The 227484-nt window shown below is 73.4% G+C and carries 204 protein-coding genes, 2 tRNA genes and 1 riboswitch (2 of these 207 running past the window's edge); of the genes, 80 read left to right on the top strand and 126 right to left on the bottom strand.

Annotated elements, in window-relative coordinates; genetic code table 11:
• The 4 genes from ACSHWO_RS25510 to ACSHWO_RS25495 all read right to left on the bottom strand — a co-directional run.
• Positions 1-415: the 5' end (the start) of a gluconeogenesis factor YvcK family protein gene (locus ACSHWO_RS25510; RefSeq protein WP_438315261.1), read on the bottom strand. Its footprint begins 656 nt before the window's first position; 415 of the gene's 1071 nt are visible here — the first part of the coding sequence; the start codon lies at positions 413-415; its stop codon lies beyond the left edge, outside the window.
• On the bottom strand, positions 412-1359 hold the full coding sequence (rapZ, locus tag ACSHWO_RS25505; RefSeq protein WP_438315258.1) for an RNase adapter RapZ: 948 nt from the start codon (positions 1357-1359) through the stop codon (positions 412-414). The genes ACSHWO_RS25510 and rapZ overlap by 4 nt, the downstream gene beginning before the upstream one ends.
• Positions 1356-3407 (bottom strand): excinuclease ABC subunit UvrC, encoded by a 2052-nt coding sequence (gene uvrC / locus ACSHWO_RS25500; protein ID WP_361087852.1) that lies wholly within the window; start codon positions 3405-3407, stop codon positions 1356-1358. Before uvrC ends, rapZ begins: the two co-directional genes overlap by 4 nt.
• A 205-nt stretch (positions 3408-3612) precedes the next feature.
• Positions 3613-4044: a Rieske (2Fe-2S) protein gene (locus tag ACSHWO_RS25495; protein ID WP_361087855.1), complete on the bottom strand. Its 432-nt coding sequence runs from the start codon at positions 4042-4044 to the stop codon at positions 3613-3615.
• A 71-nt stretch (positions 4045-4115) separates the two neighbouring features.
• Here ACSHWO_RS25495 and ACSHWO_RS25490 point away from each other — a divergent pair, with 71 nt between their 5' ends.
• Positions 4116-5000 carry a carbohydrate kinase family protein gene (locus ACSHWO_RS25490; RefSeq protein WP_438315254.1) on the top strand — a complete coding sequence of 295 codons (885 nt, stop codon included), beginning with the start codon at positions 4116-4118 and terminating at the stop codon, positions 4998-5000.
• Between the two features lie 103 nt (positions 5001-5103).
• Here the strand turns inward: ACSHWO_RS25490 and uvrA are convergent, their stop codons facing one another.
• Positions 5104-8073 (bottom strand): excinuclease ABC subunit UvrA, encoded by a 2970-nt coding sequence (gene uvrA, locus ACSHWO_RS25485; protein ID WP_438315251.1) that lies wholly within the window; start codon positions 8071-8073, stop codon positions 5104-5106.
• Positions 8074-8269: 196 nt separating this feature from the next.
• Here uvrA and ACSHWO_RS25480 point away from each other — a divergent pair, with 196 nt between their 5' ends.
• The 3 genes from ACSHWO_RS25480 to ACSHWO_RS25470 all read left to right on the top strand — a co-directional run bounded on the left by ACSHWO_RS25480 (position 8270) and on the right by ACSHWO_RS25470 (position 11068).
• Positions 8270-8959: a maleylpyruvate isomerase family mycothiol-dependent enzyme gene (locus tag ACSHWO_RS25480; protein ID WP_438315248.1), complete on the top strand. Its 690-nt coding sequence runs from the start codon at positions 8270-8272 to the stop codon at positions 8957-8959.
• 9 nt (positions 8960-8968) lie between these two features.
• Positions 8969-9625, top strand: a complete 657-nt coding sequence (locus tag ACSHWO_RS25475; RefSeq protein WP_361087868.1) for an MBL fold metallo-hydrolase — start codon at positions 8969-8971, stop codon at positions 9623-9625.
• 93 nt (positions 9626-9718) lie between these two features.
• The gene (locus ACSHWO_RS25470; protein WP_438315245.1) at positions 9719-11068 is read left to right on the top strand and encodes an MFS transporter; all 1350 of its coding nucleotides are present in this window, start codon (positions 9719-9721) and stop codon (positions 11066-11068) included.
• 35 nt (positions 11069-11103) lie between these two features.
• Here the strand turns inward: ACSHWO_RS25470 and ACSHWO_RS25465 are convergent, their stop codons facing one another.
• The 4 genes from ACSHWO_RS25465 to uvrB all read right to left on the bottom strand — a co-directional run bounded on the left by ACSHWO_RS25465 (position 11104) and on the right by uvrB (position 17197).
• On the bottom strand, positions 11104-12117 hold the full coding sequence (locus ACSHWO_RS25465) for a TerC/Alx family metal homeostasis membrane protein (RefSeq protein ID WP_438315242.1): 1014 nt from the start codon (positions 12115-12117) through the stop codon (positions 11104-11106).
• Positions 12118-12338: 221 nt separating this feature from the next.
• Positions 12339-14333: a TerD family protein gene (locus tag ACSHWO_RS25460; protein ID WP_438315239.1), complete on the bottom strand. Its 1995-nt coding sequence runs from the start codon at positions 14331-14333 to the stop codon at positions 12339-12341.
• 48 nt (positions 14334-14381) lie between these two features.
• The gene (locus ACSHWO_RS25455; protein WP_361087882.1) at positions 14382-14960 is read right to left on the bottom strand and encodes a TerD family protein; all 579 of its coding nucleotides are present in this window, start codon (positions 14958-14960) and stop codon (positions 14382-14384) included.
• Between the two features lie 77 nt (positions 14961-15037).
• Complete coding sequence (gene uvrB / locus ACSHWO_RS25450; RefSeq protein ID WP_361087885.1) at positions 15038-17197, bottom strand: excinuclease ABC subunit UvrB; 2160 nt, start codon at positions 17195-17197, stop codon at positions 15038-15040.
• Positions 17198-17456: 259 nt separating this feature from the next.
• On the opposite strand from uvrB, the gene ACSHWO_RS25445 reads away from it, so the two are divergent.
• The 3 genes from ACSHWO_RS25445 to ACSHWO_RS25435 all read left to right on the top strand — a co-directional run bounded on the left by ACSHWO_RS25445 (position 17457) and on the right by ACSHWO_RS25435 (position 20540).
• Positions 17457-18368, top strand: coding sequence for a glycerophosphodiester phosphodiesterase (locus ACSHWO_RS25445; RefSeq protein ID WP_361087888.1), 912 nt, complete (start codon positions 17457-17459; stop codon positions 18366-18368).
• 81 nt (positions 18369-18449) lie between these two features.
• A complete protein-coding gene (locus ACSHWO_RS25440; RefSeq protein WP_385806507.1) occupies positions 18450-19013 on the top strand; it encodes a methylated-DNA--[protein]-cysteine S-methyltransferase in 564 nt (187 codons plus the stop codon).
• 276 nt (positions 19014-19289) lie between these two features.
• Positions 19290-20540, top strand: coding sequence for an MFS transporter (locus tag ACSHWO_RS25435; protein WP_438319270.1), 1251 nt, complete (start codon positions 19290-19292; stop codon positions 20538-20540).
• On the opposite strand, the gene ACSHWO_RS25430 is transcribed toward ACSHWO_RS25435, so the two are convergent.
• Positions 20530-20925 (bottom strand): cupin domain-containing protein, encoded by a 396-nt coding sequence (locus ACSHWO_RS25430; protein ID WP_385806503.1) that lies wholly within the window; start codon positions 20923-20925, stop codon positions 20530-20532. The genes ACSHWO_RS25435 and ACSHWO_RS25430 overlap by 11 nt on opposite strands.
• Positions 20926-21079: 154 nt before the next feature.
• Between ACSHWO_RS25430 and ACSHWO_RS25425 the strand changes: the two genes are divergently transcribed.
• Positions 21080-22030, top strand: a complete 951-nt coding sequence (locus ACSHWO_RS25425) for a pseudouridine-5'-phosphate glycosidase (RefSeq protein ID WP_361087896.1) — start codon at positions 21080-21082, stop codon at positions 22028-22030.
• A 221-nt stretch (positions 22031-22251) separates the two neighbouring features.
• Entirely contained in the window at positions 22252-23115 is an 864-nt protein-coding gene (locus ACSHWO_RS25420) for a carbohydrate kinase family protein (RefSeq protein ID WP_438315232.1), read from the top strand.
• Between the two features lie 21 nt (positions 23116-23136).
• Here the strand turns inward: ACSHWO_RS25420 and ACSHWO_RS25415 are convergent, their stop codons facing one another.
• Positions 23137-23781 (bottom strand): uridine kinase, encoded by a 645-nt coding sequence (locus ACSHWO_RS25415; RefSeq protein ID WP_438315229.1) that lies wholly within the window; start codon positions 23779-23781, stop codon positions 23137-23139.
• A gap of 93 nt (positions 23782-23874) precedes the next feature.
• Between ACSHWO_RS25415 and ACSHWO_RS25410 the strand changes: the two genes are divergently transcribed.
• Positions 23875-25320, top strand: coding sequence for a WGR domain-containing protein (locus tag ACSHWO_RS25410; protein WP_361087902.1), 1446 nt, complete (start codon positions 23875-23877; stop codon positions 25318-25320).
• A 40-nt stretch (positions 25321-25360) separates the two neighbouring features.
• Here ACSHWO_RS25410 and ACSHWO_RS25405 read toward each other — a convergent pair whose 3' ends face one another.
• Entirely contained in the window at positions 25361-25804 is a 444-nt protein-coding gene (locus ACSHWO_RS25405) for a cupin domain-containing protein (protein WP_438315226.1), read from the bottom strand.
• 159 nt (positions 25805-25963) lie between these two features.
• Between ACSHWO_RS25405 and ACSHWO_RS25400 the strand changes: the two genes are divergently transcribed.
• On the top strand, positions 25964-26737 hold the full coding sequence (locus ACSHWO_RS25400; RefSeq protein ID WP_438315223.1) for a DUF2293 domain-containing protein: 774 nt from the start codon (positions 25964-25966) through the stop codon (positions 26735-26737).
• A gap of 19 nt (positions 26738-26756) precedes the next feature.
• Here the strand turns inward: ACSHWO_RS25400 and ACSHWO_RS25395 are convergent, their stop codons facing one another.
• On the bottom strand, positions 26757-27437 hold the full coding sequence (locus ACSHWO_RS25395; protein ID WP_438315220.1) for a chaplin: 681 nt from the start codon (positions 27435-27437) through the stop codon (positions 26757-26759).
• Between the two features lie 133 nt (positions 27438-27570).
• Between ACSHWO_RS25395 and ACSHWO_RS25390 the strand changes: the two genes are divergently transcribed.
• Positions 27571-28122, top strand: a complete 552-nt coding sequence (locus ACSHWO_RS25390; RefSeq protein ID WP_385806456.1) for a hypothetical protein — start codon at positions 27571-27573, stop codon at positions 28120-28122.
• On the opposite strand, the gene ACSHWO_RS25385 is transcribed toward ACSHWO_RS25390, so the two are convergent.
• Together ACSHWO_RS25385 and ACSHWO_RS25380 are read right to left on the bottom strand one after the other, a co-directional pair.
• Complete coding sequence (locus ACSHWO_RS25385) at positions 28103-29317, bottom strand: hypothetical protein (RefSeq protein WP_438315217.1); 1215 nt, start codon at positions 29315-29317, stop codon at positions 28103-28105. The two genes, ACSHWO_RS25390 and ACSHWO_RS25385, sit on opposite strands and share 20 nt — an antisense overlap.
• A complete protein-coding gene (locus ACSHWO_RS25380; protein WP_438319269.1) occupies positions 29314-32193 on the bottom strand; it encodes a DEAD/DEAH box helicase in 2880 nt (959 codons plus the stop codon). The genes ACSHWO_RS25385 and ACSHWO_RS25380 overlap by 4 nt, the downstream gene beginning before the upstream one ends.
• Before the next feature lie 217 nt (positions 32194-32410).
• On the opposite strand from ACSHWO_RS25380, the gene ACSHWO_RS25375 reads away from it, so the two are divergent.
• Entirely contained in the window at positions 32411-32668 is a 258-nt protein-coding gene (locus ACSHWO_RS25375) for a DUF6343 family protein (RefSeq protein ID WP_361087921.1), read from the top strand.
• 74 nt (positions 32669-32742) lie between these two features.
• Here the strand turns inward: ACSHWO_RS25375 and ACSHWO_RS25370 are convergent, their stop codons facing one another.
• The 4 genes from ACSHWO_RS25370 to rpsA form a co-directional block, all read right to left on the bottom strand.
• On the bottom strand, positions 32743-33153 hold the full coding sequence (locus ACSHWO_RS25370) for a tetratricopeptide repeat protein (RefSeq protein ID WP_438315214.1): 411 nt from the start codon (positions 33151-33153) through the stop codon (positions 32743-32745).
• Between the two features lie 48 nt (positions 33154-33201).
• On the bottom strand, positions 33202-33816 hold the full coding sequence (coaE, locus tag ACSHWO_RS25365) for a dephospho-CoA kinase (protein ID WP_438315211.1): 615 nt from the start codon (positions 33814-33816) through the stop codon (positions 33202-33204).
• Positions 33817-33908: 92 nt separating this feature from the next.
• Positions 33909-34847 carry a PAC2 family protein gene (locus tag ACSHWO_RS25360; protein WP_361087931.1) on the bottom strand — a complete coding sequence of 313 codons (939 nt, stop codon included), beginning with the start codon at positions 34845-34847 and terminating at the stop codon, positions 33909-33911.
• A 247-nt stretch (positions 34848-35094) separates the two neighbouring features.
• Positions 35095-36600 carry a 30S ribosomal protein S1 gene (gene rpsA / locus ACSHWO_RS25355; RefSeq protein ID WP_179176975.1) on the bottom strand — a complete coding sequence of 502 codons (1506 nt, stop codon included), beginning with the start codon at positions 36598-36600 and terminating at the stop codon, positions 35095-35097.
• Between the two features lie 340 nt (positions 36601-36940).
• On the opposite strand from rpsA, the gene ACSHWO_RS25350 reads away from it, so the two are divergent.
• Both ACSHWO_RS25350 and ACSHWO_RS25345 read left to right on the top strand, forming a co-directional pair.
• Complete coding sequence (locus ACSHWO_RS25350; protein ID WP_404242127.1) at positions 36941-37801, top strand: class I SAM-dependent methyltransferase; 861 nt, start codon at positions 36941-36943, stop codon at positions 37799-37801.
• 3 nt (positions 37802-37804) lie between these two features.
• The gene (locus ACSHWO_RS25345; protein ID WP_438315206.1) at positions 37805-40957 is read left to right on the top strand and encodes an ATP-dependent helicase C-terminal domain-containing protein; all 3153 of its coding nucleotides are present in this window, start codon (positions 37805-37807) and stop codon (positions 40955-40957) included.
• On the opposite strand, the gene ACSHWO_RS25340 is transcribed toward ACSHWO_RS25345, so the two are convergent.
• The 3 genes from ACSHWO_RS25340 to ACSHWO_RS25330 all read right to left on the bottom strand — a co-directional run bounded on the left by ACSHWO_RS25340 (position 40947) and on the right by ACSHWO_RS25330 (position 43367).
• Positions 40947-41945: a DUF3068 domain-containing protein gene (locus ACSHWO_RS25340; protein WP_438315203.1), complete on the bottom strand. Its 999-nt coding sequence runs from the start codon at positions 41943-41945 to the stop codon at positions 40947-40949. The genes ACSHWO_RS25345 and ACSHWO_RS25340 overlap by 11 nt on opposite strands.
• Positions 41946-41956: 11 nt before the next feature.
• Positions 41957-42100: an SPW_0924 family protein gene (locus ACSHWO_RS25335; RefSeq protein ID WP_438315200.1), complete on the bottom strand. Its 144-nt coding sequence runs from the start codon at positions 42098-42100 to the stop codon at positions 41957-41959.
• Positions 42101-42176: 76 nt separating this feature from the next.
• Positions 42177-43367, bottom strand: a complete 1191-nt coding sequence (locus ACSHWO_RS25330; RefSeq protein ID WP_438315197.1) for a lytic transglycosylase domain-containing protein — start codon at positions 43365-43367, stop codon at positions 42177-42179.
• 284 nt (positions 43368-43651) lie between these two features.
• Between ACSHWO_RS25330 and ACSHWO_RS25325 the strand changes: the two genes are divergently transcribed.
• Entirely contained in the window at positions 43652-44593 is a 942-nt protein-coding gene (locus ACSHWO_RS25325; protein ID WP_438315194.1) for a DUF4184 family protein, read from the top strand.
• Between the two features lie 90 nt (positions 44594-44683).
• Here the strand turns inward: ACSHWO_RS25325 and polA are convergent, their stop codons facing one another.
• Positions 44684-47404, bottom strand: coding sequence for a DNA polymerase I (polA, locus tag ACSHWO_RS25320; protein WP_438315191.1), 2721 nt, complete (start codon positions 47402-47404; stop codon positions 44684-44686).
• A gap of 134 nt (positions 47405-47538) precedes the next feature.
• Between polA and ACSHWO_RS25315 the strand changes: the two genes are divergently transcribed.
• The 8 genes from ACSHWO_RS25315 to ACSHWO_RS25280 all read left to right on the top strand — a co-directional run bounded on the left by ACSHWO_RS25315 (position 47539) and on the right by ACSHWO_RS25280 (position 57473).
• Positions 47539-49824: an FdhF/YdeP family oxidoreductase gene (locus ACSHWO_RS25315; protein WP_438315188.1), complete on the top strand. Its 2286-nt coding sequence runs from the start codon at positions 47539-47541 to the stop codon at positions 49822-49824.
• A 54-nt stretch (positions 49825-49878) separates the two neighbouring features.
• A complete protein-coding gene (locus ACSHWO_RS25310; protein WP_438315185.1) occupies positions 49879-50367 on the top strand; it encodes a PaaI family thioesterase in 489 nt (162 codons plus the stop codon).
• Positions 50368-50603: 236 nt separating this feature from the next.
• Entirely contained in the window at positions 50604-51014 is a 411-nt protein-coding gene (locus ACSHWO_RS25305; protein WP_438315182.1) for a hypothetical protein, read from the top strand.
• A 538-nt stretch (positions 51015-51552) separates the two neighbouring features.
• Positions 51553-52788, top strand: a complete 1236-nt coding sequence (locus tag ACSHWO_RS25300) for a branched-chain amino acid ABC transporter substrate-binding protein (RefSeq protein WP_361087967.1) — start codon at positions 51553-51555, stop codon at positions 52786-52788.
• A 116-nt stretch (positions 52789-52904) separates the two neighbouring features.
• Positions 52905-53837, top strand: a complete 933-nt coding sequence (locus tag ACSHWO_RS25295; protein ID WP_361087970.1) for a branched-chain amino acid ABC transporter permease — start codon at positions 52905-52907, stop codon at positions 53835-53837.
• A gap of 5 nt (positions 53838-53842) precedes the next feature.
• Positions 53843-55570, top strand: coding sequence for a branched-chain amino acid ABC transporter permease (locus tag ACSHWO_RS25290; protein WP_361087973.1), 1728 nt, complete (start codon positions 53843-53845; stop codon positions 55568-55570).
• 5 nt (positions 55571-55575) lie between these two features.
• Positions 55576-56760, top strand: a complete 1185-nt coding sequence (locus tag ACSHWO_RS25285; RefSeq protein ID WP_438319268.1) for an ABC transporter ATP-binding protein — start codon at positions 55576-55578, stop codon at positions 56758-56760.
• The gene (locus tag ACSHWO_RS25280; protein ID WP_361087976.1) at positions 56757-57473 is read left to right on the top strand and encodes an ABC transporter ATP-binding protein; all 717 of its coding nucleotides are present in this window, start codon (positions 56757-56759) and stop codon (positions 57471-57473) included. The genes ACSHWO_RS25285 and ACSHWO_RS25280 overlap by 4 nt, the downstream gene beginning before the upstream one ends.
• Before the next feature lie 104 nt (positions 57474-57577).
• Here ACSHWO_RS25280 and ACSHWO_RS25275 read toward each other — a convergent pair whose 3' ends face one another.
• On the bottom strand, positions 57578-58231 hold the full coding sequence (locus tag ACSHWO_RS25275; RefSeq protein ID WP_385806369.1) for an ANTAR domain-containing response regulator: 654 nt from the start codon (positions 58229-58231) through the stop codon (positions 57578-57580).
• A gap of 97 nt (positions 58232-58328) precedes the next feature.
• On the opposite strand from ACSHWO_RS25275, the gene ACSHWO_RS25270 reads away from it, so the two are divergent.
• A tRNA-Leu gene (locus ACSHWO_RS25270) sits at positions 58329-58403 on the top strand.
• A gap of 110 nt (positions 58404-58513) precedes the next feature.
• Positions 58514-59248, top strand: coding sequence for a transcriptional regulator (locus tag ACSHWO_RS25265; protein ID WP_438315175.1), 735 nt, complete (start codon positions 58514-58516; stop codon positions 59246-59248).
• Here the strand turns inward: ACSHWO_RS25265 and ACSHWO_RS25260 are convergent, their stop codons facing one another.
• The 3 genes from ACSHWO_RS25260 to ACSHWO_RS25250 form a co-directional block, all read right to left on the bottom strand.
• Positions 59249-59929 carry an LppU/SCO3897 family protein gene (locus tag ACSHWO_RS25260; RefSeq protein WP_438315172.1) on the bottom strand — a complete coding sequence of 227 codons (681 nt, stop codon included), beginning with the start codon at positions 59927-59929 and terminating at the stop codon, positions 59249-59251.
• 160 nt (positions 59930-60089) lie between these two features.
• On the bottom strand, positions 60090-61517 hold the full coding sequence (gene pyk, locus ACSHWO_RS25255; RefSeq protein WP_438315169.1) for a pyruvate kinase: 1428 nt from the start codon (positions 61515-61517) through the stop codon (positions 60090-60092).
• A gap of 134 nt (positions 61518-61651) precedes the next feature.
• The gene (locus ACSHWO_RS25250) at positions 61652-62359 is read right to left on the bottom strand and encodes an SIMPL domain-containing protein (RefSeq protein ID WP_361087991.1); all 708 of its coding nucleotides are present in this window, start codon (positions 62357-62359) and stop codon (positions 61652-61654) included.
• 138 nt (positions 62360-62497) lie between these two features.
• On the opposite strand from ACSHWO_RS25250, the gene ACSHWO_RS25245 reads away from it, so the two are divergent.
• Complete coding sequence (locus ACSHWO_RS25245) at positions 62498-64303, top strand: 5'-nucleotidase C-terminal domain-containing protein (RefSeq protein WP_438315166.1); 1806 nt, start codon at positions 62498-62500, stop codon at positions 64301-64303.
• A gap of 34 nt (positions 64304-64337) precedes the next feature.
• On the opposite strand, the gene ACSHWO_RS25240 is transcribed toward ACSHWO_RS25245, so the two are convergent.
• The 4 genes from ACSHWO_RS25240 to ACSHWO_RS25225 form a co-directional block, all read right to left on the bottom strand.
• Positions 64338-65747 (bottom strand): lysine N(6)-hydroxylase/L-ornithine N(5)-oxygenase family protein, encoded by a 1410-nt coding sequence (locus ACSHWO_RS25240; RefSeq protein WP_438315163.1) that lies wholly within the window; start codon positions 65745-65747, stop codon positions 64338-64340.
• A 215-nt stretch (positions 65748-65962) separates the two neighbouring features.
• Positions 65963-68464, bottom strand: a complete 2502-nt coding sequence (pepN, locus tag ACSHWO_RS25235; protein ID WP_385806338.1) for an aminopeptidase N — start codon at positions 68462-68464, stop codon at positions 65963-65965.
• Between the two features lie 36 nt (positions 68465-68500).
• Positions 68501-68821 (bottom strand): chorismate mutase, encoded by a 321-nt coding sequence (locus ACSHWO_RS25230; RefSeq protein WP_361088003.1) that lies wholly within the window; start codon positions 68819-68821, stop codon positions 68501-68503.
• Between the two features lie 673 nt (positions 68822-69494).
• A complete protein-coding gene (locus ACSHWO_RS25225; protein WP_361088006.1) occupies positions 69495-70280 on the bottom strand; it encodes a S1 family peptidase in 786 nt (261 codons plus the stop codon).
• A 122-nt stretch (positions 70281-70402) separates the two neighbouring features.
• Between ACSHWO_RS25225 and ACSHWO_RS25220 the strand changes: the two genes are divergently transcribed.
• Entirely contained in the window at positions 70403-71374 is a 972-nt protein-coding gene (locus tag ACSHWO_RS25220) for a hypothetical protein (protein WP_438315158.1), read from the top strand.
• Between the two features lie 51 nt (positions 71375-71425).
• Here the strand turns inward: ACSHWO_RS25220 and ACSHWO_RS25215 are convergent, their stop codons facing one another.
• The 3 genes from ACSHWO_RS25215 to ACSHWO_RS25205 all read right to left on the bottom strand — a co-directional run bounded on the left by ACSHWO_RS25215 (position 71426) and on the right by ACSHWO_RS25205 (position 73592).
• Positions 71426-71563: a hypothetical protein gene (locus tag ACSHWO_RS25215; RefSeq protein WP_404242109.1), complete on the bottom strand. Its 138-nt coding sequence runs from the start codon at positions 71561-71563 to the stop codon at positions 71426-71428.
• Positions 71564-71794: 231 nt separating this feature from the next.
• Entirely contained in the window at positions 71795-72748 is a 954-nt protein-coding gene (locus tag ACSHWO_RS25210) for an SDR family oxidoreductase (protein WP_385807048.1), read from the bottom strand.
• 79 nt (positions 72749-72827) lie between these two features.
• Complete coding sequence (locus ACSHWO_RS25205) at positions 72828-73592, bottom strand: SDR family oxidoreductase (protein ID WP_438315155.1); 765 nt, start codon at positions 73590-73592, stop codon at positions 72828-72830.
• Positions 73593-73648: 56 nt separating this feature from the next.
• On the opposite strand from ACSHWO_RS25205, the gene ACSHWO_RS25200 reads away from it, so the two are divergent.
• The 5 genes from ACSHWO_RS25200 to ACSHWO_RS25180 are packed head-to-tail and all read left to right on the top strand — an operon-like array spanning position 73649 to position 78106.
• Positions 73649-74398: an enoyl-CoA hydratase family protein gene (locus ACSHWO_RS25200; protein ID WP_438315152.1), complete on the top strand. Its 750-nt coding sequence runs from the start codon at positions 73649-73651 to the stop codon at positions 74396-74398.
• Positions 74395-75255, top strand: coding sequence for a CoA transferase subunit A (locus ACSHWO_RS25195; protein WP_385806314.1), 861 nt, complete (start codon positions 74395-74397; stop codon positions 75253-75255). The genes ACSHWO_RS25200 and ACSHWO_RS25195 overlap by 4 nt, the downstream gene beginning before the upstream one ends.
• Positions 75252-76049, top strand: coding sequence for a CoA-transferase subunit beta (locus ACSHWO_RS25190; RefSeq protein WP_438315148.1), 798 nt, complete (start codon positions 75252-75254; stop codon positions 76047-76049). Before ACSHWO_RS25195 ends, ACSHWO_RS25190 begins: the two co-directional genes overlap by 4 nt.
• Before the next feature lie 4 nt (positions 76050-76053).
• Positions 76054-77130, top strand: coding sequence for an NAD(P)H-dependent flavin oxidoreductase (locus ACSHWO_RS25185; protein ID WP_438315145.1), 1077 nt, complete (start codon positions 76054-76056; stop codon positions 77128-77130).
• 31 nt (positions 77131-77161) lie between these two features.
• Complete coding sequence (locus ACSHWO_RS25180; RefSeq protein WP_438315142.1) at positions 77162-78106, top strand: tyrosine-protein phosphatase; 945 nt, start codon at positions 77162-77164, stop codon at positions 78104-78106.
• 166 nt (positions 78107-78272) lie between these two features.
• Here the strand turns inward: ACSHWO_RS25180 and ACSHWO_RS25175 are convergent, their stop codons facing one another.
• The 5 genes from ACSHWO_RS25175 to ACSHWO_RS25155 all read right to left on the bottom strand — a co-directional run bounded on the left by ACSHWO_RS25175 (position 78273) and on the right by ACSHWO_RS25155 (position 83203).
• Complete coding sequence (locus ACSHWO_RS25175; protein WP_438315139.1) at positions 78273-79922, bottom strand: DEAD/DEAH box helicase; 1650 nt, start codon at positions 79920-79922, stop codon at positions 78273-78275.
• 102 nt (positions 79923-80024) lie between these two features.
• Positions 80025-80228, bottom strand: a complete 204-nt coding sequence (locus ACSHWO_RS25170) for a cold-shock protein (RefSeq protein ID WP_179176509.1) — start codon at positions 80226-80228, stop codon at positions 80025-80027.
• A gap of 246 nt (positions 80229-80474) precedes the next feature.
• Positions 80475-81632 (bottom strand): acetyl-CoA C-acetyltransferase, encoded by a 1158-nt coding sequence (locus tag ACSHWO_RS25165; RefSeq protein ID WP_438315135.1) that lies wholly within the window; start codon positions 81630-81632, stop codon positions 80475-80477.
• Between the two features lie 38 nt (positions 81633-81670).
• Positions 81671-82297: a TetR/AcrR family transcriptional regulator gene (locus ACSHWO_RS25160; RefSeq protein ID WP_361088040.1), complete on the bottom strand. Its 627-nt coding sequence runs from the start codon at positions 82295-82297 to the stop codon at positions 81671-81673.
• A gap of 30 nt (positions 82298-82327) precedes the next feature.
• A complete protein-coding gene (locus ACSHWO_RS25155) occupies positions 82328-83203 on the bottom strand; it encodes an SDR family oxidoreductase (RefSeq protein ID WP_438315132.1) in 876 nt (291 codons plus the stop codon).
• A 145-nt stretch (positions 83204-83348) separates the two neighbouring features.
• Here ACSHWO_RS25155 and ACSHWO_RS25150 point away from each other — a divergent pair, with 145 nt between their 5' ends.
• The gene (locus tag ACSHWO_RS25150; RefSeq protein WP_438315129.1) at positions 83349-84494 is read left to right on the top strand and encodes an acyl-CoA dehydrogenase family protein; all 1146 of its coding nucleotides are present in this window, start codon (positions 83349-83351) and stop codon (positions 84492-84494) included.
• Positions 84494-85648, top strand: a complete 1155-nt coding sequence (locus ACSHWO_RS25145; RefSeq protein WP_438315126.1) for an acyl-CoA dehydrogenase family protein — start codon at positions 84494-84496, stop codon at positions 85646-85648. Before ACSHWO_RS25150 ends, ACSHWO_RS25145 begins: the two co-directional genes overlap by 1 nt.
• Here ACSHWO_RS25145 and ACSHWO_RS25140 read toward each other — a convergent pair.
• Genes ACSHWO_RS25140 through ACSHWO_RS25125 form a run of 4 tightly spaced genes read right to left on the bottom strand, consistent with a single transcriptional unit; the run spans position 85573 to position 87884 of the window.
• Positions 85573-85980 (bottom strand): VOC family protein, encoded by a 408-nt coding sequence (locus ACSHWO_RS25140; RefSeq protein ID WP_361088052.1) that lies wholly within the window; start codon positions 85978-85980, stop codon positions 85573-85575. The genes ACSHWO_RS25145 and ACSHWO_RS25140 overlap by 76 nt on opposite strands.
• A 48-nt stretch (positions 85981-86028) precedes the next feature.
• Entirely contained in the window at positions 86029-86622 is a 594-nt protein-coding gene (locus ACSHWO_RS25135; RefSeq protein ID WP_438315123.1) for a hypothetical protein, read from the bottom strand.
• A complete protein-coding gene (locus tag ACSHWO_RS25130) occupies positions 86619-87485 on the bottom strand; it encodes a methyltransferase domain-containing protein (RefSeq protein ID WP_438315120.1) in 867 nt (288 codons plus the stop codon). The genes ACSHWO_RS25135 and ACSHWO_RS25130 overlap by 4 nt, the downstream gene beginning before the upstream one ends.
• Before the next feature lie 60 nt (positions 87486-87545).
• Positions 87546-87884: a hypothetical protein gene (locus ACSHWO_RS25125; protein ID WP_361088061.1), complete on the bottom strand. Its 339-nt coding sequence runs from the start codon at positions 87882-87884 to the stop codon at positions 87546-87548.
• Positions 87885-87978: 94 nt separating this feature from the next.
• Here ACSHWO_RS25125 and ACSHWO_RS25120 point away from each other — a divergent pair, with 94 nt between their 5' ends.
• Both ACSHWO_RS25120 and ACSHWO_RS25115 read left to right on the top strand, forming a co-directional pair.
• The gene (locus ACSHWO_RS25120) at positions 87979-88707 is read left to right on the top strand and encodes a VWA domain-containing protein (RefSeq protein ID WP_438315116.1); all 729 of its coding nucleotides are present in this window, start codon (positions 87979-87981) and stop codon (positions 88705-88707) included.
• 36 nt (positions 88708-88743) lie between these two features.
• Positions 88744-89250 (top strand): pyridoxamine 5'-phosphate oxidase family protein, encoded by a 507-nt coding sequence (locus ACSHWO_RS25115; RefSeq protein ID WP_438315113.1) that lies wholly within the window; start codon positions 88744-88746, stop codon positions 89248-89250.
• A 116-nt stretch (positions 89251-89366) separates the two neighbouring features.
• Here the strand turns inward: ACSHWO_RS25115 and ACSHWO_RS25110 are convergent, their stop codons facing one another.
• Positions 89367-89849, bottom strand: coding sequence for a hypothetical protein (locus ACSHWO_RS25110; RefSeq protein WP_438315110.1), 483 nt, complete (start codon positions 89847-89849; stop codon positions 89367-89369).
• A gap of 327 nt (positions 89850-90176) precedes the next feature.
• On the opposite strand from ACSHWO_RS25110, the gene ACSHWO_RS25105 reads away from it, so the two are divergent.
• Together ACSHWO_RS25105 and ACSHWO_RS25100 are read left to right on the top strand one after the other, a co-directional pair.
• Positions 90177-93113 carry a helix-turn-helix transcriptional regulator gene (locus ACSHWO_RS25105; protein WP_438315107.1) on the top strand — a complete coding sequence of 979 codons (2937 nt, stop codon included), beginning with the start codon at positions 90177-90179 and terminating at the stop codon, positions 93111-93113.
• A gap of 48 nt (positions 93114-93161) precedes the next feature.
• Positions 93162-93587: a hypothetical protein gene (locus tag ACSHWO_RS25100; protein WP_385806268.1), complete on the top strand. Its 426-nt coding sequence runs from the start codon at positions 93162-93164 to the stop codon at positions 93585-93587.
• Between the two features lie 256 nt (positions 93588-93843).
• Here ACSHWO_RS25100 and ACSHWO_RS25095 read toward each other — a convergent pair whose 3' ends face one another.
• The 3 genes from ACSHWO_RS25095 to ACSHWO_RS25085 all read right to left on the bottom strand — a co-directional run bounded on the left by ACSHWO_RS25095 (position 93844) and on the right by ACSHWO_RS25085 (position 100995).
• The gene (locus ACSHWO_RS25095; RefSeq protein ID WP_438315104.1) at positions 93844-95307 is read right to left on the bottom strand and encodes a glutamate synthase subunit beta; all 1464 of its coding nucleotides are present in this window, start codon (positions 95305-95307) and stop codon (positions 93844-93846) included.
• Complete coding sequence (gltB, locus tag ACSHWO_RS25090; protein ID WP_438319267.1) at positions 95300-99841, bottom strand: glutamate synthase large subunit; 4542 nt, start codon at positions 99839-99841, stop codon at positions 95300-95302. Before gltB ends, ACSHWO_RS25095 begins: the two co-directional genes overlap by 8 nt.
• Before the next feature lie 422 nt (positions 99842-100263).
• Positions 100264-100995 carry a VIT1/CCC1 transporter family protein gene (locus ACSHWO_RS25085; protein ID WP_361088084.1) on the bottom strand — a complete coding sequence of 244 codons (732 nt, stop codon included), beginning with the start codon at positions 100993-100995 and terminating at the stop codon, positions 100264-100266.
• 268 nt (positions 100996-101263) lie between these two features.
• On the opposite strand from ACSHWO_RS25085, the gene ACSHWO_RS25080 reads away from it, so the two are divergent.
• Genes ACSHWO_RS25080 through ACSHWO_RS25050 form a run of 7 tightly spaced genes read left to right on the top strand, consistent with a single transcriptional unit; the run spans position 101264 to position 109638 of the window.
• A complete protein-coding gene (locus ACSHWO_RS25080) occupies positions 101264-102271 on the top strand; it encodes an ADP-ribosylglycohydrolase family protein (protein WP_438315099.1) in 1008 nt (335 codons plus the stop codon).
• Positions 102268-104103: an ADP-ribosylglycohydrolase family protein gene (locus tag ACSHWO_RS25075; protein WP_438315097.1), complete on the top strand. Its 1836-nt coding sequence runs from the start codon at positions 102268-102270 to the stop codon at positions 104101-104103. The genes ACSHWO_RS25080 and ACSHWO_RS25075 overlap by 4 nt, the downstream gene beginning before the upstream one ends.
• 7 nt (positions 104104-104110) lie before the next feature.
• Entirely contained in the window at positions 104111-105253 is a 1143-nt protein-coding gene (locus tag ACSHWO_RS25070) for an ADP-ribosylglycohydrolase family protein (protein ID WP_438315094.1), read from the top strand.
• The gene (locus ACSHWO_RS25065) at positions 105250-106650 is read left to right on the top strand and encodes an ADP-ribosylglycohydrolase family protein (protein WP_438315091.1); all 1401 of its coding nucleotides are present in this window, start codon (positions 105250-105252) and stop codon (positions 106648-106650) included. The genes ACSHWO_RS25070 and ACSHWO_RS25065 overlap by 4 nt, the downstream gene beginning before the upstream one ends.
• Positions 106647-107552 (top strand): ribokinase, encoded by a 906-nt coding sequence (gene rbsK / locus ACSHWO_RS25060; protein WP_438315088.1) that lies wholly within the window; start codon positions 106647-106649, stop codon positions 107550-107552. Before ACSHWO_RS25065 ends, rbsK begins: the two co-directional genes overlap by 4 nt.
• Positions 107549-108820 carry a CaiB/BaiF CoA transferase family protein gene (locus ACSHWO_RS25055; protein WP_438315085.1) on the top strand — a complete coding sequence of 424 codons (1272 nt, stop codon included), beginning with the start codon at positions 107549-107551 and terminating at the stop codon, positions 108818-108820. Before rbsK ends, ACSHWO_RS25055 begins: the two co-directional genes overlap by 4 nt.
• Positions 108817-109638: an HpcH/HpaI aldolase/citrate lyase family protein gene (locus ACSHWO_RS25050; protein WP_438315082.1), complete on the top strand. Its 822-nt coding sequence runs from the start codon at positions 108817-108819 to the stop codon at positions 109636-109638. The genes ACSHWO_RS25055 and ACSHWO_RS25050 overlap by 4 nt, the downstream gene beginning before the upstream one ends.
• Positions 109639-109701: 63 nt before the next feature.
• Here ACSHWO_RS25050 and ACSHWO_RS25045 read toward each other — a convergent pair whose 3' ends face one another.
• The 12 genes from ACSHWO_RS25045 to hisI all read right to left on the bottom strand — a co-directional run bounded on the left by ACSHWO_RS25045 (position 109702) and on the right by hisI (position 120254).
• Entirely contained in the window at positions 109702-111093 is a 1392-nt protein-coding gene (locus ACSHWO_RS25045; protein ID WP_438315079.1) for a glycosyl hydrolase family 28-related protein, read from the bottom strand.
• Positions 111094-111185: 92 nt separating this feature from the next.
• The gene (gene lgt, locus ACSHWO_RS25040; protein ID WP_438315076.1) at positions 111186-112235 is read right to left on the bottom strand and encodes a prolipoprotein diacylglyceryl transferase; all 1050 of its coding nucleotides are present in this window, start codon (positions 112233-112235) and stop codon (positions 111186-111188) included.
• 123 nt (positions 112236-112358) lie between these two features.
• Positions 112359-113255 (bottom strand): DsbA family protein, encoded by an 897-nt coding sequence (locus tag ACSHWO_RS25035; protein WP_438315073.1) that lies wholly within the window; start codon positions 113253-113255, stop codon positions 112359-112361.
• Between the two features lie 94 nt (positions 113256-113349).
• Complete coding sequence (gene trpA, locus ACSHWO_RS25030; protein WP_361088105.1) at positions 113350-114174, bottom strand: tryptophan synthase subunit alpha; 825 nt, start codon at positions 114172-114174, stop codon at positions 113350-113352.
• A complete protein-coding gene (gene trpB / locus ACSHWO_RS25025; RefSeq protein WP_361088108.1) occupies positions 114171-115421 on the bottom strand; it encodes a tryptophan synthase subunit beta in 1251 nt (416 codons plus the stop codon). Before trpB ends, trpA begins: the two co-directional genes overlap by 4 nt.
• A gap of 215 nt (positions 115422-115636) precedes the next feature.
• On the bottom strand, positions 115637-115849 hold the full coding sequence (gene trpM, locus ACSHWO_RS25020) for a tryptophan biosynthesis modulator TrpM (protein WP_361088111.1): 213 nt from the start codon (positions 115847-115849) through the stop codon (positions 115637-115639).
• A gap of 8 nt (positions 115850-115857) precedes the next feature.
• Positions 115858-116667, bottom strand: a complete 810-nt coding sequence (gene trpC, locus ACSHWO_RS25015) for an indole-3-glycerol phosphate synthase TrpC (protein ID WP_361088113.1) — start codon at positions 116665-116667, stop codon at positions 115858-115860.
• 162 nt (positions 116668-116829) lie between these two features.
• The gene (locus ACSHWO_RS25010; protein WP_438315068.1) at positions 116830-117318 is read right to left on the bottom strand and encodes a DUF2752 domain-containing protein; all 489 of its coding nucleotides are present in this window, start codon (positions 117316-117318) and stop codon (positions 116830-116832) included.
• 67 nt (positions 117319-117385) lie between these two features.
• Positions 117386-117625: an HGxxPAAW family protein gene (locus tag ACSHWO_RS25005; protein ID WP_361088119.1), complete on the bottom strand. Its 240-nt coding sequence runs from the start codon at positions 117623-117625 to the stop codon at positions 117386-117388.
• A gap of 82 nt (positions 117626-117707) precedes the next feature.
• Positions 117708-118355 carry a TIGR02234 family membrane protein gene (locus tag ACSHWO_RS25000; protein ID WP_385820192.1) on the bottom strand — a complete coding sequence of 216 codons (648 nt, stop codon included), beginning with the start codon at positions 118353-118355 and terminating at the stop codon, positions 117708-117710.
• A 22-nt stretch (positions 118356-118377) separates the two neighbouring features.
• Positions 118378-119868: an anthranilate synthase component I gene (locus ACSHWO_RS24995; protein WP_385820224.1), complete on the bottom strand. Its 1491-nt coding sequence runs from the start codon at positions 119866-119868 to the stop codon at positions 118378-118380.
• Between the two features lie 8 nt (positions 119869-119876).
• Positions 119877-120254: a phosphoribosyl-AMP cyclohydrolase gene (gene hisI, locus ACSHWO_RS24990; RefSeq protein WP_360635151.1), complete on the bottom strand. Its 378-nt coding sequence runs from the start codon at positions 120252-120254 to the stop codon at positions 119877-119879.
• 85 nt (positions 120255-120339) lie between these two features.
• Here hisI and ACSHWO_RS24985 point away from each other — a divergent pair, with 85 nt between their 5' ends.
• Positions 120340-120972, top strand: a complete 633-nt coding sequence (locus tag ACSHWO_RS24985; protein ID WP_385820330.1) for a TIGR03085 family metal-binding protein — start codon at positions 120340-120342, stop codon at positions 120970-120972.
• A gap of 200 nt (positions 120973-121172) precedes the next feature.
• Here the strand turns inward: ACSHWO_RS24985 and hisF are convergent, their stop codons facing one another.
• The 8 genes from hisF to hisD are packed head-to-tail and all read right to left on the bottom strand — an operon-like array spanning position 121173 to position 126952.
• Positions 121173-121928, bottom strand: coding sequence for an imidazole glycerol phosphate synthase subunit HisF (gene hisF / locus ACSHWO_RS24980; RefSeq protein WP_361088131.1), 756 nt, complete (start codon positions 121926-121928; stop codon positions 121173-121175).
• Positions 121928-122329 (bottom strand): RidA family protein, encoded by a 402-nt coding sequence (locus tag ACSHWO_RS24975; RefSeq protein WP_438315061.1) that lies wholly within the window; start codon positions 122327-122329, stop codon positions 121928-121930. The genes hisF and ACSHWO_RS24975 overlap by 1 nt, the downstream gene beginning before the upstream one ends.
• Positions 122326-123069 carry a bifunctional 1-(5-phosphoribosyl)-5-((5-phosphoribosylamino)methylideneamino)imidazole-4-carboxamide isomerase/phosphoribosylanthranilate isomerase PriA gene (priA, locus tag ACSHWO_RS24970; RefSeq protein ID WP_438315058.1) on the bottom strand — a complete coding sequence of 248 codons (744 nt, stop codon included), beginning with the start codon at positions 123067-123069 and terminating at the stop codon, positions 122326-122328. Before priA ends, ACSHWO_RS24975 begins: the two co-directional genes overlap by 4 nt.
• Complete coding sequence (gene hisH, locus ACSHWO_RS24965; RefSeq protein WP_438315055.1) at positions 123069-123719, bottom strand: imidazole glycerol phosphate synthase subunit HisH; 651 nt, start codon at positions 123717-123719, stop codon at positions 123069-123071. Before hisH ends, priA begins: the two co-directional genes overlap by 1 nt.
• Entirely contained in the window at positions 123716-123883 is a 168-nt protein-coding gene (locus ACSHWO_RS24960; protein ID WP_361088141.1) for a hypothetical protein, read from the bottom strand. Before ACSHWO_RS24960 ends, hisH begins: the two co-directional genes overlap by 4 nt.
• A 2-nt stretch (positions 123884-123885) precedes the next feature.
• Entirely contained in the window at positions 123886-124485 is a 600-nt protein-coding gene (hisB, locus tag ACSHWO_RS24955) for an imidazoleglycerol-phosphate dehydratase HisB (protein ID WP_361088145.1), read from the bottom strand.
• Entirely contained in the window at positions 124482-125633 is a 1152-nt protein-coding gene (locus ACSHWO_RS24950) for a histidinol-phosphate transaminase (RefSeq protein ID WP_438315051.1), read from the bottom strand. Before ACSHWO_RS24950 ends, hisB begins: the two co-directional genes overlap by 4 nt.
• Positions 125630-126952: a histidinol dehydrogenase gene (gene hisD, locus ACSHWO_RS24945; RefSeq protein WP_361088148.1), complete on the bottom strand. Its 1323-nt coding sequence runs from the start codon at positions 126950-126952 to the stop codon at positions 125630-125632. Before hisD ends, ACSHWO_RS24950 begins: the two co-directional genes overlap by 4 nt.
• Before the next feature lie 124 nt (positions 126953-127076).
• Between hisD and ACSHWO_RS24940 the strand changes: the two genes are divergently transcribed.
• From ACSHWO_RS24940 to ybaK, 3 genes are read left to right on the top strand one after another with little or no spacing between them, the layout of a single operon-like run.
• On the top strand, positions 127077-128678 hold the full coding sequence (locus tag ACSHWO_RS24940) for an oxidoreductase (RefSeq protein ID WP_385820610.1): 1602 nt from the start codon (positions 127077-127079) through the stop codon (positions 128676-128678).
• Between the two features lie 57 nt (positions 128679-128735).
• Positions 128736-129476, top strand: a complete 741-nt coding sequence (locus ACSHWO_RS24935) for an LON peptidase substrate-binding domain-containing protein (RefSeq protein ID WP_361088154.1) — start codon at positions 128736-128738, stop codon at positions 129474-129476.
• 36 nt (positions 129477-129512) lie between these two features.
• Positions 129513-130007 carry a Cys-tRNA(Pro) deacylase gene (gene ybaK, locus ACSHWO_RS24930; RefSeq protein WP_438315046.1) on the top strand — a complete coding sequence of 165 codons (495 nt, stop codon included), beginning with the start codon at positions 129513-129515 and terminating at the stop codon, positions 130005-130007.
• A 12-nt stretch (positions 130008-130019) separates the two neighbouring features.
• On the opposite strand, the gene ACSHWO_RS24925 is transcribed toward ybaK, so the two are convergent.
• The 4 genes from ACSHWO_RS24925 to ACSHWO_RS24910 form a co-directional block, all read right to left on the bottom strand.
• Positions 130020-130679: a hypothetical protein gene (locus ACSHWO_RS24925; protein WP_438315043.1), complete on the bottom strand. Its 660-nt coding sequence runs from the start codon at positions 130677-130679 to the stop codon at positions 130020-130022.
• Positions 130680-130722: 43 nt separating this feature from the next.
• A complete protein-coding gene (locus ACSHWO_RS24920; RefSeq protein ID WP_438315041.1) occupies positions 130723-131532 on the bottom strand; it encodes an ABC transporter permease in 810 nt (269 codons plus the stop codon).
• Positions 131529-132494, bottom strand: coding sequence for an ABC transporter ATP-binding protein (locus tag ACSHWO_RS24915; RefSeq protein WP_361088572.1), 966 nt, complete (start codon positions 132492-132494; stop codon positions 131529-131531). The genes ACSHWO_RS24920 and ACSHWO_RS24915 overlap by 4 nt, the downstream gene beginning before the upstream one ends.
• A gap of 121 nt (positions 132495-132615) precedes the next feature.
• Positions 132616-133926 (bottom strand): NYN domain-containing protein, encoded by a 1311-nt coding sequence (locus tag ACSHWO_RS24910; RefSeq protein WP_438315038.1) that lies wholly within the window; start codon positions 133924-133926, stop codon positions 132616-132618.
• Between the two features lie 212 nt (positions 133927-134138).
• Here ACSHWO_RS24910 and ACSHWO_RS24905 point away from each other — a divergent pair, with 212 nt between their 5' ends.
• Positions 134139-134300 (top strand): hypothetical protein, encoded by a 162-nt coding sequence (locus tag ACSHWO_RS24905; RefSeq protein WP_385820885.1) that lies wholly within the window; start codon positions 134139-134141, stop codon positions 134298-134300.
• Positions 134301-134416: 116 nt separating this feature from the next.
• Here the strand turns inward: ACSHWO_RS24905 and dnaE are convergent, their stop codons facing one another.
• On the bottom strand, positions 134417-137956 hold the full coding sequence (dnaE, locus tag ACSHWO_RS24900; protein ID WP_361088171.1) for a DNA polymerase III subunit alpha: 3540 nt from the start codon (positions 137954-137956) through the stop codon (positions 134417-134419).
• A 172-nt stretch (positions 137957-138128) separates the two neighbouring features.
• On the opposite strand from dnaE, the gene ACSHWO_RS24895 reads away from it, so the two are divergent.
• From ACSHWO_RS24895 to ACSHWO_RS24875, 5 genes are all read left to right on the top strand, one after another.
• Positions 138129-139463 carry a DUF2252 domain-containing protein gene (locus tag ACSHWO_RS24895; RefSeq protein WP_361088574.1) on the top strand — a complete coding sequence of 445 codons (1335 nt, stop codon included), beginning with the start codon at positions 138129-138131 and terminating at the stop codon, positions 139461-139463.
• Between the two features lie 61 nt (positions 139464-139524).
• On the top strand, positions 139525-140217 hold the full coding sequence (locus tag ACSHWO_RS24890) for a hypothetical protein (protein ID WP_438315034.1): 693 nt from the start codon (positions 139525-139527) through the stop codon (positions 140215-140217).
• Between the two features lie 62 nt (positions 140218-140279).
• Positions 140280-141074 carry a DsbA family protein gene (locus ACSHWO_RS24885; protein WP_361088177.1) on the top strand — a complete coding sequence of 265 codons (795 nt, stop codon included), beginning with the start codon at positions 140280-140282 and terminating at the stop codon, positions 141072-141074.
• Positions 141075-141191: 117 nt separating this feature from the next.
• Positions 141192-142856 carry an alkaline phosphatase D family protein gene (locus ACSHWO_RS24880; RefSeq protein WP_385821065.1) on the top strand — a complete coding sequence of 555 codons (1665 nt, stop codon included), beginning with the start codon at positions 141192-141194 and terminating at the stop codon, positions 142854-142856.
• A gap of 237 nt (positions 142857-143093) precedes the next feature.
• The gene (locus ACSHWO_RS24875) at positions 143094-144038 is read left to right on the top strand and encodes a zinc metalloprotease (RefSeq protein WP_385826258.1); all 945 of its coding nucleotides are present in this window, start codon (positions 143094-143096) and stop codon (positions 144036-144038) included.
• An 88-nt stretch (positions 144039-144126) separates the two neighbouring features.
• Here ACSHWO_RS24875 and ACSHWO_RS24870 read toward each other — a convergent pair whose 3' ends face one another.
• Positions 144127-144696 (bottom strand): dienelactone hydrolase family protein, encoded by a 570-nt coding sequence (locus tag ACSHWO_RS24870; protein ID WP_404241702.1) that lies wholly within the window; start codon positions 144694-144696, stop codon positions 144127-144129.
• 51 nt (positions 144697-144747) lie between these two features.
• On the opposite strand from ACSHWO_RS24870, the gene ACSHWO_RS24865 reads away from it, so the two are divergent.
• Positions 144748-145875, top strand: coding sequence for a mechanosensitive ion channel family protein (locus tag ACSHWO_RS24865; protein WP_438315029.1), 1128 nt, complete (start codon positions 144748-144750; stop codon positions 145873-145875).
• 41 nt (positions 145876-145916) lie between these two features.
• On the opposite strand, the gene ACSHWO_RS24860 is transcribed toward ACSHWO_RS24865, so the two are convergent.
• The 5 genes from ACSHWO_RS24860 to ACSHWO_RS24840 all read right to left on the bottom strand — a co-directional run bounded on the left by ACSHWO_RS24860 (position 145917) and on the right by ACSHWO_RS24840 (position 150723).
• The gene (locus tag ACSHWO_RS24860) at positions 145917-147509 is read right to left on the bottom strand and encodes a Na+/H+ antiporter (protein ID WP_385821164.1); all 1593 of its coding nucleotides are present in this window, start codon (positions 147507-147509) and stop codon (positions 145917-145919) included.
• Between the two features lie 110 nt (positions 147510-147619).
• On the bottom strand, positions 147620-148096 hold the full coding sequence (locus tag ACSHWO_RS24855; protein ID WP_438315025.1) for a GNAT family N-acetyltransferase: 477 nt from the start codon (positions 148094-148096) through the stop codon (positions 147620-147622).
• The gene (locus tag ACSHWO_RS24850) at positions 148093-149034 is read right to left on the bottom strand and encodes an RluA family pseudouridine synthase (protein WP_361088195.1); all 942 of its coding nucleotides are present in this window, start codon (positions 149032-149034) and stop codon (positions 148093-148095) included. Before ACSHWO_RS24850 ends, ACSHWO_RS24855 begins: the two co-directional genes overlap by 4 nt.
• A gap of 52 nt (positions 149035-149086) precedes the next feature.
• Complete coding sequence (gene lspA / locus ACSHWO_RS24845) at positions 149087-149647, bottom strand: signal peptidase II (RefSeq protein ID WP_361088198.1); 561 nt, start codon at positions 149645-149647, stop codon at positions 149087-149089.
• 149 nt (positions 149648-149796) lie between these two features.
• On the bottom strand, positions 149797-150723 hold the full coding sequence (locus ACSHWO_RS24840) for a TraR/DksA family transcriptional regulator (RefSeq protein ID WP_438315021.1): 927 nt from the start codon (positions 150721-150723) through the stop codon (positions 149797-149799).
• 608 nt (positions 150724-151331) lie between these two features.
• Between ACSHWO_RS24840 and ileS the strand changes: the two genes are divergently transcribed.
• Complete coding sequence (gene ileS, locus ACSHWO_RS24835) at positions 151332-154478, top strand: isoleucine--tRNA ligase (protein ID WP_385821340.1); 3147 nt, start codon at positions 151332-151334, stop codon at positions 154476-154478.
• Between the two features lie 69 nt (positions 154479-154547).
• On the opposite strand, the gene ACSHWO_RS24830 is transcribed toward ileS, so the two are convergent.
• The 17 genes from ACSHWO_RS24830 to rsmH form a co-directional block, all read right to left on the bottom strand.
• Positions 154548-154620: transfer RNA gene (locus tag ACSHWO_RS24830), tRNA-Ala, on the bottom strand.
• 440 nt (positions 154621-155060) lie between these two features.
• The gene (locus tag ACSHWO_RS24825) at positions 155061-156272 is read right to left on the bottom strand and encodes a DivIVA domain-containing protein (RefSeq protein WP_438315017.1); all 1212 of its coding nucleotides are present in this window, start codon (positions 156270-156272) and stop codon (positions 155061-155063) included.
• Positions 156273-156354: 82 nt separating this feature from the next.
• On the bottom strand, positions 156355-156651 hold the full coding sequence (locus ACSHWO_RS24820) for a YggT family protein (RefSeq protein WP_030155988.1): 297 nt from the start codon (positions 156649-156651) through the stop codon (positions 156355-156357).
• A gap of 59 nt (positions 156652-156710) precedes the next feature.
• Complete coding sequence (locus tag ACSHWO_RS24815; protein WP_361088210.1) at positions 156711-157322, bottom strand: cell division protein SepF; 612 nt, start codon at positions 157320-157322, stop codon at positions 156711-156713.
• A 151-nt stretch (positions 157323-157473) separates the two neighbouring features.
• A complete protein-coding gene (locus ACSHWO_RS24810; protein WP_361088213.1) occupies positions 157474-158193 on the bottom strand; it encodes a YggS family pyridoxal phosphate-dependent enzyme in 720 nt (239 codons plus the stop codon).
• A 3-nt stretch (positions 158194-158196) separates the two neighbouring features.
• Positions 158197-158928, bottom strand: coding sequence for a peptidoglycan editing factor PgeF (gene pgeF, locus ACSHWO_RS24805; protein ID WP_361088216.1), 732 nt, complete (start codon positions 158926-158928; stop codon positions 158197-158199).
• Positions 158925-160133: a cell division protein FtsZ gene (gene ftsZ, locus ACSHWO_RS24800; RefSeq protein ID WP_361088219.1), complete on the bottom strand. Its 1209-nt coding sequence runs from the start codon at positions 160131-160133 to the stop codon at positions 158925-158927. The genes pgeF and ftsZ overlap by 4 nt, the downstream gene beginning before the upstream one ends.
• A 280-nt stretch (positions 160134-160413) precedes the next feature.
• Entirely contained in the window at positions 160414-161139 is a 726-nt protein-coding gene (locus ACSHWO_RS24795; RefSeq protein ID WP_438319266.1) for a cell division protein FtsQ/DivIB, read from the bottom strand.
• A 266-nt stretch (positions 161140-161405) separates the two neighbouring features.
• The gene (gene murG / locus ACSHWO_RS24790) at positions 161406-162500 is read right to left on the bottom strand and encodes an undecaprenyldiphospho-muramoylpentapeptide beta-N-acetylglucosaminyltransferase (RefSeq protein WP_361088223.1); all 1095 of its coding nucleotides are present in this window, start codon (positions 162498-162500) and stop codon (positions 161406-161408) included.
• A 6-nt stretch (positions 162501-162506) separates the two neighbouring features.
• Entirely contained in the window at positions 162507-163907 is a 1401-nt protein-coding gene (gene ftsW, locus ACSHWO_RS24785; RefSeq protein WP_438315009.1) for a putative lipid II flippase FtsW, read from the bottom strand.
• Between the two features lie 63 nt (positions 163908-163970).
• Complete coding sequence (murD, locus tag ACSHWO_RS24780) at positions 163971-165410, bottom strand: UDP-N-acetylmuramoyl-L-alanine--D-glutamate ligase (protein WP_438315006.1); 1440 nt, start codon at positions 165408-165410, stop codon at positions 163971-163973.
• Positions 165392-166462 carry a phospho-N-acetylmuramoyl-pentapeptide-transferase gene (gene mraY, locus ACSHWO_RS24775; RefSeq protein WP_361088232.1) on the bottom strand — a complete coding sequence of 357 codons (1071 nt, stop codon included), beginning with the start codon at positions 166460-166462 and terminating at the stop codon, positions 165392-165394. Before mraY ends, murD begins: the two co-directional genes overlap by 19 nt.
• On the bottom strand, positions 166459-167886 hold the full coding sequence (locus tag ACSHWO_RS24770; protein ID WP_385821929.1) for a UDP-N-acetylmuramoyl-tripeptide--D-alanyl-D-alanine ligase: 1428 nt from the start codon (positions 167884-167886) through the stop codon (positions 166459-166461). The genes mraY and ACSHWO_RS24770 overlap by 4 nt, the downstream gene beginning before the upstream one ends.
• Positions 167883-169616 (bottom strand): UDP-N-acetylmuramoyl-L-alanyl-D-glutamate--2,6-diaminopimelate ligase, encoded by a 1734-nt coding sequence (locus ACSHWO_RS24765; RefSeq protein WP_361088238.1) that lies wholly within the window; start codon positions 169614-169616, stop codon positions 167883-167885. Before ACSHWO_RS24765 ends, ACSHWO_RS24770 begins: the two co-directional genes overlap by 4 nt.
• A gap of 48 nt (positions 169617-169664) precedes the next feature.
• Positions 169665-171680 (bottom strand): peptidoglycan D,D-transpeptidase FtsI family protein, encoded by a 2016-nt coding sequence (locus ACSHWO_RS24760; RefSeq protein ID WP_438315000.1) that lies wholly within the window; start codon positions 171678-171680, stop codon positions 169665-169667.
• Between the two features lie 90 nt (positions 171681-171770).
• Complete coding sequence (locus ACSHWO_RS24755; RefSeq protein WP_438314997.1) at positions 171771-172310, bottom strand: hypothetical protein; 540 nt, start codon at positions 172308-172310, stop codon at positions 171771-171773.
• On the bottom strand, positions 172307-173236 hold the full coding sequence (rsmH, locus tag ACSHWO_RS24750) for a 16S rRNA (cytosine(1402)-N(4))-methyltransferase RsmH (protein ID WP_438319265.1): 930 nt from the start codon (positions 173234-173236) through the stop codon (positions 172307-172309). Before rsmH ends, ACSHWO_RS24755 begins: the two co-directional genes overlap by 4 nt.
• Before the next feature lie 343 nt (positions 173237-173579).
• Here rsmH and ACSHWO_RS24745 point away from each other — a divergent pair, with 343 nt between their 5' ends.
• The 4 genes from ACSHWO_RS24745 to ACSHWO_RS24730 all read left to right on the top strand — a co-directional run bounded on the left by ACSHWO_RS24745 (position 173580) and on the right by ACSHWO_RS24730 (position 179090).
• Positions 173580-174128 carry a beta-class carbonic anhydrase gene (locus ACSHWO_RS24745; RefSeq protein ID WP_438314994.1) on the top strand — a complete coding sequence of 183 codons (549 nt, stop codon included), beginning with the start codon at positions 173580-173582 and terminating at the stop codon, positions 174126-174128.
• Between the two features lie 137 nt (positions 174129-174265).
• Complete coding sequence (locus tag ACSHWO_RS24740) at positions 174266-175276, top strand: AAA family ATPase (RefSeq protein ID WP_361088250.1); 1011 nt, start codon at positions 174266-174268, stop codon at positions 175274-175276.
• A complete protein-coding gene (locus tag ACSHWO_RS24735; protein ID WP_438314991.1) occupies positions 175276-176646 on the top strand; it encodes a DUF58 domain-containing protein in 1371 nt (456 codons plus the stop codon). The genes ACSHWO_RS24740 and ACSHWO_RS24735 overlap by 1 nt, the downstream gene beginning before the upstream one ends.
• Positions 176643-179090 carry a transglutaminaseTgpA domain-containing protein gene (locus ACSHWO_RS24730; protein WP_438314988.1) on the top strand — a complete coding sequence of 816 codons (2448 nt, stop codon included), beginning with the start codon at positions 176643-176645 and terminating at the stop codon, positions 179088-179090. Before ACSHWO_RS24735 ends, ACSHWO_RS24730 begins: the two co-directional genes overlap by 4 nt.
• Before the next feature lie 334 nt (positions 179091-179424).
• Here the strand turns inward: ACSHWO_RS24730 and ACSHWO_RS24725 are convergent, their stop codons facing one another.
• The 3 genes from ACSHWO_RS24725 to ACSHWO_RS24715 are packed head-to-tail and all read right to left on the bottom strand — an operon-like array spanning position 179425 to position 183066.
• Entirely contained in the window at positions 179425-180051 is a 627-nt protein-coding gene (locus tag ACSHWO_RS24725) for a TetR/AcrR family transcriptional regulator (protein ID WP_361088259.1), read from the bottom strand.
• 29 nt (positions 180052-180080) lie between these two features.
• Positions 180081-182168: a YhgE/Pip family protein gene (locus tag ACSHWO_RS24720; protein ID WP_438314985.1), complete on the bottom strand. Its 2088-nt coding sequence runs from the start codon at positions 182166-182168 to the stop codon at positions 180081-180083.
• The gene (locus ACSHWO_RS24715; RefSeq protein ID WP_438314982.1) at positions 182140-183066 is read right to left on the bottom strand and encodes an ATP-binding cassette domain-containing protein; all 927 of its coding nucleotides are present in this window, start codon (positions 183064-183066) and stop codon (positions 182140-182142) included. Before ACSHWO_RS24715 ends, ACSHWO_RS24720 begins: the two co-directional genes overlap by 29 nt.
• 204 nt (positions 183067-183270) lie before the next feature.
• Here ACSHWO_RS24715 and ACSHWO_RS24710 point away from each other — a divergent pair, with 204 nt between their 5' ends.
• The 5 genes from ACSHWO_RS24710 (at position 183271) to ACSHWO_RS24690 (ending at position 187535) form a co-directional block, all read left to right on the top strand.
• A complete protein-coding gene (locus ACSHWO_RS24710) occupies positions 183271-183753 on the top strand; it encodes an SAV_6107 family HEPN domain-containing protein (protein WP_438314979.1) in 483 nt (160 codons plus the stop codon).
• Positions 183754-183826: 73 nt separating this feature from the next.
• A complete protein-coding gene (locus ACSHWO_RS24705; protein ID WP_385822352.1) occupies positions 183827-184585 on the top strand; it encodes a methyltransferase in 759 nt (252 codons plus the stop codon).
• A gap of 311 nt (positions 184586-184896) precedes the next feature.
• On the top strand, positions 184897-185298 hold the full coding sequence (locus tag ACSHWO_RS24700; RefSeq protein WP_361088274.1) for a DUF3040 domain-containing protein: 402 nt from the start codon (positions 184897-184899) through the stop codon (positions 185296-185298).
• A 127-nt stretch (positions 185299-185425) separates the two neighbouring features.
• A complete protein-coding gene (locus ACSHWO_RS24695) occupies positions 185426-186085 on the top strand; it encodes a DUF4126 domain-containing protein (RefSeq protein ID WP_438314975.1) in 660 nt (219 codons plus the stop codon).
• A gap of 31 nt (positions 186086-186116) precedes the next feature.
• Positions 186117-187535 carry a phytoene desaturase family protein gene (locus tag ACSHWO_RS24690; protein WP_438314972.1) on the top strand — a complete coding sequence of 473 codons (1419 nt, stop codon included), beginning with the start codon at positions 186117-186119 and terminating at the stop codon, positions 187533-187535.
• Between the two features lie 64 nt (positions 187536-187599).
• Here ACSHWO_RS24690 and ACSHWO_RS24685 read toward each other — a convergent pair whose 3' ends face one another.
• From ACSHWO_RS24685 to ACSHWO_RS24665, 5 genes are all read right to left on the bottom strand, one after another.
• On the bottom strand, positions 187600-188601 hold the full coding sequence (locus tag ACSHWO_RS24685) for a hypothetical protein (protein WP_438314969.1): 1002 nt from the start codon (positions 188599-188601) through the stop codon (positions 187600-187602).
• Between the two features lie 41 nt (positions 188602-188642).
• A complete protein-coding gene (gene metF, locus ACSHWO_RS24680) occupies positions 188643-189560 on the bottom strand; it encodes a methylenetetrahydrofolate reductase [NAD(P)H] (protein WP_385822477.1) in 918 nt (305 codons plus the stop codon).
• Positions 189561-189629: 69 nt separating this feature from the next.
• A complete protein-coding gene (gene thiE / locus ACSHWO_RS24675; protein ID WP_385822519.1) occupies positions 189630-190280 on the bottom strand; it encodes a thiamine phosphate synthase in 651 nt (216 codons plus the stop codon).
• Positions 190281-190358: 78 nt separating this feature from the next.
• Complete coding sequence (locus ACSHWO_RS24670) at positions 190359-190724, bottom strand: Rv2175c family DNA-binding protein (protein ID WP_360632684.1); 366 nt, start codon at positions 190722-190724, stop codon at positions 190359-190361.
• Between the two features lie 107 nt (positions 190725-190831).
• Positions 190832-192097: an NAD(P)/FAD-dependent oxidoreductase gene (locus tag ACSHWO_RS24665; RefSeq protein ID WP_438314965.1), complete on the bottom strand. Its 1266-nt coding sequence runs from the start codon at positions 192095-192097 to the stop codon at positions 190832-190834.
• A 101-nt stretch (positions 192098-192198) separates the two neighbouring features.
• Positions 192199-192313, top strand: a riboswitch (TPP riboswitch).
• Here ACSHWO_RS24665 and thiO point away from each other — a divergent pair.
• The 5 genes from thiO (at position 192309) to ACSHWO_RS24640 (ending at position 197546) form a co-directional block, all read left to right on the top strand.
• Entirely contained in the window at positions 192309-193493 is a 1185-nt protein-coding gene (thiO, locus tag ACSHWO_RS24660) for a glycine oxidase ThiO (protein ID WP_438314962.1), read from the top strand. Its footprint overlaps the riboswitch before it by 5 nt.
• Entirely contained in the window at positions 193490-193690 is a 201-nt protein-coding gene (gene thiS / locus ACSHWO_RS24655) for a sulfur carrier protein ThiS (protein WP_361088299.1), read from the top strand. The genes thiO and thiS overlap by 4 nt, the downstream gene beginning before the upstream one ends.
• A gap of 5 nt (positions 193691-193695) precedes the next feature.
• Positions 193696-194490 (top strand): thiazole synthase, encoded by a 795-nt coding sequence (locus tag ACSHWO_RS24650; protein WP_361088302.1) that lies wholly within the window; start codon positions 193696-193698, stop codon positions 194488-194490.
• 240 nt (positions 194491-194730) lie between these two features.
• Positions 194731-196668 (top strand): Stk1 family PASTA domain-containing Ser/Thr kinase, encoded by a 1938-nt coding sequence (gene pknB / locus ACSHWO_RS24645; RefSeq protein ID WP_438314958.1) that lies wholly within the window; start codon positions 194731-194733, stop codon positions 196666-196668.
• A gap of 20 nt (positions 196669-196688) precedes the next feature.
• Entirely contained in the window at positions 196689-197546 is an 858-nt protein-coding gene (locus tag ACSHWO_RS24640; protein WP_438314955.1) for a deoxyribonuclease IV, read from the top strand.
• Positions 197547-197583: 37 nt separating this feature from the next.
• On the opposite strand, the gene ACSHWO_RS24635 is transcribed toward ACSHWO_RS24640, so the two are convergent.
• Positions 197584-198216, bottom strand: coding sequence for a sulfite oxidase-like oxidoreductase (locus ACSHWO_RS24635; protein ID WP_438314952.1), 633 nt, complete (start codon positions 198214-198216; stop codon positions 197584-197586).
• Positions 198217-198388: 172 nt separating this feature from the next.
• Here ACSHWO_RS24635 and bfr point away from each other — a divergent pair, with 172 nt between their 5' ends.
• A complete protein-coding gene (bfr, locus tag ACSHWO_RS24630; protein ID WP_438314949.1) occupies positions 198389-198868 on the top strand; it encodes a bacterioferritin in 480 nt (159 codons plus the stop codon).
• A gap of 40 nt (positions 198869-198908) precedes the next feature.
• On the opposite strand, the gene ACSHWO_RS24625 is transcribed toward bfr, so the two are convergent.
• Together ACSHWO_RS24625 and ACSHWO_RS24620 are read right to left on the bottom strand one after the other, a co-directional pair.
• Complete coding sequence (locus tag ACSHWO_RS24625; RefSeq protein WP_385822915.1) at positions 198909-199157, bottom strand: (2Fe-2S)-binding protein; 249 nt, start codon at positions 199155-199157, stop codon at positions 198909-198911.
• 194 nt (positions 199158-199351) lie between these two features.
• Entirely contained in the window at positions 199352-200707 is a 1356-nt protein-coding gene (locus ACSHWO_RS24620) for a class II 3-deoxy-7-phosphoheptulonate synthase (RefSeq protein ID WP_361088319.1), read from the bottom strand.
• A gap of 284 nt (positions 200708-200991) precedes the next feature.
• On the opposite strand from ACSHWO_RS24620, the gene ACSHWO_RS24615 reads away from it, so the two are divergent.
• Together ACSHWO_RS24615 and ACSHWO_RS24610 are read left to right on the top strand one after the other, a co-directional pair.
• The gene (locus tag ACSHWO_RS24615; RefSeq protein WP_361088582.1) at positions 200992-201063 is read left to right on the top strand and encodes a trp operon leader peptide; all 72 of its coding nucleotides are present in this window, start codon (positions 200992-200994) and stop codon (positions 201061-201063) included.
• A 93-nt stretch (positions 201064-201156) separates the two neighbouring features.
• Positions 201157-203088 (top strand): anthranilate synthase family protein, encoded by a 1932-nt coding sequence (locus ACSHWO_RS24610; protein ID WP_385822980.1) that lies wholly within the window; start codon positions 201157-201159, stop codon positions 203086-203088.
• A 54-nt stretch (positions 203089-203142) separates the two neighbouring features.
• Here ACSHWO_RS24610 and ACSHWO_RS24605 read toward each other — a convergent pair whose 3' ends face one another.
• The 5 genes from ACSHWO_RS24605 to ACSHWO_RS24585 all read right to left on the bottom strand — a co-directional run bounded on the left by ACSHWO_RS24605 (position 203143) and on the right by ACSHWO_RS24585 (position 207522).
• On the bottom strand, positions 203143-203421 hold the full coding sequence (locus ACSHWO_RS24605) for a hypothetical protein (RefSeq protein WP_385823003.1): 279 nt from the start codon (positions 203419-203421) through the stop codon (positions 203143-203145).
• A 171-nt stretch (positions 203422-203592) separates the two neighbouring features.
• The gene (locus ACSHWO_RS24600; protein ID WP_438314944.1) at positions 203593-204621 is read right to left on the bottom strand and encodes a 6-phosphofructokinase; all 1029 of its coding nucleotides are present in this window, start codon (positions 204619-204621) and stop codon (positions 203593-203595) included.
• A gap of 165 nt (positions 204622-204786) precedes the next feature.
• Positions 204787-205431: a response regulator transcription factor gene (locus ACSHWO_RS24595; protein ID WP_361088584.1), complete on the bottom strand. Its 645-nt coding sequence runs from the start codon at positions 205429-205431 to the stop codon at positions 204787-204789.
• Between the two features lie 68 nt (positions 205432-205499).
• Positions 205500-206705, bottom strand: coding sequence for a MacS family sensor histidine kinase (macS, locus tag ACSHWO_RS24590; protein WP_438314941.1), 1206 nt, complete (start codon positions 206703-206705; stop codon positions 205500-205502).
• Positions 206706-206790: 85 nt separating this feature from the next.
• Positions 206791-207522: a lysophospholipid acyltransferase family protein gene (locus ACSHWO_RS24585; RefSeq protein WP_361088586.1), complete on the bottom strand. Its 732-nt coding sequence runs from the start codon at positions 207520-207522 to the stop codon at positions 206791-206793.
• Between the two features lie 168 nt (positions 207523-207690).
• On the opposite strand from ACSHWO_RS24585, the gene ACSHWO_RS24580 reads away from it, so the two are divergent.
• Positions 207691-208473, top strand: a complete 783-nt coding sequence (locus ACSHWO_RS24580) for an alpha/beta hydrolase (protein WP_361088331.1) — start codon at positions 207691-207693, stop codon at positions 208471-208473.
• On the top strand, positions 208466-209053 hold the full coding sequence (locus tag ACSHWO_RS24575) for a hypothetical protein (protein ID WP_438314938.1): 588 nt from the start codon (positions 208466-208468) through the stop codon (positions 209051-209053). The genes ACSHWO_RS24580 and ACSHWO_RS24575 overlap by 8 nt, the downstream gene beginning before the upstream one ends.
• Positions 209054-209089: 36 nt before the next feature.
• On the opposite strand, the gene ACSHWO_RS24570 is transcribed toward ACSHWO_RS24575, so the two are convergent.
• The 6 genes from ACSHWO_RS24570 to ACSHWO_RS24545 all read right to left on the bottom strand — a co-directional run bounded on the left by ACSHWO_RS24570 (position 209090) and on the right by ACSHWO_RS24545 (position 214307).
• Positions 209090-209962, bottom strand: coding sequence for an endonuclease/exonuclease/phosphatase family protein (locus ACSHWO_RS24570; RefSeq protein WP_438314935.1), 873 nt, complete (start codon positions 209960-209962; stop codon positions 209090-209092).
• 106 nt (positions 209963-210068) lie between these two features.
• Entirely contained in the window at positions 210069-211010 is a 942-nt protein-coding gene (locus ACSHWO_RS24565) for an ROK family glucokinase (protein ID WP_361088340.1), read from the bottom strand.
• A 61-nt stretch (positions 211011-211071) separates the two neighbouring features.
• On the bottom strand, positions 211072-211551 hold the full coding sequence (locus ACSHWO_RS24560) for a DUF5304 domain-containing protein (RefSeq protein WP_361088343.1): 480 nt from the start codon (positions 211549-211551) through the stop codon (positions 211072-211074).
• A gap of 176 nt (positions 211552-211727) precedes the next feature.
• Positions 211728-212951 (bottom strand): ArsA family ATPase, encoded by a 1224-nt coding sequence (locus tag ACSHWO_RS24555; protein ID WP_438314931.1) that lies wholly within the window; start codon positions 212949-212951, stop codon positions 211728-211730.
• A gap of 5 nt (positions 212952-212956) precedes the next feature.
• Positions 212957-213406: an SRPBCC family protein gene (locus ACSHWO_RS24550; RefSeq protein ID WP_385823356.1), complete on the bottom strand. Its 450-nt coding sequence runs from the start codon at positions 213404-213406 to the stop codon at positions 212957-212959.
• A gap of 106 nt (positions 213407-213512) precedes the next feature.
• A complete protein-coding gene (locus ACSHWO_RS24545) occupies positions 213513-214307 on the bottom strand; it encodes a metallophosphoesterase family protein (RefSeq protein WP_385823414.1) in 795 nt (264 codons plus the stop codon).
• Positions 214308-214539: 232 nt separating this feature from the next.
• Here ACSHWO_RS24545 and ACSHWO_RS24540 point away from each other — a divergent pair, with 232 nt between their 5' ends.
• Positions 214540-216336 (top strand): AMP-dependent synthetase/ligase, encoded by a 1797-nt coding sequence (locus tag ACSHWO_RS24540; protein ID WP_438314927.1) that lies wholly within the window; start codon positions 214540-214542, stop codon positions 216334-216336.
• A 52-nt stretch (positions 216337-216388) separates the two neighbouring features.
• On the opposite strand, the gene ACSHWO_RS24535 is transcribed toward ACSHWO_RS24540, so the two are convergent.
• The 7 genes from ACSHWO_RS24535 to ACSHWO_RS24505 form a co-directional block, all read right to left on the bottom strand.
• Entirely contained in the window at positions 216389-218005 is a 1617-nt protein-coding gene (locus ACSHWO_RS24535) for a GMC oxidoreductase (RefSeq protein ID WP_438314924.1), read from the bottom strand.
• Between the two features lie 315 nt (positions 218006-218320).
• Complete coding sequence (locus ACSHWO_RS24530) at positions 218321-219463, bottom strand: glycosyltransferase family 4 protein (protein ID WP_438314921.1); 1143 nt, start codon at positions 219461-219463, stop codon at positions 218321-218323.
• A gap of 40 nt (positions 219464-219503) precedes the next feature.
• Positions 219504-220733 (bottom strand): hypothetical protein, encoded by a 1230-nt coding sequence (locus ACSHWO_RS24525; protein ID WP_438314918.1) that lies wholly within the window; start codon positions 220731-220733, stop codon positions 219504-219506.
• A gap of 32 nt (positions 220734-220765) precedes the next feature.
• Positions 220766-221821, bottom strand: a complete 1056-nt coding sequence (locus ACSHWO_RS24520; RefSeq protein WP_438314915.1) for an NlpC/P60 family protein — start codon at positions 221819-221821, stop codon at positions 220766-220768.
• A 241-nt stretch (positions 221822-222062) separates the two neighbouring features.
• Entirely contained in the window at positions 222063-223088 is a 1026-nt protein-coding gene (locus ACSHWO_RS24515) for a C40 family peptidase (RefSeq protein ID WP_385823603.1), read from the bottom strand.
• Positions 223089-223360: 272 nt separating this feature from the next.
• A complete protein-coding gene (locus ACSHWO_RS24510; RefSeq protein ID WP_438319264.1) occupies positions 223361-224725 on the bottom strand; it encodes an NYN domain-containing protein in 1365 nt (454 codons plus the stop codon).
• A 41-nt stretch (positions 224726-224766) separates the two neighbouring features.
• On the bottom strand, positions 224767-225006 hold the full coding sequence (locus tag ACSHWO_RS24505; protein ID WP_385823629.1) for a hypothetical protein: 240 nt from the start codon (positions 225004-225006) through the stop codon (positions 224767-224769).
• A 127-nt stretch (positions 225007-225133) separates the two neighbouring features.
• Between ACSHWO_RS24505 and ACSHWO_RS24500 the strand changes: the two genes are divergently transcribed.
• Together ACSHWO_RS24500 and ACSHWO_RS24495 are read left to right on the top strand one after the other, a co-directional pair.
• On the top strand, positions 225134-225856 hold the full coding sequence (locus tag ACSHWO_RS24500) for a rhomboid family intramembrane serine protease (protein WP_385823679.1): 723 nt from the start codon (positions 225134-225136) through the stop codon (positions 225854-225856).
• Positions 225853-226134: an Lrp/AsnC family transcriptional regulator gene (locus ACSHWO_RS24495; RefSeq protein ID WP_361088375.1), complete on the top strand. Its 282-nt coding sequence runs from the start codon at positions 225853-225855 to the stop codon at positions 226132-226134. Before ACSHWO_RS24500 ends, ACSHWO_RS24495 begins: the two co-directional genes overlap by 4 nt.
• A 53-nt stretch (positions 226135-226187) precedes the next feature.
• Here the strand turns inward: ACSHWO_RS24495 and ACSHWO_RS24490 are convergent, their stop codons facing one another.
• Complete coding sequence (locus ACSHWO_RS24490) at positions 226188-226778, bottom strand: ferredoxin (protein WP_438314909.1); 591 nt, start codon at positions 226776-226778, stop codon at positions 226188-226190.
• 13 nt (positions 226779-226791) lie between these two features.
• Positions 226792-227484, bottom strand: the final stretch of a protein-coding gene (locus ACSHWO_RS24485; RefSeq protein WP_438314906.1) for an aminotransferase class V-fold PLP-dependent enzyme. Its footprint extends 744 nt past the window's final position; only the last 693 of its 1437 coding nucleotides appear in the window; its start codon lies beyond the right edge, outside the window; it ends in the stop codon at positions 226792-226794.

Raw genomic sequence — 227484 nt, 5'->3', positions numbered from 1 at the left:
GCTCCCACAGGGCCACGATGAGCAGGTTGCCCACCGCGTGCTCGTGGAGGTCGCCGGCGGACTGGAAGCGGTGCTGGATGACGCGCGCCCAGGTCTGACCCCAGTCGTCGTCGCCGCACAGGGCGGCCAGTGCCTTGCGGAGGTCGCCGGGCGGGAGCACGCCGAGCTCCTCGCGCAGCCGGCCGCTGGAGCCGCCGTCGTCCGCGACGGTGACCACGGCCGTGAGTTCGCCGGTGATCCGGCGCAGGGCGGCCAGGGAGGCCGACAGCCCCATGCCGCCGCCGAGCGCGACGACCTTGGGGGCGGCCCCCTTGGGGACCGCGCCGCGACGCGGCGCGGTGCGGCCGGCGATGCCCTCGCCCCGCCCCGGGGTGAGGCGGCGCAGGCGGCGCAGCCTCAGGGTGCGTCCGGTCACTCGCGCCCCATGTCCCGGTGGACCACGACGGTCTCGACCCCTTCGGAGGCGAGGCGGGCGGCGAGCTTCTCGGACATGGCGACGCTGCGGTGCTTGCCGCCCGTGCAGCCGACGGCGATGGTCACGTACCGCTTGCCCTCGCGGCGGTAGCCCGCGGCGATGAGCTGGAGCAGCTCCGTGTAGCGGTCCAGGAACTCCTTGGAGCCGGGCTGGCTGAAGACGTAGCCCGACACCTCGGGGTTCAGCCCGGTGAAGGGGCGCAGCTCGGGCACCCAGTGCGGGTTCGGGATGAAACGGCAGTCGACGACGAGGTCGGCGTCGACGGGCAGGCCGTACTTGTAGCCGAAGGACATGACGGTGGCCCGCAGTTCGGGCTCCTCGTCGCCGGCGAACCGGGCGTCCATCTTGGCGCGCAGCTCGTGCACGTTCAGGCTGGAGGTGTCGATCACCAGGTCGGCGTCGCCGCGCAGCTCGCGCAGCAGGTCGCGCTCGGCGGCGATGCCGTCGACGATGCGGCCCTCGCCCTGCAGCGGGTGCGGGCGGCGGACGGACTCGAAGCGGCGCACCAGGGCCTCGTCGGAGGACTCCAGGAACACGATGCGCCGGGTCACCCCGCGCAGTTCGAGGTCGGCGAGGGCCTCGCGCAGGGCGTCGAAGAACTGGCGGCCGCGGACGTCGACGACGACGGCGATCCGCGCCACGTTGCCCTGCGAGCGGGCGCCGAGCTCCACCATGGTGGGGATCAGCGCCGGCGGGAGGTTGTCCACGACGAACCAGCCGAGGTCCTCCAGGCACTTCGCCGCGGTGCTGCGGCCGGCCCCGGACATCCCGGAGATGATCACCAGCTCGGGGATGGCGGCCTCGGCGCTCTCGCCGGGCTCTGGTGTCGTGCCCGTACTCACCTGTGCTCCGTCTCGGTCGTACTCGGTCTCGTGCTCGGTCATTGATCGGTCCCCCGTTCGGACGACGTCCCCCAGCTGCCGCTGGGCGGTACCCCCACCGCGGACGCGGGGGTCTCATCCTCAATGATCTCCCCCGTCGCCGTGTTGACGGCAGGAGCGGCGGGGGCCGCCCGGGCGAGGGCCGCGGCCACGGTCTCGGCCGTCTTGCGTCCTATGCCCGGGACCTCGCAGATCTGGTCGATTGTCGCCTGCCGGAGCTTCTTCACCGAACCGAAGTGCTTGATCAAGGCCTGTTTGCGCGTGTCGCCGAGCCCGGGCACCTCGTCCAGGGGCCCCGCCTTGAGCCGTTTGCCTCGCTTGCTCCGCTGGTACTGGATGGCGAAACGGTGGGCTTCGTCACGTACCCGCTGGAGCAGGTACAGGCCCTCGCTGGTGCGGGGCAGGACGACGGGGTCGTCCTCGCCGGGCAGCCACACCTCCTCCAGCCGCTTGGCCAGCCCGCACACGGCGACGTCGTCGATGCCGAGCTCCTCCAGGGCCCGCCGGGCGGCGGCCACCTGGGGCTGCCCGCCGTCGACGACGACGAGCTGCGGCGGGTAGGCGAAGCGCTTGGGGCGCCCGTCGTCCTGCGCGGAGATCTCCTGCGCCCCGGGGCCGTCCTCGTCCTCGGGGGCCCACTCGCCGGTCTTCAGCTTCTCCTGGAGGTAGCGGCGGAAGCGGCGGGAGACCACCTCGTGCATCGAGCGGACGTCGTCCTGCCCCGCGAAGGACTTGATCTGGAAACGCCGGTACTCGCTCTTGCGGGCGAGCCCGTCCTCGAAGACGACCATCGACGCCACCACGTCGTCGCCCTGGAGGTGGGAGATGTCGTAGCACTCGATGCGCAGCGGGGCGCTGTCGAGGTCGAGGGCCTCGGCGATCTCCTCCAGAGCCCGGGAGCGGGTGGTCAGGTCGGCGGCGCGCTTGGTCTTGTGCAGGGCCAGGGCCTGCAGGGCGTTGCGGTGGACGGTCTCCATCAGGGCCTTCTTGTCCCCGCGCTGCGGAACCCGCAGGCTCACCAGGGAGCCGCGCCGCGCGGCGAGCCACTGGCCGAGGGCGGCGTCGTCCTCGGGCAGGGCCGGGACCAGTACCTCCTTGGGGACGGCCTCGCCGGTCTCCTCCCCGTACAGCTGCTGCAGGGCGTGCTCGACGAGCCCGGCCGTGTCGACGGCCTCGACCTTGTCGGTGACCCAGCCGCGCTGGCCGCGGACCCGGCCGCCCCGCACGTGGAAGATCTGCACGGCGGCCTCCAGCTCGTCCTCGGCGACCGCGATCAGGTCGGCGTCGGTGGCGTCCGCGAGCACGACCGCGTTCTTCTCCATGGCGCGGCGCAGCGCCCCTATGTCGTCGCGCAGCCGGGCGGCCTTCTCGTACTCCATCTCCTCGGCGGCCTCGTGCATCTGCTGCTCCAGGCGGGAGAGGTACGCGCCCGTCCGCCCGGCCATGAAGTCGCAGAAGTCCTCGGCCAGTTCCCGGTGCTCCTCGGCGCTGACCCGGCCGACGCAGGGCGCGGAGCACTTGCCGATGTAGCCGAGCAGGCAGGGGCGGCCGATCTGCGCGGACCGCTTGAACACGCCGGCGGAGCAGGTGCGCACCGGAAACACCCGGAGCATCAGGTCGACGGTCTCGCGGATGGCCCAGGCGTGCGCGTACGGCCCGAAGTACCGCACGCCCTTCTTCTTGGGCCCGCGCATGACCTGGACCCGGGGGAAGTCCTCGTTCATGGTCACGGCGAGGGAGGGGTAGCTCTTGTCGTCCCGGTACTTCACGTTGAACCGGGGGTCGTACTCCTTGATCCAGGAGTACTCCAGTTGGAGGGCCTCGACCTCGGTGGACACCACGGTCCACTCCACGGAGGCGGCGGTGGTGACCATGGTGGCGGTACGGGGGTGCAGCCCGGCGACGTCCTGGAAGTAGTTCGCCAGGCGCTGGCGCAGGCTCTTGGCCTTCCCGACGTAGATCACCCGGCGGTGCTCGTCACGGAAGCGGTAGACGCCCGGGGAGTCGGGGACCTGCCCCGGCTGGGGGCGGTAGCTGGAAGGGTCGGCCATGCCGCCACCCTACTGTCGCCCACCGACAACCCGAACGCCCCGCGCCCCCACCTCGCAGGGCCTCCCCCTGTCCACCGGACACCGAGCCGTCGGCGCAGCCTCGCTCCCCCGGACTCGGGGCCGGGCGCGGGCCGCACGGAGCCGGGTCAAGGGCGCGAAGCCCCGTCAGGGGCGCGGGGAACCGCGCGCCCGGCCCACCGCCGCCTCAGCCCGCGATCAGCTTGCCGCCCTCGGCCCGGACGGGAACGGCGGGCAGCGGGTCGGTGGCCGGCCCGCGCAGCACCTTGCCGGTGGCCACGTCGAAGCGGCTGCCGTGGCAGGGGCAGTTGCCCTGACCCTCGACGATCTTGTCCAGCACGCAGCCGGCGTGCGTGCACTGCGCGCTGAACGCCTTGTACTGCCCCTCCGCCGGGCAGCTGACGACGAGCTTGTTCTCCCGGTACAGCTTCGCGCCGCCGACCGGCACGTCGGCCGCGGCGCCCAGCTCCACGGGGGCGGTGGGGACGGCCGGGGAGCCGGCGCCGCTGTGGGACTCGGTGGAGCAGGCGGTGAGCGCCGCACCGGCCCCGGCGGCCCCGACGATCGCGGCGGCGCCCTTGAGCACGGTTCGGCGGGCTGCGGGCTGCGGCGCGGGCATGCGGTTCTCCTGGCGTGAGGGTCTTAGGCCCGTCTGACGATACCGGCGGCGGATGGGATACCTTCCCCCGCGTGATCGTCGTCGGTGGAGAAGCCCTGATCGACCTCGTGCCCGTGGCGCTGCCGCCGGGTGCGCTGCTGCCGCGGCCCGGCGGGGGCCCGTACAACACCGCCGTGGCGCTGGGCCGGCTCGGCGCGGAGGTCGCCTTCTGCTCCCGGGTGTCCCGCGACGGGTTCGGCGAGGGTTTGCTGGCGGGCCTGCGGGCGGCGGGCGTGGACTGCTCGCTGGTGCAGCGCGGCCCGGAGCCGACCACGCTGGCCGTGCCGTCGCTGGGCCCGGACGGCTCGGCGGCGTACGGCTTCTACGTGGAGGGCACCGCGGACCGGCTGTTCCGGCTGCCCGGGGCACTGCCGCGGGAGGCCCAGGCCCTGGCGCTCGGCACCTGCTCGCTCGTGCTGGAGCCGGGGGCGAGCGCGTACGAGGCCCTGCTGCGCCGGGAGGCCGGGCGCGGGCTGCTGACCTTGCTGGACCCGAACGTGCGGCCGGCGCTGGTGGCGGATCCGGCGGCGTACCGGGCCCGGTTCCTGGGCTGGCTGCCGTCGGTGTCGGTGCTCAAGCTGTCGGAGGCCGACGCCGACTGGCTCGGCGGGCGGGTCGCGGACTGGCTGGCGGCTGGGCCGTCGGCGGTGGTGCTGACCCGCGGGGCGCAGGGGATGAGCGTGTGGACGCGCGAGGGCGAGCGGTACTCGGTGCCTTCGCCGGCGGTGGCCGTGGCGGACACGATCGGTGCGGGCGACACGGTCAGCGCGGCGCTGTTGCACCGCCTGGCGGCGCCGGGCGGCGGCCCGGCAGGCGGGGTGGACTGGCCCGAGGTCCTGGCCTTCGCCGCCCGCGCGGCGGCGCTGACCTGCACCCGAACGGGAGCCGAGCCGCCGTACGCGGCCGAGCTCGGCTGACCCCGGCCGGGGCGGGACGGCGCAGGCAGCCGACCGCCCCTGCCCGGGGGACGTCCTCGGGCAGGGGCGGGGCCTGCACTGCGCCGCGCCGCAGCGGGCGCGGCTACGCCTTGCGGGAGCGGGCCGCGGTCTTCTTCGCCACGGTCTTCTTGGCCGCCGCGGTCTTGGCGGCCGTCTTCCGGGTGGCCGTCTTCTTCGCCGGGGCGGCGACCGGGGCCGCGTCGGAGATCCGCTCCGCCCCGAGGATGTCGCGCAGGAACTTGCCCGTGTGGCTCGCACCCACGGACGCCACCTGCTCGGGGGTGCCCTCGGCGACGACGAGGCCGCCGCCGTAGCCGCCCTCGGGGCCCATGTCGATGACCCAGTCCGCGGTCTTGATGACGTCCAGGTTGTGCTCGATGACGATCACCGAGTTGCCCTTGTCCACCAGCCCCGACAGCACCTTGATCAGCTTCGAGATGTCCTCGAAGTGCAGGCCGGTCGTGGGCTCGTCCAGGACGTACACGGTCCGGCCCGTCGACCGCTTCTGGAGCTCCGACGCCAGCTTGACGCGCTGCGCCTCGCCGCCCGACAGGGTCGGGGCGGACTGGCCGAGCCGGACGTACCCGAGGCCGACCTCGGTGAGCGTCTTCAGGTGCCGGGCGATCGTGGGGACCGCCTCGAAGAACTCCAGCGCCTCCTCGATCGGCATGTTGAGGACCTCGGCGATGGACTTGCCCTTGTAGTGGACCTCCAGCGTCTCCCGGTTGTACCGGTCGCCGTGGCAGACCTCGCAGGGGACGTACACGTCCGGCAGGAAGTTCATCTCGATCTTGATCGTGCCGTCGCCGGAGCAGTTCTCGCACCGGCCGCCCTTGACGTTGAAGGAGAAGCGGCCCGGCAGGTAGCCGCGCACCTTCGCCTCCATCGTCTCCGCGAACAGCTTGCGGATGTTGTCGAAGACGCCTGTGTACGTCGCCGGGTTGGAGCGCGGGGTGCGGCCGATCGGCGACTGGTCGACGTGCACCACCTTGTCGACGAGGTCGTCGCCGTCGACGCGGGTGTGGCGGCCCGGCACCGAGCGGGCGCCGTTCAGCTCGCGCGCGAGGTGCGTGTACAGGATGTCGTTGACCAGCGTCGACTTGCCCGAGCCGGACACGCCGGTGACGGCCGTGAGCACGCCCAGCGGGAAGGAGACGTCGATGTCCCGCAGGTTGTTCTCCTTGGCCCCGTGGACCGTGAGCTTCCGGTTGCCGTTGACGGGCCGGCGCACGTCCGGCACGGCGATGGACCTCTTGCCGGACAGGTACTGCCCGGTCATCGAGGCACTGTTGTCCAGGAGCTCCTTGAGCGAGCCGCTGTGGACGACCTTGCCGCCGTGCTCGCCGGCGCCGGGGCCGATGTCGACGACCCAGTCGGCGGTCTTGATGGTGTCCTCGTCGTGCTCGACGACGATCAGGGTGTTGCCCATGTCGCGGAGCCGGACGAGGGTCTCGATCAGCCGGTGGTTGTCGCGCTGGTGCAGGCCGATGGACGGCTCGTCCAGCACGTAGAGCACGCCGACCAGGCCGGATCCGATCTGCGTGGCCAGCCGGATGCGCTGGGCCTCGCCGCCCGACAGGGTGCCGGCGGCGCGGTTCAGCGACAGGTAGTCCAGGCCCACGTCGACGAGGAAGCGGAGCCGCTCGTTGACCTCCTTGAGGACCCGCTCGGCGATCTTCTTGTCGCGGGCGTCGAGCCGGAGCCGGCCCAGGAAGTCCGCGCACTCGCTGATCGACATCGCGGCGACCTCGGCGATGGACTTCTCCATCACCGTCACCGCCAGCACGATCGGCTTGAGGCGGGTGCCCTCACAGGTGGGGCAGGGCACCTCGCGCATGTAGCCCTCGAAGCGCTCGCGGCTGGCGTCGCTCTCGGACTCCGCGTGCCGGCGCCGGACGAACGGCACGGCGCCCTCGAAGGCCGTGGTGTAGGCGCGCTCGCGGCCGTAGCGGTTGCGGTAGCGGACCTCGATCTGCGTCTTGTGCCCGTACAGCAGGGCCTTCCTGGCCCGCAGCGGCAGCCCGGCCCAGGGGATGTCCGTACGGAAGCCCAGCTCGCCGGCGAGCGCGCCGATGAGCCGCTGGAAGTAGTCCTTGGTGTGGCCGAGCGACCACGGCGAGACGGCGCCCTCGTCGAGGGACTTCTCCTCGTCGGGGACGATCAGCTCCGGGTCGACCTCCATGCGCGTACCGATGCCGGTGCACTCGGGGCAGGCGCCGAAGGGCGAGTTGAAGGAGAAGGAGCGCGGCTCCAGCTCCTCGAAGGACAGGTCGTCGTACGGGCAGTACAGGTGCTCGGAGTACATCCGCTCGCGCTCGGGGTCGTCCTCGGGGAGGTCGACGAAGTCCAGGATCACCATGCCGCCGGAGAGGCCGAGGGCGGTCTCGACGGAGTCGGTGAGCCGGCGCTTGGCACTGTCCTTGACGGTGAGGCGGTCGACGACCACCTCGATGGTGTGCTTCTCCTGCTTCTTCAGGGTCGGCGGCTCGGAGAGCTGGATGGTCTCCCCGTCCACCCGGGCCCGGCTGTAGCCCTTGGTCTGCAGGTCCGCGAAGAGGTCGACGAACTCGCCCTTGCGCTCGCGCACCAGCGGCGAGAGCACCTGGAAGCGGCTGCCCTCGGGCAGGGCGAGCACCTTGTCGACGATCGCCTGCGGCGACTGCCGGGAGATCGGGCGGCGGCACTCGGGGCAGTGGGGCTTGCCGATGCGCGCGAAGAGCAGGCGGAGGTAGTCGTAGACCTCGGTGATGGTGCCGACCGTCGAGCGCGGGTTGCGCGAGGTCGACTTCTGGTCGATCGAGACCGCCGGGGAGAGGCCCTCGATGAAGTCCACGTCGGGCTTGTCCATCTGGCCCAGGAACTGGCGGGCGTACGACGAGAGCGACTCGACGTAGCGTCGCTGCCCCTCGGCGAAGATCGTGTCGAAGGCCAGGGAGGACTTGCCGGACCCGGACAGACCGGTGAAGACGATGAGCGAGTCGCGGGGCAGGTCGAGCGAGACGTTCTTGAGGTTGTGCTCGCGAGCGCCACGAACGATGAGTCGGTCGGTCACGCCGGTCCGCACCTTTCTTGAGAGAGCGGGGGCACGGGCCCCCGTCCCAGGGTATGGGGGGCGCCTCTGCAGTGGGGTCGGGATGGGAGTCGAGCTGGACTTCCGAGCGTATAGCACGCGCATTCGATTTACGGCACTCCGCCGACTGCTTCACCCGTTCGTGTGGCCAGCGGCCCGCGCCACTAGGCTCGGCCCCATGACCGATCATGAGCACGACCTGCAAGTTGTACGTGAAGCCACGGAGCGGCTGCTGACCGCGGTCGCGAAACTGGACAACGCCGCCCTGGCCCAGGAGTCACACCTCCCGGGCTGGAGCCGCGGCCACGTGCTCACCCACCTCTCGCGCAACGCCGACGCCCTCGTCAACGTCTTCGCGGGCCGGCCCATGTACGACAGCGCCGACGCCCGGGACGCGGACATCGAGCGGGGCTCCGGTCGCCCGCTCCCGGAGCAGCTCGCCGACCTGCGCGCCAGCCACGACCGCTTCATGGCCCAGACCGAGGGCGCCCAGGACTGGTCCCGCACCGTCGAGCTGCGGAACGGCGTCACCGACCTGGCGTCCAACGTGCCGTTCCGCCGCCTCGTCGAGATCGAGCTGCACCACGTCGACCTGAACGTCGGCTACGGGCTGGAGGACCTCCCGGAGGAGTTCACCGGCCGCGAGATCGACTTCCTCGCGGACCGCTGGTCCGCGCACCCCGAGGTGCCGCCCACCCTGCTGGTCGCCGCCGACGGCCGCACCTGGCGCACGGGCCCGGCCGGTGAGCCCGCCGTCACCGTCTCCGGCCCGGCCGCCGGGCTGCTGGCCTGGCTGGCCGGCCGCGGCGACAAGGGCGCCTCGCTGACCACCTCGGGCGGGCCCCTCCCGACCCTCCCCCCGCTCTAGGATCAGCACATGACGTACACCGGAGCGGTCAAGGTCGGCGGTCCCGCCGACGTACACGAACTTGCGGACCTGATGATCTCCAAGGTCGCGGTGGGCCCCATGGACAACAACGCCTATCTGCTGCGGTGCCGGGCCACCGGCGAGCAGCTGCTGATCGACGCGGCCGCCGAACCCCAGACGCTGCTGAACCTGATCGGCGACGACGGCATCGCGTCCGTGGTCACCACCCACCAGCACGGCGACCACTGGCAGGCCCTGGCGGAGGTGGTCGAGGCGACCGGCGCGCGCACGTACGCCGGCGCCCTCGACGCGGAGGGCATCCCGGTCCCCACCGACGTGCCCGTCGCGGACGGGGACGTGATCAAGGTCGGCCGGGTCGGACTGACCGCCCGGCACCTGGTCGGCCACACCCCCGGCTCGATCGCCCTGGTCTACGACGACCCGCACGGGCACGCGCACGTGTTCACCGGGGACTGCCTCTTCCCCGGCGGCGTCGGCAACACCCACGACGACCCGGAGGCCTTCACCCGCCTCCTCGACGACGTCGAGCAGAAGCTGTTCGGCGAACTCCCGGACGAGACCTGGGTGTACCCGGGCCACGGCAACGACACCACGCTCGGGGCCGAGCGGCCGCATCTGGCCGAGTGGCGCGAGCGCGGCTGGTAGGTCTCGGTCACCCCTGCGGGCCCGTGCACTCGTTCCGGTCGAAGATGACCGAACGCCCGTCCCGGGGGTGCGGGGAGGGGTAACTGCTGCACCATGCAACAGGATCCCTCCCCGCCCCCGGTTCCCCGGTCCCCCTCGATGCTGCGCCTCGCGTCGGCCGCACTGGCCGGCACCGCCGTCGAGTTCTACGACTTCTTCGTCTACGGCACGGCCGCGGCCCTGGTCCTCGGCCCGCTCTTCTTCCCCTCGTTCTCCCCGCTCGCCGGAACCCTGGCCGCCTTCGGCACGTTCGGGGTCGGCTTCCTCGCCCGCCCGCTGGGCTCGGCGCTCTTCGGGCACGTCGGCGACCGGTACGGCCGGCGTCCGGTGCTGCTCGCCTCGCTGCTGCTGACCGGGCTGGCGACGGTGGCGGTCGGCTGCGTGCCCACGTACGCCTCCATCGGGCTGGCCGCCCCGGTACTGCTGCTGGTGCTCCGCTTCCTCCAGGGCCTCGGCCTCGGCGGCGAGTGGGGCGGTGCGGTGCTGGTGACCGCGGAGCACGCCCCCGAGGGGCGGCGCGGGCTGTGGTCGAGCTTCCCGCAGGTGGGCCCGTCGGTGGGCTTCCTGCTGGCCAACGGCATCACGCTGGCGCTGTCCGCGACGCTGTCCGACGCCCAGTTCGCGGCCTGGGGCTGGCGGCTGCCGTTCTGGGCGGCGGGGCTCCTGGCCCTGGCCGGGCTGTGGCTGCGCCGCTCGGTCGAGGAGACCCCGCAGTTCCGCGCCCTCGCCGAGTCCGGGCAGCGTGCCGAGGCCCCGCTGGCGGAGGTGCTGCGCGGGCACTGGCGGCTGATCCTGCTGACCGGCGGATCACTGGCCGCGGCGTACGCGGTCTTCTACGGGGTCACCACCTGGTCCCTCGCCTACGGCACCGAGCACCTCGGGGCGGACCGCACCACGATGCTGGTCTGCGTCATGACCGGGGTCGGGATCATGGCGATGTGGACGCCGGTGGCGGCGGTCCTCGGCGACCGCTGGGGCCGGCGCCCGCTGTGCCTCGCCGGCTGTGCGGCGTGCGCGCTGTGGATGTTCCCGTTCGTGGCGCTGCTCGGGACGGCGGACGCGGTGCCGATGGCGGTGGGCGCGGTCGGCGCGCTGCTGTGCATCGGGACGGTCCTGGCGGTGATCGGCGCGTACCTGCCGGAGCTGTACGCCCCGCGGATCCGCTGCACGGGCGCGGCCGTCGGCTACAACCTGGGCGGGGTGCTGGGCGGGGCGCTGACCCCGATCGTGGCGACGGCACTGGCGGACGGCTCCGGTCCGCCGTGGGGCGTGGCGGCGTACCTGGGCGGGATCGCGCTGGTCAGCCTGGCCTGCTTCGCGCTGCTGCCGGAGACCAATCCGGAGCGGGTGCGGCGGGCTGCGCACACGGAGACGGGGGCGGCCGAAGCGGCCGCCCCCGTGTAGCCCCGGACCGGGGCGCCGTACCTGCCGTGCGGGCGTCAGGCCTCGATGTCCTCCGGGGCCTGCTCGCCGTCGCGGCGGGCGGCCGGGACGGCGGTCGCCTCGGCGGCCGCCTGCTTCTTCGAGGCCATCAGGCTGGTGAGGGTGGTGATGACGAGGACACCGCAGATGACGCCCAGGGAGACCGGGATGGAGATCTGCGGGACGTGGAGCCCGGACTCGTGCAGCGCGTGGAGGACCAGCTTGACGCCGATGAAGCCGAGGATGACGGACAGGCCGTAGCTGAGGTGGACCAGCTTCTTGAGCAGGCCGCCGATGAGGAAGTACAGCTGGCGCAGCCCCATCAGGGCGAAGGCGTTGGCCGTGAAGACGATGTACGGGTCCTGGGTGAGGCCGAAGATCGCGGGGATCGAGTCCAGGGCGAACAGCACGTCGGTGGTGCCGATGGCGAGCATGACCACCATCAGCGGGGTCAGGATGCGCTTGCCGTGGTTCGTGATGAACAGCTTGGTGCCGTGGTAGCGGTCGGCGACGCCGAACTTCTTCTCGATGGACTTCAGGAGGCGGTTCTCCTCGAACTCGTCCTCCTCCTCACCGGCCCGGGCCTCCTGGATGAGCTTCCAGGCGGTGTAGACCAGGAAGGCGCCGAAGAGGTAGAAGACCCAGGAGAAGTTGGCGATGATCGCGGCGCCGGCGGCGATGAAGACCGCGCGCAGGACCAGGGCGATCAGCACGCCGACGAGCAGCACGCGCTGCTGGAGGTGCGAGGGCACCGAGAACTTCGCCATGATCAGGACGAAGACGAAGAGGTTGTCGACGCTCAGGGACTTCTCGGTGATGAAGCCGGCGAAGAACTCCTGGGAGGCCTGCGCGTTGCCGAAGTACAGCAGGCCGAGGCCGAACAGACCGGCGAGGACGATCCAGACGACGGTCCAGGTGCCGGCTTCCCTGATCGACACGTCGTGCGGTTTGCGGCCGATGAAGAAATCGGCGCCGATGAGGATGCCGAGACCGAGAACGGTCAGCACCCATACGTTCAACGAAAGATCCACGGTTCAGGCCTCCGGCAGATGGCTTGGCACACAGGTCAGCGACATCGCTGCCGGAGGTCTCTTCCACCCGGGCGGCCCCCTGGGGGCCGTGGGCCGGCGCCCCGGGACTCATCGGTCCGTACTGACGGGCACGCCGTAGCAGGAAAGCAGGAATACTCCCCTCCGCGGGCACCAGAGTACCCGCGGAGGACCGGAAAGGTAAAGGGAAGACCAAGGGCTGGTCACGGGCGGGCATGGCGGCGGGCCGTGGCGACCCGCTGCAGCGCCTCCTCCAGGACCAGGCTGCCGGGCGGCGGCAGGTCGGGTTCGAAGGTCCAGTGGTGGCCGACCCACGGGTCCGCGAGGTGGTCGTCGGGCACCGGGGTCAGCCGCATCAGCGAACGCCACAGCGGGTCCAGCAGGGGCCCGTACGCCGAGGCCTCGTCCCGGTCGGCCACCAGCAGCAGGTGCACACCGACCGCCGGGCCCTCGTCGGCCAGGTAGCGCAGCTGCGTGACGGCCCGGTCGTCGAAGCCGTGCGGGAAGTCGTGCACGATCAGCAGCTGCTCGGCCGTGTCCACGTCGGGCGGCAGCTCCTCGGGCGCGCCGGCCCGCAGCGCCATCTGTACGAGGTCCACCCGGCGGGTCAGCCGGGCCAGGGTCTCGGAGACCCCGGCCGCCCCGGCCGCGGGCGGCGCGGCCAGCACGCCGGAGTGCACCAGCGGGCCCAAGGAGGCGGCTGCGGCCCCCGCCGCGTCGATGACGTGGACGGAGAACCGGCCGGCGGGATGGACGGCGAGCAGCCGCGCCGCGTGCGCGACGGCCATGTCCATGGCGGCCTTGCGGAGCCGGTCGGTGTCGGTGGCCATCGCGGCCTCTGAGCCCGTGCGGCCGTTGTCGATCCACAGGCCGCGCTCCAGCGGGACCCGTACGAGCATGGGGATCCGCAGGTCCGGCCGCTCCGGCAGGTGCAGGTCCCCGAGGCGCAGGGCCATCGGGGCTTCTTCCGGCAGTGCGTGCCCCTGCCAGACGGGGTCGGACCAGCGGGCGTACGCGGCCGGCAGGGCCGGTTCGACCACGCCGGACTCGGCGGCGAGCTGGGCGAGGTCCCGGTCGAGGGCGGCCTTGGCCTGGGCGACGAGCTCCTCGCGGCGGGCCCGGGCCGCCGCCTGGGCGGGGGCGCCGGTCGTACGGTCACGGGGGTCGGACAGGGCCTGGTCGAGCTCGCGGTCGAGCCGGGAGTCGGCGAAGTCGCAGGCGCTGCGGTACGCCGCGACCGTCCGGGCCAGGTCCTCGAACATGCCCCAGACCTGGTTGTAGAGCCGCTCGTCCATGGACCAGCCGGAGGCGTCGCCCGCGACGGGGGCGGGCGGCTCGCCGGGCCGGCCGGGCGCGGCGGCCGCGGGTGCGGGCTCGGGGGGTTCGCTGGTGCGGCGGCGGCGCGGGTGCACGTAGTCGACGGTCGGGGGCCCGCCCGAGGTGTCCGCCGGGCCGGCCGACGGAGCGGCGGGGCCCGGCGCGCCCGGGTACGGGACGCCCGGGACCGGGACGGTGGCAGGCTCGGGATCCTGCCGCCCGGTCGCCCCCGTGGGGCCCGTGGTCCCTGTAGGCCCCGTCGGCCCGGGGACCGCGAGGCCCTGCGGCGGGGTGGGCGCCGCAGTGGCCGGTACGGGTGCGCGCGTGCGGCCGTCCGCCGCGGCCGCCCCCGCCACCGCGGAGGCCAGCTCCGCGGCCGCCGGGGCGTTCAGCCCGGCGTCGGCGAGCAGTGCGGCGAGCCCGCCGGCGTACCCCTGGCCGACGGCGCGGACCTTCCAGGCGCCCTGGCGGCGGTACAGCTCAAGGGCGACGACGGCGGTCTCCGGGTCCAGGCCGGTCAGCGCGTACCCGGCGAGCGGGTCGCCCGCCGGGCCTGTCACGGCCGCGTACGGGGCCGGGACCGCCCCGAACCGGGTCGGGCCGCCGGGCGGCAGCGCGAGCACCAGCTTGACCTGGTCCACGGCGGGCCCGACGGCGCCGAGGTCGACCGCGAAGCGGTGCTCGGCCGCGGCAGCGCCCGGCACCTGCAGCCCGGGCAGGGCCGGGGAGCCGGGGTGGGCCAGCGCGCCGGGACCGGTGAGCCGGCCCTCGCCGTCGCAGACGGCGGCCAGGGCGAGCACCGGTGCGCCCGCCGTGACCCTGATCTCCACCCGGCTCTGGGACAGGGGGTGGTTCTGCCCCCGGACCAGTTCGGCCGTCATCGTGCAGCCCTCCCCCGTGGCCTCGTCTTCCGTTTCCGCCGTGTCTGCCTACAGGTGCGGCACGATCGCCGGCATCAGGTCCTGGAACGTGCGGCCGTTGGCCGCGGCGCCCAGTGCCGTCATCTGCCAGCCGCCGCCGGAGCGCGACACCTTGGCCATGATCTGCGCCGTGTACTCGCCGCCGCCGTCGAGCGTGTAGCGGGCCAGCTCCTGGCCGTTGGTCTCGTCGACGAGGCGGCAGAACGCGTTCTGCACCTCCTGGAACGTCTGCCCGGTGAACGAGTTCACCGTGAAGACGATCGTGTCGATGTGGACCGGGACGCGCTGGAGGTCGACGAGGATCGACTCGTCGTCCCCGCCCTGGCCGGCACCGCCGATCAGGTTGTCGCCGGTGTGCCGGACCGAGCCGTCGTCGCTCTGCAGGTGCCGGAAGAACACCACGTCCACCGGCTGCTTCTCGGCGAACAGCACCGCCGAGGCGTCCAGGTCGATCTCCCGGGTCCGCGAGCCGAACAGGCCGCGGCGCTTGGCCGCCTGCCAGCCGAGCCCCATGCGGACCGACGTCAGCGAGCCGCCGTCACCCTTCGTCAGACTGATGGCCTGACCCTTGGTCAAGTTGACCGTCACGCGCTGTCCCCTTTCCATAGCCACCCCCAGGCAGCGTGTACCTGCGGCTGCGCCAACCCTACTGACCTCGGCGGGGGTCAGGCGAGGCCCGCCTCCTTCATCTGCCGCAGCTCCTTCTTCAGCTCGCCGACCTCGTCCCGGATCCGCGCCGCGACCTCGAACTGGAGCTCGGCCGCGGCGGCCCGCATCCGCTCGGTCATCTGCTCGATGAGCGAGGCCAGTTCCTCGGCCGGGCGGTCCGTCGGAGCCACGGCGGCCCGGCCGCCCTTGGCCGCCTTGCCGCCCTTGGCCGCCTTGCCGGTCGCCGCCTTCGCGGCCCCCGAGAGGGCGGGCACCGGGGCCTTGGCGCCCTTGCCGTCCTTCGCCTGGCGGTATCCGCTGCCGAGCAGCTGCTCGGTGTCCAGCTCCTCGCGGGCGATGGTGGCGACGATGTCGTTGATCTTCTTGCGCAGCGGCTGCGGGTCGATCCCGTTCGCCTTGTTGTAGGCGATCTGCTTCTCCCGGCGCCGGTTGGTCTCCTCGATGGCCTTCTCCATCGCCGGGGTCATCTTGTCCGCGTACATGTGGACCTGGCCGGAGACGTTGCGCGCGGCACGGCCGATGGTCTGGATCAGCGAGGTGCCCGAGCGCAGGAAGCCCTCCTTGTCGGCGTCGAGGATCGCCACCAGGGACACCTCGGGCAGGTCGAGGCCCTCGCGCAGCAGGTTGATGCCGACCAGCACGTCGTACTCGCCGGCGCGCAGCTCGCGCAGCAGCTCGACGCGGCGCAGCGTGTCCACGTCGCTGTGCAGGTAGCGCACCGCGATGCCGAGTTCCAGGAAGTAGTCCGTGAGGTCCTCGGCCATCTTCTTGGTGAGGGTGGTGACCAGGACGCGCTCGTCCCGCTCCACGCGCTGGCGGATCTCGTGCACCAGGTCGTCGATCTGCCCCTCGGTGGGCTTGACGACGACCTCGGGGTCGACGAGGCCGGTGGGGCGGATGATCTGCTCGACGAAGCCGTCGCCGCGGGAGAGCTCGTACGGGCCGGGGGTCGCCGACAGGTAGACCGTCTGGCCGACCCGCTCCAGGAACTCCTCCCACTTCAGGGGCCGGTTGTCGAGCGCGGACGGCAGCCGGAAGCCGTGGTCGACGAGGGTCCGCTTGCGCGAGGCGTCGCCCTCGTACATCGCGCCGATCTGCGGCACCGTGACGTGCGACTCGTCGATGACCAGGAGGAAGTCGTCCGGGAAGTAGTCGAGGAGGGTGTGCGGCGGGGAGCCGGGCTCGCGGCCGTCCATGTGCAGCGAGTAGTTCTCGATGCCGGAGCAGGAGCCGATCTGCTGCATCATCTCCAGGTCGTACGTGGTGCGCATGCGCAGCCGCTGGGCCTCCAGCAGCTTGCCCTGCTTCTCCAGCTCCCCCAGGCGCTGGGCGAGCTCCGTCTCGATGCCGCGGATCGCGTTCTGCATGCGCTCGGGGCCCGCGACGTAGTGGCTGGCCGGGAAGACGTACAGCTCGCGGTCCTCGCTGATCACCTCGCCGGTCAGCGGGTGCAGCGTGGACAGGGCCTCGATCTCGTCGCCGAACATCTCGATGCGGACGGCCAGTTCCTCGTAGACCGGGAAGATCTCGACGGTGTCGCCGCGCACCCGGAAGGTGCCGCGGGTGAAGGCCATGTCGTTGCGGGTGTACTGGATGTCCACGAAGCGGCGCAGCAGCTGGTCCCGGTCGATCTCCTCGCCGACCTTGAGGGGGACCATACGGTCGACGTACTCCTGCGGCGTACCGAGGCCGTAGATGCAGGAGACGGAGGCGACCACGACGACGTCCCGCCGGGTGAGCAGCGAGTTCGTCGCGGAGTGGCGCAGCCGCTCCACCTCCTCGTTGATCGAGGAGTCCTTCTCGATGTACGTGTCCGACTGCGGAACGTACGCCTCGGGCTGATAGTAGTCGTAGTACGAGACGAAGTACTCGACCGCATTGTTCGGGAGGAGCTCTCGGAACTCGTTCGCCAGCTGGGCGGCGAGCGTCTTGTTCGGCGCCATCACCAGGGTGGGCCGCTGGAGCTTCTCGATCATCCAGGCGGTCGTCGCCGACTTGCCGGTGCCGGTCGCGCCCAGCAGGACGACATCCTTCTCACCTGCGCGGATGCGCTTTTCCAGCTCGGCGATGGCCGTCGGCTGGTCACCGCTGGGCTGGTAGGAGCTGACGACCTCGAAAGGCGCCACCGTGCGTTCGATCTTCGATACGGGCCGCATGACTCCACCGTACGACCCGCCACTGACACCCACGCACGCGCGCGGCCCGCGGACGCGGACGGGCGCGGGCCCCGGCGCGGCGGGGCGCGCCCGGAACGCCTCCCCCTTTCTGGTCCGTTTGTCGTAGTTCGGTGGCGGCCGGTGATCTTCAACCCCATGATCGCTCCAACGGACACCGAAGTCGCCGCGCCGCGGCAACGGCTGCCGTTCTGCGCCCGCTTGACACCGGAGCAGGGTTCACGACCCGAGGAGAACGCACATGCACGTCCGACCCTCCGCAGCGGCCGCCGCCGCCTTCCTGGGCTTCGCTCTCAGCGCGCTGAGCGGGACGGCCACGTCCGCCGCCGCCGACCCGCGGTCCCCCGCCGGCCGGCCGGGGGTGCCGGGCCCCGTCGTGTACGCCCACCGGGGGGCTTCGGCGTACGCCCCGGAGAACACGCTGGCCTCGGTGGACACGGCGATGCGGCTGGGCTTCGACTGGGTCGAGAACGACGTCCAGCGCACCGGGGACGGAGAGCTGGTCGTGATCCACGACGACACCCTGGCGCGCACCACGAACGTGGAGGAGGTGTTCCCGGACCGGGCGCCCTGGCGGGTGCGGGACTTCACGGCGGCGGAGATCGCGCAGCTCGACGCGGGAAGCTGGTTCGCGCCGGCGTACGCCGGCGCCCGGGTGCCGACGCTGCGGGAGTACCTGGCCCGGGTGGAGCGCAACCGGCAGCGGCTGCTGCTGGAGATCAAGAAGCCGGAGCTCTACCCCGGGATCGAGGCGCAGACCCTGGAGCTTCTGGAGGAGACGGGCTGGCTGGACGCGGACCACGTGCAGCGCCGTCTGGTCGTGCAGAGCTTCAGCACCGACACCGTGCACATCGTGCACGAGCTGCGCCCGGACCTGCTGACGGCGTTCCTGGGCACGCCGAAGGTCGCCGACCTGCCGAAGTACGCCGCGTTCACCGACCGCATCAACCCCTGGCACACCACCATCTCGGCGGAGTGGGTGGCGGCGGTGCACGGGCTGGCGGGGCCGCACGGCAGGACGATGGAGGTGGACACCTGGATCGTGGACGACGCGGTGACCGCCCGGAAGGTCCGGGGTATGAAGGTGGACGGGATCATCACCAACGCCCCGGACGTGGTGCGGCAGGCGGTGATCGGCGGCTTCGCCCACTGATCCGGGCCGGGCGGTCCGGGCCGGGCGGTCCGGACCGGTGGGTGCGTCGGGGCTGTCGGTGGCCGCCCGTACGGTGGAGGGGTGGACACCACCGAGCGGCCGCGCGGGCCGCACCTGGAATGGACCGTCGTCGCGAGCGACATCGGTCCGCTGCTGCTGGCCGCGACCCCGGAGGGCCTGGTCAAGGTCGAGTTCCATGCCGGTCCGGACCGGGTCGAGCGGATGGCCGGCGCCCTGGCGTCCCGGCTCGGCGCCGACGCGCGGCGGCCGGCGCCGGGCGAGGAGGTGCTGCTCGCCGAGCCGGTGCGCCAGCTCGCCGCGTACTTCGCCGGCTCGCTGCGCCGCTTCGAACTACCGCTCGACTGGCGGCTGAGCTCCGGCTTCAACCGGACGGTGCTCCAGGAACTGGACCGCTCGGTGCCGTACGGGTCGGTCGTCGGGTACGGGGAGCTGGCCGCCCGCGTCGGGCAGCCGGGCGCGGCCCAGGCCGTGGGCCATGCCATGGGGTCCAATCCGCTGCCGCTGGTGGTGGCCTGCCACCGGGTCGTGGAGAACGACGGGGGGATCGGCGGCTTCGGCGGCGGGGTGGAGACCAAGCGGATCCTGCTGGCGCTGGAGGGCGTGCTCCCGCAGCCGCTGTTCTGACGGCCGTGCGACCGGCAGGAGGGCGGGTCGGGACCGGCCGGTCGGGTTCGGGCCGGGTTCGGGCCGGTTCGGGCCGGTTCGGGGGGCTCCGAGCGGTGTCCTTCCAGTTCCGCCAGCCGGTAAGGGGTGGGAAACTGCTGCGGTGACTACTCCCGCCGCACCTGGCTCCGCCGCTCCCGCCGCCCTCCCGACGCGCCGTCCGGGGCGTCCGCAGTGAGCGCCGCGCCCGGCACCGGATCGGGCACCGGCACCGGCACCGGCACCGGCCGGCCCGACGTGGCCGTGGACCCGGCCGAGCTGCCCCGGCTGCGCCGCCGCACCTCCGTCGTACTGATCACCTCCCAGATCCTGGGCGGCCTCGGCGTGCCCGTCAGCATCGCCCTCACCCCTGCCCTGGCCACCGAGGTCAGCGGCACCGAGGCGCTGTCCGGGCTCGCCTCCACCGCCGCCGTGGTCGGCGCGGCGCTCGTCTCGCTGCCCCTCGCCGCCCTGATGACGGCGCGGGGCCGCCGGCTGGGTCTGGTCCTCGGGTACGCGATCGGGGCCACGGGCGCGGCCCTGGTGGTGCTGGCCGCAGCCGTCCGGAACTTCCCGCTGCTGATGCTCGGCATGGCCGCGTTCGGAGCCGCCTCCTCCGCCAACCTCCAGGCCCGCTTCGCCGCCGCCGACCTGGCTGCCCCGGACCACCGGGCCCGGGCCATCTCCGTCGTGGTCTGGGCGTCCACCATCGGCGCGGTGCTCGGCCCCAACCTGTCCGCCCCCGCCAGCCGCACCTTCGCCGGTACCTCCATACCCGAGACGGCGGGCCCCTTCCTGTGGGCCGGCGCCGTCTTCGTCCTCACCGGCACGCTGCTCGCCGTGCTCCTGCGGCCCGACCCGCTGCTGACGGCCCGGGCGCTGGCCGGGGCCGACGAGCACGTCCGCGGGGGCCACTCGGTGCGCGCCGGGTTCGCGGCGGTCAAGGCCTCCCCTCGGGCGCGGCTCGCGTTGACCACCGTCGCGGTGTCGCACACCACGATGGTCTCGATCATGGTGATGACCCCGGTCGACCTCGGCCACCACGGCGCCGGGATCCAGCTCGTCGGCCTGGTGATCAGCGGCCACATCGCCGGCATGTTCGCCTTCTCGCCGGTCATGGGCTGGCTGTCGGACCGGCTCGGCCGGCTGTCCGTGATCGGCCTGGCGGCCGGCCTGCTGTCGCTGGCCGCGCTGCTCGCCGGCACCGCGGGCCCGCGCCACGGGCAGAGCGCGCTCGGCCTGTTCCTGCTGGGCCTCGGCTGGTCGGCCGGCATGGTGTCCGGCTCGGCGCTGCTGACGGACTCGGTGCCCACCCGTGCCCGGGCCGCCGTACAGGGCCTGAGCGACCTGACGATGAACACCTGCGCGGGCGTCGGCGGCGCCCTGGCCGGCCTGGTCATGGCGGAGGCGGGCTACGGCTGGCTGAACGCGATCGGGGCCTCGCTACTGCTGCCGATGGCGGTGCTCGCCCTGTTCACCGCGCGCCGCCACCCTGCGGTCAAAAGCTGATGTGGTAGGCCTTGCGCAGCGTCTCGTGAACGGTCCAGGTGGTCCGGTCGCCCGCGCGGAGCAGACCGGCGGAGCCGGGCCCGACCTCCAGGGTCGCGCCGCCCTCGACCTCGATGGTGGCGCGGCCGCTGACGACGACGAACAGCTCGTTCGCCTCGACGTCCGTGACCACGCCCGGGGTGATCTGCCAGATGCCGCGCACCTGCGTGCCGTCCGGGGACTCCCACAGCACCTTGCCCGTCACGACGGGGGCGCCGGAGACGATCTGGCCCGGGTCCAGCTCCTCGGCTTCCAGTTCGGCGTCCGGAACGTCCGGGACGGAGACGGCGAAGGAGGCGGGGGCCGACGCGGCGGCGGCCGCGGTGTCGTGGTCGCTGGTGCTCATGGGGCGCCAGCGTAGTGCGGCCCGTCGGGCCGGGGAGTGGCCACTGTGTCCAGCGCTGCCGGGCCGGGCGAGGCATCCTGTCGGGGACGGCGACAACCGGCCACTGCACGGGCACCGCGTTTGGCGGTGCTGATCGCGTGCCAGGGATGGGGGCATGTCACAGCACACAGCATCCGCGCCCCCGCCCCCGCCCGGCACTCCCGTCCTGTCCGAGGAAGTCCGCGAGGCGCTGGAGCAGGGGCAGCCGGTCGTGGCCCTGGAGTCCACGATCATCACGCACGGCCTGCCGCGCCCGCGCAACCTGGCGGTGGCGGCCGAGCTGGAGGCGATCGTCCGCGCCGAGGGGGCCGTTCCGGCCACCGTCGCCGTCGTGGACGGGGTTCCCCACGTGGGACTGGACAAGGAGCAGCTGGAGCGGATCGCGGGCGGCGAGGGGGTGCGCAAGCTCGGCCACCGGGACCTCGCCCCCGCCGTCGCGGCGGGCGCGACCGGCGCGACGACGGTGTCGGCGACGGCCTTCCTGGCCGCGCGGGCCGGGCTGCGGGTCTTCGCCACGGGCGGGCTGGGCGGCGTTCACCGGGAGTGGGCGCAGACCCAGGACGAGTCGGCGGACCTGCAGCTGCTGGCGCGGACGCGGATCACGGTGGTGTGCGCCGGGGTGAAGTCGATCCTGGACGTGCCGGCCACCCTGCAGAGGCTGGAGACGCTGGGGGTGACCGTGCTGGGGTACGGGACGGAACGTTTCCCCGGCTTCTACCTGGCCAGTTCCGGCGAGCCGGTGGACTGGACCGTGCACCGGCCGGAGGAGGTGGCGGAGGTGATGGCCGCTCAGGACCGGTTGGGCGGGCCGGATTCCGCGCTCCTGGTGGCCCATCCGGTGGACAAGGCGGAGCAGCTGGATCCGGGCCTGCACGACCGGGTGCTCGCGGAGGCCCTCGACGAGTGCCGGAGGCGGGGGATCACGGGGCAGGAGGTGACCCCGTTCCTGCTGGGCTTCCTGGTGCGGGCGACGGGCGGGGCCTCGCTGGAGGCCAATCTGGCGGCGGTACGGGGCAACGTGGCCCTCGGGGCCAGGATCGCCGGGGCCTGGGCGGCCCGCCCGTGACGGCGGCCGGCCCGGGGCCGGAACCGGAGCCGGGCGCGGGGCCGGAACCGGAGCCGGGCGCGGGGCCGGAACCGGAGCCGGGCGCGGGGCCGGACGCAGCAGCGGATGCGGGGCCGGATGCGGGGCGGGCCCCGGAGCCGGATGAGGGTTCCGGATCGGGAACCGGAGGCGGATCCGGAGGCGGATCCGGAGGCGGAGGCGCGCTGCTGGTCGTCGGGGACGTGGTCACCGACGTGGTGGCGGTGCACCCGGAGCCGCTGGTTCCGGCCACCGACACGGCGGCTCGGATCCGGACCCTGCCCGGTGGCGCCGGGGCCAACGCGGCCTGCTGGGCGGCCCGCTCCGGGGTCGCCGACGTACGCCTCCTCGCGCGGGTGGGCGCGGAGTCGGCCCAGTGGCACGAGCGGGCCCTGCTGGCCGGCGGGGTGCGGCCGCGACTGGTGGTCGACCCGGACGAGCCGACGGGGACGGTGGTGGCGCTGGTCGGCAACGACACGGAGCGGACCTTCCTGACCGACAGCGGGGCCGCACTGCGGCTCTCCCCCGCCGACTGGACGCCCGACCTGCTGGACGGGGTCGCCCACCTGCACCTCTCCGGCTACCTGTACTTCTCCGACGGCAGCCGCGAGCTCGCCCTGGTCGCGCTGCGGGCCGCCCGCGCCCGAGGGGTACCGGTGAGCGTGGACCCGGCCTCGGCGGGCTTCCTGGTCGTGCTGGGGCCGCAGCGCTTCCTGGGCGCCGTGGCGGGGGTGGACGTCCTGCTGCCCAACGAGGACGAGGCCCTGCTGCTGGCCGGGCTGCCGCGGACCGCCGGGGCGGCCCGGGCGGCGGCGGAGCTGAGCCGCCTGGTGCCTCTGGTGGTGGTGACCCGGGGCGCGGCCGGGGCGCTGGTGGCGCAGGGCGGCCGGGTCACCGCGGAAGTGGCCGCGGAGCCGGTGCGGGCGGTGGACTCCACGGGCGCGGGGGACGCGTTCACCGGCGGGTTCCTGGCGGCCCGGCTCGCCGGCGCCGACCCGGCGGAGGCGGCCCGGGCCGGCTGCCGGTCGGCGGCCCGGGCGGTCACCCGACTGGGCGGACGCCCGTAGCGGCCGGGAGGGTGGACCGCGTCAGCGGCTCAGGCCCGTCCAGGCGGGGTGGCGCGGATCGTCGGCCCGGACCACGGCGTCGGCCAGCGAGGCGGGGTCGGTCTCGGCCTCGTAGCGGGCGAAGGCGGGCAGGGTCCAGCGGGCGGCCTCCTCGGTACGGCGGGCCAGCGCGCCCGGCGAGAGCCGGACGTGCACGCTGAGGTCGAAGGGGAACCAGCGGCCCAGCAGGAGCGGTCCGTGCACGATCACGACGGCGCCCGGCGGCAGTTCGGTGTACGGGCTGCGGGTCGCCCGGTCGGTCACCGGGTCCCACAGGTCGGGCAGCACCCGCCCGGTGCCGTCCGGGTCGGTGGGGCCGAACACCTCCCGCCAGAGGGCGGCGGTGTCGTACCAGCCGCCGAGGTAGGAGTCGACGTCCTCGCGGCCGTACTCGAAGCGCAGCGAGGCCGGCCGCAGGAAGCCCTCGGCCGGGACCACGAGGGCGGTCCGGCCGCGGCCGCGCAGCGCCTCGGCGAGCAGCCCGGCGAGCAGCCCGGTGTCGGCGGCGGGTGCGCCGTCGATGCCGACGCGCCGCCAACCCGCCTCCGCCGCCCGGGTTCCGTGGTCGTCCAGATGGGCGGCGAGCCGCTCGGCCATCCGCTGCCAGGTGATCGCTTCGAGGTGCACGGGCCCATTGTCAGTGCCGGCCCCTAACTTTTCGTCACGAGGGAACACCGGCGGGATCGAGCCGTCGGGCCCGGCCTTGGGGAGGGGTCTGTCATGGCTCGCGAGACGACGTATCTGGAGCTGTCCCAGGAGGGCGGCGGCGCGCACAAGTTCTACGAGGTGACGGTGGACGGCACCGCGGTCTCGGTGCGGTACGGGCGCATCGGCGCGGCGGGCCAGCTGCAGAACTCGACGTTCCCGACGGCCGAGAAGGCCCGGGCGGCCGCCGCCAAGAAGATCGGCGAGAAGGTCCGCAAGGGGTACGCGCCGGCAGTGCAGGGCCAGCGCGCGGCCCGGCCGGTGACCCGCCGGCAGGTGGCGTCCGCGCCGTCGACGGCACGCGCGGTCGCCCCGGTGCTGTGGCGGTTCCGCACGGGCGCCTCGGCGTTCGGGATCCACGTGGACGAGGACCGCTGCTGGGTCGGCAACCAGGCGGGCGACGTCTACACGCTCAGCCACGGCGGGGAGGTGCTGGCCCGCTACTCGCTGCCGGACGGGGTGAAGTGCCTGGTGGCGGACGACTTCTGGATCTATGCGGGTTGTGACGACGGCGCCGTGTACGACCTGTCGTCGAAGGTCCCGTTCAAGGCGTACGCCATCGCCGAGGACGTGGACATCTTCTGGCTGGACATCCGGGAGGGCGTGCTCAACGTCTCCGACGCGAACGGCGGTCTGACGGTCATCGACCACGAGGACGAGTTCCAATGGTCGCGGCGGTCCGCCGGGGCCCACGCCTGGATGGTGCGGGCGGACGAGCACGCCGTCTACCACGGCCACACGAACGGCGTCACGGCGTACGCCCCGGACGGCAGCGGCGAGTTGTGGCACACCAGGACCGCGGGCGGGGTGCTGTTCGGCTGGCAGGAGGAGCACGCGGTGTTCGCCGGGACGGGCCGCCACACCGTGCAGCGGCTGGCGAAGGACACCGGCGCGATCGAGGCCTCGTACCGCTGTGATGCGGCGGTGTACTCCTGCGCGACCTCCCCCGACGGCCGCCATGTCTTCGCCGGTGACTCCGCGTCCTCCGTCTACTGCTTCGACGCGGCCGGGAACCGGCTGTGGAAGCTCGGCACGGGCAGCGGCTCGGCCCTGTCCATGCAGTACCTGGACGAGCGGCTGTACCTGGTGACCACGGACGGCTCGCTGGTCTGCGTGGACGCGAGCGAGGCGGCGATCGGCGCGGCCCAGCGGGGCACGGTGCCGACGGCCCGGGACGTGAAGTCCGCCGCCGCCCTGCCGGTGTTCACCCCGGCGGCTTCGGCCGCTGCGGTGGCGAGCGTGTCGGTGGCCGCGGCCCCGGCCGACGGTGTGGTGGTGGAGTGCGTGCAGCAGGGCAACCGGATGCGGGTGCAGGTGGTCTCGGGCGGGTTCGAGCCCTCGTGGAACGTGCAGTTTCCGCGCGGGATCCGGGAGCCGGGGGCCCGGTACGTGGTGGACGGGCTGCATGCGGCCTCGGGCGGCTTCTACCGGGTGCGCGGGGAGATACGCCGCCTGGTGTGAGCGGGAGCCGCCCCTGCCGGAACGGATGCCGCGGGGGCGGTCACCAGGCGTGGCCCGGGCAGGCGCAGGAGGCGGCCGCGGGCGGGGCCTCGGCGGGCGCGGAGAAGGCCTCGCCCTCGGCGAGCGTGCTGGTCACGTACAGCACGACCGGTTCGGTGCCGGGGTTGCGGCCGAGGTGGGGGTGGTCGGGGCCGGCGGGTTCGATGAAGCTGGTTCCGGCCCGGTGGACGACGGTGCTGCCGTCGTGCAGGATCCGGGTGAGCGTCCCGGACTTGACCAGGGCGATCAGCGGGACCCGGTGGAAGTGCCAGCCGGTGCAGGCGCCGGGCGCGATGACGACCTCCCGCCCGGCGAGGTCCGCCGCACCGGCCTCGGAACCCGGGCGCGTGCCGGAGCCGGGTATGCCGGGGCCGGGTATGCCGGAGCCGGGTATGCCGGAGCCGGGCACCGCCCGGCGCTCCGCCGTCGTCTGACGTCCGCTCATGTCTCCCCCTCGGTCTCGGGTGACCCGGGCGTCACAGCTGCACCACAGGCCCCGGCCCCCACGGTAAGCGACTTCCCGAATTCGAGGGACAGTTGGCCAATCCCACGCTGTCGTCCCGCACAAGGTGATAAGGGAGCCGAACGGCGGTATCACACGGTCATGAGCCTGGTCGTGTTCGAGTCGGCGAAGCCGATCCACTGCGCGCAGTGCCGCCGGGGCCCGCTGCGGCACCTGGTGCGCGAGGCGGGCGTGCCGCGCTGCCTGGACTGTGCGGACCTCGGCCACCTGGTCTACCTGCCGCGCGGGGACGCCGCGCTCACCCGCCGGGCGCGCGAGGCCAGTTCGCTGTCCGCGGTCGTCGTCCGCTTCAACAAGCGGCGCCGCCGCTACGAGCGGCAGGGCATCCTCGTCGAGGATCCGGCCCTGGCGCGGGCCGAGCGCGCGTGCCTGGCGGACGCGGATGCGCGGGCGCGCCGGCGGGAGCGCGACCGGCTGCGCCGCGCGGCGGAGGACACCCGGTTCACTGCGGCGTTCGCGGCGGAGATACGGCGGCTGTTCCCGGGCTGCCCGGCCGACCGGGCGGCGGCGATCGCCGCGCACGCCTCGGTGCGGGGCAGCGGGCGGGTCGGGCGCACCTCGGCCGGGCGGGCGCTGGACGAGCTGGCCGTGACGGTGGCGGTGCGGGCGGCGGTACGGCACGTCGACACCGAGTACGACGCGCTGCTGATGGCGGGCGTGCCGCGGTTCGCGGCCCGCGCCCGGCTGGCCGCGCAGATCGACGCGGTCCTGGACGCCTGGCGGATCCCGCCGGCCGCCGCGGAGCCCGCGCCGGTGTCCGGACCGGGCCCCGACACCGGGGACCGGGCGGGGGCCGGGGCCGGGCAGGTCACCGCCCCTCGGGGCGCGGCCGTGCCGGGCCCCGAGGGGCGGTGACCCTGCGGGCGCCGCGGTCCTACCGGAGGCGGTGGCGCCGGTAGAGCAGCACTCCGCCGAGGAGCAGGGCCCCACTGCCGGGCAGCAGGTAGCCGAGGCCTTCGGACCCGGTGTGGGCGAGGGCTCCGGGGGTGTGCTCCTGCTCCTGTTCCGGAGCGGGCGGGGTCACCGGGCGCGGAGGCGTCGGCTTCTCCACGGGCTTGGGCGGCTGCACGGGCTTGACCGGCTGCGGCGGCTTGGGCCCGCTGGGCTGCTCGCCGTTGACCGACGTGTTGCCGGTGGAGGGGTTGCCGACGCCGACGATGTTCACCGAGTTGCCGCTGATGTTGACCGGGAGCTTGACCGGCAGCTGGATCGCGTTGCCGCTCACCACCCCGGGGGAGTCCTTCGCGGTTCCCTCGGCGTGGGTGCTGCCGCTGGTGGCGGACCCGGAGCCCGCCGACGGGCCGGCGTCGGCGTTGGCGCAGCTGTTGCCCGCCGCCGGGTTGAGCAGTCCGACGATGCTGACGGTGTTCCCGCACACGTTGACCGGGGTGTGCACGGGCAGCTGCACCAGGTTTCCGGACAGCAGCCCAGGCGAGCGCTCGGTCTTCCCGCTCGCGTCCGCGTCGGCGTAGGCGAAGCCGCCCACACCCCCGATCGCGAGTCCGCCTCCCGCGACCACCGTCGCGATCAGGCCGTTCCGGCGACTGTGACGCATCAGTTTTCCTGCCTTCCGGAAAAGTTCACGGGCGCTGCACTGCACCCGCATCGGAGACAACGCGTCAAAACCCGTTCGGGTTATAGGGCCGATAGGCATTTCACTCCATCGTGTAGCGGGTACGGGCTGGTTCATGACCACCGATCGCCCTTTGCTCCTGCTCGACGTGGACGGCCCCCTCAACCCCTTCCGGTCCCGTCTGGCGGGCCTGCGCGGGTACACCAGCCACCGGATGCGACCCACCGTCTGGATGTCGTACCGGAGCCCGGACTCGCGCAGCGCTCGGCGCGGTCTGCGGGTCCGCCTGCACCCGTCGCACGGCGCACGACTGCTCGCCCTGCCGTTCGAACTGGCCTGGGCCACGACCTGGATGGACGAGGCCAACACGATGGTCGCCCCGCACATCGGACTCCCCGGCGACCTGCCGTACGTCGAGTGGCCGGAGCTGTTCGCCCGCGACCCCGACGGGCTGTCGTGGAAGACCCGCACCCTGCTCGCCTGGGCGGCGGGCCGGCCCTTCGCCTGGGTCGACGACATGATCAACGCGCGGGACCGTGAGTGGGTCGCCGCCCACCACCCGGCGCCCGCCCTGCTGCTGCGCATCCACCCCCGCCACGGCCTGCGCGACCGGGACTTCACCGCCCTCGGCAGCTGGGCGGCCGGAATCAGTACGGGAGCGCGCTGACCGGGTCGGCGCAGGGGCGGCCGACGGGCCACCAGTCCTCGCTGCCCGGCCGGGACTCGTACGCGTACCAGAGCCCGTCACGGCCGAGCCGCAGTTGCCGGTTGCCCGAGGTCAGCCGGTTGCGCTCGGGCCGGAACGAGCCGCGGGACGCGGCCAGGAGCGCCGGCCGGGCCCGGTCGAAGGGGCCGGCCGGCGGATCCCACGGCTCGTCGAGGGCGGTCAGCGCGGGCAGGCCGCCCTGGCGCCAGGCCGCGGCGGCCCGGGCGAGGTCGGTCGTGGTGCGGCCGGTGGCCCGGGCCAGGTCCCGGTAGAGGGCCCGGGCGGCGCCGGTCAGGCCCGCGGTGTGGTGCGCGGACGCCAGGCGGACGGCGTCCTGCCACAGGGTGAGCCCCCCGATCGGGTCCTCGCCGGTGCGCAGCAGCGCCAGCGCCCGGGCGGCCGCGTCCGTGGCGAGCTGGTCCAGCGCCAGCGGGTCCGGTGCGCCCGGCACGTCCGGCTCGTCCGGGCAGGCCGGCGGCAGCCCGGGCACGGCGGGCGGGGCCGGCGGGGCCGGCAGCGGGGGCAGGGTGGTGCGGGCCAGTGCGGCACGCGCCGGCACCCCGGGGAAGTCCGGTGCCGCGGCGGGCTGTTCGCGCGCGGCATGGGCGGCGTTGCGGCGGGCCAGCTCGTCAAGGAGCTCCCGCTCGCCGCGGCCGCGCAGGAGCAGCAGCAGGAAGGGGTCCTCGTCGAGCAGGCGGGCCGCCCGGTGGCACAGGGCCGCGGCGTGCTTGCACGGCGGCCGGGCCGTGTCCGGGCAGGAGCAGCGCGGCAGGATCTCGCCCGGCCCGGGCAGGATCCGCCCCGCCAGGGACTGCGGGACCTCCCGCTCCAACAGGGCGGCCAGCGCCGCCGGGTCCGCGGCGGCCGCCTCCAGCAGCTCGTCCCACCCGGCGGCGTCGAACGGGGTGAGCGCCAGTTCCGTGCGGTACGGGCGGGCCCGGCTGCCCCGGACGTAGGCGACGATCCGGCCGGGCGTGACCGTGACGGCCTCCACGTGGCCCTCCGCCGCGTACGCCCGCCCGCGGGCCAGGCGCGCCGGGTCCCGGGCCACGAGCTCCAGGGCCGACACCCAGGCCCGGCCCCACCAGCTGGAGGCTTCCGGACCGGCGGGCACGGTCTCGAAGGTGCGGCGGCGGTCCTCCCGCGTCGTGATCATGCGGGCCTCCTCAGGGAGACGAGGTCGGCGAGTTCGCGGTCGGTCAGCTCGGTCAGGGCCGCCTCCCCCGAGCCGAGGACGGCGTCGGCCAGCGCCCGCTTCGCCTCCAGCAGTTCGGCGATCCGGTCCTCCACGGTGCCCTCGGCGATGATCCGGTGGACCTGGACGGGCTGGTCCTGGCCGATGCGGTAGGCGCGGTCGGTGGCCTGCTCCTCGACGGCCGGGTTCCACCAGCGGTCGAAGTGGACGACGTGTCCGGCGCGGGTGAGGTTCAGCCCGGTGCCGGCGGCCTTCAGGGACAGCACGAACACCGGGACCTCACCGGACTGGAAGCGGTCGACGAGTTCCTCGCGCTGCGCGACCGGGGTCCCGCCGTGCAGGAACTGGTGCGAGATCCCGCGGGCCGCCAGGTGCCGCTCGATGATCCGGCCCATGGTCACGTACTGGGTGAAGACCAGCACCGAGCCGTTCTCCGCGAGGATCGTGTCCAGCAGCTCGTCCAGCAGGGCCAGCTTGCCGGAGCGGTGCGGGATCCGGGGCCGCTCCTCCTTCAGGTACTGCGCGGGGTGGTTGCATATCTGCTTCAGCGAGGCCAGCAGCTTCATGATCATGCCGCGTCGTTCCATGCCCTCGCTGGCCCCGATCACGGCCATCGCCTCGTCCACCGCGGCCTGGTAGAGCGAGACCTGCTCGCGGGTGAGGGAGACCGGGTGGTCGGTCTCGGTCTTCGGGGGCAGTTCTGGGGCGATGCCCGGGTCGGACTTCCGGCGCCGCAGCAGGAACGGCCGGACGAGCGCCGCCAGCCGGGCCACCGCCGCCTCGTTGCCCCCGTCCTCCTCCTGCTGGTGCTCCACCGGCCGGGCGTGCCGGGCCCGGAAGGTCGTCAGCGGCCCGAGTAGACCGGGCGTGGTCCAGTCGAGCAGCGCCCACAGCTCGGAGAGGTTGTTCTCCACCGGGGTGCCGGTGAGCGCCACCCGGGCCGGGGAGGGGATGGTGCGCAGCGCCTTGGCCGTCGCCGAGTGCGGGTTCTTCACGTGCTGCGCCTCGTCGGCGACGACCATGCCCCAGGCCTGCCCGGCGAGCCGGGCCGCGCTCGCGCGCATCGTCCCGTACGTGGTGAGGACGAATCCCCCGGCCAGGCCGTCGAGACTGCGGCCACCGCCGTGGAAGCGGCGCACCGGGACCCCCGGCGCGAACTTCTCGATCTCCCGCTGCCAGTTGCCGAGCAGGGACGCCGGGCAGACGACGAGGGTGGGCTCGGGGCGGTCGCGGTGCAGGTGGAGCGCGATCAGCGTGACGGTCTTGCCCAGGCCCATGTCGTCGGCGAGGCAGCCGCCGAGGCCGAGCGAGGTCATCAGGTCCAGCCAGGCCAGGCCGCGGGCCTGGTAGTCGCGCAGGGTTGCCTTCAGGCCGACGGGCTGCGGCAGCGGGGCGAGGTCGCCGGTGAGCCGCTCCCTGAGGGCGGCCAGGGCGCCGACCGGCACGGCCTCCACCTCCTGCCCGTCGACCTCGGCCGTGCCCGTCAGGACGGTCGCCAGCGCGTCCACCGGGTCCAGCAGGCCCAGGTCCCGCTTGCGGGCCTTGCGGACCAGCTCGGGATCGACGCGCACCCACTGGTCGCGCAGCCGCACCACGGGCCGGTGCGCCCGGGCGAGCGCCTCCATCTCGGACGGGGTGAGCCGGTCGCCGCCCAGGGCGAGTTCCCAGGAGAACGAGAAGAGCTGCTCGGCGTCGAAGAAGGCGGTGCCGTCGATGGCGGAGCCGGGCGCGGCGGACCGGACGACGGCGGTCGCCGACAGCGTACGGGCCAGCTCGCGCGGCCAGTGGACGGGCACCCCGGCGGCGGCCAGCCGGGTCGCGGCGGTGCCGAGGAGGTCTTCGAGCTCCGGGTCGGACAGCGGCAGCAGGTCGGGGACGGGCCGGTCCAGCAGGCGCAGCAGCGGCGGCCAGACGCGGGCGGCCCGGCGCAGGGCGAGGACGGCGTCGATGCGGGCGCGCGGCCCGAAGCCGGCGGGGGCGGCGCCGGCCCACAGCTGCGCGGCGTCGATGACGAGCGTGGGGTCGGCCAGGCTGTGCACCTGGACGACGGCGGCGCCCGCCCGCCGCAGCTCCACCCGCCCGGCACCCTCCGCCGCGGTGCCCGCACCGGAACCCGCGCCGGCTTCCGCGCCCGCTTCGGCCGGCGCCTGCGCCCCGGCGCCGGAGTCGAAGAGGCTGAAGGAGGACAGGTCCAGCAGCAGCGAGATCCCCACTCCGGCGTCGGCTCCGGCCGCGACCTGCGCCGCCCAGTCCCGTATGCCGGGCACCCGCTGCGGCTCCTGGGCGGCGAACGGCCGCCCGGCGGCCACGGGCGCGGCCGGGGTCCGGGGCAGGCAGTCGGTGACGGCGTCGAGGAAGGCACGGACCAGGGCCTCCGGCTCGGGCAGCTGGAGCGGCCTGCGGCCGGGCAGCGGGGTGGCGTACCCCTCGCAGGGGAGGGCGGCGGCGACCGCGCGGAGGTGGCCGACGTCCTCGGCGTCGAGCGGGCCGGCGCGCCAGGCGTCGACGTCGTCCGGGGTGAGCCCGGGCAGCAGCCGGCCGCGGGCGGCGAGCGTGAGCGCATGGGTGGCGGCCGTGCCCCAGGCACGGGTCGCCGGATGGGTGACGGCGCTGCGCGGGGCCCGGACCAGCAGGGGCAGCGCGTCGGCGACGGCGAGGGTCACGGCGGGCACGGTCCGCGTCCGCACGCCGGTTCCGTGCGGCCGCACCACCTCCATGCGCGTCCCCGTCCCCTCCGGGACCTCGGGCAGCGGGTCGCCGTCCGGCGCCCAGAACGCGATCCGGCCCTGGCGCGGGACGGGGGCGGGCAGGAAGACGGCGGCGTGGCGCAGCAGCATCTGCTGCGGCGGTTGCGGTGTCACACGTGCCCCCTTCCCTGCCGTTCTCCCGGACGGACGACGCCTCGTCTTCCGTGTCTTCCGCCGAGTTTAGGCGCGCACTGTGACAATCCCCGCTGACCTGCGCGTTCCCGCCGTGCGGAGGGCCGGTGGCACCATGGGACGTGGGCCCGTACGACCGTCACGACCAGCCGTCAGGCGATGAGGCGATGTGCCGATGCGTACCGGAAACGAACCGTTGACCGCCCGCAGTCCACTGCGGCTGCGGTTCTGGCTGAGCTTGTGGGGACTGGTCTGGGCGGCCGGGGGAACGGTCCTGTTCTCTCTGACCGACCGCCCCGGCTGGGCGGCGGCATGCGCAGTGGTCGCGGTCCTGGCGACGGTGGACATGGCCGTGGTGGCCCACCACATCCACCAGGGCCCGCACTACCAGCCGGGCCGGGACATCCCCCCGTACGAGCCCCCGCGACACTAGCGTCCCGACACGCACGAACCCCGCACGGACCCCGCGCACAGGAACCCCGGCGCACGGGAACCCGGGCGGGGCCGTCAGGCGGGGCCCGGCTCGTCGAAGCGGGCTGCCGCCACGTAGTCCGGGCGGGGGTCCAGGGCGGCTGCGAGTCGGAAGTGCCGGCGGGCCTGGTCGGGCCGGCCCGCGCGCTCGTGGGTGCGGGCCAGCGCGAAGTGGGCGAAGGCGTTGTCCGGCTCGCGCTCCACGATCAGCTCGAACTCCCGGGTGGCACGCCGCAGTTGGGCCGAGGCGAAGTAGGCGCGGGCCCGCAGCAGGCGGGCGGCCATGCCCTCCGGGTGGGCGGCTATGACCGAGTCGAGGAGCCTCACCGCCCCGTGCGGGTCGCGGGCGGCCAGCAGTTGCTCGGCGGCGCGGAAGTCGATGACGTGCGTCTCGGGCGACGAGGACGGTGGGCCGGGCGACGCGGCCTGCGGCGCGGTGTCGGTCACGGTCTGCTCCTTCCCTCTCCTCCCGCGTTCAACGCGACGAGGAGCTCGTCAGTTCCCGGCGGAAGCGGCCTTCGCCCGCTCGGTCAGCTCCTCCCACACCGCACGCACCTGGGGCTCCAGCGCCTCCAGCGGCCCGTCGTTGTCGATCACGAGGGTCGCCACGGCGAGCCGCTGCTCCCGGGTGGCCTGGGCGGCCATCCGGGCCCGGGCTTCGTCCTCGGCCATCCCCCGCAGGGCGGTGAGCCGGGCGAGCTGGGTCTGCGGGGCGGCGTCGACGACGACCACGAGGTCGTACAGCGGGGCGAGGCCGTTCTCCGTGAGCAGCGGTACGTCGTGCACCACGATGGCGTCGGGGCCCGCGGCGGCTTCCAGCTCGGCCGACCTGGCCCTGACCAGCGGGTGCACGATGCCGTTGAGGGTGTGGAGCTTGGCCTGGTCGGTGAAGACGATCGATCCGAGCTTCGGCCGGTCCAGCGTGCCGTCGGGGGTCAGCACGGACTCCCCGAATGCGGCGACGACGGCCGCGAGGCCGGGCGTGCCCGGTTCGACGACCTCCCGCGCGATGCGGTCGGAGTCGACGAGGATCGCCCCGTACCCCGCGAGCAGCCGTGAGACCTCGCTCTTGCCCGCGCCGATGCCACCGGTGAGTCCTACCCTGAGCACGCTACTGCCTCCGCCCCTCGTCCCCGCCCGCGCGGGAAAGCAGCTGCCGGCACCCGCGAGAGCGCCCAGGCTAGCGGATCAGTCCCGGGCGATCAGCCCTCGCCCTCGCGTTCGGCGAGGAACCGCTCGAACTCGCGGCCGATCTCGTCGGCGGAAGGGATCTCCACCGGCTCGGCGATCATGTTGCCGCGGGTCTCGGCTCCGGCCGCCGCGTCGTACTGGTGCTCCAGGCCCTGGACCAGGGCGACCAGTTCCTCGTCGCCCTCGCGGATCTGCCGGTCGATCTCGGTCTGGGTGCGGTGCGCCTCCGTGCGCAGCGCATGGGCCACGGCGGGCAGGACGAGCCCGGTGGCGGCAGTGATCGCCTCCAGCACGGTCAGCGCGGCGTCCGGGTACGGGGAACGGGCGATGTAGTGCGGTACGTGCGCGGCGACGCCCAGCACGTCGTGCCCGGCCTGGCCGAGGCGGAACTCGACGAGCGCTTCGGCGCTCCCGGGCACCTGGGCCTCGTCGAAGGGGCTGTGGTGGCCCGGCATGAGGTCGGTGCGGTTGCCGTGCGGGGTGATGCCGACGGGCCGGGTGTGCGGGACGCCCATGGGGATGCCGTGGAAGTTGACCGAGAGGCGGACGCCGAGGCGCTCGACGATCTGCCGGACGGCGGCCGCGAAGCGTTCCCACTCCACGTCCGGCTCGGGGCCGGAGAGCAGCAGGAACGGGGCGCCGGTGGCGTCCTGGACGAGGCGGACCTCCAGGCGGGGCTCCTCGAACTCCGTCCAGTGGTCGCGCCGGAAGGTGAGCAGGGGCCGCCGGGCCCGGTAGTCGACCAGCCGGTCGGCGTCGAACCGGGCGACGACCTGGTGGGGCAGGCCGTCGAGCAGCCGCTCGACGATCTGTTCCCCGGTCTCGCCGGCGTCGATGTACCCCTCGAAGTGGTAGAGCATGACCAGTCCGGCCGAGTCCTGGGCCAGTGCCAGGTCAGCAACCGCCAGGCCCTTCGCATCCCATTCGTACAAACCCCGTGGATCAAGCACCGTCACCGCTCCTCCTCGCCGCGTTCTCTGGCGTGAACGTCCGGCGGGGTCGCACCATTCCCCGTCGCGGCGATTCAACGGGCAGTGCCGGAAGTGGTGATGAGGGTTCCGGCAGATGGCGCCGGAGGGTGTCGGGCACTGCCGGGAACGGCAGTGAGGCCCGCCCCCCGAGGGGGACGGGCCTCACCTTCAGCTCAGCTCACTCCCGGACCGATCCGGGTGTGTGCGGTGTGCTGCGATCCTGCGATCAGCTCTGGCCGCCGGCCAGCTTCTCGCGGAGCGCGGCCAGGGCCTCGTCGGAGGCCAGGGCGCCCGAGGTCTCGTCCGACTCCGAGGAGTAGGAACCACCCGAGATGCCCGCACCGGCGTTGCCGGCGGCCGGGGCGGCGGCACCCTCGGCAGCGGCGGCCTCGTCGGCCTCGCGGCTCTTGATGACCTGCGCCTGGTGCTGCTCGAAGCGCGCCTGCGCCTCGGCGTACTGGCGCTCCCAGGCCTCGCGCTGCGCCTCGTAGCCCTCGAGCCAGTCGTTGGTCTCGGGGTCGAAGCCCTCGGGGTAGATGTAGTTGCCCTGGTCGTCGTAGGACGCGGCCATGCCGTACAGGGTCGGGTCGAACTCGACCGACGCCGGGTCGGCACCGAAGGACTCGTTGGCCTGCTTCAGGGACAGCGAGATCCGGCGACGCTCCAGGTCGATGTCGATGACCTTGACGAAGATCTCGTCGTTGACCTGGACGACCTGCTCCGGGATCTCCACGTGGCGCTCGGCCAGCTCGGAGATGTGGACCAGACCCTCGATGCCCTCGTCCACGCGGACGAACGCACCGAACGGAACCAGCTTGGTGACCTTACCCGGGACGACCTGGCCGATCTGGTGGGTCCGGGCGAACTGCTGCCACGGGTCCTCCTGCGTCGCCTTCAGCGACAGGGAGACACGCTCACGGTCCATGTCGACGTCGAGGACCTCGACGGTGACTTCCTGGCCGACCTCGACGACCTCGGACGGGTGGTCGATGTGCTTCCAGGACAGCTCGGAGACGTGGACCAGACCGTCGACGCCACCCAGGTCCACGAAGGCACCGAAGTTGACGATCGAGGAGACGACGCCGGAGCGGACCTGACCCTTCTGCAGGGTGGTGAGGAACGTCTGGCGGACCTCGGACTGGGTCTGCTCGAGCCAGGCGCGGCGGGACAGGACCACGTTGTTGCGGTTCTTGTCCAGCTCGATGATCTTCGCCTCGAGCTCCTTGCCCACGTAGGGCTGCAGGTCGCGGACACGGCGCATCTCGACCAGGGAGGCCGGGAGGAAGCCGCGGAGGCCGATGTCGAGGATGAGACCACCCTTGACGACCTCGATGACGGTACCGGTGACGATGCCGTCCTCTTCCTTGATCTTCTCGATGGTGCCCCAGGCACGCTCGTACTGGGCGCGCTTCTTCGAGAGGATCAGGCGGCCTTCCTTGTCCTCCTTCTGGAGGACAAGGGCCTCGATCTCGTCGCCGACCTTGACGACCTCGTTCGGGTCGACGTCGTGCTTGATCGAGAGCTCGCGGCTCGGGATGACGCCTTCGGTCTTGTAGCCGATGTCGAGCAGGACCTCGTCCCGGTCGACCTTCACGATGACGCCGTCGACGATGTCGCCGTCGTTGAAGTACTTGATCGTCTCGTCGATCGCGGCGAGGAAGGCTTCCTCGTTACCGATGTCGTTGACCGCAACCTGCGGAGTGGTGGCGGTGGTCTCGGTGCTGCTCGTCATGTGGGAAAGGGCTCCGGTACGGACATGAAGTCGTAGGTACTGCTACGCCGGGAGCCCTTATCGGCACCTGCCGAAGAAGCCGGACAGCCTAGGAAGCCCAAGCCGCCGGAAGCGGCAGGGCCTCGAGAACCGAGGGGACATCAACAGATGCAAGCGCAGCCTGCTAGGTCTGAGGAGCACAGGCTCGCAGCGCAACTTGTAGCATACGGGGATGGCCGGACGGGGTCAATGCGCGAAGGCGCACACCCAGGGCGGATCACCGCACAACCGGCACAATTCATGGGCGGGCAGGCACGAATGGCCTCCCCGACCTCTTTCGCAGACTACGACGACGGGCCCCATGAACCAAGAGGACTACGCCCCCGAACACGCGCCCGGCACGCATGGCGACACCGCGGACGACGCTTTCGCCACGCGCCGTGACACCGACGAAGCGGAGAGCAGCCGGGCGAGCCGCTCCTGGTGGGACCGCAACGCGGACGACTACCAGCGCGAGCACGGCGCCTTCCTCGGCGACGACCGCTTCGTCTGGGGCCCCGAGGGCCTGGACGAGGCCGATGCCGCCCTGCTCGGCCCGACGGATTCCCTGAAGGGCAAGGTCGTCCTGGAGATCGGCGCCGGCGCCGCCCAGTGCTCCCGCTGGCTGGCCGCCCGGGGCGCCCGCCCGGTGGCCCTCGACCTCTCCCACCGGCAGCTCCAGCACGCCCTGCGCATCGACGGCGGCTCGGTCCCCCTGGTGGAGGCGGACGCCGGGCAGCTGCCCTTCCGCGACGGCGTCTTCGACCTGGCCTGTTCCGCGTACGGGGCGGTCCCCTTCGTCGCCGACCCGGTGAACGTCATGCGGGAGGTGCACCGCGTCCTGCGGCCCGGGGGCCGCTGGGTCTTCTCCGTCACCCACCCCATCCGCTGGGCCTTCCCGGACGAGCCGGGCCCGGAGGGGCTGTCGGTGGCGGCCTCGTACTTCGACCGGACCCCGTACGTCGAGCAGGACGAGCAGGGGCGCGCCGTGTACGTCGAGCACCACCGCACCCTCGGCGACCGGGTCCGCGACGTGGTGGCGGGCGGGTTCCGCCTGATCGACCTGGTGGAGCCGGAGTGGCCCGCCTGGAACGGCCAGGAGTGGGGCGGCTGGTCCCCGCTGCGCGGCAACCTGATCCCCGGCACCGCGATCTTCGTGTGCGAGCGGGCGGACGGGGCCTGAGCCGTGCCCGTACGCACCTCCGCCCTCGACGCCCTCCCCGTACGGGAAGCCCTGCCCGCGCTCGCCTCGGCCCTGGACGGCCACGGCACCGCGGTGCTGTGCGCGCCGCCCGGCACCGGCAAGACCACGCTGGTGCCGCTGGCCCTGGCCGGGCTGGTCGGCGGCGGCCCGCGACGCCGGGTCGTCGTGGCCGAGCCCCGGCGGATCGCCGCCCGGGCCGCGGCGCGGCGGATGGCCTGGCTGCTGGGCGGGCGAGTGGGCGGCGCGGTCGGCTTCACGGTGCGCGGGGAGCGGGCGGTGGGCCCCGACACGGTGGTGGAGGTGGTCACCACCGGTGTCCTGCTGCAGCGGCTCCAGCGGGACCAGGAGCTGGCCGGCGTGGACGTGGTCGTCCTGGACGAGTGCCACGAGCGGCACCTGGACGCCGACACGGTCGCCGCGTTCCTGCTGGACGTACGGGAGGCCCTGCGCCCGGAGCTGCAGCTGGTCGCGGCGTCGGCGACGACCGACGCGGAGGGCTGGGCGCGGCTGCTCGGCGGCGCCCCGGTGGTGCGGGCGGAGGGCGTCTCGTACCCGGTGGAGACGGTGTGGGCCCCGCCGGCCCGGCCGGTACGGCCGCCGCACGGAATGCGCGTGGACCCGGCGCAGCTGGCGCACGTGGCCGCGGTGGTGCGGCGGGCGCTGTCCGAGCGCACCGGGGACGTGCTGTGCTTCCTGCCCGGCACCGGCGAGATCGGCCGGGTGGCCGGGCTGCTGGCCGGCATCGACGCGGAGGTGCTCCAGGTCCACGGCCGGGCCCCGGCGGCGGTCCAGGACGCGGCGCTCACCCCGGCCGGCCACCGGCGGGTGATCCTGTCCACGGCGGTGGCCGAGTCGAGCCTCACCGTGCCCGGGGTGCGGGTGGTGGTGGACTCGGGGCTGGCCCGCGAGCCGCGGACGGACCATGCGCGGGGTCTGGGCGCGCTGACGACCGTACGGGCCTCCCGTGCGGCGGCCCGGCAGCGGGCCGGGCGCGCAGGGCGCGAGGCGCCGGGGACGGTGTACCGGTGCTGGGCGGAGGCGGAGCACGGGCGGTTGCCGGCGTTCCCCGCGCCGGAGATACGGCTGGCGGACCTGACCGCGTTCGCGCTGCACGCGGCCTGCTGGGGTGATCCCGACGCGTCGGGGCTGGCGCTGCTGGACCCGCCGCCGGCGGGGGCCATGGCGGCGGCGCGGTCCGTGCTGTCCGCGGTGGGCGCGCTGGACACGGCCGGGCGGGTCACCCCGCGGGGCGCGGCCATGTCCCGGCTCGGCCTGCACCCGCGGCTGGCCCGGGCCCTGCTGGACGGGGCGGCGGCGCCGGACGTGGCCGGGCGGCGGGTGGCGGAGGTGGTGGCGCTCCTGAGCGAGGAGCCGCCGCGGGAGTACGGGGACGACCTGGTCGCGGCCTGGCGCACCGTACGGTCCCAGCGGGGCGAGCGCGGCGGAGCCGTCGGAGCCCCGGGCGGCGGGGCTGCCGGTGCCGGTGGGCGCGGCGGGGGTGACGGCTATGCGGGGCGTTGGCGCGCCGAGACCGGGCGGCTGGTCGCGGCGTTGGCCGCCGCGGGGGCCCACTCCCCCGCCCCGCCCCATCCCGCTGTATCCGACAGCCGCTGCGCGGCGGGCGGGGCGGGCGACCCCGGCCGCCGCCTGGCGGACGCTGCGCGCCCGATCCGGGGCTCCGCCCCGGACCCCGCTCCTCAAACGCCGGAGGGGCTGATTTCAGCTGAAGCGCCGGCTTCGCCGGAGGAGCGGGTTTCGCCGAAGGGGCTGGTTGCACCCGAAGCGCCGGCTTCGCCGGAGGGGCCGGTTTCGCCGGAGGGGCTCGTTTCACGCGACGGGTCGGCTTCGCCGGAAGGGTCGGATCTTCCGGCCGGCGTCTTCGAAGGCGCTGGGGGTGCCCGTTCAGCCCCGCCGGCGTTTGAGGCGCGGGGGTGTGGGGGCGGAGCCCCCGCGATCGGTCCGGGCGGAGCCCGGGGAACGGGCGAAGGGCGGGTAGGGGACGTCCCACCCGGCGGCCACGCCACCGCCGGTCCGGGCCGACCGGGCCGACCGGGCCGACCGGGCCGACCGGGCCGAGGAACCCCGCGACCCGCCGGGTGGCAGCCCGAGGGGGACGGCCGAGCGGCGCCCGGCGTGCCGGCGGCGGCCGACGACCACGTCGCCGGGCTCGTCGTCGCGCTCGCCTTCCCCGAGCGCGTGGCCCGCAACCGCGGCGGGGGCCAGTACCTCATGGCCTCCGGCACGGGAGCCGCGCTCCCTGACGGCTCCCGGCTCGCCACCGCCGGCGACTGGCTCGCCGTCGCGGTGGCCGACCGCAGCACCGGCTCCGCCGACGCCCGCATCCGGCTGGCCGCCGTCCTCGACGAGGCCACGGCCCGGGCCGCCGCCGAGCACCTGTACTCGTCCTCCGAGGAGGTCCACTGGGACGCGGGGGCCGCGGACGTGGTCGCGCGCGCCGTACAGCGCCTCGGCGCGATCGAGCTCGCGGCCCGCCCCCTGCGCGCCCCGGACCCCGCCCTGGTGCGCCGGGCCCTGCTCGACGGCCTCGCGGCCGAGGGCCCGGGCGCGCTGCTGCGCTGGTCGCCGGACGCCCTGGCGCTGCGCGAGCGCCTCGCGTTCCTGCACCGCACCCTGGGCGCCCCCTGGCCGGACGTGTCCGACACGGCCCTGCTGGCCCGCCCGGCGGAGGACTGGCTGGAGCCGGAGCTGTCCTCGGCCCGGCGCCGCGCCGACCTCGCGCGGATCGACGCCGGCCAGGCCCTGACCCGGCTGCTGCCGTGGGCCACCGGTGAGGCGGCCCGCCTGGACGAGTTGGCCCCGGAGCGGATCGAGGTGCCGAGCGGTTCCCGGATCCGGGTGGACTACTCGGCCGAGCAGCCCGTCCTCGCGGTGAAGCTGCAGGAGCTGTTCGGGCTCGCCGAGACTCCGCGGGTGGCGGGGGTGCCCGTCCTGGTGCACCTGCTGTCGCCGGCGGGGCGGCCCGCGGCGGTCACCGCGGACCTGGCCTCGTTCTGGCAGGGCGGCTACCGGGCCGTCCGCGCCGAGCTCCGCGGCCGCTACCCGAAGCACCCGTGGCCGGAGGACCCGGCGACGGCCGAGCCGACCCGGCACACCAACGCCCGCCTCAGGCGCTGACCCCGTCCCCGGCTCCGGCCCCCACCCCGGCCGCAGCTGTCCTGCGGCCGCGTGCCTCCAGCCACAGGGCCGCCCCGAGCAGCGCGAGCCCGGCGGCGGCGAGCCCGGCCGGGGCGTACGTGTGGAGGGCGAGGACCTTCGTGCGGTTCGACCGGACCAGGTCGACGGTGTACCGGCTGTAGTCCGCGCGCATCTTCACGTGCCCGGCGAAGACGGTGAGCCGGCCTTCCGGCGCCCCGGCGGCGATGCCGCCGCGCATCTCCTGTTCGACGACCTGTTCGGCGTTGACGGGCGCGCCGGTGACCGGTTCGACCCAGAACATCGCCTTGGCCTTGTACCAGAGGCTGGTGCCGGTGCTCTGCTCGAAGGTCGCCGGGTCGATGCCCTCGATCGGCATCTTCTTGGGCAGGGGGACCTTCGTCCAGGGCACGTCCTGTTCGTAGTAGTAGACGTCCATGCCGCGGAAGGTGCGCGGGCCGACGTAGTGGATCGGGGACGAGGTGCGGGTCTGGGCGTCGAAGTAGAGGTAGTCGCGCGGCTCTGTGAAGAACGGCCACTTGAACTCGATGCCCTCCCTTTTGACGGGGTCGCCGTCCACGGCCTCGCCGGGGGCGTGGACGGGCGCCTGCGTGTGGGCGTCGAAGACGTAGCGCTCGGGGATCTGGGAGACCGTCTTCCCGTCGGGTCCCGCGATGTGGGAGAGGGTGTCCCAGACGACGACGTCCCGGCCCGTGTGCGCCTCGATCTCCCGCGACGCCTCCACGTCGCCCTTGAGGGTCTGGACGATCGTGACCTTGTCGACCTTCTTGGGCTGCATGCCGCCGGTGTAGTCGAGGAGGGTCGCGTCCTTCGCCTCCAGGACCATCTCCTGGTACTGGTTCGGCGGGATCTTGGCGAGCCGGGGGTACGCGTACCAGCGCAGCAGCGGCGCGAGGGCGGTGCAGAACACCGCGAGGGCGATGAGGACGAGGCTCGCTCGGCGTCGCACGTCCCGCCCCCTCACTGCTGCCCGGGGGCGGCGGGCGCGGTGGTGAGCAGCGGTCTGGGCGAGGTCATGCCTTCCTGCGCCCCGAGCGCCGTCACGGCGAACGCGAGGGCCAGCGCGGCGGCAAGACCGATGGCGGCGGCGGCGAGTGCGCGCATACCGGGCCTCCGGATCTGATGGGGCGTCAGGGCGGGGGCACCGTAGCAACGCGCGTGCGAGATGAGAACCGTTCGGCTACGGGGTTCGCGTGCCGTCCCGCGCCGGGCCCGGGGAGGGGGACCCGGCCGGGGACGCGGACGGCTCGGCCGCGGAGGGCGACGGCCGGACGCTCGCCGTGGGGCTGGGCGTCGGCCGGGGCGTGGCCGTGGACTTGGGCGTCGGGCTCGGCGTCGGGGTGGACTTCGGACTCGGCGTCGGCGTCGGCGTCGGGGTGGGCGTCGGGCTCGGCGTCGGGGTTGGCGTCGGGCTCGGCGTCGGCGTTGGCGTCGGGCTCGGCGTCGGCGTCGGGGTCGGGCTCGGCGTCGGCGTCGGCGTCGGGGTCGGGGTGGGTGTGGGCGTGGACGCGGGTGAAGGCTTCGGCCGGGGCTGCGGCTTCGCGGGTGCGGCCGCGCCGCCTCCCGCGTTCGGGACCGCGTGCGCCCCGTTGAGGTAGTACGCGAGCCAGGACCGCACCGTCCGCAGGTATTCCGAGGAGTGGTTGTAGGAGAGGACGGCCCGGTCCACGTCCGCGTCCACCCGCAGGTCGCGGCTGCCCGCGCACAGGTAGCGGCCGGCGGCGAGGGCGGCGTCGTACACGTTGCCGGGGTTGCGCAGGCCGTCGCCGTCGGCGTCCTGGCCCCAGGCGGCCCAGGTGGACGGGATGAACTGCATGGGCCCGACGGCGCGGTCGTAGGCGGCGTCCCCGTCGTAGCGGCCGCCGTCCGTGTCGCGGATCGTCGCGAAGCCGTTGCCGTTCAGGACCGGTCCGAGGACCGGGGTCAGGGTGGTGCCGGCGGCGTCGACACGTCCGCCGCCCGCGTGCCCCGACTCGACCTTGCCGATGGCCGCGAGGAGCTGCCAGCGCAGTCCGCAGCCCGGATCGCTGCGGCCGATCCGCTCCTCGGCCCGCTGGTAGGCGGCCAGCACGGTCGCCGGTATCCCCTGCGCACCCGCCGCGCCGCCCAGGACGACGGGCTGGTTGGGGGCTGCGGCCGCCTCGCCGGGGCCGGTCGGCGGCTGGGTTCCGCCGTCCGGCAGGAGGCCCGCCGGCGGCTCCGGGCTGGCGAGGGGCGGGAGTTCGGTGAGGTAGGCGCCGTCGCCGCCGTCCGCGCCGCCGTCCTGCGTCGGCGCCGCGGCAGGCGGCACGCCCTCCCCGACGACGACCGTGCGAGGGCCGGGCGGGGCCTGCGAGGCGGTCACCGCGGCCGCCACCAGTGCGCACGCCACGGCGGCGGTCGCTCCCCTGCGCAGCCTGCCACGAGCCGTCCACCGAGCCGACATGAGCCGGTCCCCTCCCCCTCGACGTCGGCGTGACCCTACGTCAACTCCCTTCACACCGCACCGATTCGCGGCCGGGCCTTCACCACTTCCCCACGCCATGTGCAGGTCACGCATACTGGCCGGACCCGTTCGGGACGCATTGACCCGAAGTGAAGAAACGGTCACCCGCCGTGACCCGGGACCCCGCCCCGCCGCTCGACCCGTTGTCCGCCGAACCGCCAAGAGGTGCCGTGCCCTTCACACTCAGCCATGCCGCCGCCGTCCTGCCCGCCGTACGCCGCACCGGCCGGGCGCGCGGCCCGCTCGTCGCCTCCGCGCTCGTCCTCGGCTCGTTCGCGCCCGACACGTTCTACTTCGCGGACGCCGTCGTCGGCGGCGTCATGCGGTACGGGGCGTTCACGCACTCGCTGCCCGGCGTGCTGACCGCCGACGCCGTCCTGACCGCCGTGCTCGCCGCCTGCTGGCTGCTGCTGCGCGAACCGCTCGTGGCGCTGCTGCCGAGGGCCCGCCAAGGCCGCGTCCACGCCCTGGTCCGGGGCGAGGAATGGCGGGGCGGACCGAACGGAAGGGGCGGACCGGGCGCGCGGCGGCCGGCGGCGCTCGCGCTGTGGTTCTACCTCTCGGCGGTGCTGGGCTCGCTCACGCATGTCGTCTGGGACAGCTTCACGCACCTGGACCGGTGGGGGACCAACGCCCTGCCCCGGCTCGGCGAACCGCTGGCGTTCGGGTACCCGCTCTACACCTACCTCCAGTACGGCTCGTCGGCGGTCGCGGCCGGCGGTTTGCTCTGGTTCGCGGTGACGGCCGTGCGCCGGACGTCCGACCGGCCCGCGCCGGCGGCGGTGCCGACGCTGAGCAGGGCCGAGGCACTGGGCTCGGCCGCGCTGGTGGCCGGGTGCACGGCCGTCGGGGTGACGACGCGGGTACTGCGCTTCTTCACGTTCTACGACCGGATCCGCTCGCCCCTCGACATCGTCCCGACCGTCTGCTTCGGCGCGGGCGCCGGCCTCGCGGTGGGCCTGCTGCTGTACGCGGCCCTGGTGCGGCTGCGGCACCGCCGCCCGGCCCGTGACGACGCCCACGCCCACGACGTGCGGGACGCCCCGCAGGACCGGAGCGGCGGCGGGCGCCCCGCGGACACGGAGTCGCCGGAACCCCTGCGCACCGGGTGAGCCCGCCCGCACACCGTGCACGTGCGCCCGCCCCCGCCGGACGGCGGGGGCGGGCGCGGGCACATGGCGCACCGGGCTCCGGGCTCCGGGTCAGTGCGCGGCGGACTCCCAGTCGGGGCCGACGCCCACGGACACGTCCAGCGGGGCCCGCAGCTCGACGGCGGCGGCCATCTCGCGGCGCACCAGCTCCTCGACCCGCTCGCGCTCGCCCGGGGCGATCTCCAGCACGATTTCGTCATGGACCTGGAGCAGCATCCGCGACGTCAGGCCCGCCTCGGCGATCGCCCGGTCCACGCGCAGCATGGCGACCTTGACGATGTCGGCGGCGGTGCCCTGGATCGGGGCGTTCAGCGCCATCCGCTCGGCGGCCTCGCGGCGCTGCCGGTTGTCGCTGGCCAGGTCCGGCAGGTAGCGGCGGCGTCCGAAGATCGTCGCCGTGTAGCCGGTGGCACGGGCCTCGTCGACGACGCGCTGCAGGTAGTCCCGGACCCCGCCGAACCGCTCGAAGAACGTCTCCATGAGCCCGCGCGCCTCGGCCGGCTCGATCCCGAGCTGCTGGGAGAGGCCGAAGGCGGAGAGCCCGTACGCGAGCCCGTACGACATCGCCTTGATCTTGCGGCGCATCTCGGGGTCGACGGCGGAGCGCTCCACGCCGAACACCTGGGAGGCGACGGTGGTGTGCAGGTCCTCACCGGAGAGGAAGGCCTGGATCAGGCCCTCGTCCTCGGACAGGTGGGCCATGACGCGCAGCTCGATCTGGCTGTAGTCGGCGGTCATGAGGGACTCGTAGCCCTCGCCGACGACGAACCCGCGGCGGATGGCACGTCCCTCGTCGGTGCGCACCGGCACGTTCTGCAGGTTGGGGTCGGTGGAGGACAGGCGCCCCGTGGCGGCGGTGGTCTGGCTGAAGCTGGTGTGCACCCGGCCGTCGGCGGCGATCGTCTTGACCAGGCCCTCCACGGTGACCCGCAGCTTGGCCTGCTCCCGGTGCCGCAGCATGATCACGGGCAGTTCGTGGTCGGTCTGCGTGGCCAGCCACGCCAGCGCGTCCGCGTCCGTGGTGTAGCCGGTCTTGGTCTTCTTGGTCTTCGGCAGGTCCAGCTCGCCGAAGAAGACCTCCTGGAGCTGCTTGGGCGAGCCGAGGTTGAACTCGTGGCCCACCGACGCGTGCGCCTCCTTCACCGCCTGCTGCACGGCTCCGGCGAACTGTTGCTCCATGGCCGTCAGGTGGTCGCGGTCGGCGGCGATGCCGGACCGCTCCATCCGGGCCAGCAGCTCGGAGGTGGGCAGCTCCATGTCGTGGAGCAGGTCGGCGGCGCCGACCTCCACCAGCTTGCCGGTGAAGGCCTCGCCGAGGTCCAGGACGGCGCGGGCCTGCGCCATCAGCGCCTCCGCCTCGGCGGTCTCGTCGGCGCCGAAGGCCAGTTGGCCGTCGACCGCGGCGGGCTGGAGCTCGCGGCCCAGGTACTCCACCGACAGCGCGTCCAGCGCGAAGGACCGCCGGCCCGGCTTGGCCAGGTACGCGGCGAGCGCGGTGTCCATGGTGACGCCGTCCAGGCGCCAGCCGTGCTCGGGGAAGACCCGCATCAGGACCTTGGCGTTGTGCACGACCTTGGGCCGGTCCGGGTCGCCGGCCCAGGCCGCGAACGCCTGCTCGTCGGCCTCGTCCAGCGCGGACGGGTCGAACCATGCGGCCGCCCCGCCGGCCGCGGCCAGCGCGATCTCGGCGATGCTGCCCTGGCCCAGCGCCCAGCTGTCCACGGTGGAGACGCCGAGGGGGCCGCCGCCGTGGGCCGCGAGCCACGGCGCGAGCTCGCCCGTGCCCAGCACGGACGCGTCCAGCTCCACGCCGGGGGCCGGAGCCGGGGCCTCCTCGTGGCCGGCGCCCGGGTCCACCGCCAGCAGCCGCTCGCGCAGCGAGGCGTTGCGGATCTCCAGCACGTCCAGCACGCCGGTCACGGCGGACCGGTCGTACGGGGCGCGCTCCAGGTCGGCCGGGGTCTTCTCCAGCGCCACGTCCCGGACCATCTCGGTCAGGACCCGGTTGAGCTTCACGGCCTCCAGGTGGTCGCGGAAGTTCTGCCCGGCCTTGCCCTTGACCTCCTCGGCGCGCTCCACCAGCTCCGCGAACGACCCGAACTGGTTGATCCACTTGGCGGCGGTCTTCTCGCCGACGCCCGGGATGCCCGGCAGGTTGTCCGACGGGTCGCCGCGCAGCGCCGCGAAGTCCGGGTACTGCTGCGGGGTCAGCCCGTACTTCTCCACGACCTTCTCCGGCGTGAAGCGGGTCAGCTCGGAGACGCCCTTCGTCGGGTACAGCACCGTGGTGTGCTCGGAGACCAGCTGGAAGGAGTCCCGGTCGCCGGTGACGATCAGCACCTCGAATCCGAGCGCCTCCGCCTGCGTCGCCAGCGTCGCGATCACGTCGTCGGCCTCGAAGCCGTCGACGGCGAACCGCGGCACGTTCATCGCGTCCAGCAGCTCGCCGATCAGCTCCACCTGCCCCTTGAACTCGTCCGGGGTCGAGGAGCGGTTCGCCTTGTACTCCGGGAACTCCGTCGAGCGCCACGTCTTGCGCGAGACGTCGAACGCCACCGCGAAGTGCGTGGGCGCCTCGTCGCGCAGCGTGTTCGCCAGCATCGACGCGAAGCCGTAGATCGCGTTCGTCGGCTGGCCGGTCACCGTGGTGAAGTTCTCCGCGGGCAGCGCGAAGAACGCCCGGTACGCCAGGGAGTGCCCGTCCATGAGCATCAGGCGGGGGCGGGCCGCTGCGGTCGTCTGGTCGGTCTTCTTCGATGCGTTCTCTGCCACGCCCCCGATCCTAGGCGCCCCCGCCGACAATTCCGGCGTCGGCGATCACCGCCCCGGTCATGACAGGATCGGGCGCGAATGCGAAGCGCGCGGCCATGCCGGCGCACTGCCCGACGTGCTCAAAGGGGAGCGACATGGCCACGAAGCCGCCCGCAGATGATCCCGTACAGGACGCGCCGCAGGTCGCGCCCCCCAAGCGCGCCGCGGCGGGCCTGCCCGCGATCGGACACACGCTGCGGATCGCGCAGGCCCAGATGGGGGTGGCGCGCACCGCCCGCACCCTGCTCAAGGTCAACCAGAAGGACGGCTTCGACTGCCCGGGCTGCGCCTGGCCCGAGGGCGACAAGCGGCACACCGCCGAGTTCTGCGAGAACGGCGCCAAGGCGGTCGCCGAGGAGGCCACGCTGCGCCGGGTCACCCCGGACTTCTTCGCCGCCCACCCGCTCGACGACCTCGCGGGCCGCTCCGGTTACTGGCTGGGCCAGCAGGGCCGGATCACCCGGCCGATGCTCCTGGAGCGGGGGGCGCAGCCCGACGGCGCCGACCGGTACGAGGCCGTCAGCTGGGAGCGCGCCTTCGAGATCATCGCCGAGGAGCTGAACGCCCTCGCCTCGCCCGACGAGGCCCTCTTCTACACCTCCGGCCGCACCAGCAACGAGGCCGCGTTCCTCTTCCAGCTCTTCGCCCGCGAGTTCGGCACGAACAACCTGCCCGACTGCTCCAACATGTGCCACGAGTCCTCGGGCTCCGCCCTCACCGAGACCATAGGGATCGGCAAGGGCAGCGTCTCCCTGGAGGACCTCCACCAGGCCGACCTGATCATCGTCGCCGGGCAGAACCCGGGCACCAACCACCCCCGCATGCTCTCCGCGCTGGAGAAGGCCAAGGCCTCCGGCGCGAAGATCATCTCGGTGAACCCGCTGCCCGAGGCCGGCACCGAGCGGTTCAAGAACCCCCAGACCCCCCTCGGCATGCTCCGCGGCACCCCGCTGAGCGACCTGTTCCTGCAGATCCGCATCGGCGGCGACCAGGCCCTCTTCCGCCTCCTGAACAAGCTGGTGATCGAGACGGAGGGCGCCGTCGACGAGGACTTCGTCCGCGAGCACACCCACGGCTACGAGGACCTCGCCGCCGCCGCCGAGGAGGCCGACTGGGCCGAGACCCTCACCGCCACCGGCCTGACCCGGCCCGAGATCGAGCGCGCCCTCGCCATGGTCCTGGCCTCCGAGCGCACCATCGTCTGCTGGGCCATGGGCCTGACCCAGCACAAGCACGCCGTCGCCACCATCCGCGAGGTCGTCAACCTGCTCCTGCTCCGCGGCAACATCGGCCGCCCCGGCGCCGGCGTCTGCCCCGTCCGCGGGCACTCCAACGTCCAGGGCGACCGCACCATGGGCATCTTCGAACGCCCCGCCCCCGCCTTCCTCGACGCCCTCGACCGGGAATTCGGCATCACCTCGCCGCGGCACCACGGCTACGACGTGGTCCGCTCCATCGAGGCCCTGCGCGACGGCAAGGCCAAGGTCCTCTTCGCAATGGGCGGCAACTTCGTCGGCGCGACCCCCGACACCGAGGTCACCGAGGCCGCGATCCGCCGCGCCTCGCTGACGGTGCACGTCTCCACCAAGCTCAACCGCTCCCACGCGGTCACCGGCCGCCGGGCCCTGATCCTTCCGACGCTGGGCCGCACCGACAAGGACGTCCAGGCCTCGGGGCGGCAGTTCGTCACCGTCGAGGACTCCATGGGCATGGTCCACGCCTCCCGCGGCAACCTCGCCCCGGCCTCCCCGCACCTGCTGTCCGAGCCGGCGATCGTGGCGCGCATGGCCCGCGCCGTCCTCGGCGACGCCTCCACGACCCCCTGGGAGGAGTTCGAGCGGGACTACGCCGCCATCCGCGACCGGATCTCCCGCGTCGTCCCGGGCTTCGAGGACTTCAACGCCCGCGCCGCCCGCCCCGAGGGCTTCCGGCTCCCGCACGCCCCCCGCGACGAGCGCCGCTTCCCGACGGCGACCGGCAAGGCCAACTTCACCGCCGCCCCCGTGGAGTACCCGCGGCTCCCCGAGGGCCGGCTGCTGCTGCAGACCCTGCGCAGCCACGACCAGTACAACACCACGATCTACGGCCTCGACGACCGCTACCGCGGGATCACCGGCGGCCGCCGCATCGTCATGGTCCACCCCGAGGACGCCGCCGAGCTCGGCCTCGCCGACGGCTCCTACACGGACCTGGTCGGCGAGTGGAAGGACGGCGTGGAGCGACGCGCCCCCGGCTTCCGCGTCGTCCACTACCCCACCGCCCGCGGCTGCGCGGCGGCCTACTACCCCGAGACGAACGTGCTCGTCCCGCTGGACTCCACCGCCGACACCAGCAACACCCCCGCCAGCAAGTCCGTCGTCGTGCGCTTCGAACCGGCCTGATAGAACGACGTCAGGACAAGATGGTTAACGATCGTTGACGAACGGAGCCGGCCCATGGGCGAGCAGCACGCTGTGAAGTTCCCGCAGGAGGTCCTGGACGAGTACGCGGCCCTGGGCATCGACCTGCCCGCGCTGTTCTCGGCGGGCCACCTCGGCGAGCGGATGGACATCCGCATCCTGGAGGCGGCCCCCGACCGGGTGGTGGGCACGATGCCGGTCGAGGGCAACACCCAGCCCTACGGGCTCCTGCACGGCGGCGCCTCCGCGGTGCTCGCCGAGACCCTCGGGTCGATCGGCGCCATGCTCCACGGCGGCATCACCAGGATCGCCGTCGGCGTGGACCTGAACTGCACCCACCACCGCGGGGTCCGCTCCGGCCTCGTCACCGGCGTCGCCACACCCGTGCACCGCGGCCGATCCACCGCCACCTACGAGATCGTGATCAGCGACGAGCAGGACCGGCGGGTGTGCAGCGCCCGCCTCACCTGCCTGCTGCGCGACGCCGGCGCCGGCGACGGCGCCACCGCGGCCGCGCAGGCCTGACCCGGCCCGCTCCACCGGTCCCCACGGGCCCGGACCCCCGCTCCCGCCCGGGGCGGGGGTCCGGGCCCGCGCCGTGCCCGCCTCCACCCCTCCCCCGCCTCCGCTCCTCCCCGGCCCCGCCTCCGCGCTCCTCCCGCGGCCCCGTCAGCCACGCCGACCGCCCGGAATCCGCCAGTCCGGACCCGCCCCGCACACGGCCGTTGCGTCACCCAAGGTGACGGCCTACCGTCGCCTGCATGGGCACCCAGCCACCCCGCGCGGCCCGGTACGGCGCCGCTGCGCTCCTCACGACCCTCGCTCTCGGGGCGGGCTCCGGCTGCGCGGCCGGCGGCCCGAAGTCCCCCCAGGAGGCCGCCCCGAGCCCTTCCCCACCCGCCCGGATCTGCACAACTCTGGTGTCCTACTGGGCGAAAGAGGCCCTCAAGGGCAGTTACTGGGCCGGGCTGGACTGGGAGCAGAAGGGGATGTCCAACGCGCAGTACGCGATCCACGAGGAAGCCGTCGCCGCAGGTCGCGCCGAAGAGCGAACTGCCAGTAGGGACAAGGCACTTGAGCTGATCGACCGGCTCGTCGCGCAGCGCTGCACGGAACGGGACGGGGCCACCTGGAGCTCCGAGAACTGGCGGCCGCCCAGCCCGGCCGGGTAACCGGAATCCCGAGCGCACTGTCCGGCTTCCGGTCATCCGGGGCGGGTACGGCCGGGCCGCGGTTCGAGGGCGTTCCGCCCGTTTCGGTCACGGTCCGACCGCACGAAGCGGATCAAGGACCGTCATTACCATCAGTAATGCGCACGCCCGACAGAATCGCCCTTTTCCCTCACGGAAAGCCGCCCTGGGGATTCTTTCGGACACGCGCTGCGACATTCGGCCCGATTTGATCTATGACAGGACCATGAGGCCCTCAAGCCCCTTAGAGAACCGGGGAATTCTCACGATGCGGACGCCCAACAGCGTCGCCAAACGCCCGATCTGTCCGAACTCCCGCCGCCCATTCTTGGCCTTGGCATAACAAGACAGTCACATCCTCCTTTCCCCGCTCCCCCGCGCTCGCCACCTCGGCCTAGAGTCACGGCCAGTCACCGCGCCACAGAGCGCAAACCAGCACGGCCGTGGAACTCCCAGTGCGGCCCGGCTCCCGTTCGGCGCCCTCAACTCGAGGGCGGCCGCGCCAGGGAAAGGAAGAATCGTGCGACACCGTTCTCTGCTTGTCCTCACGACCGTGATCACCACGGGAGCCCTCACCCTTACCGCCTGCGGCTCCCGCGACGCGGGCAAGACCGGGGACAAGGCCGACGGCTCCAAGACCGTCGTCGTCATCGGCGTTGACGCCCCCCTCACCGGCTCCCTTTCCGCTCTCGGCCAGGGCATCAAGAACTCCGTTGACCTCGCGGCCAAGACCGCGAACAAGAACAACGAAGTCCCCGGCGTGGAATTCAAGGTCGAAGGCCTTGACGACCAGGCAGTTCCTGCCTCCGGACAGGCAAACGCCACCAAGCTCGTAGGCAACAAGGACGTTCTCGGCGTCGTCGGCCCCCTGAACTCGGGCGTCGCCCAGCAGATGCAGGGCGTCTTCGCCTCCGCCAACCTCGCCCAGGTCTCCCCGGCCAACACCAACCCGGCCCTCAGCCAGGGCGACAACTGGGGCAAGGGCGAGTTCAAGCGCCCCTTCAAGACCTACTTCCGCACCGCCGCCACCGACGTCGTCCAGGGCAAGTTCGCCGCCCAGTACCTCTTCAAGGACGCCGGCAAGAAGAAGGTCTTCGTCGTCGACGACAAGCAGACCTACGGCGCCGGCCTCGCCGGCATCTTCGCCGAGGAGTTCAAGAAGCTCGGCGGCGAGGTCGTCGGCACCGACCACGTCACCGTGAAGGAGACCGACTTCTCCTCCACCGCCGACAAGGTCAAGTCCTCCGGCGCCGACTCCGTCTACTTCGGCGGCCAGTACCCCGAGGGCGGCCTGCTCTCCGACCAGATCAAGAAGACCGGCGCCAACGTCCCGCTCTTCGGTGGTGACGGCATCTACGACCCGGCCTTCATCTCCGCCTCCGCCGAGGCCAACGACGGCGACCTCGCCACCTCCATCGGCGCCCCCGTCGAGAAGCTCGACACCGCCAAGAAGTTCATCGAGGACTACAAGGCGGGCGGCTACAAGGACCCGTACGCGGCCTACGGCGGCTACTCCTACGACGCCGGCTGGGCCGTCATCCAGGCCGTCAAGGCCGTCGTCGCCGCCAACGGCGGCAAGGTCCCGACCGACGCCCGCGCCAAGGTCGTCGAGGCCCTCGGCAAGGTCTCCTTCGACGGCGTCACCGGCAAGGTCTCCTTCGACGAGTACGGCGACACCACCAACAAGCAGCTCACGGTCTACAAGGTCGAGGGCGGCAAGTGGATCGACGTCAAGAGCGACACCTTCAACCAGTAGTCGCCACGCCTGACGGCAGCCACACCTGAACCACCCCCCAAGAACCAAGCCGCGCGAGGGCGCAAACAGCGCCCTCGCGCGGACTCTTATCCGACACGCACATCGGAGGCCCTGCGGTGCACGAACTGCCGCAACAGCTGGCCAACGGCCTTTCCCTCGGTGCCCTCTACGGCCTCATCGCCATCGGGTACACCATGGTTTACGGCATCGTCCAGCTCATCAACTTCGCCCACGGCGAGATCTTCATGATCGGGGGCTTCGGCGCCCTCACCACCTACACCGCACTCCCGAGCGGAACCTCGCTCCTGGTGGCGATACCCCTCATGATCCTCGGAGGCGCCCTCGCCTCCGTCGCCGTGGCGACCGCGGCGGAACGCTTCGCCTACCGGCCACTGCGCAGCGCCCCCCGCCTGGCACCCCTCATCACCGCCATCGGCCTCTCGATCGCGCTCCAGCAGCTCGTCTGGCAGTTCTACCCGGACGCCAAGAAGGCAGTGACCTTCCCCGAGTTCACCGGCAAGGCGTTCCAGATCACCGACAACCTCGCGATCCAGCGCTCCGACGCCTTCGTCCTGGCCCTGGCCCCGCTCTGCATGCTCGCCCTCGGCGTCTTCGTCTCCAAGAGCCGCAGCGGCCGCGCCATGCAGGCCACCGCCCAGGACCCCGACACCGCCAAGCTCATGGGCATCAACACCGACCGCATCATCGTCATGGCCTTCGCCATCGGTGCCGCGTTCGCCGCCGTCGCCGCCGTCGCCTACGGCGTCGACAAGGGCCAGATCAACTTCGAGATGGGCTTCATCCTCGGACTCAAGGCCTTCACCGCAGCCGTCCTCGGCGGCATCGGCAACATCTACGGCGCCATGGTCGGCGGCGTCGTCCTCGGCCTCGCCGAATCGCTCTCGATCGCCTACATCGAGGACATCCCGGGCATGCAGCAGCTCGGCGGCGGCGCCTGGTCCAACGTCTGGGCCTTCGTGCTCCTCATCGTCGTCCTCCTCGTACGGCCCCAAGGCCTGCTCGGCCAGCGCGTCACGGATCGGGCGTGAGAACCATGACCACCAACGAAGCCACCCTCAGCCCCGCCGTGGTCGAGGAGACCGACAACAGCACCACCCTGCTGTACGCCATCGCCGGCGGCTCCCTCCTCACCGTCATCAGCGCCTTCACCGCCTGGACCTGGACCGCCGCCTTCCCCGGCGACCTCACCATCTACGGCAACCCGGCGCCCCTGCAGCTCCTCACGCTCTTCGGCGCCCTGCTGACCGCGCTCTACGCCCTCTCCGCCCTGGGCACCAAGGGCCTCGGCTGGCTCGCCCCCAAGGGCGCCACCCAGGCCCTGCGGTTCCTCGCCCTGGGCGCCGCCGCCACCACCTGGTTCACCGCGATCGCCATCTCGGTCGAACTCGGCGGCGTCGTCAACCTCGAACCCGGTGCCTACCTCGCCCTCGTCGCCTCCCTGATCCCGGCCATCGCCGCGTTCAAGCTCACCGACGACACCCGCAAGGCCGCCGCCACCACCACGAAGCTGCCCTCCTGGGCCGAGATCCTGATCATCGTCGGCGTCTACGCCCTCGCCCTCTTCGTGATCACCTTCGGCATCGACACCGATGACAAGGAACCGCAGCTCTTCGTCGCGTACCTGATCACGGTCAGCCTCGCCGCCACCGGCCTCATCAAGTCCGGTGTCACCGACCGCTTCGCCGAGATCACCGCGAACCACCGCCAGGTCGCCGTCATCGCGACCGCGGCCGCCTTCATCGCCTTCCCCCTCATCCAGCAGAGCGGCGACACCTACACCCTCATCGCGGTCAACATCCTGATCTTCGCGACCGTCGCCCTCGGCCTCAACGTCGTCGTCGGCCTCGCCGGCCTCCTCGACCTCGGCTACGTCGCCTTCCTCGGCGTCGGCGCCTACACCGCCGCCCTGGTCTCCGGAAGCACCGCCTCCGCCTTCGGCCTCCACCTCCCCTTCTGGGCCGCCGTCATCGTCGGCGCCCTCGCCTCCCTGGTCTTCGGCGTCGTCATCGGCGCCCCGACCCTCCGCCTGCGCGGCGACTACCTCGCCATCGTCACCCTCGGCTTCGGAGAAATCTTCCGCATCGCCATGGGCAACCTCGACGGCACCTCCGGCCCCCAGGTCACCAACGGCCCCAACGGCATCCCGAACATCCCCCACCTCGAACTCTTCGGGTGGAACTTCGGGGAATCCCACAACGTCCTCGGCATCACCCTCGGCGCCTACGCCAACTACTACCTCCTGATGCTGCTGGTCATGGCCCTGGTCATCCTGGTCTTCGCCCGCGCCGGCAACAGCCGCATCGGACGCGCCTGGGTCGCCATCCGCGAGGACGAGACCGCCGCCGAAGCCATGGGCATCAACGGCTTCCGCGTCAAGCTCATCGCCTTCGCCCTCGGCGCCACCCTCGCCGGCCTCGCCGGCACCGTCCAGGCCCACGTCAACACCACGGTCGTCCCCGAGAACTACGTCTTCGCCGGACCCGTACCCCCCAACTCCGCGTTCCTCCTCGCCGCCGTCATCCTCGGCGGCATGGGAACCATCCGCGGACCCATCCTCGGCTCCGCACTCCTCTTCCTGATCCCCGCGAAGCTCCAGTTCCTCCAGGACTACCAGCTCCTCGGATTCGGCATCGCCCTCATCCTGCTCATGCGCCTGCGCCCCGAAGGCCTCATCGCCAACAAGCGCGCACAGCTCGAGTTCCACGACGACACCGCCGACCAGGCTCCCACCGACCTGGCCACGGCCAAGGCGGGTGCGTGAACACCATGACGACCACCACCGACACCACCACCAAGCCCGCCGCCACCCCGGCCGGCGAGACGGTCCTCCAGGCCAGCGGCGTCACCATGCGCTTCGGCGGCCTCACCGCCGTCAAGGGCGTCGACCTCCAGGTCAACTCCGGCGAGATCGTCGGTCTCATCGGCCCCAACGGCGCCGGCAAGACCACCTTCTTCAACTGCCTCACCGGCCTGTACGTCCCCACCGAGGGCACCGTCAGCTACAAGGGCACCGTTCTGCCGCCCAAGCCGCACCTGGTCACCAAGGCCGGCATCGCCCGCACCTTCCAGAACATCCGGCTCTTCGCCAACATGACGGTCCTGGAGAACGTCCTCGTCGGACGCCACACCCGGACCAAGGAAGGCCTCTGGTCGGCCCTCCTGCGCGGCCCCGGCTTCAAGAAGGCCGAAGCCGCCTCCGAGGCCCGAGCCATGGAACTCCTGGAGTTCATCGGCCTGGAGCACAAGGCCCAGCACCTGGCGAAGAACCTCCCCTACGGCGAGCAGCGCAAGCTCGAAATCGCCCGCGCCCTCGCCAGCGACCCCGGCCTCCTGCTCCTCGACGAGCCCACGGCCGGCATGAACCCGCAGGAAACCCGCGCCGCGGAAGAGCTCATCTTCGCCATCCGCGACATGGGCATCGCCGTCCTCGTCATCGAGCACGACATGCGGTTCATCTTCAACCTCTGCGACCGCGTCGCCTGCCTCGTCCAGGGCGAGAAGCTCATCGAGGGCACCGCCTCCGAGGTCCAGGGCGACGAGCGCGTCATCGCCGCCTACCTCGGCGAACCCTTCGAACCCCCGGCCGCCGAGGGCGAGGAGTCCGAGGCTGCCGAGGCTGCGGCGGCCGAGGCCACGGAGACCGAGGCCGAGTCCGCCGAGGCCGAGGCCGAGGAGACCGAAACCCCCGCGGCCGACGCCGAGGCGACGGAAGCCGAGGCGGCCGACGCCGAGGCGACGGAAGCCGAGGCGGCCGACGCCGAGGCGACGGAAGCCGAGGCGGCCGACGCCGAGGAGACCGAAACCCCCGAGGCGGCGGAAGCCGCCGACACCGCGGACGCCGACACGACCGAGGCGACGGAGACGGAGGCCGACACCACGGACGCCCCCGCCCCCACCACCGAGGCGGCAGCCGCGGACAGCACCACCAGCAAGGACGGAGAAGCCAAGTGACCGCACTCCTCGAGGTCAACGACCTCAAGGTGGCCTACGGCAAGATCGAAGCCGTCAAGGGCATCTCCTTCACCGTCGAGCAGGGCCAGATCGTCTGCCTCGTCGGCACCAACGGCGCCGGCAAGACCACCACCCTGCGCACCCTGTCCGGACTCATCAAGCCCCGCTCCGGCAGCATCACCTTCGACGGCCAGCCCCTGGGCACCGTCCCCGCCCACAAGATCGTCTCCCTGGGCCTCGCCCACTCCCCCGAGGGCCGCCACATCTTCCCCCGGCTGACGATCGCCGAGAACCTCCAGCTCGGAGCCTTCCTCCGCAGCGACAAGGACGGCATCGAGAAGGACATCCAGCGCGCCTACGAGATGTTCCCCATCCTGGGCGAACGCCGCAAGCAGGCCGCCGGCACCCTCTCGGGCGGTGAGCAGCAGATGCTCGCCATGGGACGGGCCCTCATGTCCCGCCCCAAGCTCCTCATGCTGGACGAGCCCTCCATGGGCCTCTCCCCGCTGATGATGCACAAGATCATGGCCACCATCGCCGAGCTCAAGTCCACGGGCACCACCATCCTGCTCGTCGAGCAGAACGCCCAGGCCGCCCTCTCGCTGGCCGACCAGGCCCACGTGATGGAGATCGGCAAGATCGTGCTCTCGGGCACCGGCCAGGAACTGCTCCACAACGAGGACGTCCGCAAGGCCTACCTCGGCGAGGACTGACCCCGCCACACCCCGCACGACGCGTGAGGCCCGCCACCGCAACCCGGTGGCGGGCCTCACGCGTTGCCGCGCGCACGCGGCGTTCGGCGTTCTGAGTTCCGGAACTACCCCTTGGCGGCGTTCTTCTTCTCCTCGGCGTCCTCGATGACCGCCTCCGCGACCTGCTGCATCGACATGCGCCGGTCCATCGACGTCTTCTGGATCCACCGGAACGCCGCCGGCTCCGTCAGCCCGTACTGCGTCTGCAGGATGCTCTTGGCCCGGTCCACCAGCTTCCGGGTCTCCAGCCGCTGGGAGAGGTCCGCGACCTCCTGCTCCAGCGCGCGCAGCTCCGCGAAGCGGGAGACGGCCATCTCGATGGCCGGCACCACGTCGCTCTTGCTGAACGGCTTCACCAGGTACGCCATGGCCCCGGCGTCCCGGGCCCGCTCGACGAGGTCGCGCTGCGAGAACGCGGTCAGCATCAGGACCGGCGCGATGGACTCCTGCGCGATCTTCTCCGCGGCGGAGATCCCGTCCAGGACGGGCATCTTCACGTCGAGGATGACGAGGTCCGGCCGGTGCTCACGGGCCAGCTCGACGGCGCGCTGGCCGTCGCCGGCCTCGCCGACCACCGAATAGCCCTCTTCCTCCAGCATCTCCTTGAGGTCGAGACGGATGAGCGCCTCGTCCTCGGCGATGACGACGCGGGTCGTCAGCGGCGGAACGTGCGACTGGTCGGCGTCGGGCGTGGGCGTCGACTCGTGCTCGGCGGTCACGGATGCTCCTTCTTGCGGGCATATCAAGCTCCCCTGAGCCTACCTAGCTACGGTATGGTGGTGTCCCGTAGGGCTCCCCTGAGCCTTCGTTTCTTAGGCCCCAGTACTCCAACCGGTTAGAGAGGCCGCTCTCAAACAGCGGACAGTGTGGGTTCGAATCCCACCTGGGGCACTTTTCTTAGATTCCATGGTCACGCGAAAATCGCGGGGTCATCACTCGTTCCAGGGACGCTCCCCCGTTTCGGGCCACTTGCAGCATTCTTTTGAGTCAATGTCGCGCACATGTACGACATCGCCACCCGTCGACGAGCCCTCGCTCTTGTCGAGCAAGGTCGCAGCCTGAACTCGGTGAGCACCGAGACGGGCATCTCCCGTTCCGCACTTCGCGCCTGGCAGATCCGTATCGAGCCGCTCCCCCGCACGGGGCGGGACGCCGAATGCGCCGGCCCCGCCGACCCTGCGGCCTACGTCTATCTGCTCGGCCTCTATCTCGGGGACGGCTGCATCAGCCCCCACCCACGCGGGGGACACCACCTGCGCATCGCCTGCGCGGACGCCTGGCCCGGCCTGATCGAGCTATGCCGGACGGCGATATCCGCCGTCCGGCCGGACAACCGGGTCTACGTCCTGAAGCGGTCCGGTTGTGTGATGGTGACCAGCTTCGGACACCACTGGACCTGCCTGTTCCCGCAGCACGGGCCGGGCAAGAAGCACGATCGTCGGATCGTCCTGGAAGAGTGGCAGCAGGACATCGTGGATGCCCACCCCTGGGCCTTCGTCCGCGGTCTGATCCACTCCGACGGGTGCCGGATCACCAACTGGACCGTCCGCAACGGCAAGCGGTACGAGTACCCGCGGTACTTCTTCACCAACAAGTCGGCAGACGTCACTGCCCTCTTGACGAGCACCCTGGACCGCCTCGGGGTGAGCTGGAGCCGCGCCAACCAGCAGAACGTCTCGGTCGCCCGCAAGGCGTCCGTGGCGCTCATGGACCTGCACGTCGGGCCGAAGCACTAGCTACTGGCGGGCGTAGGAGCCGATGCCGACCAGGCAGTAGACGTACTCGTTGATGGGGACGCCGTTGCGGGTGTAGCGGTGGGAGAACGCGTACTGGGTCCTGGGGTTGGCGTCGCAGCGGCTCATGTCGGAGGTGAGGGAGAAGCGCTGGATGACGCGGTAGTGGGCGTCCGGCGCAGAGCAGGGGACCTCGTCGACGTTGTTGACGCGGGTGGCGGTGGTGGAGTCGGGGAGGGTGCCGTTGAGGCAGGTGCCCTCGTCGTAGGGGCTGGGGTCCGGGGCCGAGGGGATGGGGGACGGTGCGCCCGGGAGGTTGAGGGTGGGGAGCGCGGGCGGTGACCAGGACGGGGCTGCGCGGGTGGGGGTGGGGTGGCTGCCGGTGGCCGTGGGGCCGGCGTCGTCGTCGTTGACCAGGGCGGCTATGCCTGCGATCAGGCCTGCGGCGATGAGGAGGCCCAGGAGGCAGCCGAGGGGGTTGGTCTTCTTCGGTGCGGGGGCGCCGGCTATGCGGACGCGGAGGAGGACGTCGGTGGCGCCGAGTTGGCCGCGGACGAGTTCGCCGTCGCGGGCGGGTGGGACGCGGAGGTCGGCGGTGGTGCCGTTCTGGAGGGGGAGGGTGATGACGACGCCGGCGGCGGCCTGCTGGGGTGTGAGGGTGATGGGGATTTCCTGTTGCGACACCGGCTGCTCCAAGGGTGGGGGGACGTCCGGGATTGTGCCGGGTGCGGGGGTGGTGACGCAGGCATTCCGGTGGAGTGTGGTCGGTTCGGTACGCAGGAACGCCCCCGCCTTCGTGGGGCGGGGGCGTGCAGGGTGCGGGCGCGGGTCGCGGGTCGGCGGGTCAGCGGACGGCGTCGCCGATGTGGTGGACGCGGACCAGGTTGGTGGTGCCGGTGACGCCGGGGGGCGAGCCGGCGGTGATGACGACGGTGTCGCCGGGTACGCAGCGGCCGATGCGCAGGAGTTCTTCTTCGACCTGGGCGACCATGGCGTCGGTGGAGTCGACGTGGGGGCCGAGGAACGTTTCGGTGCCCCAGGTGAGGTTGAGCTGGGAGCGGGTGGCGGGGTCGGGGGTGAAGGCGAGGAGGGGGATGGGTGAGCGGTAGCGGGAGAGCCTGCGGACGGTGTCGCCGCTCTGGGTGAAGGCGACGAGGAATTTGGCGCCGAGGAAGTCGCCGATCTCGGCGGCTGCGCGGGCGACCGCTCCGGCTTGGGTGCGGGGTTTGTTGCGTTCGGTGAGTGGGGGGAGGCCCTTGGCGAGGATGTCCTGTTCGGCGGCTTCGACGATGCGGGCCATGGTGGTGACGGTTTCGACGGGGTGTTTGCCGACGCTGGTTTCGCCGGAGAGCATGACGGCGTCGGTGCCGTCGATGACGGCGTTGGCGACGTCGGAGGCTTCGGCGCGGGTGGGCCTTGAGTTCTCGATCATCGATTCGAGCATCTGGGTGGCGACGATGACCGGTTTGGCGTTGCGCTTGGCGAGTTTGATGGCGCGCTTCTGGACGAGGGGGACTTGTTCGAGGGGCATTTCGACGCCAAGGTCGCCGCGGGCCACCATGATGCCGTCGAAGGCGGCGACGATGTCGTCGATGTTGTCGACGGCTTGGGGTTTTTCGATTTTGGCGATGACGGGGAGGCGTCGGCCTTCCTCGTCCATGATGCGGTGGACGTCTTCGATGTCGCTGCCGTTGCGGACGAAGGAGAGGGCGATGACGTCGGCGCCGGTGCGCAGGGCCCAGCGGAGGTCTTCGGTGTCCTTGTCGGAGAGGGCGGGGACGGAGACGGCGACTCCGGGGAGGTTGAGTCCCTTGTGGTCGGAGACCATGCCGCCTTCGATGACGTGGGTGTGGATGCGGGGGCCGTCGACGGCGGTGACTTCGAGGGTGACGCGGCCGTCGTCGACGAGGATGCGTTCGCCGGGGGTGACGTCGGTGGCGAGGCCCTGGTAGGTGGTGCTGCAGGTGTGGCGGTCGCCGGGGGTGTGTTCGGTGGTGATGGTGAAGGTGTCGCCGCGTTCAAGGAGTACGGGTCCTTCGGCGAAGCGTCCGAGTCGGATCTTCGGGCCTTGAAGGTCGACGAGGATGCCGACGCTGCGGCCGGTTTCGTCGGAGGCCTTGCGTACGCGGAGGTAGCGCTCCTCGTGTTCGGCGTAGGTGCCGTGGCTGAGGTTGAGGCGGGCGATGTCCATTCCGGCTTCGACCAGGGTTTTGATCCGCTCGTAGGAGCCGGTGGCGGGGCCCAGGGTGCATACGATTTTTGCTCGGCGCATGGGGGGAGCGTATGCCCTACCGGGGGGTAGGTAATGGGGTCCGGGTGTCTGCTCAACAACCTTTGGTTGAAGGGTTGTTGACAATAGTTGCATGTGCGTGGGGGTGCTCTGATGAGCACCCCCACGGGCGGTTTTCAGAGCCGGGGCGGGGTCATGGTGAAGCGGGCGTTGACCTGGGCGCGGACGGTTTGGCGCTGGGGTTCGAGGTCGAGGGGCGGGGCGGCGGTCTCGGCGTCGGTGAAGGCCATGGAGCGGACGGCGCCGGCGGGGGCGGCGGCGGTGAAGGGCATGGCGTTCTCGGCGCCTTCGTCGGCGAGTTCGACGAGGGCGGTGAGGTCGGCGCCGAGGGCGGCGGCGTATTCGCGGGCGCGTTGGACGGCTTCGAGGACGGCTTGGCGGCGGGCTTCGCCGTGGGCGGGTGAGGTGGGGCGCAGGGACCACCAGGGGCCGTCGACGTGGGTGAGTTCGAGGTCGGCGAGGCGGGTGGTGAGTTCGCCGAGGGCGGTGAAGTCGGTGAGTTCGGCGGTGATGTGGACGCGGCCGTGGTAGGCGCGGATGCGTTCGCCGCGGCCGTGGCGGGTGAGTTCGGGGGTGATGGAGAAGGCGCCGGTTTCGGTTTTCTCGACGGCTTCGCCGTAGGTCTTGATGAGTTCGAGGGCGGCGTTGTTGCGGCGGGTGAGGTCTTCGAGGGCGGTGCGTCGGTCGGTGCCGCGGGCGCTGACGGTGATGCCGATGCGGGCGATCTCGGGGTCGACTTCGAGGAGGGCTTCTCCGCGGACGGCGACGCGGGGGGTGTCGGGGGTGCCGTAGGGCGGGTGGGGTGCGTCGTGGGTGGTGGTCATGGTTTCACTGTGGCACTGCCGGCGGTCGGAGGTCATCGGATCGAGATGCGGAGGGGGGTGGTTCGCTTGTTACCGATGGGTCAGAATCTACGCGCGTTGTCAGCCACTTCAAGACGACGCCTGAACAGGGGAGATGACATGGCGTTGGACCGCAGGACGTTTCTGGGGACGTCGGCCGCTACGGGTGCGGCCGTGGCGCTGACGGGGGCCGCGGGCAGCCCGGCTGCCGCGGCGGCCTCGGCGGATCCGGGTTCGCGGCAGCCGCGGACGTATGCGTTCACGGTGATGGGGACGACCGATCTGCACGGGAACGTCTTCAACTGGGACTACTTCACGGACAAGGAGTTCGACGACAAGGCGCACAACGACGTGGGTCTGGCGAAGATCTCGACGCTGGTGAACCGGGTGCGGGCGGAGAAGGGGCGGTGCAACACGCTGCTCATCGACGCGGGTGACACCATCCAGGGCACGCAGCTGTCGTACTACTACGCGAAGGTGGATCCGATCACGGCGCGCCGGGGTCCGGTGCACCCGATGGCGCAGGCGATGAACGCGATCGGCTATGACGCGGCGGCGCTGGGCAACCACGAGTTCAACTACGGCATTCCGGTGCTGCGGAAGTTCCAGGAGCAGTGTGATTTTCCGCTGCTGGGGGCGAACGCGCTGGATGCGAAGTCGCTGCGGCCGGCGTTCCCTCCGTACAGCATGCACCGGTTGCGGACTCCGCAGGGGCGGGACGTGAAGGTGGCGGTGCTGGGTCTGACGAATCCGGGCATCGCGATCTGGGACAAGGCCCATGTGCAGGGGAAGATGACGTTCCCGGGGCTGGAGGAGCAGGCGGCGAAGTACGTGCCGAAGCTGCGGTCGATGGGTGCGGACGTGGTGATCGTGTCGGCGCATTCGGGGTCGAGCGGTACGTCTTCGTACGGTGACCAGCTGCCGTACGTCGAGAACGCGGCGGGTCTGGTGGCGGAGCAGGTGCCGGGGATCGACGCGATCCTGGTGGGGCACGCGCACACGGAGATCCCGGAGTACCGGGTGAAGAACAAGGCGACCGGCAAGGACGTGGTGCTGTCGGAGCCGTTGAAGTGGGGTCAGCGGCTGACGCTGTTCGACTTCGAGCTGACGTGGGCGAAGGGCTCGTGGTCGGTGGCGAAGGTGTCGGCGCGGGTGCTGAACTCGAACGAGGTCGAGGAGGACCCGGAGATCGTCCGGCTGTTGTCGGACGAGCACCGGAAGGTGGTGCAGTACGTCAACCAGGTGATCGGTACGTCGACGCAGGGGATGTCGTCGGCGGACGGTCCGGTCAAGGACGTGCCGATCATCGATCTGATCAACCACGTGCAGGCGGAGACGGTGAAGGGGGCCCTGGCCGGTACGGAGTGGGCGTCGCTGCCGGTGCTGTCGCAGGCTTCGTGCTTCTCGCGGACGGCGGTGATCCCGGAGGGGAAGGTGACGCTGCGGGATGCGGCGGGGCTGTACCCGTTCGAGAACACGCTCGAGGCGCGGGTGCTGACCGGTGCGCAGCTGAAGGACTATCTGGAGTATTCGGCCCGGTACTTCGTGCAGACGGCTGCGGATGCGGTGGTGGATCCGGCGAAGCTGACGAACGCGGAGGGCGTCCCGGACTACAACTACGACGCGGTGTACGGGCTGGTGTACGACATCGACATCGCGCAGCCCAAGGGTTCGCGGATTTCGGGGCTGTCGTTCCAGGGCAAGCCGGTGGATCCGCAGGCGCGGTTCGTGTTGGCGGTGAACAACTACCGGGCGTCGGGTGGTGGGGCGTTCCCGCACGTGCCGCAGGCGAAGCAGGTGTGGGCGAATTCCGACGAGATCCGCAACACGATCATCTCGTGGGTGAAGGCGAAGGGGACGATCGATCCGTCGCAGTTCGCGTCGGTGGACTGGCGTCTGACGCGGGCCGGCGTTCCCGTCTTCTGATCCCGGTCCTGAGGGGGTCCTGATCCCTGCGGGGTCAGGGGCGTTCGGCCAGTGGGAGCAGTTCGATCGTGGGTGTGGGGCGGGGCTGCTCCCGCTGTTCGAGGCCGAAGGTGGTGAAGGCGGTGCGGGTGGGTTCCGGGTAGGGGTTCTCGCCCGTGAGGGTGTTGAGGATGGTGGCGCTGCGTCGGGCGGTGAGGCCGAGGTCGGGGGCTCCGATGCCGTGGGTGTGGCGTTCGCCGTTCTGGACGAAGATGCTGCCGGTGATGGTGGGGGCGAGGACCATGCGGTGGTGTTCGTCGATGCGGGGGCGTCCGGAGGAGTCGCGGCGCAGGTAGGGGTCGAGTCCTGCGAGGAGGGGGAAGAGGGCTCGTTCCCGGTAGCCGGTGGCGAGGACGACGGCGTCGGTGGTGAGGCGGGAGCGGGTGCCCTGCTGGGTGTGTTCGAGGTGGAGTTCGACCTTGGTGGTGGCGACGCGGCCGGCGGTGCGGACGGTGACTCCGGGGGTGAGGAGGGTGTCGGGCCAGCCGCCGTGGAGGGTGCGGGTGTAGAGCTCGTGGTGGATGGCGGCGATGGTGGCGGGGTGGATGCCCTTGTGGAGCTGCCATTGGGTGGGCAGGAGCCGGTCGCGGACGGGTTCGGGGAGGGAGTGGAAGTAGCGGGTGTAGTCGGGGGTGAAGTGTTCGAGGCCGAGCTTGGTGTGTTCCCTGGGGGCGAAGGAGGGGGTGCGGGTGAGCCAGGTGAGGCGTTCGCGGCCGGCGGGGCGGGCGCGGAGGAGGTCGAGGAAGACTTCGGCGCCGGACTGGCCTGATCCGATGACGGTGACGTGGTCGGCGGCGAGGATGCGGGTGCGGTGGTCGAGGTAGTCGGCGGCGTGGATGACGGGGACGGTGGGGGCGTCGGCGAGGGGGCGCAGGGGGTCGGGGACGTGGGGTGCGGTGCCGATGCCGAGGGCGAGGTGGCGGGTGTGGGTGCGGCCGAGGGCTTCGGCTTCGCCGTCGGCGCCGATGCGGGTGTGGTCGACTTCGAAGAGGCCGCGTTCGGGGTTCCAGCGGACGGCGTCGACCTGGTGGCCGAAGTGGAGTCCGGGGAGGCGGCCGGCGACCCAGCGGCAGTAGGCGTCGTATTCGGCGCGGGGGATGTGGAGCTGCTGGGTGAAGTAGAAGGGGTGGAGCCGGTCCTTGTGCTTGAGGTAGTTGAGGTAGGTCCAGGGGCTGGTGGGGTCGGCGAGGGTGACGAGGTCGGCGAGGAAGGGGACTTGGAGGGTGGTGCCGTCGAGGAGGAGCCCGGGGTGCCAGTGGAAGTCGCGGTGTCGTTCGTAGAAGGCGGTGGCGAGTTCGCCGGTTCCTTGGGCGGGCAGGCCGTGGGCGAGGGCGGCGAGGGAGAGGTTGTTGGGGCCGATGCCGATTCCGACGAGGTCGAGGGGTGCATCGGGGGGTGCGGTCATCGGTGGTGTCCTCGGGGGCGGGTCGGGTGGGGGGCGGCCGGCCCTGTGGTGGCAGGGCTTGGCGCAGGTGCTGCGGCGGTGGCGGCCCGGGCACCCGCCGGATACAACGAGCCAGACCCGAATGGGGTAACCGCCCGGGGGTGGGGACGCGGTGCGGCCGCCGTCCCGGTGGGGTCGGGCGGCGGCCGCATGGTGGTGCCGGGGGGTGGTGCGGGTCAGGCCTGGCGGATGCGGAGGGCGCGGGCGAGGTCGTCGAGCTGGTCGGTGAGGCCGCGGTGCAGGCGGGGGACGAGGTCGGGGTCGGTGAGGGCGGCCTGGCCGGTCTTGAGGTGCTCGGCGTCGACGGCGTGGGCGGGGAAGGCGTGGTGGGCGGCGGCCGCGGCGATGGCGGGGCCGCGGCGGGTGGCCAGGGCGATGGCGTCGGGGTAGTAGCGGGGTACGTAGGCGTGGACGAGGTCGGCCTGTTCGGGCTGCCAGAAGCCGCGGGCGGTGGCGGTGAAGAGGTAGTTGGACAGGCTGTCGTCGTGGAAGAGGCGGTTCCAGGCGGTGGCCTTGGCCTCGGTGGTGGGTAGGGAGGCGCGGCAGCGGGCGGCTCCCTCCTCGCCGGTGGCGCTGGGGTCTGCGGCGAGGGCGGCTTCGATGGCGGCTTCGTCGACGGCGCCGAGGACGCTGAGGCGGGCGAGGATGCGCCAGCGCAGTTCGGGGTCGAGGGCGGGGCCGCCGGGGACGGTGTCGTCGTCGAGCCAGGCGGTGAGGGTGTCGGGCTGGGCGGCGCTGTCGATGAGGACGCGTACGGCGGCCAGGCGCAGGCCGGGGTCGGTGCCGTCCTCGGTGCGGCGCAGCAGGGCGCGGGCGATGGAGGTGATCGCGGCGAGGGCTGCGGGGCGGTGTTCGGGGGTGAGGTAGTGGTCGGCGATCTCGGTGCGGGTGAAGGTGAGGACGCCCTGGACGACGGCGAGGTCGGCTTCGTGGGGGAGGTGGGTCTCGGCGGTGGCGAGGTAGGAGGCGGGGGCGAGTTCGCCGTCGCGGACCATGTCGCGCAGGGCGTTCCACACGACGGTGCGGGTGAGCGGGTCGGGGAGCGCGGAGAGGCTGCGCAGGGCGGTGTCGAGGGAGGTTCCGTCGAGGCGGATCTTGGCGTAGCTGAGGTCGGTGTCGTTGAGGAGGAGGAGTGCGGGGCGGGGTCCGTCGGCGGAGAGGACCTCGTCGGTGGGGACGTCGAGGGTGAGGGGTTCGCGGGCTTCGAGGGTGCTGTCGGGTTCGCGGTCGTAGAGGCCGACGGCGATGTGGTGGGGGCGGGTGCCGTGGTGGTCGACGGTGAGGGTCCAGCCGCCGTGGCCCTCTTCGATGCGGGGGGTGAGGGTGTCGATGCCGGTGGTGCGCAGCCAGGTGTCGGCCCAGGCGTGGACGTCGCGGTCGGTGTGGGCGGCGAGGGAGTCGACGAAGTCGGCGAGTGAGGCGTTGGCGAACTTGTGGCGGGCGAAGTGGGTGTTGATGCCGGCGAGGAAGTCCTTCTCGCCCATCCAGGCGACGAGTTGGCGCAGGGCGGAGGCGCCCTTGGCGTAGGAGATGCCGTCGAAGTTGAGGAGGGCGGAGTCGGTGTCGGGGACGGCGGCGGCGTCGGGGGCGACGGCGTGGGTGGAGGGCCGCTGGTCGGCGTCGTAGCCCCAGGGCTTGCGTTCCATGCCGAATTCGGTCCAGGTGCCGGTGAAGCGGGTGGCTTCGGTGAGGGTCTGGTAGCCCATGTACTCGGCGAAGGACTCGTTGAGCCAGATGTCGTCCCACCAGCGGAGGGTGACGAGGTCGCCGAACCACATGTGGGCCATCTCGTGGGCGATGACCATGGCGCGGCGCTGGCGTTCGGCGTCGGTGACGGCGGAGCGGAAGACGTACTGGTCGCGGAAGGTGACCAGGCCGGGGTTCTCCATGGCGCCGGCGTTGAACTCGGGCACGAAGGCCTGGTCGTAGGAGTCGAAGGGGTAGGGCTCGGTGAACTTCTCGTGGTAGCGGTCGTAGCAGGCGGTGGTGACGGCGAGGATCTCGTCGGCGTCGGCGTCGAGGTGGGGGGCGAGGGAGCGGCGGCAGTGGATGCCGAAGGGCAGGCCGGCGTGTTCGGTGCGGATGCTGTGCCAGGGGCCTGCGGCGACGGCGGCGAGGTAGGTGGAGATGACGGGGGTGGGGGCGGAGGTCCAGATGCCGGCGCCGTCGGTGTCGCGGTCGCCGGTACGGGTGGTGATGCCGTTGGCGAGGACGGTCCAGTGGGCGGGGGCGGTGACCGTGAACTCGAAGACGGCCTTGAGGTCGGGCTGGTCGAAGGCCGGGTAGACGCGCTGGACGTCGTCGAGGAACAGCTGGGTGTAAACGTAGGTCTCGCCGTCCGCGGGGTCGGTGAAGCGGTGCAGGCCCTCGCCGGTGCGGGAGTAGCGCATGCGGGTGTCGAGGCGCAGTTCGTGGGGGCCTTCGGCGAGGCCGGTGAGGGGCAGGCGGTTGCCGCTGAGGGTGGCCGGGTCCAGGGGGTGGCCGTCGAGTTCGGCGGAGCGCAGCTCGTCCGGCTTGAGCTCCACGAAGGTGTCGCCGGCGGTGCGGGCGGTGAAGCGGATGACGGTCGTGGAGTCGAAGGTGTCCTCGCCGCCGGTGAGGTCGAGGGCGACGGCGTAGTGGTGGACGTCGAGGAGCCGGGCTCGGGCTTGCGCTTCGTTGCGCGTCAGTGCGGACATGGGGCCCATGCTGCCCGAAGGGTGGGCCCGGGCCGCCTAGTCTTCGCGCGCAGCGATCGTCTCGTGGTGCCGGATCACTTCGGCGATGATGAAGTTCAGGAGCTTCTCGGCGAAGGCCGGGTCGAGCTTGGCGTTCTCGGCGAGCTGGCGCAGGCGGGCGATCTGGTTGGCCTCGCGCTGCGGGTCGGCGGGGGGCAGGTGGTGGCGGGCCTTGAGGTGGCCGACCTGCTGGGTGCACTTGAAGCGTTCGGCGAGCATGTGGACCACGGCGGCGTCGATGTTGTCGATGCTGTCGCGCAGGCGGGCCAGCTCTGCGGTGGCGTCGGCGTCGGGCGCGTCGGGGTGGCTGTTGTTCATGGTCACCGAGAATACGTGGCGGTCGGGGGGCGGGGGGCCGGCCGGCCGATCGGTGAGACGGTACGGCCCCGAGCTGCCGGTGCGCTGCCGGTGCGCTGCCGCTACGGGGGCGGGGGCGCCGGTTCCGCTGCCGGTTCGCTGCCGCTGCGAGGGCCGGGGCGGGGCGCATCCGGTACGGCGGCGGGAGCTGGGGGCCGAATCCGGTGCGGGCCCGTAGGCCGGGGGGCGGGCCTATACGGGTCCCGGGCCGGGGGGCGGCGCAGCCGCGCCCCGGGCCGGGGGGCGGCGCAGCCGGTACGGGGCCCGGAGGGCCGGGGCGGTCTGTGCAGGGCCCGAAGGGCCGGGGCGCAGCCGGTACGGGGCTGGGGGCGGGCCGGGCCGTGGCCGGTGCGGGGGTTGGGGGTCGGGGGCGCAGCGGGTACGGCGGTCGGGGGCCTGGCCGGGGGCGCCGGTGCCAGGGTGGTGCGCGGCCCGGCGAGGGGCTTGTCAACCGCGGCGGCGGGGTGTGCGTCTCTCCGGTGGGTGGGCGGGTGGTCCGCCGTGGAGGTGCGCGGGGGCCTGCCGCCGAGGCCGAGGGGTGGTGGCGATCACTGTGCGTGGGTCGTGCCGGCGGTTCGCGGGGTGGGTGCCCGGCGGGGGCCCCTGTGCGGGGCGCCCGCCGGGCCGGGGCCGGTCAGAGGTTCGCGGCCGCTGCCTTGATAGCGGCGGCGAAGGTCGAGACCTCGGTGTAGACGCCGGGGTAGTTGGGTCGGGCGCAGCCCTGGCCCCAGCTGACGATGCCGACCTGGATCCAGTTGTTGGCGTCGTCGCGGCGGAACATGGGGCCGCCGGAGTCGCCCTGGCAGGTGTCGACGCCGCCCTGGGCGTAGCCGGCGCAGATCTCCTCGGCGGGGACGAGGGAGTCGCCGTAGGAGCTCTTGCAGGAGGCGTCGGAGACGAAGGGGACGCTGGCCTTGAGCAGGTAGCGCTGCTGGCCGCCGCCTTCGCGGGCGGCGCCCCAGCCGGCGACGGTGAAGGTGCCGGTGTCGTACTGCTTGGTCTCGGCGATCTTGAGGGTGGGCAGGTTGATCGGCTTGGCGAGCTTGATCAGGGCCCAGTCCTTGCCCTGGCCGTCGTAGCCGGGCGCCTGGAGGACCTTGGTGGACTTGACCTTGATGGCGCTGCTGCTGTTGAGGTCGACGACGCCGGCGGTGGCGGTGATGGAGGTGTTGTTGCCGGAGCCGTTCACGCAGTGGGCGGCGGTCAGCACGATCTGCTGGGTGTAGAGGGCTCCGCCGCAGCCCATGGAGAGGCGCACCATGAAGGGGAACTCGCCCTGGGCGGCGCGGGTGCCGCCGACGACGGGGTTCGGGGAGGCGGTGGCGGTGCCGGGCTGGAGGCTGGCGGCGGCGAGGGCGACGGCGCCGACGGCGAGGGTGCGCTTGAGGAGGGTGCCGAGGGTCGTGGACACAGTCAACACACTGCCTTTCGTGGGGGGTTGGGCCGTGCGCGTCATCGGGTGAATGACACGTACATGTCACACCCGGCGCTGTGCGGGCTTCAAGGACCCGTTTTCGGACACCGACGTTCGGGAGGTGCGGCATGACCGCCCACCGCGGCCGCGGCAGCCCCGTCGAGCACGGCTTTCCCCGTCTCGCCACCGTCCGCGCGGCGATCACCGCCCTGCTGCGGCGGCTGCCGGATGACGGGATCCGGCCGTACGCCGTGGGCCTCTCCCCCGCCGACGCCGCCTTCGCCGACGCCGACGACCTCCACCTCGGTGCGCACCGCGTGGCCTCCGCTGTCGTCACCGCGCTGGGGCTGCCGGACGCCCGGATGGTGGTCGCGTTCCGCCCGATGCAGGAGGCGGCCACCGTCGAACTGGCCGCCGGCCCCGAGTACTTCGTCGAGGTCAACGACCGCTTCCGCACCCACCGCCGCGATCTGGCCGCGGCCCTGGCCCACGAGGCCACCCACGTCCTGCTGCACCGGCTCGGCCTGCACTTCCCCACCACCGCGGACGACGAGGTCCTCACCGACACCGCGGCAGCCCTGCTGGGCGTGGGCTGGCTGCTCCTCGACGCCTACCGGGAGGACGCGCTCGGCCACCAGAAGCTCGGCTACCTGACGCCGGAGGAGTTCGGGTACGTCCTCGCCAAGCGGGAGCTGCTGGTGGGCGAGGACCCCTCCACCCGGTTCACCAGCCCGCAGGCGTACGAGGCCTACGTACGCGGACGCGCGCTCGCCGACCGGGACCTGCGCCGGGCCCCCCTGGCGGCGGCGGACGCGGCGGAGCGCCGCCGGTACGCGCGCGAGCGCCGCGCCCGGGCGGAGGCGGCCGGTCCGGGCGCCGGCGGTCCGGGCGCGGCCGGTCCGGGCACCGGCGGTCCGGCGGCGGGCAGGTCCTGGGCGGGCCGCGGCGCCGCCCCCGGGTACCGCTTCGAGCGGGACGGCGGCGGTCTGCGGGTGACCTTCGACTGTCCGGTGTGCGGGCAGCGGCTCCGGCTGCCGGTGGCGGGGCGGCTGCGGGCCCGCTGCGGGTTGTGCCGAACGGTCCTGGACTGCGACACGTAGCCGGCGCACCGGGGCGCCCGGCCGGGGCCGCCCCTCCCCGCCCGGGGGCGCTCAGACCTCGTCGGCGACGCGGTCGTCGTCGTCCTCCCCGGTGCCGCGCGGCCAGTGGTGGGAACGGATCTCCAGGAGGGCGATCCGGAGGGCGACGTACGCCAGACAGATCCACAGCAAGACATGCGGCCAGTCCATGCAGCCGGACTGCCCGGCCCGGTGGGGCGGAACACTCGCGTCCGGCGGATGCACCGCACAACTTGTCGGCCCGGACGCGGTTGGGGGAGGGGGTGCAGTGGGTAGTGATACCCCATCGCACAAGTGCCGGACCGGTCCCGACCCCTCGCCAGGGGGCCGGGGCCGATCCGTGTCCGGGCCGGGTCGCCGCGCGGCCGCCCCCGCCGGCCGCCCCGCCGGTCCGCCCCGATGTCAGGGTGCCGGTTCCGCCCCGTACACCGGGTGCGGCGGCCGGGCCGAGGCCAGGAGGCCCGTGGCGGCCTCGCCGGCCTCCGCCGGGGTCCAGCGGGCGCCGCGGTCGGCGCTGGGGCCGGGGTGCCAGCCCTCCATCACCGTGATCCGGCCGCCCTCGGCCTCGAAGACGCGGCCCGTGACCCCCGCCGAGGCGTCACTGCCGAGCCACACCACCAGCGGGGAGACGTTCTCCGGGGCCATCGCGTCGAACTTCCCCTCCCCCGGCGCCGCCATGGTCCGCGCGAAGACCTCCTCCGTCATCCGGGTCCGCGCGGCCGGGGCGATGGCGTTGACCTGCACCCCGTACCGGTCCAGCTCCGCCGCCGCGACCAGCGTCAGGCCGAGGACGCCCGCCTTGGCCGCGCTGTAGCAGCCCTGCCCGACCGAGCCGGCCAGGCCGGCGCCCGACGAGGTGTTCACCACCCGCGCCGCGACCCGGCGGCCCGCCTTGGCCTCCGCCCGCCAGTACGCCGCCGCGTGCTTCAGCGGCAGGAAGTGCCCCTTCAGGTGCACCCGCACCACCGCGTCCCAGTCGTCCTCCGCCAGGTTGACGAGCATCCGGTCGCGCAGGAAGCCCGCGTTGTTGACCAGGGTGTCCAGCCGGCCGAACGCGTCCAGCGCGCAGTCGACCAGCGAGGCCGCGCCCTGCGCCGTGGCGATGTCCCCGCCGTGCGCCACCGCCTCCCCGCCGCGCGCCCGGATCTCGGCGACGACCCGCGCCGCCGGGCCGCCGGGGCCCTCCGCGCCGAACCCGGCGCCGCCCGCGGCGACCGCGCCGCCGGGCTCTCCCTCCCGGCCCACGTCCAGGTCGTTGACGACGACCTTCGCCCCCTCCGCCGCGAACGCCAGCGCATGGGCCCGGCCCAGCCCCCGCCCCGCGCCGGTCACCGCGACGACCCGCCCCCGCGCCATGCCACCGGCCGCGCCGGCCGCGCCGCCCGTGCCACCGGCCCTCCCGCTCGCCCTGCCGAATGCCGTGCCGTCCGCCATGTCAGTCCTCCTTGTTGGCCGTTGCCGCGTCCAGGAACGCGGGGCGCTCGCCGCCGCCGTGCACCAGCAGGCTCGCCCCGCTCACGTACCCCGCCCGGTCCGAGGCCAGGAACACCGCCGCCGCGCCCACGTCGGCCGGCTCGGCCAGCCGGCCCAGCGGGACGGTGGCCGCCACCGCCGCGACCCCGGCGGCGTCCCCGTAGTGCAGGTGCGCCAGTTCGGTCCGCACCATGCCCAGCACCAGCGTGTTCACCCGCACCTCGGGCGCCCACTCGACCGCCATGGAGCGCGCCAGGTGCTCCAGGCCCGCCTTGGCGGCCCCGTACGCCGCCGTCCCCGGCGAGGGCCGGGATCCGCTGACGCTGCCGACCATCAGCACCGAGCCGCGCGCGGCGCGCAGCAGCGGGTAGGCGGCGAGCGAAGCGGTCATCGGGGCGAGCAGGTTCAGTTCGAACACGCGGGCGTGCCGGTCGGCGTCGCCGTCGGCCAGCGGCCGGTACGGGGTGCCGCCGGCGTTGTTGACCAGGCAGTCGAGGCGTCCGTGGGAGCGGGCGAGGGCGTCGAAGAAGTCCTGTACGGCGCCGGGTCGGCGCAGGTCGAGCGGGGTGTGGGCGGCCGTGCGGCCGGCTGCGGTGACCGGCCGGTCGGGTGGGCGGCGGGCGCAGACGACGACGTCCGCCCCGGCTTCGAGGAACGACCGGGCGATGCCGGCGCCGACGCCGCGGGTGCCGCCGGTGATGACGGCGACCCTCCCGTCGAGCTCCATGGGCTGCTACCTTCCTCGCCTAACAAACGTTTGGTGGAAAGGTAGCTGATGCGCTCATGGGTGTCTCCACCTCCCGCCCCGGCAAGGGCATCGCACTGGTCACCGTCGACTACCCGCCCGTCAACGCGCTGCCCGTCCGCGGCTGGTACGAGCTCGCCGACGCCGTGCGCGCGGCGGGCCGCGACCCGGACCACCGGTGCGTGGTGCTGGCCGCCGAGGGCCGGGGCTTCAACGCCGGGGTCGACATCAAGGAGATGCAGCGGGACCCCGGGCACGACCGTCTGATCGGCGCCAACCGGGGCTGCTACGAGGCGTTCGCGGCGGTGTACGAGTGCGAGGTGCCGGTGGTCGCGGCCGTGCACGGGTTCTGCCTGGGCGGCGGCATCGGGCTCGTCGGCAACGCGGACGCGATCGTCGCCTCCGACGACGCCACGTTCGGCCTGCCCGAGCTCGACCGGGGCGCCCTCGGTGCCGCGACCCACCTGGCCCGGCTGGTCCCGCAGCACCTGATGCGCGCCCTGTACTACACCTCGCGCACGGCGACCGCGGCCGAGCTGCACGGGCACGGGTCGGTGTGGGAGGTGGTCCCCCGGGAGCGGCTGCGGGAGGCGGCGCTGGCGCTGGCGGCCGAGATCGCCCGGAAGGACGGGTACCTGATCCGGCTGGCCAAGGCGGCGATCAACGGCATCGACCCGGTGGACGTGCGCCGCAGCTACCGCTTCGAGCAGGGGTTCACGTTCGAGGCCAACCTCAGCGGGGTGGCCGACCGGGTCCGCGACACGTTCGGGAAGGCGGGAAGCGCATGACGGCCGACGGCGGCAAGGTGATGTCCCCCGAGGAGGTCGTGGGGCGGCTGCGCAGCGGGATGACGCTCGGGATCGGCGGCTGGGGGTCGCGGCGCAAGCCGATGGCCCTGGTGCGGGCACTGCTCCGCTCCGAGATCAGCGATCTCACCGTGGTCTCGTACGGCGGCCCCGACGTCGGCCTCCTCGCGGCCGCCGGCCGGATCCGCCACCTCGTGGCCCCGTTCGCCACGCTCGACTCCATCCCGCTGGAGCCGCACTTCCGCGCCGCCCGCGAGGCCGGCGCCCTCACCCTGACCGAGCTCGACGAGGCCATGTTCATGTGGGGCCTGCACGCCGCCGCCAACCGGCTGCCGTTCCTGCCCGTGCGCGCCGGCCTCGGCTCCGACGTCATGCGGGTCAACCCGCACCTGCGGACGGTGACCTCGCCCTATGCGGACGGCGAGGAGCTCGTCGCCGTGCCCGCGCTGCGGATGGACGCCGCGCTCGTCCACCTGAACCGCGCCGACCGGTTCGGCAACGGGCAGTACCTGGGCCCGGACCCGTACTTCGACGACCTGTTCTGCGAGGCGGCCGACACCGCGTACGTCTCCTGCGAGCAGCTCGTCGGGACGGCCGACCTCGCCAAGGCCGGGCCCCCGCAGTCCCTGCTCGTCAGCCGACACAGCGTCACCGGGGTCGTGGAGACCCCGCACGGCGCGCACTTCACCTCCTGCGTCCCCGACCACGGGCGCGACGAGGCCTTCCAGAAGTTGTACGCGACCACGCCCTGGCCCGAGTTCGCCGCCCGCTTCCTGTCCGGGCCGGACGAGCACGCCTACCAGAGCGCGGTCCGGGCCTGGCACGAGGAGCAGCAATGACCACACCGGCATCTCCCGCACCCTCCCCCTCCCCCGCCTCCGCCTCCGCCGCGGGGCCGGCGCCCGGGCCCGCGGCGAGTCGCGCCGAGTTCTGCGTGATCGCCTGCGCCGAGGCGTGGCGGGGCGACGGCGAGGTGCTCGCCAGCCCGATGGGCCTGATCCCCTCGCTGGGGGCCCGGCTGGCGCGCCGGACCTTCTCCCCCGATCTGCTGCTGACCGACGGCGAGGCCCTGCTCGTGGGGCCGGACGGGGAGGTCGAGGGCTGGCTCCCGTACCGCCGCCACCTCACGATGGTCGCCGGCGGGCGGCGGCACGTGATGATGGGCGCGAGCCAGCTCGACCGGTACGGCAACCAGAACATCTCCTGTATCGGCGACTGGGAGCGGCCGACCCGGCAGCTCCTCGGGGTGCGGGGCGCGCCCGTCAACACCGTCAACAACCCGGTGAGCTACTGGGTGCCCCGGCATTCGCCGCGGGTGTTCGTCGAGCGGGTCGACATGGTCAGCGGCGTCGGCTACGACCGGGCCGCGGCGGCGGGGGTGACCCGCTTCCACCGGATCCCGCGCGTGGTCAGCGACCTCGGGGTGTTCGACTTCGAGACGCCGGACCGGTCCATGCGGCTGGCCTCCCTGCACCCGGGCGTCACCGTCGGGGAGGTCCGGGCCGCCACCGGGTTCGCGCTGGCCGTGCCCGAGGAGGTCCCGTACACGCGGCGGCCGACCGGGGAGGAGCTGCGGCTGATCCGCGACGTCCTGGATCCGCAGGGCCGGCGCGAGCGGGAAGTGCGGGGCTGAGGCCGTGGAGACGGCGCTGACCAGGCTGGTCGGGGTGCGCCACCCGATCGTGCAGACGGGCATGGGCTGGGTGTCGGGGCCCCGGCTGGTGTCGGCGGCGGCGCGGGCCGGGGCGCTGGGCATCCTGGCGTCGGCGACGATGACGCCGGAGCAGCTGCGGGCGGCGGTGCGCGAGGTCAGGTCCCGTACGGACGCCCCGTTCGGGGTCAATCTGAGGGCGGACGCGGGGGACGCGGCCGAGCGGGTGCGGCTGATCGTCGAGGAGGGCGTCCGGGTCGCGTCGTTCGCGCTCGCGCCGTCGAGGGAGCTCGTCGCCCGGCTGAAGGACGCGGGCGTGGTGGTGATCCCGTCGGTCGGGGCCCGCCGGCACGCCGAGAAGGTGGCGGCCTGGGGGGCCGACGCGGTGATCGTGCAGGGCGGCGAGGGCGGTGGGCACACCGGGGAGGTGGCGACGACGGTGCTGCTGCCGCAGGTGGTCGACGCCGTGGACATCCCGGTGGTCGCGGCGGGCGGCTTCCGCGACGGCCGCGGCCTGGTCGCGGCGCTGTCGTACGGGGCGGCGGGCATCGCGATGGGCACCCGCTTCCTGCTGACGTCCGACTCGACGGTGCCGGACCCGGTCAAGGCCCGCTACCTGGCGGCCGGGGTCAAGGACATCACCGTCACCACGGCCGTCGACGGGCTGCCGCACCGGATGCTGCGCACCGAGCTGGTCGCCGCCCTGGAGCGGTCGGGCCGGGCCGGGGCGCTGCTGCGGGCGGTCCGGCACGCGGCCGGGTTCCGCAGGCTGTCGGGCCTGTCCTGGTCGCGGATGGTGCGCGACGGGCTGGCGATGCGGCACGGCAAGGACCTGTCCTGGAGCCAGGTGCTGCTCGCCGCGAACACCCCCATGCTCCTCAGGGCGTCCATGGTCGAGGGCCGTACGGACCTCGGCGTCATGGCGTCGGGCCAGGTCGCCGGCGTGATCGAGGACCTGCCGTCGTGTGCGGAGCTCGTCGGCCGGGTCATGGCCGAGGCGGAGTCCGTGCTGGCCCGGCTGGAACAGCTGACCGTGTCCGACACCCTGCCGCCGGCAGGGTGATCCCCCTTCTGCGCCACAGGAGTCGACACCGATGAGCCGTGCCCGAACCCGCCCCGCGACCGCGACGGTGGCCGCCGCCGCGGCGGCGCTCGCCTGCGTCGCCGCCCTCACCGCGGCGGCTGCCGTGCCCGCAGCCGCGCAGCAGCAGTCGCAGGCGGCTGCGACCGGTGCCGGGGCCGCGGCGGAAACGATCCGTCAGCTTCCCCTGCAGGGCGCGGTCAACGTCCGCGACCTGGGCGGCTACCGCACCTGGACGGGGGGCCAGGTCCGCCAGGGCCTGGTCTACCGCTCCGACGCGCTGAACCGGCTGACCCCCGCCGACCTCGGCGCCGTCTCCGGGCTGGGCCTGGCGAAGGTCGTGGACTTCCGGATCCCGCTGGAGGTGCAGTACGACGGCCCCGACCGGCTGCCCGCCGGTCCGACGCCGGTCTCCCGCCCGGTCAGCGACCTCGGCCTGTTCGCCACGCTCGTCGGCGTGATCGGCAGCGGCGACCCGGCCCGGCAGGAGGAGGTCCTGGGCGGCGGCCGCGCCGAGGCCTACATGCGGGAGGTGTACCGCACGTTCGTGACCTCCCCGGAGAACCGGGCGCAGTTCGGGGCGACCCTGCGGGAGCTGGCGCAGGGCAGCGGGCCGCTGCTGTTCCACTGCACGTCGGGCAAGGACCGGACGGGCTGGCTGAGCTACGTGCTGCTGCGCGCCGTCACGGTGCCGGAGGAGTCCGCGGAGCGGGACTACCTGGCGTCGAACACCTTCCGGGCGGCGTACGACGCCCGGGTGCGCGAGGCGCTCAGGCGGTCGGGGCGGATGCAGGACCCGGATCTGCTGATCCCGCTCCAGGAGGTCCGCGTCGGCTACCTGGACGCGGCGAACACCCAGCTGGAGGCGGACTACGGCGGCTTCTACGGCTATCTGACGGACGGGCTGGGACTGGACCTGCGCACGCTGGCGAAACTCCGGTCCCGGCTGGTCCGCTAGTGCTGCGGCCGGAAAGGTCTGCCGGCTCGCGGCGTCCGGTGCGGTGCGTCGCAAGTGAAGTCGACGGCGGTTCGGCGGTGTCCCGAAGGGGCGCGGGGAACTGTGCGACCGGCCACGACGGGCGCGCGGACGATCGCCGACCCCTCGGGGTCTTCCCGCGGAGCGCTCAGGCCCCGGCGCCGGAGCGGCGGCCGCCGCCGGCCCCGCCCGCGCGACCCCCGCCGGAGCGGGCACCGCCCGAGCGGCCGCCGCCCTGGGGCGCACCGGTGCGGCCCGCGCCGGTGCGGGGGCGGCGCGGCCGGCCCTCGCCGCCCGTGCCGGCGGTGGCTGCGGTGGCGGGAGCGCCCTGGGCGCCGCCCTGTCCGCCGCTGCGGCCGCGGCCGGAGCGGCGCCGGCCGCCCGAACCGGAACCCGAACCGGAGCCGGAGCGGCCGCCGTTGCGGGGCTTCGGCGGGGTGGGCTGCGGCACCTCCAGGACGACGGGGACGCCGGAGGGCACCCGGGCGCCGGTCAGCCGGGTCAGTTCCTCGTCGGAGGACTTGATCTGGGCGGTGCGCGGGGAGATCCCGGCGTCCGACATCAGGCGGGACATGTCCCGCTTCTGGTCGGGCAGCACCAGCGTCACGACGCTGCCGGACTCGCCGGCGCGGGCGGTGCGGCCGCCGCGGTGCAGGTAGTCCTTGTGGTCGGTGGGCGGGTCCACGTTGACGACGAGGTCGAGGTCGTCGATGTGGATGCCGCGGGCGGCCACGTTGGTCGCGATCAGCGCGGTGACCTCGCCGGTCTTGAACCAGTCGAGGGTCCGGTTGCGCTGCGGCTGCGAGCGGCCGCCGTGCAGTCCGGAGGCGCGGACGCCCTCGGCGAGGAGCCGCTTGACCATGCGGTCGACACCGCGCTTGGTGTCCACGAACATGATCACGCGGCCGTCGCGGGCGGCGATGCGGGTCGCCACGGCCCGCTTGTCCGTCTCGTCCATGACGTACAGGACGTGGTGCTCCATGGTGGTGACCGCGCCCGCCGACGGGTCGACGGAGTGGCCGACCGGGTCGTTCAGGAACATCTTGACGAGCTTGTCGATGTTCTTGTCGAGCGTGGCCGAGAACAGCAGCCGCTGGCCGTCGGGCTCGACGAGCTTCAGCAGGGCCGTGACCTGGGGCATGAAGCCCATGTCGGTCATCTGGTCGGCCTCGTCGAGGACGGTGATCGAGACCTGGTCGAGGACGGCGTCGCCGCGGTCTATCAGGTCCTTCAGGCGGCCGGGCGTGGCGACGAGCACCTCGGCGCCGCGGCGCAGGGCGCCCGCCTGCCGGTTGATGGACATGCCGCCGACGACGGTCGCGAGGCGCAGGTTCAGCGACGTGGCGTACGGGGTGAGGGCGTCGGTGACCTGCTGGGCGAGCTCGCGGGTCGGTACGAGGACCAGCGCGAGCGGCGCCTTGGGCTGCGCCCGGCGGCCGGCGGTGCGGGCGAGCAGGGCCAGGCCGAAGGCGAGGGTCTTGCCGGAGCCGGTGCGGCCGCGGCCGAGCAGGTCACGGCCGGCGAGGGAGTTCGGGAGGGTGGCGGCCTGGATCGGGAAGGGCTCGGTGACGCCCTGGGCTGCGAGGGTCTTCAGCAGCGCCTCGGGCAGGTCCATGTCCTCGAAGGCGGCGGCCGGCGGGAGGGCGGGCACGACCGGCTCGGGCATGGTGAATTCCTGGGGCCTGGGGACGACGGGCGCAGACTTCTGCCGCCCCGCGCCAGTCTTCGGACGTCCCTGGGCCGCATCTCGACCCCGGCTGGGGCGGCGGCTGGGACGTGCGGAGCTGGAGCTGGTCATGCGGGAAAGCCCTTCCTGGAACCGGCAGGTGCAACAAAGGTCGAGAGAGCACGCAAGCCGGGGCCCGCACCTCTCGGTGCGGGCCCCGGCGTGTGGAACGCGTCAGGCAGGCAGGATGTTCTCGGCCTGCGGGCCCTTCTGGCCCTGGGTGACGTCGAAGGACACGCGCTGACCCTCGGTGAGCTCACGGTAGCCCTGGGTGGCGATGTTCGAGTAGTGGGCGAAGACGTCCGGGCCGCCGCCGTCCTGCTCGATGAAGCCGAAGCCCTTTTCCGAGTTGAACCACTTCACGGTGCCGAGTGCCATGTTGAATCTCCCTGATCAGGCGGCAAGGGCCCCATCCGGCGATTCCGGCGAGAAAACAATAAAAGCGCCTGAGGAAGAATGTCCCGTCAGGCGCGCATAAAGTTCATGGGTACCACAACTGCAACGCCCCCTAAGCTAGCACACATCACCGGGGCCGGACCGGAGTAAACCGGAGCCGGACCGGAGCCGGACCGGAGCCGGGGCCGCGACCGGGGCCGCGACGGGGGCGGCCGCCGGTCCCGCCCGTCACAGACGCTCGATGATGGTGACGTTGGCCTGGCCTCCGCCCTCGCACATCGTCTGGAGGCCGAAGCGGCCGCCGGTGCGCTCCAGTTCGTGCAGGAGCGTGGTCATCAGCTTCACTCCGGTCGCGCCCAGCGGGTGGCCGAGGGCGATCGCGCCGCCGTTGACGTTGACCCGCTCGGGGTCGGCGCCGGTCTCCTTCAGCCAGGCGAGGACGACGGGGGCGAAGGCCTCGTTGATCTCCACGAGGTCGATGTCGTCGAGGGACATGCCGGCCTTCTTCAGGGCGTGGGCGGTGGCCGGGATGGGCGCGGACAGCATGCGGATGGGGTCCTCGCCGCGGACCGACAGGTGGTGGATGCGGGCCCGCGGCCGTAGGCCGTGCTCGGCGACGGCCCGTTCGGAGGCGATGAGCAGGGCCGCGGCCCCGTCGGAGACCTGGGAGGAGACCGCCGCGGTGATCGTGCCGCCCTCGACGACGGGCTTCAGGGCGGCCATCCGCTCCAGGCTGGTGTCGCGGCGGGGGCCCTCGTCGTGCACGACGCCGCCGTGGGGGGCGGTCTCGCGGTCGAAGCGGCCCTCGTCGGTCGCACGGACCGCCCGCTGGTGGGAGCGGAGCGCGTACTCCTCCATGTCCCGGCGGCTGATCCCCCATCTGCGGGCGATCAGCTCGGCGCCGTGGAACTGGTTGACGGGCGCGTCGCCGTAGCGGGCCCGCCAGCCGGCGCTGCCCGCGTACGGGCCCCCGGTCAGGCCGAGCGGTTCGGCCGCCTGCCGGGAGGCGAAGGCGATGGGGACCATCGACATGTTCTGGGTGCCGCCGGCGACCACGAGGTCCTGCGTACCGGAGAGCACGCCCTGGGCCGCGAAGTGGACGGCCTGCTGCGAGGACCCGCACTGGCGGTCCACGGTGACGCCCGGCACCTCCTGGGGCAGTCCGGCCGCCAGCCAGGCCGTCCGGGCGATGTCGCCGGCCTGCGGCCCGACGGTGTCCAGGCAGCCGAAGACGACGTCGTCCACGGCGGCCGGGTCGATCCCGGTGCGCTCGACGAGGGCGGTGAGGACGTGGGCGCCGAGGTCGGCCGGGTGGACCGTGCTGAGCCCTCCCCCGCGCCGCCCCACGGGGGTGCGTACGGCGTCGATGACGTAGGCCTCGGGCATGGCGGCTCCTCGGGTCGTGGGCCCGCGCGGGTCGCGGGTCAGCTGCGCTGGGAGATGCCGTCCAGGACCATCGACAGGTACTGGCGGGCGATCTCCTCGGGGCTGTGCTGTCCTCCCGGCCGGTACCAGGACGCCGCCACCCACACCGTGTCGCGGACGAAGCGGTAGGTGAGGCGGATGTCGAGGTCGGCCCGGAAGACGCGGGCGGCGACCCCGCGTTCCAGCGTCCCCAGCCAGGCCTTCTCGAACTTGGCCTGCGAGGCGGCGAGGTAGTGGAAGCGGGGCTGGTCGGTGAGGTGGCGTGCCTCCTTCTGGTAGATCGCGACGGCGGCGCGGTGCCGGTCGATCTCGCGGAAGGACTCGGTGACGAGGGCCTCGATGGTCTCCCGGGGGCCGAGTCCGGCGGCGAGGACGGCGTCGTAGCCCTCCCACAGCTCGTTCAGGAAGGTGGAGAGGATCTCGTCGAGCATCGACTCCTTGGAATCGAAGTGGTAGTAGAGGCTGCCGGCGAGCATGCCGGCGGCGTCGGCGATCTTGCGGACGGTGGTGGCGTTGTAGCCCTGGGCGGCGAACACCTCGGCGGCGGTGTCGAGGAGTTCGCGGCGGCGGTCGGGAGTGGCGGCCACCTGGGCCTTCTTCTTGTTCGTCGTCTCGTTCGTTGGCACGCGCCCATTCTCGGGCCAGCGCTGCTGCCGCTAGGCCCGCTGACTGCTGACCGACACGGTCTCGCCGGTCATGTACGAGGAGTAGCCGCTGGCCAGGAAGACGATGACGTTGGCGACCTCCCACGGCTCGGCGTACCTGCCGAAGGCCTCGCGGGCCGTCAGCTCGCGCAGCAGTTCCTCGCTGGTGACCTTGGCCAGGTGCGGGTGCATGGCCAGGCTGGGGGCGACGGCGTTGACCCGTACGCCGAACGCGGCCGCCTCCAGGGCGGCACAGCGGGTCAGGGCCATCACCCCGGCCTTGGCGGCGGCGTAGTGGGCCTGGCCGGCCTGGGCGCGCCAGCCGATGACGGAGGCGTTGTTGACGATGGCGCCGCCGCCGTGCGGGGGCGGGGCGGTGCGGGCTCCGGCGGCGGTCCTGAAGGAGCGCAGGGCGGCGCGGGTGCAGCGGAAGGTTCCGTTCAGGGTGACGTCGAGGACGCGGCCCCACTGGTCGTCGGTCATGTCGACGAGGGCGGCGGTGCCGCCGAGGCCGGCGTTGTTGACGACGACGTCGAGATGGCCGTGGGTGCGTTCGGCGTGCGCGAAGAGGGCCTGGACCTGGGTCTCGTCGGTGACGTCGCACGGCAGGGAGGTGACCCGGTCCGGTCCGAACTCGGCGGCGAGCGCCTCCTCGGTCTCCTTCAGGCGGCGGGCGTGGGCGTCGCCGAGGACGACGCGGGCGCCTTCCTGGAGGAAGCGGCGGGCGGTGGCCCCGCCGATACCGGCTCCGGCGGCGGCGGTGACGACGGCGCTGCGGCCGTCGAGCAGCCCGTGCCCGGGGACGGGGACGGGGACGGGAACGGGCGCGGCGGGGGGTGTGGGCGGATCGGGTGGTGGGGGCGGCCCTGGCGGTGCGGGGGTGTTCACGTCGGTGCCTCCTCGGTGCCTGCGCCCGCGCCGGGGGCCGTCCGTACGGCCGGCTGCGGTTCCGGTGGCGGCGCCCTCGACTCCGGTCACACCCGCACGTTAACCTACCAAACACTTGTTAGGGAAGCGGGGAGGCGAGCGCCTGATGGACCTGACCCATCCGCCGGAGGTGGAGGCCTTCCGGGCCGAGGCCCGGGACTGGCTCGCCCGCCACGTCCCCGCCTCCCGGCTGCCCTCCCTGGAGACCGCGGAGGGCTTCGCCGCCCACCGCGCCTGGGAGGCGCGGCTGCACGCGGACCGCTGGTCGGTGGTGTCCTGGCCCGAGGAGTACGGGGGCCGGGGCGCGGACATCGAGCGGTGGCTGGTCTTCGAGGAGGAGTACTGGGCCGCGGGCGCGCCCGGCCGGGTCTCGCAGAACGGCATCAGTCTGCTCGCTCCCACCCTCTTCGACCACGGGACCGAGGAGCAGCGGGCCCGGGTGCTGCCGTCCATGGCGGCTGGGGAGGTGGTCTGGGCGCAGGCGTGGTCCGAGCCGGAGGCCGGCTCCGACCTGGCCGCGCTGACCTCGAAGGCGGTGCGGACGGACGGCGGCTGGCTGCTGTCCGGCCAGAAGACCTGGTCCTCGCGGGCCGCGTTCGCCGACCGGGCCTTCGGGATCTTCCGTTCCGACCCGGAGGCGGCCCGACCGCACCACGGGCTGACGTACCTGATGTTCGACCTGCGGGCGCCGGGCGTGACGGTCCGGCCGATCGGGCGCCTCGACGGCAAGCCCGCCTTCGCCGAACTCTTCCTCGACGGGGTCTTCGTACCGGACGAGGACGTGATCGGGGAGCCCGGGCAGGGCTGGCGGATCGCGATGTCCACCACCGGGAACGAGCGGGGGCTGACCCTGCGCTCCCCCGGACGGTTCCTGGCCGCGGCGGACCGGCTGGCCGCGCTGTGGCGGGCGGCCGGCGGCGGGCCGGGGGGCGCGCTGGCGGACCGGGTGGCGGACGCCGTGGCCGGGGCCCGCGCCTACGAGCTGTTCACCTGGACGAACGCCTCGCGGTTCGCGGCGGGCGAGGCGATCGGCGCCGAGTCCAGCCTCAACAAGGTGTTCTGGAGCGAGTACGACATCGCCCTGCACGAGACGGCGCTGGACCTGCTCGGCCCGGACGGCGAACTGGCCGACGGGGAGTGGGCCGAGCCGTGGGTGTTCTCCCTGGCCGGCCCCATCTACGCGGGCACCAACGAGATCCAGCGCGACATCATCGCCGAGCGGCTGCTCGGCCTCCCGAAGGGCCGCCGCTGATGCGCTTCCTGCCGACCGGGGAACAGTCGGAGTTCGCCCGTACGCTGCGCAGGCTGCTCGGCGCCTCGGACCTGCCGGCGGCGGTCCGCGCCTGGCAGGCCGGCGACACCGGGCCGGGCCTGGGGGTGTGGCGGAAGCTGGCCGGTACGGGGCTGTTCGCGCTGCCCGTCCCCGAGGCGTACGGCGGGCTGGGCCCCCTCCCGGTGGAACTGGCCTCGGGCTTCGTGGAACTGGGCCGGGCCTGCGTGCCGGGACCGCTGGTGGAGACGGCGACCGCGTCGGTGCTGCTCGCGGCGCTGGGCGCGCAGGGGGCGGGCGGGGCCGATGCGGCGGAGGCGGCCGAGGTGTCGAAGCGCTTCCTCCCGGCCCTGGCCGGGGGCGCCGCCCGGGCCACGGTCGTGCTGCCGGGCGGCGGACCGTACGCGCTGGACGCGGACACCGCGGACCTCCGCTTCACGGTGTCGGCCGACGGGGAGCTCCGGCTGGCCCCGGCGCCGGACCCCGGGGCGGTACGGGTCTCCCAGGACCCGGCGCGACGGCTGGCCGCGCTGCCGCCGGGCGGCGAACTGCTGGCTTCCGGGCCCGCGGTGCTCGCGGCGGCGGCCACCGCGCTGCGCTGGGCGCGGCTGCTGACGGCCGCGCAGTGCGTGGGGCTGGGCGAGGCGCTGCTGGCGCGGACGGTGGAGTTCGTGAAGCAGCGCAGCCAGTTCGGCACGCCGATCGGTGGCTTCCAGGCGGTGAAGCACCGGCTGGCGGACGTACTGATCCGTCTGGAGTTCGCCGAGCCGGTGCTCCGGGCCGGCGCCCTGGCCCTGGCGGACGGCCCGCCCGGCGGGCCGGGCACGGGCGGCGCCGGGACGGGGGCCGGCCGGAGTGCGGTCGATGACGTGGCCGTGGCGAAGCTGATGGCCGGGGAGGCGGCGTACGCCGCGGCCCGGGCCGCGCTGCAGCTGCACGGCGCCGTCGGCTACACCGAGGAGCTGGACCTCTCGCTGTGGCTGCGCAAGGCCCGCCCCCTGCGGGACGCATGGGGCACCCCGCAGGACTGCCGGGCGGCGCTCGTGGCCCGGGCGCCCGGTCAGGCAGCCAGGTTCAGCTGCCAGGAGACGCCGAACCGGTCGTTGACCCAGCCGAAGCGGGCGCTGAACCCGTAGTCGCCCACGGGCATCAGCTCGGCGCCCTGCTCGGCGAGGGCCTCGTAGAGGCGGTCGAGTTCGTCCTCGGAGTCGCACTGGACGAAGAGGGAGACCGCCGGCGTGAAGCCGAACTCGTGCTTGACGTAGCTGTCGATGCACATGAACTGCTGCCCGGCGAGGGAGAACGTGGCGTACTGCACGCTGCCCTCGGGGCCGGGGCCCCCGGCGCCGTAGCGGGTGATGTCGAGGACCTCGGCGTCGTCGAAGAGCGAGGTGTAGAAGGCCATGGCCTCCTCCGCCCTGCCCTCGAACATCAGGAACGTGGTGATCTTCTGCGGTGCCGAGGCCATCGTCGCGTCTGCCTTCCCGGGTGGGGTGGGAGCCTTCCGGGGCCGAGGTTAGGGCACGCCCGTGACACCGGCCCGGCGGCTCACGGGGCCCTGCCCGCCCTCCGGGTCAGAGTTCGGGCAGGGCGGCAGCGGCTCCGGCGGCGCGCCCGCTGGTTCGTTCATCCGTACGCGCCAGCCGTCCTCGCCGCCGGCGCCGTCGAGGCGGACGTGGAGCACCTTGGTCCGGCCCGTACCGGGGAAGCGGAGCACCACCGTCTGGCGGGCGTCGCCGGGGTCGCAGAAGACCGCCGTGGCCTTCCCCGCGGCTTCCCCGCCGAACTCGGCGATCCAGCGGCGCGCCGTGTCCGCCCGTTGCCGCGGCGGGGCGTCGCCGGTGGCGAGGTCCTCCAGCCGGTCCGGGGAGCCGTCGGCGATCCGCCAGACGACCTGCTGGACGAGGCGCAGCGAACCGGCGGACGGATAGCCCTCCACCCGCAGCGGGGCGTGGCGGTCGAAGTCCTCGGCGTAGCGGACGTCGGCCCCGGCGGCGGCGCCGAGGGGCGCGCACGCGGCCAGGGCGGCGCAGCACAGCACGGGCAGGGCGGCGGCACGCGCGACACGGCTGAGCGGCGGGGTCGGGCCGGGCGCCGGTATCCGTCTCATACGCGGGCCACGTCGACGGTGGTGACGTAGCACTCCTCGACCGTGCCGTCCGGGAAGAGCGGGCGCAGCAGGGCCCGTTCGGCGTCCAGGAACCGGCGGGTGCGGTCGGGGCCGAGGACGAGGAACGCCGAATGGCTGGCCAGGTTGGCGAGGTGCGCGTCGAGGGGGATCCGGCGCGACCACCGCACGGCGCGGGTGGTGAACGCCGGCTCGGCGGGCAGCAGCCGGGGCGGGGTGACGTCGCCGCGGAAGAAGCCGCGGATCCGGGCCTCCTGCTCGGCGATCCAGTCGACGGCGGTGTCCGGGTCGTTCCACCACAGTGCGAGCGCGCCGCCGGGGCGCAGGACGCGCCGGGCCTCGGGGACGGCCCGGGCGGGGTCGGTCCAGTGCCAGGCCTGGGCGTAGGTGAGCAGGTCGAACGCGGAGCCGGCGAGGGGCAGGCGGTTGCCGTCGCCGCGTACGAGGGGGAGGTGCGGGTGGGCCCGCCGGAACTCGGCGGCCATGCCGTCGCCCGGCTCGACGGCGAGGACGCGCGCCCCGCGGGCGTGCAGCAGGGCGGTGGAGATGCCGGTCCCCGCGCCGACGTCGGCCACCCTGGCCCCGCGCAGCGGCCGCCCGGCGAGTTCCTCGACGGCGTCGAACAGCCCGGCGGGGTAGCCGGGCCGGTGCGCGGCGTACAGCGGGGCGGCACGGTCGAAGGACCGGGCCCGGGCCCGCGGGTGCAGCTCGGGGGCGGGCCCGGCGCCGGGGGCGGGGCTGGAGGTGCGGGTGGGCTCCGACCCGGGGGTGGATCCGGGGGTGGATCCGGAGGTGGATCCGGAGGTGGCCTCGGAGCCGGGTGCGGGCTCGGGGGTGGGCGTCATGCGGGCATTCTTTTCGATCTCCCGGGCCGCCCGCCAGCCGGAGCCGGCGGGCCGGTCGCGTCAGGCGCGGCGCCGCCGCGGGCGCGGCCTGCGCACGTACCGGCGCAGGGTGGCGACCTGGACGAGGAGCAGTACCGCGGCCGCCGGGCCGGCCGCGATCGCCGGCGGATCCGGCAGCGCCCCGGCCCTGGCGGCGAGCTCGACGACGCCCACGGCGGCGAGCGCGACCGCGAAGCGCGGGGTGAACTCGGCGTCGGTGCCGTGCAGTACGCCCGAGCCGACGACGAAGACGGCCAGCAGCACCGGGATCCACGGCGCCGACCCCCGCAGCAGCAGCACGGCACCGTACTCCACCACCAGGAGGACCAGGGTGCGCAGCAGCATCGACCACATCGACATGCACACATCATGCCCGGAGGGCCCTCACGGGCACGGGGCCCGGGGGTCTCCGGTACCGGCACCGCGGCGCCACCCCCTGCCGTACCCTCGGCCCATGACGGCCAGCGCGATCGACCTCCGCAAGATCGAAGAGACCGCCCCGGCCCTGGTGAGCCTCTACAAGAGCGCCGGGACCGCGCTGCGCGAGCACGGGCTGGAGGGCGGCCGCGCCTGCGTCTACCTGGTCCTCGACTACTCGGGATCGATGCGCCCGTACTACCGCGACGGCACCGTGCAGGCGCTCGCCGACCGGGTGCTCGGCCTGTCGGCGCATCTGGACGACGACGGCCGCGTCCCCGTGGTGTTCTTCTCCACCGGCGTCGACGCCGTCGAGGAGATCCCGCTCGCCGGACACGCCGGCCGCGTCGCCGAGATCGCCTCCCGCCTCGGCCACATGGGCAAGACCTCGTACGAAGCGGCGATGGACGCGGTCATCGACCACTACCTGGACTCGGGATCGGCGCGTCCCGCCCTGGTCGTCTTCCAGACGGACGGCGGCCCCGTCAGCCGGTTCGCCGCCGAGAAGTACCTCTGCAAGGCGGCCGGGATGCCGCTCTTCTGGCAGTTCGTGGGCTTCGGCGACACCCACAGCAAGCAGTTCGACTTCCTGCGCCGCCTCGACGAACTGCCCGTGCCGGCCCGTCGGGTGGTCGACAACGCGGGCTACTTCCACGCCGGCCCCGACCCCCGTGCGGTCCCGGACCGGGACCTGTACGACCGGCTCGTCGGCGAGTTCCCGGCCTGGCTGGCGGCGGCCCGGGCGGCGGGCATCGTGCGCGCCTGACCGGCGGCGACCGGTACCGCGCGCTTTGATGGACGTATGACGACGAACAACTGGGCAGCGTTCGAGAAACAGGAACCGGAACTCGCGGCCACCGTCCGGGCCCGCTTCGCGCAGTACCCCCACCACGTCCTCGGCACCCTGCGCAAGGACGGCTCCCCGCGACTGACCGGTCTGAACGTCGACATCCGCGGCGGGGAGCTGTGGCTCGGCATGATGCAGGGCTCCATGAAGGCCCGCGACCTCCAGCGCGACCCGCGGTTCGCCCTGCACAGCAACCCGGGCGAGGGCGAGGCCATGCCCGACGGGGACGCGCGGATCTCCGGGCGCGCGATCGAGCAGCTGGACCCGCCCGAGCTGCACCGGTACGCCGAGGAGACGCAGACCCCGCACCCGTTCCACCTGTTCCACACCGACCTGACGGAGGTCGTCCACATCCGCGTCGAGGTCGACGAGCTGGTGATCCGCACCTGGACCCCGCAGCGCGGGCTGCACACCTTCCGCCGGGGCGATGACGACGAACCGCCGCGCGAGGACCCGGCGTAGGAAGCCGTTCCGGCGCGGCGACGGGCGGCCGGATGCCGCGGGCGGGCGGTGCGCACCCCCACGGCGCACCGCCCGCCCCGCCCCCGGCCGGAACCCCCGCCCCGGCCGGAGGCCGGTCAGCAGGACTTGGCGTCCGGCGGCGGGATGAACACGGTGTCGAGGACCCGCTCGTCGGTGAAGTCGACCGAGGTCCACTTCAGCGAGGTCGAGCCGCTGCGGAAGCTGAGCTCGTCCGGCAGCTCGTCGGCGGTGATGTCCGTGCCGACGTACACGACGGACAGCGTGCCGGAGCAGTTCTGCGCGCCGGGCGGCCGGCTGTCGGGGGCCATGCCGTCCTGCGGGCCCACGTTCACGGTGAGCGTGGCGATCGGCGCGTACCTGAACGAGTACTGGGCCGAGCCCGAGGTGGCGCGCTTCACGTCCACCCGGAAGTGGCCCAGCCGCACCGGGACCGGCGAGCAGGGCCGCCGGGTCGGCTCCGCGAACAGGTGCACCCCGCTGTCGGTGGCGAACACGGCCATGGGAAGCCCGGGTTCGCTGTTCTTCAGGTGCTTGAGGTAGTCGCGCCGTTCCGTCTCGCCCATGTCCGCCGTGGGCACGCACGACGGGGTCGGAGCCGGCCGGGCCGCGGGCGTCGGCGTCGGCGAGGCGGCCGGAGGGGACGACGACGGGGGCTTGGAAGCGAACGGATCGGACAGGGAGGTCCTGGAGGCCCCCGAGCCCGCGCACCCCGCGAGCGCGAGCGCAGGGACGGCCAGTAAGGGAACGACGAGCACACGGATTCGGCGCAATGCGGCCTCCTCGTCAGGCGCAGCCGGTGTCCTTCCGATGCTGGCACCCGGGCCCGCGCAGCGGCATCCGTAGAACCGCTTACGTATCCCGGCCGTCCGTTGCGGGTACCGGAAGTCCTGGGGGGGAGGGTCACCATGACGGACAGGTTTCCACTGGTCGGCCGGGGGGCCGAACTGGAACGGCTGGAGGCGGTGCTCGACGGGCGCGGAGGCCGGCCGGGCGTCGTCGACCTGACGGGCTCGGCGGGGATCGGCAAGAGCCGGCTGCTGACCGAGTTGTGCGAACGGGCCGCCGACCGCGGGATGGCGGTACTGCGCGGCCGGGCCACCGAGTACGAACGGCACATTCCGTTCCGGCTGTTCACCGACGCCTTCGCCGACCTGGACCCGGAGCTGCTGCACGACCTGGACCCGCAGTCTCCGGCGGCTCCGGTCCTGTACGGGGTCGGGCCGGGCGGGGCGGTCGGGGTGGCCGGGGCCGGGCCCGCGGACCGGTTCGCCGCGCACCGCGCCACCGCCCGGCTGCTCGCCGAGCTGGCCGGGCGCGGCGGGACCGGCCTGCTCATCGCCCTCGACGACCTGCACTGGGCCGACCCCGCCTCGTTGGAGCTCCTCGACCACCTCGTGCGGCATCCGCTGCGCGCGCCCGTCGTGATCATCGTGGCCCGGCGGGACCGGCAGACCTCGCCCTCCCTCACGGCCGCGCTCACCCGGGGCATCGACGCCGGGGCCGTGCTGCGCCTGGACCTCGGGCCCCTCGCCGAGGACACCTGCCGGGAGCACCTCGCCGCCGGGCTGCCGCCCGGCCGGGCCGCCCGGCTGTACGCGGCCAGCGAGGGCAACCCGCTGTACTTCCTGACCCTGCTCCAGGGACAGTCCGCCAGCGCGGTCCCGGCCGGCGGGCTGGCCACCCTGCTCCTCGACGAGCTGAGCCCGCTGACCGCCGCGCAGCGCCGCACCGCCGAGGCGGTCGCCGTCCTCGGCGACCACAGCACGCCGCCGCTGCTGGCCCTGACCGCGGCGGCCCCCGACCTCGCCGGGCTCCACGCGGACCTGAGCGCGCTGGCCCGCCGGGACCTGCTGCGCCCTGGGCCGGGCGGAAGGTGGTCGCTGCGGCATCCGGTGCTGCGGGCCGTGGTCCACGAGAACACCGAACACCACCGGCGCGCCGGGATGCACCGGCGGGCCGCCGCCGCGCTGGCCGGCGCCGGCGCGGCCGCGTCCGTACGGGCGCACCACGTGGAGCGGGCGCTGACCGGCTGGGACCCGGAGCTGGCCGACGTCCTGCTGGAGGCGGCCGGGCAGTCCGAGACCACCGCCCCCGCGAGCAGCGCGCACTGGCTGGGGGTGGTGCTGCGGGTCATGCCCGACACGCCCCCGTACACCGCGCGCCGGCGGGAACTGCTGCTGAAGCGGGCGCGGGCGCTGAGCGTGTGCGGGAAGCTGCGCGAGAGCCGGGACCTGCTGCACGAGGTGATCGCCGCGATACCGGCGGACGGCGGCGGCGCGGGGGCCGGACCCGCCGGCGGGGACGACGGGAACGGCGGGGACGGCCGGGACGGCGCCGTGATGCGGGCGGCCGCGGTCACCCTGTGCGCGTCGATGGAACGGCACCTCGGCCAGTACCGGGCCTCCGTGGCCCTCCTGCGCCGGGAGTTGCGCAGGCGGCCCGCCCCCGGGCCCGCCGAGGCGGTCGCCCTCGGCCTGGAACTGGGCTCCTCCGCACCGCACGCCTCGGCTTACCAGGACGTCCGGGCGGAGCTGCTCCACACGTACGAGCTGGCCCGGACCCTCGGCGACGAGCCGGCCGCCGCGGGCGCGCTGGCGATCTCGGCGCTCGGGGAGGCGTACGACGGGAACCTGCCCGCGGCCCGGGAGTACACCGACCGCGCCGGGGCCTGCGTGGACGCCCTCCCCGACCGCGACCTCGCGGACTCGTGCGAGCCGCTGGCCCGGCTCGGCTGGGCCGAGTTCTACCTGGAACGGTACGAGGACGCCGAGCGGCACGCCGACCGGGGCGTGGCCATCGCCCGGCGGCGCGGGCCGCTGCACCTGCTGCCCCACCTGCTGCTGTGCAAGGCGATCGTCCACACGCACTCCTGCCGGCTGGGCTCGGCCCTGGACCTGGTGGACGAGGCCGAGAGCATCGCCCGCGGCATCGGCAGTGACGAGTTGGTGGCACTGGTCCTGGCGAACAAGGCCCAGGTGCTGATCGCCGCGCAGCCGCCCGGCGACGGCGTGGCACTGGCCGTCGCCGAGGAGGCGGTCGCCGCGCTCGGACCGCGGACCAGCTGGTGGGCGTCCCTGGCGTGGTGCGTGATGGGCTACGCCGCCCTGCACGCCGGGGACGCGCCGCGCGCCCGGTCGGCGATCCTGCGGGCGGGCGGGCCGGACCAGGCGGGGCTGCAGCCGTCGATGCGGCCGCTGTTCCTGGAGGTCCTGGTCACCGCGGCCGTGGTCACCGGCGATCTGGCCGACGCCGAGCAGTGGGCGCGGCGGGCCCGCCGCGAGGCGGAGCACCTGGGCCTGCCCGTCCAACGGGCGTCGGCCCTGCGGAGCGAGGGCCAGGTGCTGGCCGCGCAGGGGGCTGCGGCCGCGGCGGCCCGGCGGTACGCACTGGCCGCGGAGGAGGCCGCCCGCTCCGGCGCGGCCCTGTGGGAGGCCCAGTCCCTGCTCCTGGGCGCGTCCCTGACGGCCGAGTCGGGCAGGGCCGACGCGGCGGAACGCATGTGGCAGCGCGGCCACCGCCTGGCCGAATGGGGCGGCGCCAAGCTCCTGACGGACCTGGCGGACCTGTTACGACCGGCGCGGCAGACCGCGCCGCTGGCGCCGGCCACCCCCGGCCTGCCGAGGACATCGGGCCTACCTGGCCTGACACGACGGGAACAGGAGATCGCGTCCCTGGTGGCCGAGGGCCTCACCACCCCTGCCATCGCGGCGCGCCTGTACCTCAGCCCGCGCACGGTGGACACCCACCTCTCCCACATCTTCCGCAAGACGGGCGTCACGAGCCGCTCGGCCCTCGCCGCCCTCACGGCCCGCACCACAAGCACTGTCAGAGGCAGCACCTAACGTGGAGCACCTCGGGCTCGACCGACCCGAGGATTCCAAGGGGGAGAAATGCAGCACACGTTGACGGGCCGCAAGGCCTTTGCGGCGGCGGCGCTGGCCTCGGCACTGGCGTTGACCGCCGGAACGGGCCAGGCCTCGGCACAGGACGAGCTCATCGGCTACCCGGGCCCCGACGGGCTGATCTGGGTGCAGGAGCAGAGGGGTTCCGGCGGCTTCGTCTCGGGCGGCCTCGCCGCCTGGCTGGACACGTACACCACGTTCGCCTGTGAGGGCGGCGGCAGCATCGAGGTGGCCTTCCGCCTCGATGAGCACCCGGACCGCGACCCGGCCCCCTTCACGCTGGCCTGCCCGGTCGGTGACCCGGCCCGCGTCACGGTCCCCCTCGGCACCGGCCTCCACGGCGGCTTCCAGGCCGCGGTGACGGCCTCGTCCCCGTCCACGCGCTGGGGCGCAACGGTGGTCCAGCCGGAGTAGGGGAGGCGCGGCGCAGTCTCCAGCGGCGGCGGCCGGGACCTGGCGGTCCCGGGGCATGAGGGTGCCGCGGGGCGGAGCACGGGGGCGGCTGCTCTGACGAGGGCCGCTCCTGCCCCTCGTGCCACGCGCCACGGCGCCCGCCGTCCCTGGTCGGGGAAGGTGGCGGGCGCCGTGTCGAGTTCCGTACGCCGTTGTACGGCCCGTGTGAGGGGCCTCCCGCGTCAGCGGGAGGGGGTTACTGCAGGGAGGTCCGCGGTCAGACCGCCAGGGCGCGGTCCGTCGGCTTCACCGGGTACGGGAGGGTGCTGCTGCCCGTCAGGTAGCGGTCCACGCCGCGGGCCGCGGAGCGGCCCTCGGCGATGGCCCACACGATGAGGGACTGGCCGCGGCCGGCGTCGCCGGCGACGAAGACGCCGTCGACGTTGGTGGCGTAGGCGGCGTCGCGGGCGACGTTGCCCCGCTCGTCCAGCGCGAGGCCGAACTGCTCGACCAGGCCGTTGGACCGGTCGGTGCCGGTGAAGCCCATGGCGAGGGTGACGAGCTGGGCGGGGATGCGGCGCTCGGTGCCCTGGCGCTGGACCAGCTTGCCGTCGACGAAGTCGACCTCGACCAGGTGGAGGGCCTGGACGTTGCCGTCCTCGTCGCCTTCGAAGTGGGTGGTGGAGACCGAGTAGACCCGCTCGCCGCCCTCCTCGTGGGCCGAGGTGACCTTGTAGAGCATGGGGAAGGTCGGCCACGGCTGGGAGACCGCGTTCCGCTCCTCGTTGGGGCGGGGCATGATCTCCAGCTGGGTGACCGAGAGGGCGCCCTGGCGGTGGGCGGTGCCGACGCAGTCGGCGCCGGTGTCGCCGCCGCCGATCACGACGACGTGCTTGCCCTCGGCCGTGATGGGCGGGGCGACGAAGTCGCCCTCCTGGACCTTGTTGGCGAGCGGCAGGTACTCCATGGCGAAGTGGACGCCGTTCAGCTCCCGGCCCGGGACCGGCAGGTCGCGGGAGACGGTGGCGCCGGCGGCGATGACGACGGCGTCGAACCGCTTGCGCAGGTCGGTGGCGGTGATGTCGCGGCCGACCTCGATGCCGGTGCGGAACTTGGTGCCCTCCGCGCGCATCTGCTCGATGCGGCGGTTGATGTGCACCTTCTCCATCTTGAACTCGGGGATGCCGTAGCGCAGCAGGCCGCCGATGCGGTCGGCGCGCTCGTACACGACGACGGTGTGGCCGGCGCGGGTCAGCTGCTGGGCCGCGGCGAGGCCGGCCGGGCCGGAGCCGATGACCGCGGCGGTCTTGCCGGAGAGGCGTTCGGGGGCCTGCGGGGCGACGCCGCCGTTGTCCCACGCCTTGTCGATGATGGAGACCTCGACGTTCTTGATGGTGACGGCCGGCTGGTTGATGCCGAGCACGCACGCCGACTCGCACGGGGCGGGGCACAGGCGGCCCGTGAACTCCGGGAAGTTGTTGGTGGCGTGCAGGCGCTCCGACGCGGCCGCCCAGTCCTCGCGGTAGGCGTAGTCGTTCCACTCGGGGATCAGGTTCCCCAGCGGGCAGCCGTTGTGGCAGAACGGGATGCCGCAGTCCATGCAGCGGCCGGCCTGCTCGCTGATGATGGGGAGCAGGGAGCCGCGGACGTAGACCTCGTTCCAGTCCTTGAGCCGCTCCTCCACCGGGCGGGAGCAGGCGGTCTGGCGGGTGGTGGTGAGGAAGCCCTTCGGGTCAGCCATGGGTCGCCGCCTCCATCATCTTCTCGGTGGTCTCGGACTCCGAGAGTCCGGCCCGCTCAGCGGCGTCCTTGGCGGCGAGCACTGCCTTGTACGTGGTCGGGATGATCTTGCTGAAGCGGGCCGCCGAGGCGGGCCAGTCAGCGAGGAGCTTCGCGGCGACGGTCGAGCCGGTCTCCTCCTCGTGGCGGCGCACCACATCGTGCAGCCACTGCTCGTCCTCGTCGGAGAGGGCTTCGACGGCCCCCGCGTTGCCGGCGTTGACCTGGTGGGGGTCGAGGTCGATGACGTACGCGACGCCGCCGGACATGCCGGCCGCGAAGTTGCGGCCGGTCTCGCCGAGGACGACGGCGGTGCCGCCGGTCATGTACTCGCAGCCGTGGTCGCCCACGCCTTCCGAGACGACCAGGGCGCCGGAGTTGCGGACGCAGAACCGTTCGCCGGTGCGGCCGCGCAGGAACATCTCGCCGCCGGTGGCGCCGTAGCCGATGGTGTTGCCGGCGATGGTGCTGTATTCGGCGAGGTGGTCGGCGGCGCGGTCCGGGCGGACGACGATGCGGCCGCCGGAGAGGCCCTTGCCGACGTAGTCGTTGGCGTCGCCTTCGAGGCGGAGGGTGATGCCCTTCGGCAGGAAGGCGCCGAAGGACTGGCCGGCGGAGCCGGTGAAGGTGAGGTCGATGGTGTCGGCGGGCAGGCCCGCGCCGCCGAACTTCTTGGTGACCTCGTGGCCGAGCATGGTGCCGACGGTGCGGTTGATGTTGCGGATGGCGACCTGGGCGCGGACGGGCTGGGCCTCCTCGGCGGTGGCCGCGTTCAGGGCGTCGGCGGCGAGCTCGATGAGCTCGTTGTCGAGGGCCTTCTCCAGGCCGTGGTCCTGCGGGACCAGGGCGTGGCGGACGGCACCCTCGGGCAGGTCCGGCACGTGGAAGAGCGGCTCCAGGTCCAGGCCCTGCGCCTTCCAGTGGGTGACGGCCTCGGTGGTGTCGAGCAGTTCGGCGCGGCCGACGGCCTCCTCGATGGAGCGGAAGCCCAGCTCGGCGAGGAGCTCGCGGACCTCTTCGGCGATGAACTCGAAGAAGTTGACGACGAATTCGGGCTTGCCGGAGAAGCGGTCGCGCAGGACCGGGTTCTGGGTGGCGATGCCGACCGGGCAGGTGTCGAGGTGGCAGACGCGCATCATGACGCAGCCGGAGACGACGAGCGGGGCGGTGGCGAAGCCGAACTCCTCGGCGCCCAGCAGGGCGGCGATGACGACGTCGCGGCCGGTCTTGAGCTGGCCGTCGGTCTGGACGACGATCCGGTCGCGCAGCCCGTTGAGCAGCAGGGTCTGCTGGGTTTCGGCGAGGCCGAGCTCCCAGGGGCCGCCCGCGTGCTTGAGCGAGGTGAGCGGGGAGGCGCCGGTGCCGCCGTCGTGGCCGGAGATGAGGACGACGTCCGCGTGGGCCTTGGAGACGCCCGCGGCGACCGTTCCGACGCCGACCTCGGAGACCAGCTTCACGTGGACGCGGGCGGCCGGGTTGGCGTTCTTCAGGTCGTGGATGAGCTGGGCGAGGTCCTCGATGGAGTAGATGTCGTGGTGCGGCGGCGGGGAGATCAGGCCGACGCCCGGGGTGGAGTGCCGGGTCCTGGCGACCCACGGGTACACCTTGTGGCCGGGCAGCTGGCCGCCCTCGCCGGGCTTGGCGCCCTGGGCCATCTTGATCTGGATGTCGTCCGCGTTGACCAGGTACTCGCTGGTGACGCCGAAGCGGCCGGAGGCGACCTGCTTGATCGACGAGCGGCGCGCCGGGTCGTAGAGGCGGTCCGGGTCCTCGCCGCCCTCGCCGGTGTTGGACTTGCCGCCCAGCTGGTTCATGGCGATGGCGAGGGTCTCGTGCGCCTCCTTGGAGATGGAGCCGTACGACATGGCGCCGGTGGAGAAGCGCTTGACGATCTCGGAGACGGGCTCGACCTCGTCCACGGGGATGGCCGGGCGGTCGGACTTGAAGCCGAACAGGCCGCGGAGCGTCATCAGGCGCTCGGACTGCTCGTTCACCCGGTCCGTGTACTTCTTGAAGATGTCGTACCGGCGGTTGCGGGTGGCGTGCTGGAGACGGAAGACCGTCTCCGGGTCGAACAGGTGCGGCTCGCCCTCGCGGCGCCACTGGTACTCGCCGCCGATCTCCAGCGCGCGGTGCGCGGGGGCGATCCCGGAGGCCGGGTAGGCCTTGGCGTGGCGGGCGGCGACCTCCTTGGCGATGACGTCGAGGCCGGCGCCGCCGATCTTGGTGGCGGTGCCCTGGAAGTACGTCTCGACGAACTGCTCGTCGAGGCCGACGGCCTCGAAGACCTGGGCGCCGCGGTAGGAGGCGACGGTGGAGATGCCCATCTTGGACATGACCTTCAGGACGCCCTTGCCGAGGGCGTAGATCAGGTTCCGGATGGCCTTCTCGGGCTCGATGCCCTCGATGAAGGTGCCGTCGCGCAGCAGGTCCTCGACGGACTCCATGGCGAGGTACGGGTTGACGGCGGCGGCGCCGTAGCCGATGAGCAGGGCGACGTGGTGGACCTCGCGGACGTCGCCGGCCTCGACGAGCAGGCCGACCTGGGTGCGCTGCTTGGTGGCGATGAGGTGGTGGTGGACTGCGGCGGTCAGCAGCAGCGACGGGATCGGCGCGTGCTCGGCGTCCGAGTGGCGGTCCGACAGGACGATCAGGCGGGCGCCGTTCGCGATGGCCGCGTCGGCCTCGGCGCGGATCTCGGCGATGCGGGCGGCGAGCGCGTCGGCGCCGCCGGAGACCCGGTAGAGGCCGGAGAGGGTGGCCGCCTTCATGCCGGGCATGTCGCCGTCGGCGTTGATGTGGATGAGCTTGGCCAGCTCGTCGTTGTCGATCACCGGGAAGGGGAGCGTGACGCTGCGGCAGGACGCGGCGGTGGGCTCCAGCAGGTTGCCCTGCGGGCCGAGCGAGGACACGAGCGAGGTGACGAGCTCCTCGCGGATGGCGTCCAGCGGCGGGTTGGTGACCTGCGCGAAGAGCTGGGTGAAGTAGTCGAAGAGGAGCCGGGGCCGCTCGGAGAGCGCGGCGATCGGGGAGTCGGTGCCCATGGAGCCGATCGGCTCGGCTCCGGCGCGGGCCATCGGGGCGAGGATGACGCGGAGCTCTTCCTCGGTGTAGCCGAAGGTCTGCTGGCGGCGGGTGACCGAGGCGTGGGTGTGGACGACGTGCTCGCGCTCGGGCAGGTCGGTGAGTTCGATCTCGCCGGACTCCAGCCATTCGGCGTACGGGGCGGCGGCGGCCAGCTCGGCCTTGATCTCGTCGTCCTCGATGATCCGGTTCTGGGCGGTGTCGACGAGGAACATCCTGCCGGGCTGGAGGCGGCCCTTGCGGACGACCTTGGCGGGGTCGATGTCGAGGACGCCGACCTCGGAGGAGAGCACGACGAGGCCCTCGTCGGTGACCCAGTAGCGGCCGGGGCGCAGACCGTTGCGGTCGAGGACCGCGCCGACCTGCGTGCCGTCGGTGAAGGTGACGCAGGCCGGGCCGTCCCAGGGCTCCATCATCGTGGAGTGGTACTGGTAGAAGGCGCGCCGGGCCGGGTCCATGGAGGTGTGGTTCTCCCAGGCCTCCGGGATCATCATCAGCACGGCGTGGGGCAGCGAGCGGCCGCCGAGGTGCAGGAGCTCCAGGACCTCGTCGAAGGAGGCGGAGTCGGAGGCGTCCGGGGTGCAGATGGGGAAGATCCGGTCGAGTGCGCCCTGGCCGAAGGCCTCGGTGGCGAGCTGGGACTCGCGGGCCCGCATCCAGTTCCGGTTGCCCTTGACCGTGTTGATCTCGCCGTTGTGGGCGACGAACCGGTACGGGTGTGCGAGCGGCCAGGACGGAAACGTGTTGGTGGAGAACCGGGAGTGGACCAGGGCGAGCGCCGAGGCGAAGCGGCGGTCGGAGAGGTCCGGGAAGAAGGGCTCCAGCTGGCCGGTGGTCAGCATGCCCTTGTAGACGATGGTGCGGGCGGACAGCGAGGGGAAGTAGACCCCGGCCTCGCGTTCGGCGCGCTTGCGCAGCACGAAGGCCTTGCGGTCCAGGGCGATCCCGGTGGTCTCGCCGTCGGTGACGAAGAGCTGCGAGAAGGCCGGCATGGTGGCGCGGGCGCCGTTGCCGAGCAGGTCGGGGGTGACCGGGACCTCGCGCCAGCCGAGGACGGTGAGGCCCTCCTCGGCGGCGACGGCCTCGATCTGTTCCACGGCGACGGCCCGTGCGGCGGCGTCGGCGGGGAGGAAGGCGATGCCGACGGCGTACGCGCCGGCGGCGGGGAGCGGGAATCCGGCGGCCTCGCGCAGGAAGGCGTCCGGGACCTGGCAGAGGATGCCGGCTCCGTCGCCGGAATCCGGCTCGGAGCCGGTGGCGCCGCGGTGCTCGAGGTTCCGCAGTACGGTCAGCGCTTGTTCGACCAGCGCGTGGCCGGCCTCGCCGCTGAGGTTGGCCACGAAGCCGACGCCGCAGGCGTCGTGCTCGTTGCGCGGGTCGTACATGCCCTGTCGGGCGGGGCGACCGTCCATGTGCGACCAGGCGGCGCTGCTGGGGCCGGTCGCGGAGTGCGTGGATGCGGAACGCATCGGCTCTCCCGTCGTCGTCGTGGCATTGGTGCATAGCCGAGGGACGACGTTGGCCCTCTGCGAAATTTCGTGCAGGTTACATGATGGCCGGTATCCCGGGAAGCGGATATCAGCGTTTCACCATGCGGACACCGCACGGGGCAGAGATGGTGTGCTCAAGGGTCTGGCACGGGGTGTGGCGTTGCAGGTCAGAGTGGATCGCGGCGTGTGCCGCGGCACGACGCTGGGCGGGGGTCCGGCGCAGGTTCATGGGCATCGTTGCCCTGCGCGCCCTGCTCTGTGATGCCCGGCGGACACGGACTTGAAACCGCAGGGTAACGGACTACTTATGTTGCGCTCTGCATAGTGTCTCATTGGTTGTGCGGTCAGCCTATGGCTGCGCCGATCCAGGTTCCCAGGATGTACGTCACACCCGCGGCCGCGCCACCCAGCAGGAGCTGCCGCAGGCCGCTGTACCACCAGGACCGGGCGGTGACCTTGGAGACGACGGCCCCGCAGGCGAAGAGTCCGACCAGGGCGAGCAGCACCGCGGGCCACAGGGCGGTGGCTCCGAGCAGGTAGGGCAGGACGGGCAGCAGTGCGCCCAGCGCGAAGGAGCCGAACGAGGAGGCCGCGGCGACCAGCGGCGACGGCAGGTCGTCGGGGTCGATCCCGAGCTCCTCGCGGGCGTGGATCTCCAGGGCCTGCTCGGGGTCGCGGGACAGCTGCACGGCGACCTCGCGGGCGAGGGCGGGGGTGACGCCGCGCGAGACGTAGAGCTCGGCCAGCTCTTCCATCTCGTCGACGGGGTGCTTGCGCAACTGCTGCCGCTCGACGTCGAGTTCGGCGAGGACCAGCTCGCGCTGCGAGGCGACCGAGGTGTACTCGCCGGCGGCCATCGAGAAGGCGCCGGCCGCGAGACCGGCCAGTCCGGTGATGACGACGGTGTGCGGGGCGACGGCGCCGCCGGCCACGCCGGTCATCAGGGCGAGGTTGGAGACGAGGCCGTCCATGGCACCGAACACGGCCGGCCGCAGCCAGCCGCCGTTGACGTCCCGGTGGGTGTGGTTGTCCCGGTGGGCCGTGTGCAGCGGTGCTTCTATGTCGATGATGGACATGCGACGTGTCTCCCCTTTTGTCCGTACGGTGGGCGCACGGGAGCCCTGGCACGCTCCGCCCCCTCAACACCTCGAAACTACGCACGATTTCTGTGGCCCGCCAGCAAGGAAGGCCGTACTTACCTGGGCATTTGGTGGTCGGCGACCGGGTGACGACGGCGCGGGCGGGGTGTTTCGCGACGACCGACAAACCGTATGTCGTGACACAAATCCCCCTAGGGGTCACGACGGGCCCCGTCCAGCCCCCTCGGATGGAGAGGCGCGCGCCATGGAGCTCACCGCTGCACGCACTCCGGGCGGTCCCTGCCCCCCACAGGTCCTCCTCGCACGGTCCAGGGGCGCCCTCCTGGGCCTCGCGGTGGGCGATGCGCTGGGCGCCCCGGCGGAGAACATGAAACCGTCGCAGATCCGGGCGCAGTGGGGGCGGATCGAGGGCTTCGTCACCGGGGACCCGACCGGCACCGACGACACGGAATACGCGATCTTCTCGGGGCTGTTGCTCGCCCGCCACGGCTCGGCGCTGACCGTCGCGCACGTGGAACGCGCCTGGCACCACTGGATCGCCGACCTGGACGAGGGGCCGTTCCGCGGGGCGGGGTTCTCCGAGCGGGGCACGCTGGAGAACCTGCGCCGCGGACTCGCGGCGCCCATCTCGGCGCAGCACCGGCACGCCTGGTCGGACGGGCTGGCGATGCGGGCGGCGCCGTTCGGGGTGTTCGCGGCGGGCCGGCCCGCCGAGGCCGCCCGGCTCGTCGCGATCGACGGCACCGTCAGCCACGACGGGGAGGGCATCTACGGCGGCCAGGCCGTCGCCGCGGGCGTCGCGGCGGCGATGGCCGGGGCCGGGCCCGCGTCGGTGGTCTCCGCCGCCCTGTCGGTCATCCCGTCGGACTCCTGGACCGCCCGCTCCCTGCGGCGGGCCGTGACCGCCGCCCCGCGCGGCGAACGGGCCGTCCGCTCCGCGGTGGTCATCGGCGGCTACCCGTGGACCGACCTCGCCCCGGAGGCCGTCGGCCTGGCCTTCGGGGCGTTCGCCGCCTGCCGTGGGGACTTCGCCGAATCGGTGCTCACCGCGGTGAACATGGGCCGCGACGCGGACACCACGGCGGCCGTGGCGGGCGCCCTCGCCGGGGCGCTGGGCGGCGTCGACGCCATCCCCGAGGCGTGGGCGTCGGCGATCGGGCCGGTACGCGGCCGGTGCCTGCCGTCGATGCGCGGCTACCGCGTCGTGGACGTCGCCGACCTCCTCACCCCGGAATCCGAGACCCCCCGATGACCCCACCGCAGGCCCCCGACCCGGCGCCCCACGCTCCCACCCCGGCCCGGCCCGGGGCCGCACGTCCCCCGGCCCCCGCCCCGGCCGCCCCGGCCGCCCCGGTCCTCGCCCGCGGCGACGGCCTCGCCCCGCAACCGGACGAGCGGCCGGGCGCGACCGCGGTGTGGCCCCCGCCCCGCCGCCCCGACGCCGACGGCCCGCCCGCGGCGCTGCCGGGCGACACGGGCGGGGCCGTGCCGCGCAGCGGCCCCGGGGTCCCGCCGAGCGGCCTTTCCACGCCGGTGCCGCGCCGCGTGCCCGGCGCTGCGGCGGGCGGCGGCCCCGGAGCCATGGCGGGCGACAAGCCCGGGACCGTGACGGGCGGCGGGCCCGGGACCGTGGCCGGCGGCGGGCCCGAAGCCATGGCGGGCGACAAGCCCGCGACGGTGGCCGGCGGCGGCCCCGGGACCGTGACGGGCGGCAGGCCCGCGACCGTGGCCCGTGGCGGGCCCGCGACCGGCTCACAGGGCGGGCCCGGGGCCAGGGCCGCCTGCACACCCGCAGCCGTCGCGCACGGCGGGCTCGGGGTCGCCGCCGGGGATGTGGCCGGATGGACGGGGGCGGGCAGCGGGCTCGGGGTCGCGGCCGGCAGCCGGGCCCCGGCGGGCAGCGCGCCCGCGGCCGGACCGGGCGCCGGCCTCGGCGGTGGCGCGGGTTGCGGCGGGGAGGCGCGGCGGGGGCGGATCGAAGGGCTGCTGCTCGGGCTCGCGGCCGGGGACGCCGCCGGGTGGCCGGCCGCTCGGCACCGGGCCAGCCGGATGCCCGAGTGGACCCGCCGGCTCACCCGTGAGCTGGACACGTTCGCCGAGCAGAACGCCACCACCACCCTCCCCGTCCCCATCGCCCTGAACCAGCCACCGGAGCCCCTGCTGCTCGGCCCGTCCGACGACGCCGAGTGGGCGGCCTTCGCCGCCGAGTCCGTGCTCACCGCCGCCGAGGGCCTGCTCAGCGACCTCAGCCGGTCCCGCCGGATGCGGGCCGCGATCGACCTCGCCTGGAACGCCCTGGCCAGCGAGATCGCCGCCGCCGCGGACCGCGCCCCCGAGGTCGAGTCCGCCGTGCTGCCGCTGCGCGCCCGGATCTCGGTACGGGCCGGCCTCGGCAACCTCGCCGCCGGGCTGCGTCCGCCCGCCACCGGCCATGACAACCCGCACTACTTCGACGACGCCGCGTGCGTCCGCGCCTGCGTCCTCGCCGCCGTCCACCCCGGCGACCCGGCCGCGGCCGCCGACCTCGCCGAGTTCGACGCCCGCTACACGCAGGACGGGGACGGCGTCCACGGCGCGCGGGCCATGGCCGCCGCCGTCGCCGCGGCCCTCGCCGGCGCGGACCCCGACACCGCCGTCGAGGCCGCCCTCGCCCAGCTCCCCGAGGCCACGGAGATCGGCCGCAACGCCCGCCACGCCGTCAAGCTCGCCCGTACCCACACGGAGGGCGGCGGCGCCTTCGCCATCGTCCCCACCCTCGAACACGAGATCGTCGACCACGTCTACAGCTACGGCATCGCCGCCGCCGAGACCGTCCCGGTCGCCCTCGCCCTGGCCACTGCCTCCCGCGGCCGTGTGATCGACGCCGTGCCCGCCGCGGCCTGCCTGTCCCGGGTCGCGGACTCCGCCCCGGCCCTCGCCGGCGCGCTCACCGGCGCCCTCGGCGGCGGCGACTCCGTCCCCGCCGCCTGGCGCGAGGCCTGCCGGATCCTCTCCGGCTGCGCCCTGCCCCGCCTCGCCGGCACCGACCTCGTCGAACTCGCCGCGCTGCTCGCTCGCACGGAACTCACCTCACCCAAGGGATGATTCGGACATGACGCTCACTCTGGAGGACCGGGCGGCCGGCTGCCTCGTCGGGGCCGCCGTCGGCGACGCCCTCGGCGGCCCGGTGGAGGGCTGGTCCCCGGACCAGATCGCGCAGCGCCACGGCGGCCGCGTCCACGGCATCGTCGGCCCCTGGTACGAGGACTGGCGCACCGCCCGCCCCATCGCCCCGTACCACAAGGGCGACGGCCGCGTCACCGACGACACCCTCATGACGCACGCCCTGGTCCGGGTCTACGAGGCCGTACGGGACCACCTGGACGCGTACGCGGTCGCCGAGCACCTGGTCCCCGACCTGATGACCCGGCCGCGGTGGATCCCGGAGCTGGAGGCCGAGGCCCTCCCCCTCCAGCGGGTCTTCCTCGCCGAGAAGTGGATCGTGGCCCGTCTGCACTACGGGCACGCCGACCCGCGCGAGGCCGGCACCGGGAACATCGTCAACTGCGGTGCGGCGATGTACGCGGCGCCGGTCGGCATCGTCAACGCCGGCAATCCGGCGGGCGCGTACGCGGAGGCGCTGGACATCGCGGGCGCCCACCAGTCCTCGTACGGGCGGGAGGCCGCCGGGGTCCTCGCGGCGGCCGTCGCCGCCGCGTGCGCGCCGGGGGCGACGGTGTCGTCGGTGGTGGACGCCGCGCTCGCCCTGGCCAAGGACGGTACGCGGGCCGCGATCGAGGCGGTCTGCGAAGTGGCCGGGCGCCACCGGGACTTCGAGTCGGCGCTGGGGCCGCTGCGGGCGGCGGTGGCCCCCTACGACTCGGTCGGACCGGACTACCGCGCGCCGTCGCTGGCCGCCCGGCGGCCGTCCCGGGTGCACTCGATCGAGGAGCTGCCGGTCGCGCTCGGCATGCTCGTCGTGGCGGGCGGCGCGTACGAGGACGCCGTGCTCGGCGCGGTCAACTACGGGCGGGACTGCGACTCCACCGCCACCATGGCGGGGGCGGTCGCCGGGGCGCTGTCGGGCGGGGCCGCGGTGCCGGCGGGCTGGGCCAAGCAGGTCGCGGAGGCCAGCCGGCTCGACCTGCACGCGCCGGCGGCGGCGCTGGCGGCGGTGGCCCGGGAGGTCTTCGCCCTGGACCGGTCGCGGCGCCGCGCCCACGAGGCGGCCTTCGCGACGATCGCGGGCCTGTGAGGGGCGCGCCGGGCGGCGGGCTGCGGCTGACCTGGGTGCAGCCGGAGGACCTCGTCGGCCACGAGCTGCGGCAGGCCGCGCAGGACGGGCGGGACGCGGAGCCGCTGCTGCGCCGCTGGCTGGCGGCGGGCGGCCGTCCGGCCCCCGCCCGGGCCGGCGCCTCGGCCGACCCGGCCCCGCCGGAACTCCGGGACCTGGCCGTCCGGCTCCTGGCCGAACTGGCCGCCCTCCCCCGCCCCTCCTCCCCCGCCGGGCCCGGGGCCGTGCCGACCGGACCCGCCACCGCCCCGTCAGCCGGGCGCACCGGGGCGCAGAGCGCCGGGGCCCGGAGTGGTGGGGGGCCGGGCGGTGGGTTGGTGGGGCGGCTGGAGGCGGCCTGGACGGGGCGGGCCGTGGGGTGCGTGCTCGGGAAGCCGGTGGAGAAGCTGCCGCTGGAGGGGATCAGGGCGCTGGCCCGGGCGGCTGGGAACTGGCCGCTGGACGACTGGTTCACCGCCCGCGGCGTGCCGCCCGACCTGCTGGCCGCGTACCCGTGGAACCGCCGCTCCGCCGCCACCTCCCTCGCCGAGAACATCGACGGCGCGCCCGAGGACGACGACCTCGACTACCCGCTGCTGAACCTGCTGCTCGTGCGGCGCCACGGCCGCCGCTTCACCACCGCCGACGTCGGCCGGCTGTGGCTCGACGAGCTCCCCGCCGGCCGGACCTTCACCGCCGAGCGCATCGCCTACCGGAACCTGCTGCTCGGGCTGGAGCCCCCGGCGACCGCCACCCACCACAACCCCTTCCGGGAGTGGATCGGCGCCCTCATCCGCGCCGACGTCCACGGCTGGACCAACCCCGGCGACCCGTGGGCCGCCGCCGAGCAGGCCGGCCGGGACGCCGCGCTCAGCCACACCGGCAACGGCCTGTACGCCGCCCGGTTCGCCGCGGCGGCCATCGCGGAGGCGGCGTCCGGCCGGGCCGACGTGCACGGCGCGCTGCGGGCCGGGCTGGCCGTCGTACCACCCGGCGCGCGCCTCGCCGAGGCCGTCCGCCACGCGATCCGGGCGGCGCGAGAGGAACGGGACTTCGACCGCGTCGTGGACCGGCTGCACGCCCGCTACGGTCACTACCACTGGGTCCACTCCGTCCCCAACACCGCGCTCGTCGCCGCTGCCCTGACCCACGCGGACGGTGACTTCACCCGTTCGGTCTGCCGTGCCGTCTCAGGCGGCTGGGACACCGACTCCAACGGGGCGACCGCCGGCTCGATCGCCGCCCTGGTGGCCGGCCGGGTCCCGGACCGCTGGGCCGCGCCCCTGAGGAACCGCCTGGCGACCACCGTCGCCGGCTTCGACGGCATCGGCTTCGACACCCTCGCCCAGCTCACCGCACAGGAGGCAGCACGCTCATGACGGCCATCGCCGTGCTCGGCAGTACGAACATGGACCTCGTCGCCTACGTCCCCAAGGCCCCCCGGCTCGGGGAGACCGTCACCGGCCGCGCGTTCCGCACCGTCCCCGGCGGCAAGGGCGCCAACCAGGCCGTCGCCGCCGCCCGGTGCGGGGCGGAGGTGGTGATGATCGGCGCGGTCGGCGCCGACGAGTTCGGCGTACGGCTGCGCTCCGCGCTCACCTCGGCCGGGGTCGACACGGCGGGCCTGCGGACCGTGGAGGGCGCCAGCGGCACCGCGCACATCACCGTCGACGACGAGGGCGGCAACAGCATCATCGTCATCCCCGGCGCCAACGCCCGGGTGACGGACCTGGAGGCGGGCGACGAGGCGCGGATCGCCGCCGCCGGGGCGCTGCTGCTCCAGCTGGAGGTGCCGCTGTCCGCGGTGCGGGCGGCCGCCCGCACGGCCCGCGCGCACGGCGTGCGGACGGTGCTGACGCCGGCGCCGGCGCAGCCGCTGCCGGCGGAGCTGTTGTCCTCGGTGGACCTGCTGGTGCCCAACGAGCACGAGGTGGCGGCGCTGACCGGCCTGACGGACCCCCGCCAGGCGGCCGCGGCACTGCTGGAGCGGGTTCCGGAGGTGGTGGTCACGCTGGGCGCGGCGGGCGCGCTGTACGCGGTGCGGGGGCGGGAGCCGTACGTGGTGCCCGCGCCCCGGGTGCGGGCGGTGGACTCCACGGCGGCCGGGGACACGTTCGTCGGGGCGCTGGCGGTGGCGCTGGGCGAGGGCCGGCCGGTACGGGAGGCACTGGCGTGGGCGGCGACGGCGGCGTCCCTGTCGGTGCAGCGGCCGGGGGCCCAGGACTCGATGCCGGCGCGGGCCGAGACGGACGCGGCCTTCACCGCCGGCGCCCGGTCATGACCCCGACCGCGCCGGACACCGAGCTGCCCGACCCGGGTACCGAGCCGCCCGACCCGGACACCGGCGCCGGGGCCGCGGGCGGGGCCGGACCGCTCGCCGGGCTGCGCGTGCTCGACCTCGCCACGTTGTTCGCCGGGCCCCTCGCCGCCACGCTGCTCGGCGACTTCGGGGCCGAGGTGGTCAAGGTCGAGCATCCGGGCCGCCCCGACCCTTCCCGCGGGCACGGCCCCGCCAAGGACGGGATCGGCCTGTGGTGGAAGCTGCTGGGCCGGAACAAGCGGACGATGACCCTCGACCTGTCCGCCCCCGGCGGCCGGGACACCCTGCTGCGGCTGGCCGCCACCGCCGACGTGGTCGTCGAGAACTTCCGCCCCGGAACCCTGGAGCGGTGGGGCCTCGGCTGGGACGAGCTGTCCGCCGCCAACCCGCGGCTGGTCCTCGCCCGGGTCACGGCCTTCGGCCAGCAGGGCCCGTACGCGCGCCGCCCCGGATTCGGCACCCTCGCGGAGGCCATGAGCGGTTTCGCCGCGATCACCGGGGAGCCGGACGGCCCGCCGACCCTGCCGCCGTTCGGGCTGGCCGATTCGATCGCCGCGCTGACCTGCGCGTACGCGGTGATGACGGCGCTCGCCGGCCGGGACCGCACCGGCCGCGGGCAGGTCGTGGACCTGGCGATCATCGAGCCGATCCTGACCGTGTTGGGCCCGCACCCGCTCTGGTACGACCAGCTCGGCTACGTCCAGCCGCGCACCGGGAACCGCTCCGTCAACAACGCCCCCCGCAACACCTACCGCAGCGCAGACGGCCGCTGGCTGGCGGTCTCCACCTCGGCGCAGTCCGTGGCGGAACGGGTGCTGCGCCTGGTCGGCCGGCCCGAGCTGGCGGCCGAGCCGTGGTTCGCGTCCGGCTCCGACCGGGCCGCCCACGCGCCCGTGCTCGACGCGGCGGTCGGCGACTGGATCGCCCGCCACAAGGCCGACGACGTGGTCGCCGCCTTCGAGGAGGCGGAGGCGGCGATCGCCCGGGTGTACGACGTACGGGACGTCCTGGCCGATCCGCAGTTCGCGGCCCTGGACTCCGTCACGGAGGTCGAGGACCCGGAGCTCGGCCCGCTCCGGATGCAGAACGTCCTCTTCCGTCTGTCCGAGACCCCCGGCGGGATCCGCTGGGCGGGCCGCCCGCACGGCGCGGACACCGACGCCGTCCTCACCGAGCTCGGCCTGACCGGGGCCGAGATCAGCGCGCTCCGGATGGAGGGGGCCCTATGATCCTGACCTGGCTCTACGTACCCGGCGACCGCGCGGGGGTGGTCGCGAAGGCCCTGCACTCGGGGGCCGACGCCGTCATCGTCGACCTGGAGGACGCGGTGTCGGCCTCCCGCAAGGAGTACGCCCGCGCCGCCACCGCGGAGCTGCTCGCCGAGCGGCCCCCGGTCGCCGTCCACGTCCGCGTCAACGCCCTCGACTCCCCCTGGGGCGGAGCCGACCTGGCCGCGCTGACCGGGCTGCGCGGCCTGTCCGGGCTGCGGCTGCCGAAGGTCACCGCCCCGCAGCAGGTCGCCCAGGCCGCGGACCGCACCGGCGGACTGGCCCTGCACGCCCTGCTGGAATCGGCGCTGGCGGTGGAGCGTGCGTACGACATCGCCCGCGCGCACCCCGCCCTGCGCGGGCTGTCCCTGGGGGAGGCCGATCTCTGCGCCGACCTGGGCATCTGCGGGGAGGCGGGGCTGGACTGGCCGCGTTCGCGGGTGGTGGTGGCCGCCCGGGCGGCCGGGCTGGCGCCGCCCGCCCAGTCGGTGTTCCCCGACATCCGGGACATGGAGGCGCTCGCCGCGTCCTGCGCCCGGGGGCGGGCGCTGGGCTTCCTGGGCCGGGCGGCGATCCACCCGCGGCAGCTGCCGGTGATCGAGCGGGCCTACCTGCCCGCCCCGGAGGAGGTCAGCGCCGCCGAGGAGATCGTCGCGGCGGCGCGGCGCAGCCCCGGGGCGGTGGCCCTGCCCGACGGCCGGTTCGTGGACCCGGCGGTGCTGGCGGGTGCGGAGCGGGTGGTCGCGCTGTCCCGCCGCGAGTCGCCGGCCTACTCCTGAGCCGTCCGCCCCGGCGGCCGGCCGGTCCTCGGGCGGCGGGCTGCCGGGCCGCGTCCCGGGATCTCAGGCGTTGAGGGGCGACCAGAGCCACTGGCCGCCGACGCGGACGTACAGCCGCTTGTTCGTCGAGTCGACGGCCATGGTGCCGTCCACGGGCTGCCGGGTGAACGAGGCGTCGGTGACCGGGCCGGGGACCAGTCGCAGCGGCGGGTTGGCCGCGTTCCTGGTGGGGACGGTGCCGCCGGACTGCCCGCCCTTGGTGCCGTAGCTGTTCTCCACCCGGAAGTCGCCGGTGCTCGACTGTTCGTAGTAGACGTGCGGGCCGGCGGGTGCGGTCTCGTACAGGCCGACGACGTTGCGGAGGACGGCGGTGGAGCCGGGGCCGGAGTAAAGGGCGACTCCCGCGTTGACGGTGGGCTTGCCGCCGTTGGCGATGACCACGTTCTCCAGGGCGCTGGCGGCGGCCGCCCAGGCAATGACGTTCTGCGCGGTGGCGGGGGCTCCGGGGGCGAAGTCGCCGGCGTAGCAGTAGATGTTGGTGGCGTAGACGTGCCGGCAGCCGGCGTCGGTCTTCAGATGGGGGCCGCCCTGCATGCGGGAGGTCTCGAACTTGCAGTCCGTGAGGTAGATCCCGTTGGGGTTGTTGGTGGTGACGGCGCCCTGGCCGATCCACAGCGCTCCGGTGCCGAAGGCTTCCAGGCGGCAGCCGACGAAGTGGATCTGGTTGACGTTGTCCTCGCTGTGGCCCCAGGTGCCCTTGGCGGCGGAGGAGGCGTTGCGCAGCCAGACGTTGGGCTGCGTGGTGCTGCCGGCGGGGCCGGTGCACTCCTCGATGACGAGGTTGTAGAAGCGGGAGTCCCAGAATTCCACGGCGTCGATGCACATGTCGTTGTTGGCCGACATGAAGAGGTCGCGGAAGTAGGAGTTGTTGTTGTAGTAGAGCTCCAGCAGCAGGCCGGTCTTGCGGTTGCCGTTGAAGCCCAGGTTCTCGATGGAGCAGTAGCGGCGGTGCGTGGCGCCGGTGGAGTAGGCGGGGCCGGTGCCCGACATCTTCAGCAGGGTGCAGTCGGCGCCCTTGAGCAGTGTGGAGGTCTTCGCGCCGGAGCCGGTCAGGCGGATCCCGTCGCCGTCGACGCTGAGGGCCGCGGTCTTCCCGGCGGCGGGCCGCACCAGGTAGGTCCCGGCGGGGAAGTGGACGGTGCCGCCGCCGGCGGTGCGGGCGGCGTCGAGGGCCCGCTGGATGGCGGGCGTGTCGTCGGTGGCGCCGTCGCCGACGGCGCCGTACGCCTTGACGTCGAACCAGTCCGGAACGGATGCCGCGGCGGCCGGCGCGGCTGCGGATATGGAGGCCGCGCCGGCCAGTCCGGCGACGGCTCCGGCCCCGGTGAGCAGCACCCTGCGGCGCTCGGTCATGTCGTCCAGCCCCTCACGTTGTGGATCTTCGGGGGTGATCATGCCAAACGGGGGTACGGCGAGAGGGGCGCCACGCTGCGGCGTGGCGCCCCTCTCGGCGGTGTGCTGTCCGGCCGACCCGGGCCGGGACGGGGTCAGAGCTTCTCGGCCCCGGGCTGGGCGTCGGCGGTGTTCGCGGCCGGAGCGGCTGCCTCGGCCGGCTCGGAGCCGCCGGCCGCGGGCTCCGCGACCGCGGCCGCCTTGGCCTCGGCAGCCTTGTCGTCCCCGGTCTTCGCGTCGGCGGCCTTCACGTCCGCGGCCTTCGCACCAGCGGCCCCGGTGTCCTCGGCCTTCGCGTCCCCCGCCTTCGCGGCGGCGTCCCCGTCCGGGCCGCGGTCGGGCTCGACGACCGTCTCGCGGCCCGGACGCAGCTTCGCGGAGAGCACGAAGTAGGTCACGGCCAGCAGGAAGACGATGATCGAGGTCCAGACGTTGAGCCGTACGCCGAGGATGTGGTGGGCCTCGTCGACCCGCATGTACTCGATCCAGCTGCGCCCGACGCAGTACGCGGCCACGTACAGGGCGAAGGCGCGGCCGTGGCCGAGCTTGAACCGCTTGTCGGCCCACAGCACGAGCCCGGCGACCCCGAGGCACCACAGCGACTCGTACAGGAAGGTCGGGTGGTAGGTGCCTGCGACCCGGTTGGCGCCGTCGCTGATCTTCACCGCCCACGGCAGGTCGGTGGCGCGTCCGTAGAGCTCCTGGTTGAACCAGTTGCCCCACCGGCCGATGGCCTGGGCCAGGGCGATGCCGGGGGCCAGGGCGTCGGCCCAGGCCGGCAGCGGGATGCCGCGCAGGCGGCAGCCGATCCAGGCACCGAGCGCGCCGAGGGCGATCGCGCCCCAGATGCCGAGGCCGCCCTCCCAGATCTTGAAGGCGTCGACCCAGTTGCGGCCTTCGCCGAAGTACAGCTGGTAGTCGGTGATCACGTGGTAGAGGCGGCCGCCGACCAGGCCGAACGGAACCGCCCACACGGCGATGTCCGCGACCGTGCCCGGCTTTCCGCCGCGTGCGATCCAGCGCTTGTTACCGAGCCAGACGGCGACGAAGACACCGATGATGATGCAGAACGCGTAGCCGCGCAGCGGGATCGGTCCGAGGTGGACCACGCCGGTCGACGGACTGGGGATGTAGGCAAGTTCCATGGCAGGTCCGACGCTACCTTGCCGGGCGGTGCTGACCGCAACCCGCCCGGCAAGCTGCCATCAAATCGACACCTCGTGTGCACGGCGCTCCCGGACCGGAGCGTCTCGTTCCATCGGCTGGCCTCAGCCCTGTCCGCCGGTCCCCTTCGCCCGCGGTCCCGGCGAGGCCGAGGACCCGGGAGCCGAGGCCGACGGGGACGCCGAGGCCTTCCCCCCACCGGTGGTGGCGGTGCCCTTGGCCGCGGCCTCCACCTGCTCCTTCAGCTTCTGCGGCGTGAGCGGGTTGGCCTGGTCGGCGAAAATGTCCTTGCCGTTCAGCTGAATGGTGGGGGTGCCCCGGAAGTTCCCGGCCCGGAACGCCTCGTGCGACTTGGCCACCCAGCTGTTGTGGGTCCCCTCCTCGACGCACTGGCGGAAGGCGGGGGTGTCCAGCCCTTCGACCTTGCCGGCGAGCTCGATCAGCTTGGCGTTCTTGCCGTAGGCGTCGTCGGTCTCCTGCGGCTGGTTCTGGAACAGCACGTCGTGGTACTCGGGGAACTTCCCGGCGTCCTGCGCGCACGCGGCGGCGTTGGCGGCCTTCAGGGAGCCACTGCCGCCCATGTTCCCGTCGATCAGGGTGACCAGGTGGTACTCGCCCTTGAGCAGGCCCTTGGCCTCCAGCTCGTGGACGGTGTCCTTGTAGTTGACCTCGAAGGCCTTGCAGGCGGGGCAGCGGAAGTCCTCCCACACGGTCAGCGTGGACCTGGCCTCGCTGCTGCCGGTCGGAACGGCCAGGGCGTCCTTGCCGGCTGCGCCGGAGGGGGCCGTCACCGGGCCGGCCGCCTCCTTGCCGCCCTTGCCGGCGTTGGCCGCGATCAGGCCGACGACGGCCGCCAGGGCCAGTACGCCGACGACCGCCCCCACCACGACGAGCGTCCGCCGGCGCTTGTCCTTCTGCTTCTCCCGCTCGCGCTCCACTTGGAGCCGCTCTCGGGCCGATCGTTTCGCTTGGCGGTCTGCACCGTCGTTCTTCTCGCTCACGGTCGGCCAAACGAAGCAGGGAGGCACTCCCGTGCCCCCCTGCTCCCAGATCCACCCGATCGGGCTACAGAACCCCTGCGCGGCCCTGCCCGGGTCAGCTCCTGCGTACGCCTTCCGCAAGTTCGCCCGCCAGCGACCGCACGGCCGCCAGCCCGGCCGGCAGGTCCGGCGCGTCCAGCAGCAGCTTCACGAAGGCCGAGCCGACGATCACACCGTCGGCGAAGCCGGCGACCTCCTTGGCCTGGACGGCGTTGGAGACGCCGAGGCCGACGCAGACCGGGAGCTCGGTGGTCGTGCGGGTGCGGCGGACCAGCTCCTGGGCCTCGTTGCCGACCGACTCGCGGGTGCCGGTGACGCCCATCAGGGAGGCGGCGTAGACGAAGCCGGAACCGGCGGCCGTGATGGTCGCCAGCCGCTCGTCCTTGCTGCTGGGGGCGACGACGAAGACGGTGGCCAGTCCGTGCTCGTCGGCGTGCTCGCGCCACAGCGCGGACTCCTGGACCGGCAGGTCCGGCAGGATGCAGCCGGCGCCGCCCGCCGCGGCGAGCTCGGCGGCGAACCGCTCCACACCGTAGCGGTCGATCGGGTTCCAGTACGTCATCACCAGCACCGGGGCCCCGGTCGCCTCGTGCGCCTCGCGCACGGTGCGCAGCACGTCGGCGATCTTGACGCCGCCGCGCAGGGCGATGTCGTCGGCCGTCTGGATGACCGCGCCGTCGAGGACGGGGTCGCTGTGCGGAAGGCCGACCTCGACGATGTCGGCGCCGCCCTCGATGACGGCCTTGACGGCCTCGATGCCGCCGTCGACGGTCGGGAAGCCCGCCGGGAGGTAGGCGACGAGGGCGGCGCGGTCCTCGGCCTTCGCCTTGGCGAGGGTGTCGCTCAGCAGCTGGATGCGGCCGGTCTTCTCGTTGCTCACTTCGACTCCCCCTCGGCGTTGTCGTACAGCCCGAAGTAGCGGGCGGCGGTGTCCATGTCCTTGTCCCCGCGGCCGGACAGGTTGACCACGATCAGGCCCTCCTCGCCCAGCTCGCGGCCGAGGTCCAGGGCGCCGGCGAGGGCGTGGGCCGATTCGATGGCCGGGATGATGCCCTCGGTGCGCGAGAGCAGGCGCAGGGCCTGCATCGCGGCGTCGTCGGTGACCGCGCGGTACTCGCCGCGGCCGGTGTCCTTGAGGAAGGAGTGCTCCGGGCCGATGCCGGGGTAGTCGAGGCCGGCCGAGATGGAGTACGGCTCGGTGATCTGGCCCTCCTCGTCCTGGAGGACGTAGGAGCGGGAGCCGTGCAGGATGCCGGGCTCGCCGGCCGTGAGGGTGGCCGCGTGCTCGCCGGTCTCGACGCCGTGCCCGGCGGGCTCGAACCCGACGAGGCGGACCTCGGTGTCGGGGATGAAGGCGTGGAAGAGGCCGATGGCGTTGGAACCGCCGCCGACGCAGGCGGCGACGGCGTCGGGCAGCCGGCCGGCGCGCTCCAGGATCTGGCGTCGGGCCTCGACGCCGATGACGCGGTGGAAGTCGCGGACCATGGCGGGGAAGGGGTGCGGGCCGGCGACGGTGCCGAAGAGGTAGTGGGTGCGGTCGACGTTGGCGACCCAGTCGCGGAAGGCCTCGTTGATGGCGTCCTTGAGGGTGCGCGAGCCGGACTTCACCGCGATGACCTCGGCGCCGAGCATGCGCATGCGGGCCACGTTCAGGGCCTGGCGCTGGGTGTCGACCTCGCCCATGTAGATGGTGCAGTCGAGGCCGAAGAGGGCGCAGGCGGTGGCGGTGGCCACGCCGTGCTGGCCGGCGCCGGTCTCGGCGATGACGCGGGTCTTGCCCATGCGCTTGGTGAGCAGCGCCTGGCCCAGCACGTTGTTGATCTTGTGCGAGCCGGTGTGGTTGAGGTCCTCGCGCTTGAGGAAGATCCGGGCGCCGCCGGCGTGCTCGGCGAAGCGGGGTACCTCGGTGAGGGCGCTCGGGCGGCCGGTGTAGTTGACCATGAGGTCGTTCAGCTCGGCCGCGAAGGCCGGGTCGTCCTTGGCCTTCTGGTACTCGACGGCCACCTCGTCCACGGCGGCGACGAGCGCCTCCGGGATGAACTTGCCGCCGAAGTCGCCGAAGTAGCCCTCGGCGTTGGGGACGTGACCCTCCGGGTCCGGGATGAAGAACTCGCTGGCGCTGGACATGCCCAGTCACTCCTACGGGATGCGTGGTGCGGCGGGTGGTGGTCACCGTAGTGCGCCGCCCGCCCGGTCCGCGCACACCACACCCCGGGCGGGGTGCGGGCGGGTACGGTGCGGGGGGCCCGTGCCCCGGGGCGGCCGGTGGGCCGGCCCGTGGGGGCGGTGGGCCGTGCGGAACCGGCCCGTGGCAGGTGTGCCTGCCGGGCGGAAGGGGTCCGCTACAGCGCGTCTCCGCGACGCCATCGCATGCCGTTGACCTGGCCGGGTTCGGAGCCGATCACGTACCGCACCCGCCGCCCGTGGACGCGCCGGGCCGGGGCGCGGCAGCCGCGGGGGCGGCAGCCGCGCGCCAGGGGCGCGTGGGCCGTCGGCACGCCTACGGCCGGGCCGTGGCCCGGGCGCGTGCGGACGGAGGGGCGGTGGGTGGGCATGGGTCGGGTCAGCTCCGGCCGTGGCGCAGGGCGGGGTGGGCGCCGGCGGCGACGAGGTCGGCCACGGCCGCCTTCGGGTCGCGTCCGGTCACCAGGGACTCGCCGACGAGGACGGCGTCCGCGCCCTCGTTGGCGTAGGCGATCAGGTCGTGCGGGCCGCGGATGCCGGACTCGGCGACCTTGACGATGTGGGCCGGGATCTCGCCGACGACGCGCTCGAAGGTGGAGCGGTCGACGGTGAGGTCCTTGAGGTTGCGGGCGTTCACGCCGATGATCTTCGCGCCGGCCGCGACCGCGCGCTCGATCTCCTCCTCGTCGTGGACCTCGACGAGCGGGGTGAGGCCGATGGACTCGGCCCGCTCGATGAGGGAGACGAGGGCCTCCTGCTCCAGGGCCGCGACGATCAGCAGCACGAGGTCGGCGCCGTAGGCGCGGGCCTCCCACAGCTGGTAGGCCGTGACGATGAAGTCCTTGCGGAGGATCGGGATGTCCACGCGTGCGCGGACGGCCTCCAGGTCGGCCAGCGAGCCGCCGAAACGGCGCTGCTCGGTGAGGACGGAGATGACCGCCGCACCGCCCGCCTCGTAGTCGGCGGCGAGTCCGGCGGGATCGGCGATCGCGGCCAGCGCGCCCTTGGAGGGGCTGGAGCGCTTGACCTCGCAGATCACCTTGACGCCGTCGCCGCGCAGGGCCGCGACGCCGTCCTTGGCCTGGGGCGCCTTGGCGGCACGCTCCTTGAGCTCGTCGAGGCTCACGCGGGCCTGCCGTTCGGCAAGGTCTTCGCGGACCCCTTCGATGATCTCGTCGAGCACACTCACGCGAGCGGCCCCCTTCCGGGTCGATGACGGTCGGCCGCCTCACAGACACGTACGACTGCAAGGTCAGCAATCAAATGGTATCCGCCCCGGGCGTCGCTCTCCGCACGCACTTGACGGATGTCCATTACCTGGACATTCGGAATCTCGGCTTCATATAAGGCCTCACGGGGCCAACGCGGATCCGAACGGCAGGTTCCGGACGACGGAGAAGACCAGCGCGACCCCGCCGAGGGCCCACCAATACGGTGCGGGCAGGGCAAAACGCCGGGTCGGAGCACCACGCCAGGCCCGGACGAGCCATCCGACCATGACCACGGCGAAGACGAAGTAGCCGATCACGGCCAAGGCATTCTGCCCGAAAGCCGTGATCAGATCGCCGTGGGCGAACGCGTGGGCACTGCGCAGTCCGCCGCATCCGGGACACAGGATTCCGGTGATGCGGAAAAGCGGGCAGACCGGATAGTGGCCGGGTTCATTGGGATCCACGGCGCCCACGTACGCAAATGCCGCGGCGGCCGAGCCCAGCCAGAGCGCCGGGGAGGCAAGCCTGCGGGCCCGGGAGGCGGGCGCGGCGGGGACCGGCGGCACGGGCCCGGTGAAGGGCGCGGGGGAGGTGCGGGGGGCGTCCACGCGCTGATTCTCCTCGGTCATGGCAAAAGGCGCAGCCCCACCGGGCCGCGCCTTTGCGTCTCCGCTGCGGGGCGAGGGCCCCGGAGGGTCAGGCCTTGGAGGCGGCGATGACCTTGGCGAGGTCGTCGTGGGCGGGCTTCGGAGCACCCATGCCCGCGGCCCGCATGGCCAGGCCCACGACACCGCCCAGCGCGACGACGGCCATACCGGCCCAGAACCCGACCGGGTTCGCCAGCACCATGAAGGCGCCGGCGACGCAGAAACCGATGAAGGCGATGACGACACCGGTCCAGGCGGCCGGGGTGTGTCCGTGGTTGCTGCCCGCCATGAGTTGCTCCTCGTTTTGCTCTGTCGCACGTGCTGTCCCGCACGCTCGGTGCTCATTGTCCCGCACCGCGTGCGGTGGGTGGTCAGCGGGTGGGGTCCTCGCCGCGGTCCAGGGCCTTCCACAGGTCCTCGGGCCGGTCCGGGTCCACTGCGGCGGGCCGGCGGGTACGGGCGCCGCCGTCGCGCTCGTACCGGCCGCCCATCGCGGGCCAGGTGCGGCCGTGGCGCAGGGCCAACAGCCCGGCGGCCAGGATCAGGACGCCGCCGACGGCGGTGACGTACGGCCAGGCGGTGTGCGCCAGGGCGCCCACCTGCGCCGCCGTGTCGGCGGTGGCCCGGGCGGCCTGCGCGTCCAGGGCCTGCCGGTCGTCGGCGGCCAGCACCGCGGCGACGGCCGCGCCGAGGCCGCTCAGGGCCAGCAGGGCGGAGACCAGCAGCCGGCCCGTGCCGCGTACGGCGAACACCGCGACCAGGGCGGCGAGGCCGACGATGGCGAGGGCGGCGGGCAGACCGGTGACGGCCTGGCCGTCGGCGGTCACCGGGAGCGAGCCGCCGCCGACGGCTGCGGTGCCCCGGGCCCACACCCGGCCGGAGCCGAGCAGGACGACGGTGGCGCCGAGCGCGCCGAGCAGCAGGGCGGCGGCCACGCTGCGGCGGCCTCCGCGGCCCGCGGGGGCCTCGGAGGCCGCCGGGGCGCCGGTGTCGTTTCGGGGTGGGGGTACGGCACTCACGTACCCACTATCCCCTACCGCCTCAGGAGCCGTGGAGGCGGTTCGCCGCGGCCACCGCGCGCAGCACGGCGGACGCCTTGTTGCGGCACTCGTCGTCCTCCAGCTCCGGCACCGAGTCGGCGACCACGCCCGCGCCGGCCTGCACGTACGCGGTGCCGTCGCGGAGCAGGGCGGTGCGGATGGCGATGGCGGTGTCGGAGTCCCCGGCGAAGTCGAGGTAGCCGACGCAGCCGCCGTACAGGCCGCGGCGCGAGGGCTCCAGCTCCTCGATGATCTGCATGGCGCGCGGCTTGGGCGCGCCGGACAGGGTGCCGGCCGGGAAGCAGGCGGTGAGCACGTCGAAGGCGGTCCGGCCCTCGGCGACGCGCCCGGTGACGGTGGACACGATGTGCATGACGTGCGAGTACCGCTCGATGCTCATGAAGTCGACGACCTCGACGGAGCCCGGTTCGCAGACCCGGCCCAGGTCGTTGCGGCCCAGGTCGACGAGCATCAGGTGCTCGGCCCGCTCCTTGGGGTCGGCCAGCAGTTCCTCGGCGAGCTCGTGGTCCTCCTGCGGGGTGGCGCCGCGGTGGCGGGTGCCCGCGATGGGGTGCACCATGGCCCGGCCGTCCTCGACCTTGACCAGGGCCTCTGGGCTGGAGCCGACGACGTCGAAGCCGTTCTCGAAGCGGAAGAGGTACATGTACGGGGACGGGTTGGTGGCCCGCAGGATCCGGTACACGTCCAGCGCGGAGGCACGGCAGGGCGTCTCGAACCGCTGCGAGGGCACCACCTGGAAGGCCTCGCCGGCCCGGATCCGCTCCTTGATGTCCTCGACGGCGGCCTGGTACTTCTCGCCGCCCCACAGGGCGGAGAACTCGGGCAGCTCGGAGGCGGGCAGCGGGGCCGGCGTGTACGGGGCGGGCCGGGCGAGGTCGGCCTCCATGGCGTCGAGGCGGGCGACGGCGTCGGCGTAGGCCTCGTCGACGCCCGTGTCGAGGTCGTTGTGGTTGATCGCGTTGGCGATGAGCTGGACCGTGCCGTCCCAGTGGTCGAGGACCGCCAGGTCGGAGGTGAGGAGCATGGTCAGCTCGGGCAGCCGGAGGTCGTCGGTGCCGTGGTCGCCGATGCGTTCCAGACGGCGCACGATGTCGTAGCCCAGGTAGCCGACCATGCCGCCGGTGAAGGGCGGCATCCCGGTGGCGAGGTCGCGCGGGGTGTGCAGGGCCTGGACGGTGGCGCGCAGGGCCTCCAGCGGGTCACCGCCGGTGGGGACGCCCACGGGCGGGGTGCCGATCCAGTGGGCCTGGCCGTCGCGGACGGTGAGGGTGGCGTCGCTGCGGACGCCGACGAAGGAGTAGCGCGACCAGGAGCGGCCGTTCTCGGCGGACTCCAGCAGGAAGGTGCCCGGGCGTTCGGCGGCGAGCTTGCGGTAGAGGGCGACGGGGGTGTCCCCGTCGGCCAGCAGCTTGCGGCTCACGGGGATCACCCGGCGGTCGGCGGCGAGCTTGCGGAACTGTTCGAGATCCATGGATGGGGTTACCTGTCTGCCTGGTCGGCGGCCAGCGGAAGGACATCGGCGTCGAAGCACGTACGGGCGCCCGTGTGGCAGGCGGCGCCTACCTGGTCGACCTTGACGAGCACGGTGTCGGCGTCGCAGTCGAGCGCGACGGACTTCACGTGCTGGACATGGCCGGACGTGTCCCCCTTGACCCAGTACTCCTGCCGGCTGCGCGACCAGTAGGTGCAGCGGCCGGTGGTCAGGGTGCGGTGCAGCGCCTCGTCGTCCATCCACCCGAGCATGAGCACCTCACCGGTGTCGTACTGCTGGGCGATGGCCGGGACCAGGCCGTCGGCGGAGCGCTTGAGCCGGGCGGCGATGGCGGGGTCGAGGGAGGAGGTACTCATGCGGGCCATTGTGCCGCGCCGGACGGGCGGTTATGGATCACCGTCCGCCTGATGGGAAGGCGGACGGACGGGTTCCGGCCGTAGGCTTGCCCGCATGTCGATGCATGCCAAGCGTGAACGCCTGCTGCTGGCGGACTTGTTGGAGGCGGCGGGGCCGTCGGCGCCCACGCTGTGCGAGGGCTGGCTGACCAGGGACCTCGCCGCGCACGTGGTGGTGCGGGAGCGGCGCCCGGACGCGGCGGGCGGCCTGCTGCTGAACGTGCTGAAGGACCGGCTGGCCAGGGCGATGGCCGAGTACGCGGCCAAGCCGTACGAGGAGCTGATCCAGCTGATCCGGACGGGGCCGCCCAAGCTGTCCCCGTACGCGCTGAAGCAGATCGACGAGGCGGCGAACGCGGTGGAGTTCTACGTCCACGCCGAGGACGTCCGGCGGGCCCAGCCGGACTGGTCGCCGCGCGAGCTGGACCCCGTCTTCTCGGACGCGCTGTGGTCCCGGCTGGAGAGGCTGTCCCGGCTGACGGGCCGCCGCTCGCCGGTGGGGCTCGTGCTGCGCCGGCCGAACGGCCAGACGGCCGTGGCCCACAAGGGCACGCCGGTGGTGACGGTGACGGGCGAGCCGGGTGAGCTGACGCTGTTCTGCTTCGGGCGGCAGTCCGCGGCCGCGGTGGAACTGGACGGCGAGAAGGAGGCCGTCGCCCGCCTCACCACGGCCCAACTGGGCCTCTAGCCCCGCCGCCGCCCGCCCCCGGCCTCCCGACACCGGGCTGGGAGATCCAGCCCCGCCGGCGTTTGAGGCGCTGGGGGTCCCCCCAGCGGTAGCTGGGGGAGGGTCCGGGGGCGGAGCCCACGGTTTCGGGAAGGGGCGGGGCGGGGCGGGGACAGGCTCCGCGCGGTGGCAGCGGCAGTGGCAGCTGCGGCCGGACGGGGTCAGCGGACCGGGTGGCCGGCCTCGCGGAGGGTGGCCTTGACCTCGGCGATGCGGAGGTCGCCGAAGTGGAAGACCGAGGCGGCGAGAACCGCATCGGCTCCGGCGTCGACGGCCGGCGGGAAGTGCTCCAGCCTGCCGGCGCCGCCCGAGGCGATCACCGGGACGCTGACGTGCTTGCGGACGGCGGCGATCATCTCGGTGTCGTAGCCGTCCTTGGTGCCGTCGGCGTCCATCGAGTTGAGCAGGATCTCGCCGGCGCCCAGTTCGGCGGCGCGGTGGGCCCACTCGACGGCGTCGAGGCCGGTGCCCCGGCGACCGCCGTGCGTGGTCACCTCGAAGGAGCCGGACGCGGTGCGCCGGGCGTCGACGGACAGGACGAGGACCTGCCGGCCGAAGCGCTCGGCGATCTCCTGGATCAGCTCGGGCCGCGCGATGGCGGCGGTGTTGACGCCGACCTTGTCCGCGCCGGCCCGCAGCAGCTTGTCCACGTCGTCCGCGGTGCGGACGCCGCCGCCGACGGTGAGCGGGATGAAGACCTGCTCGGCGGTCCGCCGCACCACGTCGTAGGTGGTCTCGCGGTTGCCGGACGAGGCGGTGATGTCGAGGAAGGTCAGCTCGTCGGCGCCCTCGGCGTCGTACAGCCTGGCCATCTCGACGGGGTCGCCGGCGTCGCGCAGGTTCTGGAAGTTGACGCCCTTGACGACGCGGCCGTTGTCCACGTCAAGGCAGGGGATCACCCGTACGGCGAGTGACATCAGGACTCCCCTCGGAAGGCTTCGACCTCGACTTCGACGACCAGGCCGGGGTCGATGAAGCCGGACACGATGATCATGGATGCGGCGGGGCGGACGTCGCCGAAGAGCTCCTTGTGGGCCCGGCCGACCTCGTCCACGTCCCGCGCATGGGTCAGGTACATGCGGGTGCGGACGACGTGCTCGGCGCCCAGGCCCGCCTGCCCCAGTGCGTCGACGGCGACGCGGAAGGCGTTGACCGCCTGCTCGTACGGCCCGCCGGCGACGACCTTGCCGTCGACGACCGAGGTGCAGCCCGAGACCAGCACCAGCCCGTTGGGCAGTTCGACCGCGCGGGAGGAGCCCACGGCGTCCTCCCAGGGACCGCCGGAGGAGTACCGGCGGATCGCGTCGGCTCCGCTCATGCGCCGGCCACCACCCGCAGCGCCTCTTCCAGGGTGAAGGCCTTCGCGTACAGGGCCTTGCCGACGATGGCGCCCTCGACGCCCAGCGGCACCAGCTCGGCCAGTGCCCGCAGGTCGTCCAGCGACGAGATGCCGCCGGAGGCCACGACGGGCCGGTCGGTGGCCGCGCAGACGTTCCGCAGGAGTTCCAGGTTGGGGCCGGTCAGGGTGCCGTCGCGGCCGATGTCGGTGACGACGTAGCGGGCGCAGCCCTCGGCGTCCAGGCGGGCGAGGGTCTCGTAGAGGTCGCCGCCGTCGCTGGTCCAGCCGCGGCCCTTGAGGGTCGTGCCGCGGACGTCGAGGCCGATGGCGATCCGGTCGCCGTACTCGGCGATGGCCTTGGCGGCCCACTCGGGGGTCTCCAGGGCGGCGGTGCCGAGGTTGACGCGGGTGCAGCCGGTGGCGAGGGCCGCCTCCAGGGTGGCGTCGTCGCGGATGCCGCCGGAGAGCTCGACCTTGATGTCCATGGCGCGGGTGATCTCGGCGACCAGGGCCCGGTTGTCGCCGGTGCCGAAGGCGGCGTCCAGGTCGACCAGGTGCAGCCAGTCGGCGCCGGCGCGCTGCCAGGCGAGGGCCGCCTCCAGCGGGGAGCCGTAGGAGGTCTCGCTGCCGGACTCGCCGTGCACGAGGCGGACGGCCTGGCCGTCGCGGACGTCGACCGCGGGGAGGAGTTCCAGCGGCTGTGCTGCGGGCTCGGTCATCACAGGGTCTCGATCCAGTTGGTGAGGAGCTGGGCTCCGGCGTCGCCGGACTTCTCGGGGTGGAACTGGGTGGCCCACAGGGCCCCGTTCTCCACCGCCGCGACGAAGCGCTCGCCGTGGGTGGCCCAGGTGACCTTGGGGCTGGCGATCCGCGCGTTGGTGACCTCCAGGCTCCAGTCGTGGGCCGCGTAGGAGTGCACGAAGTAGAACCGGGCGTCGTCGTCCAGGCCTGCGAAGGCCTGGCTGTCGGCGGGGGCCTCGACGGTGTTCCAGCCCATGTGGGGCACGACGGGGGCCTTGAGCGGGCCGACGGTGCCGGGCCACTCGTCGAGGCCCTCGGTCTCGACGCCGTGCTCGATGCCGCGTTCGAAGAGGATCTGCATGCCGACGCAGATGCCCATGACCGGGCGGCCGCCGGAGAGCCGGCGGCCGATGATCCAGTCGCCGCGGACGGACTTCAGGCCCTGCATGCAGGCGGAGAAGGCGCCGACGCCGGGCACGAGGAGGCCGTCGGCGTCCATGGCCTTGTCGTAGTCGCGGGTGATCTCGACGTCCGCGCCGACGCGGGCGAGGGCCCGCTCGGCGGAGCGGACGTTGCCGAAGCCGTAGTCGAGGACGACGACCGACTTGGTGGGGCGGGATGCGCTCATGTCCAGATTCCTTGGATCCGCAGGACTCCGGCGGCGAGACACATCGCGGAGCCGATGGCGAGCAGGACGACGACCGACTTGGGCATCTGCTGCTTCTGGAAGGAGTAGACGCCGCCGGCCAGGAACAGGCCGACGACGATGAGGACGGTGCTGAGGCCGGTCACGGCTAGAGGGCGCCCTTCGTCGAGGGCAGGATGCCCGCGGCGGCCGCGCGCGGGTCGAGCTCGCTGGCGTAGCGCAGGGCCCGGGCCAGGGCCTTGAACTGGCACTCCACGATGTGGTGGGCGTTGCGGCCGTACGGGACGTGGACGTGGAGGGCGATCTGCGCCTGGGCGACGAAGGACTCCAGGATGTGCCGGGTCATCGTCGTGTCGTACGCGCCGATCATCGGGGCCATGTTCTCGGGCTCGGTGTGCACGAGGTAGGGGCGGCCCGACAGGTCCACGGTCACCTGGGCGAGGGACTCGTCCAGGGGGACGGTGCAGTTGCCGAAGCGGTAGATGCCCACCTTGTCGCCGAGGGCCTGCTTGAAGGCGGCGCCGAGGGCGAGGGCGGTGTCCTCGATGGTGTGGTGACTGTCGATGTGCAGGTCGCCGTCGGTCTTGACGGTGAGGTCGAACATGCCGTGGCGGCCGAGCTGGTCGAGCATGTGGTCGTAGAAGCCGACGCCGGTGGAGACGTCGACCTGCCCGGTGCCGTCGAGGTTTATCTCGACGAGGACGGAGGTCTCCTTCGTGGTCCGCTCGACCCGTCCGATGCGGCTCATGCGTGCTGCTCCTTCTTCAGTGCGCGAACCGCTTCCAGGAACGCGTCGTTCTCGGCCGGGGTGCCCGCGGTGACCCGCAGCCATCCCGGCACGCCGTTGTCCCGGACCAGGACGCCCCGGTCGAGGATCTGCTGCCAGGCGGTGTGGGAGTCCGCGAACTTCCCGAACTGGATGAAGTTGGCGTCGGACTCGGTGACCTCGTAGCCGGTCGCCCGGAGTTCGGCGACGAGGCGGTCCCGCTCGGCCTTGAGCTGCTCGACGTAGCCGAGCAGGGTGTCGGTGTGCTCCAGGGCCGCGAGGGCGGTGGCCTGGGTGACGGCCGACAGGTGGTACGGCAGGCGCACCAGCTGCACGGCGTCGACGACGGCCGGGTGCGCGGCGAGGTAGCCCAGGCGCAGTCCGGCGGCGCCGAAGGCCTTGGACATGGTCCGGGAGACCACCAGGTTCGGGCGGCCCTCGATCAGCGGGAGGAGGGAGTCCCGGTGGGAGAACTCGACGTAGGCCTCGTCCACGATCACCAGGGACGGCTTGGCCGCCTGCGCGGCCTCGTAGAGGGCGAGGACGGTCTCCGCCTCGACCGCGGTGCCCGTGGGGTTGTTGGGCGAGGTGACGAAGACGACGTCGGGTGCGTTCTCGGTGATGGCCTGCTCGGCGGCCGCCACGTCGATGGTGAAGTCGTCGCGGCGCGGGCCGGAGATCCAGCCGGTGCCGGTGCCGCGGGCGATCAGCGCGTGCATCGAGTACGAGGGCTCGAAACCGATCGCGGTGCGGCCGGGCCCGCCGAAGGTCTGGAGCAGCTGCTGGATGACCTCGTTGGAACCGTTGGCGGCCCAGACGTTCTCCAGGGCGACCCGGTGCCCGCCGGTCCGGGTGAGGTACGCGGCCAGCGCGGTCCGCAGCTCGACGGCGTCCCGGTCGGGGTAGCGGTTGAGGGTGCGGGCCGCGTCGGCGACGCGCTCGGCGATCCGCCGTACGAGTTCCTCGGGGAGCTCGTACGGGTTCTCGTTGGTGTTCAGCTGGACGGGTACGTCGAGCTGCGGGGCCCCGTAGGGCGTCTTGCCGCGCAGCTCGTCGCGGATGGGGAGGTCGTCGATGCCGACGGCCCGGTCGGCGCCGTCGGCCCTGTCGATGCTGTCGTACGTGCTCACTGGCCGGGGACCTTCCACCCGAAGCGCGCCTTGAGGGCGGCGCCGTGCGCGGGCAGGTCCTCGGCCTCGGCCAGCGTCACCACGTGGTGGGTGACCTCGGCGAGCGCGTCGCGCGTGTAGTCGACGATGTGGATGCCGCGCAGGAACGACTGTACGGACAGGCCGGAGGAGTGGCAGGCGCAGCCGCCGGTGGGCAGGACGTGGTTCGACCCGGCGCAGTAGTCGCCGAGCGAGACCGGGGCCCACGGGCCGACGAAGATCGCGCCGGCGTTGCGGACGCGGGCGGCCCGGGCGGCGGCGTCGGCGGTCTGGATCTCCAGGTGTTCGGCGCCGTACGCGTCGACGACCTTCAGGCCGTCCTCCAGGCTGTCGACCAGCACGATCGCGGACTGCTTGCCGGCGAGCGCCGGGCGGATCCGGTCCTCGACGTGCTTGGTGGCCGCGACCTGCGGCTCCAGTTCCTTCTCGACGGCGGCCGCGAGGTCCTCGGAGTCGGTGACGAGGACGGCGGCGGCCAGCGGGTCGTGCTCGGCCTGGCTGATCAGGTCGGCGGCGACGTGCACCGGGTCGGCGGTGGAGTCGGCGAGGACGGCGATCTCGGTCGGGCCGGCCTCGGTGTCGATGCCGATCTTCCCGGTGAAGTAGCGCTTGGCGGCGGCGACCCAGATGTTGCCGGGGCCGGTGACCATGTTGACCGGCAGGCAGTCCTCGGTGCCGTACGCGAACATCGCGACGGCGACGGCGCCGCCCACCGCGTACACCTCGTCGACGCCGAGCAGGGCGCAGGCGGCGAGGATCGTCGGGTGCGGCAGGCCGTCGAACTCGGCCTGCGGCGGGGAGGCCAGGGCGATGGACTCCACGCCCGCCTCCTGGGCCGGGACGACGTTCATCACGACGGAGGACGGGTACACCGAGCGGCCGCCGGGTGCGTACAGGCCGACGCGCTCGACCGGAACCCACTTCTCGGTCACGGTGCCGCCGGGGACCACCTGGGTGGTGTGCTCGGTGCGGCGCTGCGCGCGGTGGACGGTCCGGGCGCGGCGGATCGACTCCTCGAGGGCCGCGCGGACCGCCGGGTCGAGCTCGTCGAGGGCCTTGGCGAGGGCCTCGGCGGGCACCCTGACCTGTTCCAGCCGCACGCCGTCGAACTTCTGCGCGTACTCGATCAGCGCCGCGGTGCCACGATGATGGACGTCCTCGCAGATGGGCCGCACCTTCTCCAGGGCGGCTTCCACGTCGAACTCGGCACGGGGAAGCAGGTCGCGCAGGGCTGCGCCCTCGGGGAGGGCGTTGCCGCGCAGATCGATACGAGAGATCACCTCCCAATTCTCTCAGACCGGCTCCCACGGCCGTCCGCCCGTATCACTGGCTGATACACGCCCCGGCTGTCACCGCCTCCCCCTAACGTTCCCGGTACACGGATGTACGGCGGAGGGGGACCGCATGGCCGAGGCACCGCGCGCCGACGAGGAGCCGGCGGACCTCGGCGACGCCGAGCGCCTGATGTGGCGGGCGTTCCGCACGGGCAGCGTGTGCGATCTGAGCGCCCGGGCGGCCGAGCTGGACGACCCGCACGGCGACCGGACCTGGGACGCCCGGCGCAGTGTCCGGGCCGACGTGGTGTCGCTGCTGCTGCTCCACGGCCCGCCGCCGGTTCCGGGCCGGGTGGCGTCGCTGAAGCTGCGCGGGGTGCGGATCACGGGCCGCTTGGACCTGTCGGGCGGCACCGTGGAGCCGTACGTCGAACTCCAGTCCTGCCGCTTCGACAGCGAGGTCCAGCTGTCCGAGGCCCGGTTCGGCACGCTGCGGCTGGTCGACTGCGCGATACCCCGGTTGGACGCCTCCCGCCTGCACACCGAGGGCGATCTGCACCTGCCGCGCTGCCGGGTGGCGCGGGGCATACGGCTGACCGACGCGCAGATCGGCACGGACCTGCTGATCAGCCAGGCGGTGGTGCAGCGGGACGGCCGGGGCCGGGCCGTCGCCGCGGACGGCATGGCGGTGGCGCAGGACTTCCAGGGCGAGCTGCTGGAGACGTACGGGGAGCTGAGCCTGCGCGGCTCGAAGGTCGGCGGGTCGATGAACCTGCGCGGGGCCCGGCTGCGCAACCCGTACGGGCGGCGGGCGCTGAACGCCCCGCAGCTGACGGTGGAGCGGACGCTGTACCTGACCTCGATAGCGGTGGACTACGTGCCCGGCGACTCCGGTTCCTCCACTCCTCCGTACGGCCTGGGCCAGACCCCGGCGCGCGGGCAGCGGGCCCGCCGCTTCGAGTGCCGGGGCGGGCTGCGCCTGGACGACGGCCGCTTCGGGGACGCCGTGGACCTGTACGGGGCCCGGTTCCTGCTGGCCGAGGAGCAGGAGGTGTCGCTGCGCCGGATCCAGACGCCGGAGCTGCGGTTCGTGGGCGAGAAGCCGGAGCGGGGACGGGTGGTGCTGTCGGGGGCCAAGGTGGTCAAGCTGGTGGACGCCTCCACCAGCTGGCCCGACCCGGGCGGGGTGTCGATCGAGGGCTTCGTCTACGAGAACCTCGCGCCCCGCGGCCACTTCCCGCTGGCGCGGCGGCTGGAGTGGGTGGCGGCGGCCACCCGGGAGTACTCGCCGGAGCCCTACGAGCGGCTGGCCGCCGTCCTGCGGGCCAGCGGCGAGGACGCCGATGCCCGGGAGGTGCTGCTGGCCAAGCAGCGCCGGCGGCGGGCGACGCTGCCGCCGGCGGCGAAGGCCTGGGGGTACCTGCAGGACTGGACGGTGGCCTACGGGTACCGGCCGGGCCGGGCCGCGCTGTGGATGGTGCTGCTGTGGGCGGCGGGCGCGCTGCTGTTCGCGCAGATCACCCCGGCGGCGATCAAGCCGGACGAGCACCCCGAGTGGAACGCGCTGCTCTACGCCCTGGACCTGCTGCTTCCGGTCATCGACCTGGGCCAACAGGGCCAGTGGATGATGAAGGGCTACTGGCAGTGGGGCTCGGCGGTGCTGGTCCTGCTGGGGTGGATCTTGGCGACGACGGTGGCGGCGGGAGCGTCGCGGCTGCTCCGCCGCGGCTGACGGACCAGGCAGAACCGAGGTGACAGGGCCCTCCCCCCGGCCACTACCCTGTGCCTCGTGACCACCGTTCGCCTGCCCCTCTTCCCGCTGAACTCGGTGCTTTTCCCCGGACTGGTGCTGCCGCTGAACGTCTTCGAGGAGCGTTATCGCGCCATGATGCGGGAGCTGCTGAAGACGGGCGAGGACGAGCCGCGCCGCTTCGCGGTCGTCGCGATCCGCGACGGCCGGGAGGTCGCACCGACCGCACCCGGCATGCCGGACCAGACGGCCCTGCCCGAGCGCGGCCCGGCCGCGGGCTTCGGCCCGGACCCGGTCCAGGCGTTCCACCGGGTGGGCTGCATCGCCGATGCGGCCACGATCCGGGAGCGGCAGGACGGCAGCTTCGAGGTCCTGGCGACGGGCACGACCCGGGTGCGCCTGCTGTCGGTGGACGCCTCGGGCCCGTTCCTCGTGGCCGAGCTGGAGGAACTGGCCGAGGAGCCGGGCGAGGGCGCGGGCGCGCTGGCGGAGGGGGTGCTGCGGGCGTTCCGGACGTACCAGAAGCGGCTGGCCGGGGCCCGGGAGCGGTCGCTGGCCTCGGCGGCGGAGCTGCCCGACGAGCCGTCGGTGGTGTCGTACCTGGTGGCCGCGGCCGCGGTGCTGGACACCCCGACGAAGCAGCGGCTGCTGCAGGCTCCGGACACGGCGACGCGGCTGGCGGAGGAGCTGAAGCTGCTGCGCGCGGAGACGGCGCTGATCCGGCACCTTCCGTCGCTGCCCGCGGTGGACCTGACGCGGATGCCGACCAGCCCCAACTGACCCAGCACAGCCAGAACCGATCGGGAGCCCTGCCTGATGGCGAAGAAGAAGGCCGCGTCCGCGGCGACCCCGGCGATCGTCGCGCTCACCGCGGCCGGAGCGGACTTCACCACGCACGCCTACGAGCACGATCCGGCGCACCCCTCGTACGGGCAGGAGGCGGCCGAGGCGATGGGCGTGAGCCCGGACCAGGTCTTCAAGACGCTCGTCACTGACGCGGACGGGGTGCTGACGGTGGCGGTGGTCCCGGTGTCGGGCAGCCTCGACCTGAAGGCCCTGGCCTCCGCCGTCGGCGCGAAGAAGGCGGTGATGGCGGATCCGTCGCTGGCAGAGCGCACCACGGGGTACGTGGTGGGCGGGATCTCCCCGCTGGGGCAGCGCAAGCGGCTGCGGACCGTCGTTGACTCCTCGGCCGAGGGGCACCCCACCATCTGCGTGTCGGCCGGGCGGCGCGGGCTGGAGGTCGAGCTGACGCCCGCCACGCTGGCCGCACTGACGGCGGCCACCCTGGCCCCGATCGCCCGCGCCTGAGCCGTACGGCCGTCAGGACCGCGGCGGCTCCTGGTGCGCCGGGTCGGCGTGGACGTGCGGCGGCGGGTAGACGGCGGCGGGACCGGGCTCGCCGGCGACGGCCGGTTCGCGGTCGGGCTCCGGGTCGTACGGGCTCCACAGGGCCGTCAGGCCGAGGTGGACGAGGAGCGCGGTCATCGGCCAGGCCAGCAGCACCCCGTACGCGAGGAGCTCCAGCGGCGCGTCGAACGGCACGCCCTTGCCCGCCGCGGCTGCGGCGGCGGCCACGTCGCCGGAGCCGCCCAGCCATTCGCCGGTGCGCATGCCCAGCCAGGCGGCGGCGCAGGAGCCGATGCCCAGCCCGATCACCTGCGGGACGCCGCCGCGGCGGCGCCACAGGAAGAGGAGGACGGCGGCGAGCACGCCCATTCCGAGGGAGAGCAGCAGGAACGTGCCGTCGGCCCCTATCCGGGCCTCGCTCTCGGTGTTGCGCAGGAAGACGGCCTGCCCGTTGGACACGTACTGCGCCCGCGGTGCCAGCCACGCCCACAGCAGCCCGAGCAGCGCCCCGGAGGCTCCCACGACGAGGGCGACGGCGGCCCCGTCGCGGACGTCCCCGGCGGTGACACCGGGTGCGGCCGGCCGGGCGGGCGGCGGTTCGACGGGGGGCGGGGTGGTCACGGGTTCGCTCACCCCCACATCGTGCCAGGTGTGCCGGGCGGGGGCGGAACCGGCGTCAGCGGACGGCGGCCCGCCGGTAGGCCCAGGTGGCGACGGACAGCGACAGCACGCCCACGGCTCCGCACACGGCGAGGTCGGCGGCGACGAGCGCCCAGTCGGGGTGCGGTGCGAAGGTGCGGGCGAAGGCCTCGACCCCGTACGTCGACGGCAGCAGGTCCCGCGCCCACACGATCACGTCGGGCATCCGCTCGGCGGGCAGCACGCCCAGCAGCAGCGCCGCCGACATGCCGAGCTGCCCGGCCAGCGTGGCCAGCTCCTGGCGCGGGGCGAGCAGGCCGAGGGCCGCGCCGAGGCCGGCGAGGGCCGCCCCGGCCAGCGGGACGACCGCGGCCAGGATCCACAGCCCGCCCAGGGGCAGCCCGAACAGCAGGCAGCCGAAGACGGCCGTGACCAGGGTGCCGGGCAGGGTGAAGGAGGCGTACGCGGCGGCCGCGCCCAGCACCACGGAGGCGGGCGGGACGGGCAGCGTGGCGTAGTGGTCCAGCCCGCCGCCGGCCCGCAGCTGGCCGAAGTACTGGGCGAGCAGGTTCAGCGCGACGAACGCGACGACCAGCACCGAGGAGCCGGCCACGACGGCCTGCGCCTCCGTGCCGCCGTCGACCACGCCCCGCATCAGGACCATGATCCCGACGGACTGGAAGGTGGCGACGAACAGCAGCGGGATCCGGGCCACCCGGGCCCGGGACAGCTGTGCCCGGTAGACGGCGGCCAGCGCGGGCAGGAAGCGGGCCCGGGGGGCCAGCGCGCCCGCGGCGGCGGTGTCCGCCGGCACGACTGCGGCTGCGGCTGCGTCGGCAGTGGTCACGACTTCACCAGACCCTTCGTGGCGCGCCCGCCCAGCGCGAGGTAGACGTCCTCCAGGCTCGGGGTCGCCAGCTTGAAGTCGTCGAGGGCGGCGAAGGCCGGCCCGCCGGTCACCGCGGCCACCGCGGCCCGGGCCTCGTCGGGCGGGAGCCGCAGCACCCATCGGCGCCCCGACTCGGTGGCCGTCGCGGCGAGCGCGGCGACCTCGGGGACGTCCAGGGGCGGCGCGGTCCGCCACACGAGTTCCAGGCGGACCTCGTCGGAGACGCGGGCCTTCAGTGCGGCGGGCGTGTCGCAGGCGATGACCCGGCCCTGGTCGATGACGGCGACCCGGTCGAGGACGGTCTCGGCCTCGATGACGTTGTGGGTGACGAGCAGGACGGTGGCGCCGTGCCGGGCGCGCCGCCGGTCCACGGCCGACCACACGGCCCGCCGGGCGACGGGGTCCATGCCGGTGGTGGGCTCGTCGAGGACCAGCACCTGCCGCTCCCCGACCAGGGCGGCGGCGAAGCAGGCCAGCCGCCGCTGCCCGCCGGACAGCTTCTTCAGGGGCCGCCCGGCGATCGGGGTCAGTCCGAGCTCCTCCAGGACGGCGTCCCGCGCGGCGCGGGCGTCGCGGGCGCCGAGGCCGCGCAGCCGCCCGGTGGTCTCGGCGGCGAGGGCGACGGTGAGCTCGTCGAGGGCGGTGGACTCCTGGCCGAGGTAGGCGAGGAGGCGGGCCGCGCGTTCGGGGTGGCGTACGAGGTCGTGGCCGAGGAGGGTCACGGTGCCGGAGTCGGGCCGCAGCAGGCCGGTCAGCTGCCGGACCAGGGTGGACTTGCCGGCGCCGTTGGGGCCGAGCAGGCCGAAGACCTCGCCGCGCCGGACGTCCAGGCAGATCCCGTCGTTGGCGCGGGTCCGGGGCAGGGCGGGGGCCCCGCGCCGGCCGCGCACGGCGGGATAGGTCTTGACCAGGTCACGCACCGTGCAGACGACGCCGTCCGCCGCCGGCGGCGCCGCGGCCGCCGTCGTGCTGCGGCTGCCCTGCGGTTTCGCTGGTGCTGTGCCCGTACTCACGAGGGAGCAGCCTACGCGGCCCCGGGCCCTACTCGGGCGTCGGGGTCGTCGGGAGGGCCGGGGCGGCGGTCGGTGCGCCCGGTACCCGCTCGGCCGCGGCGCGGACGTCGATCTCCCGCCAGAACCCGGCGCGGATGGCGTAGCGGTCGTGTTCGTCGATCTGGTCGTCCTTGTGGGCGAGCAGGCCGAACCGGGCGGCGTAGCGCAGCAGCTCCCCGTCGATGCGGTGCGGGATGCGCGGGTACATGGTGGCGAGTTTCTGCAGGTGGACGGTTTCCGGGAGGCGTTCCATCCAGCGCCGGGCGAAGACCTGGCCGACCTCGAAGGGGTCGCCGCCGACGGTGGTGATGTCCTCCTCGCGGTCGGCCCAGCGCTGTTCGGCGCTGGTGAGCTGGGCGAGGGTGGGCAGCGAGGCGGTCTCGGCGGGTTCGCCGAGCGGGCCGGGCCGGTCGATCCAGCCCCGGTCGGAGGACCAGCGCAGGGCGCTGGCCGGGGACGGGGTGACGGCGTGCCCGTGCGGGGGGCCGGGCTGGTGGCCGGGCGCGCGCAGGGAGCCGGCGAGGTCCTTGGGGGTGGGTACGGCCCGGCCGCCGGCCGCGGGTGCGGGTACGGGGGCGGCGCCGGCCTCGGGGGCGACCGGGGCGGGGGCGGCGGCCGGGGCGGCGGCGTTGGCGGCGGCGCTGCGGGCGGCCTCGGCGAGGGCGGCTTCGGGCAGCGGGGCGGAGAGGATCGCGGCGATCTCGGGGCGCGGTGCTGGCGGTGGTGAGCAGAGCCCGGCGAGGTCCTTGGCGCGGACGGCGCGGGTGATCCAGGCGCGGTCGAGGACGCGGCGCTCGTCGGCCTCGGCGACGAGGTCCTCGGACTGGTTGTAGTCGCCGTCGGCGGCCTGGACGGCCCAGAGGTGGACGGCGACGCCGTGCTCCTTGGCGGACATCAGGCCGGGCAGGAGGTCCCCGTCGCCGGTGACGAGCACGACGTCGGAGCAGGCGCGGTTGCGGGCCAGTTCGGTGAGCTCGGCGTGCATGGCGGCGTCCACGCCCTTCTGCGCCCAGCGGCCGTCGCTACGGGTCAGGGCGCCGAGGCGGACGGTGACGCGGGGCATGACGCGCAGTCGGCGGTGTTCGGGCTGGGGCACCCGGTCGGGCGCACCGTCGAACCAGTAGATGCGCAGCAGGGGCTGTTGGGTGTCGGCCTCGGCCCGCTCGCGCAGGCCGTGGATGAGGGCGGCGTGGTCGACGGTGATGCGGGAGCGGGAGGGCTCCCCCGCGAGAAGGCTTGCGGCGGCGCCCAGCAGATAGCCGGCGTCCACCAGGACGACGCAGCGGTCCACGCGTTCCACCTCTTCCGTGGGGGGGATCCTCTGGTTTTCCCCGAGTCTGCCCGACCACACGGGTGTTGACGGCCGGAACTGGATCATCGGCGTGGCGTATCTCACGGTTTTCGGGGCGCGGGCGGTCGGCGACACCAGGGAAAGATCCAAAATGCGCGGTTTGTGGTGCTGTGTGAGTGTGAAGGCGGTCCTGGCCCCTAGACCCTCACGGAGGCTCCACCATGGCCAAGAACAAGAACCAGAAGCAGCCGAAGCAGGCGACGCGCTCATCGTCGGAAGCCTCGAAGGGCTCGCAGGAGACGTCGTCCGAGTCCTCGTCCTCGTCGCCGAGTCCGATGGATATGGCGCGCAAGGGCAAGCAGAAGCGCTTCGGCCACAACTGACGCCGCCGTCCGGCGCCGCGGGCGCCGGAGGCAGATGCGCGAGGGCGCGCCCGGAGGAGTTCCCGGGCGCGCCCTCTGCTGTCGTGCGCCGGTGTGCGCGGTCCGGCCGGCTGCCGTCAGCCGGCCAGGCAGGACGGTCCGAGGAGCACCTTGAGGTCGCCGAAGAGGGCCGGGTCGGGCTGGACCCGGTGCCGGTCGAGGCGCAGGACGGTGGTGGACCGGGGCCCCTGGAGCTTGATCCGGACCTCGGTGTTGCCCTTGTGGTGGCGGAGGATCTCGCCCAGCCGGGTGACCATCGGAGGGGTGACCTTGAGGGTGGGGATGGTGAGGACGACGGGGGCGTTGGTCCCGGCGGAGGACAGGTCGGGGACCATCAGCTCCATGGCGACCAGCCGGGGCACGTCCTCCCGCTTGTCGAGGCGGCCCTTGACGAAGACGACCGCGTCCTCGACCAGCTGGGTGGAGACGAGCTGGTAGGTGGCCGGGAAGAACATGCACTCGATGGAGCCGGCGAGGTCCTCGACGGTGGCGATGGCCCAGGCGTTGCCCTGCTTGGTCATCTTCCGCTGGAGGCCCGAGATGATGCCGCCGATGGTGACCACCGCGCCGTCGGCGTGCTCGCCGCCGGTGAGCTGGGAGATGCCCGCGTCCGTCTTGTCGGACAGGACGTGCTCCAGGCCGAAGAGCGGGTGGTCGGAGACGTACAGGCCGAGCATCTCGCGCTCCTGGGCGAGCAGGTAGGATTTCTCCCACTCGACGTCGGAGAACTCGACGTCGAGGCCGAATCCGGGCTCGTCGCCGCCCTCGTCGCCCATGGCGCCGAACAGGTCGAACTGGCCCTCGGCCTCCTTGCGCTTGACCGCGACGACGGTGTCGATCATCGGCTCGTGCTGGGCGACGAGGCCCTTGCGGGTGTGGCCCATCTCGTCGAAGGCGCCGGCCTTGATCAGCGACTCGATGGTGCGCTTGTTGCAGACCACGGCCTCGACCTTGTCGAGGAAGTCGGGGAAGGAGCTGTACTTCCCCTTGGCCTTGCGGGTCTTGATGATCGAGTCCACGACGTTCTGGCCGACGTTGCGGACGGCGGTGAGGCCGAAGAGGATCACGTCGTCGCCCTGGGCGGCGAAGTTCGACTCGGACTCGTTCACGTTCGGCGGGAGCACCTTGATGCCCATGCGGCGGCACTCGTTCAGGTAGACGGCGGACTTGTCCTTGTCGTCCTTGACCGAGGTGAGCAGGCCCGCCATGTACTCGGCGGGGTGGTTGGCCTTGAGGTAGGCGGTCCAGTAGGAGACCAGGCCGTACGCGGCGGAGTGGGCCTTGTTGAAGGCGTAGCCGGCGAAGGGGACCAGGACGTCCCACAGGGCCTGGATGGCCTCGTCGGAGTAGCCGTTCTTGCGGGCGCCGGCCTGGAAGATCGTGAAGTTCTTCGCGAGCTCCTCGGGCTTCTTCTTGCCCATGACGCGGCGCAGGATGTCGGCCTCGCCGAGCGAGTAGCCGGCGATGATCTGGGCGGCCTTCTGCACCTGCTCCTGGTAGACGATCAGGCCGTAGGTGACCGCGAGCACCTCTTCGAGCGGCTTCTCCAGCTCGGGGTGGATCGGGGTGATCTCCTGCTGCTTGTTCTTGCGCAGCGCGTAGTTCGTGTGCGAGTTCATGCCCATCGGGCCCGGGCGGTACAGCGCGGACACGGCGGAGATGTCTTCGAAGTTGTCGGGCTTCATCAGGCGCAGCAGCGAGCGCATGGGGCCGCCGTCGAACTGGAAGACGCCGAGGGTGTCGCCGCGCTGGAGCAGCTCGAAGGTCTTGGGGTCGTCGAGCGGGAGGGCCAGGAGGTCGATGTCGATCCCCTTGTTGGCCTTCACCATCTTGACGGCGTCGTCCATGATCGTGAGATTGCGCAGGCCGAGGAAGTCCATCTTCAGCAGGCCGAGCGACTCGCAGCTCGGGTAGTCCCACTGGGTGATGGTGACGCCGTCCGTGTGCCTCACCCAGACGGGCACGTGGTCGGTGATCTTCTCACTGGACATGATGACGCCGGCGGCGTGCACGCCCATCTGGCGGACCAGGCCCTCGACGCCGCGGGCGGTGTCGATGACCTTCTTCACGTCCGGCTCGTTCTCGTACATCCCGCGGATCTCGCCGGCCTCGCCGTAGCGGGGGTGCGAGGGGTCGAGGATGCCGGAGAGCGGGATGCCCTTGCCGAGGACGTCGGCGGGCATGGCCTTGGTGAGCCGGTCTCCCATGGCGTACGGGTAGCCGAGGACGCGCGCGGAGTCCTTGATCGCGTTCTTGGCCTTGATGGTGCCGTAGGTGCCGATCATGGCGACCTTGTCCTGGCCGTACTTCTCGGTCACGTACCTGATCACCTCGACGCGCCTGCGCTCGTCGAAGTCGATGTCGACGTCGGGCATCGAGATGCGCTCGGGGTTGAGGAAGCGCTCGAAGATCAGGCCGTGCGGGATGGGGTCGAGGTCGGTGATGCCGAGGGCGTAGGCGACGATCGAGCCGGCCGCGGAGCCTCGGCCGGGGCCCACCGCGATGCCCTGGTTCTTGGCCCACATGATGAAGTCGGCGACCACGAGGAAGTAGCCGGGGAAACCCATCGAGATGATCGTGTCCATCTCGTACTCGACCTGCTTCATGCGGTCCTCGGGGATGCCGCCCGGGAAGCGGCGGTGCATCCCCTTCATGGTCTCCTCGCGGAACCAGGTGACCTCGGTGTAGCCCTCCGGGATGTCGAACTTCGGCATCAGGTTCCGGAACTTGAACATGCCCTCGGTGTCGACCTGCTCCGCGACCAGGCGGGTGTTGGCGCAGCCCTCCTGCCAGGCGTCCGAGGAGTCGATGGCGTACATCTCCTCGGTGGACTTCAGGTAGTAGCCGGAGCCGTCGAACCGGAAGCGGTCCGGGTCGGAGAGGTTCTTGCCGGTCTGGATGCACAGCAGGGCGTCGTGCGCGGCGGCCTCGTGCGCGTACGTGTAGTGGGAGTCGTTGGTGACCAGCGGCGGGATGCCGAGCTTCTTGCCGATCTCCAGCAGGCCGTCGCGGACCCGGCGCTCGATCTCGATGCCGTGGTCCATCAGCTCCAGGAAGTAGCGGCCCTCGCCGAAGATGTCCTTGTAGTCGGAGGCGGCCTTGATCGCCTCGTCGAACTGGCCGAGGCGCAGTCGGGTCTGCACCTCGCCGGAGGGGCAGCCGGTGGAGGCGATCAGGCCCTCCGACCACTGGGCGATGGTCTCCTTGTCCATGCGGGGCCACTTCGTGAGCCAGCCCTCGGCGTAGGCGTCCGAGGACAGCCGGAAGAGGTTGTGCAGGCCGGTGGCGTTCGCCGCCCAGATCGTCTTGTGGGTGTAACCGCCGGAGCCGGAGACGTCGTCCCGCTTCTGGTGCGGCTGGCCCCACTGGATCCTCCGCTTGTTGCGGCGGGACTCGGGAGCCACGTACGCCTCGATGCCGATGATCGGGGTGATCCCGGCCTTCTGCGCGGAGTGGAAGAAGTCGTACGCGCCGTGCAGGTTGCCGTGGTCGGACATGGCGATGTGCGACATGCCCATCTCGTTGCACGCCGCGAACATGTCCTTCAGCCGCGCGGCACCGTCCAGCAGCGAGTACTGGGTGTGGACGTGCAGGTGCGTGAACGGCGTCTTGGCCACGGCGCGGGACCTCCGGGGGCGGGTGCAGGGGGCAACTTCGAATCCTACGTCCCACGGGTGACACATTCCGGGCACCTGACGGTACGGTCGGGCGTTGCAGAACCAGGTGGTCCCGCACGGCGTCCAGTCGGTCGGAACCCGTACCAGCCCGTGCACCAGGAGGCACCCCGCCATGGCGGTCCCCGAGACGGCGAGCGAACAGCGCGCCGAACAGATACTGGATGTCTTCGACACCGCCTTCGGCGAGCTGCTCGCCGCCGACCCCGCCGCCTTCGAGGTCAAATTCCGGAAGATGGCGGCTTCCGCTTTCGCCTTCTACCGGGGCACGGCGTGCCTCTTCTACGCCGACCTGGAGCGCGAGCGGCACGGCGGCCCCTACCTGGACGACCGGACCGGCCGGGTGTGGATCCACGGCGACCTGCACGCCGAGAACTTCGGCACCTACATGGACGCCACCGGCCGCCTCGTCTTCAACGTGAACGACTTCGACGAGGCGTACGTCGGCCCCTTCACCTGGGACCTCAAGCGGTTCGCGGCCTCCGTGGCCCTGATCGGCTACACCAAGGCGCTCAGCGACGACCAGATCGGCGAGCTGGTGCGGATCTACGCCGCCGCCTACCGGGAGCGGATCCACGTCCTGGCCACCGGCACCAAGCCCTCCGACACGCCGGAGTTCCCCTCCTTCACCCTGGACACCTCCCAGGGCCCGCTGCTGGCCGCCCTGCGCTCGGCCCGCTCCCGCACCCGGTTCGCCCTCCTGGACTCCATGACCGAGATCCGGGACTACGAGCGCCGCTTCACCTCCGGCGGCGGCTCCGTCGAGCTGGACGCGGCGACCCGGTACAAGGTGCTGGCCGCCTTCGACTCCTACCTGGAGACCCTGCCCGACGAGTCCCTGGTGCGCCCGGACTCCTACCGGGTCAAGGACGTGGTGGGCCGCCGGGGCGTCGGCATCGGGTCGGCGGGGCTGCCCTCGTACAACATCCTGCTGGAGGGCCACAGCGACGCCCTGGAGAACGACGTCGTGATCTACCTCAAGCAGGCGCAGACCCCGGCCGTGTCCCGGCACATCACCGACCGGGCGGTACGGGAGTACTTCCGCCACGAGGGGCACCGCACGGTGATCTCCCAGCGCGCCCTGCAGGCGCACGCCGACCCGTGGCTGGGCTGGACCGAGCTGGACGGGGCCGGCCAGCTGGTCGCCGAGGTCTCCCCGTACGCGGTGGACCTGGACTGGTCGGACCTGGACGACCCGGAGGAGATCGCGGCCGTGGTCGCGGACCTGGGCCGGGCCACGGCGACCATGCACGCCTCGGCCGACGAGGCGGAGAGCGGCCACAGCCTCGTCCCCTTCTCCACGGAGCGGGCCATCGACGCCGCGATCGCCACCGACGAGGAGGGCTTCGCCGAGCTCCTGGTGGACTTCGCGCACGCCTACGGTGCCCGGGCCCGCGCCGACCACCAGCTCTTCGTGGACCTGTTCCGCAACGGCCGGATCCGGCCGTAGCAGCGTCCGCGCCCGGACCCGGGGCCCTGCGTTCACAGAAAGTCATGGCACACTCGCGGCGATGGACATATCAGGAGCAGGGCTGAGGGGGCTGCGGGCCGCGCTGTTCAGCGCGGTCGTCGTGCTGCTGTCGGCCGGCTCGCACGTCCTCATCGCGGGGGTGCCGCTGCCGCCGGTCCCGGCCGCCGGGGCCTTCGCCTCCGTGTTCCTGATCGCCTGGGCGCTGGCGGGCCGGGAGCGGGGCTTCGGCCCGATCGCCGGGCTGCTGGTCCCGCTGGAACTGGCTGCCGACACCGTCTTCACCGCCGGCCAGCACGTCTGCTACGGGCCCTCCGGTGGCCCGGTATCCGGCCCGTTGCGGGCGCTGGGCCTGCACGAGCTGTGCGCCGGGACCCCGCTGGGCGGCCCGCTGGCCGAGCTGTCCGGTGCCGCCGGCCGTTCCGCGGTCCTGCCCGCCGCGGCCGGGGCGTGGACGCCGTGGCTCCTGCTCGCCGCCCACGTCTCCGTCGGGCTGCTGGCCGCCGTCTGGCTGCGGTACGGCGAGCGGGCGCTGGGGCAGCTGCTGGGCGCGGTGGCCGCGCTCGCCTTCCGCCCGCTGGGGCTGGCGGCGGCCTCGGCGGGGGTGGGCTCCGGCCGCCCGGCCGGGCCCGGCCCGCGCCCGGGCCATGCGGGCCCGGCGGCCCGGACCCGTTTCCCGGTCCACTCCGTGGGGCTGCGGGGGCCTCCCGTACGCGGCGCGCTCGTGCGCGCGTGACGTCCTCAGGACGTCCGTACGGAACACCCCCTCATCACCCGTCACACCCCACGGAGATCACCATGAGTGCACGCAACAACCAGGCCAACAAGGCGGCGGCCCGCGAGCGGCTGCGCATCGAGCGCGAGAAGCAGGCGAAGAGGGACAAGGCCCGCCGCCAGGTCTTCGTGGCCGGCGCGGTCGTCGCCGTGCTGGCCCTGGCCGGCGGCATAGGCTACGCCGTCGTCCAGGCCAACCAGCCCGACGAATGGGAGAAGGCCGCGACGGCGGAGCTGGTCGCCCCGAAGAACACCTCGGGCGAGAACGGCACGACGGTCGTCCTGGGCAAGCCCGACGCCAAGAAGACGCTGGAGCTGTACGAGGACGCGCGCTGCCCGATCTGCTCCCAGTTCGAGCAGAAGGTCGGCCCGCAGATCAAGAAGGACGTCGAGGCGGGCAAGTACAAGCTCCAGTTCGTCGGGGCCACCTTCCTGGACAAGGGCTTCGGCGGCAGCGGCTCGAAGAACGCCCTGAGCGCGCTGGGGGCGGCCCTGAACGTCAGCCCCGAGGCGTTCGCGGAGTACAAGGCGGCGCTGTACTCGCAGGAGAACCACCCGGACGAGCGGGACGACAAGTTCGGCAAGGACGAGTACCTGCTGAAGGTCGCCGACCAGGTCCCGGCGCTCAAGGGCAACGCCGAGTTCAAGAAGGCCGTCGAGGACGGCACGTACAACCGGTGGGCGGTCGAGATGTCGAAGGTCTTCGACAAGGCGGGCCTGGAGGGCACGCCGTCGCTGAAGATGGACGGCAAGAAGATCGAGATCAAGATGACCCCGGACGAGTTCACGGCGGCGGTCGACAAGGCCATCGCGGGCTGATGACGAACCGCCGGTAACCTCCGGCGCGCAACGGGCGGGCGGACTCCCAGAGTTCGTCCGCCCGTTGCTTTCCCAGGACTGTACCCGCGGTTATACCCGTCAGTAATATGACCAGCCGTGACCAGTCAACTCACCTCCCCCACCGCGGCGACTCCCCGCCGCCGTACGGTCGTCAAGGCCGCAGCCGCCACCGCGGCGCTCACGCCCTTCGCGACGGCCGCCCTGGGCATATCCCCCGCCTCCGCAGCCGCGGGCGGACCCGCCTTCCTGCACGGTGTCGCCTCCGGCGACCCGCTGCCCGACGGGATCCTGCTGTGGACCCGCGTCACCCCCGTCCCCGAGGCCGTCCCCGGCTCCGGCGTCGGCCCGGCCACCCAGGTGGGCTGGGAAGTGGCCGAGGACCGGGCGTTCTCCCGGGTCGTCGCGAGCGGCGCCGTCACCGCGACCGCCGCCTCCGACCACACGGTCAAGGCGGACGTCCGCGGACTGAAGCCGCAGACCACGTACTTCTACCGGTTCACCGCCGGCAGCACCGTCTCCCCGGTCGGGCGCACCCTGACCGCCCCCCGCCACGACGCGGCGACCCCCTCCGTCCGCTTCGGCGTCGTGTCCTGCGCCAACTGGGAGGCCGGCTACTTCTCGGCCTACCGCCACCTGGCCGCCCGCAACGACCTGCACGCGGTCCTGCACCTCGGCGACTACGTCTACGAGTACCAGAGCGGGGGCTACCCCGAGGAGAAGTACGTCGTACGCCGGCACGAGCCGCTGCACGAGATCACCACCCTCGCCGACTACCGGACCCGGCACGGCAAGTACAAGACGGACACCGACCTCCAGGCCCTGCACGCCGCGCACGCCATCGTCGCCATCTGGGACGACCACGAGTTCGCCAACGACGCCTGGTCGGGCGGCGCGGAGAACCACACCCCGGGGACCGAGGGCGACTGGGCGACCCGTGCGGCCGCCGCCAAGCAGGCCTACTTCGAGTGGATGCCGGTGCGCGCCTCGACCGCCGGCACGGTCTACCGCCGCCTGCGCTTCGGCTCCCTCGCCGACCTGCACCTGCTGGACCTGCGCAGCTTCCGCTCCCAGCAGGTCAAGGTGGGCAGCGGCGCGGTGGACGACCCGGAGCGCACCATCACCGGGCGCGCCCAGTTGGACTGGCTCAAGTCGGGCCTGGCGAGTTCGAACGCCACCTGGAAACTGGTCGGCACCTCGGTGATGATCTCCCCGGTCGCGTTCGGGTCCCTGCCGGCGCACCTGCTGGCGCCGCTGACGAAGCTCCTCGGCCTCCCCGAGGGCGGGATCGCCATCAGCACGGACCAGTGGGACGGCTACACCGACGACCGCAAGGAACTGCTGGGTCACCTCAAGGACCGGAACATCAGGAACACGGTGTTCCTGACCGGCGACATCCACATGGCCTGGGCCAACGAGGTCCCGGTGAACATGGCGACGTACCCGGGCTCGGGTACGGCCGCGACGGAGTTCGTGGTGACGTCGGTGACCTCCGACAACATCGACGACATCCTGCACGTGCCCGCGAACACCGCCTCGCTGGCGGCCGAAGCCGCCATCAGGGCCGCGAACTGGCACGTGAAGTGGCTCGACATGGATGCCCACGGGTACGGCGTGCTGGACGTGACGTCCGAACGGTCCCAGATGGACTACTACGTCCTGTCCGACAAGCGGAGGCAGGACGCCACGTCCGCGTGGTCCCGTTCGTACCGCACGCTGAACGGCACGCAGAAGGTGGAACGCGTCTGGGCGCCGGTGGGCTGACCCGAACCTGACTGACGTTTCATCAAAATTGCTGCAAGAGGGGGCACTTGGTGCAGCCCAAGTGCCCCCTCAACCTCAGAAGCAACAAATCTTTTACTTCCAGGTCTTGCTAGATGCATGACATGGACACATAAGCTTCGCGCCAGCGTGAGGAAATCCCTCACCCCCCACCACGCTTGCGAGGAGTTCCACGTGCGCGCTTCCGCCCGCATATCCCCCATGCTCCGCCGCCGCCTCATGGCCCCCGCCGTCCTGGCCGGCGCCCTGGCGTTCGCCCCCGTCTCCGCCTCCACCACCCTGGCCGCCGCCGCGCCGACCGGCGCCGAGCAGTGCGCCCAGGACGCCTCGGCCCCCGCCAACGCCCGTGTCGCCCGCCCCAAGGACGAGCACGCCGCCGAGCCCAACGAGGTGACGGAGGCCCAGGTCAAGGCCATGGACGCCGACCTGGCCAAGAAGCTCGCCCAGGTCGGCCCGCAGCGCCAGATGCGCGCCGCCGAGGCGACCACCGCGACGACCATCCCGGTCTACTTCCACGTCATCCACAGCGGCACCCAGGGCAAGCTGTCCGCCACGGACATCAACAACCAGATCGCCGTCCTCAACGCCGCCTACAGCGGCCAGGGCACCGGGAACGTCAACTCCGGCTACCAGTTCCAGCTGGTGTCCACCGACTACACGGACAACGCCTCCTGGTACAACGTCTCCGACGGCACCCAGGCCGAGAAGGACATGAAGAACACCCTGCGCAAGGGCGGCGCCAACGCGCTGAACGTCTACACGGCCAACCTCGGCGGCGGCCTGCTCGGCTGGGCGACCTTCCCGAGCTCCTACGCCTCGCAGCCGAAGATGGACGGCGTCGTCCTGCTCAACTCCTCGCTGCCGGGCGGCTCCTCCGCCAACTACAACGAGGGCGACACCGCCACCCACGAGGTCGGCCACTGGATGGGCCTGTACCACACCTTCCAGGGCGGCTGCAGCGGAAGCGGCGACTCCGTCTCCGACACGCCGGCCGAGAAGACCGCCGCGTACGAGTGCCCGGAGAACCGCGACTCCTGCACCAGCAAGGCCGGCAAGGACCCGATCCACAACTTCATGGACTACACGTACGACTCCTGCATGTACCAGTTCACCGCCGGCCAGGTGGCCCGCATGCAGAGCATGTGGAGCGCCTACCGCGGCTGAACCGGCCACGGCTGACGCACGAGGGGCAGGGCACGCCGTGTGCCCTGCCCTTCGTGGCGTCTTGTGCGGCGTCTTGTGCGGCGTCTTCCTACAGGCTGTCGAGGAAGGCGAGCGCCGCCCTCCAGGTCTGCTCCGCCGCCTCAGCGTCGTAGTCGTCGAGGTCCGGGTCCGTGAACAGGTGCCCGGCCCCCGGGTAACGGTGGATCTCGACGTCCGCGCCGGCCCGCTGCATCCGCAGGTACCAGGCCGTCAGCCAGTCGTGCGGCTCGAACGGATCCGGGTCCGCGACGTGCAGTTGCACCGGCAGGTCGTCGACCGCGGTGCCCTCCTCCAGGTCGGCCGTACCGTGCAGGAGCAGCAGCCCGCGCGCCTTCTCGTCGGCCAGCGCCAGGTGCTGGGCGAGGGAGCCGCCGAAGGAGAAGCCCGCGTACACGAGCCCCTCGTCGGAGTGCGGGGCGGCGGCCAGCACCGCGCGCCGGAGCAGCTCGTCCCGGCCGGTCTCGTCCCGGAACTCCATGCCCTCCTCGACGGTTTCGAAGGTGCGCCCCTCGAAGAGGTCGGGCACCTGGACCCGGTGTCCGGCCGCGCGCAGCCGGTCGGCCGCCGCGTGCACCGCGGGCCGCAGCCCGTACGTCGAATGGAAGAGCACGATGTTCATGCACACCATCGTGCCAGTTTCCGCGCGCCCGCTGCGGTTAGGTTCACGTCCATGGACACGGACACCGTTCTGCGCCCGGCCCTGGTCGTCGGCGGCGTGCTGGCCGTCACCCTCCTCGCCGGCGGGCTGCTGGACCTGCTGCTGCGCCGCGCCGACGCCCGCCACGGCGAGACCCCGCTGTGGGGGCTGCTGCGCCACTGCCGCACCCCGTTCCGGCTGACCCTGGCCACCACCCTGCTCTACGGCTCCTACCGCGAGGCCCGGATCCTGCCCGCGCACGGCGGGGCCGTCGGCCGCGCCCTCACCCTCGTACTGATCGGCTCGGCCTCCTGGCTGCTGGTGCGCATCGCGACGGCGGTCGTGGACTCCACGTACGTCCGCTACGCCCTGCGGACCCCCGACGAGGCGCGCGTGCGCCGGGTCCGCACCCAGGTGACGCTGATCCACCGGGTGGTCACCGCGGCGGTCGTCGTGATCGCGGCCGGGGCCATGCTGCTGACCTTCCCGGCGATGCGGACGGTCGGCGCGTCCCTGCTGGCCTCGGCTGGCATCATCGGCATCGTCGCCGGCATCGCCGCCCAGTCCCTGCTCGGCAACCTCTTCGCCGGACTGCAGATCGCCTTCGGAGACACCGTGCGCATCGGCGACACCGTCGTCGTGGACCGCGAGTGGGGCACCGTCGAGGAGATCACCCTCACCTTCCTCGTGGTCCGTACCTGGGACGAGCGCCGGATCACCATGCCCGTGTCGTACTTCACGAGCAAGCCGTACGAGAACTGGTCGCGCGGCGGCGCCGAGATGACCGGCACCGTCTTCTGGCACCTCGACCACAGCACCCCGCTGGAGCCGATGCGCGAACAGCTGCGGCAGATCCTGAAGGAGGTGCCCGAATGGGACGGCCGGACCGCCGGCCTCGCTGTGACGGGCACCACACCGCACACCATCCAGGTCCGCGCCGTCGTCAGCGCCGGGGACGCCTCCGACATCTGGACCGTCCGCTGCGCGGTCCGCGAGCGCATGATCGCCTGGCTGGCGGACCGGCACCCGTACGCCCTGCCCCGCATCGCCACGTCCCCGGCGCCGGCCCCGCCCCCGCCCCCGCCCCGCACCGCCCGGGACGACGACGCCGCCGACGCCGCGGACCCGGTGGACGGCGCCGGCACGACCGGATCCGGCTGAGCGGCCGGGAGCCGCTGACCGGCCGAGCGGGCGCGGGCCGGCTACGGGGTGCGCAGGCTGCGCACGTCCAGGTGGCGCAGCACCCGGTCCACCACCTCCGGGTCCGCCCCCGGCTCGCTGCGCGCGGCCAGCACCTCGTGCCGGGCCGCGGACATCATCTCCCGCTGGATCCGCTGGACGTCCCGCAGCCGCTGGACCCGCTGCACGTACGCCTCCCGCCGCTCCTCGTCCACCATGTCGGGGCTGATCCTGGCCCCCATGTCGTACGCCCGCCGCTGGAGCTGCTCCATCAGGTCCTCCGGCAGCTCCTCCACCTCCTCGATCTCCTTCAGCCGCCGCCGCGCCGCCCTGGCCGCGCGGATCGCGAGCCGGCGCCGCATCTCCCGCTCGGCGTCGGTGTCGGCCTCCACGCCGAGGCGGCGCACCAGCCACGGCAGGGTCAGCCCCTGGCACACCAGCGTCACCATGATCACGGCGAAGGCGATGAAGACGATCTCCTGCCGCGCGGGGAAGGGCCCGCCCCCGTCGACCGTGTACGGCAGGGCCAGCGCGAGCGCCACCGAGGCCACCCCGCGCATCCCCGCCCACCACATCACCACGCTCTCCCGCCAGGTGAGCGGGATCTCCTCGGCGTAGTCGCGCCGCGTGTGGAGCCGCTGCGCGAGCCAGGCGGCCGGCAGCAGCCACACCAGCCGCACCAGGACGACCACGGCCACGACCGCGGCGGCCCAGCCCGCCATCTGCAGGGCGCGGCCGCTCGCCACGCCCAGCACGTGGTGCAGTTCGAGCCCGATCAGTCCGAACGCCACGCCCGTGACGAGCGTGTCGACGACCTCCCAGAAGGTGTGCCCGGCCAGCCGCCCCAGCACGTCGTCCGCGTCGTTCGCGTACTCGGCGAGGAACAGGGCGGTCGTCAGCACGGCCAGCACCCCCGACCCCATGAACGTCTCGGCCAGCACGTACGCCACGAACGGCACCAGGAGCGTCAGCCCGATCTGCAAGGTGGCGTCGCCGAGCCGCCCCATGAGCGCGTTCGCCGCCCACCCGAGGCCGAGGCCGACGGCGACGGCCACCACGGCGGACAGGACGAACTCCCCCACCGCGTCCGGCCAGGAGAAGCTGCCGCTCACGACGGCGGCGACGGCCACGTGGTAGAGCACGATCGCGGTGACGTCGTTGAACAGCCCCTCGCCCTCCAGGATGGACACCAGGCGGCGGGGCAGCCCGAGCGATCCGGCGACCGCGGTGGCCGCGACCGGATCGGGCGGGGCGACGAGCGCGCCCAGCGCGACCGCTGCGGCCACTGGCAGCCCGGGGACGACGGCGTGCGCGACGGCGGCGACGGCCGCGGTCGTGACGAACACCAGGGCGACGGCCAGCAGCAGGATGGGCCGGACGTTGGCGGCGAACTGCCGCCAGGAGGTGCGCTGCGCGGAGGCGTAGAGCAGCGGGGGCAGCACCAGCGGCAGGATGAAGTCGGGCGGGATGTCCACGTTCGGCACGACGGGGACGAGCGCGAGCACCACCCCGGCGATCGTCATGAGGACGGGCGCGGGGAGGCCGAGCCGGTCCCCCAGCGGTACGGTGACGACCGCGCCGAGCAGCAGCACGAAGAGCAGGGCGAGCTGTTCCACCCGCCCACCCTGCCGCATCCGGCGCCCGGCACCCGTCAGGCGCGGCACCCGTCAGGTGCGGCACCCGTCAGGTGCGGCACCCGTCAGGTGCGTGGACCCCGGGCCGTGCGCTACGGGAGGGGGCGCCGCATCGAGCGGTGCGGGATACCCGCTTCCTCGAACTCGGGCCCGTAGGCCTCGTATCCGAGCCGCTCGTAGAAGCCCAGGGCGTGCGTCTGGGCCCCGAGGTCGACGGCGCGGAGCCCGAGCTCGGCCGCCTCCGCCTCGATCGCCCGGACCAGCGCGGCCCCGACGCCGAGCCCGCGGGCGGCGGCCGTCACCGCGAGCCGGCCGAGCGAGCCGATCGCCGGGTCACCGGTCTTGCCGAGGGCGGCCGGCCCGTGCAGCAGCCGGCCGGTGCCGAGCGGGGTCCCGTCCGGCGCCACGGCCAGGACGTGGACCGCCCCGGCGTCGTACGCGTCGTACTCGATCGACTCCGGCACGGACTGCTCGACGACGAACACCTCGGTCCGCACGGCGAAGCAGGCTTCCAGGTCCTCCGGCGAGACGGCCCGCCGGACGGTGAAGGCCGTGTGCCGCCCGCTCATTCGCTCTCGGCGCGGATGACGTCCAGCGCGTGCTGGAGGTCGTCGGGGTACTTGCTCTCGAACTCCACCCACTGCCCGTCCGCCGGGTGCTCGAAGCCGAGGCGCACCGCGTGCAGCCACTGGCGGGTCAGTTTCAGGCGCTTGGCGATCGTCGGGTCGGCGCCGTAGGTGAGGTCGCCGACGCACGGGTGCCGGTGGGCGGACATGTGCACGCGGATCTGGTGGGTGCGGCCCGTCTCCAGCTTGATGTCCAGCAGCGACGCGGCCCGGAAGGCCTCGATCAGGTCGTAGTGGGTGACCGACGGCTTGCCGTCCTGGATCACGGCCCACTTGTAGTCGGCGCTGGGGTGCCGGCCGATGGGCGCGTCGATGGTGCCGCTCATCGGGTCCGGGTGGCCCTGGACCAGCGCGTGGTAGCGCTTGTCCACGACGCGCTCGCGGAACTGGTTCTTCAGCGAGGTGTAGGCGCGCTCCGACTTGGCCACGGCCATCAGACCGGAGGTGCCGACGTCGAGGCGGTGCACGATGCCCTGGCGCTCGGCGGCGCCGGAGGTGGAGATCCGGTAGCCGGCGGCGGCCAGGCCGCCGATGACGGTGGTGCCGGTCCAGCCGGGGCTCGGGTGGGCGGCGACACCGACGGGCTTCATGATGACCACGATGTCGTCGTCGTCGTGGACGATCTCCATGCCGGGCACCGGCTCGGCGACGACCTCGACCGGGCGGGGCGGGGCGGGCATCTCCACTTCGAGCCAGGCACCGCCGTGCACGCGCTCGGACTTCCCGACGACGCTGCCGTCGACCGAGACCTTCCCCGCGGCGGCGAGCTCGGCGGCCTTGGTCCGGGAGAACCCGAACATGCGGGAGATGGCGGCGTCGACGCGCTCGCCTTCTAGGCCGTCGGGAACGGGCAGGGTGCGGATCTCGGGAATCGTGCTCACCCGTCGAGTATGCCGGACGCGGCGCGGCCCCGGGTCCGGTCCGCTGCCGCCCTCAGTCCTTGTGGACGGTGCCGTCCGGGTCCAGGCCCTTGAACGAGAGCAGCACGATCAGGATGCCGCCGCACACGATGGCGGTGTCGGCGAGGTTGAAGACGGCGAAGTGCGCGGGCGAGATGAAATCCACCACAGCGCCCCGGAACACGCCCGGCGAGCGGAAGACCCGGTCCGTCAGGTTGCCCAGCGCACCGCCGAGCAGCAGGCCCAGCGCGATCGCCCAGGGCAGGCTGTAGAGCTTGCGGGCGAGCCGGACGATCACGACGATCACGGTGGCCGCGATCACGGTGAAGATGATCGTGAAGGCCTCGCCGAAGCCGAAGGCCGCTCCCGGGTTGCGGACCGCCTCGAACTTCAGCAGGTCCCCGATGATCCGGATCGGCGGCTGGTGCTCCAGCTCCGCCACGACGACCATCTTGGTGCCGAGGTCCACCAGATACGCGAGGACCGCCACCACCAGCAGCGCCGCGATCCGCCGGCGCCCCTTGGGCGCCGCGGGCTCGGGCTGGGCTTCGTCCCCGACCTCGGGCGTACCGATGATGCGCTCCGCCTCTGCCACGTGAGTCCCTCGAACTAGCGCGAACCGGGTTGCGATGACACAGCCCTGTCAGGTTCCTGGACCCTGACCAGACACGAGAGTACGTCAGGGTCGCCCCGGGCGCGCCCCCCGGGCCGGACCGGGGACCGGGGCGGACCCGCACGTCCGGCCTAGTGCCGGCGCTCCTGTTTCTGCTTGCAGTCCACGCAGAGCGTGGCCCGCGGGAAGGCCTGCATGCGGGCCTTGCCGATGGGCTGCCCGCAGCTCTCGCAGAGCCCGTACGTGCCCGCGTCCAGCCGCTCCAGGGCACGCTCGGTCTGCTCCAGCATCTCGCGGGCGTTGGCGGCGAGGGCCATCTCGGACTCGCGGGTGATGTTCTTGGTCCCGGTGTCGGCCTGGTCGTCGCCCGCCCCGTCGCCGGAATCCCGCATCAGGCCGGTGATGGCCTCCTCCGAGGCCAGCAGCTCGTCGCGCAGCCGCTCCGCCTCGGTCTCCAGCTCGGTCCGGGCCTCGGCGACCTCCGCCGGGGTCCACGGGTCCTCGCCGGGCCGTACGGCGAGCTCGCCGGGGGCGGCCGTCGCCCTCGCCTTCGGCAGCCCGCTGGTGGCGGCCCCGGCCGTCTTCCTGGCCGTGCCGGTGCTCTTCCTGGCAACCACTTTCCGGGCTCCCGTCTGTTGCGCGGCCTGCGCCGCCCCCTGGGCCCCGGCCGCTGCGGCCGGGGCTTTCCTCGCGGTCGTCGCAGTCGTCCTCGCGGCCTTCTTCGCGACCGCCGAGGTCCTGCGGGCGGTGGTCTTCACGGCGGTCCGGGCGGCTCCCTTCGCGGCCGGCTCCACCGCCGCCTTCGTCGTGTCCGCCTTCTTCGCATCGGCCTTCTTCGCGTCCGCCTCAGCGGTCCCGGCCGCGGTCCTCGCGTCCGCCGACTTCTCGGAGGCCTTCACCGACGCCTTGCCGGCCGCCTTCGCGGTCGCGCCGTCGGCCTTCTCCACCGCGCCGTCCGCCTTCCGGGCCGAAGCCGCGCCCTTGGCAGCCGAAGCCTTCGCGGCGGCCTTTCCGACAGCCTTCTCGGGAGTGCTCCCGGCGGTCTTTCTCGCCACCATGGCCGCGGCCCCTTCACATACTGTGACCTTGCTCGCGAATCGTGCCGGAACGATAAATCGCCTCCCGCGCCTCGGCAACGGGGCACGCGTCCGCCCCGGTCGACCTGCATCCGTTGTGCCCAGCCCACGGCCGGGTAATCCGCCCCCGACCTGCCGCCTCGTCCCGCGCGGGCGCGTCGGACCGTTCGGGTCACGCCGTCCACCCGACCGCCGCCCCGGCACCGGCACCGGCCGGGGCCCCACCGCGCCCCACCCGGGAAATCCGGTCTGCCGCGGCCGCCCCCGCCCCGTACACTGGCCCCAGCGAAAGGCATGGACGGGGACGAGTAGCGTCGGACGCAGCCGTGAGCGACCCGGGGACGGTGAGAGCCCGGGGGCGAGCGCGACGTGAAGGATCACCCCTGAGCCGCCGGAAGAAAGCCGCCACGGGCCCGCACGGAGGCCCCGGCGGCAAGTAGAACCGGCTTCGCACCCCAATGAGGGGGCCGCCGGACCCGTCCGGTGGCCAAGGAGGGTGGTACCGCGGGAGCGTGTCCTCGACGGAGGGGGCGGCGACTCTCGTCCCTCCGGACGGAAGCGCCACACCGCCGGAGGAAGAGTTCAGCCTCATGACCACACCGCCGCAGTACCGCCCGGTACCCGCCCAGGTCGACCTGCCCGCCCTCGAACACGCCGTTCTCGAGTTCTGGCACGAGAACAAGACCTTCGCCAAGACCCTGGAGCAGTCCGAGGGCCGCCCGGAGTGGGTCTTCTACGAGGGCCCGCCCACCGCGAACGGCATGCCCGGCGCGCACCACATCGAGGCCCGCGTCTTCAAGGACGTCTTCCCCCGCTTCCGCACCATGCGCGGCTACCACGTGGCCCGCAAGGCCGGCTGGGACTGCCACGGCCTGCCCGTCGAGCTCGCCGTCGAGAAGGAGCTCGGCTTCAACGGCAAGCAGGACATCGAGGCCTACGGCATCGCCGAGTTCAACGCCAAGTGCCGCGAGTCCGTCACCCGCCACACCGACGCGTTCGCCGAGCTCACCACCCGCATGGGCTACTGGGTCGACCTCGACGAGGCCTACCGGACCATGGACCCCGAGTACGTCGAGTCCGTGTGGTGGTCGCTGAAGGAGATCTTCAACAAGGGCCTGCTGGTCCAGGACCACCGCGTCGCCCCCTGGTGCCCGCGCTGCGGCACCGGCCTGTCCGACCACGAGCTGGCCCAGGGCTACGAGACGGTCGTCGACCCCTCCGTCTACGTGCGCTTCCCGCTGACCTCCGGCCCGCTCGCCGGCGAGGCCGCCCTGGTCGTGTGGACCACCACCCCGTGGACCCTGGTCTCCAACACCGCGGTCGCCGCGCACCCGGACGTCACGTACGTCGTGGCGACCAACGGCGAGGAGAAGCTGGTCGTCGCCCAGCCGCTGCTGGAGAAGGCCCTCGGCGAGGGCTGGGAGGCCACCGGCCAGACCTTCACCGGCAGGGAGATGGAGCGCTGGACCTACCGGCGCCCCTTCGAGCTGGTCCCCTTCGACTCCCCCGCCCACTTCGTGGTCAACGCCGACTACGTCACCACCGAGGACGGCACCGGCCTGGTCCACCAGGCCCCCGCCTTCGGCGCCGACGACCTCGCGGTCTGCCGCGCCTACGGCCTGCCCGTCGTGAACCCGGTCCGGCCCGACGGCACCTTCGCCGAGGACGTGCCGCTCGTCGGCGGCGTCTTCTTCAAGAAGGCCGACGAGAAGCTCACCGCCGACCTCGACGCCCGCGGCCTGCTCTTCAAGCACATCGCCTACGAGCACAGCTACCCGCACTGCTGGCGCTGCCACACCGCGCTGCTCTACTACGCGCAGCCCTCCTGGTACATCCGCACCACCGCCGTCAAGGACGCGATGCTGCGGGAGAACGAGAAGACCAACTGGTTCCCCGAGTCGGTCAAGCAGGGCCGCTTCGGCGACTGGCTGAACAACAACATCGACTGGGCGCTGTCCCGCAACCGGTACTGGGGCACCCCGCTGCCGATCTGGCGCTGCGAGGACGACCACCTCACCTGCGTCGGCTCCCGCGCCGAGCTGTCGGAGCTGTCCGGGCAGGACCACTCGGCCCTGGACCCGCACCGCCCGTACATCGACGACGTGACCTTCCCCTGCACCGCGGAGGGCTGCGCGCACACCGCGGTCCGCGTGCCCGAGGTGATCGACGCCTGGTACGACTCGGGCTCGATGCCGTTCGCGCAGTGGGGCTACCCGTACAAGAACAAGGAAGTCTTCGAGAAGCGCTACCCGGCGCAGTTCATCTCGGAGGCGATCGACCAGACCCGCGGGTGGTTCTACACCCTGATGGCGGTCGGCACGCTGGTCTTCGACAAGTCCTCGTACGAGAACGTCGTCTGCCTGGGCCACATCCTCGCCGAGGACGGCCGCAAGATGTCCAAGCACCTGGGCAACATCCTCCAGCCGATCCCGCTCATGGACCAGCACGGCGCCGACGCGGTGCGCTGGTTCATGGCGGCCGGCGGCTCGCCGTGGGCGGCCCGCCGCGTCGGCCACGGCACCATCCAGGAGGTCGTCCGCAAGACGCTCCTCACCTACTGGAACACGGTCGCCTTCCAGGCCCTGTACGCCCGTACGTCGAACTGGGCGCCGTCCGCCGCCGACCCGGCGCCGGCCGACCGCACCGTACTGGACCGCTGGCTGCTCTCCGAGCTGCACGCGCTGGTCGGCGAGGTCACGGACGCCATGGAGGCGTACGACACCCAGCGTGCCGGCAAGCTGCTGTCCGCCTTCGTCGACGACCTGTCCAACTGGTACGTGCGCCGGTCGCGCCGCCGGTTCTGGCAGGGCGACAAGGCGGCGCTGCGCACCCTCCACGACGTGGTCGAGACGATCACCCGCCTGATGGCGCCCCTCACCCCCTTCATCACGGAGCGGGTCTGGCAGGACATGGTCGTCCCGGTCACCCCGGACGCGCCCGAGTCCGTGCACCTGTCGGCGTGGCCGGAGGCGGACGCGGCGCTCGTGGACCCCGTGCTGTCCCAGCAGATGCTGCTGGTCCGCCGCCTCGTCGAGCTGGGCCGCGCCACGCGCGCCGAGTCCGGGGTCAAGACCCGCCAGCCGCTCTCCCGGGCGCTGGTCGCCGCGGCCGGCTTCGACGCGCTCTCCACCGAGCTGCACGCCCAGATCACCGAGGAGCTGAACGTCAGCTCGCTGGCCTCCCTGTCGGAGGTCGGCGGCTCGCTCGTCGACACCACGGCGAAGGCGAACTTCCGGGCGCTCGGCAAGCGGTTCGGCAAGGGCGTCCAGGACGTGGCGAAGGCCGTGGCCGCGGCGGACGCTGCGGCCCTGTCGCTCGCGCTGCGCTCGGGCGAGGCCACGGTGGAGGTGAACGGCGAGCCGGTCACCCTCACCCCCGAGGAGGTCATCATCACGGAGACCCCGCGCGAGGGCTGGTCGGTGGCCTCCGACTCCGGCGCCACCGTCGCCCTGGACCTGGAGATCACCCCCGAGCTGCGGCTCGCGGGCCTGGCGCGCGACGCGATCCGCCTCATCCAGGAGGCCCGCAAGAACTCGGGCCTCGACGTCGCGGACCGGATCGCCCTGCGGTGGTCCGCCACGGACCCCGAGGTCGTCACCGCCCTGACCGACCACTCCGGGCTGATCGCGGACGAGGTCCTGGCCACGGACTTCGCGCAGGGTGAGGCCGACGGGTCGTACGGGTCGCCGTTCACGGACGAACCCCTGACCCTCGCCTTCCGCCTCCGCAAGGCGTAACGGCCGACGCACCGGAACGGCGCCCCGGATCCCGGGGCGCCGTTCTGCTTTCCGGCTGCCTGCACGCAGGGGAGCGGACCGGATTCGAACCGGCGTCCTCCCTCTTGCAGAGAAGGCGCGACGACCTCTGCGCTACCGCCCCCTGCGCAGCCCACCCTACCGACGCCCCACCCGACGCCCGAGGGACCACCGGGCCGCTTCAGCCCGCCCGACGCCTCAGGCCCACCCCAGCCCGCCCGACGCCTGAGGGCAACCCCGGCCCGCCCGACGCCTGAGGGCCGCTTCAGCCCGCCCGACGCCTGAGGGCACCTCCCGCCCACCCGACGCCCTGGGGCCGCTTCAGCCCGCCCGGCGATTGAGGGCACCAGCAGCCCGCCCGGCGATTGAGGGCCGCTTCAGCCCGCCCGGCGATTGAGGGCAGAAGTGGTGAAGGGGCGGGGAGGGGATCAGCCCCGCAGGGGAGCCGCACCCGCGGCGGCGGAGACGGGAAGCACACCGGGTACGGAAGACAAACGGGCCGGGCCCGGGTTCCTGAGGAACCCGGGCCCGGCCCGTGGTGACTGTCGACTGCCGACGACGACGTCAGTTGTCGTCCTCGTCGATGAGGAAGCCGCGCATCGGCGACGGCGCCTGCATCGGCTGCGGCGCAGCCGGCCGCACCGGAGCCATCGGCTGCGTCATGGCCGGAGACATCTGCTGCTGCCCACCGTACGACGGCCCACCCATCGGCGAGGGACCGCCCATCGGCGACGGGCCGCTCATCGGGGACGGGCCGCCCATCCCCATGGAGCCGGCCGGAGCCATGGACGGCGTCGGCGAGGCCGGCAGCGCCGGACCGGCCGGGTTCCGCGGCGGGGCCAGGGAGTCGTCGGCCTGGGTCTCCAGCTGGCGCAGCTGCGACTCCAGGTAGGACTTCAGACGCGTACGGTACTCGCGCTCGAAGCCCCGCAGGTCCTCGACCTTGCGCTCCAGCGTGGCCCGCGCGGACTCCAGCGAGCCCATCGCGACGCGGTGCTTCTCCTGCGCGTCCCGCTCCAGCGCGTCGGCCTTGGCGCGGGCGTCCCGCTCCAGGCCCTCGGCGCGGCTGCGCGCCTCGCCGACGATCTTGTTGGCCTCGGAACGGGCCTCCGCGATCGCCTGGTCGGCGGTCTGCTGGGCCAGGGACAGGACACGGGCGGCGCTGTCGCCACCGGGGCCCTGCTGCGGGAGCTGCGGCTGCGGCTGCTGCATGGGCTGCATCTGCTGCATCTGCTGCCCCATCGGCTGCATCTGCTGGCCCATCGGCTGCATCTGCTGCCCCATGGGCTGCATCTGCTGGCCGAGCGGGTTCTGGCCGCCCATCGACTGCTGACCACCCATGGTGTGCATGGGGCCGCCCATCGGGCCGGGGCCACCGGGACCCTGCGGGCCGCCCGGGCCGCCCATCGGGCCGGGGCCGGCCGGGAGCTGCGGCTGACCGCCCGGGAGCTGCGGCTGGCCACCCGGCAGCTGCGGCGGACCCATCTGCGGCGGGCCCTGCTGGGCCGGCGGGCCGGATATGGCCGCGGGCACGGGACCGCCGGGGCGCTGGTCCTGGGGTTCCGGCTTGCGCATGCCTTGCTGCTGCTGGTTCTGCGCGGCGGCGCGCGTGGCTGCGGCCAGCTTGGCGCGCAGGTCCTCGTTCTCGCGCAGCAGGCGCGTCAGCTCGGCTTCGACCTCGTCGAGGAAGGCATCGACCTCGTCCTCGTCATAGCCTTCTCGGAGGCGGACGGTCGTGAACTGCTTGTTCCGCACGTCCTCGGGAGTCAGCGGCATGTCTTCTTCACCTCTACGTAGTCGTCGGCAGTCGGCAAGACCGTATCGGGACTGTCCCCGCGCGTGCGGGAAAGCTCATCGTTCACACGCTTCTCGCAGCTGTGCTCACGAAGCTGATGAGGATGTAAACGATGATCATCAGAACGAAGAAGGACAGGTCGAGTGCCACGCCCCCGAGACGCAACGGCGGAATGAACCGCCTGAGAAGCTTGAGCGGCGGATCGGTGACAGTGTAGGTCGCCTCCAGGACGACCACCATCGCCTTGCCGGGTGTCCACGAACGTGCGAACTGGAAGACGTAGTCCATCACCAGTCGGAAGATCAGCACGATGAGGAAGCACATCAGCGCGATGTAGACCACCTGTAGTGCGACGCCCATCCCGCGCTTCCCTCTCCCCTGCTCTCACTCTCGTTCCGCCCCGTGTCTGACGGATCGGTCTAGCTTTGGTTGAAGAACCCGCCCTCCGCGATGCGGGCCTTGTCCTCCGCCGTGACATCGACGTTAGCAGGCGAGAGCAGGAACACCTTCTGTGTCACGCGTTCAATGCTGCCGTGCAATCCGAACACGAGACCGGCCGCAAAGTCGACAAGTCGCTTTGCGTCCGTGTCGTCCATCTCCGTGAGGTTCATGATCACCGGAGTGCCCTCACGGAAGTGTTCCCCGATGGTACGGGCCTCGTTGTAGGTCCGGGGGTGCAGCGTCGTGATGCGGTACGGCTCCCGCTCGGAGACGACCTTGGGCATGATCACGGGGGCGTTCTTCTCCACGTTCGAGCGTTCAGGTGTGATGGATGCCACGGGGGCGATTCGCGCAGGACGTCCACTGTCGACCGGCGCGGGCACGGGCTCCCGCTGGGGCGGGGGCTGCACCGCTCGGACCGGCTCTTCCGGGACGGGCGGCTGGTGCACGGGCTGCTGCTGGCGCCGGCGATCCCGCTCCGGTTCCGGCTCGGGTTCGAACTCGTCGTCGGGGTCGTACCCCGGGTTGTCGTACCGGTCGTCCTCCACGAGGCCGAGGTAGACCGCCATCTTGCGCATCGCGCCGGCCATTCTCTGAGTCCTCCGCTCTGTGGTGGATCGCCCTGTCGCAGGTGTGTCGCTGTGTCACCAAAGTCACCAACTGCCCGCGATCCACTTGGTCTGTCCGCCCTCCAGCGGAAATGACCATATTTTCTGCTGTGGTCCGACTTTCTTCGCGACGTTACCCGAGCCGGGGTCTCGCGCCGAGTACCGCAGTGCCGACGCGTACATGTGTCGCACCGGCCGCAACGGCCTCTTCCAGGTCTGCGCTCATCCCGGCCGACACCATCGTGGCAGCCGGATGGTCCGCGCGCAGGCGGGATGACAATTCCACCAGCCGCTCGAAAGCGTCCCGTTCGCGCCCTGCGTAGGGACCGGCCAGCGGAGCCACGGTCATCACACCGTCGATCCGCAGTCCCGGCGCCCCGGCCACGAGGTCCGCGAGTTCGGCGAGCTGTTCCGGGGCGGCGCCGCCGCGGTCGCCGCGCTCCCCCGACTCGGCGTCGAGGGCGATCTGCACGAGGCAACCGAGCTCCCGCCCGCCCTGCTGCGCCGCCGCGGAGAGCGCGGTGACCAGCCGGGGCCGGTCGACCGACTGCACCACATGTGCATATCCGGCAACGGAACGGGCTTTGTTGGTCTGCAACTGGCCGACGAAGTGCCAGGTGAGCGGCAGATCCGCGCAGGCCGCCGCCTTGGGGGCGGCGTCCTGGTCGCGATTTTCCGCAACATGACGGACACCCAACTCCGCCAGCAGTCGTACGTCGCTCGCGGGGTAGGTCTTGGTGACGACGATGAGCGTCACCTCGTCCCGCGCACGCCCCGCGGCGGCACAGGCGGAGGAGATGCGCTCCTCCACCCGTGCGAGGTTCTCCGCGAGTTCCGACTTACGATCCGTCATCAACTAGTCCAACCAGACATATCCGGCAAGCCGCCCGGTCACCCGGTCGCGGCGGTACGAGAAGTGGTCCCGCGACTCCAGTGTGCAGACCGGCGAGCGGTGCCTGTTCACCACCCCCGCCTCGGCGAGCTGGGCGTGCACCCCGGCGACCACGTCGACGGCGGGGGTCCCCCAACTCGTCTCGGCCCGGGCCGCCGGGACGACCGCGGCCACCTCGTCGCGCATGGCGGCGGGCACCTCGTAGCAGCGGCCGCAGACCGCCGGGCCGGTGCGGGCGATGATCCGCCCCGGCTCGGCCCCGAGCGAGACCATCGCCTCGACGGCGGCGGGCACCACTCCGGCGACCAGCCCGGGCCGCCCGGCGTGGGCGGCGCCGGCGACCCCGGCGACGGGGTCGGCCAGCAGCACCGGAGTGCAGTCCGCGGTGAGCACCGCCAGGGCCAGGCCCCGGCCGGCGGTCACCACCGCGTCCACCTCGGGGACGGCCGCGCCGCGCTCCCAGGGTCCGGTGACCACGGCGACGTCCTTGCCGTGGACCTGGTTCATCCAGACCACCCGGTCCGGCTCGACGCCCAGGGCCCCGGCCGCGATCGCGCGGTTCGCCAGAACGGCGGCCGGGTCGTCTCCGACCGCGCCGCCGAGATTGAGCTCCTCGTACGGAACGGCGCTCACCCCGCCCCACCGGTCGGTGAAGGCGAAGTGGGCGCCGCTCTCCTCGTGCTGCCCCAGCGTCACTTCAGGAAGTCCGGTACGTCCAGTTCCTCCGCCGGGCTGTCCTGGTAGGGACGGGCCGTGGGGACCTGCGGCGCGGGGGGCGCGACCTCGACCGGGGCGACCGGCTCGACCGGAGCCGGGGGCTCCTCGCGCGGGGTCACGGTGCCGAGGCCGCCGAAGGCCGGGCGGACCGGCTCGGGGGCGCGGACCGGGGCCGGGGCCGGCTCCTCGCGCTTGGTGGAGGCGGCACCGATGACGTTGTCGCGGCGGGCCGGCGGCTGACCGCCGTCGAAGCCGGCGGCGATGACGGTGACGCGCACCTCGTCGCCGAGGGCGTCGTCGATGACGGCACCGAAGATGATGTTCGCCTCGGGGTGCGCGGCCTCGCTGACCAGCTGGGCGGCCTCGTTGATCTCGAACAGGCCGAGGTCGGAGCCGCCGGAGATGGACAGCAGGACGCCGCGGGCACCGTCGATGGAGGCCTCCAGGAGCGGCGAGGAGATCGCCATCTCGGCGGCGGCCACCGCGCGGTCGTCGCCGCGGGCCGAGCCGATGCCCATGAGGGCCGAGCCGGCCTCGGACATCACGGACTTGACGTCGGCGAAGTCGAGGTTGATCAGACCCGGGGTGGTGATGAGGTCGGTGATGCCCTGGACGCCGGAGAGCAGGACCTGGTCCGCGGACTTGAAGGCGTCCAGGACCGAGACCTGGCGGTCCGAGATGGACAGCAGCCGGTCGTTGGGGATGACGATGAGGGTGTCGACCTCTTCGCGGAGGGCGGCGATGCCGTCCTCGGCCTGGTTGGCGCGGCGGCGGCCCTCGAAGGTGAACGGGCGGGTGACCACGCCGATCGTCAGGGCGCCGAGCGAGCGCGCGATGTTGGCGACGACCGGGGCGCCGCCGGTGCCGGTGCCGCCGCCCTCGCCCGCGGTGACGAAGACCATGTCGGCCCCCTTGAGGACCTCCTCGATCTCCTCGCGGTGGTCCTCGGCCGCCTTGCGGCCGACCTCGGGGTTGGCTCCGGCGCCGAGGCCCCGGGTGAGTTCGCGGCCGACGTCGAGCTTGACGTCGGCGTCGCTCATCAACAGGGCCTGGGCGTCCGTGTTGATGGCGATGAACTCGACGCCTTTGAGACCGACCTCGATCATCCGGTTGATGGCATTGACACCACCGCCGCCGACACCGATGACCTTGATGACTGCGAGGTAGTTCTGCGGTGCTGCCACGTCGAAGGCCTCTCGCCTCGAGTTACGTGTCGTCGCTTCGCGGGCCTGCGCTGCGACGACTGATGCCGAAATGTGGGACGGTCCGAACGCGCCGACCCGAACCCTAACCCTGAAGTTTAGGGTTAAGTGTGTGCCTGCTCCCTGGACTCTTCCGAACAGGACACTAAGTCGACAAGTAGCGCGTGTTCAACGAACACGCCGAACCTCCCGTTTTTCTTTTCACCCTATGTGATCACCCGTATCGGTGGCCAACCAGGGTGCGTCGCCGCGCGACCCGACGTCAACTCCCGGACACCGCAGGGGCGGTGGGGACGCTCACGTCGAAGCGGGCAGCCCCGGGTGCGGCTTTGAGCAGAGCGGTCAGCGCACGCCCCTTCGCCTCCCCCTGCTCCCCGCTCCCCCACACGACCGTGCGGCCCCGGGTCAACTCCAGGACGATCGCGTCGTACGAGCCCACCTTGACCTGCACGGTCTCCTTGGCGACCGGCTCCGGGAGGTCTCCGGCGACGCCCACGGCCTCGCGCAGCAGCCGCTGCTCGTCGAAGCGGCGGCCGCCCGGTGACCGCGCCGCGTTCAATTCGAGGAGCGGTACGCCGCCGGGTGCTTTCGCAACCGTGTCGAATCGGACGCCCGAAGCGTCCACTTCCACGAAGTTGGCGTCCTTTTTGAGGAGCAGGACGGGTTTGCGTTCCGTCACTTTGAGACCGATTCCGCGGGGCCAGGCCCGGACCACATCGACCGAATCGACGCGGGGCAGCCGTTCGCGCACCCGCTGCGCGATCTCGTCGGTGTCCACGGCCACGAGCGGGGCGCCGACCGGCACGGCCGCGGCGGTCAGGACCTGTTCGGAGGTCAGCACCTGCGTTCCGCTGGTGGTCACCTTCTCGATCCGCAGCCACGCGGACCCGTAGAGCACCCAGCAGACGCCGCCGGCGAGCAGCGCGACGGCCGAGGCGACGGCCACCAGGCGGCCCCGGCCGCGCAGCCGCCGGACGAGGCGGAGCACGCCGGACCTCGGCGCGGACGCGGCCCTCGCGGCCTTGGCGACCCTGGCGGTACTGCCGGCCTTCGCGGACTTCGGCGCCTTGGCGGGCTGGGCGGGCTTCGCCGCCTCCGGCCGCTTCGGCGCCCGGGGCGGCTTCGGTGCGGCGGGCGGCTGGGGAGAGCCGGAGCCCTTGCCCTTGCGGGCGGGCCGGTCGGAACCGGGTGTCCCGCGCTGTGCGGTGTTCGCTCCGGCCACTCCTGTGCCTCCTGCGTCTGCGCTGTACCGCCTCAGCGGTTCCGGTGGGCGGCGATCGCCTCGTGCACCATCGCGACCAGCAGCTCGTCGGCGTCCCGGCGGCCGAACTCGGAGGCGGCGCGGGACATCTCGTACAGGCGGTGCGGGTCGGACAGCACCGGCAGGACGTTGCCGAGCACCCAGTCGGGCGTCAGCTCCGCGTCGTCGACGAGCAGGCCGCCGCCGGCCTTGACCACCGGCTGGGCGTTGAGCCGCTGTTCGCCGTTGCCGATCGGCAGCGGGACGTACGCGGCGGGGAGCCCGACGGCGGAGAGTTCGGCGACGGTCATCGCGCCCGCGCGGCACAGCATCATGTCGGCGGCGGCGTACGCGAGGTCCATCCGGTCCACGTACGGTACCGGGACGTAGGGCGGCATCCCGGGCATGTTGTCGACGTGCGGCATTTCGTTCTTCGGACCGACCGCGTGCAGGATCTGGATCCCGGAGCGCTGGAGGGTCGGGGCGACCTGCTGCATGGTCTCGTTGAGGCGGCGGGCGCCCTGCGAGCCGCCGGAGACGAGCAGCGTCGGCAGGTTGGGGTCCAGGCCGAAGGTGGCGCGGGCCTCGGGTCGGGCCGCGGCCCGGTCCAGGGTGGCGATGGTGCGGCGCAGCGGGATGCCGACGTAGCGGGCCCCGCGGAGCTTGCTGTCGGGCGTGGAGACGGCGACGGCGTGCGCGTAGCGGGAGCCGATCTTGTTGGCCAGGCCGGGGCGGGCGTTGGCCTCGTGGACGATGATCGGCACGCCGAGCCGCTTGGCCGCGAGGTAGCCGGGCAGCGCCACGTAGCCGCCGAAGCCGACGACGACGTCGGCCTTGGTGCGCTCCAGGATCTCCTCGGCGGCCTTGATGGTGCCGCGCAGCCGCCCCGGGACGGTGATGAGCTCGGGGGTGGGCTTGCGGGGCAGCGGGACCGCGGGGATCAGGCCCAGCTCGTAGCCGCGCTCGGGCACGAGACGGGTTTCGAGCCCGCGCTCGGTGCCGAGGGCGGTGATGCCCACGGAGGGGTCCTGCCTGCGCAGGGCGTCCGCGAGGGCGAGCGCGGGCTCGATGTGGCCGGCGGTCCCCCCACCGGCGAGTACGACATGCACCGAAATTCACCGCTCTCCGGACGGACGCCTCTTGACGCGCCGTCTCATCGACTTCCATCTCTGCCCGGTCCGCTTCCAGCCCGACTTCGGCCGGCGCATCGCGAGCGCCGCACGCGCGGCCGGCTCCTCCCGCGCGAAGGCGATGAGCAGTCCGACCGCGAACATGGTCGGCAGCAGGGCGGAGCCGCCGTACGAGAACAGCGGGAGCGGGACTCCGGCGATCGGCAGCAGGCCGAGCACCGCACCGATGTTGATCACGGCCTGGGCCGTGATCCAGGTGGTCACGCCTCCCGCGGCATAGCGTACGAAGGAGTCCTCCGTGCGTCCGGCCACGCGGATACCCGCATAGCCTAGAGCCGCGAACAGGGCGAGTACCGACAGCGTCCCCGCCAGGCCCAGTTCCTCCCCGGTGATGGCGAAGATGAAGTCGGTGTGGGCTTCCGGCAGTTGACCCCATTTTTCCACGCTGGCCCCCAAACCGGAACCGAACCATCCGCCCGAGGCGAGGGCGTAGATCCCGTGTACGGCCTGCCAGCAGAGGTCGTTTTTGCCCGGATCCGTCGCTCCGAGGCAGGCGAGCCGGTCCATGCGGTGGGGGCTGGTCCTGATCAGCAGTGCGACGATCACACCCGCGAAGGCCAGCACCGCCACGAAGAGCCGGGTGGGGGCGCCGGCGAGCCAGAGCAGGCCGAACAGGACGGCGCCGAGGATCATGGCGGTGCCCATGTCCCCGCCGAGCATGATCAACCCGAGCAGCAGGAAGGCCACCGGCACGAGCGGCACCAGCAGGTGCTTCCACTGGGTCAGCAGGCCCCTGTCGCCCTTGCGGGCCAGCAGGTCGGCGCCCCACAGGATCAGCGCCAGCTTGCCGAACTCGCTGGGCTGGAGCATGAACGGTCCGCCGAGGGAGATCCAGTTCTGGTTGCCGTTGATCGACACCCCTATCCCGGGGACCTGCACCAGGACCATCAGGAACAGGGTTCCGGCGAGCACCGGGTAGGACAGCGCCCGGTGCAGCTTCACGGGCATCCGGGAGGCGACGAGCAGCAGCCCGGTGCCGATCAGGGCGGCCACGAACTGCTTCTTGAAGAAGTAGGCGTCGCCCAGTCCCAGCTGGAGCGCTTTGATCATCGAGGCCGAGTAGACCATCACCAGGCCGAGCACGGTGATGAGCAGGGAACTGCCGAAGATCAGGTAATAGGCGGTGAGGGGTCGGTCCCAGGCCCGGCGCAGCTGCCGCTGGGTGCGCCGCAGCCGGGTCAGCGGCCCGCCCCCGGCGGGCCGCCGCGCTCCCGGCACCGGGCGCCTGCGGCCCTGGACCCTGACGGCCCGCAGGCCCTTCAAGGGCCCCGCGGCGGACTTCCCCGCGGACGGCCGCCGCCCGGGCAGCACCTGCTTGGCCGGCATCTGTGACCTTCCCCTCCACTCTTACGCGGCGGGCGGCCGCCCGGTCGGAGAGCAGGCTCCTGCCTAGGCGCTCTCGGCGGCCAGTTCCCGCACCGCGTCCGCGAAGGCGTCCCCGCGCTTGTTGTAGTTCGCGAACATGTCCATCGACGCACAGGCGGGCGCCAGCAGGACCGTGTCGCCGGGCTCGGCGAGCCGGGCCGCCTCCCGGACCGCCGCGAGCATCGCCCCAGTGTCGGTCCGGTCGAGGTCGACGACCGGGACATCGGGGGCGTGTCGCGCCAGCGCCTCGGCGATGAGCGCCCGGTCGGCGCCGATCAGCACCGCGCCGCGCATCCGCGCGGCCGACTTCTGCACGAGTTCGTCGAAGGTCGCGCCCTTGGCGAGGCCGCCCGCGATCCACACGACGGGCTCGTACGCGGCCAGGGAGGCCTCCGCGGCGTGGGTGTTGGTGGCCTTGGAGTCGTCGACGTACGCGACCCCGGCGACCTCGTCCACGTACGCCACCCGGTGCGCGTCCGGGCGGAAGTCGCGCAGCCCGTCGCGGACCGCGCGCGGCGGGACGCCGAAGGCACGGGCGAGGGCCGCCGCGGCGAGCGCGTTGGCGATGTTGTGCGGGGCGGGCGGGGTGACGTCCGAGACCTCGGCGAGCTCCTGGGCGTTCTTCTGCCGGTTCTCGACGAAGGCGCGGTCGACGAGGATGCCGTCGACGACGCCGAGCATGGAGGGGCCGGGGGCGCCGAGGGTGAAGCCGATGGCGCGGCAGCCCTCCACGACGTCGGCCCCCTCGACGAGCCGCTCGGTGGCGGGGTCGGCCACGTTGTACACGCAGGCGACCGTGTTGCCCTCGTAGATCCGGCCCTTGTCGGCGGCGTACGCCTCCATCGAGCCGTGCCAGTCGAGGTGGTCCGGCGCCAGGTTGAGGACGGCCGCCGAGTGGGCGCGCACGGAGGGCGCCCAGTGCAGCTGGTAGCTGGAGAGCTCGACGGCCAGGACGTCGTACTCCTCCTCGCCCAGCACGACGTCGATGATCGGGGTGCCGATGTTGCCGACGGCCGCGGTCCTCAGGCCGGCGGCCTTCAGGATCGAGGCGAGCATCTGGGTCGTGGTGGTCTTGCCGTTCGTCCCGGTGATCGCGAGCCACGGGGCGGGCGTCCGCCCGGGGCGGGACCCGCGCAGCTGCCAGGCGATCTCGACGTCGCCGACGACGTCGACGCCGGCGGCCGCGGCGGCGGCGAACAGCGGGCTGTCCGGCTTCCAGCCGGGCGAGGTCACGACGAGGTCGGTGCCCTTCGGCAGCGTCTCGGCGTCGCCGAGGCGGACGGAGACGCCGAGGTCCGCGGGTTCCGCGGCCTTGGCGCGGTGGCCCTCGCCGTCCCCGCCGTCCACGACGGTGACCGATGCGCCGAGGCCGGCCAGGGCGCGGGCGGCGCTGATGCCGCTCACGCCGAGACCGGCGACGGTGATGTTCATGCCCTGCCAGGGGGTCACTTGTCGGCTGCCCATCCCGCGTAGAAGAGTCCGAGGCCGACGATCACGCACATGCCCTGGATGATCCAGAAACGGACCACCACGAGCACTTCGGACCAGCCCTTGAGTTCGAAGTGGTGCTGCAGCGGCGCCATCCGGAAGACACGCTTCCCGGTCAGCCGGAACGAGCCGACCTGGATGACCACCGAGAGGGTGATGAGCACGAAGAGGCCGCCGAGGAGGGCGATCAGGAACTCCGTGCGGGAGCAGATCGCCAGGCCGGCGAGTGCGCCGCCGAGGGCCAGCGAGCCGGTGTCACCCATGAAGATCTTGGCGGGCGAGGTGTTCCACCACAGGAAGCCGAAGCAGGCGCCCATGAGCGCGGACGCCACGACCGCGAGGTCGAGCGGGTCGCGCACCTCGAAGCAGGCGTTGGGGTTGGTCAGGGTCTGCGCGTTGGCGCAGGACTCCTGGAACTGCCACACGCCGATGAACGTGTAGGCGCCGAAGACCATCACGGCGGCGCCGGTGGCCAGGCCGTCCAGACCGTCCGTCAGGTTCACGCCGTTGGACATGGCCAGGATCATGAACAGCGCCCAGACCACGAACAGGACGGGGCCGATCGACCAGCCGAAGTCGTTGACGAACGACAGCTTGGTGGAGGCCGGGGCGAGCCCGCGGGCGTCCTTGAACTGCAGCGCCAGCACGGCGAAGGCGATGCCGACGATCAGCTGGCCGGCCATCTTGGCCTTGGCCCGCAGACCGAGCGAGCGTCGCTTGACGATCTTGATGTAGTCGTCGAGGTAACCGACGAGGCCCATACCGGCCATCAGGAACAGCACCAGGACACCGGAGAGCGACGGCGACTGGCCGGTCAGCACCTTCGTCAGGGCGTACGCGATGAGCGTGGCCAGGATGAAGGAGATACCGCCCATGGTGGGCGTGCCCTTCTTCCCGAGGTGGCCGCGCGGGCCGTCGTCGCGGATGAACTGGCCGTAGCCCTTGCGGGCCAGCAGCTTGATCAGCAGCGGGGTGCCGATGACGGTGAGGAACATACCGATGACACCCGCGAACAGGATCTGCCTCATCGGCCGGCGACCTCGCCCTCGGCGCCGTCGAGCAGCGCCTGAGCGACCCGCTCCAGGCCGATCGACCTGGAAGCCTTCACCAGCACGACGTCACCCGGGCGCAGTTCACTGCGCAACAGGTCGATCGCCGCCTGCGCGTCGGACACGAGCACCGACTCCTCACCCCACGAACCCTCGTTATAGGCGCCCAGTTGCAGCCAGGACGCTTCCCTGCCCCCGACTGCGACGAGCTTGCTCACGTTGAGCCGGACGGCAAGCCGTCCCACCGCGTCGTGCTCGGCCAGCGCGGCGTCGCCGAGCTCGGCCATGGGACCGAGCACCGCCCACGTGCGCCCCCCGTTCGCCCTGGCGGCACCGCCCATGGCGGCCAGCGCGCGCAGTGCGGCCCGCATGGACTCGGGGTTCGCGTTGTAGGCGTCGTTGACGACCGTGACGCCGTCCGCTCGCTCGGTGACCTCCATCCGCCACCGGGACAAGGTGCCCGCTCCGGAGAGCGCGGTGGCGATCTCGTCGACGGACATGCCCAGCACGTGGGCGACGGCGGCCGCGGCAAGCGCGTTCGACACGTGGTGCTCACCGTACAGGCGCAAGGTCACTTCACCGCACCCGGTGGGTGTGTGAAGTGTGAAGGAGGGCTGTCCGGCAGGTGTCATCCGGACCTCCGACGCTCGTACGTCGGCGTCCTCGGCCTCGCCGAAGAGCAGCGTGCGGGCCGCGGTGCGGGCGGACATCGCCCGCACCAGGGGGTCGTCGGCGTTGAGGACGGCGACTCCGCCGTCGGCAGCGGCGGGCAGGGCCTCGACCAGCTCGCCCTTGGCGACGGCGATCTGCTCGCGGCCGCCGAACTCGCCGATGTGGGCGGTGCCGACGTTGAGCACGACGCCGATGCGCGGCGGGGTCAGGCCGGTGAGGTAGGCGATGTGCCCGATGCCTCGGGCGCCCATCTCCAGCACCAGGTGCCGGGTTTCCGCGGTGGCGCGCAGCGCGGTGAGCGGCAGGCCGATCTCGTTGTTGAGGGAGCCGGGGGTCCACACGGTGGGCGCGTGGGCCTGGAGCACCTGGGCGATGAGGTCCTTGGTGGAGGTCTTGCCGGCGGAGCCGGTCAGGGCCACCACGTCGGTGCCGAGGCGCTGCACGACGGCCCGGGCGAGGGCGCCGAGCGCCGTCTCGACGTCGGGGACGACGATCGCGGGAACGCCGACGGGCCGGGCGGCGAGGACGGCCGCCGCACCGGAGTCGACGGCCCCCTTCGCGTAGTCGTGGCCGTCGACGTGCTCGCCCGCGAAGGCGGCGAACAGGCTGCCGGCCTCCACTTGGCGGGAGTCGATGACGACGGGCCCGGTGATCCGCACGGACGGATCCGGTATGTCGTGGGGCCGCCCGCCGGTGATGTCGGCGATCTCGGCGAGGGAAAGGGCGATCACTGGTTCACCTCGGCCTGGGGAACGTTCACGTCGTGCTGCCGCGCGGCTCGGTCGCGCGCGGCCTGTGCCTCGATGGCGGTGCGGAGCACCGCGCGGTCGTCGAAGGGGCGTACGACACCGGCGGTGTCCTGGCCCTGCTCGTGGCCCTTGCCGGCCACCAGCACGGTGTCACCGGGCTCGGCGCGCGCCACGGCGGCGGCGATGGCCGCGGCCCGGTCGGCGTCGACGAGGACCGTGCCGCGCTCCTCGGCGGGCACGGAGACGGCGCCCTCGAACATGGCGGCGAGGATCTTCAGCGGGTCCTCGGAGCGCGGGTTGTCCGAGGTCAGGACCGCGGTGTCGGCGAACCGGGCCGCCGCGGCGCCCATCGGGCCGCGCTTGGTGGTGTCGCGGTCGCCGCCGCAGCCGAGCACGATGTGCAGCCGGCCCGCGGTGACCTCGCGCAGCGCCCGCAGCACCGATTCGACGGCGTCGGTCTTGTGCGCGTAGTCGACGACGGCGAGGTACGGCTGCCCCGCGTCGACCCGCTCCAGGCGGCCGGGGACGCCGGGGACCGCGGCGATGCCGTCGGCGGCGGTCTGGGGGTCGAGGCCGGCGGCGGCGAGGGTGGCGATCGCGGCGACGGTGTTGGCGACGTTGAACGGGCCGGGCAGCGGGGCCCTGGCCGACACGCGCTCCCCGTTCGGGCCGAGCACGGTCAGGGTGGAGTCCATGTGCCCGAAGACGACGTCCTCGGCGCGCCAGTCGGCGCCCGGGTCGCCGGCGGCGGAGAAGGTGACGACCGGGATCGCCGACTCCTTGGCGAGGCGGCGGCCGTACTCGTCGTCGACGTTGACCACGCCCAGGCGGGCCCGACGCTCGGTGAAGAGCTGGGCCTTGGCCTGGAAGTAGTCCTCCATGTCGGAGTGGAACTCCATGTGCTCCGGGCTCAGGTTGTTGAAGACGGCGACGTCGAAGACGCAGCCGTCGACCCGGCCGAGCACCAGGGCGTGGCTGGAGACCTCCATGGCGACGGCCTCGACGCCGCGTTCGCGCATGACGGCGAACAGGGCCTGGAGGTCGGTGGCCTCGGGGGTGGTCCGCTCGGACTTGATGCGCTCGTCGCCGATGCGCATCTCGACGGTGCCGACCAGTCCGGTGGGGCGGCCCGCACCGCGCAGGCCGCCCTCGACGAGGTACGCCGTGGTGGTCTTGCCGGAGGTTCCGGTGATGCCGATCTGGAGCAGGCCCTCGCCGGGGTGGCCGTAGATCGCGGCGGCGAGCTCGCCCATCCGGCCGCGGGGGTCCGCGACGGCGAGCACCGGCAGGCCGGTCGCGGCGGCGCGCTCGGCGCCCGCCGGGTCGGTCAGCACGGCCGCGGCGCCGCGGGAGGCGGCCTGGGCGGCGAAGTCGGCACCGTGCATCCGGGCGCCGGGCAGGGCCGCGTACAGGTCACCGGGGCGCACGGCACGGGAGTCGTGCGTGATCCCGGTGATCAGCGGGTCCGACGGCCCGGGCGCGGCGGCGGGGTCCACCAGGGCCGCGAGCTCCCGGAGCGGGGTCGGGCGGGCGGTCGTGGGCCGCGGCGCGCCCGGCGGCGTTGCCGGGGCGTCGTGCTGGGTGGTTCTGGGCTGATCAGCGTGGGGCACGGCGGTGAGCGTACCGGGCGCGGCGGGCCGGTCGCGAAGCGAGGGCCCGCCCGGGACGGGGCCGGAGGGCTGGTTCCCGGGTTTCGGGGTGATCGTTGTCACTGGTGGTGCCTCACGGGTCTGCGGGACGGGACGGGCGGGCCGGGCGGGTCACCGGCCGGACTGCGGGGAGTTCTGGGGGGTGGCCCGGGGGCCGGGTTCGTAGGTGACCGGGAGGCCTGCCGGGGCGCTTCCGGTGGGGGCCACCTGGAGGGTCTTGAGGGCGAACTCCATGACCTTCTTGTAGATGGGGCCGCACACCTGGCCGCCGAAGTAGCTTCCCTTGGTCGGGTTCTGGACGGCGCAGTAGACGGTGATGCGGGGGTTGTCGGCGGGGGCGAAACCGGCGAAGGACGCGGTGTAGCCCTTGTAGCGGCCGGTGGCCGGATCCACCCGGTTGGACGTGCCCGTCTTGCCGCCGACGCGGTAGCCGGGGATGCGGGCCTTGGTGCCGGTGCCCTCCTGGTCGTCGACGACGGACTCGAGCATCTCGGAGAGGGTCTTGGCGGTCTCCCTGCTGATCACACGGGTCTGCTCGGGGGCCGGCGCGGGGGTGAAGCGGCCGTCGGGGCCCTTGGTGCCGCGGACCAGGGTGGGCTCGATGCGGACCCCGCCGTTGGCGATGGTGGAGTACACGGAGGCCGCCTGCATGGCGTTCAGGGACAGGCCCTGGCCGAAGGGGATCGTGTACTGCTGGGAGGTCGACCAGGCCTCGGGGCGGGCGAGGATGCCGCGGGACTCGCCCGGGTAGTTCAGCCCCGTCGGCTGCCCGATGCCGAACTTGGTCAGGTACGAGTACAGGACCTTGTTGGCCTCGGGCTGGGTGGCGCCGAGCTGGCCGGTGGCCAGGATGGTGCCGATGTTGGAGGACTTGGCGAGGACCCCGTTGAGGGTCAGGTACCAGGTCGGGTGGTCGATGTCGTCCTTGAACAGCCGGTCGCCGCGGTGGAGCCGGTTCGGGACCTCGACGCGGGTGTCGGCGGTGGCCTTCTTCTCCTCCAGCACGGCGGCCATGGAGATGACCTTGGCCGTGGAGCCGGGCTCGTACACGTCCTGGAGGGCCGCGTTGCCCATGGCGGCGGAGCTGGCCCGGCTGAGGTCGTTGGGGTCGAAGCCGGGGGCGTTGGCCATGGCCAGTACCTCGCCGGTGCGGGTGTCCTGGACGACGACGTAGCCGCGGTCGGCCTCGGACTTCTGGACCTGCTCGGTGATGGCGCTCTGCGCCGCCCACTGGATGTCCCGGTCGATGGTCAGCTCGACGTCCTCGCCGGGCACGGCGGGCTTGCCGCTGGACCCGGCGGTGGGCACGCGGCGGCCGCCGGACTGGGCGTAGGTGATGGTGCCGTCCTTGCCCGCCAGCTTCCGGTCGAGGGCTGACTCCATGCCGCCGGCGCCCTTGCCCTCGGCGTTGACGTAGCCCAGTATCCCGGCGGCCAGGTCCCCGCCCGGGTACACCCGCTTGCTGCTGTCCTCGTTGAACACGCCGGCCAGGACGTTGGCGCCGGGGCCGTTGTTCCGCTTGTCGGCGATGGCCTTCTCGGCGAAGACCCGTTTGAGGTCCTTGATCTGGTTCCAGACCTGGGGGGTCTGGCGGCGGGCGAGGACGACGTAGCGGGTGTTCTTGGTCTTCAGCCGGGCGGTGAGCTCCCCTGCGTCGGCGTTCAGGATGGGCGCGAGGAGGGCGGCGGCCTGCTCGGGGGCGTCGGGCGCCTTGCTCTCCTGCGGGGTGAACATCTTGGGGTCGGCGGTGATGTCGTACGCGTCGACGCTGGTGGCGAGGGCGACGCCCCTGCGATCGGTGATCTCGCCGCGCTCGGCGGCCAGGGTGTAGCTGGCGAAGCGGTTCTCGGAGGCCTTGGCCGAGTACGTCGCGGCGTCGACGGCCTGTACCTGGAGCAGCCGTACGACGAAGGCCAGCATCACGAGGGCCAGTCCGACGCCGACCAGGCGCAGGCGGGGCCGCGGGCTGCCGAGCCGGATCGTGTGCGGGGTGCGGCCCGCGGGGGGCCGACGGGTCGCGGGGCGGGTGCCGGGCCGCGGCCGGTCGGTGCCGCCGGGGCCGGGCCGCCCGGGGCCGGGCCGCCCGGGGCCGGGCACCTTCCGCCGCGGCGGCTCCTGCGGGCTCACCCGGCCACCTCCGGGTGCCGCGACTCCGGCGCGCCGGGGCGGGGGGATCGCGGGGCGGGGAGAGGCCCCGGGAGGGTCCGGGTCACGACGTCACCTGCCTGGGTTCGGGGTGGGCTGGGGCCCGGGCTGGGGGGCGGACGCCGCCGGGCCCGGCGCGGCGGGGGCGTTCGCCGGGGGCGGGCTCTGCGCCGGCGCGCCGGGCGGCGCCGCCGGGGTTCCGGACGCGACCGGGGGTGCGGCGGGGGGCGTGGCCGGCGGGGCGGCCGGTGTCGGGGACTCGGCGACGGCGGCGGTTCCGGTGACCTTGCCGTCGGGGCCGACGAAGACGGGGCTGCCGCCGGGGACCATGCCCAGTTCCTGGGCGCGGCGCTGGAGCGCGTCGGGCGCCGAGTAGGCGTCGACGTCCCGCTGGAGGGCCTGTTCCTCGTCGGTCAGCGCGGTGGTCTCCTTCTTCAGCCGGGACAGCTGGAAGGAGCCCTCGTTCAGGGCGGAGTTCAGCAGCAGCAGGGTGATCAGCCCGCCGGCGAGCAGCGCCACCACGAGCAGGACGAACGGCGTGCGCGCCGCCTGTCCCGCCGCGGGGCCGCGCAGTCGCCCCGGTCCCGCCGGCCCGGCCCCGCCCCTGTTCACGCGTTCGCCTCCCGGATCCGCTCCACTCCGCGGAAGCGGGCCGGGGCGGCCCGCCGGTTCTCGGCGATCTCCTCCTCGGTGGGCAGTTCGGCGCCGCGGGTGAGGAGCTTCAGCTTCGGCAGGTACTTCTCGGGGACCACCGGCAGGCCCGGCGGGGCGGTGGAGGCGGCCCCGGCGGCGAAGACCTGCTTGACGAGGCGGTCCTCCAGGGAGTGGTAGGAGAGCACCGCGATGCGGCCGCCCACCGCGATGCGGTCCACGGCTGCCGGAACGGCCCGTTCCAGGACGGACAGCTCGCCGTTGACCTCGATGCGCAGCGCCTGGAAGGTGCGCTTGGCCGGGTTGCCGCCGGTGCGCTTGGCCGCCTGCGGCAGGGCGTCGCGGATCAGCTCGACGAGCCGGGCGCTGTTGGTGAACGGCTCCTTCGCGCGCTCGCGCACGATCGCCGAGACGATCCGCTTGGCCTGCTTCTCCTCGCCGTACTGGCGCAGGATCCGTACGAGCTCGCCCGGCGGGTAGGTGTTGAGGACCTCGGCGGCGCTGACGCCGGTCGTCTGGTCCATGCGCATGTCCAGCGGCGCGTCCTGTGCGTAGGCGAACCCGCGGTCGGCCTCGTCGAGCTGCATGGAGGAGACGCCGAGGTCGAAGAGGATGCCCTGGACGGTCGGGATGCCGAGGCGGTCCAGTACGTCGGGCAGCTCGTCGTAGACGGCGTGGACGAGGACGGCCCGGTCCCCGAAGGGGGCCAGCCGCTCGCCGGAGAGGCGCAGGGCCTCCTTGTCGCGGTCGAGGCCGATCAGACGGGCCTCGGGGAATCGGGTCAGCAGGGCCTCGCTGTGGCCTCCGAGGCCGAGGGTGCAGTCGACGACGACGGCCCCCGGCTTCTGGAGCGCCGGGGCCAACAGGTCCAGGCACCGCTGGAGCATCACCGGGACGTGTCGGGACTCGCTGGTCAAAGCGCCCTCTCAGATAACGGCGCGGCAGGCATACGCCGCGCCGCGCACGCGGAGTGTTACCAAGGGGCCGGGCGGCCGGTCAGGGCCGGGCTCCGGCCGGTTCGCGTCACTTTAGTGCACTGCCCCGCGCGGTCAACGAACCGCCCGCGCGCGCCGTAGCGGCTGTCCCCCGAGGAACCCCCGAAAGCCGCGAATCACCCGAACGGCCGCCCCCCGCCCACTCCTGTGGGTTAGCTCACAACAAGACTGGTTGACCTTCTTTGTCCACCCTCACTCCATGCCACGACCAGCGGTGACCACTACCGTCGTAGGCATGACGACTTCCGCATCCCTGCCCGCAGGCTCCGCCGAACTGCCCCCCGGCGGGTCCGTCACCGATCAGCTGGTAGCGGCGAACCGCAGGTATGCCGCGACCTTCCAGGACCCCGGCATGGATGCCCGGCCGGTACTCCGCGTCGCGGTCGTGGCCTGCATGGACGCCCGTCTCGACCTGCACAAGGCGCTCGGCCTGGAGCTGGGCGACTGCCACACGATCCGCAACGCGGGCGGCGTCGTCACCGACGACACGATCCGCTCGCTCACCATCAGCCAGCGCGCCCTCGGCACCCGCAGCGTCATACTCATCCACCACACCGGCTGCGGCCTGGAGAGCCTCACCGAGGACTTCCGGCACGAGCTGGAGGACGAGGTCGGCCAGCGGCCCGCCTGGGCCGTCGAGGCCTTCCGGGACGTTGACCAGGACGTTCGCCAGTCCATGCAGCGGGTCCGCACCAACCCCTTCCTGCCCCACCGCGACGATGTGCGAGGCTTCGTCTTCGACGTGCACACCGGGCTCCTGCGGGAGATCGATCCGGCCTCGTGAGTGACACAGCCCCGTGACGCCGTCAACAATGCGGGGATGACGCCGCCCGGAATCCCGTCCGGGCCGGCGTCCGTGTTGGGGTGGGCCGTCACGCGCGAAGGACGTCGGCCCTACCGGAAAGGGCCGAGGAGTACCAGGTGACGACGTATGACGACAGAGCGAGCCTCGCGGATCTGACGAGCACGGCCGAGCGCGTGCGCGACTCGGTCGAGACCGTGATCGAGGGCAAGCCCGAGGTCGTGCGGATCGCGCTGACCGTGCTGCTCGCCGAGGGCCACCTGCTGATCGAGGACGTGCCCGGCGTCGGCAAGACCATGCTCGCCAAGGCCCTCGCCAAGTCGATCGACTGCTCGGTGCAGCGCATCCAGTTCACGCCGGACCTGCTGCCCTCCGACATCACCGGCGTCAGCATCTACGACCAGCAGCGCCGCGAGTTCGAGTTCAAGCCCGGCGCGATCTTCGCCCAGATCGTCATCGGCGACGAGATCAACCGCGCCTCGCCCAAGACCCAGTCCGCGCTGCTGGAGTCCATGGAGGAGCGGCAGGTCACCATCGACGGCACGACCTACGCCCTGCCGAGCCCCTTCATGGTGGTCGCCACCCAGAACCCGGTGGAGATGGAGGGCACCTACCCGCTGCCCGAGGCCCAGCGCGACCGCTTCATGGCCCGCGTCTCCGTCGGCTACCCCAGCCCGGACGCCGAGCTGCAGATGCTCGACGTGCACGGCGGGCTGTCGCCGCTCGACGACCTCCAGGCCGTCGCGCACGCCCACGACATCACCAAGCTGATCGACGCCGTCCGCGACGTGTACGTGGCCGAGCCGGTCAAGCGCTACGTCGTCGACCTGGTCTCCGCCACCCGCAGCCACCCCGACCTGCGCCTGGGCGCCTCGCCCCGGGCCACCCTGCACCTGCTGCGCGCCGTGAAGGCCTCGGCCGCCCTGTCCGGCCGCGACTACGTCCTGCCCGACGACGCCCAGGCCCTGGCCGGCCCGGTCCTCGCGCACCGGCTGCTGCCCACCGCGCAGGCCCAGCTCAACCGGCGCACCGCCGAGCAGGTCGTCCAGGACATCGTGCAGCGCACCCCCGTCCCGGCCGCCCGGGGCCGCAGCGACATACCGCCCGCCGCCGGCGTCCGGGGCTTCTGATGGGTGCCGGTGCCCCTGGCGGCGCCGGCGGCGTGAGCCGGGGTCCGGGGCGGGGCGGGCTGCGCGCCTCGCTGGCGGGGCTGACCACCCGCGGCCGGTCCTTCCTGGCCGCGGGGACCGCCGCCGCCGCCTGCGCGTACGTGCTCGGCCAGGGCGAACTGCTCCGGGTCGGGCTGCTGCTGGCCGCCCTGCCGCTGGTCTGCGTCCTCGCCCTGCACCGCACCCGCCACCGGGTCGCCGGCAGCCGCCGGCTCACCCCGGCCCGGGTACCCGCCGGCGCCGAGGCCCGGGTGCAGCTGCGCGTCGACAACGTTTCCCGGCTGCCCACCGGGCTGCTGATGCTGCAGGACCGGGTCCCCTACGTGCTCGGGCCCCGGCCCCGCTTCGTGCTGGACCGCGTCGAGCCGGGCGGGCGCCGTGAGGTGTCCTACCGGGTCCGCTCCGACCTGCGCGGCCGCTACCCGCTGGGCCCGCTCCAGCTGCGGCTGACCGACCCGTTCGGGCTGGTCGAGCTGACCCGCTCGTTCAGCACGTACGACCTGCTCACCGTCGTCCCGCGGACCGAGGAGCTGCCGGCGGCCCGGCTGACCGGCGAGACCTCCGGCTACGGCGACGGCAGCCGCCGCGCCCTGGCCCTGGCGGGCGACGACGACGTGATCCCGCGCGGTTACCGGCGCGGCGACGACCTGCGCCGGGTGCACTGGCGCTCCACCGCCCGCTACGGCGAACTGATGGTGCGCCGCGAGGAACAGCCGCAGCGCAGCCGGGCCACCGTCCTGCTGGACACCCGGGCGGTCGCCTTCGAGGGCGCCGGCCCGGACTCCGCCTTCGAGTGGGCCGTGTCGGCGGCCGCCTCGACCCTCGTGCACCTGCTGGAGCGGGGCTTCGCCGTGCGGCTGCTCACCGACACCGGGAGCGCGGTGCCCGGCGAGGGCGGCGGCTTCTCCTCCGGCGGCTCGGAGTCCGCCGAGGCCTCCGGGCTGATGATGGACACCCTCGCGGTCGTCGGGCACTCCGACGGCGCGGGCCTCTCGCGCGCGTACGACGCCCTGCGCAGCGGCGACGGCGGCGGGGGCGGTACGGGCGCCGGCGGCGAGGGGCTGCTCGTCGCCTTCCTCGGCGACCTGGACGACGTACAGACGGAAACGGCGGCGAAGATGCGCGGGCGCAGCGGGGCCGCGGTGGCCTTCGTCCTGGACCCGGACCGCTGGGCCGGGCGCCCGGGCGGGCGGGCGGAGGAGCGGCTGCACCGGCTGCGCGAGACGGGCTGGACGGCGCTGGCCGTGCCGCCCGGGGCGGCGTTCGGTGACCTGTGGCGGCAGGCCGGCAGTGCACCGCTGGGTGCGGAGACCTCGGGAGGCCGGTCATGAGCGGGCGGGCGCGGCTGACGCTGTTCGCGGCACTGGCGACGCTGATGACCTCGTGGTCGCTGGCCTCGCTGGTGGAGTCGTCGGGCTGGCTGCTCCAGGCGGGCCTGCTGCTGGCCGTGCAGAGCGGGGTGGGGGCGGCGGCCCGGCGGGTGCCGATGGCGCGCTGGCTGACCGTGGCCTGCCAGGCGTTGGTGTCGCTGCTGGTGCTGGTCTTCCTCTTCGCGGGGAAGGGCGAGTCCACCGGCACCGGGCCCATGGCCTACCTGGTGACGGACGTCGGCGCGTTGTTCCGGCGCGGCGTGCAGGACGTGGCCGAGTTCGCGATACCGGCGCCGCTGACGGACGGCATCCGACTGCTGCTGCTGGCCGGGGTGCTGCTGATCGGGCTGCTGGTGGACCTGCTGGCGGTGACGCTGCGCAGCGCCGCGGCGGCCGGGCTGCCGCTGCTCGCGCTGTACTCGGTGGCCGCCGGGCTGTCCGGCGGCCAGGGCGGCGCCTGGTTCGCGTTCCTGCTGGCCGGCGGCGGCTACCTGGTGCTGCTGCTGGCCGAGGGCCGGGACCGGCTGGCCCAGTGGGGCCGGGTCTTCGGCGCGGCCCCGCCCGGGCGGGTGTCGGCGGCCTCCGGGTACGGGGGCGGCGCGGGCTCGGGCCAGGCGGTGTCCCCCGTGCGCACCGGTCGGCGGATCGGCGCGGTGGCGCTGGGCGTCGCGCTGGCGGTGCCGGCGGTGCTGCCCCCGCTGGGTGGCGGGCTGCTGGCCCGCCAGGGCGAGGCCGAGGCCGGCGGGAACGGGGTCGGCGGGACCATCTCGGCGGTCAACCCGCTCGTCTCGCTGCAGGGCAGCCTGAACGCGCAGGACAACCGGGTGGTGCTGAAGTACCGCACGGACAGCCCGCAGCTGAGCGACCAGTACCTGCGGATCCTGGCGCTGGACGAGTTCAACGGCGTCAAGTGGGAGGCCTCGCCGCGCGCCCTGACCGACGTGCCCGAGCGGCTGCCGGTCCCGCCCGGCCTGGGCGAGCAGGTCCGCAAGAACGCCGTCGAGGTCCGCACCAACCTCTCCGCGGCCGACACGTACGCGCAGCGGTACCTGCCGATGCCGTACCCGGCGACGTCCGTGGACATCCCCGGCAAGTGGCGGTTCGAGCCGGTCGGCCGGACCCTCGTCGGGGACCAGCTGGGCAAGGACCGCTACCAGAACGTCCAGGGCGCGGTGTACCAGGTGCGCAGCCTGCTGCTGCGGCCGACGGCGGCGCAGCTGAAGGCCGCCCCGGAGCCGGACCGGGCGGTCCGCGAGGAGTACACGAGGCTGCCGGACAACCTGCCGCCGGTGGTCGCGGAGACCGCCCGCCAGGTCACCAGGGGCGCGAAGGACGACTACACGCGCGCCGTGGCCCTGCAGGACTTCTTCGCGGTGAGCGGCGGGTTCCGCTACGACACGAAGGTGGCCTCGGGGACCGGGCCGACGGCCATCGCCCGGTTCCTGGAGGACAAGGAGGGCTTCTGCGTCCACTTCGCGTTCTCGATGGCGGCGATGTCGCGTTCGCTCGGCATCCCGGCGCGGGTGGCGGTGGGCTTCACCCCGGGCGAGCGGCAGGCGGACGGCAGCGTCAACGTGACCATGCGGGACGCGCACGCCTGGCCGGAGCTGTACTTCGAGGGCATCGGCTGGACCCGGTTCGAGCCCACGCCGCGGCAGGGCATCAGCCTGCCGGACTACTCGCGCACCGACCGGCCGGCGGCGCAGCCCTCGGCCCCGGCCCCGCTGCCGTCGCAGAGCGCGGCGCAGCCGTCGGCGGAGCCGTCGAAGGCCGACGCCTGCCCGCCGGAGCTGAAGAAGCTGGGCGAGTGCGGCGGCGCCGCGCCGCAGCAGAACGCGGGCGGCGGGGGCGGCGGCCCGTCGGTGACGGCGGTGCTCGGCTGGACGGGCGCGGTGCTGGCGCTGCTGGCCGTCCCGCTGCTGCCGCTGCTGTGGCGCAGCCGGGTCCGGGCCCGGCGGCTGGCCGCCGACGGAGTCCTGCCGGCCTGGCAGGAGTTGGGCGACGCCGCCTGGGACGTGGGCATCGCCCCGGACGGGGCCCTGTCGCCGCGCCGGGCCGCGTCCCGGCTGGTGGAGTCGGGCCGGCTGGAGCCGGAGGCCGCAGAGGCGGTGCACCGGGTCGCCGGGGCGCTGGAGCGCGCGCTGTACGCCCCGCCCGGCGCGGACCCGTACCGGCCGGCGCAGGACGTGCTGCTGGCGCGGGCCGCGCTGCTGGCCGGGGTGGGCCGGCTCGGCCGGCTGCGGGCGCTGCTGCTGCCGCGCTCCGCGGTCCGGTTGCGCTGGGCGGCCGAGGCGCGCCGCGACGCCTGGGCGGAGGCGGTCCGCGGCCGGCTGGCCGGACTGGCCCGGCTGGTGGCGCGTATCCCGCGGCCGCGGCTGCGCCTGCCGATGCGGGACCGCGGCTGAGGCGCGGCGCTACGTGAAAACGCCGGCGCGGCGAGGCTCGATCCCCCCGAGCCCCGCCGCGCCGGCGTTACAGCACCACCGGGGTCCCACTCCCCCTGTTTCCCGGTGACGGCGGAAGACCCGGTCCGCACCGGCCGCCCCGTGTCGGCGGTCCGGACCGGGCCCCCGTCCGTTGCCCCCAGTCTGTCGTCCGCGCAGGTGGGGGCCCATCCGCGCAGGTACTCATTTCCTCGCGTGAGTACGGGTACTCAGGCTCCGCGGCGGACCGGCGGCAGGCCCCACCAGTTGTACGCGGCCGGGCCCGCCGGCAGAACCGCCGATCGGGGGGCGGCGGTCAGCGGTTGCCGCTGACCCGTCCGCGCAGCAGCAGCGACAGCGCCGAGTGGACGTCGTCCAGCGACCGCTCGCGCTGGAAGGACTGCCAGTCCAGTGCGGCCACCAGCACCATCCCGACCAGCGCGGCCGCGGTCAGCGGCACGTCGATCTCCGCGCTGAGCTCGCCGCGCTCCACGCCCTCGCGCAGCACGGTCTCCACGACGGCCACCGCCTCCCGGCGGACCACCATGAGGGTGCCCTGCCAGGTCCGGTTGGTGCGCCACAGTTCGGCCACGTACAGCTGGGTGAAGGCGGGGTAGCGGTCGATGAAGACCAGGCCGGCCCGGATCATCGCGTCGAGCGCCTCGACCCGGTTGCCGCCGTTCGCCTCGGTCTCCTCGGCCGCCGCCCGCAGGGAGGCGGTGAGCAGTCCGACGCCGTGCCGCAGCAGCTCCTCGAAGAGCTCGTTCTTGCTGGCGAAGTTGTAGTAGACGGTGCCCTTCGCGACGCCCGCCCGCTCGGCGATCTCGTCGACCGTGGTCGCGGAGAAGCCCTGTTCGGCGATGAGGGTGACGGCCGCTTCGTAGAGCTTCTGGCGCGTCGCCTGGCGGCGGCCGCCGCCGGCGGTGGTGCTACTGCTGTCCATGTGGCTGATTCTCACAGGTCACCCGGTCCCTAGAGACTCAGTTCGGGGTGGAGCCGGTCCATCGTCCAGACCTGCTTGCCGCGGGCGGCGAGCGAGGTGAGGGCGAGGGCGCCCGCGGTGAAGGCGAGCAGGACCGCGCCGCCCTGCCAGACGGGGGCCAGGTCGCCGCCGGTGATCAGGCGGCGCAGGCCCTCGACGATGTACGACATCGGCAGGTACGGGTGGATGGCGTTGAAGAAGCCCGGGCTGGTCTCGACGGGGTAGGTACCGCCGGCCGAGGTCAGCTGGAGCATCAGCACGGCCAGCACCAGGATCCGGCCCGCGGCGCCGAACTTGGCGTTCAGCCACTGCACGATCGCCGCGAAGCAGCCGGTGACCAGGACCAGGAAGCCGATGGTCAGGGCCGGGTGCTCCATCTCCAGGCCGAGGCCCCAGTGCAGGACGGACATCAGCATGCCGACCTGGAGGGCGCCGAGACCGGCCACGGGCAGCCAGCCGGCGAGCGCGATCCGCCAGGGCGAGGCACCGGCGGCCAGGGCGCGCCGGTTCATCGGCGCGATCAGCATGTACGCGACCATCGCGCCGACCCAGAGGGAGAGCGGGATGAAGTACGGGGCGAAGCCGGTGCCGTAGTTGGGCGCCTTGTGCAGGGACTGGTTCGCGAGCTTGATGGGGTCGGCCATGACCTCGGTGCGGGCGTCGCGCTGCTGCTGGTCGTAGTCCGGGATCTTGCCGACGCCCTCGTGCAGGCCGTCGGCCAGGCTGCCGTTGCCGTCGGCCAGCTTGTACAGGCCGCCGTCGAGGCTGTGCGCACCGTCGCCGATCTTGCCGACGCCGTCACCGATGGCCGCGGAGCCGCTGGTGGCCTTGCCGAGGCCGGCGTGCAGCTGGGACATGCCGTCGGCGACCTTGTGGGCGCCGTCGTTGAGGGCGTTGATGGCGGCGGCCTTCGCGTCGAGCTTGGCAGACAGCTCGGGGGCGCCCGTCGCGAGCTTTCGGGCCTTCTGCTCCAGGTCGCCGAGCTGCTTGCGGAGCGTGGCGATGTCGCCGTTCGAGTCCTTGGCCAGGGTGTCGACGTCGCCGGTGAGCCGGGCGGCTTCGGCGGTGGTGTCCTTCAGCTTCTTCAGGTTGTCGCAGCTGGCCGGGAGCGGCTTGGCGACGGCCCCCGTGCAGGTGCGAGTGTAGGTGTCGGCGGCCAGGTCCGCGGCCTGCTTGCTGACCCTGGCGGCGGCGGGGGCCTTCTTGGTGAAGGCGTCGAGGTGGTTGCTGACGACCTTGGCGGTGTCGGCCACGAGCAGGGCCGCGTCGGCGACCTGCTTGGGGTTCTGAAGGTACGGGCGGGTCTGGGAGGCGATGCCGTTGAACTGGTCGGCGAGCTGCTGGGTGCCGTCGGCGACGCCCTTCGAGCCGGACTTCAGCTTGGCGGCGGCCGAGCCCAGCTTCTCCAGCCCGCCGGTGAGCTCGCCGTTCTTCTGCTCGACCTTGTCGAGGTTGTCGGCGATCTCCTTCGCGCCCTCCTGGGCCTTGGTCGCGCCGTCCTTGAGCTTGGAGGCACCGTCGGCGGCCTCGGCGGTCTTGTCGTGCAGGTCGGAGAAGGAGACGAAGATCTTGTCGAGGAACTTCCGGGAGGCGTTCGTGGAGGCCGCGGTGCGGACCTCGGCGAACACCGTGCGGGAGATCGAGCCGACGATGTAGTTGTTCGCGTCGTTGGTGCGGACCTGGAGGGCCCCGGTGGTCGGGTCGTCACCGGAGCTGGAGGCGATCTTCTCGCTGAAGTCGGCCGGCATGGTCAGGGACAGGTAGTACTTCCCGTCCTCCATGCCCTTGGCCGCCTCCTTCGCGCTCACCTCGTGCCACTCGAAGGTCTTGCTGTCGCGCAGCTTCCTCGTGATGTCCGCGCCGGCCTCCAGGCGGTTGCCGTCGACGGTGGCGCCCTTGTCGGCGTTGACCAGGGCGACGGGCACCCGGTCGAGGCGGCTGTACGGGTCCCAGAAGGACCACAGGTACAGGGCTCCGTAGAGCAGCGGCAGCAGGAGCAGCGCGACGAGGGCGGCCCGGGGCAGCTTCCCCCGCCCGAACCGCTTCAGCTCAAGCGCGGCCAGTTTCGGCGAGCGCATCGTCCGTCCCCTTCGTGTCGTCTGTCTCGTCTTCGGGCCGGTCGTCGGCCCCGGAACCGTCCGTGGCGCCCTCGGCCCCGCCCTTCGTCACGGGCTTCGTCTCGGCCGTGCCGGTGTCCGTCGCCGCGGGCTTCGCGGTGTCCTTCCGGGGAGGCTTCGATTCGGGCTTCGCGGCGGGCTTCGGCCCGGGCTTCGCCTCGGGCTCGGCGCCCGTGCGCAGGACCCGTACGCCCTGCGGGGCCTGGCTGCAGACGGCGAGGACGGTGGTCCCCGCCTCGGCGATCGAGCGGAGCATGGCCCAGGCCTCGGCGCGCTCGGCGTCCGAGAGCTTGAGGTCGAGGTCGTCCAGGGCCAGCAGCCGCGGGGAGCCCAGCAGCGCGATGGCCACGGACAGCCGGACGGCCTCCAGGCGGTCGAGGTCCCGGACGGAGGTGCGCGGGCCCTTGGGCAGCGTGTCCAGGTCCAGGCCGGCGGCGGCCAGGGCGGCGTCGATACGGTCCGCGGTGGCGGTGCGGCGCTCGCCGCGGGGCCGCAGCAGGGCGCGGACCGGGCCCTCGTAGCGGCGCTGGAGCAGCGCGCCCTCGCGCAGCTGCTCGCCGACGGTGAGGGCCTGGTCGAGGTCGTTGACCCCGGAGACCGGGCCGAGGGCGGCCACGCGCCGGACGGCGGCCATGCGCTTCGGCAGGCGGTGTCCGGCGACCTCGGCGTGGCCCTCGCTCGGCTTCATGCGCCCGGTGAGGGCGAGGAGCAGACAGGTCCGGCCGCTGCCCGAGGGGCCCTCCAGGGCGATGAGCGAGCCGGGACCGGCATCGATGCCCACCCCCCGGAACACCCAGCCGCGCGGGCCCTTGAGTCCGAAGTTCTCGGCTTTGACGGCCGCGCCGTGCGGGCTGTCCACGCCGACCCCCTCTCTTTTGAACTGACCGGTCAGTTCAAAAGTTACCACCCCTGGGCCGACCCCGCACGGAGGGGGGTGAACCGACCCGGGAATCCCGCAGAGCCGCAGGTCGGCGCGATTGTCAGTGGCGGCCGTCACGATGGACCCACGGCACGGAACCAAGCGCCGGGAAGAGCAGCAGTACGCAACGACAGGAGGTTCGTCATGGCCACACCGTCCCCGTCCCCTGTCCATCCCGTCCCGCGCAGGTCGGCAGCCCCGCCGGCCGCGCTCGACCTGCTCGACAAAGCACGCGGCGGCCTCGCCGAGGCCGCACGGCTGACCCGCCCCAACGAGCGCTACGCCACCGCCCACCTCGCCGCCCTGCGCGTCGCCGCGGCGGTGCTCGCCGCCCGGGCGCGGCCCGAGCCGCCGCACCCGCGGCGCCGGCCCCGCATCCGCAGCGCCTGGGAGGTCCTCCCCGAGCTCGCGCCGGAACTGGCCGAGTGGAGCGCCCTGTTCGCCTCCGGCGCCGACCGCCGGGCCCGGGCCGAGGCCGGCATACCCGACGCGGCGAGCAGCGAGGACGCGGACTACCTCCTGCGCGCCGCGTCGATGTTCCTGCGGCTGGTCGAGCGGATGCTGGCGCTCCAGCCCGTGACGCAGACCCTGCCGCAGCCCCGGCCGGAGCGCCCTGAGGCGGGATGAGCTGCGAGACTGCCGAAGGCAATAGGGTGGGACCCGGATAGCCCGCCCTTACCGCGCCGAGGAGTCATCAGCCGTGTCGGACACTTCCCGCCCCCGCGCCTCCCTCCGCACCGCCGTGGTGTGGGAGGTCCTCAAGGAGGCCCTCGACCGCCGGGTGAAGGCGACCGGGAGGGACGTGCTGGACGTGCTCGACACCGGTGGCGGCACCGGCAAGTTCGCCGTGCCGGTGGCCCGCCTGGGCCACCGGGTCACCGTCGTCGACCCCAGCCCGAACGCCCTGTTCGGCCTGGAGCGCCGGGTCTCCGAGGCGGGCGTGGCCGACCTGGTCCGCGGGGTGCAGGGCGACGCCCAGGGCCTGCTCGACGTGGTCGAGCGGGAGTCGTACGACGTGGTGCTCTGCCACGGCGTGCTGGAGTACGTGGACGACCCGGCCGAGGGCGCGGCCAACGCGGTGGCGGCCCTGCGCCCCGGCGGCACGCTGAGCCTGCTCGCGGCCGGCCTCGGCGGGGCCGTCGTCGCCCGGGCCCTCGCCGGCCACTTCACCGAGGCCCGCACCGCCCTCGGCGACCCGGCCGGCCGCTGGGGCGACGGCGACCCCGTGCCGCGGCGCTTCACCGCCGAACAGCTCGCCGAGCTGGTCGCCGGAGTGGGGCTGGAGGTCGGCGCGGTGCACGGGGTGCGCGTCTTCGCCGACCTCGTCCCGGGCGTCCTCGTGGACACCGAGCCCGGCGCCGTGGAGGCACTCCTGCGCCTGGAAGAGGCCGCCGCGGAGCTGCCCGCCTTCCACGCCATCGCCACGCAATTGCACGTACTCGGCGAGAAGCGCGCCTGAATTCCCGGCCCGGAAGGCCCGGCGGAATCCGCCGGGCCTTCCGCTTCCGGCCCCCCCTCCACCGCCCGGCCTGCACCGTATGATCGTGGGACGCGACCGGCATGGCGGACGGACCGGTGGGGAATAAGGGCCTCACGGCCGTCCCTGCGGCGGTACGTTTGGCGCAGTGCTTTGTTGTGGGGCAGTGCCTTTCCGGCAGTGCATTTTCGAACCTGGCGTGGAGGGCGGGTATCACGGGGGCGATTCCCCGCCTATCCTGAAGGGGACCCCTGGTCGCTACCCCCCGCGACCGAAGGATGAGGAGGACTCCCGTGCCGCTCTCGGAGCACGAGCAGCGAATGCTCGAGCAGATGGAGCGAGCGCTGTACGCCGAAGATCCCAAGTTCGCGACAGCGCTTGAGGGAAGCGGACTGCGTACGTACACCCGGCGTCGGGTCTACCAGGCAGTCGCAGGCATTGTGGTGGGTATCGCGCTCCTCATGACCGGTGTGATCATCCCGAACGTACTGTGGGTCAGCGTGGTGGGTTTCCTCGTCATGCTGGGCTGCACGGTCCTCGTGGTCACCGGTTGGCGCAAGGCGCCCAAGCCTGGCGAGCACCCCGTCTCCGGACGTGCAGGAGGTTCGGCCCACGGCCGCAACCGGCAGCGTCGGTCGATGATGACCCGCATCGAGGAGCGGTGGCAGCGCCGCCGCGACGAGCAGGGGCACTAGGACCCCGCACGGACACGGTTGAGGGGGCGGCTGCCGCACGGCGGCCGCCCCCTCCCGGCTCCGGCCGCAGCGTCCGGGTTTCCCCCGTCCGCCCACCGGATCGGCCGCGCTGCGCGATGATGGCCCGGTGAGTGTCCTTCCCCTGGTCTTCACCAGCGGCTGGGCCAGCGGGATCAACGCCTACGCCGTGGTCCTCCTGCTCGGCCTGTTCGGCGCGGCCGGACTGACCGACGAGGTGCCCGCCTCCCTGCAGCGCACCGACGTGCTGGTCGTCGCCGGCGTGCTGTTCCTCTGCGAGGCCGTCGCCGACAAGATCCCGTACGTGGACTCCGTCTGGGACGCCGTCCACACCGTCGTCCGGCCCGTCGCCGGGGCCGTGGTCGGCGCCCTGCTCGCCGGCCAGAGCGGCTCGCTCCCCGAGCTAGCCGCCGGCGCGATCGGCGGCTCCACCGCCCTGGCGAGCCATGCCGTCAAGGCCGGCACCCGGATGGCGGTCAACACCTCCCCCGAGCCGGTCAGCAACCTCGTGCTGAGCACCGCCGAGGACCTCGGCGTCGCCGCCGTCGTCACCCTCGCCGTGTTCCACCCCGTCGCCGCCGCGGTGACCGCCGCCGTCCTGCTCGCCGCCGGCCTCGCCGTGCTCGTCCTCCTGTGGTCCCGGATCCGCCGCTTCCTGCGCCGGCGGGCCCAGCGCCGCGAGGAGAAGCGCCTGGCCGTGGAGTACGGGGAGGGCGGACCGGAAGCCCGCCCCGGACCGGCCGCACCGGCACCCGGACCACCCCGCTAGCCCCCCCCGGCCGCTCGATAGGGTCGGAGCCATGGCACGAATTGCGGTGATCGGCGCCGGCATGGGCGCGATGGCCACGGCGGCCCGGCTGGCCGTGGCGGGGCACCAGGTGACGGTGTACGAACGGGGTTCCACCTACGGCGGCTCGCTCGGCCGCTTCGAGTGGAAGGGATTCGCCTTCGACACGGGCCCGGGGCTGCTGCACCTGCCCGCCGTCTACCGCGACCTGTTCGTCAAGACCGGCAAGCGGCGCCTGGAGGACTGCGTCGACCTCGTCCAGGTCGATCCGGCCGTCCGCCACGTCCTCGCCGACGGAACCTCCGTCACCCTCCCCGGCGCCTCCCGCGGCGGCGCCGCGGCCGCCCTCGACCAGGCCTTCGGCACGGGCGCCGGCGACCGCTGGGCCGCCGTGCTGAACCGCGCCCGGGACGCCTGGGACGCCACCCGCCGCCCCCTCCTGGAAGAGCCGCTGCGCGCCGACTGGCGGGCCCTGGGCAGCGACCCGTACCCCGCGGTGCGCAGGAGCGGGCTGCTGCGCCGCCGTCCCCCGACCCTCGCCGAGGTCGCCGCACGTGAACTGGGGGGGCAGCTCGGCGAACTGCTGGCGGCCCGGGTCCGCGCGTACGGGCTCGACCCGGCGACCGCGCCCGCCTCCGCGGCCGTGCTGCCCTACATGGAGCAGACCTTCGGCAGCTGGTACGTGCGCGGCGGGATGCGTGCCCTGGCGACCGCCCTGTACGAGCGCTGCCGCGAGCGGAAGGTCGAGTTCGTCTTCGACGCGCCGGTCCGGGACGTCCTGGCCCGCGGGGGCCGGGCGGCCGGGGTTCTGCTGGCCGACGGCACCGAGCACCCGGCCGACCACGTGGTGTGCGGGGTCGACCCGCGGCAGCTGTCCGTACCCCTGCCGCCCGACGGCGTCCCCGCCGGGGCCTCGGCCCCGGCCGCCCGGTACACCCTGCTGCTCGCGCTGCGCGGAGCCCGCCCCGCCGACACCGTGCACCGCACCCTCGTCCACTCCTCCGCCACGCAGCTCACCGTGCTGCGCCCCGACGACCCGGCCGTCCGGCCCGACGCCGACCACGAGGCCGTCACCGTCAGCGCGGTGTGCGCCCCCGCCGGCGGGACCACCGCGGCACCCGACCCGGAGGCCCTGCTGGACCTCGCCGCCCGGGCCGTGCCGGGGCTGCGCGAGCGGCTGCTGTGGTGGGAGGCGCGCACCCCGGCCGACGTCGAGGCGGCCACCGGGGCGGTCGGCGGAGCGGTGCCCGCGCCCTCGCTCGCCGGGGCCGGCGGCCGGCTGCTGCACCCCGCGAACTCCACGGCGCTGACCGGGCTGTACCTCGCGGGCGGCTGGGCGCACCCCGGCGGCGGGCTGGCGCACGCGGGGATGACCGGGGCGCTGGTGGCCGGGCTGATCGTGGAGGGCGCGGACTTCCGCGGCTCGCAGTGAGCGCGTTCCGGGCCCGCACCGGGCCGCCCCGGCCTCCACTGCGGAGTCCGGGGCGGTGCTGCTCTCAGTAGCGGTACTGCTCGTACTCGCCGGAACCCTGGTACGGGTACTGCTGGGGCTGCTGGGGCTGCTGCTGCGGGTACGCCCCGCCCTGGCCGTCGGCCGGGTAGGGCTGGGCGACGTCCCGCTGCTGCGGCACCCACACCCCGCCGGGCGGGGTGTCCATCCCGTACTGGTCCTGCCCGGCGGCGCCGCCGGCGTACGGGTCGGCGGCCTGGCCGCCGTACGGGGTGTAGTCGTACGGCTGCTGCGGGATGACGCCGCCGCCGGTGCCGATGTACGGGTCCGAGTAGGCGGCGTAGACCTGCTGCTCGCCGCCGGGCTGGTAGGCGCCGGGGTAGCCGTAGCCGCCCTGCGCCTGCGGGTCCTGGTAGGCGGCGTAGCCGTGGGCGTCCTGCTCGGCCGTGGTGAACGGCGAGGCGAACGCGGCCGTCTGCCCGGCGTCGGCGCCGGGCGCGAAGCTCTGTATCCCGTACGAGCCGGTGTCCTCGGGCAGCGGCTCCGGGCTGTAGAGCTCCTCCGTCGCGGCGCGGAACCGCGGCTGGGGGGTCCGCCCGGACTCCGCGGCCCCGTCGGCGCCCGCCTCCGGGTCCGCCGGCCCGCCCGCGGCGTCGGCACCGAACTCCAGCCCCGTGACCTCCAGCGCGGGCTCGGACCGCGGCCCGCCCGCCCGGCGGCGCCGGGCGGAACCCTTCGACGGGGCGGAGTCCCCGCCCTTGCCGCCCTTGCCGGCCCTGCCCTTGCCTTCCTTGCCCTTGCGCAGCGCCCAGCCGGCCTCGAAGCCCTTGCGGAAGGACAACGTCACCAGCGTCTGACCCACCGCGAACGCGAGCGCGCCCCCGACGATGACCGGCACCGACGGCAGGACCACCCCGGCGACCACGCCGAGGAACCCGGCGAACGCGAGCAGCCGCCAGCGCAGCCGGGCCTTGTACTGCATCAGGACCTCGGCAAGCAGCCACAGCGCGACGAAACCGAACGCGACGTAGAGGACCGTCATTCCCATGCGTGGCACCCCTCGGTACGGCCGCCCTGGGGTACGGCCGATCAGGCCCGCTGGTGCAGGCCCAGGTTCTCGTAGATCTCGAGAGTCGCCGTGGAGTTGTTCAGCGTGATGAAGTGCAGCCCCGGGACACCCTCGGACAGCAGTCGCGCGCAGAACTCCGTGGCGAACTCGATCCCCATGGAGCGTACAGCGGCCGGATCGTCCTTGACGGCGAGCATGCGCTCTTTCACGGCGTCGGGGAAGACCGCATTGCTGAGTTGGGGCAGCCGGTCCAGCTGCTTGATGGCCACAACAGGCATGACCTCAGGGATGATCGGCGTGTCGCAGCCCGCCTTTCCGGCGCTGTCGCGGAGCCGCAGATAATTCTCCGGATCGAAGAACATCTGGGTGATCGCATAGTCCGCACCGGCGCGGCACTTGTCCACGAAGTGCCGGATGTCCGTATCCCAGTCGTCGGAGCGCGGGTGCATCTCCGGGAAGGCCGCGACGCCCACGCAGAAATCGCCCGATTCCTTCAGCAGCCGGACCAGGTCGGCCGCGTAGTGCACCCCTTCGGGGTGCGGCACCCACGGGCCCATGGGGTCACCCGGCGGGTCGCCGCGCACGGCGAGCATGTTGCGGATGCCGGCGTCGGCGAACTGGCCGATCACGTGGCGCAGCTGGGCCACCGAGTGGTCGACGGCCGTGAGGTGCGCGACGGGCGTCAGCGTGGTGTCGGCGGCGATCTCCTGGGTGGCCTTGACGGTGCCGCCCCGGGTGGAGCCGCCGGCACCGTACGTCACGGACACGAAGCTCGGGGACACCGCCTCGATCCGGCGCAGCGCGTTCCAGAGGTTGCGCTCGCCCTTCTCGGTCTTGGGAGCCCAGAACTCGAAGGAGTACGAGGGGTCCCCGGACGCCAGCAGTTCGCGGACCGTGCGTGCACGGTCCGGTCGGGTGGAAGCGGTACCAAGGGCCATACGGGCAGGTTAGACGCGCGTCCGCGCACGCCGAAGCCCTGTCCGTGATGTGGACAGGTTTTTGGACACTTAGGAGACGCGGTTCCGGATACGCCGGGCGAGGTCCGCCGCGGCGGCCCCCGGGTCGGAGGCCTCGGTCAGGGCGCGGACGACGACGACCCGGGTGGCGCCGGCGTCGAGGACCTCGTCGAGGTTGCCGGCGTCGATGCCGCCGATGGCGAACCAGGGGCGGTCCTGCTGCAGGGAGGCCGCGTACCGGACCAGGCCGAGGCCGGGCGCGGGCCGGCCGGGCTTGGTGGGGGTGGGCCAGCAGGGGCCGGTGCAGAAGTAGTCCACGCCCGGCTCGGCGACCGCGGCGTCGACCTCGGACTCGGCGTGGCAGGAACGGCCTATCAGCACCCCCTCGCCGAGGACGGCGCGGGCGGCGGGCACCGGGATGTCCCCCTGGCCGAGGTGCAGGACGTCGGAGCCGATGGCGTGCGCGACGTCGGCGCGGTCGTTGACCGCGAGGAGCTTGCCGTGCCGGCGGGCGGCGTCGGCGAACACCCGGAGGTGGTCGAGCTCCTCGGCGGCCTCCATGCCCTTGTCTCGGAGCTGGACGACGTCCACCCCGCCGGCGAGGACGGCGTCGAGGAACTCGGGGAGGTCCCCCTGCCGCTTGCGGGCGTCCGTGCACAGGTAGAGCCTGGCGTCGGAGAGCTGCTGGGCGTTGGCGGACATGGGTACCCCCTGGTGGGCGCGGCGAACGCGGGCCGCTCCCGGCGGCCCGCGTCCCGCGGATGGATCAGTCGGCTCGGGTCAGAGAGCGAGCGCCTGGGCGCGGCGCTTGACCTCCGTGCCGCGATTCTCGCGCAGCGCCTGCACGGGGGTGCCGGGCAGGGTCTCGTCGGCGGTGAAGAGCCACTCCAGCATCTCCTCGTCGGAGAAGCCGTCGTCGCGCAGGACCGTCAGCAGACCGGTGAGGCCCTTGACGAGCTTGGTGCCGTCGATGAAGTCGGCGGGGACCTGCAGGGTGCGGTTCTCGCCGCGGCGAACGGCGATCAGCTGACCTTCCTTGACCAGCTGGCGGACCCGGGTCACTTCGACGTCCAGCATCTCGGCGATGTCGGGCAGGTGGAGCCAGGCGGGGACAAGGGCATCGATCTTGGTGTCAATCTCGGTCACGGCACAAGCCTGCCACCTCCCGGGCGCCGCCGGTACCCGGGCCGATCCGTCCGGGGCCGTACGGGCGTCCCGCCCGGCCCGGGCGCCCGTACGGAGGCTCCGCCGCGCTACCGCGCGGCGGCCACGGCCGACTTCAGCGGAGTGGCCGGATCCGACACCCGGCCGGGGTCGACGGCGGTGCCGGTCTCGATCAGCTTGCGGCCCTGGGCGAGGTCCCGCGGCCGACCCACGGCGAGGATCGCCACCAGCGACCCGGCGCGCAGCCAGCACACCGACCAGCCCTGCTCGCCGGGGTCGCCCCGCCACAACAGCGTGTCGGCGTCCGCGTGGTGGCCGGCGTACTGGACGAACCGCCCGAACTGCTCGGACCAGAAGTACGGCACCGGGTCGTAGACCTGGAGCGCCGCCCCGGCCGGGGGCAGCCCCTCCGCCTCGGCCCGGGCCTCGGCCAGGATGTTCGCCGCGACGACCCGCGGCCCCTGCAGCGCGTTGTCCCAGTGGTGCACCAGCAGCCGCGCCCCGTAACGCGCCGACGGGAACGAGGCGCAGTCACCGACCGCGTACACCCCCGGCACCGAGGTCCGCAGATGGGCGTCCGCCGTGACCGAGCCGTCGGCGCCGAGCGCGACGCCGGACCCGGCCAGCCAGCGCGTCGCCGGCCGCGCCCCGATGCCCACGACCACCGCTCCGGCGGGCAGCTCCCGGCCGTCCGCGAGCAGGACCCGCCCGGACTCCACCGAGGCGACCTTGGCGGAGGTCAGCAGGTCCGCCCCCACCTCCTCGTACCAGCCGGCCATCGGGGCGGCGACCTCGGCCGGCAGGGCGCCCGCCAGCACCCGGTCCGCAGCCTCGACCACCGTCACGGTGCAGCCCGCCTCCCGGGCCGCGGTGGCGAACTCCGCGCCGATCCACCCGGCGCCGACGACGACGGTGGCCGGGGTCCGGGCCAGCACCGGCCGCAGCCGGGCCGCGTCGTCGAGGGTGCGCAGCAGGTGGACGCCCGGGACGCCCTCGGCGCCGGGCAGGGTCAGCGGTTCGGCACCGGTCGCCAGGACCAGCACCCCGTAGGGGACCGGGCCGGCCTCGGTGTCCACTTCGCGGTCGGCGGCCCGCAGCCCGGTCACCTCGACGCCGAGCCGGAGCTCGATGCCCAGGCCCTCGAAGTCGACGTCGAAGGCGGAGTCCTCGGCCTTGCCGAGCAGGACCGCCTTGGACAGCGGGGGCCGGTCGTACGGCTGGTGGGGCTCGGCGCCCAGCAGGGTCACGGGGCCCGTCCAGCCCTGCTCACGGAGGGCCACGGCGGTCTGCACCCCGGCCATTCCGGCGCCGACGATGAGGACGCCGTTCTGAGTCTGTTCGGTCTGCTCGCTCACGCGACCCACCCTAGTCAGCACGATCGGTGAGGAGGCGGTGCACCGGCGGCCGCGTCCCGGCTCTCTCCCGCTCGCCGAAGGGGAACGGCTACTGTGGCCACCGTACCTGTCGCGGGAGCCCGGACGCACCGGGCTGAGAGGGAGGCTGGCCGGCCTCCGACCGTCCGAACCTGATCCGGGTCATGCCGGCGAAGGGAGGGGCTGGACGCCCATGCACTCGTCCAAGGGATCCGCGGTGGCCGCGGGGTTCGACGTCCTCGTCATCGGGGGCGGGATCATCGGCCTCGTCACGGCCTGGAGGGCGGCCCGGCGCGGGCTGCGCACCGCCCTCGCCGACCCGGCGCCCGGCGGCGGCGCCGCCCAGGTCGCGGCGGGCATGCTCGCCGCCGTCACCGAACTGCACTACGGCGAGGAGACCCTGCTGGGCCTGGGCCTCGCCTCCGCCGCCCGCTATCCGGAATTCGTCGCCGAACTCGCCGACGCCAGCGGCGGCATGGACGTCGGCTACCGGGCGTGCGGCACGCTCGCCGTCGCCCTCGACGCCGACGACCGGCTCCACCTGCGCGAGCTGCACGCCCTCCAGCGCCGCTGCGGCCTGGAGTCCGAGTGGCTCACCGGCCGCGAGTGCCGCCGCCTGGAACCGATGCTCGCCCCCGGCGTCCGCGGCGGCCTGCGCGTCGACGGCGACCACCAGGTCGACCCGCGGCGGCTCGCGGCCGCCCTGCTGGCCGCCTGCGAACGCGCCGGCGTCGACATCCACCGGGCGACCGCCGAACGGCTGCTGGTCACCGCCGACCGGGCGGCCGGCGCGCTGCTCGACGACGGCACCGCGCTCTCCGCCGACCAGGTGGTCCTGGCCGCGGGCTCGCTCAGCGGCCGGCTGGCCGGCGTCCCCGACGAGGCGCTGCCGCCCGTCCGGCCGGTGAAGGGGCAGGTGCTGCGGCTCGCGGTGCCGGCCCCGTACGCGCCGTTCCTGTCGCGGACGGTACGGGCGGTCGTACGCGGCAGCCACGTGTACCTGGTGCCGCGCGAGAACGGCGAGCTCGTCATCGGCGCCACCAGCGAGGAACTCGGCTGGGACACCACCGTCACCGCCGGCGGGGTGTACGAACTCCTCCGCGACGCACACGAGTTGGTGCCCGGCATCACCGAACTGCCGCTCACCGAGACCCGGGCCGGGCTGCGCCCCGGCTCCCCCGACAACGCCCCGCTGCTCGGCCCCACCGCCCTGCCCGGCCTGCACGTGGCCACCGGGCACTACCGCAACGGGGTGCTGCTGACCCCCGTCACCGGCGACGCCATGGCCGAGCTGCTCGCCACCGGCGTCCTGCCCGAGGCCGCCCGGCCGTTCGGCCCGCGCCGCTTCTCCCCCGCACGTCAGGAGTCGTACGCATGACCATCTCCGTCAACGGCGAGCCGCGCGAGCTCGCGCCCGGCACCACCCTCGACGTGGTGGTCGCCTCCCTCACCACCGCCCCCTCCGGGGTCGCGGCCGCACTCAACGAGACCGTGGTCCCGCGCGGGCGGTGGCCGCACACCGCGGTCGGCGACGGCGACCGGGTCGAGGTCCTCACCGCGGTCCAGGGAGGCTGAGCACCATGGCGGACGACGCATTCGTCCTCGGCGGCCGGACCTTCTCCTCCCGCCTGATCATGGGCACCGGCGGGGCGCCCAGCCTGGAGGTGCTGGAACACGCCCTCCTCGCCTCCGGTACGGAACTCACCACGGTCGCGATGCGCCGGCTCGACCCGGCCGTGCAGGGCTCCGTCCTCGGCGTCCTCGACAAGCTCGGCATCGCGGTCCTGCCGAACACGGCCGGCTGCTACACCGCCGGCGAGGCGGTGCTCACGGCCCGGCTGGCCCGGGAGGCGCTCGGCACCGACTGGATCAAGCTGGAGGTCATCGCCGACGAGCGGACCCTCCTGCCCGACGGGGAGGAACTGCTCGCCGCCGCCGAAACCCTGGTGGACGACGGTTTCACGGTGCTGCCGTACACCAACGACGACCCGGTGCTGGCCCGGAAGCTGGAGGACGCCGGCTGCGCGGCCGTCATGCCGCTCGGCTCGCCCATCGGGTCGGGCATGGGCATCCGCAACCCGCACAACTTCGAACTGATCGTGGAGCGGGCGGGGGTGCCGGTGATCCTGGACGCGGGTGCGGGAACCGCCTCCGACGTCGCGCTGGCCATGGAGCTCGGCTGCGCCGGGGTCATGCTGGCTTCCGCCGTGACGCGGGCGCAGGTGCCGGTGCTGATGGCGGGGGCGATGCGGGACGCGGTGTCCGCGGGGCGGCTCGCGTTCCGTGCGGGGCGCATCCCGCAGCGGCGCTTCGCGCACGCCTCGTCCCCGGGCGAGGGCCGCGCCGCCCTCGACCCGGAACGCCCGGCCTTCTGACCGCCGCCGCTGCCGCCGTTGCCGCCGTTGCCGCTGCGCGGAGCCGTTCCGCACCCCGCCCCTTCCCCGACCGGGGCTCCGCCCCCGACCCGTTCCGGGCGCTGCGCGCCCGGTGCGCTCAGACGCCGCGCGGCCTGGATCGCGGCAGCGGCGGCGGCGAAGGGTGGGTCGCGTCACAGCTGTGCTGCAAGGCATGGCCGCCCCCGGCCCGCGCAGCGCACCGGCTCGTAGGATGGCCCGGTGGACACGACCCTGGATGACCCGCTCGTCGGGCAGACGCTCGACGGCCGCTACCGCATCGACGCCCGCATCGCGGCAGGCGGCATGGCCACGGTCTACCGGGCCCTGGACACCCGCCTCGACCGCATCCTCGCGCTGAAGGTGATGCACCCGGCGCTGGCCGCGGACGCCGCCTTCGTCGACCGGTTCATCCGCGAGGCGAAGTCCGTGGCCCGGCTCGCGCACCCCAACGTGGTGGCCGTGTTCGACCAGGGCACGGACGGCCCGTACACGTACCTGGCCATGGAGTACGTCTCCGGCTGCACCCTGCGCGACGTGCTGCGCGAGCGCGGCGCGCTCCAGCCGCGGGCCGCGCTGGACGTGCTGGAGCCGGTCCTCGCCGCGCTGGGGGCCGCGCACCGGGCCGGTTTCGTGCACCGGGACATGAAGCCCGAGAACGTCCTGATCGGTGACGACGGCCGGGTGAAGGTGGCCGACTTCGGGCTGGTCCGGTCCGTGGACACGGTCACGAGCACCACCGGCGCGGTCCTCGGCACCGTCTCCTACCTCGCGCCCGAGCAGATCGAGAACGGCGTCACGGACACCCGTGTCGACGTCTACGCCTGCGGTGTGGTGCTGTACGAGATGCTGACCGGCGACAAGCCGCACACCGGCGGCACCCCGGCCCAGGTGCTGTACCGCCACCTGCACGAGGACGTCCCGCCCCCGTCGGCCGCGGTCCCCGGGCTGCCGGTCGCGCTGGACGAGCTGGTCGTGCAGGCCACCGCCCGCACGCCGGACCTGCGTCCGTACGACGCCGCGGCGCTGCTCGGGCTGGCCCTGGACGCCCGGAGCCGGCTGACGGACGTCGAGCTGGACGCCGTACCGCCGCAGGCCCACGCCGAGGTGCGGTCGTCCGCCGAGGACCGTACGAGCGTCATACCGCGTACCGCGGGTGCCCGGCAGCCCGTGGAGCACACCTCCCTGCTGGCCGAGCCGCCGCTGCCCGGGCCGGCCGCGCAGGCCCCGGCGCCGGAGTCGGCCCCGGGCCGGGCCCGGGCCGGGGTGCGGGTGCGGCGCGGCCCGCTGCTGGTGGTGGCGGCCGTACTGCTGGCCCTCGGCATCGGCACGGGCGTCTGGTACATCGGCTCCGGCCAGTTCACCAAGGTCCCCAACCTGCTCGGCAAGACGGAGGCGGAGGCCCGCTCGGAGCTGTCCGCGGCCGGGCTCGGCGTGAAGCGGGTCGACCGGAAGTTCAGCGACGCCTTCGACCGCGGGACGGTCATGGCCAGCGACCCGCAGGGCGCGAAGCGCATCCGCGGCAACGGTGCGGTGGTGCTGACCGTCTCCCGCGGCCCGGAGGTCGTGGTGGTGCCCGACGTGAAGGGCCGCCCGCTGGAGGCGGCGAAGGCGGAGCTGACCAAGACCGGTCTGGCCCCGGGCATCGTCACGCAGGCGTTCAACGAGGACGTGCCGCAGGGTTCGGTGATCTCCACCGAGCCGAACGGCGGGCAGAAGCGGGCCCCCGACACCGCGGTGTCGATCACGGTGAGCAAGGGCCGGCCGGTGCCGGTGCCGAGCGTGGCCGGCAAGCCCCTGGACCAGGCCCGGACCGCGCTACAGGACCTCGGCCTCAAGGTCGAGACGGCTCCCGACGAGATCAACTCGCCGTTCCCGGCCGGCACGGTCGCCAACCAGTCGGTGGGTGCGGGCGCCCAGGCCGCGGCCGGTGACACGGTCGTGCTCACGGCCTCGAAGGGTCCGCGCCAGGTCCCGGTGCCGAACGTGGTCGGGCTGGAGGCGGACGCGGCCCGCAGGACGCTGGAGGCCGCGGGCTTCAAGGTGAAGGTGGAGAGGGCCTTCCTGAACTTCACCAACATCGTGGACGTGCAGTCGGTGCCGGGCGGCCAGAACGCCCCGGAAGGCAGCCAGATCGTCCTGCGGATCAAGGGGCTGTAGCGGGGATGGACACTGCGGCCATGCGCAACCCCGTGGGCGGGCACGTCCCGGTGGCGGGCGGGCTCGCCACCGTCGGGCTGTCGTACGCGCGGGAGCTGGCGGCCGAGGCGGTGCAGGTCTTCGTGGCCAATCCGCGCGGCTGGGCCACCCCGGCGGGGAACCCGGCCCAGGACGAACTGTTCCGGGCCGGCTGCGAGGCCGGGTCGATCCCGGCCTACGTGCACGCCCCCTATCTGATCAACTTCGGCTCGCACACCGGGGCGACGGTGGAGCGGTCGGTGGAGTCGCTGCGCCACTCGCTGCGCCGGGGCCGGGCGATCGGCGCGCTGGGCGTGGTCGTGCACACCGGGTCGGCGACCGGGGGCCGGCCCCGCGAGGCGGCGTACGCGCAGATCAGGCAGCACGTGCTGCCGCTGCTGGACGAGCTGGTGCACGACGACGACCCGATGCTGCTGCTGGAGTCCACGGCCGGGCAGGGCTCCTCGCTGTGCTCGCGGACCTGGGACTTCGGCCCGTACTTCGACGCGCTCGACCACCACCCGAAGCTGGGCGTCTGCCTGGACACCTGCCACGCCTTCGCGGCCGGGCACGACCTGGCGGAGCCGGGCGGTGTGAAGCAGACGCTGGACCTGCTCGTCGACACGGTGGGCGAGGGGCGGCTGAAGCTGGTCCACGCGAACGACTCGAAGGAGGGCGTGGGAGCGCACAAGGACCGCCACGCCAACATCGGTCAGGGCCACATCGGCCGGGAGGCCTTCGGGGAGTTGTTCACGCACCCCGCGATGGAGGGGGTGCCGCTGATCATCGAGACGCCGGGCGGCAAGGAGGGGCACGCGGCCGACGTGGCGCTGCTCAAGGAGCTGCGCGCCCTGCACTGAGCCCGGCCCGGGCGGGCCCGGGGGGCTCGCCGCCGGGCTACAGCTCGGGGCCGTCCCCGGGCTCCTCCTGGTAGGAGTAGCGCTGCTCGCGCCAGGGGTCGCCGATGTTGTGGTAGCCCCGCTCCTCCCAGAACCCGCGCCGGTCGGCGGTCATGTACTCGACGCCGCGGACCCACTTCGGGCCCTTCCACGCGTACAGGTGGGGCACGACGAGCCGAACCGGGAAACCGTGCTCGGCGGTGAGCGGTTCACCGCCCTGGTGGGTGGCGAAGACGGTCCGGTCCGAGGCGAAGTCGGCGAGCCGCAGGTTGGAGCTGAAGCCGTACTCGGCCCACACCATCACGTGCGTGACCTGCGGCCCGGGCGGGGCGAGGGCGAGGATCTCGCGGGCGAGGACCCCGCCCCATTCGGCCCCGAGCATGCTGAACTTCGTCACGCAGTGCAGGTCGGCGACGACCGACTCGAAGGGCAGGGCCGTGAACTGCTCGTGGTTCCAGCAGTGCTTCTCGCCGTCGGCGGTCGCGCCGAAGACACGGAACTCCCAGCGTTCCGGCTTGAACTTGGGCACGGGCCCGTAGTGGGTGACCGGCCAGCCCCGCTGAAGCCGCTGCCCCGGTGGAAGCTCCGGCTGTTCTGCTCCCGGAGATTCCCGGCTTTCCGGCTGACCCATGACTCCATGGTGACAGACGCGGCGGGGTGGTCATGACCAGGCACGGGCCGATTCGGACATGTCACAGCAACTCCCACTAAGGAGGCACTTACTGGACGGCCCCCGACGGCGGTGCAAGGATGCGCGCAACCGATCCGTCACTTGCTGACTTTGCCTGGAAGGAGCCTCTGCGATGCAGGGCGACCCCGAGGTCCTCGAGTTTCTGAACGAGCAGCTGACCGGCGAGCTCACGGCCGTCAACCAGTACTGGCTCCACTACCGGATCCAGGACAACAAGGGTTGGACCAAACTCGCCGAGTACACCCGCTCCGAGTCCATCGACGAGATGAAGCACGCGGACAAGCTCACCGAACGCATCCTGATGCTCGACGGGCTCCCGAACTACCAGCGCCTCTTCCACGTTCGTGTGGGGCAGACCCTGACCGAGATGTTCCAGGCGGACCGCCAGGTGGAGGTCGAGGCGATCGACCGGCTCAAGCGGGGCATCGAGGTGATGCGCGGCAAGAGCGACATCACGTCGGCGCGCCTGTTCGAGGACATCCTGGCGGACGAGGAGCACCACATCGACTACCTCGACACCCAGCTGGAGCTCATCGAGACCCTCGGCGAGCCGCTCTACATCGCCCAGCTGATCGAGCAGCCGGAGAGCTGACCCGCGGCCCGGCGCGGAGCCGGGCGGGAGCCGCGGGTTCCTAGGCGGCTTCGGCGAGCTCGGGGGCGGGCGCCAGCACGGACGCCGCCCGGCCCGTCTCCAGCAGCTCGCGGCGGGGGCACGCCCCGCGGCCGAGCAGGCCCTGGATGGTGCGCACGCAGGAGCCGCAGTCGGTTCCGGCCTTGGTGACGGACGCTATCTGGCGGGGGGTGCAGGCCCCGGCGGCCGCGTGCTCCTTGACCTGCTGGTCGGTGACACCGAAGCAAGAGCAGACGTACACGCGGTTCACCTCCCGGTCAGGAATGCCTTCGAAGCCATCCCCTATTCGGTGAGGCTTACCTAACCGTACCCAAAGTCGGGGTGGCCGAAAAGTCCCCGGTACGGCGGTGGGGCGCGGATCACATCGATCCGCGCCCCACTGTCACGAGCTGCTCACCGGCAGCCGCCGGCGCGACAAAACGCGCCTGCTGCCGGCACCTGTCGCTACTGGTCCCGGTACATCTCGGCGACCAGGAACGCCAGGTCCAGGGACTGGCTGCGGTTCAGGCGGGGGTCGCAGGCCGTCTCGTAGCGCTGGTGCAGGTCGTCGACGAAGATCTCGTCGCCGCCGCCCACGCACTCGGTGACGTCGTCACCGGTGAGCTCGACGTGGATGCCGCCCGGGTGGGTGCCCAGCGCCTTGTGGACCTCGAAGAAGCCCTTGACCTCGTCGAGGACGTCGTCGAAGCGGCGCGTCTTGTGGCCGGAGGCCGCCTCGAAGGTGTTGCCGTGCATCGGGTCGGTGACCCAGGCGACCGTCGCGCCCGAGGCCGTGACCTTCTCGACCAGCTCGGGGAGCTTGTCGCGGACCTTGTCGGCGCCCATGCGGACGACGAAGGTCAGCCGGCCCGGCTCGCGGTCCGGGTCCAGCCGGTCGATGTACGTCAGCGCCTCGTCCACCGTGGTGGTGGGGCCGAGCTTGATGCCGACCGGGTTCGCGATCTGCGAGCAGAACTCGATGTGCGCGTGGTCGAGCTGGCGGGTGCGCTCACCGATCCAGACCATGTGGCCGGAGGTGTCGTACAGCTTGCCGGTGCGCGAGTCGGTGCGGGTCAGCGCGCCCTCGTAGTCGAGCAGCAGCGCCTCGTGCGAGGAGTAGAACTCCACCGCCTTGAACTCGGCCGGGTCGGTGCCACAGGCCTTCATGAAGTTCAGCGCGTTGTCGATCTCCCGCGCGAGCTGCTCGTAGCGCTGCCCGGACGGGGAGGACTTCACGAAGTCCTGGTTCCAGGCGTGCACCTGGCGCAGGTCGGCGTAGCCACCCGTGGTGAAGGCGCGCACCAGGTTCAGCGTCGACGCCGACGCGTGGTACATGCGCTTGAGCCGCTCGGGGTCCGGGACGCGGGCCTCGGCGGTGAAGTCGAAGCCGTTGACGGAGTCGCCGCGGTAGGTCGGCAGGGTCACCCCGTCGCGGGTCTCGGTGTCCTTCGAGCGGGGCTTGGAGTACTGGCCGGCGATCCGGCCGACCTTGACCACGGGCACGGAGGCCGCGTAGGTCAGGACGGCGCTCATCTGGAGCAGCGTCTTCAGCTTGGCGCGGATGTGGTCGGCGGACACGGCGTCGAAGGCCTCGGCGCAGTCGCCGCCCTGCAGCAGGAACGCCTCGCCCTTGGCGACGGCTCCCAGACGGGCACGCAGCTGGTCGCATTCGCCCGCGAAGACGAGCGGAGGATACGACTCGAGGTCCGCGACGACAGCGCGCAGGGCCTCGGCATCGGGGTACGAAGGCTGCTGCGCCGCGGGCAGGTCTCGCCAGGTCGCCTTGACGGCGGGGGCGTGGGTTTCAGCGTTCACGGTCACACCTACACATTAAGGGCTCGCACCTCGCGTCCAGCCGGATGACCATCAGGTGAGACAGACGTCTCCTGTGGTGTCACCCGCCCCCCCGTATGTGGTCGGCGGACCGCGGGCAGGTCTCGCCAGGTCGCCTTGACGGCGGGGGCGTGGGTTTCAGCGTTCACGGTCACACCTACACATTAAGGGCTCGCACCTCGCGTCCAGCCGGATGACCATCAGGTGAGACAGACGTCTCCTGTGGTGTCACCCGCCCCCACCGCCTCCCCCGGTGGGCTAGGGTTCGTCCCGTGTACGCGCATTCCTGCCAGAACTGGTGGTGGACCGCTCCCGGCGGCCCGCCTCCCTCGCGTACCCACTGACACGAGCGACACGAAGGCCGCCCCGAGGGGCGGCCTTCGGTGTTTTCCGAGGCCCGGCCGTCCCTCCCCTTCCGGAAGGACGCCCGACCACCCATGGACCAACACACCGGCACGACCGGCAGTCGGCTGCTCGACCTGCTCCGCGACGACTGCCCGCCGTTCGCCCTGCTGCGCCGGCGCACCCCCGGCCGCGACCACGACACCGTCGAGGTGCTGATCGGCGCCGTCCACGAGGCCGAACACCTCGCCGACCTGCCCGTGCGCCCCCTGCCGACCCTGGCCCTGGTGCCGTTCCGGCAGATCCGCGAGCGCGGCTTCGACGTCCGCGACGACGGCACCCCGCTCGCCGTGCTGGCCGCGCGGGAGGCGTACGAGGTCCCGCTCGCCGAGGCCCTCGCCGTGCTGCCCGCGCACGCGGTGCGGGTCGAGGACGACGGCTTCGACGTACCCGACGCGCAGTACGCGCAGACCGTGCGGCGGGTCGTGGAGGACGAGATCGGCCGCGGCGAGGGCGCGAACTTCGTCATCCGCCGCACCTTCCGGGGCCGGATCGACGGCTTCGACCGGGCCGACGCCCTCGCGCTGTTCCGGCGGCTGCTGCTGGGCGAGCGGGGGGCGTACTGGACGTACGTCGTCCACACGGGCGACCGGACCCTCGTGGGGGCGAGCCCCGAGGTGCACGTGCGGATGGCCGGCGGCACGGTCGTGATGAACCCGATCAGCGGAACGTACCGCTACCCGGCCGGCGGCCCCACCGCCGGATCGCTCCTTGAGTTCCTCGGCGACCGCAAGGAGACCGAGGAGCTGTCGATGGTGGTCGACGAGGAGCTGAAGATGATGTGCACGGTCGGCGACCGCGGCGGGGTCGTCGTCGGGCCGCGGCTGAAGGAGATGGCGCACCTGGCGCACACCGAGTACGAGCTGCGCGGCCGGTCCTCGCTGGACGTGCGGGAGGTGCTGCGCGAGACGATGTTCGCGGCGACGGTCACCGGTTCGCCGGTGCAGAACGCCTGCCGGGTCATCGAACGGTACGAGGCCGGCGGCCGCGGCTACTACGCGGGGGCGCTGGCGCTGCTGGGCGTCGACGCGGCCGGGGCGCAGACCCTGGACTCGCCGATCCTGATCCGTACGGCGGACATCGCCGCGGACGGCACCGTGCGCGTGCCGGTGGGCGCCACGCTGGTGCGGCACTCGGATCCGGCGGGTGAGGTCGCCGAGACCCATGCGAAGGCGGCGGGGGTGCTGGCCGCGCTCGGGGTCGGGCCGGCGGCCCCGGGTTCCGGGGAGGGGCCGGCGGCGTACGGGCGGGGCGCGGCGGAACTGGCGGCGGACCCCCGGGTGGCGGCGGCGCTGGCCGCCCGGCGCCGGGACCTGGCGCCGTTCTGGCTGCGGATGCAGGAGCAGCCGGCGGCCGCGGCGGGGCACTGCCTGGTGGTGGACGGGGAGGACACCTTCACGGCGATGCTGGCCCACGTGCTGCGGGCGGCGGGCCTGTCGGTGACGGTGCGCCGCTTCGACGAGCCGGGGCTGCGGGAGGCCGCCCTCGCGCACGAGGGGCCGGTCGTGCTGGGTCCGGGGCCGGGCGACCCGGCGGACGGAGCCGACCCGAAGATGCGGCTGCTGCGCGGGTTGGCGCGGGAGCTGCTGGCGGGGCACACGGGCGGACTGCTCGGGGTGTGCCTGGGCCACGAGCTGATCGCGGCCGAGCTGGGGCTGCCGCTGGTCCGCAAGGCGGAGCCGGCGCAGGGGGCGCAGGTGGGGATCGACCTGTTCGGGGCGCGTGAGGTGGTCGGCTTCTACAACACGTTCACGGCGTCCTGCGACGACGAGACCGCGGCGGAGCTGTCCGCGCACGGGGTGGAGGTCGCCCGGGACACCGCGACGGGCGAGGTGCACGCGCTGCGGTGCGCGGCCCGCGGCTTCGCGGGGGTGCAGTTCCACCCGGAGTCGGTGCTGACCCTGCGCGGGGCGGAGCTGCTGCCCGCGCTCCTGGCGGGCGTCCGCGACCCGGCCGCCCGGGCCTGACCGGCGTCCCGCCCGCCCGGAGCCGGGGGACCGAGGTCCGGTGCCCGGAGGAGCCTACGCCGGCTCGGGGCGGCGGGAGCGCAGGGTTCGGACGAGCTGGCAGCCGACCACCGGACCCAGCGGCAGCAGGACGTACGGGAGCAGGTCGATCCGGCCGAGGGCGAGAACGGCCGGGGCGGGCACGCTGAGCAGCTGGTCGGCGAAGGTGAGCCACCGGTCGGTGCGCCGTCCGGGCTCGGCGCGCAGGGCGGACCGCAGGGTCCGGGCGGCGCACACGAGCTGGACGAGGGCGAGCGCGAGCAGCAGCCACCGGAGGGCGAGGGGTATGTCCACGCGGCCGAATGTAAGGGGTGATCACCGGCGCGGGAGCGTCGGGGGACGGTCGGGCGGGGAGCGGGGGGGTGAACGGAGGGTCTTCCCGCCGGGCCCGGCCGGCCGGTGGCCGGAGAACGGGCCATGGGCCGCCCGTCACGCTGCGGCCCATGCCCGCGCCCGCGGCCCGGCTCAGCCGAAGAACACGCCGGCCTCCCGGTAGAGCGCCGGATCCACCGTCTTCAGCTTCGCCGTCGCCTCCGCCAGGGGTACGCGCACGATGTCCGTGCCCTTGAGGGCGACCATGGTGCCGAAGTCGCCGTCGTGGACGGCGTCGATGGCGTGCAGGCCGAACCGGGTGGCGAGCCACCGGTCGAAGGCGCTCGGCGTGCCGCCCCGCTGGATGTGGCCGAGCACCGTGGTCCGGGCCTCCTTGCCGGTACGGGCCTCGATCTCCTTGGCCAGCCACTCGCCGACGCCGGACAGCCGGACGTGCCCGAAGGAGTCGGTGGTGGCGTCCTTGAGCACCATCTCCCCGTCCGTGGGCATGGCCCCTTCCGCGACGACCACGATCGGCGCGTAGCTGGCCTTGAACCGGGAGGTCACCCAGGCGCACACCTGGTCCACGTCGAAGCGCTGCTCGGGGATGAGGATGACGTTGGCGCCGCCCGCGAGCCCCGAGTGCAGGGCGATCCAGCCGGCGTGCCGGCCCATCACCTCGACGACCAGCACCCGCATGTGCGACTCGGCGGTGGTGTGCAGCCGGTCGATGGCCTCGGTGGCGATGCCGACGGCGGTGTCGAAGCCGAAGGTGTAGTCCGTCGCCGACAGGTCGTTGTCGATGGTCTTCGGCACGCCGACGCAGGGGACGCCGTACTCCCCGGACAGTTTGGCGGCCACGCCGAGGGTGTCCTCGCCGCCGATCGCGATGAGCGCCTCGACCTCGTGCTTGGCGAGGGTGTCCTTGATCCGGCGGACGCCGTCCTGCTGCTTGAACGGGTTGGTCCGCGAGGAGCCGAGGATGGTTCCGCCGCGCGGCAGGATGCCGCGGACGGCGGGGATGCCGAGCGGGACGACGTCCCCTTCGACCGCCCCGCGCCAGCCGTCCTTGAAGCCGACGAACTCGCAGCCGTACTCCTGTACGCCCTTGCGGACGACGGCCCGGATGACCGCGTTGAGCCCGGGGCAGTCGCCGCCGCCGGTCAGCACTCCGACCTTCATGGGATCTCCCTTCGCCACGGGGCCGCACAGGCCCGCACGACGGTCACGCTAGTGGTGACGCAGGTCACATCAAGGGCTCCGGGAGGGGCAATTCCGGTGGAATTGCGAGGCGTTGCGTCCGCCCGTTCACTCGTACGAGGACGTAAGTACGACGTACGGCACCGCTTACGCGTCGTCGAGCCCGCGCTCTATCGCGTACCGGACGAGCTCCACCCGGTTGTGCAACTGGAGCTTGCCCAGGGTGTTCTGGACGTGGTTCTGCACCGTGCGGTGGGAGATGACGAGCCGCTCCGCGATCTGCTTGTACGACAGCCCCTTGGCCACCAGTCGCAGCACTTCGGTCTCCCGGTCCGTCAGCCGCGGGGCGGTCGGCTCGTCGGGGGCGGCGGGCACCGGGTCCGTGGCCAGCCGCCGGTACTCGCCGAGGACCAGCCCGGCGAGGCCCGGCGTGAACACCGGGTCGCCGGCGGCCGTGCGGCGCACCGCGTCGATCAGCTCCTGGGCGCCCGCGGACTTCATCAGGTAGCCGGTCGCACCGGACTTGACCGCTTCGAGGACGTCGGCGTGCTCGCCGCTCGCGGACAGCACGAGGACCCGCAGGGCGGGGTTGGCGCCGACGAGCTCCTTGCAGACCTGCACGCCGGGCAGCCCGGGCAGGTTGAGGTCGAGGACCAGGACGTGGGGTGCGGCCGCGCGGGCGCGGCGCACGGCCTCCGGGCCGTCGCCGGCGGTGGCGACCACGTCGAAGCCGGCGGCGGCGAGGTCGCGGGCGACCGCGTCCCGCCACATCGGGTGGTCGTCGACGACCATCACCTTGATCTCGCCGAGGTCGTGCTGCTCGTCCTGCCCGGTCGGGCGGGTCGCCTGGGTCGGCTGGGTCATCGGGTCCTCCCCCTGGGTACTTTCAGTTCCACTTCGGTGCCCTGCCCGGGGACGGACACCAGCTCGGCGGTGCCGCCGAGATCGCGCAGCCTGCCGCGGATGGACAGGGCCACGCCCATCCGCCCCTCGCCCTCGGCCTGGTCGAGACGGCCGGCGGGGATGCCGGGGCCGTCGTCGCGGACGGTCACGATCACCTCGTCGCCCCAGTCCTCGACCAGGATCCAGGCGCGGGCGCCCTCGCCGGCGTGCTGGCGCACGTTGTCCAGGGCGGCGCCGACGGCGGAGGCCAGCTCCCGTGCCGCGGCCGCCGGCAGCAGGACGGGCGTGCCCGGCTCGGCGAAGCTGACCTTCGCGCCGGCGTGCGGGGCGAGCAGGGTCCGCAGGTCGGTCTCGCCCTCGTCGGCGGGCTCGTCCACCTCGTACGTGTCCACCAGCGCGCCGAGGGACTCGTCGCGGGAGACCCGGGAGGTGTGCACCAGCCCGCTGGAGACCAGGGTGCGCAGGGCGACCTCCTGTTCCCCGGCCATCCGGCCGAGTTCGGCGGCCTCGCCGCCCAGCTCGGTGCCGCGCCGCTGGACCATGGCGAGGACCTGGAGGACCCCGTCGTGGATGTCGCGGGCGAGGCGCTCGCGCTCGCGGGTGGCGGCCTCGATCTCCAGGGCGCGGGCCAGGGTGGCCTCACTGGCCCGGGCGACCTCCACGACGTACCCGATGGCGACGGAGGCGACCCAGACCAGCAGGACGTTGTGCACGGTGTCGCGGGTGGGCTCGCCGCGCTGGACGACGTTGGCGGCGGCCACGAAGCTCGACGCGACGCAGGCCCACCGCCAGCCGCCCTTGAGGGCGAAGCCGAGGACGGCGCCCGCGGTCCAGATGGTCGGCAGGGTGGGGCCGCCCGCGGTGATGCGCTCGTGGGTGTCGGCGAGCGGGGTCAGCAGGATGCCGACGAGGGCCACGGAGAGGTCCGCGACGAGGAAGCGCTTGGTGCAGACGGCGGCTCCGGCCGCCCTGCGCCGGGTGGCCAGGGTCCAGGCGGCGAGGACGGCGAGGTAGCCGGCCGCGATCCAGGGCCGGTCGAAGTCGCGGTACGCCGAGGCGAACAGCAGGACCGCGTAGACCATGGTGATCAGCCGGTAGGCGGTCAGCGCCCGCCACAGCGGCTGCTCCACCGACATGCGCACGACGCGCTCGCGTTTCACCATCCCCCACCCCTTGCGGGCGGTCCCGCCCCCTTCGCCGCCGGCCGGGCGGCCCGGCCGGGGGCCGGGCCCGCTCGTGCCGGCTCCGCTACTCCGCGTTCTTGTCCGTGGCGGCCTTGGCGGCCTTCGCCGCCTCCTTCTCGGCCTTCTCGGCGTCGGCGATCTGCCGCTTGGCCGCCGTCGCGTAGATGTCGACGTACTCCTGGCCGGACAGCTTCATGATCTCGTACATGACCTCGTCGGTGACCGAGCGCAGGATGAAGCGGTCGCCGTCCATGCCCTGGTAGCGGCTGAAGTCCAGCGGCTTGCCGATCCGGATGCCGGGGCGCATCAGCTTCGGGACGATCTTGCCGGGCGGCTGGATCTTCTCCGTGTCGATCATCGCCACGGGGATCACGGGCGCGCCGGTGGCCAGCGCCACGCGGGCCAGGCCGCCGGGCTTGCCGCGGTAGAGGCGGCCGTCGGGTGAACGCGTGCCCTCGGGGTAGATACCGAACAGCTCCCCGCGCTCGATGACCTCGATGCCGCTCTTGATGGCGGCCTCGCCGGCTCCGCGCGCGCCGGAGCGGTCCACCGGGAGCTGGCCGACGCCCTTGAAGAAGGCGGCCGTCAGCTTGCCCTTCACGCCCGGGGACGTGAAGTACTCGGCCTTCGCGATGAAGGTCACCTTCCGGTCGAGGACGGCCGGCAGGAAGAACGAGTCCGAGAAGGACAGGTGGTTGCTCGCCAGGATCGCCGGCCCCTCGGCGGGAATGTTCTCGAGGCCCTCCACCCAAGGCCTGAAGGCGAGCTTCAGGGAGCCCCCGATGGAGAACTTCATTGCGCCGTAGATCAACTCGAAAGCCTTCCTGTGTCCTGTCGAACAGACCTTAACCCGTGGCTCGCACCGAGGGCGCCCGACGGCCCTGGTCGGTGCCACTCCGGTCGCGTACGGTGAAGTCACACAGCGCTACGCACCCCCGTGCCCCCCTTGACGAAGGAGTCCCCGGTGCCCGTCCTCCCTGGAGCCGAGCCGTTCCGCCACGAGGGCGGAGAGGTCGGCGTACTGCTCTGCCACGGCTTCACCGGCTCCCCGCAGTCGCTGCGCCCCTGGGCCGAGTACCTCGCCGAGCAGGGGCTGACCGTATCGCTGCCGCTGCTCCCGGGGCACGGGACGCGCTGGGAGGACATGCAGCTCACCGGCTGGCAGGACTGGTACGCGGAGGTGGACCGGGCACTGCGGCAGCTGCTGGACCGGTGCGGCCGGGTCTTCGTGTTCGGGCTGTCGATGGGCGGGGCGCTGACCCTGCGGCTCGCGGCGAAGCACGGGGACGCCATCAGCGGCATCGTGCTCGTCAACCCGGCCAACAAGGTCCACGACCCGCTGGCGTTCGCCCTTCCCGTGGCCAAGCACTTCGTGCGGTCGACGCCGGGCATTGCGAGCGACATCGCCAAGCCGGGCTCGGAGGAGGTCGGCTACGACCGGGTCCCCACCCGTGCCGCGCACTCGCTGCGGGAGTTCCTGCGGCTCGTGGACGGTGAGCTGCCGCAGGTGACGCAGCCGGTGCTGCTGCTGCACAGCCCGCAGGACCACGTGGTCCCGCCGGTGGACTCGGCGCGGATCCTGTCGCGGATCTCGTCGACGGACGTGACCGAGACGCTTCTGGAACAGAGCTACCACGTGGCGACGTTGGACTACGACGCGGAGCGGATCTTCGAGGACAGCTACGCGTTCGTCGGACGGATCGCACAGGGCGTCGTCGGCAGGGAAGGGGCGGCCAGCGGTGGCTGAACACGAGGAGTCCCCGGGGGGCGTACCCCCGCTGGACGAGGAAGCGGCGTGGGCGGCGATCGTCGCCGGGTACGGGCAGGAGCCGCCCGACCCGCCGGGCGCGCGGCCGTTCCGCCCGATCGAGAACCTGATGCTGCCGGAGGAGGACGTGGAGCCGCTGCAGCCCAAGGACTCGGAAGAGCCGAAGACGCCCAAGACGCCGAAGGCGCCGGAGGAGGACGCCCCGCCGACGCCGCTCGGCAGCTCGGTGGTGTTCGCCCCGGGCGTCGGCCTCGGCGGACCCGGCCCCCGGGACCATGTGCTGGCCGACCCGGACGACGCCGACGAAGCGGACGAGGGCCACTTCGTGCAGCCCGAGCCGGAGCTGCCGCCAGCTGACACGACGGCGAAGTTCGCGTGGCTGGCGGTGGTCGGCGGGCCGGTGCTGCTGCTGGTGGCGGTGCTGTTGCAGTGGGACATGACCTGGTGGCTGACGACGCTGTGCATCGGCGGCTTCCTCGGCGGCTTCGCCACCCTCATCGCCCGCATGCAGCAGGGCGACGACGAAGACGACGACCCGGGCCGAGGCGCAGTGGTCTGACCCCCGCGCCCCGAAGGGGCGCGGGGAACCGCGCGATCAACCGCCCGCGGCCCGCGGCGCACTCACCGGCAGCCGCACCACCGCCAGCACCGGCAAGTGGTCACTCGCCGCGGTGAGATCCGCCTCCACCACCCCGTCCAACCCCACCGGCACGCCACACCCCAGCACCTCCACCCCCCGCGTGGCGAACACCGCGTCGATCCGCCGCCCCGCCCCGCCACCACCGCCGGCCCCGCCGCCCCCGCGGCCCCTCGGCACGAAGGTGTGCTCCCCGCCCCACGGGGCGACGGCCCGGCAGTCCTGGAGCGCCCCGGCGAGCCGCCGGAAGGCCGGCCCCTCCGGGGTCTCGTTCACGTCCCCCGCCGCGATCCCGTACGGCGCACCGGCGGCCCCGAGCCGCACCAGCAGCTCCTCCGCGTGCGCCTGCCGCTCCCGCGCGTCCAGCGGCAGGTGGGCGCTCAGCACCGCGACCCTGGCGCCGCCGAAGCGGACCACGGCGGTGGCGAAGCCCCGCCGGTGCAGCCCGGGCGTGAGCGGGAGCAGCACGTCCTCGGTCCGCTCCACGAAGGCCCGCAGCGAGCACAGCAGCAGCGGCCCGGCGGCGGTCGCCCCGCCCGACAGGACCACCAGGTCGCATGTGGCGGCCAGCCGCGCCGCGTGCTTGCGCCAGCGGAAGAACCGCGGGGCCTCCTGGACGAAGACCAGGTCGGGGGCGCAGGCGCGGATCACCCGGGCCAGCGCGTCCTCGTCGTCGCGCAGGGAGCGGATGTTGTAGGTGAGGACGCGGACGACGGCGGAGCCGTCGGCCTCGGTACGGGACGCCGGCAGGTCCGGCAGCGCGGGGGCGGCGGGCTGCGCGGGCCGGGCGGGCAGGCGAGAACGTGAACGCGAACGCGAAGTCAGGTCCATACCCGGCAACATAGCCACCCGGCCCGCCGTGCCCCAGGGGGCGCGGCGGGCCGGGTGTGCGGGCGCTGGCGTGCGCGGGGCCTTGGCGTCGGCCCCGCCGGGCGGGTCAGCCCTGCCGGGCGAGGTCCGCCGCGCCGACGAGTCCGGCCTTGCCGCCGAGCTGGGCGGCGAGCACCTGCGCGTGCGGGCGCCATGCGCCGCCGATCAGCCACCGCTTGAAGGACTTGCGGATCGGGTCGAGGACGAGGTCGCCCTCGTCGGAGACGCCGCCGCCGACGATGAACGCCGAGGGGTCGAAGAGCGAGGCCAGGTCGGCGAGGCCGGCGCCGGCCCAGCGGGCCAGTTCGCGGAAGGAGTCGACGGCCACCGGGTCGCCCTGGCGGGCGGCCTCGCTGATGTGCTTGCCCTCGATGCCCTCGGGGGTGCCGTCGCCGAGGGCGAGCAGCAGGGCCGCGTTCTCGGGGGTGGCGTTGGCCCGCTGCTTGGCGTAGCGGACGAGGGCGCGCCCGGAGGCGTACTGCTCCCAGCAGCCCTGGCTGCCGCAGCCGCACAGCAGGCCGTCGGGGACGACCCGGATGTGCCCGAACTCGGCGGCCACGCCGAACCGGCCGCGGCGCAGTTTGTTGCCGATGATGATGCCGCCGCCGAGGCCGGTGCCGAGGGTGATGCAGATGACGTCCTCGTGGCCCTGGCCCGCGCCGAAGCGGTATTCGCCCCAGGCGGCGCAGTTCGCGTCGTTCTCGACGACGACGGGCAGGCCGATGCGCTGCTCGACCTTGTCCTTGAGCGGCTCGTGCCGCCAGTTGATGTTCGGCGCGAACAGTACGGTCGCGCGCTTGTCGTCCACGTAGCCGGCGGCGCCGATGCCGACGGCCTCGATGGTGTGGTTGCTGCTGACTTCGGTCACTGCGGCGCAGATCGCGTCGGTCACGCCGTCCGCGGTCGGCGGGGTGGGCACCTTGTACGTCTCAAGGATGGTGCCCTCTTCGTCGACCACGCCGGCCGCGATCTTCGTGCCGCCGATGTCGACGCCGATGGTGAGTCCCATTAGTCCCTCGGTTTCCGGTCAAACCCCGCCACGGCCAACCGTACCCGAGGGCGGTGCCGTCTCAGTCGAGGTCGATGTGCTGGGACGGGCCGGTTCCGCCCTCGTCCCGGGGGTCGGAGCCGTCGCCGGCGGGCCGGTCGGGGCCGGGGCCGGGGGTGGTGTCGCCGCGGGTCCAGCGGCGTTCGTGGCCTTCGACGGCCGAGCGGTAGGCGGCGAGGAGCTCGGATCCGGCCGCGGCGAGGTGGCCGAAGACCTCGGGGTTGCGTTCGACGACGGGCTTGGCGGCGGCCTTCGCCTGGTCGACGATCTGCCGCACGGCGCCCTGGGCGGTGGCTCCGAGCAGCGGGTTGTTCAGGGCGGACACCTTGTCGGCGACGGCCTCGAACAGTTTGAACAGTTCCTCGGCGGCGGTTCCGGGCCCGGTCCCGGACCCGGTGCCGTCGTGCCGGGAGCGGCGGCGCTCCTGCTCGGCGGCGAGGTCCTCGGCGCAGGCCTCGGCCCAGGCGTCGTCGTCGGCGGGACGGTCGGTGGCCTCGCTCATGGCGGACTCTCCTGCGGCAGCTGCGGGACGTGCGGTGCTATGTGGTGCGGTGCTATGTGGTGCGGTGCGATGGGGTGTGGTGCGGTGGGTACGGGTGGCGTACGGCTCGGTACTGCGTCGCGCGTACGCGCTCGTCGTGCACTGCTTTCGACGTTACCCGAACGGGGGTACGCCGTTCAGGGCCGGCGCGGCCACAGCGCCGGGTCGGGGGTGAAACGGATCCGCAGGGCGCCGTCGGTGAGGGCGGCGCCGGTGACGGTGCAACGGCGCAGCGCGGAGGGCAGGGAAACGATCCTCCGGTACGGGCCGGCCGCGATCAGCAGTTCGTCGCCGCGCCGGACCAGGTCGAGGTCGCGCTTGTGCGCGCCGGGCAGCGGAACCGCCCAGACGAGTACCCCGTCCTCGGCGAGCCGGTCCTCGACGGCCCAGTCGCGGGGGGCCGGCGGGGCGTCCGGTGCGAGCCCGGGGGTCCCGGCGAGCCGGGCCAGGTCCTCGGGGGCGCGGGGGGCTCGGCCGAGGTGGGGCAGCGGGACCACGGGCCGGCCGGTGTCGGCGGCCCACTGGGCGGCGTACTTCTCCTGCTCGGCGGCGAGCCCGGCGAGCCAGGGGTCGGGCGAGCCCTGCGGCACGGTGCGGTTGGCGACGATCCCGTCGACGGGCAGTTGCAGGAGGGCGGCGCCGACCAGCCCCGTCCGCAGGGCGGTGTCGGCGGCGGGGCCGGGCTCGGCGACCAGGCGCAGGGAGGTGGTGGCGGCCTCGACGACGCGCTGGACGGCGGCCAGCTCCTCGTCCCAGCGGGCGGCGGCCTCGTACAGCCACTGCGCGGGCATGGGGACGCCGGCCAGCTGGGCGAGTACGGGGCGCAGGGCGCGGGCGGCCTGCCGTTCGGCGGGCAGCAGCCGGGCCAGGTAGCGGCGCAGCTGCCCGGGCAGGGCCAGGGCGGCCAGGGCCTGGTGCAGCGGGGGCAGGTCGACGACGACGAGGTCGGTGTCGGGGGCGGCGGCGGCCCGGCGCAGGGCGCGCAGCAGGGCGAACTGTTCGGCGCCGGGCAGTTCGGTGAGCTCCTCGGCGCCGAGCGGCCGGGAGCCGAGCATGCCGAGGAGTGCGGAGCCGCGTTCCTGGAGGGCGGCGAGCTCGGCGCGGAACTCCCCGCCGGAGTCGACGCGCGCCACCAGGATCCCGCCGGCGGGCACCGCGGTCAGCCCGTCGGCGACCTCGACGGCTTCCCCGGCGGGTTCCCCGACCAGGGCGGTGACGGGGTGCGCCGGGCCGCCGCAGGACGCGGGGTCGCCGGACAGCAGCAGCACCCGCTTCCCGGCCCGGGCGGCGGCGGCCGCGGTGACCGCGGCGACGGTGGTCCGCCCGGCCCCGCCGGGGCCGGTGACGAGCAGGGTGCGCACGTGGATCAGGCCGACCCGGTCGATTCGACGCGCTTCTTCAGTCCGGCCAGGGCCCGGTCGATGATGACCTTCTCGGCCTTGCGCTTGATCATGCCGAGCATGGGGATCTTGACGTCCACGGTCAGCTGGTAGGTGACCTCGGTGCGCGTGCCGCCGTCGACGGGGGCGAGCCGGTAGGAGCCGTCGAGCTGGCGCAGCATCTGGGACCTGTCGAGGGTCCAGCTGACCTCGTCGGTGCCCTTCCAGGTGTAGGCGAGGGTGTGGTCGTCCTTGATCGCGCCGGCGTCGAGGAGGAGGCGGACCTTCTCCGCGCGGCCCTGGGCGTCGGTCGACAGCACCTCGGCCTCCTTCACCTCACCGGTCCACTCGGGGTAGCGGGCGAAGTCGGCGATCACGGCCATGACGTCGGCCGGCGCCGCATCGATCGTGATGCTCGAGCTGGTGTGTTCCGCCATCGCGGTCGCTCCTCCAGGACTGGGGCACCTCCCAGCGGCAGCTGGGGGATTTCGAGGGTGTGTGCGGCCTACGGCCGCCGCGTGCAGGCTACCGTGCGTGCGGAGGTCACCACTCCATGGCCCAGGGCCTTCCGGTGGCGGCGAAGTGTCCGACGTTCACGCACTCCGTGCCGCCGATCCGCATCCGCCGGGCCAGCGGCTGGTGCACGTGCCCGAAGAGGGCGTACCGGGGCCGGGTCCGGCGGATCGCGGCGAGCAGGGCCTCGCTGCCCCGCTCGAAGCGGCGGGCGACGGTGTCGTAGCAGAGCTCGGGGACCTCCGGCGGGATGTGCGAGCAGAGCACGTCCACCTCGCCGAGGGCCTCGACCTTGGCGGCGTACTCCTCCTCGTCTACCTCGTACGGGGTGCGCATGGGGGAGGGCAGGCCGCCGCCGACGAAGCCGAAGACGCGGCCGCCGATCTCGGCGCGCTGGCCGTCGAGGACGGTGGTGCCGGCGCCGGCGTACTCCTGCCACAGGCCCGGCATGTCGACGTTGCCGTAGGTGGCGTACGTGGGCTGCGGGAACGCGGCGAACATCTCGGCGTACTGGCGGCGGACCGCCTCCTCGATCAGGCGTTCCCGGTCCAGGCCCTGCCAGAGCCGGCGGCCGAAGGCGCGGGCCTCCTCGAAGCGGCGGGCGGTGCGCAGCTCGACGATCCGGTCTGCGTTCTCGACGCCGAAGATGTCGGGGAAGATGCCGCGGGAGTGGTCGGCGTAGTCGAGGAAGAGGACGAGGTCGCCGAGGCAGATCAGCGCGTCGGCGCCGTCCCCGGCGCGGGCGAGCGCCTCGGTGTTGCCGTGGACGTCACTGACGACGTGAACGCGCGTACCGCTTTTCCTGCCACCTGTGCTCCCACCCATGGGCCCACCCTAGGGGGGCCGGAGGGGCGGCGCGGGTAGAGGGGGTGGCACCAGGGGTCCTACCTGCGGTTACTTCCGAGTCGTTGACTGGGTCGACTAATGTCGGCAGGGCAGTGCCGCGTCATGTGACGCACGGAACATCTGGCCGGTTCCCCCTATCGGGAACCCACTACCGGTGGGTAACGTCCGGTCGGTCCACACGGTGGCGATGGCGCCCAGAGGAGCAGTTGTCTTGCGCGAGTTCAGCCTTCCGGCCCTGTACGAGGTCCCGTCGGACGGGAACCTGACGGATCTCATCCGCCGCAACGCAGCGCAGCATCCGGACACCGCCGTCATGGGGCGCAAGGTCGGCGGCCGGTGGGAGGACGTCACGGCGAAGGAGTTCCTCGCCGAGGTCCGCGCCACCGCCAAGGGCCTGATCGCGGCCGGTGTGCGGCCCGGTGACCGGGTCGGCCTGATCTCCCGCACCCGCTACGAGTGGGTGCTGATCGACTTCGCGATCTGGACCGCGGGCGGCGTTACCGTGCCCGTGTACGAGACCAGCTCGCCGGAGCAGATCCAGTGGATCCTCGGCGACTCCGGGGCCGTCGCGGTGGTCGTGGAGGGCTCGGCCCACAGCGAGGCCGTGGCCTCGCTGCGCGACCGGCTGCCGGAGCTGCGCGAGGTCTGGGAGATCGATCAGGGCGCCGCGGAGACGCTGAAGGCCGCGGGCGCCGGGATCTCCGACGCCGAGGTCGACGAGCGCAGCTCGCTGGCGAACGCCGACGACCCGGCCACCATCGTCTACACCTCGGGCACCACCGGCCGCCCCAAGGGCTGTGTGCTGACCCACCGCAACTTCTTCGCCGAGTGCGGCAACGTGGTGGAGCGGCTGAGCCCGCTGTTCCGCACGGGCGAGTGCTCGGTGCTGCTGTTCCTGCCGGCCGCGCACGTCTTCGGGCGCCTGGTGGAGGTGGCGGCCGTGCTGGCGCCGATCCGCCTGGGCTGCGTACCGGACATCAGGAACCTGACGGACGAGCTCCAGTCCTTCCGGCCGACGCTGATCCTCGGCGTGCCGCGGGTCTTCGAGAAGGTCTACAACTCGGCGCGCGCCAAGGCCCAGGCCGACGGCAAGGGCAAGATCTTCGACGCGGCGGCCGAGACGGCCATCGCGTACAGCCGGGCGCTGGACACCCCGGCCGGCCCGTCCTTCGGCCTGCGGCTGAAGCACAAGCTGTTCTCGAAGCTGGTCTACCGCAAGCTGCACGCGGTCCTCGGCGGCCGCGGCGAGTACGCGATCTCCGGCGGCGCGCCGCTGGGCGAGCGCCTCGGCCACTTCTTCCGCGGCATCGGCTTCACGGTGCTGGAGGGCTACGGCCTGACGGAGTCCTGCGCGGCGACGGCGTTCAACCCGTGGGACCGGCCGAAGATCGGCTCGGTGGGCCAGCCGCTGCCCGGCTCGGTGGTGCGGATCGCCGACGACGGCGAGGTGCTGCTCCACGGCGAGCAGGTCTTCCAGGGCTACTGGCAGAACGAGGCGGCGACCGCCGAGGCGCTCACCGACGGCTGGTTCCACACCGGCGACGTCGGCACCCTCGACGAGGACGGCTACCTCACCATCACCGGCCGCAAGAAGGAGCTCATCGTCACGGCGGGCGGCAAGAACGTCGCCCCCGCGGTGATCGAGGACCGGATCCGGGCGCACGCGCTGGTCGCGGAGTGCATGGTGGTGGGCGACGCTCGGCCCTTCGTGGCGGCGCTGGTCACCATCGACGAGGAGTTCCTCGGCCGTTGGGCCGCGGAGAACGGCAAGCCGGCCGGCTCGACGGCGGCGGACCTGCGCGAGGACGCGGACCTCATCGCCGCCGTCCAGAAGGCCGTGGACGACGGCAACGCGGCGGTCTCCAAGGCGGAATCGGTGCGGAAATTCCGCATTCTGCCCTCCCAGTTCACGGAGGAGTCGGGCCACATCACGCCGTCGCTGAAGCTGAAGCGCAACGTGGTGGCGAAGGACTTCGCCCACGAGATCGAGGCGCTCTACACCTCCTGAGCGCCGGGCCCCGGCCCCTGGCCCGGGTCCCCGCCGGTCCGCCCGCTGCGCGTCAGCGGGGGTCCTCGGCGAGGATCCGGGCCATGTTGCGTTCCGCGAGGGCGGTGATGGTGACGAACGGGTTCACGCCGAGCGACCCCGGGACCAGCGAGCCGTCGACGACGTACAGCCCCCGGTGGCCCCTGGCACGGCCGTGGTCGTCGGTCGCCTCGCCGAGGACGCAGCCGCCGAGGGGGTGGTAGGTGAAATCGTCCGCGAAGGGCCTGTTCCCGCCGAACAGGTCGTACCGGTAGATGGTGACGTTGGTCCGGTTGATGCGGTCGAACAGGCTCCTCGCGGCGGCCACGGCGGGCGCGTTCTGCTCGCGCCGCCACTGCAGCCGCACCGAGTCGGTGGCCGAGTCGTACGTGAAGTGCCCGCGCTCGGGGTTCTTCGTGATGGCCAGGTACATCGAGACCCAGTGCTCGATGCCCATCGGCAGCGGGGCGATCTCGGCGAAGACCGGGTTGGCGGCGTTGTCCCAGTCGTCGATGCCCAGGGCGGGCATGGTGGCCTGGCGGGCGCCGACGGTGTCCCACAGGTGGTTGGCGCGGGCGGTCATGACGTTGCCGTTGGGGCCCCAGCCGAGGCCGACCTTCTCGCTCAGCGCGGGCAGGGTGCCGCGCTCGCGGGCCCGCACCAGGATCTCGGTGGTGCCGAGGCTCCCGGCGCCGAGGAAGAGCTGCCGGCAGCCGAGTTCGCGGACCTGCGTCACCCGCCCGGACAGGTCGATGCCGTGGACGGTGAGCACGTAGGTGCCGTCCGGCTCCTGCCGTACGCCGACCACGCGCTGCAGGGTCTCGATGGTGACGTTCCCGGTGCCGAGGGCGGCCGCCAGGTAGGTCTTGTCCACGCTCCTCTTGCCGTGGTTGTTGCCGTAGATGACCTCGCCGGCCAGGGCGGAGCGGGCCACGGTGCCGGCCGCCTCGCGCTGCATGTACCCGAAGTCGTACACGTTGGGCACGAACACGGTCCGCAGGCCGGTGTTGCGGGCGTGCTTGCGGGAGACGCGGGCGAAGCGGTACCAGTCGGTGGACTCGAACCAGGCCGGGTCGACGTCGTTCACGCCGAGCATGGCGCGGGCGCGCGGGAAGTACGTGCCGTACATCTCGTCGGCGTCGACGCGGGGCAGCACCTCCTGGAAGTAGGAGCGGCGCGGCGTGGGCGCCATGCCGCCGTTGACGAGGGAGCCGCCGCCGACGCCGCGGCCGACGTAGACGGACATGTCGCCGTGGTGCACGCGGTCGAGGACGCCGGGATAGGGGCTGATGTCCCGGTTGACGACGTCGAGCCAGAGGAAGGTCGCGAGCGGGGCCTCGGTGCGCGTGCGGAACCACATGGACCGGTGGTCGGGGGCGGAGGTCGAGGGGAAGACCCTGCCGTCCGGGCCGGGGGTGTTCCACAGCCGTCCCATTTCGAGGACGACGGTACGGACGCCGGCCTGCCCGAGGCGGAGGGCCGCCACGGCGGCGCCGTAGCCGGAGCCGACGACGACGGCGGGGGCGTACTGCGCGGCGGGGGGTTCGGCCGCGGCGGCGGAGCCGGGGCCGATGCGGGTGAAGCCGAGGGCTGCGGCGGTCTGGAGTGCGCCGACACCCAGGAAGTGACGGCGCGTCAGGTGGGGGTTCATGCCCGCATGATGGGCGGAACCAGACCTTCCGCCCATACCCGGCGCAGCCACGATCAACCGTGACAGTCCCTTCTGTCGACACCGTCCGCTGCACCGCCGGGTCCGCTGCGCGGGCCGTCCACGGCCGGTGCGCAGTTCTCCGCGCCCCTGATGGGGCCCTGCCGGGGGCGCGGGGAACTGCGCGAGCAACCACGGCCGGCCCGCAGGCCGGGGTCCGGGGCCGGCCCCGGTTCCGGGAAGGGGCGAGTGGGGAAAAGGCCCGCGCAGCGGAACGGGCCGCGGCCCGACGGCCGCGCGGGCGGCGGGAGCGGGCGGCTACAACAGGGCGCGGAGGTGGTCGGCCAGCAGGTCCCACCGCCACCGCTCCTCCACCCACGCCCGGCCCCGCTCCCCCATCCGCCGCCGCAGCTGCGGATCCTGGAGCAGGGCCACGATGCGGTCCGCCGCGTCCCCGGGGGCGCCGCCCCGGACCACCCACCCGGTCTCCCCGTCCAGCACCGCGTCCGGCGCCCCGCCGGAGTCCCCCGCCACCACCGGCAGACCGGTGGCCGAGGCCTCCAGGTAGACGATCCCGAGCCCCTCGACGTCCAGCCCGCCCCGCCGGGTCCGGCACGGCATGGCGAAGACGTCGCCGGCCCCGTAGTGGGCGGGCAGCTCGGACCAGGGGACGGCCCCGGTGAAGACCACGGAGTCCGCGACCCCCGTCTCGCCGGCCAGCTTCCGCAGGTCGGCCTCGTACGGCCCGCCGCCGACGATCAGCAGCACGGCGTCCGGCACCGCCGCCAGGATCTGCGGCATGGACCGGATCAGGGTGTCCTGTCCCTTCCGCGGCACGAGCCGCGAGACGCACACCACGACCGGGCGGTCCGAGAGCCCGAGCCGGGCGCGGATCTCGTCGCCGCCCGACTCCGGGTGGAAGGTCTTCTCGTCCACGCCGGGCGGCAGTTGGACCATCCGGTCCGCCGCCGCACCGGTCAGTGCCGAGGCGATCCGGGAGCGCGTGTACTCGCCCAGGTAGGTGAGGGTGTCCGTGCCCTCGCCGATCCGGCGCAGCAGCTGCCGCGCCGCCGGCAGCTGCGCCCAGCCGGCCTCGTGCCCGTGCGTGGTCGCCACGATGCGCCGCGCCCCGGCCCGGCGCAGGGCCGGGGCCATCAGGCCGAGCGGGGCGGCGGCCCCGAACCACACGGACTCACAGCCGTGCTCGCGCAGCAGTCCCACCGCCCGGCGGGTGACCCGCGGGGTCGGCAGCAGCATGGTCGTCCGGTCGCGCACGACCTGGAAGGGCTGCTCGGCGTCGAAGGCGGCGGTGGCCTGGCGGCCCTCCGCGCCGTGCTTCCAGGTGGAGGCGTAGACGACGATCCGGTCGGGGTCCAGGCGCAGGGCCATGTTGTGGAGGAAGGCCTGGATGCCGCCCGGGCGCGGCGGGAAGTCGTTGGTCACGATCAGCGTCTTGTGCATCGCCTGCCGACAGTACCGGACGGCCCCGCGGGCCCGCCCCCTACGGCCCGGCCCCCCGCGGCGGCGCGCCCTGAGCCGCCGGGGTGCCGGAGCCGAGGTCGGCGCGCAGGGCCTGCCGCCAGGCCTCCGTCAGGGCGGCCCCGTCCGTGCCGAGGGCCTCCCGGAGGGCGGCCGGGAGCTGCTCGCGGCCCGCGCGGGCGTACAGGTCGACGAGGGCCGCGTCCCCCCACCGCCGTGCGACGAGCCGGCAGGCCAGCCAGGCGCCCTCGTACGCCCGGGACAGCGCTTCGGGGTCGGCGCCGAAGGCGAAGTCCTCGTTCCGCGGCAGCTGCGCGGGCGGTCGCCCGGCGCGGACCGCACGGCCGAGGGCGGGTGCGGCGCGCTCGGGGGCGGGGTCCGTGCCGCGGTACGCCGCCCAGTCGGCGAAGCCTTCGGAGAGCCACAGCGGGGTCGTGGCGGTGGTCGCCGAGCGGGTGGCGACGTGGGTGGTCTCGTGGGTGAGGACGACGGCCCGGCCCTCGGCGGTGAGTTCGGCGTAGCCCTGGGGGTTGACGACGATCCGGTCGGCGGGGGCGGGGCCGCCGCCGACGCTGCCGGTGGTGACGGCGGCCATGCCCCGGTACTCGGCGGCCGGCCGCCCGAGCAGCGCCGCCATCGCGTCCACCGATCCGGGGACCAGCACCACGACCCGCCCGGCCCACGGCCGCGGCCAGGCGGCGTTCACCGCGGGCACCGCCCGGTCGGCCTCGGCGGCGATCGCGGACAGGGTCGGGCCGTCCTGCCCGGTGCCGAGGACGAGGCTGTGCGCGCCCCGGACCACGGCCACCGGCCCCTGGTCCCACAGCTGCGGCGGGGCGCCGGGGGCGGGGGCGTCGCCGGTCACCCGCCACTGCCCTCCGGCCAGGCCCAGCCGCACCTCGCGGGCGGAGCCGGCCGCGGCGGTGTCGTGGCCGGCGAGCCGGTAGCGCAGCTCGGCGGTGGCGGTGGCGCGCGCCCCGTCCCGCCGGACGCCGGTGACCTCGTAGGCCCAGCCCTCCAGCGGGATCCCGGCGAGCTGCGCGGGCGGCTGCCGGGCCCAGGCGGCGACGGCGGCGCGGACGTCGCGGTCGGCGGTGCCGTCGGTGTGGGCGGTGCGGGCGGTGTCGCCCGGCGCGGGCGCGGACGCGGGCGCGGTGCAGCCGGCGAGCAGCCCGCTCACCAGCCCGCAGAGCAGCAGGAACACCAGCGGCGGCAGCTGCCGCGGTGCGGCGGCTCGGCGGCGCGGGGGCATCCGCCGATCCTAGTGCTGTGGCCGGGCCCCGCTCAGGGGCGGGTGACGGAGGACACCGGCATCATGCCGACGGGGTCGTAGCGGACCCGGGCCCCGGGGTGGGGGGCGTGCACGACCTGGCCGTTGCCGACGTACATGCCGACGTGGCTGGCGTCGGAGCGGTAGGTCACCAGGTCCCCGGGCCGGGCCTCGGACAGCGGGACCCGGCGGCCGGCGTACCGCTGGGCCTGCGAGGTGCGCGGCAGGGAGACGCCGGCCTGCCGGTACGACCACACCATCAGCCCGGAGCAGTCGAAGCCGGTGGGGCCGGTGGCGCCCCAGATGTAGGGCCGTCCCACGACGGAGCGGGCGGCCCGCACGGCTGCCGCGGCGCGACCGGAGGAGGGGCCGGGGGAGCCGCCGGCGGACGGGTCGGGCAGGGCGTCCGCGCGGCCGTCGGAGCGGGAGGCCCGCTCGAAGTCGGCGCGTTCCTCGGCGGGCATGGAGTTGAGCAGCTGCCGGGCCGCGGCGAGCTTGGCCGTGACGACGCGTTTCTGCCGGGCCACGTCGGCCCGTACGGCTTCGAGTTCGGCGAGCCGGCGCGCGGCCTCGCTGCGCTCCTGGCCGAGCTTGCGCTGCTCCTTGCGCAGTTCGTCGAGCTGCCGGGTCTGGCGGTCGGTCAGCCGGCCGAGGGTGGCGGCCCTGTCGAGGTATTCGTCGGGGTCTTCGGACAGCATCAACTCGACGGCGGGGTCGATGCCGCCGGAGCGGTACTGGGCTCCGGCGAAGGCGCCGAGGAGGCCGCGCATGGTGTTGATGCGCTCCTGACCGCGGGCCAGTCGGTCCTGGGCGCGGCCGATCTCGGTGCGGAGCCGGTCGGCGTGCTCCCCCGCCTCGTTGAAGCGTTCGGTGGCCCGTTCGGCTTCCTCGTAGAGCCGGTCGACCTGGGCGCGGACGCTCGCCGAGGGCTCCTTCAGCAGGTCCGGTGCGGCGCTGGCGGGCACTGCGGTGATGGCGGCGGCGGTGGCCGCCGCGGCGGCCACGGTCAGGATGCCGACCTTGGTGTACCGGTCGAGGCTGCCGGGTCCGGACCGGCGGTGGGACGCCATGCGGACCGCTCCCTTCCGCTGCGCGGGACCGGGTCCGTCCCCCGTGGACGGCCGTGTGCCGGGTTCCGCGCTGGCAGACAGTAGCCGCGCGGCTACCCGACGGCCAACGACCGCCGCGGGCCGCACGTGCCGGCGCCCCGCCCCAGACGCAGGTCATGGGCGGGGCGCGGGGTCAGGGCGGGGCCGTGCAATTCGCCCGGATGGGCGGTGTGGAACGGCGCCGGGCGGTCGGGGGCCGCGGTCAGACGCGGACGCCGAACTGGAACGGCATGTTGTTGATCGACTCGTACTTGATGCCGCCGCGCGGGTTCGAGGCGTGCAACACGATCCCGTTGCCGGCGTACAGGCCGACGTGGTGCAGGTCCGAGTAGAAGAACACCAGGTCGCCGGGCTGGAGCTGGCTGCGGCCGATCCGGGTGCCGTCGTTGACCTGGGTGTAGGTGGTGCGCGAGATGCTGACGCCCGCCTGCTTGTACGCCCACTGCGTCAGCCCGGAGCAGTCGAAGGCGCTGGGGCCGGTGGCGCCGGAGACGTACGCGTAGCCCAGCTTGGTCTTGGCGGCCTCCAGGGCGGCGCCGGCCCGGCCGGAGGCCTTGACGTTGCCGAGGTCGGCGCGTTCGGTCTCGCTCCGGCTGGCGCGGCCTTCCTCGTCCTTGAGCTGCTGGCGCTCCTGCGCGGTCAGGGTGTTGAGGAGGGACTGGGCCTCGGCGAGCTTGCCCTGCGAGGCCTTCTTCTTCTCGCCGAGTTCCTTGCGGGTGGCGTCGAGGTCGGCGAGCTTGCCGGCGGCCTCCTGGCGCTGCTGCGCGAGGCTGCGCTGCTTGGCCTGGATCTTCTGGACGGCTTCGACCTGCTTGCCCGTCAGCTGCTGGAGGGTGGAGGCCTTGTCGAGGAAGGTCTCGGGGTCGCCGGAGAGGAAGAGGGCGACGGACTGGTCCATGCCGCCGGTGCGGTACTGGGCGCTGGCCATCGAACCGAGCGTGGAGCGCAACTGGTTGAGCTCCTCCTGGCCGCGGGCGACCTGGTCCTGGAGCTGGCTGATCTCCTTCTCCAGCTTCTCCTGGCGCTCCTTGGCCTGGTTGGACTTCTCGGTGGCCTGCTCCGCCTCCTCGTAGAGGGCGTCGACCTTCGCCTTGACCTCGTCCTTGCCGGGCTGGTTGGGCGCGGCGGAGGCGCTGTGCGCGGAGAGGGCGACGGCCGCGGCGGCCGTGGCGGTGAGGACGGTCACGCGGGCGCGGCCCGGCTGCTTGGGTCGACGGTGGGACGCCACGAGCCGGGCTCCTTTACTCGCACCGCCGGGAGAGGGGGCGCGGCGCGTCACGCGCGCGCAGGCCGGCGACACCCCCGCCGACACCCCGAATGGGTGATCTACCGCACGAAGGTTTGAGCAGACCCTAGTGACCCCCGCTTGATCACTTCAAATCCCCTCCGGAAAAAACCCGGCCCCCGACCAGGTTCTTTACCTTCACTGCACGCTCCGTACCGGCGAGTTGACGGTACGTTCCCCAACGGTGCGACCAAATCGGGCATTACGTCGAGGAGTTAGGAAACGCGCGAAAGCCGCTTCAGGAGCAAAGCGGACGTTACGGGTCGGGCTCCGGCCGCCGCCACCCCGTCGGCCACCTCGCGGTCCGTCGAGACCACGACCACCGGCCGGCCCGGCGGCTCCGCGCGCACCAGCTGGCGGATCAGCTCGTCCGCCGTGACGCCCGGCTTGGAGAACAGCACCCGCACCCCGCGCGGTGGCGCCAGCAGCACCGGCGCGGCCAGCTCCGCCCCGTCGAAGACGCAGGTGATCTCCGCGCCGGTCTGCGCGGCCAGCATCGACAGCCCGCCCAGCAGCCGCAGCCGCTGCTTCTCCAGCGGCATCGTCGGATAGCCGGTCTTGGTCACGTTGTAGCCGTCGACGACGAGGTGCACCTGAGGCAGCGCCAACAACTGGTCCAGCAGCGCCGGATCGGTCTCCGACAGCGCCCGCGCCGCGATGTCCTTCGGACTCATCCGGCCCGGCTCCACCGCGTCCACCGTCTCGGCGGGCCGCGTCGACACCGGTGGCAGCGCCAGTTCCCGGCGCAGCCCCTGGGCCGCGTCCAGCACCGTGTCCAGCAGCAGCCGCAGCCGCATGTCCTCGACGCTGCGGCCCTCGCGCACGGCCCGGCGGGAGGTCTCCAGCGCCGCCTCGGCCTCCGCCAGCCGGGACTTGAGCCGGCGCGACTCGCTCTCGGCGGCCGCCACCTGCCCGGCCGCCTCGGCACGGATCCCCTCGATCTCGGCCGTCAGCTTGCGCAGGGCCGCCTCGCCCCGCTTGACGTCGCTCAGGGCGCTGCGCAGCTTGCGCTGAAGCGATTCCGCTTCCTTCCGGGCCGCCTCCAGCTCGCCGCGCACCTGCTCGCCGCCGTGCCGCTGGAGCTCCCGCACGTGGGCCAGCTCCTCGCGGAGCCGGTCCGCCTCGCGCCGCGCCTCCTCGTCCGCCCGCTCGGCGTCGACGCGCTGCGCCTCCTCGCCCGCGGCGGCCACCATCTTCACCCAGCCCGGCGGCCGCAGGACGTACGCGGCGGCGGCCACGTCCAGCGGGTCGGCGGCCGCGGGCGGGGCGCCGGACTCCAGCGCCCCGGCCAGCTCCGCCTGGGCCTCGCGCACCTTCTCGGCGACGCGGCCGCGGAAGACGGCGTCCGTCTCCACGGCCGCGGCCATGGCGTTGCCCGCGAACTTGGCGCGCCGACTCGGGGTGAACCGGGCGTACTGGCGCAGCTGTCCCGGCAGGTCCGCGACCGTCAGGGCGCCGAAGGCGTCCGAGACGAGCGCGACGACCCTGCGCCGCACGCCCTCCGGCAGCGGGCGGTCGAGCACCTCGGCGGCGGCGTCGGCCGCATCGGCCGGGTCAGCGCCGCTTCCTGGCTCCACAATCCGTCACCCCTACCGTGTCTTCTCGGTGGGGCGCGGCTCCGTCAGGAGTCCGCGCCCGGCCTGTCCACAAGTTCGATCTGGTCCACCGCGTTGCACCAGCGGCAGCGGACCGACTCGATGGTCTCACTGACCACCTCGCGCTCCTCGACCTTGGGCTCCCCGGCGAGGTCCAGGTGGACGTACTCCACGACCTTCGACGAACGAGTGACGTCGAAACGCGTGAGGTTGCCGCACAGGGTGCAACGCCACCGGGTGCCGTCGGTCGGCAGGGGAACCGTCATCAGGCCGCACTCTCCTTCGTAGCTCTTTCAATTAAAGCCGCCGTCCGTAGGAATCGGCGGACCGCAGCACGTAACCCTACGGCCTGCCGGGGCGTGGGAAGGGGCCGGTCGGGTCATGCTCAATCGCATGATCGTAAAGTGGCGGACCCTGCGCACGGCCGCCCGGGGCCCGGTGGTCACCCACGCGCTGATCGCCGCCTGCTGCGCGGTGTTCCTGGTCGGTCCGGCCTCGGGCCTGAACCCCTCGTACGGGACCGGTGACCGGCTGCTGGAGACGGGGACCGCGTACTTCCGGCACTGGGGCGTGGTCCCGGACGAACTGTTCGGGGGGTCCGTGCGGGCGCTGCTGACCCCGCTGACCGCCCTGTTCGTCCACGGCAGCTGGCTGCACCTGCTGGGCAACCTGCTCTTCCTGCACGTCTTCGGGGCGATGACGGAGGAGCGGATGGGCCGCGCCGCCTTCCTCTGCTTCTACGTCTGCACGGGCTACCTCGCGCTCGCGGCGTACGCCGCGGCCAACGCCGCCTCCGGGGAGACGCTGGTCGGCGCGTCGGGTGCGATCTCCGCCGTGCTGGGGGCGTTCCTGTACCTGTTCCCGCGCGCCCGGGTGACGAGCCTGTTCCCCTTCCTGTTCTTCCTGCCGCTGCGGTTGCCCGCATGGCTCGTGCTGCTGTTCTGGTTCGCCCTGCAGTGGGTGGCGGCGCACCGGGCGGGCAGCGGACCCGGGGTGGCGTACCTGGCGCACCTGGTGGGCTTCTCCCTCGGCTTCGTCCACGCATGGGTGCGCTACCGGCGTACGACTAGAGTGAGGCGACCAGCGACGGCCACCGAGGGAGACAGCCAGCCATGATCACCGCGATCGTGCTCATCAAGACCAGCGTGGACCGCATCCCCGAGATCGCCGAGTCCATCGCGGCGCTGGACAACGTGAGCGAGGTCTACTCCGTCACGGGCACCTACGACCTCATCGCCCTGGTGCGCGTGGCCCGCCACGACAACCTGGCGGACATCATCCCCGGCCGCATCAGCAAGATCCCGGGCGTGGAGGCGACGGACACGCACGTGGCGTTCCGCACCTACTCCCAGCACGACCTGGAAGCGGCCTTCGCCATCGGCCTGGACAACTAGCCGCCGCGCGCCGGCGCCCGTCGCCGCGTCGCCGCTCGTCGCCGCGCCCGGCGTCAGAGCCGCGGCAGGGCCTCGCCGGGCCCTGCCGGCCGGCGCTCGGCGAGCCAGAACAGGTAGCCGCGCAGGTAGTCCGCGAGGTCCCCGTCGATGTGGGCGAGGTACGCCCGCGCCCCGCCGGCCGCCTCCCGCTCGCCCTCGTGCAGGGACACGGACCAGGTGCGCTCGATGCGCGCGGCCCACTCGCGGACCCGTTCCCGTTCCCGCCACCAGTCCCTGACCAGCTCGGGGGTCCAGTGCGCGTCCCCGTCGGCTCCGTATCCGGCAAAGGGGTCGCACTCCGCGGCGCACAGCAGGTCGTGGGTCTCCTGCTGCGTGCGCGGCTGGCGGTAGACGAACTCCTGGCCGTACTCGTCGTCGTACATCACGTGACCGGGCGCGCACAGCCGTCCGGTCCAGCAGGTGTCGGTGTCGGCCGCGTAGAACGGCCCGGGGACGTCCCGCCAGCTGCGCTTCTCCCACAGGCCGGGCTCGGCCGCCGACCAGTCCGCGGCGACGAGACCGCAGCCGGGGGTCCACTGGGGCAGCGGGTGTCCGGCGGCTGCCCGGACGGTCGGCAGCGGGTCCCAGTAGGCGGTGTGCGTCACGGCCGGAAGCATGTCACACGGCGGGGACGCAGCGGCCGTCCTCCGTGCGGTACTGCCACCGGGCGCCCTCGGTGACCAGCTCCCGGACCGCGCGGACGAACCGCTCCACGTGCTCGTCGGGGGTGCCGGCGCCGAAGCTCACCCGGATCGCGTTCAGCGACCTCTCCCCCGGCGCGGCTTCCGGCGCCCCGCACGCGCCGGGCTCCTGCGGGGCGCTGCCGAGCAGGGTGCGCACCAGCGGGTGGGCGCAGAACAGGCCGTCGCGGACGCCGATGCCGTACTCGGCCGACAGGGCCGCGGCGAAGTGGGAGCTGTTCCAGCCCTCCACCACGAACGAGAGGACGCCGACGCGCGGGGCGTCGTCCCCGAACAGGGAGAGGATCCGGACCTGCGGGACGTCCGCGAGGCCCGCGCGGACCCGCGCGATCAGCTCGTGCTCGCGGGCGACGAGCCGGTCGAAGCCCGCCTCGGTCAGGGCGCGGCAGGCCGAGGCGATGGCGTAGACGCCGATGACGTTGGGGGATCCGGCCTCGTGCCGGGCGGCCGTGGTGTGCCATTCGACGTCGACGCCGCCGTCCGCGCGGCGGGCGACGGTACGGGAGGCCCCGCCGCCGGCCAGGTACGGCTGCGCCTGCCGGAGCCAGTCGGCCCGGCCGGCCAGCACGCCCGAGCCGAAGGGCGCGTACAGCTTGTGCCCGGAGAAGGC

It is taken from the genome of Streptomyces pallidus (ex Mingjun et al. 2026) (genome assembly GCF_051550185.1).
In the GTDB taxonomy this organism is placed as follows: Bacteria; Actinomycetota; Actinomycetes; order Streptomycetales; family Streptomycetaceae; genus Streptomyces.
The sequence above is the reverse complement of the archived record's forward strand: the minus strand, read 5'-3'. Positions and strand labels throughout refer to the sequence as shown.

Coding starts and splice junctions, on each gene's coding strand:
- ACSHWO_RS25220 (WP_438315158.1), top strand. CDS start 70,403: ATGACCGCCCACCGCGGCCGCGGCAGCCCCGTCGAGCACGGCTTTCCC.
- ACSHWO_RS25085 (WP_361088084.1), bottom strand. CDS start 100,995: ATGTCCATCATCGACATAGAAGCACCGCTGCACACGGCCCACCGGGAC.
- ACSHWO_RS25265 (WP_438315175.1), top strand. CDS start 58,514: ATGTACGACATCGCCACCCGTCGACGAGCCCTCGCTCTTGTCGAGCAA.
- ACSHWO_RS24870 (WP_404241702.1), bottom strand. CDS start 144,696: ATGAACATCGTGCTCTTCCATTCGACGTACGGGCTGCGGCCCGCGGTG.
- ACSHWO_RS24720 (WP_438314985.1), bottom strand. CDS start 182,168: ATGCGCTCGCCGAAACTGGCCGCGCTTGAGCTGAAGCGGTTCGGGCGG.
- ileS (WP_385821340.1), top strand. CDS start 151,332: ATGACCACACCGCCGCAGTACCGCCCGGTACCCGCCCAGGTCGACCTG.
- ACSHWO_RS25045 (WP_438315079.1), bottom strand. CDS start 111,093: ATGATCACCCCCGAAGATCCACAACGTGAGGGGCTGGACGACATGACC.
- ACSHWO_RS24520 (WP_438314915.1), bottom strand. CDS start 221,821: ATGGCGTCCCACCGCCGGTCCGGACCCGGCAGCCTCGACCGGTACACC.
- pyk (WP_438315169.1), bottom strand. CDS start 61,517: ATGCGCCGAGCAAAAATCGTATGCACCCTGGGCCCCGCCACCGGCTCC.
- ACSHWO_RS25290 (WP_361087973.1), top strand. CDS start 53,843: ATGACCACCAACGAAGCCACCCTCAGCCCCGCCGTGGTCGAGGAGACC.
- ACSHWO_RS24745 (WP_438314994.1), top strand. CDS start 173,580: ATGACGACTTCCGCATCCCTGCCCGCAGGCTCCGCCGAACTGCCCCCC.
- ACSHWO_RS25115 (WP_438315113.1), top strand. CDS start 88,744: ATGACGACGAACAACTGGGCAGCGTTCGAGAAACAGGAACCGGAACTC.
- hisF (WP_361088131.1), bottom strand. CDS start 121,928: ATGTCACTCGCCGTACGGGTGATCCCCTGCCTTGACGTGGACAACGGC.
- bfr (WP_438314949.1), top strand. CDS start 198,389: ATGCAGGGCGACCCCGAGGTCCTCGAGTTTCTGAACGAGCAGCTGACC.
- ACSHWO_RS24710 (WP_438314979.1), top strand. CDS start 183,271: ATGGCCACACCGTCCCCGTCCCCTGTCCATCCCGTCCCGCGCAGGTCG.
- ACSHWO_RS25130 (WP_438315120.1), bottom strand. CDS start 87,485: ATGACGCCCACCCCCGAGCCCGCACCCGGCTCCGAGGCCACCTCCGGA.
- ACSHWO_RS25470 (WP_438315245.1), top strand. CDS start 9,719: ATGCAACAGGATCCCTCCCCGCCCCCGGTTCCCCGGTCCCCCTCGATG.
- ACSHWO_RS24735 (WP_438314991.1), top strand. CDS start 175,276: ATGGGTGCCGGTGCCCCTGGCGGCGCCGGCGGCGTGAGCCGGGGTCCG.
- ACSHWO_RS24825 (WP_438315017.1), bottom strand. CDS start 156,272: ATGCCGCTGACTCCCGAGGACGTGCGGAACAAGCAGTTCACGACCGTC.
- thiE (WP_385822519.1), bottom strand. CDS start 190,280: ATGTCCGCCAACGCCCAGCAGCTCTCCGACGCCAGGCTCTACCTGTGC.
- ACSHWO_RS25395 (WP_438315220.1), bottom strand. CDS start 27,437: ATGCGTCACAGTCGCCGGAACGGCCTGATCGCGACGGTGGTCGCGGGA.
- ACSHWO_RS25315 (WP_438315188.1), top strand. CDS start 47,539: ATGGCCACGAAGCCGCCCGCAGATGATCCCGTACAGGACGCGCCGCAG.
- ACSHWO_RS24905 (WP_385820885.1), top strand. CDS start 134,139: ATGGCCAAGAACAAGAACCAGAAGCAGCCGAAGCAGGCGACGCGCTCA.
- ACSHWO_RS25385 (WP_438315217.1), bottom strand. CDS start 29,317: ATGATCACGACGCGGGAGGACCGCCGCCGCACCTTCGAGACCGTGCCC.
- trpB (WP_361088108.1), bottom strand. CDS start 115,421: ATGTCCAGCGCCAGCGAGTTCTTCATCCCGGACCCGGAGGGTCACGTC.
- ACSHWO_RS24530 (WP_438314921.1), bottom strand. CDS start 219,463: ATGCACAAGACGCTGATCGTGACCAACGACTTCCCGCCGCGCCCGGGC.
- ACSHWO_RS25205 (WP_438315155.1), bottom strand. CDS start 73,592: ATGGAGCTCGACGGGAGGGTCGCCGTCATCACCGGCGGCACCCGCGGC.
- ACSHWO_RS24725 (WP_361088259.1), bottom strand. CDS start 180,051: ATGGACAGCAGTAGCACCACCGCCGGCGGCGGCCGCCGCCAGGCGACG.
- ACSHWO_RS24730 (WP_438314988.1), top strand. CDS start 176,643: ATGAGCGGGCGGGCGCGGCTGACGCTGTTCGCGGCACTGGCGACGCTG.
- ACSHWO_RS25195 (WP_385806314.1), top strand. CDS start 74,395: ATGACGGCCGACGGCGGCAAGGTGATGTCCCCCGAGGAGGTCGTGGGG.
- ACSHWO_RS25105 (WP_438315107.1), top strand. CDS start 90,177: ATGACGGACAGGTTTCCACTGGTCGGCCGGGGGGCCGAACTGGAACGG.
- ACSHWO_RS25210 (WP_385807048.1), bottom strand. CDS start 72,748: ATGGCGCGGGGGCGGGTCGTCGCGGTGACCGGCGCGGGGCGGGGGCTG.
- lgt (WP_438315076.1), bottom strand. CDS start 112,235: ATGGAACTTGCCTACATCCCCAGTCCGTCGACCGGCGTGGTCCACCTC.
- ACSHWO_RS24565 (WP_361088340.1), bottom strand. CDS start 211,010: ATGGGACTCACCATCGGCGTCGACATCGGCGGCACGAAGATCGCGGCC.
- ACSHWO_RS24895 (WP_361088574.1), top strand. CDS start 138,129: ATGGCGGTCCCCGAGACGGCGAGCGAACAGCGCGCCGAACAGATACTG.
- ACSHWO_RS25055 (WP_438315085.1), top strand. CDS start 107,549: ATGACCCCGACCGCGCCGGACACCGAGCTGCCCGACCCGGGTACCGAG.
- ACSHWO_RS24890 (WP_438315034.1), top strand. CDS start 139,525: ATGGACATATCAGGAGCAGGGCTGAGGGGGCTGCGGGCCGCGCTGTTC.
- ACSHWO_RS25150 (WP_438315129.1), top strand. CDS start 83,349: ATGGACCTGACCCATCCGCCGGAGGTGGAGGCCTTCCGGGCCGAGGCC.
- ACSHWO_RS25010 (WP_438315068.1), bottom strand. CDS start 117,318: ATGACCGAGGAGAATCAGCGCGTGGACGCCCCCCGCACCTCCCCCGCG.
- ACSHWO_RS24550 (WP_385823356.1), bottom strand. CDS start 213,406: ATGGCGGAACACACCAGCTCGAGCATCACGATCGATGCGGCGCCGGCC.
- ACSHWO_RS25140 (WP_361088052.1), bottom strand. CDS start 85,980: ATGGCCTCGGCACCGCAGAAGATCACCACGTTCCTGATGTTCGAGGGC.
- ACSHWO_RS25310 (WP_438315185.1), top strand. CDS start 49,879: ATGGGCGAGCAGCACGCTGTGAAGTTCCCGCAGGAGGTCCTGGACGAG.
- ACSHWO_RS25350 (WP_404242127.1), top strand. CDS start 36,941: ATGAACCAAGAGGACTACGCCCCCGAACACGCGCCCGGCACGCATGGC.
- ACSHWO_RS24640 (WP_438314955.1), top strand. CDS start 196,689: ATGCGCAACCCCGTGGGCGGGCACGTCCCGGTGGCGGGCGGGCTCGCC.
- ACSHWO_RS24685 (WP_438314969.1), bottom strand. CDS start 188,601: ATGGGAATGACGGTCCTCTACGTCGCGTTCGGTTTCGTCGCGCTGTGG.
- ACSHWO_RS25380 (WP_438319269.1), bottom strand. CDS start 32,193: ATGCTGCTGCGCCACGCCGCCGTCTTCCTGCCCGCCCCCGTCCCGCGC.
- ACSHWO_RS25390 (WP_385806456.1), top strand. CDS start 27,571: ATGACCACCGATCGCCCTTTGCTCCTGCTCGACGTGGACGGCCCCCTC.
- thiO (WP_438314962.1), top strand. CDS start 192,309: ATGCACTCGTCCAAGGGATCCGCGGTGGCCGCGGGGTTCGACGTCCTC.
- mraY (WP_361088232.1), bottom strand. CDS start 166,462: ATGAGGCAGATCCTGTTCGCGGGTGTCATCGGTATGTTCCTCACCGTC.
- ACSHWO_RS25460 (WP_438315239.1), bottom strand. CDS start 14,333: ATGACGGCCGAACTGGTCCGGGGGCAGAACCACCCCCTGTCCCAGAGC.
- murD (WP_438315006.1), bottom strand. CDS start 165,410: ATGGGCAGCCGACAAGTGACCCCCTGGCAGGGCATGAACATCACCGTC.
- ACSHWO_RS25180 (WP_438315142.1), top strand. CDS start 77,162: ATGAGCCGTGCCCGAACCCGCCCCGCGACCGCGACGGTGGCCGCCGCC.
- ACSHWO_RS25095 (WP_438315104.1), bottom strand. CDS start 95,307: ATGGCTGACCCGAAGGGCTTCCTCACCACCACCCGCCAGACCGCCTGC.
- ACSHWO_RS25100 (WP_385806268.1), top strand. CDS start 93,162: ATGCAGCACACGTTGACGGGCCGCAAGGCCTTTGCGGCGGCGGCGCTG.
- ACSHWO_RS25250 (WP_361087991.1), bottom strand. CDS start 62,359: ATGACCACCACCCACGACGCACCCCACCCGCCCTACGGCACCCCCGAC.
- gltB (WP_438319267.1), bottom strand. CDS start 99,841: ATGGACGGTCGCCCCGCCCGACAGGGCATGTACGACCCGCGCAACGAG.
- ACSHWO_RS25405 (WP_438315226.1), bottom strand. CDS start 25,804: ATGAGCGGACGTCAGACGACGGCGGAGCGCCGGGCGGTGCCCGGCTCC.
- ACSHWO_RS24505 (WP_385823629.1), bottom strand. CDS start 225,006: ATGACGGTTCCCCTGCCGACCGACGGCACCCGGTGGCGTTGCACCCTG.
- ACSHWO_RS24815 (WP_361088210.1), bottom strand. CDS start 157,322: ATGGCCGGCGCGATGCGCAAGATGGCGGTCTACCTCGGCCTCGTGGAG.
- hisB (WP_361088145.1), bottom strand. CDS start 124,485: ATGAGCCGCATCGGACGGGTCGAGCGGACCACGAAGGAGACCTCCGTC.
- ACSHWO_RS25285 (WP_438319268.1), top strand. CDS start 55,576: ATGACGACCACCACCGACACCACCACCAAGCCCGCCGCCACCCCGGCC.
- ACSHWO_RS25165 (WP_438315135.1), bottom strand. CDS start 81,632: ATGCCCGAGGCCTACGTCATCGACGCCGTACGCACCCCCGTGGGGCGG.
- ACSHWO_RS24535 (WP_438314924.1), bottom strand. CDS start 218,005: ATGAACCCCCACCTGACGCGCCGTCACTTCCTGGGTGTCGGCGCACTC.
- ACSHWO_RS25240 (WP_438315163.1), bottom strand. CDS start 65,747: ATGACCGCACCCCCCGATGCACCCCTCGACCTCGTCGGAATCGGCATC.
- priA (WP_438315058.1), bottom strand. CDS start 123,069: ATGACCGAGCCCGCAGCACAGCCGCTGGAACTCCTCCCCGCGGTCGAC.
- ACSHWO_RS24650 (WP_361088302.1), top strand. CDS start 193,696: ATGGCGGACGACGCATTCGTCCTCGGCGGCCGGACCTTCTCCTCCCGC.
- ACSHWO_RS25120 (WP_438315116.1), top strand. CDS start 87,979: ATGACGGCCAGCGCGATCGACCTCCGCAAGATCGAAGAGACCGCCCCG.
- ACSHWO_RS25175 (WP_438315139.1), bottom strand. CDS start 79,922: ATGACCAGCTCCAGCTCCGCACGTCCCAGCCGCCGCCCCAGCCGGGGT.
- ACSHWO_RS25080 (WP_438315099.1), top strand. CDS start 101,264: ATGGAGCTCACCGCTGCACGCACTCCGGGCGGTCCCTGCCCCCCACAG.
- rapZ (WP_438315258.1), bottom strand. CDS start 1,359: ATGACCGAGCACGAGACCGAGTACGACCGAGACGGAGCACAGGTGAGT.
- ACSHWO_RS25430 (WP_385806503.1), bottom strand. CDS start 20,925: ATGAGCACCAGCGACCACGACACCGCGGCCGCCGCCGCGTCGGCCCCC.
- hisH (WP_438315055.1), bottom strand. CDS start 123,719: ATGAGCGCATCCCGCCCCACCAAGTCGGTCGTCGTCCTCGACTACGGC.
- ACSHWO_RS24525 (WP_438314918.1), bottom strand. CDS start 220,733: ATGCCCCCGCGCCGCCGAGCCGCCGCACCGCGGCAGCTGCCGCCGCTG.
- hisI (WP_360635151.1), bottom strand. CDS start 120,254: ATGGCCCGCATGAGTACCTCCTCCCTCGACCCCGCCATCGCCGCCCGG.
- metF (WP_385822477.1), bottom strand. CDS start 189,560: ATGGCCCTTGGTACCGCTTCCACCCGACCGGACCGTGCACGCACGGTC.
- ACSHWO_RS24875 (WP_385826258.1), top strand. CDS start 143,094: ATGGCCCCCGCCGTCCTGGCCGGCGCCCTGGCGTTCGCCCCCGTCTCC.
- ACSHWO_RS25070 (WP_438315094.1), top strand. CDS start 104,111: ATGACGCTCACTCTGGAGGACCGGGCGGCCGGCTGCCTCGTCGGGGCC.
- ACSHWO_RS25245 (WP_438315166.1), top strand. CDS start 62,498: ATGGCGTTGGACCGCAGGACGTTTCTGGGGACGTCGGCCGCTACGGGT.
- ACSHWO_RS24975 (WP_438315061.1), bottom strand. CDS start 122,329: ATGAGCGGAGCCGACGCGATCCGCCGGTACTCCTCCGGCGGTCCCTGG.
- ACSHWO_RS24690 (WP_438314972.1), top strand. CDS start 186,117: ATGGCACGAATTGCGGTGATCGGCGCCGGCATGGGCGCGATGGCCACG.
- ACSHWO_RS24995 (WP_385820224.1), bottom strand. CDS start 119,868: ATGGATCTCGAACAGTTCCGCAAGCTCGCCGCCGACCGCCGGGTGATC.
- ACSHWO_RS24840 (WP_438315021.1), bottom strand. CDS start 150,723: ATGGTGGCGAGAAAGACCGCCGGGAGCACTCCCGAGAAGGCTGTCGGA.
- rpsA (WP_179176975.1), bottom strand. CDS start 36,600: ATGACGAGCAGCACCGAGACCACCGCCACCACTCCGCAGGTTGCGGTC.
- ACSHWO_RS25305 (WP_438315182.1), top strand. CDS start 50,604: ATGGGCACCCAGCCACCCCGCGCGGCCCGGTACGGCGCCGCTGCGCTC.
- ACSHWO_RS24810 (WP_361088213.1), bottom strand. CDS start 158,193: ATGACGGATCGTAAGTCGGAACTCGCGGAGAACCTCGCACGGGTGGAG.
- ACSHWO_RS25425 (WP_361087896.1), top strand. CDS start 21,080: ATGTCACAGCACACAGCATCCGCGCCCCCGCCCCCGCCCGGCACTCCC.
- ACSHWO_RS25410 (WP_361087902.1), top strand. CDS start 23,875: ATGGCTCGCGAGACGACGTATCTGGAGCTGTCCCAGGAGGGCGGCGGC.
- ACSHWO_RS24595 (WP_361088584.1), bottom strand. CDS start 205,431: ATGGTCGTCGACGACCACCCGATGTGGCGGGACGCGGTCGCCCGCGAC.
- ACSHWO_RS25135 (WP_438315123.1), bottom strand. CDS start 86,622: ATGAGACGGATACCGGCGCCCGGCCCGACCCCGCCGCTCAGCCGTGTC.
- macS (WP_438314941.1), bottom strand. CDS start 206,705: ATGGTGAAACGCGAGCGCGTCGTGCGCATGTCGGTGGAGCAGCCGCTG.
- ACSHWO_RS25335 (WP_438315200.1), bottom strand. CDS start 42,100: ATGCGCGCACTCGCCGCCGCCGCCATCGGTCTTGCCGCCGCGCTGGCC.
- trpM (WP_361088111.1), bottom strand. CDS start 115,849: ATGCCCACCCACCGCCCCTCCGTCCGCACGCGCCCGGGCCACGGCCCG.
- rsmH (WP_438319265.1), bottom strand. CDS start 173,236: ATGCTCCAGCGGTGCCTGGACCTGTTGGCCCCGGCGCTCCAGAAGCCG.
- rbsK (WP_438315088.1), top strand. CDS start 106,647: ATGACGGCCATCGCCGTGCTCGGCAGTACGAACATGGACCTCGTCGCC.
- ACSHWO_RS25125 (WP_361088061.1), bottom strand. CDS start 87,884: ATGTCGATGTGGTCGATGCTGCTGCGCACCCTGGTCCTCCTGGTGGTG.
- ACSHWO_RS25230 (WP_361088003.1), bottom strand. CDS start 68,821: ATGAACAACAGCCACCCCGACGCGCCCGACGCCGACGCCACCGCAGAG.
- ybaK (WP_438315046.1), top strand. CDS start 129,513: ATGGCGAAGAAGAAGGCCGCGTCCGCGGCGACCCCGGCGATCGTCGCG.
- ACSHWO_RS25005 (WP_361088119.1), bottom strand. CDS start 117,625: ATGGCGGGCAGCAACCACGGACACACCCCGGCCGCCTGGACCGGTGTC.
- thiS (WP_361088299.1), top strand. CDS start 193,490: ATGACCATCTCCGTCAACGGCGAGCCGCGCGAGCTCGCGCCCGGCACC.
- ACSHWO_RS25050 (WP_438315082.1), top strand. CDS start 108,817: ATGATCCTGACCTGGCTCTACGTACCCGGCGACCGCGCGGGGGTGGTC.
- ACSHWO_RS25400 (WP_438315223.1), top strand. CDS start 25,964: ATGAGCCTGGTCGTGTTCGAGTCGGCGAAGCCGATCCACTGCGCGCAG.
- ACSHWO_RS25215 (WP_404242109.1), bottom strand. CDS start 71,563: ATGGACTGGCCGCATGTCTTGCTGTGGATCTGTCTGGCGTACGTCGCC.
- ACSHWO_RS24585 (WP_361088586.1), bottom strand. CDS start 207,522: ATGAAGTTCTCCATCGGGGGCTCCCTGAAGCTCGCCTTCAGGCCTTGG.
- ACSHWO_RS24500 (WP_385823679.1), top strand. CDS start 225,134: ATGATCGTAAAGTGGCGGACCCTGCGCACGGCCGCCCGGGGCCCGGTG.
- ACSHWO_RS24985 (WP_385820330.1), top strand. CDS start 120,340: ATGTCGATGCATGCCAAGCGTGAACGCCTGCTGCTGGCGGACTTGTTG.
- ACSHWO_RS25375 (WP_361087921.1), top strand. CDS start 32,411: ATGCGTACCGGAAACGAACCGTTGACCGCCCGCAGTCCACTGCGGCTG.
- ACSHWO_RS25475 (WP_361087868.1), top strand. CDS start 8,969: ATGACGTACACCGGAGCGGTCAAGGTCGGCGGTCCCGCCGACGTACAC.
- ACSHWO_RS25170 (WP_179176509.1), bottom strand. CDS start 80,228: ATGGCACTCGGCACCGTGAAGTGGTTCAACTCGGAAAAGGGCTTCGGC.
- ACSHWO_RS24560 (WP_361088343.1), bottom strand. CDS start 211,551: ATGAGCGAGGCCACCGACCGTCCCGCCGACGACGACGCCTGGGCCGAG.
- ACSHWO_RS25445 (WP_361087888.1), top strand. CDS start 17,457: ATGCACGTCCGACCCTCCGCAGCGGCCGCCGCCGCCTTCCTGGGCTTC.
- ACSHWO_RS24570 (WP_438314935.1), bottom strand. CDS start 209,962: ATGGACCTGACTTCGCGTTCGCGTTCACGTTCTCGCCTGCCCGCCCGG.
- ACSHWO_RS25495 (WP_361087855.1), bottom strand. CDS start 4,044: ATGCCCGCGCCGCAGCCCGCAGCCCGCCGAACCGTGCTCAAGGGCGCC.
- ACSHWO_RS24820 (WP_030155988.1), bottom strand. CDS start 156,651: ATGGGCGTCGCACTACAGGTGGTCTACATCGCGCTGATGTGCTTCCTC.
- ACSHWO_RS24865 (WP_438315029.1), top strand. CDS start 144,748: ATGGACACGGACACCGTTCTGCGCCCGGCCCTGGTCGTCGGCGGCGTG.
- uvrB (WP_361087885.1), bottom strand. CDS start 17,197: ATGCGGCCCGTATCGAAGATCGAACGCACGGTGGCGCCTTTCGAGGTC.
- ACSHWO_RS24855 (WP_438315025.1), bottom strand. CDS start 148,096: ATGAGCGGGCGGCACACGGCCTTCACCGTCCGGCGGGCCGTCTCGCCG.
- uvrC (WP_361087852.1), bottom strand. CDS start 3,407: ATGGCCGACCCTTCCAGCTACCGCCCCCAGCCGGGGCAGGTCCCCGAC.
- ACSHWO_RS24600 (WP_438314944.1), bottom strand. CDS start 204,621: ATGAAGGTCGGAGTGCTGACCGGCGGCGGCGACTGCCCCGGGCTCAAC.
- ftsW (WP_438315009.1), bottom strand. CDS start 163,907: ATGCCGGCCAAGCAGGTGCTGCCCGGGCGGCGGCCGTCCGCGGGGAAG.
- pepN (WP_385806338.1), bottom strand. CDS start 68,464: ATGTCCGCACTGACGCGCAACGAAGCGCAAGCCCGAGCCCGGCTCCTC.
- ACSHWO_RS25145 (WP_438315126.1), top strand. CDS start 84,494: ATGCGCTTCCTGCCGACCGGGGAACAGTCGGAGTTCGCCCGTACGCTG.
- ACSHWO_RS24495 (WP_361088375.1), top strand. CDS start 225,853: ATGATCACCGCGATCGTGCTCATCAAGACCAGCGTGGACCGCATCCCC.
- ACSHWO_RS24940 (WP_385820610.1), top strand. CDS start 127,077: ATGGCCGAGGCACCGCGCGCCGACGAGGAGCCGGCGGACCTCGGCGAC.
- ACSHWO_RS25075 (WP_438315097.1), top strand. CDS start 102,268: ATGACCCCACCGCAGGCCCCCGACCCGGCGCCCCACGCTCCCACCCCG.
- ACSHWO_RS25480 (WP_438315248.1), top strand. CDS start 8,270: ATGACCGATCATGAGCACGACCTGCAAGTTGTACGTGAAGCCACGGAG.
- ACSHWO_RS25200 (WP_438315152.1), top strand. CDS start 73,649: ATGGGTGTCTCCACCTCCCGCCCCGGCAAGGGCATCGCACTGGTCACC.
- ACSHWO_RS25190 (WP_438315148.1), top strand. CDS start 75,252: ATGACCACACCGGCATCTCCCGCACCCTCCCCCTCCCCCGCCTCCGCC.
- ACSHWO_RS24635 (WP_438314952.1), bottom strand. CDS start 198,216: ATGGGTCAGCCGGAAAGCCGGGAATCTCCGGGAGCAGAACAGCCGGAG.
- ACSHWO_RS24545 (WP_385823414.1), bottom strand. CDS start 214,307: ATGGGTGGGAGCACAGGTGGCAGGAAAAGCGGTACGCGCGTTCACGTC.
- ACSHWO_RS24885 (WP_361088177.1), top strand. CDS start 140,280: ATGAGTGCACGCAACAACCAGGCCAACAAGGCGGCGGCCCGCGAGCGG.
- ACSHWO_RS24610 (WP_385822980.1), top strand. CDS start 201,157: ATGGACCAACACACCGGCACGACCGGCAGTCGGCTGCTCGACCTGCTC.